The organism is Microbacterium gilvum, assembly GCF_039543865.1.
Taxonomy (GTDB): Bacteria; Actinomycetota; Actinomycetes; order Actinomycetales; family Microbacteriaceae; genus Microbacterium; species Microbacterium gilvum.
Genome location: NZ_BAABKO010000006.1, coordinates 56089 through 286774, shown reverse-complemented (window position 1 = coordinate 286774; position 230686 = coordinate 56089). Strand labels below are relative to the sequence as shown.

The 230686-nt window shown below is 71.8% G+C and carries 198 protein-coding genes and 1 riboswitch (2 of these 199 running past the window's edge); of the genes, 55 read left to right on the top strand and 143 right to left on the bottom strand.

All coding sequences use genetic code 11. The features are described from left to right. The 5 genes from ABD998_RS16265 to ABD998_RS16245 form a co-directional block, all read right to left on the bottom strand. Positions 1 to 706, bottom strand: partial view of a beta-galactosidase gene (locus ABD998_RS16265; RefSeq protein WP_345441554.1) — the 5' end (the start) only. Its footprint begins 1382 nt before the window's first position; only the first 706 of its 2088 coding nucleotides appear in the window; it begins with the start codon at positions 704 to 706; its stop codon lies beyond the left edge, outside the window. Between the two features lie 26 nt (positions 707 to 732). Continuing rightward, positions 733 to 1635 carry a carbohydrate ABC transporter permease gene (locus ABD998_RS16260; RefSeq protein WP_345441552.1) on the bottom strand — a complete coding sequence of 301 codons (903 nt, stop codon included), beginning with the start codon at positions 1633 to 1635 and terminating at the stop codon, positions 733 to 735. Beyond that, positions 1632 to 2561 carry a carbohydrate ABC transporter permease gene (locus ABD998_RS16255; protein WP_345441549.1) on the bottom strand — a complete coding sequence of 310 codons (930 nt, stop codon included), beginning with the start codon at positions 2559 to 2561 and terminating at the stop codon, positions 1632 to 1634. The genes ABD998_RS16260 and ABD998_RS16255 overlap by 4 nt, the downstream gene beginning before the upstream one ends. A gap of 5 nt (positions 2562 to 2566) precedes the next feature. After that, on the bottom strand, positions 2567 to 3871 hold the full coding sequence (locus ABD998_RS16250) for an ABC transporter substrate-binding protein (RefSeq protein ID WP_345441546.1): 1305 nt from the start codon (positions 3869 to 3871) through the stop codon (positions 2567 to 2569). A gap of 98 nt (positions 3872 to 3969) precedes the next feature. Then, positions 3970 to 5007, bottom strand: a complete 1038-nt coding sequence (locus ABD998_RS16245) for a LacI family DNA-binding transcriptional regulator (protein WP_345441543.1) — start codon at positions 5005 to 5007, stop codon at positions 3970 to 3972. Positions 5008 to 5129: 122 nt separating this feature from the next. Between ABD998_RS16245 and ABD998_RS16240 the strand changes: the two genes are divergently transcribed. Further along, positions 5130 to 6668, top strand: a complete 1539-nt coding sequence (locus tag ABD998_RS16240) for an SDR family oxidoreductase (protein WP_345441540.1) — start codon at positions 5130 to 5132, stop codon at positions 6666 to 6668. A 6-nt stretch (positions 6669 to 6674) separates the two neighbouring features. On the opposite strand, the gene ABD998_RS16235 is transcribed toward ABD998_RS16240, so the two are convergent. Genes ABD998_RS16235 through ABD998_RS16225 form a run of 3 tightly spaced genes read right to left on the bottom strand, consistent with a single transcriptional unit; the run spans position 6675 to position 8635 of the window. Further along, on the bottom strand, positions 6675 to 7166 hold the full coding sequence (locus tag ABD998_RS16235; protein WP_345441537.1) for a flavin reductase family protein: 492 nt from the start codon (positions 7164 to 7166) through the stop codon (positions 6675 to 6677). A gap of 33 nt (positions 7167 to 7199) precedes the next feature. Continuing rightward, positions 7200 to 7664 (bottom strand): redox-sensitive transcriptional activator SoxR, encoded by a 465-nt coding sequence (gene soxR / locus ABD998_RS16230; RefSeq protein ID WP_345441534.1) that lies wholly within the window; start codon positions 7662 to 7664, stop codon positions 7200 to 7202. A gap of 29 nt (positions 7665 to 7693) precedes the next feature. Next, positions 7694 to 8635: a nucleoside hydrolase gene (locus ABD998_RS16225; RefSeq protein WP_345441531.1), complete on the bottom strand. Its 942-nt coding sequence runs from the start codon at positions 8633 to 8635 to the stop codon at positions 7694 to 7696. Positions 8636 to 8821: 186 nt separating this feature from the next. On the opposite strand from ABD998_RS16225, the gene ABD998_RS16220 reads away from it, so the two are divergent. Both ABD998_RS16220 and ABD998_RS16215 read left to right on the top strand, forming a co-directional pair. Further along, positions 8822 to 10126: a glycoside hydrolase family 27 protein gene (locus ABD998_RS16220; RefSeq protein ID WP_345441528.1), complete on the top strand. Its 1305-nt coding sequence runs from the start codon at positions 8822 to 8824 to the stop codon at positions 10124 to 10126. A 233-nt stretch (positions 10127 to 10359) separates the two neighbouring features. Continuing rightward, positions 10360 to 11376, top strand: a complete 1017-nt coding sequence (locus ABD998_RS16215) for a magnesium and cobalt transport protein CorA (RefSeq protein WP_345441582.1) — start codon at positions 10360 to 10362, stop codon at positions 11374 to 11376. On the opposite strand, the gene ABD998_RS16210 is transcribed toward ABD998_RS16215, so the two are convergent. Continuing rightward, a complete protein-coding gene (locus ABD998_RS16210) occupies positions 11354 to 12895 on the bottom strand; it encodes an MFS transporter (protein WP_345441525.1) in 1542 nt (513 codons plus the stop codon). The genes ABD998_RS16215 and ABD998_RS16210 overlap by 23 nt on opposite strands. Before the next feature lie 173 nt (positions 12896 to 13068). Here ABD998_RS16210 and ABD998_RS16205 point away from each other — a divergent pair, with 173 nt between their 5' ends. Further along, complete coding sequence (locus ABD998_RS16205) at positions 13069 to 14070, top strand: MDR family oxidoreductase (protein WP_345441522.1); 1002 nt, start codon at positions 13069 to 13071, stop codon at positions 14068 to 14070. A gap of 18 nt (positions 14071 to 14088) precedes the next feature. Here the strand turns inward: ABD998_RS16205 and ABD998_RS16200 are convergent, their stop codons facing one another. Next, complete coding sequence (locus tag ABD998_RS16200) at positions 14089 to 15246, bottom strand: MFS transporter (protein WP_345441519.1); 1158 nt, start codon at positions 15244 to 15246, stop codon at positions 14089 to 14091. 129 nt (positions 15247 to 15375) lie between these two features. Between ABD998_RS16200 and ABD998_RS16195 the strand changes: the two genes are divergently transcribed. Further along, the gene (locus tag ABD998_RS16195) at positions 15376 to 15954 is read left to right on the top strand and encodes a TetR family transcriptional regulator (protein WP_345441516.1); all 579 of its coding nucleotides are present in this window, start codon (positions 15376 to 15378) and stop codon (positions 15952 to 15954) included. Positions 15955 to 16142: 188 nt separating this feature from the next. Next, positions 16143 to 17045: a hypothetical protein gene (locus ABD998_RS16190; RefSeq protein ID WP_345441513.1), complete on the top strand. Its 903-nt coding sequence runs from the start codon at positions 16143 to 16145 to the stop codon at positions 17043 to 17045. 13 nt (positions 17046 to 17058) lie between these two features. Here the strand turns inward: ABD998_RS16190 and ABD998_RS16185 are convergent, their stop codons facing one another. After that, positions 17059 to 17319, bottom strand: coding sequence for a helix-turn-helix domain-containing protein (locus ABD998_RS16185; protein ID WP_345441579.1), 261 nt, complete (start codon positions 17317 to 17319; stop codon positions 17059 to 17061). A gap of 59 nt (positions 17320 to 17378) precedes the next feature. Here ABD998_RS16185 and map point away from each other — a divergent pair, with 59 nt between their 5' ends. Continuing rightward, entirely contained in the window at positions 17379 to 18149 is a 771-nt protein-coding gene (gene map / locus ABD998_RS16180) for a type I methionyl aminopeptidase (RefSeq protein ID WP_345441510.1), read from the top strand. 154 nt (positions 18150 to 18303) lie between these two features. Here the strand turns inward: map and ABD998_RS16175 are convergent, their stop codons facing one another. The 11 genes from ABD998_RS16175 to ABD998_RS16125 form a co-directional block, all read right to left on the bottom strand. Further along, entirely contained in the window at positions 18304 to 19038 is a 735-nt protein-coding gene (locus ABD998_RS16175; protein WP_345441508.1) for a hypothetical protein, read from the bottom strand. 104 nt (positions 19039 to 19142) lie between these two features. Further along, the gene (locus ABD998_RS16170) at positions 19143 to 19985 is read right to left on the bottom strand and encodes a TIGR02391 family protein (protein ID WP_345441505.1); all 843 of its coding nucleotides are present in this window, start codon (positions 19983 to 19985) and stop codon (positions 19143 to 19145) included. 73 nt (positions 19986 to 20058) lie between these two features. Further along, on the bottom strand, positions 20059 to 20673 hold the full coding sequence (locus tag ABD998_RS16165; RefSeq protein WP_345441502.1) for a hypothetical protein: 615 nt from the start codon (positions 20671 to 20673) through the stop codon (positions 20059 to 20061). A gap of 9 nt (positions 20674 to 20682) precedes the next feature. Beyond that, complete coding sequence (locus ABD998_RS16160; RefSeq protein ID WP_345441499.1) at positions 20683 to 21783, bottom strand: HigA family addiction module antitoxin; 1101 nt, start codon at positions 21781 to 21783, stop codon at positions 20683 to 20685. Positions 21784 to 21796: 13 nt separating this feature from the next. Beyond that, complete coding sequence (locus ABD998_RS16155) at positions 21797 to 22102, bottom strand: type II toxin-antitoxin system RelE/ParE family toxin (protein WP_345441496.1); 306 nt, start codon at positions 22100 to 22102, stop codon at positions 21797 to 21799. Between the two features lie 66 nt (positions 22103 to 22168). Further along, the gene (locus tag ABD998_RS16150) at positions 22169 to 22927 is read right to left on the bottom strand and encodes a YfbU family protein (RefSeq protein ID WP_345441577.1); all 759 of its coding nucleotides are present in this window, start codon (positions 22925 to 22927) and stop codon (positions 22169 to 22171) included. 161 nt (positions 22928 to 23088) lie between these two features. Then, positions 23089 to 24396, bottom strand: coding sequence for a hypothetical protein (locus ABD998_RS16145; RefSeq protein ID WP_345441493.1), 1308 nt, complete (start codon positions 24394 to 24396; stop codon positions 23089 to 23091). 75 nt (positions 24397 to 24471) lie between these two features. Beyond that, on the bottom strand, positions 24472 to 25224 hold the full coding sequence (locus tag ABD998_RS16140; protein WP_345441490.1) for a hypothetical protein: 753 nt from the start codon (positions 25222 to 25224) through the stop codon (positions 24472 to 24474). Then, positions 25221 to 26420 carry a GIY-YIG nuclease family protein gene (locus tag ABD998_RS16135; protein WP_345441487.1) on the bottom strand — a complete coding sequence of 400 codons (1200 nt, stop codon included), beginning with the start codon at positions 26418 to 26420 and terminating at the stop codon, positions 25221 to 25223. The genes ABD998_RS16140 and ABD998_RS16135 overlap by 4 nt, the downstream gene beginning before the upstream one ends. Continuing rightward, complete coding sequence (locus tag ABD998_RS16130) at positions 26417 to 28402, bottom strand: DEAD/DEAH box helicase (protein WP_345441484.1); 1986 nt, start codon at positions 28400 to 28402, stop codon at positions 26417 to 26419. The genes ABD998_RS16135 and ABD998_RS16130 overlap by 4 nt, the downstream gene beginning before the upstream one ends. Then, positions 28399 to 31116 carry a DNA methyltransferase gene (locus tag ABD998_RS16125; protein ID WP_345441481.1) on the bottom strand — a complete coding sequence of 906 codons (2718 nt, stop codon included), beginning with the start codon at positions 31114 to 31116 and terminating at the stop codon, positions 28399 to 28401. The genes ABD998_RS16130 and ABD998_RS16125 overlap by 4 nt, the downstream gene beginning before the upstream one ends. Before the next feature lie 333 nt (positions 31117 to 31449). Between ABD998_RS16125 and ABD998_RS16120 the strand changes: the two genes are divergently transcribed. Beyond that, complete coding sequence (locus ABD998_RS16120) at positions 31450 to 32316, top strand: hypothetical protein (RefSeq protein ID WP_345441478.1); 867 nt, start codon at positions 31450 to 31452, stop codon at positions 32314 to 32316. Positions 32317 to 32363: 47 nt separating this feature from the next. On the opposite strand, the gene ABD998_RS16115 is transcribed toward ABD998_RS16120, so the two are convergent. After that, on the bottom strand, positions 32364 to 32765 hold the full coding sequence (locus ABD998_RS16115; protein WP_345441475.1) for a hypothetical protein: 402 nt from the start codon (positions 32763 to 32765) through the stop codon (positions 32364 to 32366). A gap of 61 nt (positions 32766 to 32826) precedes the next feature. After that, the gene (locus ABD998_RS16110; RefSeq protein ID WP_345441472.1) at positions 32827 to 33315 is read right to left on the bottom strand and encodes a hypothetical protein; all 489 of its coding nucleotides are present in this window, start codon (positions 33313 to 33315) and stop codon (positions 32827 to 32829) included. Positions 33316 to 33508: 193 nt separating this feature from the next. On the opposite strand from ABD998_RS16110, the gene ABD998_RS16105 reads away from it, so the two are divergent. After that, complete coding sequence (locus tag ABD998_RS16105; RefSeq protein ID WP_345441469.1) at positions 33509 to 33793, top strand: helix-turn-helix domain-containing protein; 285 nt, start codon at positions 33509 to 33511, stop codon at positions 33791 to 33793. A 17-nt stretch (positions 33794 to 33810) separates the two neighbouring features. Here the strand turns inward: ABD998_RS16105 and ABD998_RS16100 are convergent, their stop codons facing one another. From ABD998_RS16100 to ABD998_RS16080, 5 genes are read right to left on the bottom strand one after another with little or no spacing between them, the layout of a single operon-like run. Further along, entirely contained in the window at positions 33811 to 34890 is a 1080-nt protein-coding gene (locus ABD998_RS16100; RefSeq protein ID WP_345441466.1) for a hypothetical protein, read from the bottom strand. Beyond that, the gene (locus ABD998_RS16095) at positions 34880 to 35851 is read right to left on the bottom strand and encodes a hypothetical protein (protein ID WP_345441463.1); all 972 of its coding nucleotides are present in this window, start codon (positions 35849 to 35851) and stop codon (positions 34880 to 34882) included. The genes ABD998_RS16100 and ABD998_RS16095 overlap by 11 nt, the downstream gene beginning before the upstream one ends. After that, a complete protein-coding gene (locus ABD998_RS16090) occupies positions 35848 to 36840 on the bottom strand; it encodes an ATP-binding protein (RefSeq protein WP_345441460.1) in 993 nt (330 codons plus the stop codon). Before ABD998_RS16090 ends, ABD998_RS16095 begins: the two co-directional genes overlap by 4 nt. Beyond that, entirely contained in the window at positions 36837 to 38837 is a 2001-nt protein-coding gene (locus ABD998_RS16085) for a Mu transposase C-terminal domain-containing protein (protein ID WP_345441457.1), read from the bottom strand. Before ABD998_RS16085 ends, ABD998_RS16090 begins: the two co-directional genes overlap by 4 nt. Continuing rightward, entirely contained in the window at positions 38834 to 39580 is a 747-nt protein-coding gene (locus tag ABD998_RS16080) for a TnsA-like heteromeric transposase endonuclease subunit (RefSeq protein ID WP_345441455.1), read from the bottom strand. The genes ABD998_RS16085 and ABD998_RS16080 overlap by 4 nt, the downstream gene beginning before the upstream one ends. A 475-nt stretch (positions 39581 to 40055) precedes the next feature. Between ABD998_RS16080 and ABD998_RS16075 the strand changes: the two genes are divergently transcribed. After that, positions 40056 to 40502 carry a MarR family winged helix-turn-helix transcriptional regulator gene (locus ABD998_RS16075; protein WP_345441452.1) on the top strand — a complete coding sequence of 149 codons (447 nt, stop codon included), beginning with the start codon at positions 40056 to 40058 and terminating at the stop codon, positions 40500 to 40502. On the opposite strand, the gene ABD998_RS16070 is transcribed toward ABD998_RS16075, so the two are convergent. After that, on the bottom strand, positions 40484 to 41872 hold the full coding sequence (locus ABD998_RS16070) for an MFS transporter (protein WP_345441449.1): 1389 nt from the start codon (positions 41870 to 41872) through the stop codon (positions 40484 to 40486). The two genes, ABD998_RS16075 and ABD998_RS16070, sit on opposite strands and share 19 nt — an antisense overlap. A gap of 62 nt (positions 41873 to 41934) precedes the next feature. Between ABD998_RS16070 and poxB the strand changes: the two genes are divergently transcribed. Together poxB and ABD998_RS16060 are read left to right on the top strand one after the other, a co-directional pair. After that, a complete protein-coding gene (gene poxB, locus ABD998_RS16065; protein ID WP_345441446.1) occupies positions 41935 to 43659 on the top strand; it encodes a ubiquinone-dependent pyruvate dehydrogenase in 1725 nt (574 codons plus the stop codon). 19 nt (positions 43660 to 43678) lie between these two features. Continuing rightward, positions 43679 to 45175, top strand: a complete 1497-nt coding sequence (locus tag ABD998_RS16060; RefSeq protein WP_345441443.1) for a carboxylesterase/lipase family protein — start codon at positions 43679 to 43681, stop codon at positions 45173 to 45175. 6 nt (positions 45176 to 45181) lie between these two features. On the opposite strand, the gene ABD998_RS16055 is transcribed toward ABD998_RS16060, so the two are convergent. From ABD998_RS16055 to ABD998_RS16040, 4 genes are read right to left on the bottom strand one after another with little or no spacing between them, the layout of a single operon-like run. After that, on the bottom strand, positions 45182 to 46168 hold the full coding sequence (locus tag ABD998_RS16055; RefSeq protein WP_345441441.1) for an LLM class F420-dependent oxidoreductase: 987 nt from the start codon (positions 46166 to 46168) through the stop codon (positions 45182 to 45184). Between the two features lie 9 nt (positions 46169 to 46177). Next, entirely contained in the window at positions 46178 to 47185 is a 1008-nt protein-coding gene (locus ABD998_RS16050; RefSeq protein ID WP_345441439.1) for a DNA-methyltransferase, read from the bottom strand. After that, positions 47182 to 48231, bottom strand: a complete 1050-nt coding sequence (locus ABD998_RS16045) for a lipoate--protein ligase family protein (protein ID WP_345441436.1) — start codon at positions 48229 to 48231, stop codon at positions 47182 to 47184. The genes ABD998_RS16050 and ABD998_RS16045 overlap by 4 nt, the downstream gene beginning before the upstream one ends. 22 nt (positions 48232 to 48253) lie before the next feature. Continuing rightward, positions 48254 to 49111, bottom strand: coding sequence for an alpha/beta fold hydrolase (locus tag ABD998_RS16040; protein ID WP_345441433.1), 858 nt, complete (start codon positions 49109 to 49111; stop codon positions 48254 to 48256). Positions 49112 to 49170: 59 nt separating this feature from the next. Here ABD998_RS16040 and ABD998_RS16035 point away from each other — a divergent pair, with 59 nt between their 5' ends. From ABD998_RS16035 to ABD998_RS16025, 3 genes are read left to right on the top strand one after another with little or no spacing between them, the layout of a single operon-like run. Then, positions 49171 to 49611: a MarR family winged helix-turn-helix transcriptional regulator gene (locus ABD998_RS16035; RefSeq protein WP_345441430.1), complete on the top strand. Its 441-nt coding sequence runs from the start codon at positions 49171 to 49173 to the stop codon at positions 49609 to 49611. Between the two features lie 5 nt (positions 49612 to 49616). After that, a complete protein-coding gene (locus ABD998_RS16030) occupies positions 49617 to 51011 on the top strand; it encodes an MFS transporter (protein ID WP_345441574.1) in 1395 nt (464 codons plus the stop codon). After that, a complete protein-coding gene (locus ABD998_RS16025) occupies positions 51008 to 51406 on the top strand; it encodes an L-rhamnose mutarotase (RefSeq protein WP_345441427.1) in 399 nt (132 codons plus the stop codon). Before ABD998_RS16030 ends, ABD998_RS16025 begins: the two co-directional genes overlap by 4 nt. A 14-nt stretch (positions 51407 to 51420) precedes the next feature. Here ABD998_RS16025 and ABD998_RS16020 read toward each other — a convergent pair whose 3' ends face one another. The 8 genes from ABD998_RS16020 to ABD998_RS15985 form a co-directional block, all read right to left on the bottom strand. Further along, complete coding sequence (locus tag ABD998_RS16020) at positions 51421 to 52266, bottom strand: transglutaminase family protein (RefSeq protein ID WP_345441424.1); 846 nt, start codon at positions 52264 to 52266, stop codon at positions 51421 to 51423. Continuing rightward, positions 52263 to 53195, bottom strand: coding sequence for an alpha-E domain-containing protein (locus ABD998_RS16015; RefSeq protein WP_345441421.1), 933 nt, complete (start codon positions 53193 to 53195; stop codon positions 52263 to 52265). Before ABD998_RS16015 ends, ABD998_RS16020 begins: the two co-directional genes overlap by 4 nt. 2 nt (positions 53196 to 53197) lie before the next feature. Next, positions 53198 to 54811 carry a circularly permuted type 2 ATP-grasp protein gene (locus tag ABD998_RS16010; protein WP_345441418.1) on the bottom strand — a complete coding sequence of 538 codons (1614 nt, stop codon included), beginning with the start codon at positions 54809 to 54811 and terminating at the stop codon, positions 53198 to 53200. Positions 54812 to 54896: 85 nt separating this feature from the next. Next, a complete protein-coding gene (gene rocD / locus ABD998_RS16005) occupies positions 54897 to 56072 on the bottom strand; it encodes an ornithine--oxo-acid transaminase (protein ID WP_345441415.1) in 1176 nt (391 codons plus the stop codon). Next, a complete protein-coding gene (ddaH, locus tag ABD998_RS16000) occupies positions 56069 to 56899 on the bottom strand; it encodes a dimethylargininase (RefSeq protein WP_425562998.1) in 831 nt (276 codons plus the stop codon). Before ddaH ends, rocD begins: the two co-directional genes overlap by 4 nt. A gap of 138 nt (positions 56900 to 57037) precedes the next feature. Next, positions 57038 to 57328, bottom strand: a complete 291-nt coding sequence (locus ABD998_RS15995; RefSeq protein ID WP_345441412.1) for a hypothetical protein — start codon at positions 57326 to 57328, stop codon at positions 57038 to 57040. Between the two features lie 117 nt (positions 57329 to 57445). Then, positions 57446 to 59200 carry a glycoside hydrolase family 3 protein gene (locus ABD998_RS15990; protein ID WP_345441409.1) on the bottom strand — a complete coding sequence of 585 codons (1755 nt, stop codon included), beginning with the start codon at positions 59198 to 59200 and terminating at the stop codon, positions 57446 to 57448. Continuing rightward, a complete protein-coding gene (locus ABD998_RS15985; protein WP_345441406.1) occupies positions 59197 to 60501 on the bottom strand; it encodes an MFS transporter in 1305 nt (434 codons plus the stop codon). The genes ABD998_RS15990 and ABD998_RS15985 overlap by 4 nt, the downstream gene beginning before the upstream one ends. Positions 60502 to 60624: 123 nt before the next feature. Here ABD998_RS15985 and ABD998_RS15980 point away from each other — a divergent pair, with 123 nt between their 5' ends. Beyond that, complete coding sequence (locus ABD998_RS15980) at positions 60625 to 61884, top strand: TetR/AcrR family transcriptional regulator (protein WP_345441403.1); 1260 nt, start codon at positions 60625 to 60627, stop codon at positions 61882 to 61884. A 9-nt stretch (positions 61885 to 61893) separates the two neighbouring features. On the opposite strand, the gene ABD998_RS15975 is transcribed toward ABD998_RS15980, so the two are convergent. Genes ABD998_RS15975 through ABD998_RS15950 form a run of 6 tightly spaced genes read right to left on the bottom strand, consistent with a single transcriptional unit; the run spans position 61894 to position 69068 of the window. Then, on the bottom strand, positions 61894 to 62877 hold the full coding sequence (locus ABD998_RS15975) for an ornithine cyclodeaminase family protein (RefSeq protein WP_345441400.1): 984 nt from the start codon (positions 62875 to 62877) through the stop codon (positions 61894 to 61896). Continuing rightward, complete coding sequence (locus ABD998_RS15970; RefSeq protein WP_345441397.1) at positions 62874 to 64094, bottom strand: amidohydrolase family protein; 1221 nt, start codon at positions 64092 to 64094, stop codon at positions 62874 to 62876. The genes ABD998_RS15975 and ABD998_RS15970 overlap by 4 nt, the downstream gene beginning before the upstream one ends. After that, positions 64091 to 65635 carry an ABC transporter substrate-binding protein gene (locus ABD998_RS15965; RefSeq protein WP_345441394.1) on the bottom strand — a complete coding sequence of 515 codons (1545 nt, stop codon included), beginning with the start codon at positions 65633 to 65635 and terminating at the stop codon, positions 64091 to 64093. The genes ABD998_RS15970 and ABD998_RS15965 overlap by 4 nt, the downstream gene beginning before the upstream one ends. 21 nt (positions 65636 to 65656) lie before the next feature. Further along, positions 65657 to 67270, bottom strand: a complete 1614-nt coding sequence (locus tag ABD998_RS15960; protein ID WP_345441391.1) for an ABC transporter ATP-binding protein — start codon at positions 67268 to 67270, stop codon at positions 65657 to 65659. Then, positions 67267 to 68154: an ABC transporter permease gene (locus tag ABD998_RS15955; protein WP_345441388.1), complete on the bottom strand. Its 888-nt coding sequence runs from the start codon at positions 68152 to 68154 to the stop codon at positions 67267 to 67269. Before ABD998_RS15955 ends, ABD998_RS15960 begins: the two co-directional genes overlap by 4 nt. After that, positions 68151 to 69068, bottom strand: a complete 918-nt coding sequence (locus tag ABD998_RS15950; protein ID WP_345441385.1) for an ABC transporter permease — start codon at positions 69066 to 69068, stop codon at positions 68151 to 68153. The genes ABD998_RS15955 and ABD998_RS15950 overlap by 4 nt, the downstream gene beginning before the upstream one ends. A 177-nt stretch (positions 69069 to 69245) precedes the next feature. On the opposite strand from ABD998_RS15950, the gene ABD998_RS15945 reads away from it, so the two are divergent. Further along, the gene (locus ABD998_RS15945) at positions 69246 to 69938 is read left to right on the top strand and encodes a GntR family transcriptional regulator (RefSeq protein WP_345441383.1); all 693 of its coding nucleotides are present in this window, start codon (positions 69246 to 69248) and stop codon (positions 69936 to 69938) included. Positions 69939 to 69950: 12 nt separating this feature from the next. On the opposite strand, the gene ABD998_RS15940 is transcribed toward ABD998_RS15945, so the two are convergent. Both ABD998_RS15940 and ABD998_RS15935 read right to left on the bottom strand, forming a co-directional pair. Next, positions 69951 to 73628, bottom strand: coding sequence for a bifunctional proline dehydrogenase/L-glutamate gamma-semialdehyde dehydrogenase (locus tag ABD998_RS15940; RefSeq protein ID WP_345441381.1), 3678 nt, complete (start codon positions 73626 to 73628; stop codon positions 69951 to 69953). A gap of 123 nt (positions 73629 to 73751) precedes the next feature. Beyond that, positions 73752 to 74309, bottom strand: a complete 558-nt coding sequence (locus tag ABD998_RS15935; RefSeq protein WP_345441379.1) for an acyl-CoA thioesterase — start codon at positions 74307 to 74309, stop codon at positions 73752 to 73754. A 103-nt stretch (positions 74310 to 74412) separates the two neighbouring features. Between ABD998_RS15935 and ABD998_RS15930 the strand changes: the two genes are divergently transcribed. Together ABD998_RS15930 and cofE are read left to right on the top strand one after the other, a co-directional pair. Next, positions 74413 to 74919, top strand: coding sequence for a GNAT family N-acetyltransferase (locus ABD998_RS15930; RefSeq protein WP_345441376.1), 507 nt, complete (start codon positions 74413 to 74415; stop codon positions 74917 to 74919). A 5-nt stretch (positions 74920 to 74924) separates the two neighbouring features. Beyond that, complete coding sequence (cofE, locus tag ABD998_RS15925) at positions 74925 to 75689, top strand: coenzyme F420-0:L-glutamate ligase (protein WP_345441373.1); 765 nt, start codon at positions 74925 to 74927, stop codon at positions 75687 to 75689. On the opposite strand, the gene ABD998_RS15920 is transcribed toward cofE, so the two are convergent. Then, entirely contained in the window at positions 75650 to 76789 is a 1140-nt protein-coding gene (locus ABD998_RS15920) for an alpha/beta hydrolase family protein (protein WP_345441370.1), read from the bottom strand. The genes cofE and ABD998_RS15920 overlap by 40 nt on opposite strands. A 136-nt stretch (positions 76790 to 76925) precedes the next feature. On the opposite strand from ABD998_RS15920, the gene ABD998_RS15915 reads away from it, so the two are divergent. The 3 genes from ABD998_RS15915 to ABD998_RS15905 all read left to right on the top strand — a co-directional run bounded on the left by ABD998_RS15915 (position 76926) and on the right by ABD998_RS15905 (position 83102). Then, entirely contained in the window at positions 76926 to 80426 is a 3501-nt protein-coding gene (locus ABD998_RS15915) for a choice-of-anchor I family protein (RefSeq protein WP_345441367.1), read from the top strand. Positions 80427 to 80544: 118 nt separating this feature from the next. Continuing rightward, positions 80545 to 81657: an NAD(P)-binding domain-containing protein gene (locus ABD998_RS15910; protein WP_345441364.1), complete on the top strand. Its 1113-nt coding sequence runs from the start codon at positions 80545 to 80547 to the stop codon at positions 81655 to 81657. 173 nt (positions 81658 to 81830) lie between these two features. Continuing rightward, on the top strand, positions 81831 to 83102 hold the full coding sequence (locus ABD998_RS15905; RefSeq protein WP_345441361.1) for an ATP-binding protein: 1272 nt from the start codon (positions 81831 to 81833) through the stop codon (positions 83100 to 83102). On the opposite strand, the gene ABD998_RS15900 is transcribed toward ABD998_RS15905, so the two are convergent. The 5 genes from ABD998_RS15900 to ABD998_RS15880 all read right to left on the bottom strand — a co-directional run bounded on the left by ABD998_RS15900 (position 83103) and on the right by ABD998_RS15880 (position 88682). Continuing rightward, positions 83103 to 84035: a cytochrome b/b6 domain-containing protein gene (locus ABD998_RS15900; RefSeq protein WP_345441358.1), complete on the bottom strand. Its 933-nt coding sequence runs from the start codon at positions 84033 to 84035 to the stop codon at positions 83103 to 83105. 85 nt (positions 84036 to 84120) lie between these two features. Next, the gene (locus ABD998_RS15895; protein WP_345441355.1) at positions 84121 to 85134 is read right to left on the bottom strand and encodes an aldo/keto reductase family protein; all 1014 of its coding nucleotides are present in this window, start codon (positions 85132 to 85134) and stop codon (positions 84121 to 84123) included. Positions 85135 to 85153: 19 nt separating this feature from the next. Then, positions 85154 to 86401 carry a dual-specificity RNA methyltransferase RlmN gene (gene rlmN / locus ABD998_RS15890; RefSeq protein ID WP_345441352.1) on the bottom strand — a complete coding sequence of 416 codons (1248 nt, stop codon included), beginning with the start codon at positions 86399 to 86401 and terminating at the stop codon, positions 85154 to 85156. 210 nt (positions 86402 to 86611) lie between these two features. Beyond that, complete coding sequence (locus tag ABD998_RS15885) at positions 86612 to 87298, bottom strand: aspartate/glutamate racemase family protein (RefSeq protein WP_345441349.1); 687 nt, start codon at positions 87296 to 87298, stop codon at positions 86612 to 86614. After that, a complete protein-coding gene (locus ABD998_RS15880) occupies positions 87291 to 88682 on the bottom strand; it encodes an MFS transporter (protein ID WP_345441346.1) in 1392 nt (463 codons plus the stop codon). Before ABD998_RS15880 ends, ABD998_RS15885 begins: the two co-directional genes overlap by 8 nt. A gap of 179 nt (positions 88683 to 88861) precedes the next feature. Between ABD998_RS15880 and ABD998_RS15875 the strand changes: the two genes are divergently transcribed. Then, positions 88862 to 89524 carry a GntR family transcriptional regulator gene (locus ABD998_RS15875; protein WP_345441343.1) on the top strand — a complete coding sequence of 221 codons (663 nt, stop codon included), beginning with the start codon at positions 88862 to 88864 and terminating at the stop codon, positions 89522 to 89524. A 21-nt stretch (positions 89525 to 89545) separates the two neighbouring features. Further along, positions 89546 to 90289 (top strand): aminoglycoside 3'-phosphotransferase, encoded by a 744-nt coding sequence (locus ABD998_RS15870; RefSeq protein ID WP_345441340.1) that lies wholly within the window; start codon positions 89546 to 89548, stop codon positions 90287 to 90289. 3 nt (positions 90290 to 90292) lie between these two features. Here ABD998_RS15870 and ABD998_RS15865 read toward each other — a convergent pair whose 3' ends face one another. The 3 genes from ABD998_RS15865 to ABD998_RS15855 form a co-directional block, all read right to left on the bottom strand. Next, positions 90293 to 91132, bottom strand: a complete 840-nt coding sequence (locus ABD998_RS15865) for an SDR family oxidoreductase (protein WP_345441338.1) — start codon at positions 91130 to 91132, stop codon at positions 90293 to 90295. A gap of 177 nt (positions 91133 to 91309) precedes the next feature. Beyond that, positions 91310 to 92785: an HNH endonuclease signature motif containing protein gene (locus ABD998_RS15860; RefSeq protein ID WP_345441335.1), complete on the bottom strand. Its 1476-nt coding sequence runs from the start codon at positions 92783 to 92785 to the stop codon at positions 91310 to 91312. Beyond that, positions 92786 to 92917 carry a hypothetical protein gene (locus tag ABD998_RS15855; RefSeq protein ID WP_345441332.1) on the bottom strand — a complete coding sequence of 44 codons (132 nt, stop codon included), beginning with the start codon at positions 92915 to 92917 and terminating at the stop codon, positions 92786 to 92788. Positions 92918 to 93202: 285 nt separating this feature from the next. Here ABD998_RS15855 and ABD998_RS15850 point away from each other — a divergent pair, with 285 nt between their 5' ends. Further along, positions 93203 to 94471 carry an Nramp family divalent metal transporter gene (locus ABD998_RS15850; RefSeq protein ID WP_345441328.1) on the top strand — a complete coding sequence of 423 codons (1269 nt, stop codon included), beginning with the start codon at positions 93203 to 93205 and terminating at the stop codon, positions 94469 to 94471. A gap of 65 nt (positions 94472 to 94536) precedes the next feature. Here the strand turns inward: ABD998_RS15850 and ABD998_RS15845 are convergent, their stop codons facing one another. The 4 genes from ABD998_RS15845 to ABD998_RS15830 form a co-directional block, all read right to left on the bottom strand. Further along, positions 94537 to 100098, bottom strand: coding sequence for an ExeM/NucH family extracellular endonuclease (locus tag ABD998_RS15845; RefSeq protein WP_345441325.1), 5562 nt, complete (start codon positions 100096 to 100098; stop codon positions 94537 to 94539). A 152-nt stretch (positions 100099 to 100250) separates the two neighbouring features. Beyond that, entirely contained in the window at positions 100251 to 101036 is a 786-nt protein-coding gene (locus ABD998_RS15840; RefSeq protein ID WP_345441322.1) for an energy-coupling factor transporter transmembrane component T family protein, read from the bottom strand. Continuing rightward, complete coding sequence (locus ABD998_RS15835) at positions 101033 to 102505, bottom strand: ABC transporter ATP-binding protein (protein ID WP_345441319.1); 1473 nt, start codon at positions 102503 to 102505, stop codon at positions 101033 to 101035. Before ABD998_RS15835 ends, ABD998_RS15840 begins: the two co-directional genes overlap by 4 nt. Continuing rightward, positions 102502 to 103137 (bottom strand): ECF transporter S component, encoded by a 636-nt coding sequence (locus ABD998_RS15830; RefSeq protein WP_345441317.1) that lies wholly within the window; start codon positions 103135 to 103137, stop codon positions 102502 to 102504. The genes ABD998_RS15835 and ABD998_RS15830 overlap by 4 nt, the downstream gene beginning before the upstream one ends. Next, positions 103131 to 103239: riboswitch (TPP riboswitch) on the bottom strand. (Overlaps the previous gene by 7 nt.) Before the next feature lie 68 nt (positions 103240 to 103307). Here ABD998_RS15830 and ABD998_RS15825 point away from each other — a divergent pair. After that, positions 103308 to 104897, top strand: a complete 1590-nt coding sequence (locus tag ABD998_RS15825; protein ID WP_345441314.1) for a D-alanyl-D-alanine carboxypeptidase family protein — start codon at positions 103308 to 103310, stop codon at positions 104895 to 104897. 2 nt (positions 104898 to 104899) lie between these two features. Here ABD998_RS15825 and ABD998_RS15820 read toward each other — a convergent pair whose 3' ends face one another. Beyond that, positions 104900 to 108340 (bottom strand): bifunctional proline dehydrogenase/L-glutamate gamma-semialdehyde dehydrogenase, encoded by a 3441-nt coding sequence (locus ABD998_RS15820; RefSeq protein WP_345441311.1) that lies wholly within the window; start codon positions 108338 to 108340, stop codon positions 104900 to 104902. A gap of 75 nt (positions 108341 to 108415) precedes the next feature. Between ABD998_RS15820 and ABD998_RS15815 the strand changes: the two genes are divergently transcribed. Continuing rightward, positions 108416 to 109312: a LysR family transcriptional regulator gene (locus tag ABD998_RS15815; RefSeq protein WP_345441308.1), complete on the top strand. Its 897-nt coding sequence runs from the start codon at positions 108416 to 108418 to the stop codon at positions 109310 to 109312. A 68-nt stretch (positions 109313 to 109380) separates the two neighbouring features. Further along, positions 109381 to 110376: a nuclease-related domain-containing protein gene (locus ABD998_RS15810; protein WP_345441305.1), complete on the top strand. Its 996-nt coding sequence runs from the start codon at positions 109381 to 109383 to the stop codon at positions 110374 to 110376. Here ABD998_RS15810 and ABD998_RS15805 read toward each other — a convergent pair whose 3' ends face one another. The 18 genes from ABD998_RS15805 to ABD998_RS15720 form a co-directional block, all read right to left on the bottom strand. Further along, the gene (locus ABD998_RS15805) at positions 110377 to 111309 is read right to left on the bottom strand and encodes an aminotransferase class IV (protein ID WP_345441302.1); all 933 of its coding nucleotides are present in this window, start codon (positions 111307 to 111309) and stop codon (positions 110377 to 110379) included. 9 nt (positions 111310 to 111318) lie between these two features. Beyond that, positions 111319 to 111918, bottom strand: a complete 600-nt coding sequence (locus tag ABD998_RS15800; protein ID WP_345441299.1) for a DNA-3-methyladenine glycosylase I — start codon at positions 111916 to 111918, stop codon at positions 111319 to 111321. Next, a complete protein-coding gene (locus ABD998_RS15795) occupies positions 111915 to 113951 on the bottom strand; it encodes an ABC transporter ATP-binding protein (RefSeq protein WP_345441296.1) in 2037 nt (678 codons plus the stop codon). Before ABD998_RS15795 ends, ABD998_RS15800 begins: the two co-directional genes overlap by 4 nt. Next, positions 113948 to 115675: an ABC transporter ATP-binding protein gene (locus ABD998_RS15790; protein WP_345441294.1), complete on the bottom strand. Its 1728-nt coding sequence runs from the start codon at positions 115673 to 115675 to the stop codon at positions 113948 to 113950. The genes ABD998_RS15795 and ABD998_RS15790 overlap by 4 nt, the downstream gene beginning before the upstream one ends. Positions 115676 to 115753: 78 nt before the next feature. Continuing rightward, positions 115754 to 116980 (bottom strand): ROK family protein, encoded by a 1227-nt coding sequence (locus tag ABD998_RS15785; RefSeq protein WP_345441290.1) that lies wholly within the window; start codon positions 116978 to 116980, stop codon positions 115754 to 115756. An 88-nt stretch (positions 116981 to 117068) separates the two neighbouring features. Further along, positions 117069 to 119414, bottom strand: coding sequence for a glycoside hydrolase family 2 TIM barrel-domain containing protein (locus ABD998_RS15780; RefSeq protein WP_345441287.1), 2346 nt, complete (start codon positions 119412 to 119414; stop codon positions 117069 to 117071). 3 nt (positions 119415 to 119417) lie between these two features. Then, on the bottom strand, positions 119418 to 120050 hold the full coding sequence (locus ABD998_RS15775; protein ID WP_345441285.1) for a YesL family protein: 633 nt from the start codon (positions 120048 to 120050) through the stop codon (positions 119418 to 119420). A gap of 63 nt (positions 120051 to 120113) precedes the next feature. Beyond that, positions 120114 to 121676: an extracellular solute-binding protein gene (locus tag ABD998_RS15770; RefSeq protein ID WP_345441282.1), complete on the bottom strand. Its 1563-nt coding sequence runs from the start codon at positions 121674 to 121676 to the stop codon at positions 120114 to 120116. 53 nt (positions 121677 to 121729) lie between these two features. Continuing rightward, positions 121730 to 122716, bottom strand: a complete 987-nt coding sequence (locus ABD998_RS15765; RefSeq protein WP_345441279.1) for a carbohydrate ABC transporter permease — start codon at positions 122714 to 122716, stop codon at positions 121730 to 121732. After that, on the bottom strand, positions 122703 to 123644 hold the full coding sequence (locus tag ABD998_RS15760) for an ABC transporter permease (protein ID WP_345441276.1): 942 nt from the start codon (positions 123642 to 123644) through the stop codon (positions 122703 to 122705). The genes ABD998_RS15765 and ABD998_RS15760 overlap by 14 nt, the downstream gene beginning before the upstream one ends. Before the next feature lie 140 nt (positions 123645 to 123784). Then, entirely contained in the window at positions 123785 to 125518 is a 1734-nt protein-coding gene (locus tag ABD998_RS15755; protein ID WP_345441273.1) for a glycoside hydrolase family 35 protein, read from the bottom strand. Between the two features lie 66 nt (positions 125519 to 125584). Further along, positions 125585 to 128398 (bottom strand): discoidin domain-containing protein, encoded by a 2814-nt coding sequence (locus ABD998_RS15750; RefSeq protein WP_345441270.1) that lies wholly within the window; start codon positions 128396 to 128398, stop codon positions 125585 to 125587. 131 nt (positions 128399 to 128529) lie between these two features. Then, positions 128530 to 129540 carry a hydroxyacid dehydrogenase gene (locus ABD998_RS15745; RefSeq protein WP_345441267.1) on the bottom strand — a complete coding sequence of 337 codons (1011 nt, stop codon included), beginning with the start codon at positions 129538 to 129540 and terminating at the stop codon, positions 128530 to 128532. Between the two features lie 21 nt (positions 129541 to 129561). Continuing rightward, on the bottom strand, positions 129562 to 130224 hold the full coding sequence (locus tag ABD998_RS15740) for a ferredoxin-NADPH reductase (RefSeq protein WP_345441264.1): 663 nt from the start codon (positions 130222 to 130224) through the stop codon (positions 129562 to 129564). A 2-nt stretch (positions 130225 to 130226) separates the two neighbouring features. After that, the gene (locus ABD998_RS15735; RefSeq protein ID WP_425562997.1) at positions 130227 to 131141 is read right to left on the bottom strand and encodes a carbohydrate ABC transporter permease; all 915 of its coding nucleotides are present in this window, start codon (positions 131139 to 131141) and stop codon (positions 130227 to 130229) included. Then, positions 131141 to 132055 (bottom strand): carbohydrate ABC transporter permease, encoded by a 915-nt coding sequence (locus ABD998_RS15730; RefSeq protein WP_345441261.1) that lies wholly within the window; start codon positions 132053 to 132055, stop codon positions 131141 to 131143. The genes ABD998_RS15735 and ABD998_RS15730 overlap by 1 nt, the downstream gene beginning before the upstream one ends. 7 nt (positions 132056 to 132062) lie before the next feature. Further along, positions 132063 to 133364: an ABC transporter substrate-binding protein gene (locus tag ABD998_RS15725; protein WP_345441257.1), complete on the bottom strand. Its 1302-nt coding sequence runs from the start codon at positions 133362 to 133364 to the stop codon at positions 132063 to 132065. 35 nt (positions 133365 to 133399) lie between these two features. After that, positions 133400 to 135340: a DUF2264 domain-containing protein gene (locus ABD998_RS15720; protein WP_345441255.1), complete on the bottom strand. Its 1941-nt coding sequence runs from the start codon at positions 135338 to 135340 to the stop codon at positions 133400 to 133402. A gap of 106 nt (positions 135341 to 135446) precedes the next feature. On the opposite strand from ABD998_RS15720, the gene ABD998_RS15715 reads away from it, so the two are divergent. Both ABD998_RS15715 and ABD998_RS15710 read left to right on the top strand, forming a co-directional pair. Further along, positions 135447 to 137384, top strand: a complete 1938-nt coding sequence (locus ABD998_RS15715; RefSeq protein WP_345441252.1) for a heparinase II/III family protein — start codon at positions 135447 to 135449, stop codon at positions 137382 to 137384. After that, positions 137381 to 138478 (top strand): substrate-binding domain-containing protein, encoded by a 1098-nt coding sequence (locus ABD998_RS15710; protein ID WP_345441249.1) that lies wholly within the window; start codon positions 137381 to 137383, stop codon positions 138476 to 138478. Before ABD998_RS15715 ends, ABD998_RS15710 begins: the two co-directional genes overlap by 4 nt. A 66-nt stretch (positions 138479 to 138544) precedes the next feature. Here ABD998_RS15710 and ABD998_RS15705 read toward each other — a convergent pair whose 3' ends face one another. Genes ABD998_RS15705 through ABD998_RS15680 form a run of 6 tightly spaced genes read right to left on the bottom strand, consistent with a single transcriptional unit; the run spans position 138545 to position 143706 of the window. Continuing rightward, positions 138545 to 139768: an aspartate transaminase gene (locus ABD998_RS15705; RefSeq protein WP_345441246.1), complete on the bottom strand. Its 1224-nt coding sequence runs from the start codon at positions 139766 to 139768 to the stop codon at positions 138545 to 138547. Next, the gene (locus ABD998_RS15700) at positions 139765 to 140451 is read right to left on the bottom strand and encodes a 4-carboxy-4-hydroxy-2-oxoadipate aldolase/oxaloacetate decarboxylase (protein WP_345441243.1); all 687 of its coding nucleotides are present in this window, start codon (positions 140449 to 140451) and stop codon (positions 139765 to 139767) included. The genes ABD998_RS15705 and ABD998_RS15700 overlap by 4 nt, the downstream gene beginning before the upstream one ends. Before the next feature lie 10 nt (positions 140452 to 140461). After that, positions 140462 to 141223, bottom strand: coding sequence for an SDR family oxidoreductase (locus tag ABD998_RS15695; protein WP_345441240.1), 762 nt, complete (start codon positions 141221 to 141223; stop codon positions 140462 to 140464). Beyond that, on the bottom strand, positions 141220 to 142221 hold the full coding sequence (locus tag ABD998_RS15690) for a 5-oxoprolinase subunit C family protein (RefSeq protein ID WP_345441237.1): 1002 nt from the start codon (positions 142219 to 142221) through the stop codon (positions 141220 to 141222). Before ABD998_RS15690 ends, ABD998_RS15695 begins: the two co-directional genes overlap by 4 nt. Continuing rightward, positions 142218 to 142928 (bottom strand): 5-oxoprolinase subunit B family protein, encoded by a 711-nt coding sequence (locus ABD998_RS15685; RefSeq protein WP_345441234.1) that lies wholly within the window; start codon positions 142926 to 142928, stop codon positions 142218 to 142220. The genes ABD998_RS15690 and ABD998_RS15685 overlap by 4 nt, the downstream gene beginning before the upstream one ends. Before the next feature lie 7 nt (positions 142929 to 142935). Continuing rightward, positions 142936 to 143706 (bottom strand): LamB/YcsF family protein, encoded by a 771-nt coding sequence (locus tag ABD998_RS15680; RefSeq protein WP_345441232.1) that lies wholly within the window; start codon positions 143704 to 143706, stop codon positions 142936 to 142938. Between the two features lie 194 nt (positions 143707 to 143900). Between ABD998_RS15680 and ABD998_RS15675 the strand changes: the two genes are divergently transcribed. After that, a complete protein-coding gene (locus ABD998_RS15675; protein WP_345441229.1) occupies positions 143901 to 144911 on the top strand; it encodes a LacI family DNA-binding transcriptional regulator in 1011 nt (336 codons plus the stop codon). A 41-nt stretch (positions 144912 to 144952) separates the two neighbouring features. Here ABD998_RS15675 and ABD998_RS15670 read toward each other — a convergent pair whose 3' ends face one another. The 3 genes from ABD998_RS15670 to ABD998_RS15660 form a co-directional block, all read right to left on the bottom strand. After that, the gene (locus tag ABD998_RS15670; RefSeq protein WP_345441226.1) at positions 144953 to 146308 is read right to left on the bottom strand and encodes an MFS transporter; all 1356 of its coding nucleotides are present in this window, start codon (positions 146306 to 146308) and stop codon (positions 144953 to 144955) included. Positions 146309 to 146509: 201 nt separating this feature from the next. Then, positions 146510 to 147334 carry a TIGR03620 family F420-dependent LLM class oxidoreductase gene (locus ABD998_RS15665; protein ID WP_345441223.1) on the bottom strand — a complete coding sequence of 275 codons (825 nt, stop codon included), beginning with the start codon at positions 147332 to 147334 and terminating at the stop codon, positions 146510 to 146512. Further along, positions 147331 to 148437 carry an enoyl-CoA hydratase/isomerase family protein gene (locus ABD998_RS15660; RefSeq protein WP_345441220.1) on the bottom strand — a complete coding sequence of 369 codons (1107 nt, stop codon included), beginning with the start codon at positions 148435 to 148437 and terminating at the stop codon, positions 147331 to 147333. The genes ABD998_RS15665 and ABD998_RS15660 overlap by 4 nt, the downstream gene beginning before the upstream one ends. Before the next feature lie 164 nt (positions 148438 to 148601). Here ABD998_RS15660 and ABD998_RS15655 point away from each other — a divergent pair, with 164 nt between their 5' ends. Continuing rightward, positions 148602 to 151304 (top strand): ATP-binding cassette domain-containing protein, encoded by a 2703-nt coding sequence (locus tag ABD998_RS15655; RefSeq protein WP_345441217.1) that lies wholly within the window; start codon positions 148602 to 148604, stop codon positions 151302 to 151304. Positions 151305 to 151318: 14 nt separating this feature from the next. Here ABD998_RS15655 and ABD998_RS15650 read toward each other — a convergent pair whose 3' ends face one another. Further along, complete coding sequence (locus ABD998_RS15650; RefSeq protein ID WP_345441214.1) at positions 151319 to 151762, bottom strand: hypothetical protein; 444 nt, start codon at positions 151760 to 151762, stop codon at positions 151319 to 151321. 125 nt (positions 151763 to 151887) lie between these two features. On the opposite strand from ABD998_RS15650, the gene cofG reads away from it, so the two are divergent. The 4 genes from cofG to cofC are packed head-to-tail and all read left to right on the top strand — an operon-like array spanning position 151888 to position 157350. Then, positions 151888 to 154254 (top strand): 7,8-didemethyl-8-hydroxy-5-deazariboflavin synthase CofG, encoded by a 2367-nt coding sequence (gene cofG, locus ABD998_RS15645; protein WP_345441211.1) that lies wholly within the window; start codon positions 151888 to 151890, stop codon positions 154252 to 154254. Then, the gene (locus tag ABD998_RS15640) at positions 154251 to 155714 is read left to right on the top strand and encodes a flavin-containing monooxygenase (RefSeq protein ID WP_345441208.1); all 1464 of its coding nucleotides are present in this window, start codon (positions 154251 to 154253) and stop codon (positions 155712 to 155714) included. Before cofG ends, ABD998_RS15640 begins: the two co-directional genes overlap by 4 nt. Next, positions 155711 to 156724: a glucose-6-phosphate dehydrogenase (coenzyme-F420) gene (gene fgd / locus ABD998_RS15635; protein WP_345441205.1), complete on the top strand. Its 1014-nt coding sequence runs from the start codon at positions 155711 to 155713 to the stop codon at positions 156722 to 156724. Before ABD998_RS15640 ends, fgd begins: the two co-directional genes overlap by 4 nt. Then, positions 156721 to 157350 (top strand): 2-phospho-L-lactate guanylyltransferase, encoded by a 630-nt coding sequence (gene cofC / locus ABD998_RS15630; RefSeq protein WP_345441202.1) that lies wholly within the window; start codon positions 156721 to 156723, stop codon positions 157348 to 157350. The genes fgd and cofC overlap by 4 nt, the downstream gene beginning before the upstream one ends. Before the next feature lie 97 nt (positions 157351 to 157447). On the opposite strand, the gene ABD998_RS15625 is transcribed toward cofC, so the two are convergent. The 11 genes from ABD998_RS15625 to hemE form a co-directional block, all read right to left on the bottom strand. Then, entirely contained in the window at positions 157448 to 158173 is a 726-nt protein-coding gene (locus tag ABD998_RS15625; RefSeq protein WP_345441199.1) for a DUF2786 domain-containing protein, read from the bottom strand. Positions 158174 to 158560: 387 nt separating this feature from the next. After that, positions 158561 to 159883, bottom strand: a complete 1323-nt coding sequence (gene hemL, locus ABD998_RS15620; protein ID WP_345441196.1) for a glutamate-1-semialdehyde 2,1-aminomutase — start codon at positions 159881 to 159883, stop codon at positions 158561 to 158563. A gap of 70 nt (positions 159884 to 159953) precedes the next feature. Next, on the bottom strand, positions 159954 to 160937 hold the full coding sequence (gene hemB, locus ABD998_RS15615) for a porphobilinogen synthase (protein WP_345441193.1): 984 nt from the start codon (positions 160935 to 160937) through the stop codon (positions 159954 to 159956). Beyond that, entirely contained in the window at positions 160934 to 161770 is an 837-nt protein-coding gene (locus ABD998_RS15610; protein WP_345441190.1) for a uroporphyrinogen-III synthase, read from the bottom strand. Before ABD998_RS15610 ends, hemB begins: the two co-directional genes overlap by 4 nt. 17 nt (positions 161771 to 161787) lie before the next feature. Further along, positions 161788 to 162783, bottom strand: a complete 996-nt coding sequence (gene hemC / locus ABD998_RS15605; RefSeq protein WP_345441187.1) for a hydroxymethylbilane synthase — start codon at positions 162781 to 162783, stop codon at positions 161788 to 161790. After that, complete coding sequence (gene hemQ / locus ABD998_RS15600) at positions 162780 to 163457, bottom strand: hydrogen peroxide-dependent heme synthase (protein ID WP_345441184.1); 678 nt, start codon at positions 163455 to 163457, stop codon at positions 162780 to 162782. Before hemQ ends, hemC begins: the two co-directional genes overlap by 4 nt. 52 nt (positions 163458 to 163509) lie before the next feature. Beyond that, positions 163510 to 163782 (bottom strand): hypothetical protein, encoded by a 273-nt coding sequence (locus ABD998_RS15595; protein ID WP_345441181.1) that lies wholly within the window; start codon positions 163780 to 163782, stop codon positions 163510 to 163512. After that, positions 163772 to 164182, bottom strand: a complete 411-nt coding sequence (locus ABD998_RS15590) for a phage holin family protein (RefSeq protein ID WP_345441179.1) — start codon at positions 164180 to 164182, stop codon at positions 163772 to 163774. The genes ABD998_RS15595 and ABD998_RS15590 overlap by 11 nt, the downstream gene beginning before the upstream one ends. Further along, positions 164182 to 164517 (bottom strand): hypothetical protein, encoded by a 336-nt coding sequence (locus ABD998_RS15585; protein WP_345441176.1) that lies wholly within the window; start codon positions 164515 to 164517, stop codon positions 164182 to 164184. Before ABD998_RS15585 ends, ABD998_RS15590 begins: the two co-directional genes overlap by 1 nt. A 110-nt stretch (positions 164518 to 164627) precedes the next feature. Beyond that, the gene (locus ABD998_RS15580) at positions 164628 to 166067 is read right to left on the bottom strand and encodes a protoporphyrinogen/coproporphyrinogen oxidase (protein WP_345441173.1); all 1440 of its coding nucleotides are present in this window, start codon (positions 166065 to 166067) and stop codon (positions 164628 to 164630) included. Positions 166068 to 166076: 9 nt separating this feature from the next. Further along, positions 166077 to 167111: a uroporphyrinogen decarboxylase gene (gene hemE, locus ABD998_RS15575; RefSeq protein WP_345441170.1), complete on the bottom strand. Its 1035-nt coding sequence runs from the start codon at positions 167109 to 167111 to the stop codon at positions 166077 to 166079. Between the two features lie 111 nt (positions 167112 to 167222). Here hemE and ABD998_RS15570 point away from each other — a divergent pair, with 111 nt between their 5' ends. The 4 genes from ABD998_RS15570 to ABD998_RS15555 all read left to right on the top strand — a co-directional run bounded on the left by ABD998_RS15570 (position 167223) and on the right by ABD998_RS15555 (position 171006). Beyond that, entirely contained in the window at positions 167223 to 168530 is a 1308-nt protein-coding gene (locus ABD998_RS15570) for a glutamyl-tRNA reductase (RefSeq protein ID WP_345441167.1), read from the top strand. A 152-nt stretch (positions 168531 to 168682) separates the two neighbouring features. Then, positions 168683 to 169252 carry an HhH-GPD-type base excision DNA repair protein gene (locus ABD998_RS15565; RefSeq protein WP_345441164.1) on the top strand — a complete coding sequence of 190 codons (570 nt, stop codon included), beginning with the start codon at positions 168683 to 168685 and terminating at the stop codon, positions 169250 to 169252. A gap of 119 nt (positions 169253 to 169371) precedes the next feature. Further along, positions 169372 to 170568, top strand: a complete 1197-nt coding sequence (locus ABD998_RS15560; protein ID WP_345441161.1) for an MFS transporter — start codon at positions 169372 to 169374, stop codon at positions 170566 to 170568. Positions 170569 to 170580: 12 nt separating this feature from the next. Beyond that, positions 170581 to 171006, top strand: coding sequence for a DUF1801 domain-containing protein (locus ABD998_RS15555; protein ID WP_345441158.1), 426 nt, complete (start codon positions 170581 to 170583; stop codon positions 171004 to 171006). 52 nt (positions 171007 to 171058) lie between these two features. Here ABD998_RS15555 and ABD998_RS15550 read toward each other — a convergent pair whose 3' ends face one another. Next, positions 171059 to 172444 (bottom strand): glycine--tRNA ligase, encoded by a 1386-nt coding sequence (locus ABD998_RS15550; RefSeq protein ID WP_345441155.1) that lies wholly within the window; start codon positions 172442 to 172444, stop codon positions 171059 to 171061. 72 nt (positions 172445 to 172516) lie between these two features. Next, positions 172517 to 173164, bottom strand: coding sequence for a MerR family transcriptional regulator (locus ABD998_RS15545; RefSeq protein ID WP_345441152.1), 648 nt, complete (start codon positions 173162 to 173164; stop codon positions 172517 to 172519). Between the two features lie 76 nt (positions 173165 to 173240). On the opposite strand from ABD998_RS15545, the gene ABD998_RS15540 reads away from it, so the two are divergent. Continuing rightward, entirely contained in the window at positions 173241 to 173732 is a 492-nt protein-coding gene (locus ABD998_RS15540) for a DUF2306 domain-containing protein (RefSeq protein WP_345441149.1), read from the top strand. On the opposite strand, the gene ABD998_RS15535 is transcribed toward ABD998_RS15540, so the two are convergent. Then, positions 173715 to 174386, bottom strand: a complete 672-nt coding sequence (locus tag ABD998_RS15535) for a YdeI/OmpD-associated family protein (RefSeq protein WP_345441146.1) — start codon at positions 174384 to 174386, stop codon at positions 173715 to 173717. The genes ABD998_RS15540 and ABD998_RS15535 overlap by 18 nt on opposite strands. 93 nt (positions 174387 to 174479) lie before the next feature. Between ABD998_RS15535 and ABD998_RS15530 the strand changes: the two genes are divergently transcribed. Both ABD998_RS15530 and ABD998_RS15525 read left to right on the top strand, forming a co-directional pair. Further along, positions 174480 to 175727 (top strand): LLM class flavin-dependent oxidoreductase, encoded by a 1248-nt coding sequence (locus tag ABD998_RS15530; protein ID WP_345441143.1) that lies wholly within the window; start codon positions 174480 to 174482, stop codon positions 175725 to 175727. Positions 175728 to 175737: 10 nt separating this feature from the next. Then, positions 175738 to 177165 (top strand): MFS transporter, encoded by a 1428-nt coding sequence (locus ABD998_RS15525; RefSeq protein ID WP_345441140.1) that lies wholly within the window; start codon positions 175738 to 175740, stop codon positions 177163 to 177165. A gap of 33 nt (positions 177166 to 177198) precedes the next feature. Here ABD998_RS15525 and ABD998_RS15520 read toward each other — a convergent pair whose 3' ends face one another. From ABD998_RS15520 to ABD998_RS15505, 4 genes are read right to left on the bottom strand one after another with little or no spacing between them, the layout of a single operon-like run. Beyond that, positions 177199 to 177993 carry an IclR family transcriptional regulator domain-containing protein gene (locus ABD998_RS15520; protein WP_345441137.1) on the bottom strand — a complete coding sequence of 265 codons (795 nt, stop codon included), beginning with the start codon at positions 177991 to 177993 and terminating at the stop codon, positions 177199 to 177201. A 9-nt stretch (positions 177994 to 178002) separates the two neighbouring features. Beyond that, a complete protein-coding gene (locus ABD998_RS15515; protein ID WP_345441134.1) occupies positions 178003 to 179169 on the bottom strand; it encodes a thiolase family protein in 1167 nt (388 codons plus the stop codon). After that, positions 179166 to 179813, bottom strand: coding sequence for a 3-oxoacid CoA-transferase subunit B (locus ABD998_RS15510; RefSeq protein ID WP_345441131.1), 648 nt, complete (start codon positions 179811 to 179813; stop codon positions 179166 to 179168). Before ABD998_RS15510 ends, ABD998_RS15515 begins: the two co-directional genes overlap by 4 nt. Further along, positions 179810 to 180556, bottom strand: a complete 747-nt coding sequence (locus ABD998_RS15505; RefSeq protein ID WP_345441129.1) for a 3-oxoacid CoA-transferase subunit A — start codon at positions 180554 to 180556, stop codon at positions 179810 to 179812. Before ABD998_RS15505 ends, ABD998_RS15510 begins: the two co-directional genes overlap by 4 nt. Positions 180557 to 180742: 186 nt before the next feature. Here ABD998_RS15505 and ABD998_RS15500 point away from each other — a divergent pair, with 186 nt between their 5' ends. Continuing rightward, positions 180743 to 181951, top strand: coding sequence for a cobalamin-independent methionine synthase II family protein (locus tag ABD998_RS15500; protein ID WP_345441128.1), 1209 nt, complete (start codon positions 180743 to 180745; stop codon positions 181949 to 181951). Between the two features lie 197 nt (positions 181952 to 182148). On the opposite strand, the gene ABD998_RS15495 is transcribed toward ABD998_RS15500, so the two are convergent. The 6 genes from ABD998_RS15495 to ABD998_RS15470 form a co-directional block, all read right to left on the bottom strand. After that, on the bottom strand, positions 182149 to 183099 hold the full coding sequence (locus ABD998_RS15495) for a fumarylacetoacetate hydrolase family protein (RefSeq protein WP_345441125.1): 951 nt from the start codon (positions 183097 to 183099) through the stop codon (positions 182149 to 182151). After that, entirely contained in the window at positions 183096 to 184136 is a 1041-nt protein-coding gene (locus ABD998_RS15490; protein WP_345441122.1) for an amidohydrolase family protein, read from the bottom strand. The genes ABD998_RS15495 and ABD998_RS15490 overlap by 4 nt, the downstream gene beginning before the upstream one ends. Continuing rightward, positions 184133 to 185266 (bottom strand): FAD-dependent monooxygenase, encoded by a 1134-nt coding sequence (locus ABD998_RS15485; RefSeq protein ID WP_345441119.1) that lies wholly within the window; start codon positions 185264 to 185266, stop codon positions 184133 to 184135. Before ABD998_RS15485 ends, ABD998_RS15490 begins: the two co-directional genes overlap by 4 nt. A 33-nt stretch (positions 185267 to 185299) precedes the next feature. After that, positions 185300 to 186298: a cyclase family protein gene (locus tag ABD998_RS15480; protein ID WP_345441116.1), complete on the bottom strand. Its 999-nt coding sequence runs from the start codon at positions 186296 to 186298 to the stop codon at positions 185300 to 185302. Beyond that, positions 186295 to 187260: a fumarylacetoacetate hydrolase family protein gene (locus ABD998_RS15475; protein ID WP_345441113.1), complete on the bottom strand. Its 966-nt coding sequence runs from the start codon at positions 187258 to 187260 to the stop codon at positions 186295 to 186297. Before ABD998_RS15475 ends, ABD998_RS15480 begins: the two co-directional genes overlap by 4 nt. 69 nt (positions 187261 to 187329) lie before the next feature. Continuing rightward, complete coding sequence (locus tag ABD998_RS15470; protein ID WP_345441110.1) at positions 187330 to 188346, bottom strand: VOC family protein; 1017 nt, start codon at positions 188344 to 188346, stop codon at positions 187330 to 187332. A gap of 224 nt (positions 188347 to 188570) precedes the next feature. Between ABD998_RS15470 and ABD998_RS15465 the strand changes: the two genes are divergently transcribed. The 5 genes from ABD998_RS15465 to ABD998_RS15445 all read left to right on the top strand — a co-directional run bounded on the left by ABD998_RS15465 (position 188571) and on the right by ABD998_RS15445 (position 192913). After that, complete coding sequence (locus tag ABD998_RS15465; protein ID WP_345441107.1) at positions 188571 to 189329, top strand: CoA transferase subunit A; 759 nt, start codon at positions 188571 to 188573, stop codon at positions 189327 to 189329. 1 nt (position 189330) lies between these two features. After that, positions 189331 to 189978, top strand: a complete 648-nt coding sequence (locus ABD998_RS15460) for a 3-oxoacid CoA-transferase subunit B (protein ID WP_345441105.1) — start codon at positions 189331 to 189333, stop codon at positions 189976 to 189978. After that, on the top strand, positions 189975 to 191162 hold the full coding sequence (locus ABD998_RS15455; protein WP_345441102.1) for an acetyl-CoA C-acetyltransferase: 1188 nt from the start codon (positions 189975 to 189977) through the stop codon (positions 191160 to 191162). The genes ABD998_RS15460 and ABD998_RS15455 overlap by 4 nt, the downstream gene beginning before the upstream one ends. A gap of 100 nt (positions 191163 to 191262) precedes the next feature. Continuing rightward, positions 191263 to 192189, top strand: a complete 927-nt coding sequence (locus ABD998_RS15450; protein ID WP_345441099.1) for a LysR family transcriptional regulator — start codon at positions 191263 to 191265, stop codon at positions 192187 to 192189. Positions 192190 to 192277: 88 nt separating this feature from the next. Continuing rightward, positions 192278 to 192913 (top strand): Pr6Pr family membrane protein, encoded by a 636-nt coding sequence (locus tag ABD998_RS15445; RefSeq protein ID WP_345441097.1) that lies wholly within the window; start codon positions 192278 to 192280, stop codon positions 192911 to 192913. 122 nt (positions 192914 to 193035) lie between these two features. Here the strand turns inward: ABD998_RS15445 and ABD998_RS15440 are convergent, their stop codons facing one another. From ABD998_RS15440 to ABD998_RS15410, 7 genes are all read right to left on the bottom strand, one after another. Continuing rightward, positions 193036 to 194421 carry a flavin monoamine oxidase family protein gene (locus ABD998_RS15440; protein WP_345441095.1) on the bottom strand — a complete coding sequence of 462 codons (1386 nt, stop codon included), beginning with the start codon at positions 194419 to 194421 and terminating at the stop codon, positions 193036 to 193038. Between the two features lie 140 nt (positions 194422 to 194561). After that, positions 194562 to 194960, bottom strand: coding sequence for a 4-carboxymuconolactone decarboxylase (gene pcaC, locus ABD998_RS15435; RefSeq protein WP_345441092.1), 399 nt, complete (start codon positions 194958 to 194960; stop codon positions 194562 to 194564). Beyond that, positions 194957 to 195718 carry an alpha/beta fold hydrolase gene (locus tag ABD998_RS15430; protein ID WP_345441089.1) on the bottom strand — a complete coding sequence of 254 codons (762 nt, stop codon included), beginning with the start codon at positions 195716 to 195718 and terminating at the stop codon, positions 194957 to 194959. The genes pcaC and ABD998_RS15430 overlap by 4 nt, the downstream gene beginning before the upstream one ends. Beyond that, positions 195715 to 197067, bottom strand: a complete 1353-nt coding sequence (locus ABD998_RS15425; protein WP_345441086.1) for a lyase family protein — start codon at positions 197065 to 197067, stop codon at positions 195715 to 195717. Before ABD998_RS15425 ends, ABD998_RS15430 begins: the two co-directional genes overlap by 4 nt. Continuing rightward, positions 197057 to 197626, bottom strand: coding sequence for a protocatechuate 3,4-dioxygenase subunit alpha (gene pcaG / locus ABD998_RS15420; protein WP_345441083.1), 570 nt, complete (start codon positions 197624 to 197626; stop codon positions 197057 to 197059). Before pcaG ends, ABD998_RS15425 begins: the two co-directional genes overlap by 11 nt. Next, positions 197626 to 198444 (bottom strand): protocatechuate 3,4-dioxygenase subunit beta, encoded by an 819-nt coding sequence (pcaH, locus tag ABD998_RS15415; RefSeq protein ID WP_345441080.1) that lies wholly within the window; start codon positions 198442 to 198444, stop codon positions 197626 to 197628. Before pcaH ends, pcaG begins: the two co-directional genes overlap by 1 nt. A 235-nt stretch (positions 198445 to 198679) precedes the next feature. Then, positions 198680 to 199444 (bottom strand): IclR family transcriptional regulator, encoded by a 765-nt coding sequence (locus ABD998_RS15410; RefSeq protein ID WP_345441077.1) that lies wholly within the window; start codon positions 199442 to 199444, stop codon positions 198680 to 198682. 46 nt (positions 199445 to 199490) lie between these two features. Here ABD998_RS15410 and ABD998_RS15405 point away from each other — a divergent pair, with 46 nt between their 5' ends. Then, complete coding sequence (locus tag ABD998_RS15405) at positions 199491 to 200246, top strand: IclR family transcriptional regulator (protein WP_345441073.1); 756 nt, start codon at positions 199491 to 199493, stop codon at positions 200244 to 200246. A gap of 173 nt (positions 200247 to 200419) precedes the next feature. Then, positions 200420 to 201610: a 4-hydroxybenzoate 3-monooxygenase gene (locus tag ABD998_RS15400; protein WP_345441070.1), complete on the top strand. Its 1191-nt coding sequence runs from the start codon at positions 200420 to 200422 to the stop codon at positions 201608 to 201610. Between the two features lie 267 nt (positions 201611 to 201877). On the opposite strand, the gene ABD998_RS15395 is transcribed toward ABD998_RS15400, so the two are convergent. Continuing rightward, complete coding sequence (locus tag ABD998_RS15395) at positions 201878 to 203137, bottom strand: glycoside hydrolase family 1 protein (protein WP_345441067.1); 1260 nt, start codon at positions 203135 to 203137, stop codon at positions 201878 to 201880. A gap of 74 nt (positions 203138 to 203211) precedes the next feature. Next, positions 203212 to 204516 carry an MFS transporter gene (locus tag ABD998_RS15390; protein WP_345441064.1) on the bottom strand — a complete coding sequence of 435 codons (1305 nt, stop codon included), beginning with the start codon at positions 204514 to 204516 and terminating at the stop codon, positions 203212 to 203214. A 142-nt stretch (positions 204517 to 204658) separates the two neighbouring features. Between ABD998_RS15390 and ABD998_RS15385 the strand changes: the two genes are divergently transcribed. Both ABD998_RS15385 and ABD998_RS15380 read left to right on the top strand, forming a co-directional pair. Continuing rightward, positions 204659 to 205249, top strand: a complete 591-nt coding sequence (locus ABD998_RS15385) for a TetR/AcrR family transcriptional regulator (protein WP_345441062.1) — start codon at positions 204659 to 204661, stop codon at positions 205247 to 205249. Positions 205250 to 205312: 63 nt separating this feature from the next. Beyond that, positions 205313 to 207913: a glycoside hydrolase family 78 protein gene (locus ABD998_RS15380; protein WP_345441059.1), complete on the top strand. Its 2601-nt coding sequence runs from the start codon at positions 205313 to 205315 to the stop codon at positions 207911 to 207913. 178 nt (positions 207914 to 208091) lie between these two features. Here ABD998_RS15380 and ABD998_RS15375 read toward each other — a convergent pair whose 3' ends face one another. The 5 genes from ABD998_RS15375 to ABD998_RS15355 all read right to left on the bottom strand — a co-directional run bounded on the left by ABD998_RS15375 (position 208092) and on the right by ABD998_RS15355 (position 214816). Then, on the bottom strand, positions 208092 to 208547 hold the full coding sequence (locus ABD998_RS15375; RefSeq protein ID WP_345441056.1) for a hypothetical protein: 456 nt from the start codon (positions 208545 to 208547) through the stop codon (positions 208092 to 208094). Positions 208548 to 208812: 265 nt separating this feature from the next. Then, on the bottom strand, positions 208813 to 210366 hold the full coding sequence (locus ABD998_RS15370) for a GMC oxidoreductase (protein ID WP_345441053.1): 1554 nt from the start codon (positions 210364 to 210366) through the stop codon (positions 208813 to 208815). Beyond that, a complete protein-coding gene (locus ABD998_RS15365; protein ID WP_345441050.1) occupies positions 210363 to 211886 on the bottom strand; it encodes an MFS transporter in 1524 nt (507 codons plus the stop codon). The genes ABD998_RS15370 and ABD998_RS15365 overlap by 4 nt, the downstream gene beginning before the upstream one ends. Before the next feature lie 147 nt (positions 211887 to 212033). Further along, positions 212034 to 212945: an alpha/beta hydrolase gene (locus ABD998_RS15360; RefSeq protein WP_345441047.1), complete on the bottom strand. Its 912-nt coding sequence runs from the start codon at positions 212943 to 212945 to the stop codon at positions 212034 to 212036. Beyond that, positions 212942 to 214816 carry a Gfo/Idh/MocA family protein gene (locus ABD998_RS15355; protein ID WP_345441043.1) on the bottom strand — a complete coding sequence of 625 codons (1875 nt, stop codon included), beginning with the start codon at positions 214814 to 214816 and terminating at the stop codon, positions 212942 to 212944. The genes ABD998_RS15360 and ABD998_RS15355 overlap by 4 nt, the downstream gene beginning before the upstream one ends. A gap of 125 nt (positions 214817 to 214941) precedes the next feature. Between ABD998_RS15355 and ABD998_RS15350 the strand changes: the two genes are divergently transcribed. Both ABD998_RS15350 and ABD998_RS15345 read left to right on the top strand, forming a co-directional pair. Beyond that, positions 214942 to 216207 carry an ROK family protein gene (locus tag ABD998_RS15350; protein ID WP_345441041.1) on the top strand — a complete coding sequence of 422 codons (1266 nt, stop codon included), beginning with the start codon at positions 214942 to 214944 and terminating at the stop codon, positions 216205 to 216207. A gap of 80 nt (positions 216208 to 216287) precedes the next feature. Beyond that, the gene (locus tag ABD998_RS15345) at positions 216288 to 217703 is read left to right on the top strand and encodes a hypothetical protein (protein WP_345441039.1); all 1416 of its coding nucleotides are present in this window, start codon (positions 216288 to 216290) and stop codon (positions 217701 to 217703) included. A gap of 40 nt (positions 217704 to 217743) precedes the next feature. Here the strand turns inward: ABD998_RS15345 and ABD998_RS15340 are convergent, their stop codons facing one another. The 13 genes from ABD998_RS15340 to ABD998_RS15280 all read right to left on the bottom strand — a co-directional run. Then, positions 217744 to 218745, bottom strand: coding sequence for a sugar phosphate isomerase/epimerase family protein (locus tag ABD998_RS15340; RefSeq protein WP_345441037.1), 1002 nt, complete (start codon positions 218743 to 218745; stop codon positions 217744 to 217746). A gap of 52 nt (positions 218746 to 218797) precedes the next feature. After that, a complete protein-coding gene (locus tag ABD998_RS15335) occupies positions 218798 to 219214 on the bottom strand; it encodes a C-glycoside deglycosidase beta subunit domain-containing protein (protein WP_345441034.1) in 417 nt (138 codons plus the stop codon). Positions 219215 to 219225: 11 nt separating this feature from the next. Continuing rightward, positions 219226 to 220254, bottom strand: a complete 1029-nt coding sequence (locus ABD998_RS15330; RefSeq protein WP_345441031.1) for a sugar phosphate isomerase/epimerase family protein — start codon at positions 220252 to 220254, stop codon at positions 219226 to 219228. Beyond that, a complete protein-coding gene (locus ABD998_RS15325; RefSeq protein ID WP_345441028.1) occupies positions 220251 to 221351 on the bottom strand; it encodes a sugar phosphate isomerase/epimerase family protein in 1101 nt (366 codons plus the stop codon). Before ABD998_RS15325 ends, ABD998_RS15330 begins: the two co-directional genes overlap by 4 nt. Further along, the gene (locus ABD998_RS15320; RefSeq protein ID WP_345441025.1) at positions 221348 to 221746 is read right to left on the bottom strand and encodes a C-glycoside deglycosidase beta subunit domain-containing protein; all 399 of its coding nucleotides are present in this window, start codon (positions 221744 to 221746) and stop codon (positions 221348 to 221350) included. The genes ABD998_RS15325 and ABD998_RS15320 overlap by 4 nt, the downstream gene beginning before the upstream one ends. Further along, a complete protein-coding gene (locus ABD998_RS15315) occupies positions 221743 to 223281 on the bottom strand; it encodes a GMC oxidoreductase (RefSeq protein ID WP_345441022.1) in 1539 nt (512 codons plus the stop codon). The genes ABD998_RS15320 and ABD998_RS15315 overlap by 4 nt, the downstream gene beginning before the upstream one ends. 124 nt (positions 223282 to 223405) lie before the next feature. Continuing rightward, positions 223406 to 224200, bottom strand: a complete 795-nt coding sequence (locus ABD998_RS15310) for a TIM barrel protein (RefSeq protein ID WP_345441019.1) — start codon at positions 224198 to 224200, stop codon at positions 223406 to 223408. 14 nt (positions 224201 to 224214) lie between these two features. Continuing rightward, positions 224215 to 224586: a nuclear transport factor 2 family protein gene (locus tag ABD998_RS15305; protein ID WP_345441016.1), complete on the bottom strand. Its 372-nt coding sequence runs from the start codon at positions 224584 to 224586 to the stop codon at positions 224215 to 224217. Further along, positions 224583 to 226103, bottom strand: a complete 1521-nt coding sequence (locus ABD998_RS15300; RefSeq protein WP_345441014.1) for a family 43 glycosylhydrolase — start codon at positions 226101 to 226103, stop codon at positions 224583 to 224585. Before ABD998_RS15300 ends, ABD998_RS15305 begins: the two co-directional genes overlap by 4 nt. Then, a complete protein-coding gene (locus tag ABD998_RS15295) occupies positions 226100 to 226936 on the bottom strand; it encodes a carbohydrate ABC transporter permease (RefSeq protein WP_345441012.1) in 837 nt (278 codons plus the stop codon). Before ABD998_RS15295 ends, ABD998_RS15300 begins: the two co-directional genes overlap by 4 nt. 1 nt (position 226937) lies before the next feature. Beyond that, positions 226938 to 227915, bottom strand: a complete 978-nt coding sequence (locus tag ABD998_RS15290) for a carbohydrate ABC transporter permease (RefSeq protein ID WP_345441009.1) — start codon at positions 227913 to 227915, stop codon at positions 226938 to 226940. A 32-nt stretch (positions 227916 to 227947) separates the two neighbouring features. Beyond that, positions 227948 to 229234: an ABC transporter substrate-binding protein gene (locus ABD998_RS15285; protein ID WP_345441005.1), complete on the bottom strand. Its 1287-nt coding sequence runs from the start codon at positions 229232 to 229234 to the stop codon at positions 227948 to 227950. A 170-nt stretch (positions 229235 to 229404) separates the two neighbouring features. After that, positions 229405 to 230686: the 3' portion of an ABC transporter substrate-binding protein gene (locus ABD998_RS15280; protein ID WP_345441002.1), read on the bottom strand. The gene runs 2 nt beyond the window's last position; the window shows 1282 of its 1284 coding nt (coding positions 3-1284); its start codon straddles the right edge of the window (only 1 of its three bases is visible, at position 230686); its stop codon occupies positions 229405 to 229407.

Here is a 230686-nt window from a genome sequence, read left to right as displayed (position 1 = left end):
GCGCGTACTCGCGGACGATGTCGGCCTGCCAGGCGATGAAGGTCGTCGTCAGCTGCCCCTGGAACCGCCGCCAGGCGAGCGAGTACTGCGGCTGCGCGTTGCCATCGGGTCGCCAGAGGTCGGCCCAGTCGCTCAGGCGGTGCGACCAGTACGTCAGCCCCCACGCATCGTTGAGCGCCGCGACCGTGCCGTACTCGCGGCGCAGGGCGTCGACGAAGCGCTGGAACACCTGGTCGTTCGAGAAGGACACCATGCCCGGCTCGTTGTCGACCTGGTACCCGATGACGGCGGGATGGTCCGCGTAACGCGCGATGATCCGGCGGATGACGCGCTCGGCGTGGAAGAGGAACGCGGGGTGCGCGTAGTCGATCTCCTGCCGAGCACCCCATCCCATCCGGTGCCCCGTGCGGGTCTCCGCGTTGATCTCGGGGAGCTGGCGGGCGAGCCAGAGGGGCGCGGCGTACGTCGGGGTGCCGAGGATGACGCCGATCCCGTTCGCGTGGGCGGCGTCGAGGACGGGCGCGAGCCACTCCAGGTCGTATACGCCGTCCTCCGGCTCCCACGTCGACCAGACCGACTCTCCGACGCGGATGACGGTGAAGCCCGCGTCCTTCATGAGGCGCATGTCCTCGTCGAGCCGCGGGCTCGGCTGGTACTCGTGGTAGTAGGCGGCGCCGAAGAGGACGGACTCGTCGAGATGCGGCATGGTGTTCCTTTCGCAGGGCGGACGCGTCATCCCTTGACCGCCCCGGCCGTGAGGCCTTCGAGCAGTTGCTTGCGGAGCAGGATGAACACGAGGATGGTCGGGATCGAGGCGAGCACGGCGCCCGCGAGCACGAGGTCGTACGAGCGGTTCTCGGAGGCGAACAGGATGTTGAGCCCGAGCGGCACGGTGTACTGCTCGGCGTCGGAGACGAGGACGAGGGGCCACATGAAGCTGTTGTAGCTCTGCAGGAAGCTCCACACGCCGAGTGCGCCGAGCGACGGCCGCAGCAGCGGCAGGACGACGCGCCAGAAGGTGCCGAACTCCGAGTTCCCGTCGATGCGGGCGGCCTCGATGATGTCGTCCGGCACGGACTGCACGATGAACTGCTGCATCATGAAGATGCCGAAGGCGGGAGCGACCCACGGCACGATGAGCGAGAACCACGGGTTCGCGAGACCGCTCTTCACAACGAGGATGAACAGCGGCACGAGGATCACCGCGAACGGGATCGACAGCGAGCTGAACATCACGGCGAACAGCACGCGCCGCCCGCGGAAGCGGAACTTGGCGAAGCCGTACCCGGCGAGCGCGCACACGAACACCGATACGACGGTCGCGATCGATGCCGTCCCGACGCTCATCCCGAACCAGGCGAAGAACGGCTGGGTGGAGAGGAGCGCCGCGTAGTTCTCGACCGTCAGCGGGTCGGGGATGAGCGACGGCGGCGTCTGGAAGATGTCGCCGCGCTCCTTGAACGAGCCGCTGACGGCCCAGAGGAGCGGTGCGACGAAGACGACGAGCAGGGCGACGAGGGTCGCGTAGAGCAGAGCGCGCCGGAGGACGGCCGGTGCACGCGAGGCCCTCCGGTGCGGGGCCCGGGCGGTTTCGCGCGGGGTGTCGACGGACGGCGGCTGGGCGATGGCGGTCACGATTCCCTCCCGATGCCGAGGAGGCGGTTGAGCCCCTGGCTGACGGCGAACACGATGGCGAACAGCACGACGCCGGCCGCTGCGGCGTAGCCGAACTGCTGCCGCTCGAAGGCGGCGCGGTAGATGAACATGGCCACGCTGAGCGTCGCCTCGCCCGGTCCGCCCTTCGTGAGCAGATAGGGCTCGTCGAAGAGCTGCGCGGCGCTGATGAACGACGTCACGACGACGAACGCGGTCACCGGGCGGATGGACGGCACCGTCACGGTGAAGAAGGAGCGCACAGGGCCCGCCCCGTCGAGCGCCGCCGCCTCGTAGAGCTCTCGGGGCACGTTCTGCAGCGCCGCGAGGAAGAAGATCGTCAGGTAGCCGACGGTGCGCCACAGCAGCACGAACCCGATGGCGCCCTTGGCGATGGCGGGGTCGCCCAGCCAGTCGATGCTCGGCATCCCGAAGAGCGCGTGGAGGAGGGCGTTCAGGAGCCCGTAGTCGCGGTCGAACACGAGGCTGTAGATGAGCGCGATGACGATCGGCGACAGCACCATCGGCACGAAGAACGCCACGCGGAACGCGTCGCGGAAGCGCAGACCGCGTGCATTCAGCGCCTGCGCGACGAGGAGCGAGACGGGCACGACGACGAGCACCGCCACGGCCGTGTAGACGGCGGAGTTCAGCAGCGCCGAGCCGAAGCTCGTGTCGCGGGCGAGATCGAGGTAGTTGCGCAACCCGATCCACTCCGGTTCGCCGAGGCCGACCCATTCGGTCAGGCTGAGGACGACCGCGGCGATGACGGGCACGATCATGAAGAGCCCGTACAGCACGTAGAACGGCGCGATGAAGAGGTAGGGCGCCGCCCCGGCGCGGATCCGTCCGCCGCGGGCCCTCCTGTGCGCGAGGTGCGGCAGGACCTGCGCCTCGGTGTGCGTCATGGCGCTCATCCCCTGGCCTGCCCTCGGTAGTCGGCCGTCGCGGTCGCGAGCGCCTCCGCCGGGCTCACGTCGCCCCGGTAGGCGCGCAGCAGCTGTCCTGAGAGGACGGTCGTCATGATGGCGCTGTTCTCGCTCTGGTGGTGCTCCGGCACGTCGTCGACGATGTCGCGGTAGATCTCGAAGAGCCTCTGGCCGCCGAAGTAGTCGTCTTCGACGGCGGCGAGCTCCGCCGATTCGAAGACGGAGCGGCGCGTGGGCAGGTAGCCGAGCGCCTTGTAGCGGGCGATCTGCTGCGACGGCTCGAGGTACGCCGTCGTGACGAGGTGGACGCCCGCGTCGGTCGCTGCCTTGCCGCGCAGCGCGCCGAAGCCCGTGCCGCCGCCCACGCCCGTGCGTCCTCCGCCTCCCTCGAACCGGGGCAGCGCCGCGACCCGCCACATCCCCTCCTGCTCGGGCACGTTCGGCTTGATGCCGTAACTGGCGTACCACGACGGCATGTTGACGCCGAGGATCTTCCCCGACTTCAGGCCGCTCTGCATGCTGGGCCCGTACATGTCGGCGACCGTCGCGAGCGCCCCCGACTGGACGCCCTGGGCGACGAACGCGAGCGCGTCCTCGGCCTCCGGTGTCTCGAGAGAGGGCTGCCCGTCGGCGTCGAAGAGGTCGCCGCCGCGCTGGAGCAGATGGATGTGCCAGCTCTGCACGGTGCCGCCGGGGTCGCTCGTGGCCACGGCGCCGAGGGCGAGCCCTTCGCGATCGGCGAGCGCGGCGCCCGTCCGCCCGAATTCCTCCCACGTGCCGAGCTCCGCGGGGATGCCGAGGCGTGCGAGCTCGTCCTCACGGTGGTAGTAGACCGTGAGCGGGGTGTCGGAGTCGAGCGCGTAGAGCGCGCCGTCCTTCTGGAACGGCGTGAGCCGCGCCGTGACGAGATCGTCGGCCACGGGTGCGACGGCGTCCGTCAGATCGACGAGCAGCTCGGGAGCGATGTCGCCTCGCAGCATGCGGGAGAACGCCCCGATCTCCAGGCCGACGACATCCGGCGTGCCCGTTCCCGCCACCGCCTGGGCGATGAGCTTCGTCACGATGTCGGCCGCGCCCACCTTCGTGATGTCGAGCCGGTATCGGAAGGGGGAATCGGCTTCGGCCAGCGCCACGGCATCCGAGAAGAACGCGACGTAGCCGTCGTCATGGGTCCAGAAGGACACGTCGACGTCGCCCGACGCGAGCGGCGGGCGCGAGGACGGGGCGCAGGCGGCGAGCGCCGTGGCGAGCGCCGCGCTGCCGCCGGCCGCCGCGAGAAGGCGGAGCACCGCACGACGCGAGTGGCTCGGCGGGGATGAAGAAGGGACCACGAGTTCTCCTGACTACGTTGTCATACGAGGGAGGGCGCCCGTCCTCCGACCAGGGGTCAGCCGGCGGCGGGCGATGCGGTGCTCGAGGCTCGGATCACGAGCTGAGCGGGGAGCGTGCGGTGAAGGTCGTCGTGCACGTGGCCGTCGAGCGCGCGCAGCAGACGGTGCATCCCGACGCGCGATGTCTCGGCGAAATCCTGGCGGACGGTGGTGAGCGGGACGGCGAGGTAGGCGGCGACGTCGATGTCGTCGAACCCGACGACGGCGACATCCTCCGGCACACGCAGACCCGCGCGCTGGATGGCCGACATCGCGCCGATCGCCATCTGGTCGTTGGCGACGAAGACGGCGGTGCAGCCCCCGCGGTCGATCAGCGCCGACATCGCCGAGAACCCGCCGGCCGGGGTCCAGTCGCCCGCGACGGGCTCGGGCGGAGCGACCCCGCCGTCGACGAGCGCACGCCGCCACCCGGCCGTCCGGCTGCGGCTCGAGAGCCAGTCGGAGGGACCGGCGATGTGGTCGACGACGGCGTGGCCCTGCGCGAGCAGATGATCGGTGGCGTCTCGCGCGCATCCGCTCTCGTCCGCGCCGACGACGAGCTCCCGGGGATGACTCGTCGCATTCCCCATGCCGAACGTGAGGACCTCGACACCCTCGGGGATGTCGATGGGCGCACCGCCCACGTCGACGGGCTCCGAGATGACGACGGCTTCGACACCCTGCCCTGCGAGCGCGTCGACGGCGGCCTGGATCTCGTCGCGGCCGCCGGGCTCCGTGCGGATCACCGAGAGGGTGTAGCCGGCCCGTCGCGCCGCGGCCTCGACGCCGGCGAGCACCGAGGTCGGCCCGTGCAGCGTGGTCCCTCCCATCGCGACGACGCCGATGCGATGCGAACGCCGCGTCACGAGCGCGCGCGCCGCCGCGTTGGGCCGGAAGCCGAGCCGTTCGATCACGGCGAGCACGCGCTCGCGCACGTCGACCGCGACGTACGGCTCGTCGTTGACGACCCGCGAGACGGTCTTCTGCGACACCCCGGCCTCCCGTGCGACGTCGACCATGGAGACGCGGCGTGCGCGTGCGGCCTTCTCGACCATCCGGCCTCCTCGTCATCGCGGGACGACACGAGCGTACCGACGCATGACTACGTAGTCAATGCACGTCCGCGATATCGCGTCAACCCCTCTCCCCTGCCCGGCACCGCGCCTAGCCTGGCGCCATGACCGACCTCACGGCACCCACGGGCCGAGAGCCCGCCCTGCGCGCGCTCCCCCGTGCCGACGGGACGGCGCCTCGTGCGCTCGTCCTCGGCGCGACGGGCTACATCGGCGGGCGGCTCACACCCCGGCTGCTCGCTGCGGGGTACCGCGTGCGGGTGCTCGCTCGCGATGCCGCTCGCGCGAGGGCGTTCCCCTGGGGGCGCGACGTCGAGATCGTCGAGGGTTCGGCCGATGACCCCGAGGCCGTCGCCGCAGCGTGCGACGACGTCGATGTCGTGTCCTACCTCATCCACTCGATGGGAGCCGGTCGGGGCTTCGAGGACGCGGACGAGCGCGCCGCGCGCACGGTCGCCGACGCGGCCAGGGCGGCAGGCGTCCGGCGAATCGTCTACCTCGGCGGACTCCATCCCGAGGGTGCCGACCTCTCGCCGCATCTCCGCTCGCGCGTGCAGGTCGGCGAGATCCTGCTGGCCTCCGGTGTGCCGGCGCTCGTCCTGCAGGCGGGGGTCGTCATCGGGTCGGGCTCGGCGTCGTTCGAGATGATCCGGCACCTCACGGAGGTCCTGCCGTACATGCCGGCGCCGAGGTGGGTGCGCAACCGCATCCAGCCGATCGCGGTGCGCGATGTGCTGCACTACCTGCTCGGCGCCGCGCGCGTCGCCGACGACGTCAGCCGCGCCGTCGACATCGGCGGACCGGACGTGCTGAGGTACGGGCAGATGATGAACGGCTACGCGCTCGAGGCGGGGCTCCGCCAGCGCGCGATCGCCGCGCTGCCCGTGCTCACCCCGGGGCTCGCATCGCACTGGGTGAACCTCGTCACGCCCGTGCCGAGGTCCATCGCGCGGCCCCTCATCGCGTCTCTGCAGAACGAGTGCATCGTGAAGGACGACGCGATCGACGCCCTCATCCCGCCGCCCGCCGACGGCCTCACGCCGTACCGCACGGCCGTCCGGCTCGCGCTGGGCCGCGTCGAGGCCGACCTCGTCGAGACGAGCTGGCAGGACGCGGAGGTGTCGGGAGCGCCGAGCGATCCGCTCCCGAGCGATCCCGACTGGGCCGGTCGGACCGTGTTCGTCGACGAGCGCTCCCGCCCGACCCGTGCGGCCCCCGATGACCTCTGGAGCGTCGTCCTCGGCGTCGGCGGGGAGAACGGCTGGTACTCGTCGCCCGTCCTGTGGGCCGTCCGGGGCTGGATGGACCGGCTCGTCGGGGGCGTGGGGCTCCGCCGCGGGCGACGCTCGCGCACGGCGGCGCAGGTCGGCGACGCGATCGACTTCTGGCGCGTGGAGGCGGTCGAGCACGCCCGCCTGCTCCGCCTGCGCGCGGAGATGAAGGTCCCGGGCTCGGCATGGCTCGAGCTGCGCGTCTCCCCCGACGGGGCGGGCGCGCGGTACGCCCAGCGCGCGGTGTTCTTCCCCCGCGGACTCGCCGGCCGCCTCTACTGGCTGGCCGTCCTCCCGTTCCACGGGTTCATCTTCGCCGGGATGGCCGTCCGCATCACCGAGGCGGCGGAGGCGATCGCCGACGAACGCTGACGCCGCTCAGTCCCCTGCGCGGCGGATGACGTGGAAGGCGCGGTCCTGGTAGACGACGGGAGCGCCGTCCTGCCCCTCGATGACGTCGAGCACCTCGGCGAGCACGAGCGACGACGCCCCCACGGGCGTGATCTGCAGTGCGCGCGAGCGCAGCGCCACGCGCGCCGTGGGGAGGTGGGGCTCCCCCGTTGGAAGAGTGCGCCATCCCTGGGCCGGCGTGAAGCGCTCGCTGCCCGAGACGGCGAACGTCTGCGCCGTCTCGACGTCGTGCTCCGTGAGGAGGTGCACGACGAAGGTGTCGGCGCGCAGGATCCCGCCGGCGCTGCCGCTCGACCGCGTCACGGAGAACGCGAGCGCGAGCGGGTCGAGCCCGACGGAGGCGACGCTCGACGCCGTGATCCCGACGGGCCCATCGGGAGACGCCGCCGTGATGAGCGCGATCCCGGCCGGATGGTGGCGGAAGGCGGTCTTGAAGGCGTCGACGTGGGAGGTCTGCATGATCCGACGCTAGAACCTCAACCGCGGTCGAGGTCAAATCGGGCCGTCATCTTCGATCCCGAGGCGCCGGGCCCCGACCCCGCCGAGCGCATCGTCGGGATTGAGCAGCCGGCACGCGGTCATGGAGAGGCAGCCGCATCCGATGCAGCCCGTGAGCGCGTGCTCGAGGCGCTCGATCGCCTGCCGTCGGCGTTCGAGCACGCGCTTCCACTCCCCCGACGCGCGTTGCCAGTCGGCCTGCGTCGGGGTGCGGTCGAGCGGCACGTCGCGCAGCGCCGCCCCGACGTCGGCCAGCGGGATGCCGAGGCGCTTCGCGACCGAGATGAGCGTGACGCGCCGGATCATGTGGCGTCGGTAACGGCGCTGGTTGCCCGCCGTCCGCGACGACGCGATGAGCCCGAGCCTCTCGTAGTAGTGCAGCGCCGACACGGCGACCCCCGTGCGCCTGCTCACCTCGCCCACCGTGAGCAGCTGCTCGGGGGCGCGCTCGCCATCCATCTGCCCAGCGTAGGCGGGCGCGGACGGCCTCAGGCGGCCGCGCGCTGCAGCTTGGCGTAGAGGTCCTCCAGGAGCAGGCGCACGTCGAGGCGCCGGTACACGCGGATGGGCGCGCGCTCGGGGCGCGACGCGTACCCGCCGTCATCGCGGATGGCCGGGCGCGGCACGAGCACGTAGTCGGACGACGAGGGGTCGGCCTGGAAGGACGACCGGAGCGACGTGAGGAGGACGAGCGGGCTGTCGCCCAGCGCGTAGGTCTCACCGAGCGGCAGCCCGTGCCCGGCCGCTATCTCGGCCACCCGGGAGATCGCGTCGGCGAGGCGCGCGCCGAGGGCGCCGTGCGGCCGGATGCGCAGGTCGATCTCGTCGGCGGAGACGAGCACCTGGCGGTAGGCGTCTCGCGGCACCTGCCAGATCGGCACCGCGCTGTCGAACACGACCTGCGCGGCGGCGACGTCGATCGCGAGGTTGTACTCCACGGGCGAGGCGTCGGGAGGCGGCACGGCGAGTCCGTCGTGCTCGACGCCTCCGATCCAGACGAGCGTCATGCGCTCGGCGATGCGCGGCTCGAGGAGGAGGGCGCTGGCGAGCTCGGTGAGCCCGGCGCCCGCGCAGAAGACGAGCGGCAGGTCGGTGTCGTCGCGCATCGCCTCGGCGATGATGGCGCGCGCGGCGGCGGTGTCGTGCGGGGTGCCGCGGTCGGGGATGGCGTTCTGGGCGCCGGCGAGGACGGGGATGTCGTCGCGCCCCATCGACGAGAGGAGGTCGCTTGCGATCGCGGCGGCGTTGTCGGCCTGCGTCTCGCTGGGATCGAACGGGTCGCCGGGCGACAGGTGCGAGCCGATGACGAGGCGGATGTCGACGGCCGGCGACAGGGCGTGATGCGCCATCTGCACGAGATCGTCGGGGTCGCCGGAGAAGTCGTTGTCGACGATGATCCGCTGGCGGGGCACGGCGGGGAAGGCGGTCACGGGGCTCCCTTGCTCTCGGATGTTCCAGGGACGAGCGTACGGACACCCACCCCCTTATCGCAACCGGTTGACCGGATGATCCACGCGTCGATCCGATGACAAGGCTCGATTCCCACGTTGTAATCGGCTAGCCTCGGTGTCGCGCCCCGCGCCCGACGACGTCCGCGAACCCGATGAAGGGACCCCATGTCGAACCCTCGCCGCACCCCGCCCATGGGCTGGAACAGCTGGGACTGCTACGGCACGACCGTGACCGAGGCGGAGGTGATCGCGAACGCCGAGTTCATCGCCGAGCACCTGCTGCCGCACGGGTGGGACACCGTGGTCGTCGACATCGACTGGTCGGATCCGACGGCGCGCTCGCACGGCTACAACGCCGACGCTCCGCTCGCGATCGACGGCCACGGCCGTCTCGTGCCCGACGAGGGCCGCTTCCCGAGCTCGGCGGAGGGCGCCGGCTTCCGACCACTCGCCGACCGCATCCACGCTCTCGGCCTGCGGTTCGGCATCCACACCATGCGGGGCATCCCCCGTCGCGCCGTCGCGGAGGACCTGCCGATCCTCGGATCGGACGCCCGGGCATCCGACGTGGCCGACGCCGCGAACGCGTGCGAATGGAACCCCGACATGGTCGGGCTCGACCATCGCCATCCAGCTGCGCAGGCGTACTATGACTCCACGCTCGACCTGTACGCCGCCTGGGGCGTCGACTTCATCAAGGCCGACGACATGCTCTGGCCGTATCAGGCCGCCGACATCGAGGCCTACGCGCGCGCGATCGCCCGCACGGGGCTGCCCATCGAGCTCAGCCTCTCGCCCGGCCGCGATCTCTCCCTCACGCGTCTCGACCATCTACGGGAGCACGCGACGATGTGGCGCATCTGCGACGACCTGTGGGACGACTGGGCCGACGTCGAGGCCAACTTCGCCCGCTTCGCCCGCTGGGCGCCGCACGCGTCCGCGGACGGATGGCCCGACGGCGATATGCTCCCCCTCGGCCGCATCGGCATCCGCGCGGAGCGGGGCGAGCCGCGCCACGATCGGCTCACCCCTGCCGAGCGCGTGTCGCTCCTCACCCTGTGGCTGGTGGCCCGCTCGCCGCTCATGATCGGCGGCGACCTGCCGACGAGCGACCCCGCCACCGTCGCGCTCTTCCAGAACTCCGACGCCCTCGCCCTGCTGCGCGCGACGGGGAGCCGGGAGGTGTTCCGCGAGGGAGGGCTCGTGCTGTGGACCGCCGACGGCGAGCACGGCGAGCGCTACATCGCGGCGTTCAACCTCGACGACACGGCGCGGTCGGTGCTCCTCGACGCGCAGAACGTCGGGCTCCCTGCCCGTCTCGACGGCGCGCTGCGCGAGCTCTGGACGGCGACGGACGTCGCGCACCATCCGTCGGCGCCGCCCGCCGACCGCGGCGTCGCCACCGGCAGCACGGCCATCCCGCTCGACCTCGCTCCGCACGGGGCGGCGCTGCTGCGCTACACGGTTTGACTCTCCTCCGGCAACGGGCGTAGGGTCGCGTGGGCTCTGCGCCCGTTCCCCGATCCGAAGGCAGGTGATGCGCGATGTCCAGTGATAGTCGCCGCGCCGCCGACATGCCTTCGTCGATCAGCATCTCCCGCTGACGCCCGAGCCCCTCGGCGGCGCCGCCGCGCGCATGCGCGCGGCTTCCGTGCGCGCGGCTCGTCCGCGCGCGCCCGAACGAGCGGATGAGGTGAACGATGATGGCTTTGATCGACAACGCGGTGTACGTGGACGGACGCAGGACGCCCGACCCCGCCGACCTGCGAACGGCCCAGGAGGCGGCACGCGAGCGCGACGGGATGGCCTGGCTCGGCCTCTACCGCCCGAGCGCCGAGGAGATCCGCGCGCTCGCCGCGGAGTTCGCCCTCCACCCGCTCGCCGTGGAGGACGCCCTCAAGGGCCACCAGCGCGCCAAGCTCGAGCGCTACGGCGACACGCTGTTCGTCGTGCTGCGGCCCGCCCGCTACCGCGACGACGAGGAGCGGGTCGAGTTCGGCGAGCTGCACGTGTTCGTCGGCCCCGACTTCGTCGCGACCATCCGCCACGCCGAGGCCCCCGACCTCGGCCGCGTGCGGCGGCGGCTCGAGCAGGCTCCGCACCTGCTGGCCCGCGGCCCCGAAGCCGTGCTGTACGCCATCCTCGACGAGGTCGTCGACCAGTACGCCCCCGTCGTGGCGGGGCTCGAGCAGGACATCGACGAGATCGAGGACCAGCTGTTCGACGGGGCGACGTCGGTGTCCCGCCGCATCTACGACCTCGCCCGCGAGGTCATCGGGTTCCAGCGGGCGACGCAGCCGCTCGTCGCGATGCTCCAGGCGCTCCTGCGCGGCTCGGAGAAGTACCGGGTCGACGAGGAGCTGCAGCGCTCGCTGCGCGACGTGCTCGACCACGCGCTGCGCGTCGCCGACCGCACGGGCGCCTTCCGCGCCATCCTCGAGAACGCCCTCACGGTCGACGCGACGCTCGCCGCGCAGCGCCAGAACGACGAGATGCGCCGCATGACGGAGGCGGGCCTCGCCCAGAACGAGGAGGTGAAGAGGATCTCGGCCTGGGCCGCCATCCTCTTCGCCCCCACGCTCGTCGGAACGGTCTACGGCATGAACTTCGAGCAGATGCCCGAGCTGTCGTGGGCGTACGGCTACCCGCTCGCGCTCGCGCTCATGGTCGGGCTCGGGTTCGCGCTCTGGGGTCTGTTCAGGCGCCGGCGCTGGCTGTAGCGCGCTCGCGCTCGCCGTGCAGGATGTCGAGCGGCATCGTGCTCGTGTCGATGAGCGGGTTCGCATCCTGCTCCGCCACGAGCGCGGTGGCCTCGGCCCTCGTCTCCACGGTCGGCACCGAGCCGATGAGGGGCCGCCGGGCCGACTCCGGCATCGTCAGCACGGCCGCGCCCGCGACGACGGCGAAGAACATGATGTAGAACGCCGGCATGAAGGTGTTGCCGGTGAGCTGGATGAGCCACTCGCTGAACAGCGGCGTCGTCCCGCCGAACAGCGACACCGACAGGTTGTAGGCGATCGCCATGGCGCCGAAGCGCGACGCCGTCGGGAACATCGCGGGGAGCGCGGCGGCCGACGGGCCCACCCACAGGGCCACCGGCACGGCGACCATCGCGAGCGCGATGAGGATGGCCCACTCCTCGCCGATCTGCATGACGGCGAACGCGGGCACCATGAGCACGAGCGTCGCCGCGACGGCAGCGAGATAGACGGGCTTGCGTCCGACGTGGTCGGACAGGCGCCCGACGAGCGGAAGGCACGCGGCCATGACGATCAGCACGGGCACGGTCGCCATGGCGGCCATGAGGTTGGAGACGCCCACGTCCTTCTCGAGGTAGGTCGGCATGTAGCTCGTGAGCGCGTAGCCCGCCGTGTTGGTCGCCGCGACGATGGCCATGGCCACGAGGATCTGACGCCAGAAGTGGCGGAAGATGCCGACGATGCCGTGACGGGCCATCGGGTCCTCGCCGTCGGCCTCCGTCTCGCCGGACGACTCGGCCACCTCGTACGCGGGGGTCTCGGGGATGCGCAGACGGAACCAGATCGCGACGACGCCGAGCGGAAGGGCGATGAGGAAGGGGATGCGCCATCCGTAGTCGACCATGGCGCCGGCGCCAGAGATCGACTCGACGACGAGCGTCGTCAGGGCGACCGTCGAGGCTCCGGCCGCGAAGCCGATGTACGAGCCGGTGTCGAGCCACGACGACCAGAACCCGCGTCGGCGGTCGGGCGAGAACTCCGCCACGTACGTCGACGCTCCGGCGTACTCGCCGCCCGTGGAGAACCCCTGGATCATCTTGAGCAGGTAGAGCGGGATGATCGCCCACAGGCCGATCTGCGCGGCGGTGGGCAGCACGCCGATGAGCGCCGTCGAGACGGCCATCATCGTCATCGTGAGGAACAGCACCTTCTGGCGCCCGATGCGGTCGCCGATGGGGCCGAGCACGGCGCCGCCGAGGGGTCGGACGAGGAAGGAGACCGCGAACCCGAACAGCGTCACGAGCAGCCCCGCCTCGGCCGGCAGTCCCTGCGTGAAGACCGCCGTCATGGTGACGGCGAGGTAGCCGTAGATGCCGAAGTCGAACCACTCCATGAAGTTGCCGACGACGGTCCCGGAGATCGCGGTGCGGATGCGCGACCGCTTCACGACGAGCACGTCCTCGACCTGGAGACGGCGTGGCCGCAGGCGGCGCCGGCGGGCGGCGGACGGCGGGACAGGAGAGGAGGGATTCACGTTCATCACTCGTTTCGTATGGTTCTCGTGCGTGTCGACGGATGCCCCCAAGGGCATCAAATGGCCGACCATAGCCCGAATCCGCTCGGACCGGAAACGCACGCGCCCGTTTTGACAACGCCGTCGGCGTGCGGCACGCGCGGGCGCGCACGCGCGCTGGAGAGAGGTACCGTGAGGGGATGACGCACCGTGCTCTCGTCGTCCGCGCCGATCCGTCGGGAACGAGGGAGCGCCCGCACGCGGCCGCGCTCGAGCACGTGGCCGACGAGGCGGCGGGCGACGCCGATCTCCTCGTCGACGTCGCGTTCTCGAGCGTCAACTACAAGGACGCCCTCGCGCTCGCGGGACGCCCCGGGATCATCTCCTCCCCGCCCCTCGCGGCGGGGATCGACGCCGTGGGGACCGTGGCGTCGGCCGCCGGACGGTTCAGCGTGGGCGATGCCGTCGTCGTCAACGGGGCGGGCATCGGGGAGCGGACACCGGGAGGGCTCTCCGAGCGCGTCCGCGTCGATCCGGCATCGGTCGTCCGGCTGCCCGAGGGGATCACCCCGTGGCGGGCCGCCGCGATCGGCACGGCGGGATTCACCGCCATGCTCTCGGTACTCGCGCTGGAACGCCACGGCGTCGTCCCCGGCTCGGGGCCCGTGCTCGTGACCGGGGCGGCGGGAGGCGTGGGGACGATCGCCGTCGCGCTGCTCGCCCGGCTCGGCTACGACGTCACCGCCTCCACGGGGCGCGTCGACGAGCAGGGCGGGAGGCTCCGCGCGCTCGGCGCGCGGACGGTCGTCGACCGGGCGGAGCTCGGCGGGGAGGGCAAGCCGCTGCAGAAGGCCGTCTGGGCTGGCGCGATCGACTCGGTCGGCAGCCGCACCCTCGCGAACGTCCTCGCGCGCACCGCGTGGGGCGGTACGGTCACGGCGTGCGGCCTCGCGCAGGGCGCCGATCTCCCGACCACCGTGCTGCCGTTCATCCTCCGCGGGGTGACGCTCGCCGGCATCAACTCCGTCGACGCGCCGCCCGCGCTGCGCGAGGAGGCGTGGGCACGGCTCGCCGCCGACCTCGACCCCGCCGTCCTCGACGACTCCACCGCGACCATCCCGCTCGCGGGCGCCCTGTCCGCCGCCGAGGACGTGCTGGCGGGGCGGGTCGCGGGGCGCCTCGTCGTCGACGTGCGCGCGTAGGACGCGACCGAGCCCGCGTCACGCGAAGGCGCGGCGGCGCTGCACGGCCCAGACCGCGAGGGCCAGGAGCAGCAGAGCGGCTCCCGCCCAGGCGACGGAGGACCATCCGCCGCCGGCCCACAGCGCACCGGCGAGCGCCGAGCCGGCGGCTCCGCCGAGGAAGTTGCCGACGACGAGGACCGTGTTGAGCCGGCTGCGCGCAGACGGATCGATCGCGAGCATGCGGGTCTGGACGAGCACCATGGCGGACTGCACGCCGACCGAGTAGACGGCGATCACGACGATGACGACCGCGAGCCGAGCGGGTGCGCTCGCCGCGAGGACGAGCGCCGCGCACGCGAGCGCGAGTCCCCCGGCGATGGCGGGGACGGCGAGACCGCGATCGGCGAGTCTCCCCACCCGCTGCGCGGCGACGGCTCCGCCGATGCCGACGAGGTTGACGAGCCCGATCTGCGTGGCGGAGAACCCGAAGGGCGCCGAGGAGAGAAGGAAGGTCAGCCCCGTCCAGAACAGCGTGAACGACGCCATCGTCACGGCGCCCACGACGACGAGCCACCGCGCTGTCCGGCTCGCGAAGGGCGTCCGCACGACGGCGAGCAGGAGAGCGGGGTACGGCGCCGTCGCCCGCGGAGCGAGCGGCGGAAGCGCGCGCCGCATGACGACGGCGAGCGCGAGCATGAGCACGGCGACCGCGCCGTAGAGCACGCGCCATCCGACGAGATCGGTCAGCACGCCGCTGACCGCGCGCGCGATCATGATGCCCAGCAGCAGCCCGGAGGCGACGATCCCGATGACCCGGCCGCGCCGGTCGTCCGCCGCGAGGTCGCCCGCGAGAGGGGCGAGGAACTGCCCCGAGACCGTCGTCACGCCGACGAGGGAGAGGGCGACCACGAGGACGGGGAACGACGGCGCGGCCGCGCCGACCGCCAGCATCGCGGCGGCGAGGACCATGAGCAGCGGGATGGCGCGGGCGCGGTCCACGACGTCGCCCAGTGGCACGAGAAGGAAGATCCCGACGGCGTAGCCGAGCTGGGTGACGGTGATGAGCAGGCCCGCCGTCGCGGAGGTCACCCCGAGATCGACCGCGATGACGGCGAGGATGGGCTGCGCCCAGTAGAGATTGCCGACGGCGGCTCCTCCCGCGACGGCGAAGAGGAGGGCCAGGCGAGTCGTCATCCCGGATGGCGACGTGCGCTCGGAACGGCCGGTCATCTGTGCTCCGCTCAACTCCAACGATACCGTTGGGCAAGACGATACGGGATCCTGCGGCATGATTGCAACGCAGTCGTTGGAAATGGGGAAGACATGGCATGGGACACTGAGGCCACCAAGGGCAGGATCCTCGACGCGGCGACGGCGGAGTTCGTCGCGCATGGGCTCCACGGCACGACGATCGAGCGGATCGCCCGCCGCGCGTCGGTCAACAAGGAGCGCATCTACAACTACTTCGGCGGCAAGCCCGCGCTCTTCGCCGAGGTCCTGCGGAGCAAGGTGGCGGAGGGGGTCGGCTCCGTCGCGTTCACCGGCGCCGCCGTCGAGGAGGTCGCGGACTTCGCAGAGAGGCTGGTCGCGTTCAACCGGAGCCGACCCGACCTCATCCGACTCCTCGCATGGGAGGCCCTCGCCTACACCGACGAGGTGCCGGACGAGTCCGCGCGCGTCGAGATGTACCGGAGGCGCACGGAGGCTCTCGCCGCGGCGCAGGACGACGGCGCGCTGACGAACGCCTTCGCACCCGAGATGCTCCACGTCCTGCTGCTCTCGCTCGCAGGATACGGCGCCCTCCTCCCCCACGTCGTCCGCATGGTCACGGGCCTCAGCCCCGACGATGAGCACTACCGCGCCGCCGTGGTCGAGGCGGCGCGACGACTCGCCACCCCCTGAGCGGCGCATAACCTAGCGGCTCGCTCCCGCTGCTCGCCAGGATGCCCGGGGCGGCTTCCCGCGGAGCACACCATGCCAGACGACGGCCGGATGGAGAACGCGTGACGGTCTCGTTACGCACCCCGGTGCGGCATCCCGGGATCCCTAGATTGAGCCGCGTCAGCTCGGTCTGAGGAAGGGACCCCCCGATGGACACCGCCCCGACATCGTCTCGCCCGGCACATCTCTCCCGCCGCTCGCTGCTCATCGGAGCGGCGGCCGGCGCGGCGGCCATCCCCTTCCTCGGGGGTGCGGCGCACGCCGCGGACGGCCCGATCAGCCGACTCCCCGGCGAGGTCGCGCGCACGAGCATCGTCAGCCGGTTCGGCCAGCCGTACGAGGAGATCGACGTCGACATCGACGGCGACCTCACCCGGCTGTTCGTGCCGCACACGGCGGTGCGCAAGCCCGCCACGACCCTGCAGGCGATGCTCTGGTACTACCACTCCAACGCCTCCACCCACACCGCCCTCTCGACGGCGTACAAGTGGAACGCGGAGATGGCCCTGCGCGAGGGCGCAATCTGCATCTGCCCGAGCTACGGCGGCAACACGTACGTCAACGACGAGGCGATCACGCGCCAGAAGCGCGTCGTGAAGTGGGTGAACAACGTCTTCCCCATCGGGCTGAGCTTCGCGCGCGCCAACTCCGGGGGCGCGGCGCTCATGGCGTTTGCGTATGCGCGGAACCTCCTGCCGCGCCAGCGCGGGTTCTACAGCGCGAACGGGCTGCTCAACCTCGTGGAGACCGCCACGAAGGAGGAGGCGCTGGGACGCACGGGCGTGCTCGCCGCGTACGACGGCGACTGGGACAAGATCCGCGCCACCAATCCGACCTATCTCGCGGGGTCGGTGTGGACGGGCAAGCGCATGCGGTTCGTCATGTCCGACGACGATCTGCTCTGCCCACCGGAGTACCACGGCTCCCGCATCGTGGCGAGGGCGACGGGAGCCCTCGAGCGCAGCGTGCTCTGGCACGACCAGGGGCATATCGTGCCCGGCAGCTCGCACCAGGACATGATCGACACCTTCCGGCGGTGGCTCGCCGTGTGACCACCGGCGCGCCTCAGCGACGGGCCGGGGCGCCCTCCCTGGCCACCACGGCGAGCTCGTCGAGCGAGAGCCCGAGCACGGCGGCGACGGCGCCGACGGTCGCGAACGACGGCGTCACGAGGCGACCCGTCTCGATCTTGCGAAGCGTCTCGGGCGACACCCCCGCTTCGCCCGCGACCGCAAGGATCGACCGGTCGCCGCGCGCCGCGCGCAGCGCCGCGCCCAGGCGCCGTCCGCGCGCGATCTCCTCGGGAGTATGAGGCAGCCGGACCATCATGCCGCAAGTCTATCGGTATTATCAGACCGGTACTTTCATACCGGAGGAGATACACCGTGATCGAGATCCTGAGCGCTCGCGAGCTGGCGGCCGCGCGCGGCACCGGCGCCATCGTCGGCGGCATCCTGCAGGAGCTGCGCCGACGTGCCGCCGTCGGCGTCAATCTGCTCCAGATCGACGAGTGGGCACGCGAGCTCATCCTGGGGTCGGGTGCCGACTCCTGCTATGTCGACTACGCCCCGTCGTTCGGGCGCGGGCCGTTCGGGCACTGGATCTGCACGGCCGTGAACGACGCGGTGCTGCACGGCATGCCGCACGACTACGCGCTCCGGTCCGGCGACCTGCTGACGCTCGACCTCGCCGTGATCAAGGGCGGGGTCGCCGCGGATGCCGCGATCAGCTTCATCGTCGGCGCCGAGCGCCCCTCCGGGAGCACGGCGCTCATCGAGACGACGGAGCGCGCGCTACTCGCGGGCATCGACGCCGCACGCCCCGGCAACCGCATCGGCGACATCTCCCATGCGATCGGATCGGTCCTCACCGAGGCGGGCTACGCCGTCAACACCGAGTTCGGCGGTCACGGCATCGGCAGCACCATGCACGGCGACCCGCACGTGCCGAACCGAGGACGACCGGGGCGCGGGTACCGCCTGCGGCCGGGGCTCCTGCTCGCCCTCGAGCCGTGGGTGATGGCCGACACCGACGAGCTCGTCACCGACGCCGACGGATGGACCCTCCGCAGCGCGACGGGGTGCCTGACCGCCCACAGCGAGCACACCGTCGCCATCACCGACGGGGCGGCCGAGGTGCTCACGCTGGCACCGTGAGCGCCGCTTCCTGACCGCCCGCTTGTCCCTTCTCACGGGACTTGGCAGTGCGTGAGAGGGATCAGAGCCGAAATCACGCGGGAGGCGAGGTAGTGGCTACGACGATTTGTCTCACGAAACATGACAGCAACTTCAATTCGGTTGGTCGTCAGCGCTATCGGCCAAGGCTCGGGCCCGCGAGGCGGGAGCGCTCGATTGCAAGCTGCCGGTCACGCTCGGCTTCGAGCCGCGCATCTAGATGGCGCGCGCTGTGCAGCTCTCGCACCACCACCATGCTGCCGACACGACCGTGAGCGAGCCGCTCCAACTCCGCGCGCAGGCCTTGGTCGAGATCATGGCCGTGTGCGAGAAGCAACTTCGCAGCGTTCAGTTCCACCGAGGTCAGTCGCAGCACCCCGTCTCCAGTCTCGTCGTCTTCCTTCACGGCGCGGGTCAGCACCGAGAGGAAAGTAGGGATCGCCACTGTGATGACGGCCGCGCTGGTAGCTTGCACCAGCTTGCGCCCCCGATAATCGGTATCACCTTCGGCTTGCTCCAGAAGCGCGCCAAGAACCTCAAGGCCGAGGAGCGCTCGCGCGCTGTCCGGAACGATCGCATGATCAGCGGCCCAGTAGAGCGTCCTCATCGTGTCGTCGTGGAGACGAAATGAGTTCAGTTGGTCCGCCGCGCGTCTACTCTGCGCTGCGGCGCGATCGGCGATTGCTGTGGACCGCTCAGCGTTCCGAGCTGCGGTCTCCGCGACCGAGGCGTTGCGGGTCGCGATCCGGTTGGTCTCCTGGTTGCCGCGGTGCTGCCACCTCGCGACGATCAGCGTGCCCGACAGCGCGATCAGCGTGGGCACCGTCGCGACGACGAGTGCAAGCCACCACGGCGCAGACGTCGTACTCAATGACGGCCTCCCTTTACGGCGCGAAGATCGTTCCGCATACCAAGTAATACAAGCGCGATGCCGAGTCAGCGGAGACCTTCACGGGTCCGTTCGGGGATGACAACTCATCCACCGCTCTCCGTAGCGTCGCCCGGGTCAGCTGACTCGATCTCGCACGCATCTACGAACTTCGCAAGCACGCTCAGGGTCGCGAGTTGCTCGAGCGCGTCCTGTTCGACGAAGTCATCGGCGACGTGCGTCGCAGGATTCCGAATCACCATGTTCACACCCGGAGCGAAACTCACCAGCCCCATGCGCATCGTCTTGACGTCCTGATCGTCGGGGTTTCCAGGCCACCGGAGTCGAGGCTTGCCCGGCTGTGCGTCGCCAGTCGCGAACGCCTGCTGCCAAAGCGCGGTATCACTCGCGTCGTTCCGCTTTGTGAGTTGCTTCATCTGGCCGTTGACGGCCTCCGCCGCCGCGGCGACGGCTTGCCGCAGATGGCCGTCGTTCCAAAGTCGCTGAGCGGCCGCCCACACGAGGAGGTGCAGGAGCGTGGGCTCGATCGTGGGCGAGGAAAGTGCCTCAGCTCGAACTCTGAGCCCTTCCAGCCGTCCTGCAGCTTGCAAGCAGCATCCTCGGACAACGGAAGCGTCGAGCACAGGTTTCGGTTCGAGAATCCGCTGCCAGTTCACGAACGGGTCAACTGCGCCGATACCCTCCACGGCGATCCGCACGCTCGTGACGCTGCTCAGGTCCATGAGTGTGCCAGCGAGGCGATTGAGCTCGTCGGTAAGCGCGGCGACGCGCGCGACATCAGCGCCTTCCTTACGGAAGGCGGCCGGAGCGAGCCCAACAGCCATCCCCCCGAATCCAGCGTTCTCGACATGATGCGTCATGAACTCATCGAATGCTGCAGAGTACTCGTCGAGTCGCCGCGCGAGATAGTCGAGGTACTCGAGATTCACTCGAACGTCCATCGCTTCTCCCTTCCTCTGCATCCAGGCCGCACCGCTCGGCGACTGTCGAGGCGGTCATGCATCAGTTGTCACCGGTGTCGAAGACATGGCCGTGAGTGTGTGGCTCACCCCCTGCTGCGAGGTGCCGACGGATGTCGGCTGCGACGCCGAGCACCGATGTCGAAGCATCAGCGTAGGCGGCCTGCCAGCCCGCATTGGTCGGGGCGTGAAGATACAAGATGTTGACGTCTTGAGGAGCTGCGTGCGCCCACTCTGTAGTAGACAGATCGATCGGGAAGACCGGCACCAGGTCGGGCATCCCGGCCTTCGTGAACTGCCCGAACGTCGGGTCCAGCAGCAAGCCGCGCGTCCGGTCAATGGCGACGATGTGACCCGCATCGTCGAACGCCGCGTCACCAACCTGCGCGCCGATCGGCACTAACTCGGCAGGTGCCCCCGTAACGTTCACGAAGTGGCGGTGCGCAAGATGCCCCGACACGACGACCGCGCCCGTGGAGCGCCGCTGTGCGAGTAGGCTCACGGCCGCGGGCTCAAGGTGAAGGCCGTGCATCCTGGCCATTTCGACGAGTATCGCTGTGCCGAGGAAGCACTGCGGATGATTGTCGATGGCGTATGCGACCGCGAGCGCCATCCGCTCGAGATCTGCACGCCAGTCGGTCCCGAAGGCAGTCGTCATCGTCTGCGGCTACTCGGGAAAGGTGCCGGCCAGGTCAACGCTGAGGCTGCGACCGTAGCTGTAGTCCAGATACCGCTTCCGATGGAGTTGGTGGACCACTACTCCGGGCGCGAGACCGGCTTCCCGCGCCGCGGCGACGATATCGCGGTCACGAGTCAAGCCGCGGAAGTGCTCAACCCCCTTCTCGCCGAAGAGCGCGTCCATGGCGAACGCGTTCGCGGATCTCTCGGCAGAACTATTCCGCTTCTTCTCAGTGCTGTACTCGAGGTGCATCTCGCCTCGCGGGTCGTTGAGGACATGACCGATCTCGTGGAAGAGCGTCCAGATAACGAAACCGTCCGTCATTCCCCACCGGCCGGTCTGTTGGATGACCGGCACGCGCTTGTCGATCCATCGGGTCATCCCCAGAAGCGGAAGCTTCTTCGGCGGCTCGACCATGATGAACACGACGCCGACCTCCGCCAGCATGCTCCGGAAGTCGCCGAGAAGATGCCTGTCAGGCGTGGCTGCGCGCTCGCGGAGCGCCGGGAGCGCGGCGCGGAGCGCTTCCGCGTCGAAGACATAACCTCGCCCCCGCTCGAAGCCCACAGTGAGTTCGGCGGCCCGAAGCCAGGTGCTCAGCAGCGTCGGAGCGATCGTCGAGCCGTTATCCTTCAGCGCTGCCAGCGCGTAATCGCCCTTCGAGGCCGACTCGTGCAGGTGCAGATACGCGTCCCACGTGCCGCACCGGTGGAACGCGAGGAAGTCGGACACGAGCATTCCAGGCGATCGCTTGGTCGCCTTCGTCGCACCCAGCGCTCGAAGGTAGGCGATGGCGTTCGGGTCGATCTCCTCGACGTGGGACGCGAGGTTCTCCTCGTCCCTGATCCGAGCCAGGTCGGCTCGGTACATCGCCTCGTAGCGGAGCCAGGCGGCCGCAGAAATGCCGACGACACGCTCCAGACGCACAGCGGTGTCAGGGGTTACCGGCGCACGCCCATTGACGATCTCGTTGACCTGCTTGCGGCTGCAGCCCATGAGATCGGCGACGTGCTGCTGGGATACTCCGTTGTCCTCGATCCACTCCTCGAGGTACTCCCCGGGGGCAACGGCGTAGTTGGTGTCGGTCACCGCCGTCTCCTCTCTAGTGGTAGTCCTCGATGTCGATCACGGTCACCTCGACCGCGCTCAGGCTCTTCAGGGGGCTCGGCTGGACCAGAAGCCGCCAGTTCCCGCTGAGCTCCCCCGCCCAGATGCCGTCTCGGGGACCACTGAGCATGTGCCAATCTCCACCGGGGTCATCCTCGGGCAGGTCGCCGACCGCTATGGCGGCCTGAAGTGCCTTGATGCGAAGCTTGAGCTTCTTCTTGAGATCTGGACGCCACTTCTGCATCTCACGCTCGTCTGTGCAGCGCTTCTTGAGCTTGTTGTCCTTGTAGTGAACTTCCAAGTGTCACTGATTTCGTTACAGTCTAGCGCAGCTCAACGGGCGCGTCGCCACCGATGACCACGAGGGTCACGCTTCCGAGCGGTTCGACGGGTGGATCTGCGCATCAGCGATCCGCCGCAGCTCATCAAGCGACAGCAAGTAGTCCTGGCTCCTGAAGCCGCGCGTTCGACCGTCCATGATCCGCCGGTACTCGGACAGCATTCGGAGGTAGGTGTCGAGCATCAGGCGGTGTGAGTTGCCGCGGTCATTCCGATCGAGCTGCGGCCGGAGCTCACCCCACCTGTCGTCCTCCATCTGGAACCGGACATAGCGCGCCATGTGGCCTTCGAGAGAGTCGTTATGGTCAAAGCCGGCGAACTCGAGATCCTCGGCAAGATCCTGGTCGACGACCACCCCATCCTTGGCCAGATGGTTGATGCTGAACGTGATGATCCGGAACATCTGCAGGATGTCCGAGACGCGGTCGCAGTCACGCTTCGAGAGCTCAGTTTCGAAACCGGCGGTCTCGAGCCAGTACTCGCGGGTGTAGCCGGCCTCGAGGATGGTTGCCCGCTTCAGCTGGTCCGCAGCGTCTCCGTCAACGTCGTTCGAGCCCTCGGGCAGGACTCGCCCCAGGATGCGGTGCAACAGCGAGAGGACCTGACGGTCGATGATCCGCATGCTCTCCGGGGCGAGCTCGTCGCCGTGCGTCGCGTCGCGCTCAGAAACAGGCACGACCGACTCCATGAGGAGGTCACGAACGTGCTCGCTAAGACTCACGCCCTTGGCGTCAGCCATGGCCTTGAGCTGATCGCGGACGTGCTCATCGACACGGATGTTCAACATCGCCACGGCAGCCTCCTGTAATCGCGTACTACAAACACCGTAGCAGCGTCATACATGCTCGTCAATTCGACGCCGGTGCCGAGCAAGGCCTTCGCATCAGTTTCACCTGCCCGGAACACAGGTGCACAGGCTGGGCGCCCGTTCGAGGGTGCACGCTGACTTCATGGCCGAACTGGCGGCCCGTCGCGCCACTTTGGCCATCGACGCCAGATCGGCCGTAGGAACGGCGGGATGAGGCCCGGCGATGCATCGTCGCGAAGATCGCCGTAGGCGATGCCGTCGCCGACACGCGCGAAGGGCTGCATAAGCGTTCGGTAACGCCCATCAGCCATGAGCGCGTACACGACGAGCGCTTCTCCTCGGCCTCCGACCGGATCGGCATCAAAGAACTCAGTGTCGCTCGCGGCCACGTCCTCTTCGGCGACGTCCACGAAGGCGTTCCTTGACGTGCCGATCCACGCCTCGGTCGCGAAGACAGCACCGTCGAACGGCCATGCGCCTTGCATGTCCACGGTCGCGGCGACCTTCAGCTCGCGCGACTCGTCCGAGCCGAAGAAGAGACCGTTGAGCCGAAGATCGTCCATGCCGCGGAACAGCATCAGCATTGGTCCCGCGTAGCCATCCGCCTCGAGGAAGCGTTTGGACAGCTCCATGCGGCCCTCGGCGTGCTCGAGCGGGTCCTTACCGCGGGGCGGCACATAGCCGTAGCGCTGCTTGCCAACAGCTATCGACGAGTCGTCGCGTTCCATCCGTCCAACGGAGAGGCGCATCATCTCCCCGGTGTTGGCGTCGATGATCCCGTCAGGGATGGGGTTCCCATCACCCAGGCACCGCAAGTCGGGATCGATCTTCGCCGTCACGCACGCGCGTGCGAAGGCCGGCGCGAGGCAATCACCGACGCCGCTCGCTTCGTGCGCACGCTGGACGATTCTGGCAACCCCCACGTATATCTCCTTCAGCGCCGCAACAAGCTCATAGTCCGGTAGCTGATCGTCGACCCACCGCCGCTGGACTCGGATCCATCCCTTCCGTCGGACCGGCTTGTCATCCATGAGGTAGCGGAACGCGTAGAGGATCTCGGCCGCGGTCACACGGGGAGGTACGGCGAGCACGTCCTCGGCCTGTTGGAGCCGCTCACCGAAATAGCTGATGATCGCTTGGCTGAACGTTCGGAGATCTTCCTCTTTCACGATCCGATTGCGCGATCGGACGCCCCAGGAGAGCACCAGGTTGTCCTTCGCATCGTCTTGCCAGGGGAGGTACCAGGAGTCGAAGTCAGACCACTTCGACTTCCGCTTCTGCAGCAGGAAGGTGACGCCTCGTGAGTCTTGGAGAGCCGAGTTCAGCCAGCGACGGAACTCATTCTCGTCCTGGTAGTTTTCCACCGCTCGATGGATGTCTTCGTGAAGATCCATCAGCCGCCGATGAGCATCAAGACAAGGACAAGCCTGAGTTACTGAGTTCGTCACTTTCGCACGCTACCCACTGCGAGCACGCGCGGACGAGAGTCAGCTGCGACGTCGAGCGCCGGAAGGACGAACCGGCTATGCGCACGTGCCAACTATTGCGTCCACTTCGTCGAGCACAGCCTTGATGTCGCTGCGGCTGAGTTCATCGACGAAGAAGATCTTTCCGCCGATCTTGTTCAGCGAGGCCCCGATGATCAGACCGCGTTCGCCGTCGGCGATCCAGAACCGATCATGGAAGTCGTCGGTTTCGACGACCGTGATGTCTAGGTTCTGCACCTGAGCACGCAGACCATCGAGGACTGCCGCCCTCACGATCGGGTTGTTCCCCGACGAGCTGACCAGCGCAGTGATGCGCAGCCCAGGCGTGAGGGCGGGCGTCATCATCCGCACGACTGAGTCTGCGTACTCCTGACTGTCGTGCTTTCGGCTACCCGTGAACAAGTACGGATCGGTGATGATCAGCTCGTCGCTTGGGGCGAGCTTCCGCATGCGCGCGGCCATCCGCTGCTCGACGGTCGGCGCGGGCGCTTTCGGCGAAATGTCTTCCTGCAGCCACACCATGTTCAAGAACGACCCCGGCCCGCGCTCGACCAACTGCTGCTGGATCTGTTCTATCGAGTAGTCAGCACGTCGGAACAGCATGCGGTAGCCGAGCTCTTGTGCGCTCGACGAGAGCTTCAGGGCGTCAGTGTGCGTCAACGGCGGGTCGAACTGGAACGAATTCCATCCGTCGACGTGCCGGAACTCCCCGTCGTCCTCAAAAATCACGGGCTCGGCCGCTGACGTTGACGTCGCGCCGTCGTCTTCATCCATCGGCGACGCGCTCACGACTTTCTCCTCGTCAGCCGCTGTGCTCCCATGTCGTAGACGTACTCCGTGATTTCGCCGGACATGATCATCGCCACTGCTTGATTGATCATGTCCCGCGGGACAACGAACCACTCTGACGGGTCGTAGTCGCGGCCTTTCCTGTCGATCTGAGTGAGGTCCAGCCGCACCTCCGCGAAAACCCGGTGAAGCAGGTGCTCCAGCCACGACGCCCTCACGTTGTAGAGCCTGTAGTCGGCCACCACCTTCACCGGGGCCATGAGGTACGTCGGTGACGTCTCGGCGTTCTTGACGCGCTGCTCGACGCTCGTGGTCGAGAAGCCGATCTTGTGCAGGTCCTTAATGTTCGCGATCAGCGGGTCGGTGCTCAGCGACTGCAGCACGTAGATGTGGCCGCTCTCCACGTCCCCGTCGAGGATGTCGGCTGTGTCATGTCCGGTGCGTGCGAGGACCTGGCCCTGTGCCTCGTACATGCGCGTCATCAGGCTCTGCTTATACATGGCGGACTCGGTGCCGTTCTCGAACACGACCTTCAGCCGCTGCTTCTGCTTCGGCTTGCCACCGACGACGAGGTCCACGTCCTCGCCGACCTCGGCGACGAAGCACATGACGCCGTTGAGGACGAAGAAGACGCCCTCACGGATGAGGTCCAAGCCGGTGAACGGCATCAGCTGGAACGTGCCATCGGCCAGCTCCGCATGCTTCGCCTTGAACAGTGGCTCATAGAGCTCGAAGTCCTCAGACTTAACACGCTGGGCAACAGAGTCCGGCGACTCCGGACGCTTCATAACGGGCAGATCGGAGACATCGAGGATGCCGCTGTCGTCGCCGAGCAGGTCGTCGAGGTCGTCGCCCTCGAGGAGCTCGTCGATTGATGCCGGCGCTTGCGGCGCCTCGAGCAGACCGAACTCGTCCAGATGCTTGACGGCAGCTGCCCGCTCGTCACTGACGAGGAAGCCGTCGAGCCGAGCGCCGAGCTTGCGCTCCGCGATGTCGTGGGTCGACGGGCTCGGCACTCGGCCGTGCGTCCGGTAGAACTCCGCGATCTCCAGGAACGCTCGCTCGAGCCGATCGGACGACGTGACCTTCTGCGGTTTCTCTGGCGCATCGAGTAGGCCGTCGACGTCGGCGTCGAGAACCGCCTGGAAGTCGGTCAGAACGAAGTCGACGGGGCCGATGTCCTCGTTCGTGCTCATGCGTCGGTCACCATCTCCGTTGCACGCTTCTCGGCCTCGCGCTGCTGCTTGAGCTTCTGCAGAAACAGAAGCGCCGCTGCGAGGCGCTTCTCGTTCGGGTCCTCGGCGCGCACGTCGGGACGGCGCCCGTTGACCTTCACCCAGTTCTGGATCTTCGGGAACAGCGCCAGCGCCTCCTCCTCGGTGAACTCGATCCGTGTGGCTGCGATCTGGTCCTGGATGATCTTCAGAACCGAGGGCGTGACCGACTTGGACATGACTTCGAACGCGCGTTGGAAGGGGTTCACCGAGTCGATGAGGTTGATGCTGAGCTCGTCGATGTTGACGAACTTCTCGGCGAGCTTGATGAAGCGCTTGTCGCCGACCTCGCGCACCTCGCCGGTCTTGATGACCGAGTCCACGACGACCTGCTGGCGCACCTCCTCGACCTCGGCCGCAGTGAGGTCCGGGTACTTCTCGCGGATGATCTTGGGGATCAGCACCTTGTTGGTCGTCTCGGGGTCCACGGAGCCGGCCGCCGCCTTGGCGAAGGTGTCGTCCTGCAGGATCGTCGCCTTCAGGTCGTTCAGGTCCGTCTCGACGATCTGCTTCACGCGGGCCGTCGAGGGCTCCTTGAAGCCCTTGATCTTCAGCTCGCCGGGCTTCTTGACGTCGTCGCCGTCGAACTTCTTGGTCTTGAACTGGAAGTTCTGCGCCAGCACCTGCTCCATGAGCAGCGAAGCGGTGATGGCCTTCAGCATGTTGTTCACCGACACCTTGACCTCGCCCTGCGAGGCGTCCGGCTCGGCGATGAGGTTCGTGAACTGGGCGTGCGATTTGCCGGGGCTGTCGCGCGTCACCCGGCCGATGATCTGGATGACCTCGGTGAGCGATGCCCGGTAGCCGACGGTCAGCGCGTGCTCGGCGAAGGGCCAGTCGAAGCCCTCCTTCGCCATGCCGAGGGCGATGATCACGTCCACCGCGTCGCGGTCCTTCGAGGCCGTGTGCGCCAGATAGTGCAGCGTGTCGCCGCGCTTCTTCTGGTCGGTGTCGTCAACCAGATCCGCGACTCGCACGATCTCGCCATCGTCGTTGCGGCGCACGCTGATGATGCCAGTGTCTTCGTCTTCGTCGACGACCTCACCGATGGTGTCGAGGATAAATCCGACCTCTTCGAGCTTGTCCTTCGTGGACTCGCCAGAGTTCACGTTCGGGATGTGCACGATCGTCTTCTTGTCGAGGTCGAGGACCTCGACGATCGCGTCCGTGTACCGCCCCTGGTAGAAGTGGTGGCCGATACCGAGCGAGCGCAGGTGCTCGTAGCCGTTGAGCTGGTCGTAGTAGTTGAACGTGACCGGGGTGAACTTCGCCTCGTCCTCAGGCGAGAGCACCGGCACCGAGTCGCCGCGGAAGTACGAGCCCGTCATGGCGACGATGTGCGCGTCGGATCCGTTCATCACGTCGCGCAGCAGCGCGCCCAGTCGGCTCGATTCGGTGTCGGCGGAGACGTGGTGGAACTCGTCGATGGCCAGCACGGTGCCGTTGAAGGCCTCCGGCGCGAGCTTCTCGAAGGCGAAGCGCAGCGTCGCGTGCGTGCAAACGAGGGTCGCGTCGGTGCCCTCAAGGAACTTGATGAACGCGTCGACCTTGCCGGCCGACGAGCCCGCGTCGCAGAGATTGTTCGACTCCTTGATCTCCCAGTCCGCGAAGAAGCCGTGCTTGGTCAGGGCAGTCGGCGCGAAGGACGCGCCGATCGAGCGCTCGGGCACCGCCACGATGACCTTCTTGCGGTCCTGGTTGTAGAGCTTGTCCAGGGCCACGAACATCAGCGCGCGAGACTTGCCCGACGCCGGCGGGGCCTTCACCAGCAGGTGCTGGGCGTCGCGCTGGGCGAAGACGCGCTGCTGCATCTCGCGCATGCCGAGCGCATCCGTGTTCACCGACGCCTTGGTCTGGGCGTAGGTGACGTTGACGATGTTGACGGGCTTCTTGATCGCGTTCACTTCCGGACCCCCCTGGTCTTCTTCGCCGGAGCCTTCGCGGCCTCCTCGGCAGTCATGCGCTCGTACATCGCGAACAGGTCCGAGAGCCGCTGCTCGTCCGTCTCGTACGGCTTCTTGGAGTAGATCGAGTCGACCAACGTGTCGACCGCGGCGTGCGCCTCGCGCAGGTCGTCGGGCATCTTGTCGGGGTCGTAGAGCTCTGCAAGCGTCTGCTCGCAGTGGTACTCCCGTACGTCCAGAACGCGCAGCGCAGCGACTGTGAGCTTCTCCTTCACGGCGTCCGACAGCGGCGGGACTGGGAAGTTGTTGTAAACGATGTACGCGCCGTAGCGGTAGTCCGTCTTCATTCGACCGCCGACTGCGGCGAGCCAGGCCATGTGGATCTGCGATGTGAGCAGGGCGAAGATCCATGGCTCTGCGTTGTAGACCGCGTTGGCAGCATCGGAGATCACAGCGTTCTCTCCGAGATAGCCGATGGGAACGTACTCGCGTCGCGCCGAAGACACGCGCGGCACGATGATCGATTCAGTCGCCTTATACGCGACCTGCTTGAACCGGTTGGGGAACGCGGCAAATGCACGGACTCCGGCTTCGTCCCGACCGTCTCGCCACTCGGCCACCGCGTCGAGTCGAGTGGCGATTGGTCCGATCTGCTTCGCCGAGGTCAACTCGGCGTCGGAGACCCAGACACAAAATCGCTGGATGTCGTTGATGAACTCTGCCGACCCCACGTACTGCTTGAGGTACTTGTCCGACTCAGGGTCCATCTCGACCGCGCGGCTGCGCTCCGCCGCGTCGAGGATCAGATGCCCGCCGTCCTTTGGCATAGACCCGAGGACCATTCGCGGCAGAGAAGGACTAAGCACTCCTGTGCGGCGATAGATGAAGACGGAGGACGCATCCGCCAGATACCCGTTGATGTTCTTCGCCTCGATCTGCAGTCCGTCGGTGAAGATGAACTTCTGCCCCGTTCGCTCTGCACGGAGGTTGATTACAGCGACCGTGACCCCAGCATTGTGTTTGGCGTTGTTCTCCCACTTGAAGGACGTGTACGCGTACCCGATTTCGAGGCCCTTGGCGAAGATCATCGGGAACATCAGCCCTACGTGTTCGCCCTGCGCTACGGAGTTCGTCGTGACGAACGCCAGCTCCGCAGGCGTACCCTCGATGTAGTCGGCACCCTTGACGAACCAGAGGGCGATGTAGTCGAGGTCCTTCGAGTATGGCCGCTTCCCGAACACGAAGGGGTAGTCGGCCTTCATCTCCTTGCCCTGCGACTTGCCGCCCTTGTACGGCGGATTGCCGATCAGATAGATCTCGCCGCCGTCGTTCGGGCAGACCTCGTTCCAGTCGACGCGAGTCGCGTTGCCCTGCTTGATCTGACCGGTCTCCTTCAGCGGAATCAGCGGGATCGAGACGCCGAACTTGTCCTTGAACTCGGAGTTCATCTGGTGCTTCGCGATCCACAGCGAGAGGATCGCGACCTCGACGGCGAAGTCGTCGATCTCGATGCCGAAGAAGTTCTCGATGTTGATCTTCGACTCCGCGAACAGCACACGGTGCTTGTCGTCCAGCTCGGCCAGGCGCTCGAGGATCGCGTGCTCGAGCCGGCGCAGCTCCTTGTACGCGATGACCAGGAAGTTGCCCGAGCCACACGCCGGGTCGAAGACCTTGATCGCGCTGATGCGTTCGAGCAGCGCCTCCAACTTCTTCACCGAGTCGTTGCCGGCGTCGAGTTGGTCCTTCAGAGGATCCATGAACAGCGGCTCGATGGTCTTCAGGATGTTCGGCACCGAGGTGTAGTGCTGGCCGAGATCGCTGCGCTTGCCCGGGGTGACGATCGCTTGGAACATCGAGCCGAAGATGTCGGGATTGATCTCGCGCCAGATCAGCTTGCCGGCGCTGATCAACTCCTCGCGCGCGCCCTTCGTGAACGCGGGCACCACGTGGTCCGGCGACATCGTGAAGAGCCGGCCGTTGACGTACGGGAACGCCGCGAGGTGATTCGGCTTGTCCGCCGGTCTCGCGGTGTCGAGCGCCGTGAACAGGTCGGTTAGGAACGCGGCGGTGTCGGAACCGTCCGCAAGCGTGTGCGATCCGACCGCGTTGGTGAACTGGTTCTCCGCGAAGATGCCGGTGTCCTCGGCGAAGAAGCAGAACAGTAGGCGCGTGAAGAACAGGTTGAGCGCGTGCCGGCCGTGCGGCTGCTCGAGCAGGCCGGGGTTCGCGTGCAGGAGCTCATCGAAGAGCTTGCCCATGCGCTCGGCGGCCTTCACGTCGGCGTGCGCCTCTGCGATGTACTGCGCCTTCTCCATGCCAGCCCAGGGGAGGAAGAAGGTGAAGTGCTGGTCGATCTCGCGGATCGGGAAGCCGATCGTCTCGCCGGTCTGGATGTCGTGCGCGACCAGCTCTGAGTAGTCGGTGACGATCACGAAGCGCGTGCTGAACCGCACCACGTCCGGCGAGGTCTTCAGCTCTTCGAGGATCTCAAGCGGGTCGCCGGTCGTCTCCTTGAAGTAGACGACCTTCTTCTGCGCGACCTCGCCCGCAGGGTCAGCTGCGACGTTCAGGTCCCCGTTGCGCAGGCGCGTGACGCTGCTCTGCGGCTTGCCGTAGGCGAGTAGCAGATCGAAGACGAACTCGCGGTCGTAGCTCTCGCGACCGGCCAGCGGAGCGACGCGCTCCTCGACGGCCTTGAGGTTGAGTCTCGCCATGACGATGTCCTGTTCTCACACTGCTTTTCGGCGGGAACAACCGCGGAACTGCACGCATCCAGACCGCGGGTCCGGGATCCCGGCCGCTTGTCGCCAATGCTATCGAGGGGGTCGGACAGAAGCTGAGGCGTCGGACGCCGACATCAGACTCGCCGCCGTCGGGGAGATCGCATCGACCCCCGTCGTCGAGCACACCTCTCGTGAGCGCATCGTCACGCGCAGAACTCCGAGCACCCACCAACGCCCCGCAGCGGGCAACGTCGGCATGTCTGCGACGCGCTCGTCGACCTGACATGCACGGCGCCTCGCAGCTGCATCCGCCAGCATTGCTTCATGGCATTGAGCGAGCGTGAAGTTGCTACGTTGATCATCCTGATCGGCGTGCTCGTCCTCATCCTCAGCGTCCGAACGGTGCGACCACACCTGTGGACCGTGGTGAAGACGTTCTTCATGGGACGGCTCTGGATCCCTCTGGCTCTCTACCTTGCGTATGCCACGCCATGGATCGTGGGCGCCTGGCTTCTCGGCATGTGGAGCGTGGAGATGAGCAAGGACACCTTCCTCGTGATGGTCACTCTCGCAGTCCCGATGCTCTACCGGGCGATCACCGCGCCCGATGGCGACGCGATCGTGCGCCGCGCGGCCATCGACGCACTCGGCGTCGCTGCGTTCGTCGCACTGTATGTGAACCTCGCGTCATTCGCGTGGTGGGCGGAGTTTATTCTCCAGCTGCTCGTCATCGTTCTCTCCGTGCTCGCCGCGGTCCCGCGTGCACAAGAGGAGAGGTTGCATGTCGTCGCCCGCGTCGCGGACTTCCTTCGGCTGTTGATCGGATTGGCCATGCTCCTCTGGACGACGGTTTGGCTCGTGCAGAACGCCCCCACGGTCGACTGGGCCCTCGTCGCGCGCACGTTTGCGATGTCGATCTGGCTCCCTGCCGTCCTGATGCCCTTCGCGTACTTGTTCGGCGTCTACGCGGCAACGGAGCAGATCCTCACGCGCCTGCGGTTCTTCAACCGCAACCAGCAGAAGCCGCTTCGCGTGCGGCTCGCGATCATCCGCGGCCTGCGTGGCAGCCTGCGCTATGCGCGCGCGTTCCGCGGGCGCTGGCTCCAGCAGACGTCGGAACTCGCCGGATGGGTAGATACCTCGGTCCTCATGTCCCGCTTCCGCGCCGCCGTTCGCGCAGAGCAGCCATAAGCCCTAAGGCCCGCATCCCGCCGAGGGCTGACCGAGGGTCGTGGGCATCAAGGGTCGGATCGCGCCCCATCCGGAGCCTCAGCGAGCCGGGCGGCCTCTGCGTGTTGATCACACAGCGTCACGACCCAAAGCCTGATCACGTACTGCTTCGCGGGCGCTCCGCACTCTTCGCAGGTCTCGATGCTCTCCCACTCGGCGTCGCGGATGACATCGCTGAACTCGTCGACGTGGATCGGAGGGTCGGCGGCCGGCTGCGCGTGGAAGCTGAGCGAGCCGAACTTCGACTTGCACTGGAGCACGACGTAGCCAGGAGCGATTGCGGCGAGACGCTCGTTGAGCCGTCCAAGCAGTGGATACCAGCCGGGGCTGACGTCCAGCACCTCTGGCCATCCTGGCGCGATCCTGTCGATGATGGCTCTCACCTCGGCGGGAAGTTCATCGTCTGTCATGCCCGCACCGCCATCTGAGACCACGTTGCCTGACCATCACCGGTCGCACGCCGCCCATGTGTCATCCGTGTCCCTCTCTGTTGTCGCCGTGAGCGTGTCTACCAGCGGTCTCCGACACGTGCTCGACACCCTCCCCGCCGAGCGACGTTGCTCTCGAGGTCTGACGCTGCTTCGATCGCTCGCGAAAGGCGCGACCGACGCGGAGGCTTCGCGTCACGCTGGTCTCCCAGCTGATCATGCCGCGACGGCGCCACTCGATCGTGGCGTGGCCGCGGAACCCGGAGACAGCGAGGTGCCGCTCGCGGTAGGTCAGCCCTTCGGGGAATGGGGCGGGCAGCCCGTCCGCATCGGGGAGGAGATGCGCGAACAGTTCTGCGAACGTCGGGCCGCGGCCGAGGCGGCGCCGGGTCTGTGCGATGAAGATGGCGGCCGCCAGCGCCCACTCCTCTCCCGAATCGTCGCCCGTCAGTTGTTCGAACACGTAGGTCCACTGGGCAGGTGGCGGCACGGGAACGCCTCTCCACCAGATCGGGTAGGGCTCTGATGCCATTGCCACCATCACACTCGCGATCGCGCAGGACGCCGATCCCGCGATGCGATCGTCTACCGTCGGGACCAGCGGCACACGTGCAGATGAGCAGCGGACAGGTCCGGCAAGGCAAGTGGATTGTTTCGTATGGCCTCTCGAATTATGCCATACAGACTAGGCCTGATCGATCTGTCGACCTCGCAACGCTGGATGAGTGGTCCGGCGAAACGAGCTCATCGACGCCGCTTGGCGAGCCTACGTTCAGCGCCTCGCGACGACGCTCCGCCGGGCTCGTGATCGCTCCGGACTGAGCCAGGAGGAAGTCGCATACCGCGCCGGCCTCACCCGCTACACGTACCAGAAGTACGAGAAGGGCGAGTCTCGACCCGGAATGCCGGCGAACCCCTCCCTTCGGTCGCTGCTCGCGCTGTCTCAGGTGCTCGAAGTGCCGCTCACGGACCTGGTACCCGGCGACGTCCCCGACCTGCGCAACCGCTGATTCAGCCTGCGCAGGCGTCACCGTCGCTCGCCAGCTGACCGTTGGAGAGCGAGCAACAGTCGACGGCTGACCACCCGCGATGCCGGCGGCGACTTGACACCCGTGATCGCTGGAGCGCTGACGCGGGCCTCGTCGACGTGTCGCATCAGCACCGCCTTGTGTCGGTGTCCGGCTTCGATCAGTGCCTTCGGTCGCGGCGCGCGTCGCACGTTGGCTGTCCGGGACGACGGCATGGACAACGCGCAACTGAGTGCGAGGCGCATGCGGTCGATCTCTGCGCGGGCAAGTGCTTCCAACTCCGTTGTTGGAGCACCGTCGCAGGCACCGGCCGCGAGGGCGATGAGCATCTGCACCTGCCGCTCGGGCGAGGTTCGGTGGGTGCAGAGCGCGCTCGCGACTGCAGGATCCGTGAGCGCGCAGGCGAGGTTGGTGATCTCTGGGTAATAGAGGAGCAGCGGAGAGACCTCGGGGCTGTCGTCAAGGTTCAACTGTTCGAGACGAACGTCGCGACGTGAGTCCGGATCATCAGCGAGGGCTGCGCTGATGAGGTTCGCCGCGAGTGTGAGCTCGCCGGTGTGCAGGGAGACGCCATGGAACCAGAGCCATCCGGACACCCTCGCTTCGGCGTGCGCATAGGCCGATTGCCCTCGAAGGTCAACCTCGAGGCGACCACCGCGCCAGCGTCGGTGCCTCACGCAGACGGCGCCGCCGCGAGTGAACACCATCGTCGAATCGCCGCGGGTGCATCGTGTGCAGCCAGCACGTGGGGTATCGACGATGTCGCACTTCACGCAGTTCGCACGACGCCAGCCGGAGTGGTGACAGGCCGCGAACAGCACGTGTCGTCGGCGCGCACGCTGGAAATACCCGAAAGGGAGCGATGCCGCTCGTTCCAGGCGCTGCGTCCATGGCTCGCCGCCCACGCCTGCGGGATCGGCGGGACTCAACCACGCGTTGAGCACTGACGACGACAGTCCGTTTGCCGCAGCAAGGCGCCCCGCGAAGCCTTCCGGCGTTTCGCCACTGAGCGGTGCGACACGCAGCGGCAGCGCCCGTAGCAGAGAACGCGGACGCTGCCCCTGGTGGCTACCGGACACGCGCGGTCTCGCTGTCGGATGCATGGCGGCTCGCCGGGGTGTGCAGCCGCCTGTTCTCGGATGTCTGCAGGAACCGAAGAAGGCGAGTGCGGATGCCGTCGTTGCTTCCGGTGATCGCCGATGCGAAGTCCGGAAGGTCGGCTACCCGCGTGTATGGCCCGATCACGGGGATGCCGCGCCCGAGCGACATTTCTCGGCCCGCGGTTCGAATCGCCGCGATCGCGTCGGCAGCGCCGTGCCCAGCGAGGAAGACATGAGCGACATATGCGATCGCGATCCCGCGGGTGGCCGTCCCGAGCTCATCGTTCAGGAGCAAACGAACCATGGCGTCACTGGTGAGGAGCGCCGTCAATCTCACGACGTCGGGGAACTCGGATATCTCGACCTCGAGCGGGACGACGGCGTCCTTGCGAGCCGGCAATCGTTCACCCTTCACGCGGCGGAGCGCCTCGCGGGTCGCAGCGATCGCAGACGACCGGTAGCCGATCCCGCGACCTCGGAGCGTTCCGTTCAAGCAGCGCTGGGCGGAGTTGTGGCGCGGCAGCTGACGCGTGTCGATGTCGTGAGCTACCCACCGACGGTGACGCAAGCAGATCGGGCCAGACGGCGCCAGCGCGAGGACCACCTCGCCTCGAGCACACCGGCGGCAGAGCGGCGCCGGCGGCGATGGCTCTCGTCGCGCCGCCCGCGCGGCGATCCCCATCGACTCGCCGCCTGCGGCCCCGGCAAGGCCGATGACGGACGTGAAGAAGTCGTCTGGCAAGCCGCCCAGGGCCGCGACGTATCGCGCTCCGAGCGGGCACCCGACCTCGTACCAGAGCGCTGGGTCCTGATGCCGAAGCACGAGCCACGCGTCGCGTTCCGTAACGGCGTTGGCCTCACACAGGCGACGGAAGTAGCTTTCCGGGCTCTCCCCCGCGAACGCACGGACGCGGACGGGAAAGGCCCGGGCGGCGCTCATAGCCGCGCGCTCTGCTTGTTGGCCTGCCGTCGCTCCACCTCGTGCTCGAACTCGGCGAGGTCGAGTTCCTCGCTTCCGTCCTCGATCGCGCGGTACGCGGCGAGTTGCAGCAGGTCCTTCAGGAGACCTATCTCACCGTTAGTGAGGCGATGCAGCGCCTTCGCCGCTGCGAGGATCGCCCCCGGGCGCTGCTGCAGCAGACAGAGGGAGTCCTCGACCGCGAGCAGCAAATCTCCCCAATCAGACTGTCCCTGCTTGCTCGAGATCTTGAACGGACCCGCGGTGTGGAGTTCGAACCGCTTCCGGATCTGTCCCTCGCGTGTGCCCGACAGCAGCCCCGTGGCCTCGACCGCGATCCCTGCGTAGACGAAGGTCCCACCGCAGCGTTCCGAGAGTTGCTTGAGCATGTCGGACGCTTCCACGTTCTGCCGATATCGCAGATCGAGGTGGTGCACGTCATCGATCAGCACGAGCTCGGTGCTGCACCGTCGCATCGCGTTGGCGACCATGTCGAGCAAGGCGCCGTACGTCATCCGGGTGAGAGTCGGGAGCGCGAAGAACCGCGCGAACTCCTGCAGCAGCGCCTTGGCCGTGCATTGGGCAGGCACCGCCACGTAGATGACAGGGATGTTCCCGTCCGCGGCGACCGGATGGTTCGTGTGACGTCGACGAAGCTCGTGCTCTTTGCCAACCTCGAGGAGCGTGGTTGTCTTGCCCTGCCCAGGCTCGCCGGAGAGGATCAGACCGAGCTTGCCGACGCGGCGACTCTGATTGAGATAGATGCGCTCACGCGTCGCGCGCTGGAATGCACGGTACTGCGGCGTCTTCACGAACGCGCCCGCCTGCGAGTAGCGGGCACGCGCCACGTTGTAGATCGCTCGGTCGCCGAACGTCATCGCGGCCAGTTCGTCGCGACCGACCGGGAGCGGTCGTTCGTAGCTGGCGTCGACATACTCGCGCCAGCCTTCGAGAGTCGAGACCTCGTTCACTCCTCGAGCCTCCTTCGCACTTCGTCGATGTCGTCGTTCGTCAGCGCGAATCCGCCGCTATGCGGCCACACCTCGGGTGCCGCCACGTCCGTGATCGCCGGCGCGAGGTCGGACGCGTCCTCCACTTCGCTCCGCGCGACGCTCGTCGGGTTCATCGGGTCCGCCGCGACGACCGCGGCGCGCGCTTTCCTGCGCGCCGCGACCTTGGGATTCCCCTTCGCAGCAAAGCCGCGCATGGCGTCAACGAGGTCACTCGTGTCATCTCGCCGAGAACCGCCCGAGCGATACTCATCACGCGCATACCGCCACACATCGCCGAGCATCGGCATCTCGTGCACGTCGTTCGCCCACCGCAGCGGAATGAACTCCCCGTCGGCTTCCAGCCAGACAATGTGCAGGTTGTACGGATCGACCCGGATCGGCCACCTCCCCTGCTTGGACTTGGCAGGCGACTCACGACGCCGGTACTCGGCCAGCCGCTTCGAGTCGTACACGCGGTGATCGATGGTCACTCCGTACCGGTTGATGCGCCGCTGAACCACGGGGAGAAGGGCAATGAAGTCCTCTCGGGTCAACGGCACATGGAGCTCGGGAGCAACTTGACGGAAGGCCCGGCACATCTCGTTCGGCGTCAGCATGATCGTCGGATGCAATGGGTCGCGCAGCCCGTCGTGGCTCCGGTTCTGCCACTCGACGGCGATCCAGTCTTCGAGCAGTTCCTGCATCTGAGCGATCGTCAGCAGCTGCTCCGACTGGCTCTCGACATCACGCCCGCGGTGCTCGACGCTGCGCCCGACGTAGCCCATCGCGTACTGGAGGAACAACGAGGCGATCGACTCGAACGTACGCTCCACGTGCGGCTTGTCCGTCGGTGTGTGCGGGGCCGCCGTGACCAACGAGATCCCCAGCGTCTCGCACGCCGCCCTGAAGTGTCGCGACAGGTATGTGCGGCCGCGGTCGGTCGTGATCGTCTCCGGGAAGATGAAGGGCTGCGCTTCCCGTAGCCGTTCGAAGCGCTCCTGCTCGATCAGTGCTTCATCCGCCCACGCCGTCGACACGAGCTGACGTGTCTCCCGGGCGCCGTCCGGCCGGCGCGCGTACGGCACCAAAGCTCGGGCGAGCACAACGACTAGGTCCATGCTCTTCGTGCCCTCCGGGCGCAGCACCGCCGCGAGGATGGACCTCGTCGCGACGTCCAGCATGATCGTCAGCTCCGGACGGCCGATCGTCGACTCATCGATGCGCACCATCACGTCCAAACGCGTGGTGTCGATCTGTACCTGTTCGCCAGGTCGCAGAGCCGTGCGGCGTCCGAACTCACCTTCCGGCGCCAGGGCGAGCGCCTCGCGGGTCTTGGCCGACCCGAACGAGAATCGCCCACGGTCCTCCTCGTCGAGCAGACGGTAGAACGTGGGATCGCTTGGAACCTTGATCTCATCTCCATGGGCAGCAGCGATCTCGCGGCGGACCTGCGCGATGATCGCCGCCTTGCTGACGGTCGATGAACGAGATCGCAACGCCAGCACACTATTGAGAATCACAACCACGCGGGGATCAACGCCACGTGAACGCCCTGCACCCGCCCCGCTCTTCCTCTGATCCAACAGCCCGCGGAGGCCATCGCGCTCGTACGCCTGCAGCTGGCGATACACCGTCCGCGGGCTGACTGATCGTCCCAGCGCCCCGGCGAGCCGTGCGGCCTCCTCGGCGACTGCCTTGTCCTTCAGCCCAAACGCATCGCTTGCGCCGCGTATCCTCTCGATCGCTTCTTGCCAGATGCGCAGCTCCGGTGCGAGTTCGTCTCCGTCGACGAAGACGTCGCGCAAGGCGTGGAGCCGTCTCGTGGCGACGGGCTCGGCGGCGCGGTTGAGTTCGTCAACGGAGACCTCGACTTCGCCGCCGCCTGGATGGCGCAACAGCGCGGACATCTCCTGGATCATCACGACTTCGTACTCGGTGCCGCGCCAACGGATGCGCGAGCCTGCCATTGCCTTCATCCGGTCTCCCTCCACCGCACGTGCGTTCGTAGTGACAGCGGAGTGTCGAGATCGGCGATCAGCACCCCAGACCAGATCAGGGCGAAACACAACGCCAGGTGGTCGACCTCGTCACCATCGCTCAGCCGTCCAGCCAACTCACGGATCGTCCCCCGGAATCCGCGAACTTGCTCCGGCACGTCTGTCGCCCGCCACTGCGCGTCGCGGTACCTCAGGAGAAAGCGGAGGTTCGCGTCATGAACCTGCGCATCGGGCGCGAACACGACATACTTCCAGTCCCGATCGCGGCAGAACGCCGCCGTCCGATCGAACTGACGACGCGCGTCGTCATCGATCAGTTGCAGTGGGCGTACGTCAATCACAGCTGCACGGCCATCACGAAGCCGCGCGAAGTAGTCGGGCGCATGCCCTCGCGGCGAATCGTCGCCCCAGCGGATCCACATCGGCTGGCTCGAGACAGCCGTGACCTCGGGATCTCGATCGAGTTCCATCAAGCAGGTCCGCTCCGTGAACGACTCGAACCCGACGTGCTTGCCAAGACTCTCCAGCCACAGCAGCCCCGAGTAGTGGCGCTTCCCCGGCCATGCGGGGAAGGCTCGTACGGGGTCGCAGTGCTCGAACGGGATGTCGGCGACGTCTGCCGCGTCCACCTCGTATCGAACCGCATGCAGTTCGTACTCGACGCGGCACGGGGCGGCATCGCAGGTATCGCGTGGGACTTGCCAGGAGGAGTCGAGGAGCATCGACGCACCAATCGGACGGCGGACGGCTTCCGTGTTCGACAGACGGCCTGTCTCCTGAGGAGCGGTACCGCCCTATATCGAGTGCCCTGACAACGCACCCACCTCGCAAGCTAGGCAGCTGCGGGTTGCACCGCGGGAGACACGCCGAGGTTCTGACAGGTCGGCGAGAGCCCTGACAGGTCCGGTGAGAGGTTCTGACAGGTCCGTGAGAATCTGACAGGTCTGGCGAGAAGGGACACCGCTATGCCCCGATGATGAAATCACGGAAACATAACGACACACCTTGTCACCCGTTACCTCGCCGTTATAGAGTCATCGCAAGGCAGCTGTTTTGCTGTGGCAGCTGCCGACATGTGATTGCAGGACACTCTTGGTGCAAGGGACAAGGGCCGGGCGGCTTCCTCTCCGCTCGGCCCTTACTTGCGCACCGCGCATCGAGACCTATAGGCGTGCATGGACCGCTACCCTGGGACGCATGGCCGACCGCAGACTCGCTATCGCAGCGTGGGAGAGCCTCTTCCGGGCGCAGCACGAGGTGTTCGAGGAGATCTCGAGCGACTTCGTCGGCACCGACCTGTCGCAGGCGGAGTACGACGTGCTCCTCACCGTGACGCGCGCGCCCGATATGACCTCGCGCCTGCGCGATGTGACGGCGAACATGCTCATCAGCCAGCCGAGCGTGTCGCGGCTCGTCGACCGGATGGTCGGCCGCGGCCTCGTGACGAAGTGCAGCGATCCGGACGACGGACGCGGGTCGCTCGTCACGGCGACCGACGTCGGCGCACATGCCTTCCGCGCCATCGGCGCCGCCCACGGCCGCCGCATCGCCGAGCGCATGTCGTGCCTCGACGACGACGAGCTGCACCAGCTGCTCGTCCTCACCGAGAAGCTGCGCGGGACGACCTACTCCGCCGCCCTCTGATCCGCCGGCGGAAGCAGCGCGCCGGCAGCCGACACGCCGGGGCCCGGCACCGCCCCGCCTACCGCCTCCGTCTCCGCAGGCTCCTCCAGGAACCGCCGCGACAGCGTGCGATACGCCGGCAGCAGGAACCCGCCGAGAGCGAGCAGCACGGCCACGACCCCCGCGATGACGAAGACGAGCGCGATGCCGCGCGCATCGCCGTCGCCGACGAGCCATCCCCACTGCGCCTGCCCCTCCGCCGTCCGCAGATGCGGGATCACCCAGAACTGCGCGATGGGTGCGACGAGGAACGACGTCACGGGCGCCGACGCGGCCTCGAACGTCATCGCGAAGCCGAAGACGCGCCCCTGCTTCTCGTACGGCGTGACCTTCTGGATGACCGTCTGCTCGGCCGCCTCGACGGCCGGCATGAGCGCCATGAACGTCCACAGCCCCGCGATGTAGAGCCAGGCCCACTCCCGCAACGTGAAGACGGCGCCCACGACGCCGACGAGCGCCGCGATGACGAGCATCGTGCGGATGGGGTTGCGCCCGAGCCCCGCCTTCGCGATGACCGCCCCGCCGACGATGAACCCCGTCGACCCGACCGCCAGCCAGATGCCCCACATCTGCACGCCGAACATCTCGATCCCGTACGGGTCCATGAGCGCCATGTAGACGCCGCCGACGAGGTTGTTGAGCGTCGTGAAGAGGATGAGGGTGAGCAGACCCGGCACGAGCCGCACGGCGCGGAAGCCGCCCGCGACGTCCACCCAGCGCGTCTGTCCCTCGGCGTGCACGATCTCGGGCTCCGGGATGCGGATGGCCGCGAGGTGCACGAGCGACAGCGCGATGAGCACGAGGGCGATGAGGATGGACGGACCCATCCCGAGCAGGCCGACGGACAGCCCGCTGAAGACGCTCGTCACGAGGAACGCGAGTCCCTGCACCGTGCCCACCATGCCGTTCGCGTTCGCGTGCTTCTCGGTCGGGACGAGCAGCGTCACGGTCGTCGACAGCGCGATGTTGCGCAGCTGCTCGACGACGGCTCCCGCGAGCATGACGACGGCGAAGATCCAGAACCACGGCTGCGAGAGGTCGATCATGCGCTCCTCGCCGAGCACGAAGAAGAACGCCCCGTCGACGCAGAACACGGCGAACGCCGCGAGCGTCGCCCACATCATGACGGCCTTCTTGCGGAACCGGTCCACGATCGTGCCGAACATCATGCTGAACAGGGCGATGAACAGCATGTAGGCCCCGCCGATGACGCCCGTCGCGACGACGTTCTCGGTCTCGACGTAGATCCAGAAGGTGAGCGCCCACCACAGATAGCTCGTCGTGAGGTTCGCGAACGCCGTGTTGACGAGCACGTGGACGAAGGTGCGCATGCTCGAATGCTTGCAAAAGGCAAGTGGCCCGTCAAGGCCCAGGCAGGCGTAGCGTCGATGCCATGGTCAACGTCGCAGAGAACATCGTCGAGACACTCGCCGCGAACGGGGTCGACCGCGTCTACGGCATCCCGGGAGACTCGCTCAACGGATTCACCGACGCGCTGCGGGCCGACGGCACCATCCGCTGGGTCCATGTGCGCCACGAGGAGTCGGCCGCCTTCGCCGCCGCCGCCGACGCGGCCGTCACGGGCGAGCTCGCCGTCGTCGCCGGGTCGTGCGGGCCGGGCAACCTCCACCTCATCAACGGCCTCTACGACGCGAACCGGTCGCGCGTGCCCGTCCTCGCGATCGCCGCGCACATCCCGACCTCGGAGATCGGCACCACCTACTTCCAGGAGACGCACCCGCAGGAGCTCTTCCGCGAGTGCAGCGTCTACGTCGAGTACGTCGCCGATCCGCACCAGATGCCGCGTGTGCTCGAGATCGCGATGCGCGCGGCCATCCAGGAGCGCGGCGTCGCGGTCGTCGTCATCCCGGGCGACGTCGCGCTCGCCGACGCCGTCTCCGACCGCGTCACCGTCATCGAGCGCGCTCGGCCCGTCGTCGTGCCGAGCGAGCGCGAGCTCGACCGCGCCGCCGACCTGCTGAACGGAGCGGAGAAGGTCACGATCCTCGCCGGCGCGGGCGTCGAGGGCGCCCACGCCGAGGTCGTCGCGCTCGCCGACCGCCTCGCCGCGCCGATCGTCCACGCGCTGCGCGGCAAGGAGTTCATCGAGTACGACAACCCGTACGACGTCGGCATGACGGGGCTGCTCGGCTTCGCGTCCGGCTACCGCGCGATGGAGGGCGCCGACGCACTCCTCATGCTCGGAACCGACTTCCCGTATCCGCAGTTCTACCCCGAGCACGCCACGACCATCCAGGTCGACATCCGGGGCACCCAGCTCGGCCGACGCCATCCGCTCGACCTCGGGCTCGTGGGCGACGTGAAGGCGACGGCGTCGGCCCTCCTCCCCCGCCTCTCGGACGGACGCGACCGCGGCCACCTCGAGGACGCCCGCGCGCACTACGCCAAGACCCGCAGGAAGCTCGACGATCTCGCCGTGCCCCGCCACGGCTCGCAGCCCATCCACCCGCAGTACCTCGCGCGCCTCCTGGACGAGGCGGCCGCCGCCGATGCCGTGTTCACGGCCGACGTCGGCTCGCCCACCGTGTGGGCAGCGCGCTACCTCACCATGAACGGCCGGCGTCGGCTCATCGGGTCGTTCAGCCACGGCTCCATGGCGAACGCGCTGCTGCACGGCATCGGCGCGCAGGTCGCGCAGCCCGGGCGCCAGGTCGTCGCGCTGGCGGGCGACGGCGGTCTCGCCATGATGCTGGGCGAGCTCATCACGCTCACGCAGAACGGCCTGCCCGTGAAGACCGTCGTCGTGAACAACTCCTCCCTCAACTTCGTCGAACTGGAGATGAAGGCCGCGGGCTTCGTGACGTACGGCACCGACCTCGCGAACCCCGACTTCGCGGCGGTCGCGAACGCCCTCGGCATCAAGGGCATCCGCGTGGAGCGCTCGAAGGACCTCCCCGCGGCGATCGCCGAGCTGCTCGCCCATGACGGCCCCGCGCTCCTCGACGTCGTCACGGAGCGCCAGGAGCTGTCGATGCCGCCGACCGTGACGGCCGAGCAGGTGAAGGGCTTCGCGCTGTACGCCATCCGCACGGTCATGTCGGGCCGAGGCGACGAGCTGCTCGACCTCGCGAAGGCGAACTGGCGCCAGCTCTTCTGAGCAGCGCGATACTGGTGGCGTGACCCCGAGCACGCCCGCCGATCCGCCGCGCCTCGAGCAGCCCGTCGTCGCCACCACGGCGGGCCGCGTCCGCGGGTTCTGGCGCGGCGGATGCGCGACCTTCCTCGGCATCCCCTACGCGCAGCCGCCGGTCGGGCCGCTGCGGTTCCAGGCCCCCGTCCCGCACGAACCATGGGAGGGCGTCCGCGACGCCACGACGCAGGGGGCGACGCCGCAGCGCGGAGCGACGGGGATCACGCTCATCCCCGAGCCGTCGGTGCCGGGGCGGTCGACCCTCAACGTCAACGTGTTCACGCCGTCGCCCTCGCCCGATGGGGCGCTCCCCGTCCTCGTCTACATCCATGGCGGAGCCTACGTCTCGGGCTCGATCGCGAGCCCCTGGTACGACGGGCGCTCCTTCGCGCGCGACGGCGTCGTCGTCGTGACGGTGTCGTACCGTCTCGGGTTCGATGGATTCGGATGGATCGCCGACGCGCCGTCCAACCGCGGCGTGCGCGACTGGATGGCCGCGCTCGAGTGGGTGCAGGGCAACGTCCGGGCGTTCGGCGGCGATCCCGACCGCGTGACCATCGCGGGGCAGTCGGCGGGCGGCGGGGCCGTCCTGACGCTGCTCTCGATGCCCGCGGCGCAGCACCTCTTCCACGCCGTGTGGGCGATGTCGGCGACGATCGGCGTCATCACGCCCGAGGAGTCCGAGGCCGACGGCCGGCGGGCGGCCGCCGTCGCGCGCGTCGAGCCGACCGTCGCGGGATGGCGCGCCCTCACGGAGCGGCAGGTGCGCGACGCCGCCGCCGATCTCGTCGCGATGCGCGATCTGCACGGCGCGCAGGCGGTGCTCTCGGACGGGCTGCGCATCGCGCCCGCGGTCGACGGCGACCTCATCCGCGAGCCCGTCGTGCGCTCGCTCGCGCGCGGGGTCGGAGCCGACAAGCCGCTCGTGATCGGCACGACCGACGACGAGTTCTCGATGATCGTCGACGACCACCGCCGTTGGCTCCGCTGGGTGCCCGTCGCGCCCGTCCTCGCCGTGCTCGGCCTGCCGCGCCGCCGTCGGCGCCCCTACCTCGCCGCGAACGCGGCGCTGCGCCGCGAGCACGGCACGGCGGCCGCCATCGGCCGGTTCGTGACCGACGCGCTCTTCCGACGCCATGTGGCGCGGATCGCGCGGGCGCGCGCCGCCCGCCCCGGTGCCGCGACGTGGGCGTACCGCTTCGCCTGGGTGTCGCCGACGCGCGGATGGTCGCTGCACTGCCTCGACGTGCCGTTCTTCTTCGATGTGCTCGACGCAGAGGGCGTGGAGCTCATCGCCGGCGACGATCCGCCCCAGCCGCTCGCCGACGCCGTCCACGGCGCCGCCGTCGACCTCGCCCTGCGCGGAGCCGTTGACTGGGACCCGTGGGCCGCTGGATCGACGATGTCGCGCGTCTTCGACCATCCGGCCCCCGCCTCGCGCGAGCAGGCGGACGCATACGACGGCGTCCTGCCGCTCACATGAGGCCGCTCAGGCGAGGGCGGGGATGACCTTCGCCTCGAACAGCTCCAGGCCCGACACGTCGTAGGCCGCCTCCGGGAAGTAGTGGATGGCGTACGCGAGCCCCTGCTCGCCGAGCGCCGCGAGGCGCTCGGTCACCTGCTCGACCGTTCCCACCGCCGCCGACGCCCGGTAGTCGGCGTGGATGCGGTCGGCGTGCGCGTCGCCGACGTGGGGTCGAAGGCGCGCGTCGACCGCGGCGAGGCGCTCCTCCACCTCCGCCTCCGTCTCGCCGATCACCGTGTTGTAGTTCGCCGACCGCGTGATCTCGGAGAAGTCGCGCCCGATCGTCTCGCAGTGGCCCCGCAGCACGGCGCTCTTGTGGGCGAAGCCCTCGGGATCGCCGGAGAAGTTCGTGTACTGCGCGTACTGCGCCGCGATCCGCAGCGTGACCTTCTCGCCGCCGCCCGAGATCCAGAACGGGATGCCGGGGCGCTGGACGGGCAGGGGCCGCACGATCGCGCCGTCCACCTGGAAGTAGCGGCCGTCGAGGGTGGCCGTGCCGGTCTCCCACGCCTGCTTCATGATCTCGACGCCCTCGCGGAGCATCCGCAGCCGGTCGCCGATCTCGGGGAAGCCGTAGCCGTAGGCGCGCCATTCATGCTCGTACCAGCCGCCGCCGATGCCCATCTCGACGCGTCCGTGCGACACGTGGTCGACGGTCGCCGCGACCTTCGCGAGGTAGGCGGGGTTGCGGTATCCCATGCACGTGCACATCTGGCCGAGCCGGATGCGCGTGGTCGACGCGGCGAAGGCGGACATCAGCGTCCACGCCTCGTGCGTCGCCTCCTGGGAGGGGACGGGCGTCGTGTGGAAGTGGTCGTAGACCCACAGCGACTCCCACGGGCCGGCGTCGGCGCGGCGCGCGAGCGAGAGCATGGCGTCCCACTGCTCGGACGGGTCGATGCCGACGAGGTCGAATCGCCAGCCCTGGGGGATGAAGGTTCCGAAGCGCATGCCGCCAGGCTAGCGGCGCAGCACGACCCGTGCGTCGGGGATGCGATCGCCCATGATGCGGATGGCGTCGGGGTTGTCGTCGACGAGCACGGCGTCGCGCCCGAGCGCGGCGGCGACGGCGCCCGTCGTGCCGCTGCCGGCGAACATGTCGAGCACCCGGTCGCCGGGGCGCGACGACGCCTGGATGATGCGCCGCAGGATGCCCTCTGGCTTCTGCGTCGCGTATCCCGTGCGCTCGGGGCCGCTCGTCGGCACGATCGTGTGCCACCAGACATCCGTCGGCAGCTTGCCGCGCCGGGCCTTCTCGCGCGTCACGAGGCCGGGCGCCATGTACGGCTCGCGGTCGACGGCGTCGGAGTCGAACCAGTACCGGTCGGGGTCCTTCACGTACACGAGGATCGTGTCGTGTTTCGTGGGCCAGCGGCTCTTCGACTTCGCTCCGTAGTCGTACGCCCAGATGAGCTCGTTGAGGAACGAGTCGCGCCCGAACACGGCGTCGAGCATGACCTTCGCGTAGTGCGCCTCGCGGTAGTCGAGGTGCAGGTAGAGGGTGCCGTCTTCGGCGAGCAGCCGCCACGCCTCCTCGATGCGCGGCACGAGGAATCCCCAGTAGTCGTCGAACCGGTCGTCGAACGAGCGCAGTGCTCCGCGCACGCGCTGATAGCTGCGGCCGTGGAACCCCGTGTGCTTCGTCGCGCGCAGCTCGGCGGCACGCTCGTCGGCGTCGACGAGCCGCTCGATGTCGTCGACCGTGCCGAAGAGGGCGCCGTCTTCCAGGGCGGCGTCGTCGACGGGCTCGGGCCGCGCATCCGGCACGGCGAACGAGACGCCCCGCCGGCTCTCGTCGGTCTCGCGCCCGCGCCCCGTGTTGAACGGCGGGTCGAGGTACGCGATCGTGAACGCGCCGTCGGGCAGGGTGCGCACGACGTCGAGGTTGTCGCCGTAGTGGATGGTCACGGCCCCGCGCCCCGCGGCGAGCGCGTCGAGGGGGGCGTCTTCCAGGATGTCGCCGCTCACGGGACGCGGTGGAGCCACGCATCGGTGGCGAACTTCGTCTCGACGAGCCGCTCGGCCTCGGCGAGCTCGTCCGGCGAGACGCTCCCCATCTCGGCGCCCGTGAACGCGCGGAACGACGCGATGAAGCGGTCGATGATCTCGCGCCGCGCCATCCCCGTCTGGCTGCGGATGGGGTCGACGCGCTTCGCGGCGGATGTCGTGCCCTTGTCGCTGAGCTTCTCGCGGCCGATGCGGAGCACCTCCGTCATGACCTGCCCGTCGATGTCGTACGACAGCGTCGCGTGGTGCAGCACGCCGCCGTTGGCGAGGCGCTTCTGCGCGGCGCCGCCGATCTTCCCGGACGGGCTCGCGATGTCGTTTAGCGGCTGGTAGGTCGCCTCGATGCCGATGCCGCGCAGCGCCTGCAGCACCCAGTCGTCGAGGAACGCGTACGAGTCGGCGAACGTCAGCCCCGCCACGAGCGAGGCCGGCACGTAGAGCGAGTACGTGATGATCTGCTCGGCGCCCATGAGCATGGCGCCGCCGCCCGAGATGCGGCGCACGACCTGGAAGCCGTGGCGCGCTGCGCCCTCCGGGTCGACCTCGTTGCGGTACGACTGGAACGACCCGATGACGACGGCCGACTCGTCCCACTCCCAGATGCGCAGCGTCGGCCTGCGGCGTCCGTCGCCGACGCGGTCGGTGAGCACCTCGTCGAGCGCGAGGTTCATGAGCGGCGAGACGGCCGGGTCGTCGACGACCTCCCACTCGAAGTCGCTCCACGACGACGCGGTCACGAGGGCGCGGCGCACGGCGGTGCCGACCGCCTCCGGCGTGAACCCGAGCATCTGCACGCCGTCCGGCAGCTGAGCGCGGATGGCCGCGGCGATCGCCGGCACGTCGGCCGTGTCGGGCATGCCCGTGACGGCGCGGTTGATGTCGTCGAGCGCCGTGTCTGGCTCGAGGAAGAAGTCCCCGGCGAGATGGAACGCGGCGATCCTCCCGGCCTCGACCTCGAGGTCGACGACCACGAGCTTTCCTCCGGGGACCTTGTACTCGCCGTGCACGGGTCCAGCCTACGGCGCTTCGCTAGACGGCGGCGGGGAAGCGCGCGTCGAGCCAGGCGACGATGTCGGAGCGCACCTCGCCCTGCACGGGCTCGTTGAGGATCTCGTGCCGGCCGTCGTAGACGTGCACCGTGACATCCGAGAGCCCCGCGCGCCGCCGGTACGCGTCGGCGAGGCGGTGCACGGAGCGCGGACCTCCCACGCTGTCGTCGCGCCCGACGAGCAGGAGCACGGGCACGTCGGCGCCGGCCTCCCGGCGCAGCCCGCGCCGCGGGCGCCCCACGAGCCGGAGCGTGTCGGCAACGCCGAAGAGCTTCGCGAGCGGCACGTCGACCGTGAGCGGGTCGGCGAGGAAGGCCCTCTGCACGGCCTCGTCGGTCGAGAGCCACTCCACGCCGTTCGCCTCGGGGGTCTTCCACCGCGCGTTGAGGTCGCCCGCGTTGAGGGAGCCCGGCCAGCGCAGCGACGAGCCGACCAGCACGACCGCGTCGTAGGCGCCTGGATGGCGGTCGAACAGGATCTGCGCGAGGAACGACCCCCACGAGTGACCGAGGAGCACGAGCGGCAGCCCCGGCCGCTCCGCGCGGATGTGCTCGCTCAGCTGCCGCACGGCGGCGACGGCTGCGCGGTGCCCGCCGACGCCGAGGCGGCCGAGCTTCTCGGCCGTGCCGTGCTGGCGCATCCCCGTGCGCCCGTGGCCGCGGTGGTCGTCGGCGTACACGACCCAGCCGGCGGCGGCGAGCTCGTCCGCGAGGGCGGCGTAGCGGCCCGCGTGCTCGCCCACCCCGTGCAGCACCTGGACGACGCCGCGCGGCGTTCCCTCCGGCTCGTAGACGTCGTAGACGATGGCGACGCCGTACGCGTCGGCGAACTCGGGCATGCCGCGATGCTACACCGCCATTCCCTTAGCAAGGCTAATGAGCTAGGCTAATGATTGACATGGCTAAACAATCCGCATCCACGAAGCTCGTCGCCGACGCCTCCGAGATCCGGGCCGCCGTCTTCCGCCTCTCCCGCCGCCTCAAGCAGCAGCGCGCCGTCTCCGACATGCCGGACGGCCAGTTCGCGGTCCTCGTCGCCCTCAAGATCCACGGGCCCCACACGCTCACGGCCCTCGCCGAGCGCGAGGGCGTGACGGCGCCGTCCATGAACCGCACGGTGAACGCGCTCGAGGAGCGCGGCCATCTCACGAGGACGGAGGACGGCGCCGACCGGCGCCGCGTCGTCATCGAGATCACGCTGACGGGGCGCTCGGTCGTCCAGGACACCGTGCGCCGCCGCGACGAGTGGCTGGCGAAGGTGCTCGCACGTCTCGACGCGGGCGACCGCGAGACGCTGCTCGCGGCCGCGGCGATCATCATGAGGGAGGTCGAGCGATGACCGCGATGTTCCGCTCCTTCGCCTCGTTCAACTACCGCATCTGGTTCCTCGGCGCCCTCGTCTCCAACATCGGCGGCTGGATGCAGTCGACGGCGCAGGACTGGGTCGTCCTCACCGAGCTCACCGACAACGACGCCACCGCCATGGGCGTCACGATGGCCCTGCAGTTCGGGCCGCCCCTCGTGCTCGTGAGCGTGACGGGCTGGATCGCCGACCGGTTCGACCGCCGACGCCTGCTCATGGTGACGCAGACGGCGCTGCTGCTGCTCGCGCTCGCCGTCGGGGCGCTGCTGCTCGCGGGCGCCATGACCCTGCCCCTCATGCTCGTCTTCGCCCTCCTCTTCGGCATCGCCAACGCCTTCGACAGCCCGGCGCGCCAGGCGTTCGTCTCCGACGTCGTGGAGCGGCGGTTCGCCGCGAACGCGGTCGCGCTCAACTCGGCGTCGTTCAACATGGCGCGCCTCATCGGCCCCGCCGTCGGCGGCCTGCTGATCGTCGCGGTGGGCAGCGGCTGGGTGTTCTTCCTCAACGCCGCGACGTTCCTCGCCATGCTCCTCGCGCTCGCCGCCATGCGCACGCGCGAGCTCGTGCCGCGCCCGCGCGGCCAGGGAGCTGCGCGGCTCGCCGACGGCTTCCGCTACGTCGCCCGCCGGCCCGACCTCATCGTCGCGTTCGTCATGGTGTTCCTCGTCGGCGCCTTCGGCATGAACTTCCCGATCTTCGCCTCCACCATGGCGATCGAGTTCGGGCACGGGGCCGACGGGTACGGCATCCTGAGCTCCGTGCTCGCGGTCGGCTCGCTCACGGGCGCGCTGCTGGCCGCGCGTCGCGAGCGCGCCCGGCTGCGCGTCGTCATGATCGCGGCGGGCGGCTTCGGCGCCGCCTCGCTCGTCTCCGCCGCCATGCCGAGCTACTGGAGCTACGCGGCCGTCCTCGTGTTCGTCGGCTTCGGCACCGTGACGATGCTGACGACGGCGAACGGGTACGTGCAGACGAACTCCGACCCCGCGCTGCGCGGCCGCGTGCTCGCGCTCTACATGGCCGTCATCATGGGCTCGACGCCGATCGGCGCGCCCATCGCCGGCTGGGTCGCCGACGCGTTCGGGCCGCGCGCGGCGATCGTGCTCGGCGGGGCGGCGGGCATCCTCGCCTTCCTCATCGGGCTCGCGTGGGTGATCTGGTCGGGGCGCCTGCACCGGTCGTCGGAGCGGCGCTTCGCCGTCACGCTCGACGAGACCCGCCCGCTGGAGATCGTCACGCGCGCGAACGCCGTCGTCGCGCCCGAGGAGTTCAGCGACCAGGTCGCGCAGACCACGGCCATCCGCGTCGACGATCGCGACGAGGATGACGACGATACGATGGAAAACGCTTCCCCGCGACAGAGAGGTCCCCGTCCATGAGCCCAGCGCCGCAGCCCGAGAGCCCAGCGCCGCAGCCCGAGCGCCCAGCCCCGCAGCGCGTCTGCTTCCGTCTGCAGGTCCGCCCCGAGCTGATGGACGAGTACATCGCCCGGCACAGCCCGGTCTGGCCCGAGATGCTCGAGGAGATCGCCGCCTCCGGCCGCCGCGACTACTCGATCTTCCACCTCGGAGGCGGCGTGCTCGTCGGCTTCTACGTGACCGACGACGACGACGCGTCGCAGGCCTACCTGGCGCAGTCGGAGGTCGCGGCCCGCTGGGAGGAGTCGATGGCGCCCTTCTTCGTCGCGCTCGACGGCCGCGCCGACCAGGGGGCCGAGCAGCTCCCCGAGGTGTTCCACCTGGAGTCGCAGCTGCGCGAGGCGCGCGGGGCCTGAGCCGCGCGCCTCCGCTACGCCTCGCGCGTGATCGTGACGCGCACGTGCAGCTCGCTCTCGCACGGCCCGGCGTAGACGCCGCGCAGCGGCGGGACGTCGCCGTAGTCGCGGCCGCGTCCGACGAGCACATGCCGGTCGCCCGACGGCGCGCCCGCCGTGGCATCGAACCCGTGCCATCCGCCCGCGAAGTACTCGACCCAGGCGTGCGACTCCGTCGCGACCGCGACGCCGATGTCGGCGTTCTCGCGCGGGTGGAGGTAGCCCGAGACGTACCGGGCAGGGATGCCGGCGGCGCGGAGCCCCCCGATGACGAGATGCGTGATGTCCTGGCAGACGCCCTGCCGCTTGTCCCACGCGTCCGCGGCCGTGGAGTGCACGCCCGTGACGCCGCGCACGTACGACACCGCGTCGCCGAGCGTCGTCGCGATCGCCGTCGCGGCGGCGGCGGGGTCGTCATGGCGCCCCGCGATCTCGCGCGCGATGTCGGCGACCTCGGGATGGGGCCGGGTGCGGTCGGTCTGCGCGAGGTGCTCGACCGTCTCGACGTCGCGCTCGACGTCGCGCGCGAGGCGCTCCCACGTCGTCTCGACCGCGTCGGCGTGCGCCGCGCGCACCTCGACGAGGCTGCGCGAGGTGATCATCAGCTCGGTGTGCGGCGTCAGCACGTCGAAGCTCGACACGCGCGTGCCGAAGTAGTCGGCGTACGAGCTCACGGGCACCTGGGGGCGGATCTCGAGGTTCGCGCTCAGCACGAACTGGCTGTCGGTCGTGCCCGGCAGCATGCGGGCCTCGTTGTAGGAGGCCGTGACCGTCTCGCTGTAGCGGAAGCCGGTCTCGTGCTCGATGCGCAGTCGCTTCATGAGGTCTCTCCGATCCAGCTGGGCTCCGCCTGCGTGGGGAAGAAGCGGCGCCCGATCGCCTCCGACGCCTCCCGCGTCACGATCTGCACGTTCTCCATGTGCTCGTGGAGGTCGCCGATGATCTCCTCGATCGGCGTGTACTCGAGCTCGTTCCGCAGCTTGCCGAACGCGCGCAGCACGGCGTTGGAGTGGCCGACCCGGTCGGCGACCGGCTCGATCGCGCTCATGCACTGCTCGGCCGTCGTGATCGACGCGATCACCGACCGCGGGAATAGCCGGTCGAGCAGGAGGAACTCCGCCGCGTTGACGGCGCTCGGCATGCCGCGGTACGTGCGCAGGTACGGCTCGTATCCGCCGCACGAGCGCAGGATGGTCGTCCACGACGGCCCCGACGCCTCGGTCAGCGCGCGCGTCGCGAGCAGGCGGGCCGTCATGTCGGCGCGTTCGATGGCGCGTCCGAGCGCGAAGAACTGCCACGCCTCGTCGCGGCTCGTCGACGCCTCCACGACGCCCACCGCGAGCGCCGCCCTCTCTCGCACCCACTTGAAGTACTCGTGCGCCTTCTCGCTCTGGAGGCGCCGCGGCAGGCGCGCGCTCGTCGTGTTCAGGCACTCCCACAGCTCGGTCGAGACGATCTCGCGCGCACGCCGGGCGTTCTCTCGCGCGGCGCGGATCGACGAGGCGATGCTCGAGAGGTTGTCGCGCGCGACGCCGAGCTGCTCGAGCACGTAGCCGCGCGTCATGGGGCCGTCGTGCTCGGGCGGGACGGCGCCGATGACCGACATCAGCGAGCGGCAGGCGGTGTCCTCGTCGATCCACGGGTCCTCGAGGAGGAGCTGCAGATGGACGTCGAGGATGCGCGCCGTCCCGTCGCTGCGCTCGATGTAGCGCCCGATCCAGAACAGCGACTCGGCGATGCGGCTCAGCATGGTCACGCCTCCCCGCCCGACTGGTGCTGCTCCTGCAGGCTGCCGACGACCGGGATGGCCTGCGTGACGGTCGACGCCTGGTCGGCCACGAGACCGGCGAGGCCCTGGCCCTGCCCGTACTCGACGCGCGCGGGCGGTTCGCCTCCCACGATCCAGGTGTCCTTCGAGCCGCCGCCCTGACTGGAGTTCACGACGAGCTGCCCCTCGGGGAGCGCCACGCGCGTGAGCCCGCCCGGCAGCACCCAGACGTCGTTGCCGTCGTTGACGGCGAACGGCCGCAGGTCGGCGTGCCGCGGTCGCATCCCGTCGTCGACGAGAGTCGGGATGGTCGAGAGCATGACGACGGGCTGCGCGATCCATCCGCGCGGGTCGGCGACGAGGCGCTTGCGCAGCGCCTCGAGCTCGGCGGGCGACGCGTCCGGCCCCACCACGAGTCCCTTGCCGCCGGAGCCGTCGACGGGCTTCACGACGAGCTCGTCGAGGCGGTCGAGCACCTCCTCGAGGGCGCCGGGATCCTCCAGGCGCCAGGTGTCGACGTTCTGGAGGATGGGCTCCTCGCTGAGGTAGTAGCGGATGAGATCGGGCACGTACGTGTAGGTGAGCTTGTCGTCGGCGACGCCGTTGCCGACCGCGTTCGCGATCGTCACGTTGCCCAGGCGCGCGGCGAGCAGGATGCCCGGCGCCCCCAGCATCGAGTCGGCGCGGAACTGCAGCGGGTCGAGGAAGTCGTCGTCGACCCGGCGGTAGATGACGTCGACGCGACGCGGACCGCGCGTGGTGTGCATGAAGACCTTGCCGCCCGCGCAGAACAGATCCCGGCCCTCGACGAGCTCGACGCCCATGAGGCGCGCGAGCAGCGTGTGCTCGAAGTACGCCGAGTTGTAGACGCCGGGCGTCAGGACGACGACGTGCGGGTCGTCGACGCCGGGAGGTGCGCTCGCGCGCAGGGCCGACAGCAGCCGGTTGGGGTAGTCGCCGACGGGGCGCACCTGCATGGAGTGGAAGAGCTCGGGGAGCGTCTGCGCCATGACGCGGCGGTTGGAGATGACGTAGCTCACGCCGCTCGGCACGCGCACGTTGTCCTCGAGCACGCGCATCTCGCCGTGCTCGTCTCGGATGAGGTCGATGCCGGCAACCTGGATGCGCACGCCGTTGGCGGGATGGATGCCGGCAGCCTGCCGGTAGAAGTACTGGCTCGACGCGACCAGGGAGGCGGGCAGCACGCCGTCACGCACGCAGTGCCGACGACCGTACACGTCATCGAGGAACGCCTCGAGCGCCTTCACGCGCTGCGCGACGCCCGCCGACACGCGGCTCCACTCGTCCTCGTGGATGACGCGCGGCACGGCGTCGAGCGGGAAGGGCCGCTCCTCCCCCGCGAAGTCGAACGTGACGCCCTGCGCGAGATAGGAGTTGGCGAGCGACTCGGTGCGCCCGCGCAGCTCGTCCTGCGTCAGGCGTGCCAGCGCCGTATGCAGCTCGCGGTACGCGTCGCGGGCCCCTGCGGGCCCTCCCTCCGCCCGCGGATCGCCGAACATCTCGTCGAACGCGGGGGTGCCATCCGCCGCCGTGCGGGGTGACAGCGTGGAGCCGTAGCCGTCGAACAGGTCGCCCATACCGGCGAGAGTAGACCCGGGTGATTGCCGGGAGGTTACCCCGTGCGTCGGAACGTGTCGGGCGCGTCACCCGGGTGCCCCGGTCTCATCGCGTCAGCACGCGCTGCAGCTGCTCCACCGCCCAGTCGATCTCTGTGGCGCGGACGACGAGCGGCGGGGCGATGCGGATGGTCTGCCCGTGCGTGTCCTTGACGAGCACTCCGAGCGCCATGAGGCTCTCCGCGACCTCGCGCCCCGTGCCGACCGCGGGGTCGATGTCGACGCCCGCCCACAGGCCCGCCACGCGGACGGCCGTGACGCCGTTCCCGACGAGCGGCTCGAGACGCTCGGCGAGATGCGCGCCGAGGAGCGCCGCGCGCTTCTGGAACTCGCCCGTCGCGAGCAGCTCGACGACGCGCAGGCCCACGGCGGCGGACAGCGGGTTGCCGCCGAACGTCGAGCCGTGCTCGCCGGGGCGGATGACGCCGAGCACGTCGGCGTCGGCGACGACGGCCGACACCGGCAGGATGCCGCCGCCGAGCGCCTTCCCGAGGAGGTAGACGTCGGGGACGACCCCCTCGCGGTCGCACGCGAACGTCTCGCCCACGCGCCCGAGCCCCGATTGGATCTCGTCGGCCACGAGCAGCACGCCTCGCTCGCGCGTGATCTCGCGCACGCGGCGGAGGTACCCCTCCGGCGGGATGACGACGCCCGCCTCGCCCTGGATGGGCTCGATGAGCACGGCGACCGTGTCGTCGTCGATCGCGGCGGCGACCGCGTCGGCGTCGCCGAACGGCACGGCGGCGAAGCCGGGCCCGTAGGGGCCGAAGCCGTCGTGCGCCTCCGGGTCGTCGCTGAAGCCGACGATGGTCGTCGTGCGGCCGTGGAAGTTGCCGTGCGCGACGACGATCCTCGCGCGCCCCTGCGGGACGCCCTTGACGCGGTAGCCCCATGCCCTGGCGACCTTGATGCCCGTCTCGACGGCCTCCGCCCCCGTGTTCATGGGCAGCACGAGGTCTTTGCCGCACAGGTCGGCGAGCGCTGTCGCGAAGGGCTCGAGCCGGTCGTTGTCGAAGGCGCGGCTCGTCAGGGTGACGCGCCCGAGCTGCGCGGTCGCGGCCTGGACGAGCGCGGGATGGCGGTGCCCGAAGTTGAGCGCGGAGTATCCCGCGAGCAGGTCGAGGTAGCGCCTGCCCTCGACATCGGTGACCCACGCCCCCTCGGCGCTCGCGACGACGACGGGGAGCGGGTGGTAGTTGTGCGCGAGCCGGCTGCCGCTCATCGCGGGCCCCGCAGCTCGAGCGTGCAGCACTTGATGCCCCCGCCGCCGAGGAGGAGCTCGGAGAGGTCGATGAGGATCGGGGTGTAGCCGCGATCGCGCAGCTGCTTCTCGAAGCCCGTGGCGCGCGGCGAGATGAAGACGTTGCGGCCGTCGCTCGCGGAGTTGAGGCCGAAGACGGCGCCGTCCTCGTCCGACACGCGGATGGCGTCGGGGAAGCGGCGCTCCAGCACGGCGCGGCTCGCGTCGTCGAAGGCGCCGGGCAGGTAGGCGATGGTCGCGCGACCGTCCTCGGCGACGGGATCGAGGACGCTGAGCGCCGTGTCGAGGTGGTAGAAGCGGGCGTCGACGAGGTTCAGGCTGATCACCTCGCGGTCGAACACGCGCGCGACCTCGGCGTGGCTGTCGCCCGTGGAGCGGAACCCGGTTCCGGCGAGGATGACGTCTCCCGCGAGCAGGAAGTCGCCCTCGCCCTCGTTGACCTCCTCGGGCACGACGGCGTCGAAGCCGTTCGCCCGGAACCAGTCGATGAAGGCGGGCGCCTCGCCCTGCCGCTCGACGTAGCGGAAGCTCGGGCCGTAGGCGATTCCGTCGACGACGAACCCGCCGTTGGCCGTGTAGACCATGTCGGGGTAGCCGGGGAGCGGATCGATGAGCTCGACCTCGTGGCCGAGCTCGAGATACGTGTCGTGCAGGCGCTGCCACTGCTCCACGGCGCGGGCCGTGTCGGTGGGGTTCGCGGGCTCCATCCAGGGGTTGATGGAGTACGACACCGTGAAGTGCTCTGGCCGGCACATGAGATAGCGCCGGTGGTGCTGCGTGCGGGGCATGTCGCTCCTCGTCTCGCGGGCGGGCGGCGGACGCTGTCCTCTGGCCCGGCGGAGCCGTCATGGCCGCATCCGGGCACGCCATGCGCGATTCTCGCATGCGCCGCCCGGCATGACCGGCAGGCGCGACGTCAGACGATGTCAGGCAGGCGGATCGTCGATCTCGCGGCGGTGCAGGAAGTTCACGTCGCGCTCGAGATGAGCGATATCGCTCTTGAGCTCCGAACGGACAGCGGAGATCTCGCTCTTCAACTCCGAACGGACAGCGCCGATCTCGCTCTTCAACTCCGAACGGACCGACTCGATCTGCTTCTCGAGCGCGCCGAACGACACCGCCATCTGACGGGAGAAGCTCGACATCACGATCGTGATGACGCCGACGAGCGCGGCGGCGAGGACGCCGATGAGCGTCCAGACCTGCGGTTCGGTCACGGTGATCACCTCTCCAGTGTGGGGGCCTTCGATCACGATGTCACGCATGACCTTCGCATGCGACGAGGCGGGGCGCCCTGTGGAGAGGGCGCCCCGCCTCGCGGGCCTGTGCACGGCTCAGTAGGTGAGACCGTGCCCGAACCGGAACAGCGGGTCGGCGGTGTCGAAGGGCACGTCGGGGCGCGACGCCTCGACGGCCGCCATCGACCGCGGCAGGTCGAACGGGAGGCGGCCCTGCGGCGTCGACTCCCCCGTGAGCACGTCGAGGAGCGCCGCCGCGCTCGCTCCCCAGTTGACCGTCACGGCGGCCGCCGCCTCGACGAGGGGCCCGAGGATGGCCGGCCGGTCGGCGAACACGTCGACGACCGTCGGCACGACGGCCGCGACCTCGCGGACGTGCGCGACGACCTCCGCCGGGAAGTCGAGCGACCCCGAGTGGAAGAGGTTCTCGAAGTGCGTCGGGCGCTGCTCGTACGGAGCCTGGAGGCGGAGCACGGCGATGTCGGCCTCGCCGGGCGTCGCCACGACCTCGCCGTAGGCGGCAGCGGCCTCGGCCGCGATGCCCTCGACATAGAGGCGGCGCCCGCGCACCGCGGGCAGGGTGCCGTCGTTCGAGAGCACCGTGATCGACGCGCGCTGCGCGGCCTCGCCGGCCGCGCGGAACGCCGCGCTGCCCGCGACCGCGTCGGCCGCGTCCTCGTCGACGAACGGGTTGTCGAACAGGCCGAGCGCGAACTTCTCCCGCAGGATGCGGCGAGCCGACACGTCGAGACGCGACTCCGGCACATCCCCCGACGCCACGAGCTCGACGAGCATCTCGGGGCACGCCTCGCCGCCGAACTGGTCGGCGCCCGCGTCGAGGACCTTCTTCATCCGCTCGCGCGGCGAGAGGTGCTCGACGCCCCAGGCGCGCGCGGGGAACGGCTGCCCGAAGATCTCGGCGTCGGTGAGGAGGCCCCAGTCGGTGCAGACGAGGCCGTCGAAGCCGAACCGCTCGCGCAGGAGGCCCGTGATGACGGAGCGGTTGAAGCCGAAGCCGACCTCCTCGTGCTCGGTGCCCACGGGCATCCCGTAGTACGGCATGACCTGGCGCGTGCCGGCGTCGAAGAGCGCCTGGAACGGCTTCAGATGCTCCTCGAAGGCGCCGCCGGGGTAGACCTGCTCGCGGCCGTGCGCGAAGTGCGGGTCCTCGCCGTCCTTCTGCGGGCCGCCGCCCGGGAAGTGCTTCGTCATGGTGGCCACCGACGCCGCGCCGAAGGCCTCGCCCTGGAAGCCGCGGACGTAGGCGGCGCCGAGGCGGCCGGAGAGGTCGGCGTCCTCCCCGAACGTCGCCACCTGCCGCGACCACCGCGGCTCCGTGGCGAGATCGACCTGCGGGTGCAGTGCGACGCGCAGGCCGACGGCGAGGTACTCCTGGCGGGCGATGTCGGCGAAGCGCTCGACGGTCTCCTCGTCGCCGATCGCGGCGAGGCCCAGCGGCTCGGGCCACTGCGAGAACGCGCCGGTGAGCAGCCCCGTGCCGGGGTTGTCGGTGAACGCGTGTCGCGGATCCGTCGACAGGGTGACGGGGATGCCCAGACGCGTCGACGCGGCGAGGCGCTGCAGGGCGTTGTGCCACTGCGCGATCTCGCGCGCGGTCTGGGCGCCGCCGATGAGGTTGAAGTGCGACATGCGGCGGGTCTCGACGTAGTCGACCGCAGACGGCGTGGAGAAGACCGGGTTCGGCTCGTCGAGCGGGCCCATGCCGATCATGGTGTGGAAGAAGAGACCCGCCTTCTCGTCGAGGGTCATCTCGCCGAGCAGCAGCTCGACGCGCTCGTCGACGGGCAGGGTCGCGTCGAGCCAGGGGCGATCGCTCTCCGCCACGGTCACCTCACTCCCTTGATGCGGTAGACGAGCACGGCGCCCGCCGCGGCGATGACCGCGCCGATGAGGTACCAGAGCGAGTAGCCGCCGATGGCCGTGCCCGCTCCGAGCGCGATGACGGTCGGAGCGATCGCGGGAGCGATCGACTGCGGCAGCGCGTTGGCCATGTTGAGCACGCCGAGGTCCTTCGCGGTGTCGTCGGGGTTGGGCAGCACCTCGGTCGCGAGGGCGAGGTCGACGGAGAAGAACGACCCGGCGCCGAAGCCGATGACGGCCTGCGCGACGATGACGACCGCGATGGTCGGCGCGAACGCGAGGAGCACGAGTCCGACGACCATGATGAGCCCGGCCGCCGCGACGAAGGGACGGCGCTTGCCGAAGCGGTCGGAGAGGAAGCCGCCGAGCGGACTCGAGACGGCCATCGCGATCGTCGAGGCCATGTTCGCCAGGAGGATGGTCGTGATCGCGGTCTGCTCGTCGAGGGCGAACTTCTCGGTGAGGAAGAGCGGCAGGAACGTCGCGATGCCGGCGTAGCCGAACATGATGAGGAACTTCGTCAGCCACGTCCACCCGAAGTCGGGGTGCTTGCGGGGGTTGAAGACGAACGACCCGAGGAACTGGCCCACCGTGAAGCGCTCGGCGGGCTTCTCGGCGAGGCGACGGTCCTTCAGGACGAGGACGAACAGCACGATGAAGACGAGCGCGATGACGCCCGGCGCGACGAAGCGCAGGAAGTCGCCCGCGATGAAGTTGGTGAGGAAGCTGCCGCCGAGGATGGCGAGCGGCGTCGTGATGCCCACGAGGCCCGACACCCTGCCGCGGCTCTCCGTCGGCACCTGATCGGGGAGCGTCGCGTTCGCGGCGGCGAGCACGGCGTTGAGCGACGCCTGCGCGAGGCACCACCCGATGAGGACGACCCACACCGAGGTCGCCGAGCCGATGAGCGCGAGGGCGCCGAGCCCGACGATGCCGCCTCCGAGGATCCACGGGCGGCGCATGCCGAACCGCGACGTCGTGCGGTCGGACAGCCGGCCGGCGAGCGGGTTCGCCACGAGGGCGAACAGGGCGCCGACGCCCGAGACGAGGCCGAGCGCGCTGGTCGCCTCGGCCGCGGAGGCCGTGATGTGCTGCACCTTGAACGCCATCGACACCATGACGGGCGTCAGCAGCGCGATGTAGATGCCGAAGTTCACGGTCGCCAGCCCCGGCGCGTAACCGCGCGGTGCCCTGGCGGGCGTCGTGCCCGGCGCCTTGAAGCCGGTCGTGCCCGCGTAGGCCGCCGAAGCGGCCGCCGACATCTCTGTCATCGTTCTCGTCCTTTTCCTCGTCTGCATCGACGAACACGGGCCAGCGTACACGAAATCCGACCTCGTGGTAACTGGAATCCGACCCATCGGTAACCCGATACGATGGCGGATGAGGGGGCGACGATGACGCTGACGATGACGAGCCGCGCCGCGCGCACCGAGCGCACACGGGCGTCGATCGTCGACGCGGCCCTCGCGCTCTTCACACAGCACGGCTACCGCGCGGTCTCCCTCCGCGACATCGCCGCCGAGGCGGGCATCAGCCATCCCGCGCTGCTCAAGCACTTCCGCGGCAAGGAGGAGCTGCTCGCCTGCGTGCTCGAGCGGTTCGAGGACGACACCACCCTCACGACGCTGCCCGACATCGCGCGCGGCTCGACCGACGACCTGCCGTTCTCGATGGTCGCCCGCAGCAACGCCGAGGCTCCGGGCTACCTCCCGCTGTTCGCGTCGCTCATCGGCGAGGCATCGGCTGCGGGCCACCCCGCGCACGAGACGATGCGCGAGCGTGCGGCCGGGATCGGCCCCCTCGGCGCCGCCATGATCGAGGCCGCGCAGGGCGAGGGCGTCGTCGGCGACGACCGCGACCCCGCCGCCGAGTCGGTGCGCCTGATGGCGGCGTGGGACGCGCTGCAGGTCGTCGCGCAGTACCTGCCAGAGCGCGCCGACGTCGTCGACGCGCTGGAGCGCCATGAGGAGCTGCTGGCGTTCCCGGTCGGCTGGCGCTCCCCCGACGAGCCGCCGGCCGGCGCGGGCGCCGTGCCCGTGTACACGCCGCTCGCGAGCGCGCCCCGCGTCGAGACGGGGTACCGCGCGGGACGGGCCCGACGTCAGCGCATCATCGAGGACGCCATGACCCTGTTCGGGCGCGAGGGCTACGGCGACACGCCCCTGCGGGACATCGCCGAGCGCGTCGGCGTCTCGAAGTCGGCGCTGTACCACCACTTCCCGTCGAAGGACGCCCTGCTGCTCGCCGTGCTCGAGGAACGGGATCGGCGGATCGACGCGACCGCCACGGCGGCGGCCGACGCGACGGGCGCCGACCTGCTGCGCGCGCTGCCGGACGGCGCCGAGGCCAACGAGCGCGACGCCCCCGGCCTCGTCGAGGTGTACGCCGTGATCTCGTGCGAGGCGGTTCCGGAGAGCCACCCCGCGCACGCGTACTTCGCGCACCGCTTCGCGAGCGCGCTCGACGGGTTCGAGAGCATGTTCCGTGCCGCCGCGGCGGCCGGCGACCTGCCAGCGCACCGCGACCCCTCGCACGAAGCGCTGTGGCTGCTCGCCCTGTGGGACGGGCTGCAGTACCAGTGGCTCTACGACCGTGGCGGCGTCGACATCGGCGGGCAGCTGCGCGCCCACCTCGACGACGTGCTGCCGCGCTGACGCCGGCCCTCACGCCCCCAGGTCGACCGCCCATCCGACGCCCTGCGCGCGTGCGGCGCGGATGAGCAGGTCGGCGATCGCGAGATCCTGCGCGCCGATGCCGACGGAGTCGAACAGCGTGATCTCCGCCGCATCGCGTCGCCCTCGCGCGCGACCGGCGATGACCTCGCCGATCGACCCGACGACGTCGTCGAGCCGGACGGCCCCTTCCGCCACGGCGAGGAGCAGGTCGCCCGACTTCGTCTCCGCGGTCGCGCGATCGTCGACCCAGATCGACGAGCGGCGCAGGGCCTCGCCGTCCACCTCCCGCTCGTCGGGGCGCGGCCTCGCACCCACGACGTTGACGTGCTGGCCGGGCCGCAGCCATCCGCCCTCGACGATCGGCGAGCTCGACGGCGTCAGCGTGCACACGACGTCGGCCTCGGCGAAGACGGCGTGCACGTCGCCCACGACGTCGATCCTCCCGTCCCACTCCGCCGCCGCGGCGAGCGCGTCCGCCGACGCCCTCGTGCGCGACCAGACGACGAGCCGGTCGAACGGGCGGATGCCGCGGAGCTGGCGCACGTGCTCGCGGGCGAGCGCCCCGGCCCCGACGAGCCCCAGCACGCGGCTGTCGGGCCGCGCGAGCACGTCGGTTGCGACGGCGCTCGCCGCCGCCGTGCGCACGCGCGTGGGGACGCCGCCATGCAACAGTGCGACGGGCTCGCCGTCCTCGCGGTCGACGACGAGGATCATCGACCGCTGGGTCGGGAGCCCGCGCGCGGCGTTGCCTGGCACGTCGGCCAGGAGCTTCACCCCGGCCGTGCCGGTGCCGTCCGACACGGCCGACATGAGGATGTACCGGCCCGTGTCGGCGGCCGTCGCCATCGACGTCGGCCCCGGCTGGGCGGCGCGGCCCTCGGCGATCTCGGCGAAGATGCGCGACACGGCGTCGATCGTGGCCGGGCGGTCGACGAGCGCCTCGAGCTGCGACGCCGTCAGCACGAGCGTCACGCGGCTCCCTCGACGAGAGCGAGCGCGTCGGCGACGACGCCGCCGCGGTGCAGCACGGTGCGGTCGGGGCTGCGGTCCATGACGGCGGCCGCGACGGTGTCGCCCGCGACGAGCACGAGGTCGGCGCGGTCGCCGATGGCGAGCCCCGGGCGGTCGTCGATCCCCGCGAGGCGCGGGGCCGTGCCGATGACGGAGCGCCCGCCCATGGTCGCGACGGCGACGCAGTGCTCGACGTCCACGTCGCGGCGGAAGCCGTTCGTGAACGACATCTGCCAGGTGCGGTCGAGCATGTCGGCGTTGCCGTACGGGGTCCAGTAGTCGCGCTGGCCGTCTTCGCCGAGGCCCAGCCGGATGCCGTACTCGGCGAGGAGGAGCGTCGGGAGCGGCGAGGGCGGCGCGATCGTCGCCCAGGCGATGTCGCACGCCGCGAACTCCTCGAGCAGCGCGCGCAGCTCCCTTTCCGGCAGCTTCGCCAGCCCGTAGCCGTGCGAGATCGTCACGCGCCCGCGCAGGTCGAGCGCTTTCACGCGCTCGACGACGAGCTCCGCCGAGAACCTCGCGAGCTGGTCGGGCTCGTGCAGGTGGATGTCGATCGGGGCGTCGAAGCGCTGCGCGATGTCGAAGACGATGTCGAGGTGCCGGGCGGGATCGCGGTCGAGCGCGCACGGGTCGATGCCGCCGACGACGTCGGCGCCGTGCTCCATGGCGCGGGCGAGCAGCTCGGCCGAGCCCTCCTCACGCAGGAGCCCCGCCTGCGGGAAGGCGATGATCTCGACATCCGCCCGCCCCGCGTGCGCCTCCTTCGCGGCGATCACGGCGTCGAGGCGCTCGAGGCCGCAGTCGACGTCGACCTGCGCATAGCTGCGCACGCTCGTCGTGCCGTGCGCGATCATCCGGCCCAGGGTCTCGGTCGTGCGCCACGCGATCGGCTGCTCGGCCTCGCGCCAGTGGCTGCGGTCGTTGAGCATCATGTTCCAGACGCCCGGCGACCCCGTATGCGGGCGGAACGGCAGCCCGATGCGGGTCGAGTCGAGGTGGACGTGCACATCGGAGAAGGAGGGCAGGAGGATCCGGCCGCGGCCGGCGACGCGGACGTCGCCGACCGCGGTGCCCGCGGTGCCCGCGGGGAGGATGTCGGAGATGGCGTCGTCCGTCAGGACGACGTCGACGGCGGCGCCGCCCCACGGGCGGACGTCCTGGAGGATGGTGCGGGTCACTGGAAGCTCGTCTCGGTGAAGTCGTAGAGGCCGTCGGCGCGCGGTGCCCAGTCGAGCGCGGGGTCGGCGGCGAAGTTGTTCGCGGGCACGTAGAGCGGCACGAAGTACCCCTGGGTGTTGCTGTAGTCGAGCAGCTCGGCGAACACCGCCTCGCGCTCCTCGCCCGTCACGCCGCGCTGCGCGGCGGCGAGCTCGGCGGTGACGGGGTCCTGCGCGTAGTTGTTGTTGCCTGACGCCTCGTAGAAGTCGGTCAGCGGCAGGTCGCCGTCGACGGTCGACGGCGCCCACGTGTTGAGGTAGATGCCCGTGAACTCCTTGTTCCGCACCTTGAGCGTGTGGCTCTCCTGGTCGGCCCCGACCATGTCGACGGAGATGCCGACGTCGGAGAGGTAGCCCTGAATGGTCTGCGCCACCTCGGCGGAGAGCGGGATGCGGCCGTCCGTGGCGTAGTCGAACGTGATCGTCTCGCCCGCGTAGCCGGCCTCCGCCAGCAGCTCCTCTGCGCGCTCCGGGTCGTAGGCGGTGCCGGCGACCTCGTCGGAGTAGCCCTCGACGGCGGGAGCGAGCATCGCGGTCGCCGGCTCGGCGAGCCCGCCGAGGAGGCTCTCCGTGATGGCCTCCTGGTCGATCGCGGCCGCGATCGCCTCGCGCACGCGGACATCGGCGAGCACACCGGATGTCGAGTTCACGCCGAGGAACACGACGCCGTTCGACAGTGCGGAGAACACCTGCGCCGAGCCGCTCGACTCGACCGACGACACCTGGGTGGGCCCGACCTGCGCGACGTCGAGCGAACCCGACAGCACGCCGTTGACCCGCGACTCGTCGGACGACACGGGCTGGAGCGAGATCGACTCGATCTCGGGGGCGTCTCCCCAGTAGTCCTCGTTGCGGACGAGGTCGTACGCGACGCCCTTCTGCACGTTCTCGAACACGTACGGGCCCGAGCCGACCGGGTCCTGCGCGAAGGCGTCGGCGCCCATCTCCTGGTAGGTGTCGGCGGGCACGATCGAGATGAGCGAGGTGTTGCGCGGGAACGCGGAGAACGGCTGCTTCAGGTGGAATCGCACCGTGTGCTCGTCGACGGCCTCGACCGAGTCGATCGACGACAGGTAGGCGAAGTTCTCGCTCGTCGGGTCGTCGAGGATGGCCTGGTAGGAGAAGACGACGTCGTCCGCCGTGATCTCCTCGCCGTTCGACGCGGTGACCCCCTCGCGGAGCGCGAAGTCCCACTGCGTGAGGTCGTCGTTGGGCGTCCACTCCTCGGCGAGCTTCGGCTCCATCTCGCCGTCGGCCGTGATCTTCACGAGCTGGTCGAACGTGTGGAAGAAGACCGACAGCACGACGAGAGCACCCGAGCGGACGGGGTCCATCGAGGTGGGGTCCGTGGGCAGCGCCGCCACGATGGCGGTCGTCGCGGCCTCCGCAGCATCGCCGGACGGCTCGTCGAAGCCGCCGGCGCAGCCGGCGAGCACGATGCCGCCGAGGGAGAGGAGGGCGCCGGCCGCGAGCGGGCGGCGACGGGGGCGGGAGAAGGTCATGATGTCCTCGTTTCGGGGGGGTCAGGATGCGGGTGCGGGCTCGAGGCGCGGGACGGCGTCGAGGAGGGTGCGGGTGTACGGATGGCGGGGGCTGCGGAAGATCTCGTCGGCGGGCGCCTCCTCGACGACGCGCCCGCCCTGCATGACGACGACCCGGTCGGCGATGTTGCGCACGACGCCGAGGTCGTGGGAGATGAAGAGGTAGCCGAGGCCGTGGGCGCGCTGCAGGTCGTCGAGGAGGTCGAGGACCTGCGCCTGGATCGACACGTCGAGGGCCGAGACCGGCTCGTCGAGGACGAGCAGCCCCGGCCGCAGGGCGAGGGCCCGCGCGATGCCGACGCGCTGGCGCTGCCCGCCCGACAGCGCGCCGGGCAGCCTGCCGGCGAACGACTCGTCGAGCCCCACGTCGGCGAGCAGGCCGAGCACGCGCTCGCGCGAGTGCACGCGCCGGATCCGGAGCGGCTCCGCGACGATCTCGGCCACGGTCATCCGCGGGTCGAGGGCCGAGTACGGGTCCTGGAAGACGATCTGGGCGCGCTCGCGCTCACCCGCGTTGCGGCGGGCGAGGGCGGGGGCGACGCGGTGGCCCCCGAGCGCGACCGTGCCGCTCGTGCCCGCATGGATGCCGAGCACGGCGCGCGCGAGCGACGACTTGCCGCAGCCCGACTCCCCGACGATCGCGACCGTCTCGCCGCGTCCGACGCGCAGGCTCACCCCGTCGACGGCGCGCACGGGCGGAGCGCCTCGCCGGGGAGCGGGATACTCCACGACGAGGTCGGAGACGACCAGCGCGTCGTCTCCGACGGCACCCGCGATCGGCGGCCGATCGGGCTCGTGCGCCTCGGGCCGTGCGGCGAGCAGGCGTCGCGTGTACTCGTGCGCCGGCGCCCGCAGCACCGCGCCGGTCGGCCCCTCCTCGACGAGCGCTCCCCGGTACATGACCGACACGCGGTCGGTGTTCTCGGCGACGAGACCGAGGTCGTGGGTGATGAGGACGAGCGCCGACCCTGTCCGCTCGCGCACCTCGGCGAGCAGCGCCATGACCTGCGCCTGCACCGTGACGTCGAGCGCGGTCGTCGGCTCGTCGGCGATGAGCAGGAGCGGGTCGTGGGCGACCGCCATGGCGATCATGGCGCGCTGGCGCATGCCGCCCGACCACTGATGCGGGCGGGTGGCCGCGCGGTCGGCCGCGTGGCGGACGCCGACCGACTCGAGCAGCTCGACAGCGCGCTCGCGCGCCTGCCGACGGCTGAGCCGGGGGTCGTGCACGCGCACCGCCGTGGCGATCTGCGCGCCGACCGACCGCAGCGGATTGAGCGCCGACATGGGGTCCTGGAAGACCATCGCGGCCGTGCGCCCGCGGAGCGTGCGCATCTCCCGCTCGGGCAGCGATGTGATGTCGCGGCCGTCGAGCACGATGCGACCGGCCGCGATGCGCACGCCGGCGGGCAGCAGGCCGAGCGCGGCGAGCATCGTGAGGCTCTTGCCCGAGCCCGACTCGCCGACGACGCCGAGCGACTCCCCCGCCCCCACCTGGAGGGAGACGCCGTCGACGGCGAGACGCGGGCCATCCGCGGCGGCCCCCGCGTGCGCGGGGACCTCGATGCGGAGGTCGTCGATCTCGAGCACGCTCATCGCATGCCTCCCTTCCGGAGGAGGGCGCCGCGGCTCTCCGCCGTGAACTGCTGGCTGACGAACTGGGCGCCTGCGACGGCGAGGAACATCACGAGCCCCGGCAGGACGGCGAGCCACGGGTCCGACCCGAGGTACTTCTGGCCGTCGAAGATCATCGACCCCCAGCTGGGCACGGGCGGCTGCACGCCGAGGCCGAGGTACTCCAGCGACGACTCGATGAGCACGATCGTGGCGATGTCGGTCGCGGCGATGATGAGCGTGTGCGGCCAGACGTTGGGGACGATGTGGCGGGCGAGCACCCACACCGTGTCGGCGCCCTGCGTGAGGGGCGCCACGACGAAGTCCTGGCGGCGCAGCGATGCGGCGACGTTGCGCGTCACTCGGGCGTAGCCGACCCACCAGGTGCATCCGAGCACCACGACGACGAGCCCCGCGCTCGGGCGCAGCACGGCGCAGATGGCGATGAGGAGGAGGACGACGGGCATCGCGAGGGTGACGTTGCTGACGACCGCGACGACGGCCTCGACACGACCGCCGACGTAGCCGGCGACGATCCCGATCGTCGAGCCGATGACGGCGTTCAGGCACACGATCGCGAGCGTGATGCCGAGCGTCACGCTCGACGCGAGCGAGACGCGGTCGAGCAGGTCGCGCCCGAGGGCGTCGGTCCCGAGCGGATGGGCCGGGTCGGCGAAGGGCGGGACGAGTGCGGAGCGCAGGTCCTGCGCCATCGGGTCGAATCCCGGCAGCAGCGGCGGGACGGCCGCCAGCAGCGCGACGGCCGCGATCATGGCGAGGCCGACGACGGCCGAGGGCCGCAGCGCGAAGCCCGGGCGGGACGCCGTGACGGCGGGAGGTGCGGCGGGGATGATCTGCGCGGTCATGCGAGAGCCGTCCGGGGGTCGATGCGGTGGACGACGAGGTCGACGAGCGTGTTGACCACGACGAACATGAGGGCGACGAACAGCAGGCCCGCCTGCACGATGGGGAAGTCGCGCTGGCTGACGGCGTCGGTGAGCAGCTGGCCGAGGCCCGGCCAGGCGAAGACCACCTCGACGACGACCGTTCCGCCGAGGAGCCCGCCGAGGTTGAGGCCCGCCATCCCCAGCACGGGGAGGAGGGCGTTCGGGAGCATCTGCGTGAGGAGGATCGCGCTGCGGCGCTGGCCCTGCGCGAACGCCGTGCGCACGTAGTCCTGGGACGCCTGCTCGCTGAGTGCTGCGTCGAGCAGGCGGAGGTACATGACGAACTGGCCGGTCGCGAGGGTGACGACGGGCAGCACGAGGCTCGCGGGGCTCGTCCGCCCGAGTGACGGGAGCACGGCCAGCGTGACGGCGAAGACGAGGACGAGCAGGAGGCCGAAGAAGAAGTCGGGAACCGACTGCCGCAGCGCGCCGGCCCATCCCGCGACGGCGCGCAGCACGCGGCTGCCGGTGAGCTGGATGGCGAGCGCGACGATCACGGCGAGCGCGAGGCCGGCCGCGAACGACCACAGCGCGAGCTCGAAGGTGGCGGGGACGCGCTCGAGGACGAGGCCGATGGCGGGCTCCCGGAGGCGGTATGAGTCGCCGAAGTCGCCCGTGAGCAGTCCTGCGAGGTACGACGCGTACTGCACGATGAGCGGCCGGTCGAAGCCGAGCGAGGCGTTCATCGCGGCGACGTCCTCGGCCGAGGCGTTGTCGGGCAGGAGCAGGGCGCCCGGCTCGCCCGTGGCGCGGCCGAGCGCGAACGCGATCGTCACGACGGCGAAGAGCGTCGCGAGCGATGCGCCGAGGCGGCGGACGAGGAAACCGATCATGCGTTGGACGTTAGGCGAGGGCCGCTGCCCGATCCCGCCGTTTAACACGGTCGTCACAGAGCCCTTACGCCGATGTCATTTTCGCATACCAAACGCACGAAAAACGTGACTTGATCGTCACTCACGACCCTTTTGGCATTCCAAGTGCGCTTCACGCCGACCTGCGATGATGGCCCCATGACCATCCAGACCGAGCTCGCGACGCCCACGCGCATCGCCCATCATCTGCGCGAGCAGATCATCACGGGCGAGCTCGCGATGGGGTCCAAGCTCAACGAGCGCGAGATCGCCGAGCGCCTCGCCGTCTCGCGCGTGCCCGTGCGCGAGGCCCTGCCCATCCTCGAGGCGGAGGGGTTCATCACGTCCCAGCCGCGACGCGGCGCCGTCGTCCACACGTTCACGCTCGTCGACGCGCAGGAGGTCTTCGACCTGCGCCGTCAGCTCGAGCCGCTCGCGGCCGAGTTCGCGGCGCGACGGGCCGCCGACGGCGCCGACGTCACGGCGATGCGCCAGGCCCTCGAGTTCGCGCATGCGCCGGCGTCGGCGCTGCCCCCGTCGACGCGCAACTCCGACCTGCACGAGGAGATCATCCGGCTCGCCGGCCATGCCCTGCTCGAGCGCGTGAGCAGCCTCCTCAACGGCCGTGTGAGGTGGCTCTTCCGCCTCACGCCCGAGCGCGACACCACCGCGATGTGGCAGGAGCACAAGGACATCGTCGACGCGATCGTCGCGGGGTCGGCCGACCTCGCCGCCATGCTGACGGCCGCGCACGTCGAGCGCGCCCGGATCGAGTCGATGCCCCTGCTCGTCGGGCGCCTGCCCGCGACGCCCCCGCAGCCGCGACGGCGTCGAGCGGCCCGCTCCCTCTGATCGGAGCGGCTCTCAGATCACCTCCGAGAAGCGGTCGTCGGGGTTGCCGAAGCGGTGCGCGGTGATCGAGATCGCCTGCTCGCGGAGGAACGGCAGCAGCTCGAGCCGCCCGGCGGTCGTCACGTCCCCCGACCAGATCGCCAGGTCGGGGTCGCCGCCGACGGCGTGCGCGAGACGGCGGTGCAGGGCGACGCTTTCTCCCGCGTCCGCGACGATGCGCACCCGGTTCGGCCGTTCGCGCTCGATGCCGAGGATCTGCTCGCTCGTCGCGAGCGACGTGGTGTCCGCGGCGGGTTCCGGGATGCCCCCTGCCATCCGCTCGACCCAGTCGTCGTCGCTCTCCACGGCGACGGGCACGTCGAGGTCGCCGAGCGCGCGGCGCACGGGGGCGGGGAGGCCGCCCGGCACGCTGAGGCTGAACCAGTCGGCCGCGCGGATGCCCGCCACCACGACCCGCAGGACGTCCTTCCAGGCGGCGTCCGCCGTCGCGCGGACGGCGGCCGATGTCGCACGGTAGCGGAAGAGGTTGCGCTCGACGCCGAGCCCCGACACGTCCTTCACCTGTCCGAACTCGCGCTCCCACGCGGACGCATCGGAGTGCGCGGCGCGGCGCAGCCATTCGAACTCGTCGGAGGGGAGCCCCGGCCGGGCCGCATCGAGGAACGCCGCGATGCGGCCGTCGAGCCCGCGCGGATGGCCGAGGGCCTGCGCCCCGCCCGTCGCGCGCCAGCTGCCGAGGCCGACGAGGTGGTTCGGCCCGCCCGCCTTCGCCCCGGTCCCGACGGACGAGCGCTTCCATCCGCCGAACGGCTGCCGCTGCACGACGGCTCCCGTGATGCCGCGGTTGACGTACAGGTTGCCCGCCTGCACGGTCTCCAGCCACCGCTCCAGGTCGTCGGGGTCCTGCGTGTGCAGGCCCGCCGTGAGCCCGTAGTCGACGGCGTTCTGCAGGGCGATCGCGTCATCCAGCGTCGCCGCGTGCATGACCCCGAGCACGGGCCCGAAGAACTCCTCGCGATGGAAGCGCGAGCCGGCGCGCACCCCGATCCGGATGCCCGGACTCCAGAGCCGGTCGTCCCCGTCGTCGAGGGGGCGCGGCCGGAGCAGCCACGACTCGCCCTCCTCGAGCTCGGAGAGCGCCCAGGCCAGCTTGCCGCGCGGCGCCTCGATGAGCGGCCCGACCTCCGAGAGCGGGTCGTGGGCGGGCCCCACGCGCAGCGAGCGCGTCGCGTCGACGAGCTGCCGGGCGAACCTCCGCGAGCGGCCGATCGGGCCGACGAGGATCGCGAGCGAGGCGGCGGAGCACTTCTGACCGGCGTGCCCGAACGCGCTGCGCACGATGTCGGCCGCGGCGAGGTCGAGGTCGGCCGACGGGGTCACGATGACGGCGTTCTTGCCGCTCGTCTCGGCGTGCAGTGCGAGATCGGGCCGCCACGTGCGGAAGAGGCGCGCCGTCTCCCACGACCCCGTGAGGATGACCCGGTCGACGTCCGCGTGCGAGACGAGGCGGCGGCCGAGGCCCCCGCCGTCTGCGTCGCCGCCCCCTCCATCGACCGCGTCGAGCGCGACGAGGGCGAGCAGGTCGCGCGGGACGCCGGCCGCCCACATCGCCTCCGCGAGGACGGCGGCGCTCCGGCGCGCCTGGTGCGCGGGTTTGAAGACGACGCCCGATCCCGCGGCGAGCGCGGCGAGCACGCCGCCGGCGGGGATGGCGAGGGGGAAGTTCCACGGCGGCGCGACGACCGTGACGCGGGAGGGCTGGAAGACGGCGCCCGGCACGCGGTCGAGCTCGCCCGCGTTCGCGGCATAGTACGCGGCGAAGTCGACGGCCTCGCTCACCTCGGTGTCGGCCTCCGCGAGGACCTTGCCGGTCTCTGCTGCCGCGACCTCGACGAGGTCGCCGCGCCGGCGTTCGAGCTCGCGCGCGACGGCGCGCAGCAGCTCGGCGCGTTCGGCGGCCGGCGTCCCGCCCCATGCGGACGCCGCCTCCCGCACCCGCGCCACGACGGCGTCGAGACCCGCCGCGTCGGCGATCCGGGCGTCCTCGACCTCGGAGACGCCGAGACGCGACCGGGGCACGCGGGAGAGGACGGCCCTGCCCCATTCCCGATTGGCCGCGAGCGAGGGGTCGGTGTCGGGGGCGTTGCGGAAGCCGGCCGCGCCGACGGCGGGCGCGCCCTCGTGCGAGGCGAAGACGGCCGTGGAGTGCCAGGCGCCGTCGTCCCGGCCAATGCGGCGCGTGTCGGCGAGCGCCGCGGCGTCGGGCTCGGCCGGCGCCTCGAGAGGCCGCTCCGGCTCGCCGTCGCGCTGCGGCCGGCGCCGCGGACCGACCGCGAGCGACGCGTCGCCGGCACGCGAGGCCGATGCGCGGAAGCGGTCGGCCTCCCGCGCGAACAGGCGGTCGTCGTCGTGGAGGCGGAACGCGGAGGAGAGGAAGTTCTCGGCGGACGCGGTCTCCTCGAGTCGCCGCACGAGATAGCTCACGGCGGCGTCGAACTCGTCCGGCTTCACGACCGGCACGTACAGCAGCAGGCGCCCCACGTCGCGCGCCACCGCCTGCATCTGGCCCTCGGCCATCCCGAGGAGCATCTCGAACTCGACGGCGTCGCGCACGCCGCGCTCGCCCGCGCGCAGCCACGCCCAGGCGATGTCGAAGAGGTTGTGCCCTGCGACGCCGATGCGCACGGCGCGCGTGCGCTGCGTGTCGAAGGCCGCGTCGAGGCAGCGCAGGTAGTTCGCGTCGGTGTCGGCCTTGGTGTCGTAGGGGGCCTGCGGCCATCCGTGCAGCGCGGCGTCGACCCGCTCCATGGCGAGGTTCGCCCCCTTCACGAGCCGCACCTTGATGGGCGCGCCGTCGCCGTCCACGCGCTCCTGCGCCCAGGCGGTGAGCGCATCGAGCGCGGGAAGGGCGTCGGGGAGATACGCCTGCAGGACGATGCCGGCGTGGTACCCGTGGAGCCGGGGATCGTCGAGCAGTCGTCGGAAGACGGCGACCGTGAGGTCGAGGTCGCGGTACTCCTCCATGTCGAGGTTGAGGAACGTCCCGTTGCCGGCAGCCGAGAGGTACAGCGGCAGGAGCCGGTCGGCGACGGCCGCGACGGTCTCCTCGAAGGCCCACATCGACAGGCGGCTCGCGATCGCCGAGACCTTGACCGACACGTAGTCGACGTCGGGGCGGCGGACGAGCTCATGGATGCCCTCGAGCCGGCGATGCGCCTCCTTCTCGCCCAGCACGGCCTCGCCGAGGAGGTTGAGGTTGAGCCTGGCGCCCTTCTCGCGCAGCGCGGCGAGCGCGGGGCCGAGCTTGTCGGGGCGCGCGTCGACGATGAGATGGCCGACCATGCGGCGCAGTGCCCGACGGGCCGCCGGCACCACGGCGAACGGCGCCACGGGACCGACGACACCTCCCGCGCGGATGGCCGACCGCAGGTGCCACGGGAGGAAGCTCGGCGCGAGCGGGGCGATCCGGGCGAGCTCCGCCGCCGCAGCGGGGAGGCTCTCTGGACGCATGACGCCGTCGACGAAGCCGATCGTGAAGGGCAGCCCGCGGGGGTCCTCCAGGACGCCCGCGAGGCGCTCGGCCGACGCGTCGACGTCGGCCGTCGCCGCCTCGTCCACCCATCGTCGGGCGAGCGCGACCGCCTCCTCGACGATCGCTCCCCCGTCTTCGTGCGCTGCTCCGTCGACCATGGCGACAGCCTAGGGACGGGACCGCCCGCAACCCGGGCATGGCGGCTATGGGTCTCCTGAGTCGTGGGACGTCGAGACGTTCACGACCTCCTCGGGTCGTCGACGCGGTCCTTCTCCGTCCCGTCAGTCCCAGGTGCTCGGGGCGGGGCGCCGCGTCGAGGGGAGCGCCGCGGCCTCGGCCCACTCGTGAATCCACGGCGCGACCTCGGGGAGGCCGTCGGGCACGTCGACCGCGGCGAAGAGCTCGTCGTGCGGCACGGGCCCGGACCTCCCGAGCAGGCGGGCCCGGATGATCGCCTGCGCGTAGATCTCGCCGTCGACGACGGCGCGGTGCTCCATGTACAGCGCGCGGTCGTCGCGGCCGATCCACCGCGTCTCGAGCTCGAAGCGCTGCCACAGCTCGAGCGAGCGGCGGAACGTGATGGTCTCGCTCGACACGACGGGGTACCACCCTCGCGAACGGAACAGCCCCGTGAGGCCCGAGCGCTCGAGCATGTCCCACCGTCCCAGGTCGAACAGCGACAGGTAGCGGCCGTTGTTGAGATGGCGGAGCAGGTCGATGTCGGTCGGGAGCACGCGCAGGCGGATGCGGTAGACGTCGTCGAGCGGCCGGACGCCCACCCTGCGGGCGCGTCGCTTCGCTCGTCGGATCACGAGGAGGGTTCGCCAGAGCACGTTCACGGAGGGCGACGCTACCGGCGCTCCCCTCGCCGCCCGCGTTCGTTGTCGACCCTCCACAACCCGTGGATTTCGCCCCGCCCGCGGCGCCGCGTACCCTGGCGGCATGGCCACCGAAACGCACGCCGACGTGCTCGTCCGCCCCGTCCGCGACGTCGACGCGGAGGCGCTCGGACGCGTGCACGCCAAGGTCTGGCACGAGACCTACGATCAGCTGATCAGCACGGCGACGCTCGAGAACGTCTCCCCGCGCCGCCTCGCCGAGCTCTGGACCCACTACACCGCCCAGGGCCCCGAGTACCGGATGGCCGCCGCCCTCGTCGACGGGGAGATCATCGGCTTCGCCGGGTCGGGCCCCGCGCGCGACGCCGACGCCCCGGCAGCCCGCGAGCTCTACTTCGTCTACCTGCTCGACTCGTGGCACCGCAAGGGCATCGGCCGCGCGCTCTTCGACGCCGTCGTCGACGACGGAGAGCCGCTCTACCTGTGGCTCGCCGAGCGCTACCCCGGCGCCCGCGACTTCTACGAGAAGCGCGACCTCCGCCTCGACGGCGCGCGCCGCGACGAGCCGTTCCTCGGTGAGACGCTCACCGAGGTCCGCTACTCGCGCTGACCCGCGTGCTGCAGGTCTGGGGGCTCGCCGGCATCGGCGAGATCTCGGCGGGAGACGACCTCGCCGCGATCGTGGGCGACGCGCTCGCCGCATCCGGGGAGGAGCCGTCCGACGGCGACATCCTCGTCGTGACGAGCAAGGTGGTGTCGAAGGCCGAGGGCCGTTCCGTCGTCGCCGACGACCGCGAGGACGCCATCACGCGGGAGACCGTGCGCGTCGTGGCGACGCGGACCTCGCCGACAGGGCACACGACCCGCATCGTCGAGAACCGGCTCGGCATCGTGTCGGCGGCCGCCGGCGTCGACGCCTCCAACACGCCGGAGGGCACGGTCCTCCTCCTGCCCGTCGACCCCGACGCGTCGGCCCGTGCGCTCGCCGCCGCCCTGCGCGAGCGGTTCGGGGTCCGTCTCGGCGTGCTGGTGTCCGACACGCTCGGCCGTGCGTGGCGCGACGGGCAGACCGACCATGCGATCGGCGCGGCCGGCGTGCACGTGTTCGAGGATCTGCGCGGCGGCGTCGACGCGCAGGGCCGTCCGCTCGTCGTGACGCTCCCCTGCGTCGCCGACGAGCTGTGCGCCGCGGCCGACCTCGTCAAGCGCAAGACGACGGGGATGCCCGTGGCCGTCGTCCGGGGGCGCGCGGACCTCGTGGGCGACCTCGATCTGCCCGGTGCGCGCTCGATCGTGCGCACGGGCGAGCGCGACATGTTCCGGCTCGGCGCCGACGAGGCCTATGCGGAGGGGTTCGCCGCCGGGAGCGGCTCCGCCTGAACCGCGCGCAGCCGCTCCCGCACCGTCTCCGTGAACCATTCCGGAGCGACGTTGTACTCCCACGAGTGGTCGGCCTCCGGCGCCTCCCGCACCTCGACGAGTCCGGGGTTCGCGTGCGCGAACGCCTCCGTCGACGCGAACGGCACGGTGCGGTCGGCACGCGAGTGCACGACGAGCGCGGGCACCCGCAGGCGCCCGGCGCGCGTCCAGTCCAGCACGTCGACGTCGACGGGGGCCGACAGCCCCGCGAGGCGCGACAGCACGGGATGCCCGAGTGCGCGGATGGCGTGCCGGGCGGCCGCAGACGGGAACGGCACGTGTCCGACCACGGCCCCCGCTCGGATGGCCGCGCGCCAGTCGGTCGCCGGGCCCACGAGCACGAGGGCGGCGATGCGGTCGCGATGCGCGCTCGTCTCGGTGAGCCGCAGCGCGATGCCCCCTCCCATCGACCATCCGCACAGCACGACGCGGCGGGCGCCGTGCTGCACGGCGTACGCGATCGCCGCGTCGACGTCGTCCGACTCGTCGAGGCCGAGTCTGCTCGCGCCGCCCGCTGCCGGCCCGGCGGTGCCGTCGCCGCGGAACGAGACGACGAGGCTCGGCAGCCCCTCGGCCTCGGCCGCGAGCACGGAGCGCAGCGCGTTGTCGCGCGTCGCCCGGATGCCGTGGATGTGGAGCACCCAGGTGTCGTGCCGGTCCGGCCCGAACCTCCAGGCGGGCGCCGGCCCCGACGGCGCGTCCACGACGACGTCGCGGTGCGGTCCGGCATCCGACGGGAGGGCGTGCACGTCGCCCTCCCACCGCACGCCGCCTGGACGCGGAGACGCGCCTCCCGCGATCGCGCGCACGACCATCCGCCCGTCGTCGGAGAGCACGTCGCCCACGAGCGCGTATCCGTCGCCCTGGCGGACGCCGAACACACCGGGATGGCGGGTCTTGGCCGACGCGGCGAACGTCGCCGTGGCCGCGTCGGCCGCGATCACGCGCTCGTCGGCGTGCGGGCGCCAGGCGACGACGCGGCGCGCGAACGCGACGCCCAGCGCGGCCTGCAGCGCCCACGCGGCGGCGGCCGCTGCGGCGAGCCGGGCGAGGGTCTTCATCGCCGCCAGCGTACCCGTCCGGCGCCGGCGGACCGTCCGTCCGTTCACCTCGACGTCATCTCGCGGCGGTAGGCAGGACGGCGGCGCCCGGGCGGCCTGCCCGGCGCCGCACCCTTCCTGCGACCCGAGGACAGCGATGCCTTCTCCCTTCTCCCGACGCTCCGCGAGCGCCGTCGCCGCCACGGCCGCGGTCTGCGCGCTCGCGCTCGCTCCGGCGACCGCGGCGAGCGCCGCCCTGGTTCCCGACCCGATCGTCGGCGCAGCCTCCGACGCCCCCTTCTCCCTCGTCCCCACGGGGACCTACGAGACCGGGGTGTTCGACGAGGGCGCGTCGGAGATCGTGCAGGCCCACGGCGACCGCCTCTACTCGATCAACGCGGCGGAGGGCTCGGTGAGCGTGCTCGACATGAGCGACCCGGCGGCCCCCTCCCTCCTCTACACGGTCGGCTCCGACGGGTACGTCGCGAATTCCGTGGCCATCCGAGAGGACGGCCTCGGGGTCGTCGCGCTCGAGGTCGCCGACGACAAGACGGCGGACGGCGCGCTGCTGTTCTTCGACGCAGACGCCGACGCGGCGACCGTGCTCGGGACCGTGGCGGTCGGCGCGCTCCCCGACATGGTCACCGTCTCGCCCAACGGCGCCTACGCGCTCGTCGCGAACGAGGGCGAGCCCGCAGACGACTTCTCGAGCGACCCGGAGGGATCGGTCGGCGTCGTGACCCTGCCGGCTCCCGGCACGGTCGAGGCGCCGACGCAGGGCGCGGTCGCGATCGCCGACTTCCACGCCTTCGAGGACGGCGCCCTCCCCGAGGACGTCCGCGTGTTCGGGCCCACGCCGCACGGCGACGACCTGCCGGTCTCGCGCAACCTCGAGCCGGAGTACATCGCCGTCTCGGGCACGACCGCCTACGCCGCGCTGCAGGAGGCGAACGCCGTCGCGGTCGTCGACCTCCCCACCGCGACCGTCACGGACATCTGGTCGCTCGGCGTCAAGGACTGGGGCGAGGTCGCCCTCGACCCGTCCGACCGCGACCCCGAGGACGCCCCCACCGTCTCCCTGGAGACCTACCCCGGCCTGAAGGGCATGTACATGCCCGACGGCATCCAGAGCTACCAGGTCGACGGCGAGACGTACCTCGTGACGGCGAACGAGGGCGACGCGCGCGAATGGGGCGACTACGTCGAGCCCGCGCGCGTGAAGGACCTCGGCGAGATCGACGACGAGACCGGCGCGATGACGGGGTACGGCCCCGTGTGCGACACCGCGTTCGACGCAGCGACCCTCGAGGACGACGCCCTCGGCCGCCTCGAGGTCTCCACCGAGATGGGCTTCGACGAGGCGGCCGGCTGCTACACCGAGCTCTACGCCTACGGCGCCCGGTCGTTCTCCATCTACACGGCCGACGGCACGCAGGTCTTCGACTCCGGCTCGCAGTTCGAGGAGATCACGGCCGAGCTGCTACCCGAGCACTTCAACGCCAGCCACGACGACAACGAGCTCGAGAGCCGCAGCGACGCGAAGGGCGTCGAGCCCGAGAACCTGGCCATCGGCGAGGTCGACGGCCGCACCTACGCCTTCATCGGCTTCGAACGGCTCGGCGGCGTCATCGCCTACGACATCACCGACCCCGAGGCTCCCGCGTACGTCACCTACGTCAACAACCGCGACTTCTCCGTCTCGGCCGCCGACGACATCGAGGCCGAGCCCGACCGCCAGGCCGAGATCCTCTCGCAGGCGGGCGACCTCGGCCCCGAGGGGCTCGACTTCATCCCCGCCGACGAGTCGCCCACCGGCAAGCCGATGCTCGCCGTCGGCAACGAGGTGTCGGGATCGACGACCCTCTACACGGTCGACGACGGCACCACCGAGGTGCAGGTGCTGACGATCAACGACTTCCACGGGCGCATCGAGGCGAACGGCGACGAGGCGGGCGCCGCGGTGCTCGCGGGCGCCGTCGCGCAGTACCGCGACGCGAACCCGAACACGATCTTCGCCTCGGCCGGCGACAACATCGGCGCCTCCACGTTCACCTCGTTCATCAACGACGACGAGCCCACGATCGACGCGCTCGTCGCCGGCGGACTCGACCTGAGCGTCGTCGGCAACCACGAGTTCGACCAGGGCTTCGCCGACCTGACCGACCGCGTCATCCCCCGCTACGGCAGTGCCGACTACGCGCTCGGCGCCAACGTCTACGAGAAGGGCACCGACACCCCGGCGCTCGAGGAGTACGCCGTGCGCGAGGTGGGCGGCGTGCGGGTGGCCTTCATCGGCACCGTCACGAGCGACACCGCGACGCTCGTGAGCCCCGCCGGCATCTCCGACATCGAGTTCGGCGACCAGCTCGAGGCGGCCAACCGCGTCGCCGCCGAGATCACGGCGGATGACGCCGCCGATGTGGTCGTGCTGCTGAGCCACTCCGGCTCGTCGGGCGAGGACTGCACGGCGCTGGCGGAGGAGCAGAGCGAGTACGGCGATCTCGTCCGCGGCGCGTCCGCCGACATCGACGCCATCGTGTCCGGCCACACGCACCAGCTCTACAGCTGCGAGATCGACGGGCGCCCGGTCATCCAGGCGCACCAGTACGGCACGACGCTCGGTGCGCTCGACATCCAGGTCGACGACGCGACGGGCGAGCTCGTCTCGATCGCGGGCTCGACGGTCGACCTCGTCGCGCAGAGGGGCGACGACGACGTGCCGCAGTTCCCGGCTGACGCGGCAGTGCAGGAGATCGTCGACGCGGCGTCGGCCGAGGCCGACGTGCTCGGTCAGGAGGTCGTCGGCCAGATCAGCGCCGACATCCTCCGCGGCGGCACCCCTCCCGGCGACGACCGCGGCGTCGAGTCGACGATGGGCAACCTCGTCGCCGACGTGTACCTCTGGGCCACCTCGGCGGAGTACGGCGACTACGGCGGGGAGCCCGCCGACCTCGCGCTCATGAACCCTGGCGGCCTGCGCGACGACCTGCTCTACGGCGAGGACGGCGCGGTGACCTACGAGGAGGTCGCCGCCGTGCAGCCGTTCGGCAACACCCTCGTCACGACGACGCTCACGGGCGCGCAGCTCGAGCAGGTCCTCGAAGAGCAGTGGCAGCCGGGCAACGAGCGCGAGAAGCTCCACCTCGGGGTCTCGGAGGGCTTCGCGTACGAGTACGTCGAGGATGCCGCCGCCGGCGAGCACGTCGTCTCGATGACCCTCGACGGCGCGCCGATCGCGCCCGAGGACGAGTTCCTCGTCACGACGAACTCGTTCATCGCCGCGGGCGGCGACGGCTTCACGACCTTCGCGGAGGGCGTCGGCACGGCCGACACGGGTCTCATCGACCTCTCGTCGACCGTGGACTACTTCGCCGCGCACGACGTCGTCGACCCGGCCGAGCTCGGCCGCGCGGCGGAGCACGTCGCGACGGAGCCGACCCCCGAGCCGACCGAGACCCCCGAGACGCCCGAGACCCCGGCGCCTTCCGAGACGCCCGCACCCTCGGAGACGCCCGCACCCTCGGAGACCGACGATCCCGCTGAGCCCGGCGCACTCGCTCCGACGGGCGTCGACGTGACGATCGCCGTCGCGTTCGGCGCGGCGGCGCTCATCGCCGCCGGCACCCTGCTCGTCGTCGCGAGGCGGCGCCGGAGCTGACCCGCTCCTCCTGAGGGGCCGCCGCCGCGACCACGAGTCGCGACGGCGGCCCCTTCCTCGTCGCCGTGCTCATTCACTCGAATGGAATGTCGCGTGCTCGCGCGGGGTTGATCTCACCGTGACCCCCGTCGACGTGCTCGTGATCGGGGCCGGTCAGGCCGGCCTCTCGGCGGCGTACCACCTGCGGCGTCGCGGGTTCTCCCCCGTCGACGAGGCGGCGGCGGGGGCGACGTTCGCCGTCCTCGATGCGAACGCGGCGCCGGGCGGCGCGTGGCAGCACCGCTGGGAGTCCCTCCGGATGGGCACCGTGAACGGCATCCACGAGCTCCCCGGCCATCCCGTGCCGCCCGCCGACCCGGCCGGCGCGAGCCGCGACGTCCTGCCGGCGTACTTCGCCGAGTACGAGGAGATGTTCGACCTCCGCGTGCGCCGCCCCGTCTCGGTGCGCGCCGTGCGCCGCGCGGGCGGCGAGCGCCTCGTCGTCGAGACGTCGGAGGGGGCCGGGACGGAGGGGGCCGGGTCGGAGGGTCAGTGGGCGGCGCGCTACGTCGTCAACGCGACGGGCACGTGGACGCAGCCGTTCGTCCCCCGCTTCCCGGGCCAGGAGCGGTTCCGGGGACGCCAGCTGCACGTCGCCGACTACGTGTCCGCCGAGGCGTTCGCGGGTCAGCGCGTCATCGTCGTCGGCGCCGGCATCTCCGCCGTGCAGCTGCTCGAGGAGATCTCGCACGTCGCCGAGACGGTGTGGATGACGCGGCGCGAGCCCGAGTGGACCGACGCGGCTTTCGACGAGTCCGCGCGCATCGCAGCGATCGCGGGCGTCGAGGAGCGGGTGAGCCGCGGCCTCCCGCCCGGCAGCGTCATCTCCGTGACCGGCATGCACTGGACGCCGTGGGCGCTCGCCGCGCGCGAGCGCGGTGTGCTCGTGCGCCATCCGATGTTCGCGTCGATCGAGGAGGACGGCGTGCGGATGGCCGACGGCTCGTTCGTCGCGGCCGACGCCATCCTGTGGGCGACGGGCTTCCGACCCGCGCTCCGGCACCTCGCTCCGCTGCGGCTGCGGACCCCCGAGGGCGGCATCCGCGCCTCGCACGGACGCGCGATCGACGAGCCGCGCCTCTTCCTCCTCGGCTACGGCCCCTCGGCATCGACCGTCGGCGCCAACCGGGCGGGGCGCGATGCCGTGCGCGCCATCGTCGCCGAGATGACCGCCGCGCGCGACGCCGCCTGAGCCATCCGCCCGGTCGTTCCCGCCACACGGCGATGACCGCCGGGCGCGACGCCGCCTGAGCCATCCGGTACCCTTTCGGTACCGTCCCGCACCCGGGACCGCATCGACGCGGCACCATCCCTGCCGGCACCCTTCCGCCGCTCCCTCGGAGCGACCTGCCGCCAGGAGGCATCATGAGCCGTACCCGCATCCGCGACTTCCACGACGACGACCTCGACGGGATCGTCCGCCTCTGGGAGGACGTCGCCCGCGCCGACTCCCCCGTCTACGCCCTGTCCGAGGTGATCGCCTCGTGCCAGGCCGATCACGCCGTCGTGGCCGTCCGCGACGACGAGATCGTCGGAGCCGCCGTCGGCCGGGCCGCGCACGCGCAGGGGTGGGTCGTGTTCTTCGGCGTGAGCCCCCACGAGCGCGACGACCGCGTCGAAGCGGGCCTCCTCGACGCGCTCGAGCGCCGGATGGCTCCGCTCGGCCTCGGCAAGCTCTCGATCCTCGTCGCCGACCGGGCCGGCGCCGTCGACGGGCTCACGGCCAACGGCTTCGAGGCGCGCACGCAACTGCGCTACCTCGAGCGGCAGATGCCCGTGCAGCGCCGCGAGCTCGATCTGCTGAAGGACGTCGGCGGGCGCATCCTCCCGCGGCATCTATGGGATGCCGTGAGCGGCATGCAGCTGGAGAAGGACCTGCTCGAGGAGCGGCTCGTCGTGCCGCTCTCGCGCCCCGATCTCGCCGACCGGTACGGCGTCGTGCCCCCGCGCGCCGTCATGCTGTTCGGGCCTCCCGGCACAGGCAAGACGACGTTCGCGAAGGCCGTCGCCTCCCGGCTCGACTGGCCGTTCGTGGAGCTGTTCCCCTCGCGGCTCTCCGGCGAGCCGGGAGGTCTCGCGGCCGCGCTGCGCTCGACGTTCGAGGTCATCGGTGAGCTGGAGCACGCGGTCGTGTTCATCGACGAGGTGGAGGAGATCGCAGCCCGGCGCGGCGGCGAGCCGCCTTCGCCCATGCAGGGCGTGACGAACGAGCTCCTCAAGCTCGTCGCGGAGTTCCGCGAGCGCGAGGGCCGGCTGCTCGTCTGCGCGACGAACTTCGTGCGCGCGCTCGATGCGGCGTTCCTGCGGCACGGCCGCTTCGACTACGTCATCCCGATCGGCCTGCCCGACGCCGAGGCACGGCGCGCGATCTGGCGCCGCTACGTGCCGCGGCCCGTGGCCGAGGGGCTCGACTTCGACGCGCTCATGGAGTCGAGCGAGGGGCTCACCCCCGCCGACATCGAGTACGCCGCGCGTCGCGCATCGCAGGAGGCCCTCGCCCGTGCGCTCAAGGGCGGCGACGAGGCGCCCCTCGCGACGGCGGACTACCTCGCCGCGCTCCGGGCGACGCGTGCGACCGTCTCCGAGGAGACGGCGCGCGAGTTCCGCGACGACGTGCGCACGCTCGCGAGGCTGTAGCTACTTCCGCAGGCGCACGTCGCCGAACCGCCTCGCCACGGCCGCGATCCAGCGGTCGTGGCGGATGGCGAGCCAGCCTGCCGCGAGGATGACGAGCGAGCCGAGGAAGACAACGGCCCCGAGCCATCCGTCTCCGTCATTGCCGGCGTACATCGTGTTGAGGTTGCGGCGCAGCCCCGTCGTCAGGACGAGGCCGACGTGCACGATCACGAAGGCGACGAAGAACAGCATGGTCGGCCAGTGCAGGCTCTTCGCGAGCTTCTCGGGGAAGACCCGGCTCAGCCTCTCGTTCTGACGCGGCCAGAAGGCGCTGAGGCGGAAGCCCGTGAGTGCGGCGACGGGAGCGGCGAGGAACACGATGGCGAAGTAGCTCAGCTGCTGCAGCGCGTTGTAGTGCGTCCAGCCGTCGTGGACGGGCCAGTCGAGCGACGCGTACTGGAGGAAGGCGGAGAGCGCGTGCGGGAAGACGTCCCAGCTCGTCGGGACGATGCGCGCCCAGTGGCCCGTGGCGAAGAGGAGCACGACGAACACGACGCCGTTCACGAGCCACAGCACGTCGACGGCGATGTGGCCCCACAGGGCGAGGCTCATCCGCCGCTTCTTGACCTTCCTCGACGACCACAGGCCGCCGGCGACCTTCTCGTTCCGCACCCGCAGCCCCGAACGGATGATGAGGACGAGGAAGAACGCGTTGAGGAAGTGCGTCCACGATACCCACGCGGGGATGCCGGGGGCCGTGACCTCGGGGAGCGTGGACGTGCCGGGGTAGGCGGCGACGAGATCGGCGACGGCCCCGAAGCTCATGAGCCATCGGACGGCCGCGACGGCCATGAGTCCGAGGACCGGGAGCGACGCGGCGCCGAGGAGGTACGCGAGCGCACGGGGCCACGGCGTCGTCTCGAGCCGGGGCGTGCGGGGGCGGGGGGACGTCACCAGACGATCATGCCAATCGGGTCGTCACATCCGGAAACCCGGCGAAACACAGCGCCCCCGAGCGCGGGCCCGGGGGCGCTGCGCGTCAGACGAGACGCGCGGCCGGCGAGACGCCGTAGGTGTCCTCCGGGTCGTCGTTCACGACGCCCGCGAGCGCCGCGTCGATCGCGGCGAGCGCATCGGCCTCGATCACGACGCCCGACGCCTTGACGGTGTCCGCGAGCTGCTCGGGCCGCGACGCCCCCACGAGCGCGGCCGCCACATTGGGGTTCTGCAGCACCCAGGCGATCGCGAGCTGCGGCATGGTGAGCCCGAGGTCGGAGGCGATGGGCTTGAGCTTCTGCACGGCCGTGAGGGTGTCGTCGGCGAGGAAGCGCTGGATGAACCCGGCTCCGCTCTTCTCGTCGGTCGCGCGGCTGCCCGCCGGCACGGGCTGGCCGGGCACGTACTTGCCGCTGAGCACACCCTGGGCCATGGGCGACCACACGATCTGCGAGATGCCGAGCTCCTCGCTCGCCGGCACCACCTTGCCCTCGATGACGCGGTGGAGCATGGAGTATTGCGGCTGGTTCGAGACGAGCTGGAAGCCGAGCTGCGTCGCGAGGGCGTGTCCCTCGCGCAGCTGCTCGGCCGTCCACTCCGAGACGCCGATGTACAGGGCCTTGCCCTGGCGGACGATGTCGGCGAACGCCTGCATCGTCTCCTCGAGCGGCGTCTCGTGATCGTAGCGGTGCGCCTGGTAGAGGTCGACGTAGTCGACGCCCAGCCGACGCAGCGATCCCTCGATGCCGTCGCGGATGTGCTTGCGGCTGAGCCCGGTGTCGTTGGGGCCCTTCGGACCGATCGGGAAGTAGACCTTCGTGAAGATCTCGAGGCTCTCGCGCCGCTGGCCCTTCAGCGCCTCGGCGAGCACCTCCTCCGCGGCCGTGTTGGCGTAGGTGTCCGCGGTGTCGAACGTCGTGATGCCGGCGTCGAGAGCGGCGTGCACGGTGGCGATCGCCGCGTCGTTCTCGACCTGGGAGGCGTGGGTCACCCAGTTGCCGTAGGTGATCTCGGAGACCTTGAAGCCGCTGTTGCCGAGGTAGCGATAGTTGACCATGGGTCCACGCTATCGGCGCTCAGGCGGTTGCGGCCGCGACCTCGTCCTCCTCGGTCGCGACGAGCTGGCCGCACGCGCCGTCGATCTCCTTGCCGCGGGTGTCGCGGATGGTCGTGGGCACGCCCGCGTCGTTGAGGCGGCGCACGAACTCGAGCTGCGCCGAGCGCGGCGACGCGTCCCACACCGATCCCGGCGTCGGGTTGAGCGGGATCGGGTTCACGTGCACCCAGCCGCGCCCGCGCGCGTTGAGCTTCTCGGCGAGCAGGTCGGCGCGCCACGGGTGGTCGTTCATGTCGCGGATGAGGGCGTACTCGATCGACACGCGGCGACCGGTCTTGTCGAAGTAGGCGCGAGCCGCGTCGAGCGCCTCGTCGACCTTCCAGCGCGAGTTGACGGGGATGAGCTCGTCGCGCAGCTCGTCGTCGGGCGCGTGCAGCGACAGTGCGAAGGTGACGGGGATGTCCTCGTTGGCGAGCTTGCGGATGGCCGGCACGAGACCCACGGTCGACACCGTGATGCCGCGGGCGCTCATCCCGAGGCCCTCCTTCTTGTCGACCATGACGCGCACGGCCTGCATGACGCGGTTGTAGTTGGCGAGGGGCTCGCCCATCCCCATGAAGACGATGTTCGACACGCGCTCCGCGCTGTGGTCGTCGGACTTCTTCCCGCCGAGCTCGCCGCGCGCGATGAGGGCGTTGGCGCGCACGACCTGGTCGACGATCTCCGCCGCCGACATGTTGCGCGTGAGGCCCGCCTGCCCGGTCGCGCAGAACGGGCAGTTCATGCCGCAGCCCGCCTGCGACGACACGCACAGCGTGATGCGGCCGGGGTAGCGCATGAGCACCGACTCGACGAGCGCGCCGTCGTGCAGCTTCCAGAGGAACTTGATCGTGTCGCCGCCATCGGTCTGCAGCCGGCGCACCTCGGTGAGGAGCGGAGGCAGCAGGCCCGCGACGAGCTCCTCGCGCCCTGCGGCGGGAAGGTCGGTCATGTCGGCTGCATCGCTCGTGTGGCGCGTGAAGTAGTGCTTCGCGAGCTGCTTCGCGCGGAAGCCCGGAAGGCCCAGCTCCTTCAGCTTCGCGGTGCGCTCCTCGGGTGCGAGGTCGGCGAGGTGCACGGGCGGCTTCCCGCGCTTGGGGCTCGCGAACTGCAGCAGCGGGCGGCCCGAGTCGTCCTTCTGCTGCTGCCAGCCCTCCGTGCGCGGGCGCACCTGGCGCACGCCGGTGCTCGTCGGGCGCGTCGGGGCGGGTCGCTCGCTCTCGGTCATGCTCTCCAGGGTAGGGCTTCGGGCCTGCGAACCACCTGGTCTCCGCGGGTTCCGGGCCGCCCGCCAGCCCGGCGCTGCCGGGCGCCTCCGGACACCGCCGGGCGCCGCCGGACACATCGCAGGAGATCCGGAGCCCGTCATGCGGCCCGACGGCGCGATCACTCGGGCTTCCCGCTCGGGCGGCGCGGATCTCCTGCGATGCGTCCCGTGTCAGATGGCGGATGGCACCAGGGCGGCGAGAGCGGTGGCGACCGCCTCCTTCACCGGCTCGATGATCGGCAGCTCGTCGCCGAGCTCTCGGGTGAGGGTCTCGGCGGCGGCGCTCAGCGGGCCTCCGCCGATGACGACCGCCTCGGCCCCGTCTGCCTGGGCGCGGCGGCAGGCGGTCCTCAGCTCGTCGACGAGCCGCTCCGCGTCGTCGAGCCGCTCGGCGGGCGACGCAGTGAGGTAGCAGCCGATGTACCGGTCGAGCAGCCCGTTGCGCTCGACGAGGTCGTGCAGCGCGCCGGTGAGGCGGCCCGTCGTCGTCGCGATCGCGAACCGGCGGCCGCCACGGGCCGCGGCCTGCACCGAGGCCCCGCCGATGCCGACGACAGGCACGCCCGTGGCCGCAGCGGTCTCTACGAGCCCCGGATCTCCGTAAGCGCCGATCACGATGGCGTCGACTCTCCGCCGCCGCATCGCCTCGACCGCGGCCCGGGCCACGTGCGGAGCGGCCGCCGCGAGCGCCTGTGGATCGGTGATCATCCGCGGGCCGTGCGCTGCCGTGGCGCCCGCCACCTCGACGCCCGGCCCCGCCGCCTCGCCTGCTGTGGCGACGAGCAGCCGCGTCGTGTCGTCGTTCGTGTTGGGGTTGACGATGAGCAGCGCGAGCGGAGCGCCGGGCACGTCAGTCATCCTCCACCATGGGGCGGCCGACGGTCTCACGGGGAAACTGCACCGCGATCGCGCAGATCGCGAACAGCCCGGCGAGCAGTGCGAACATCCCGCCGACGCCGGCGGCGTCGAGCACGGCGCCCGCGGCGAGCGGGAACAGCCCGCCCGACAGCGACCCGAGGGCGAGGATGACGGAGGTGCCGAGACCGCGGATGCGCGTCGGGTACTGCTCGGGCGCGAAGAGCCAGATCGTCGTGTTGAGCACGATCACCGAGAAGTTGAACAGCGCGCCGAACAGCAGCACGAGCGCCACGGTGCTGCCGAGGAAACCGAAGCCGAGGCCGGCGCCGATGCCGAGCACGGCGGCGGCGGTCAGCGTGAGCTTTCGGGGCAGGCGGCGGGCGACGAGCGCCGCGGTGAGCGCGCCGACGAGCGAGCCCGACTGCATCACGAGGGTGTACCAGAGGGCGCTCGTGATGTCGAAGCCGCGGTCGGTGAGGATGAGCGGGATGAGTGTGAGCATCGAGATCTGGGCCGCGTACGACATGCAGACCGCGACGCCGAGCGAGAACGTCGTGCGGCGATAGCGCACGGAGAAGAGCTCGGTCCAGCGCGCGGGGCGGGCGGGTGGCGCATCTGCGGAGGTCGAGGCGTCGAGGTACTCCACCTCGTCTCCGAGGCTGCCGCGCAGGCGGCGCTGTGCCAGGCGGTTGATGACGGTGTTGGCCTCGGCGACGCGACCTCGGGCAGCGAGATACCGCGGGGTCTCCGGCAGGGCACGTCGGTATACCACGACAGCCAGCGCGGGCAGCACGAGCAGGCCGAACAGCCATCGCCACGCGTCGTCGCCCGAGAACGCCGCGAACACGATGACGCCGAAGAGCGGCGCGAGCATGTTGCCGAGGCCCGCGGCAGCGACGTTGATGAGGCCGACGGCCGTGCCGCGGTGCTTCGCCGAGAAGAACTCCGAGAGCATGATGACGGCGGTCGCGATCTCACCGCCGAGGCCGAGCCCGACGAGGAACCGCGCGGCGACCAGCACCTCGTAGGTCGGCGCGAGCGCGCACATCAGCGAGCCGATCGCGAACACGAGCAGGTTCGCGCCCAGGAGGGTGCGGCGGCCGATGCGGTCCATGACGATGCCGGCGAGCACACGCCCGAGGGCGACGGCCGTGAAGGTGGCGGTGTTGAGCAGGCCGAGCTGCGCTCCCCCGATGCCCCAGTCCGCGGAGAGGAGAGGGCCGGCGATGCCGACCGTGTTCTGCTCGATGGCGTCGAAGAAGACGCCGAACAGGATCATCGCGACGATGCCGATGTGCGCGCTCGTGACGCCGATGCGCGCGTAGGCGCTCTCGATCTGCTCGCTGAGCACGGGCTTCGACGCCGTGTCGGAGGAGGTGGACATGGGAGGCCTTTCGTCCGCGGGAGAGGCTTCGGTATACCGAAGGGTGAGGTCCACGGTAGGTCGGTGACACGTAGACGGGGTTACTCCCGCGTAAATTCCGTGTTTCGTGGCCGCCGGTCGCGCAGCCGTCGCGCTCGATAGGATCGTGCTGGCGTGGTCGGTAGACCGAAGGGACCGGGATGGCGGAGAAGACACGGGCACAGGCCGTGTACGAGGAACTGCGTGCGCGCATCCTCGACGGGCGCCTGCCGGCGGGCGAGGCCATCCGCGAACGCGACCTGGCCGCCGAGCTGGGCGTGTCGCGCGTGCCGATCCGCGAGGCGATGAGCCCGCTCGAGCTGGCTGGCCTGGTATCGGTCACGCCTCGCAAGACGGCGGTCGTGACGACGATCACGCGACGCGACGTCGATGAGCTGTACGACATCCGCGCGGCGCTCGAGCCGCTCGTCGCGCGCACCGCCGCGACGGCGGTGGCGTCGGGCGCCGACCCGACGGCGCTCCTCGCCGTCGTCGACGCCGCTTCTGACGCTCTCGACGCGCGCGACCTGCGGACCTTCCACGTCGAGAGCGGGCGGGTGCACGGCGCGATCGAGGCGATCGCGGGCAACCGGCTGTTCATCTCGACCATGGGCCCGCTCAACGAACGCAGCAACCGCCTCAACATCGCGAACATGTCGACGGACCCCTCGGTGCGCCACGACGAGCATGTGCGGCTCGCGAAGGCGATCGGAGAGGGCGACGCGCAGCTCGCCGGCTCGCTCGCGCACGCGCACGTCGAGTGGGGGCGCCGCCGCACGATCGCGACGCTGTCCGACGTGCCGGGGTTCATCGCGGAGGGGTGACTCATCGGGCAGGATGGCGGCATGAGCATCCCGATGGCGCGCGTGCCCTCGCCCGACGGCGTCGTCGTGCCGCAGCGGGTGCGCGAGCTCGCGGCGGGGGCCGCGCTCGAGCCGGTGTGGGTCAACGCGCTCGGCGGCCTGACGTTCCGCACCGACGACGGGCGCTACATCAAGTGGGGCCCGGTCGACCTGGAGACGTCGATGGCGGCGGAGGCGGAGCGGCTCGCGTGGGCGGCGGGTCGGCTGCGGGTGCCGTCGGTGATCGACCAGGGTTCGGACGGCGTGCACGAGTGGATGACGACCCGCGCCATCCCGGGCCTGAGCGCCGTCGCGCCGCGATGGATCGACGACCCCGCGACGGCGGTGCGGGCGGTGGGCGAGGGACTGCGTGCGCTGCACGACGCGCTGCTCGCCGCCGAGTGCCCGTGGTCGTGGGATGTCGCGTCGCGTGTCGCGAACGCGGCGTCGCGCGGCGTCGTCGTGCCGGAGTCGCTGCGCACACCGCCGCCTGTCGACCGTCTCGTCGTCTGCCACGGCGACGCCTGCTGCCCGAACACGCTCATCGGCGACGACGGGCGCTGGTCGGGGCACGTCGACCTCGGCGCGCTGGGCGTCGGCGACCGCTGGGCCGACATCGCTGTCGCGGCGATGAGCACGGGGTGGAACTACGGCCCCGGCTGGGAGGACGCCCTCGTCGAGGCGTACGGCGTGGAGCCGGATCGCGAGCGGATGGCGTACTACCGCGAGCTGTGGAACGCGACGTGAGGGTCAGAGGAAGATGTCGGGGATGAGGTCGGCCTCGGGCGTGCCAGGCACCGCCGCGTAGCGGGCGAGGTCGTCGCCCCCGATCTCGGCCAGCACGTCCTCGACGAGCAGGGTCTGGCCCGTGAGCGATCGGGACGGCTGCGTGAGGACGGCGTGGGCGGCGTCGGCGTAGATCTCGGGGGTGCGGCTGCGGGCCATCATGGCATCTCCGCCGATGACGTTCTTCACGGCGGCGGTGGCGATGAGGGTCTTCGGCCAGAGGGCGTTGGCGGCGATGCCCGCGTCGGCGAGCTCTGCGGCGAGACCGAGCGTCGCCATGGTCATCCCGAACTTGGCGAGGCTGTAGCCGGGATGGGCGCCCAGCCATCGCGGGGTGGTGTGGAGGGGCGGCGACAGGGAGAGGATGTGCGGGTTCGCGCTGTCGCGGAGGGCCGGGATGGCGGCGCGGCTGAGCATGAAGGTGCCGCGCACGTTGACGTCCTGCATGAGGTCGTACTTCTTCGCCGGGAGCGCCTCGGAGCCGGACAGGTCGATGACGCTCGCGTTGTTGACGACGGCGTCGATTCCGCCGAAGGCGCCCACCGTCTCGAGCACGGCTCGGGTGATCGCATCGTCGTCGCGGACGTCGCCGACGATGGCGAGCGCCTCGCCTCCCGCCTCCCGGATGGCCTCGGCTGCCGTGTGGATGGTCCCCTCGAGCACGGGGTGCGGGGTGTCGGTCTTCGCGAGGAGGGCGATGTTCGCGCCGTCTCGGGCCGCGCGCAGCGCGATCGCGAGCCCGATCCCGCGGCTGCCGCCGGACATGAGGATCGTGCGTCCGGCGAGGGAACCGTCGGGGATCATCGTTCTCCTTCGAACATGCGGCATCGGGTGCATCGCCCGGTCCGGGGCGTCGCCGCGGTCGGTGCGTCGCCCATCCTGCCGTGTCCGGGCGTCGCGCCGCGCCATCGTTGGCGGATGGCCACAACGGGTCGGATCGCCGTCGCCCGACGGTGCTGTCGGTTCTCAGATCGTGGCCGCTCAGAACGGCGGCGGGTCGCCGTCGGGGGTGAAGCGGATGGCGGGGGCGGGGATGTCGGTGTAGGTGCGTCCTGTGGGGGATGTCCACTGGAGGACGCCGCCGGGTTTCTGGCGCACGGTCCAGGCGGAGTGGTGTTTGAGGGTGTGGTGGCTTTCGCAGAGGTAGGCGAGGTTGCAGATGCAGGTGGGGCCGCCGTGGCGGTGGTCGCGGGTGTGGTCGGCGTCGGTGGTGCGGGTGCGGATGGGGGTACGGCAGCCGGGGAAGCGGCAGTGCTCGTCGCGGGCGGTGAGGTAGCGGCGTTGCGCGGTGGTGGGGAGCCGGTGGTCGACGGTGAGGAGGGCGCCCGTGTCGGCGTCGTGGAAGAGGCGTTCCCATCCGGGTGCGTTCGCGGTGAGGTCGAGGGCCTGCACGATCGGGATCGCGCCGTGCCCGCAAAGCCAGGCGCCGTCGGGTGAAGAAGGCTCGGGAGGAGCGCCGCGCGGCGAGGCCGGTGCGCGTGCCGGAGAGGGGTCGTCGGCGGACGCGGCGGCGAGGCCGGTCGCCGCCGACGGGGTCCCGAGGTCGGGGAGGGTGTCTGTTCCGGCATCCGCGTTGTGGCGGGCGGCGACGGTGTCGAGGAGGGGGCGGGCGGGAATGGTGATCTGCACGTGCGCGCGGATGCTGGACAGCCCTGTGGGAACACCGTCGGGGCCGGCGGTGGGTGCTCCCGCGAGGAGCAGATCGGCGAGCACGTCGGCCTGCCGTTGCGCGGCGGTGCGCGCGTCCGGCGCATCGGGGGCGGCGCGCGCGTCCGACTCGTGCATCGCGGCGGCGGCGTGAGGCGCGGCGGGGGCGTGGGCCGGGGACGCGATCCCGAATGCCGCTCCTGATGCGGCCGCGGGTGCCGCGGGTGCGGTTGCTGTGGCGGTGTGGTCGGTGTCGGCTGTCTTCAGTTCGGACGCGAGGGCGCGGATGCGTTCTAGGGCCGCGTGCCCGACGAGGGCGGGGAGGTAGGCGTGCAGCCATCCCATCCCGTCGCGATCGCATTCGAACACGACCCGGCGTCGGGCGTGCGCGGTCGCGAACCGCTCCGAGAGGGGGACGGGGTGGAGGTCTTCGGCGATCTTCTCGCACGCCGCCGCGAGCCGGGCGGTGTTCATCGACGCCTCCGCCAGGCGGGCGAGGACGCGGCCCTCGTACATGCCCCGTGCGTCTTGGTCGAGGGTCTCACCGTGACGGAGGATCACACGCGCCTGCGCCCCGGTGACCTCGCCCGCCTGCATCCGGGCGAGGGTCTCGGGATAGTCGTTCACGAGCTGCACGGCATCGCCCATCCGCGCCTGCGCGGTGCGCCGCGAGCAGCCGAGCACTCCCGCGATCTCCTCCGCGAGGGACCGGTACGCCCATCCGCGGTCCTCTTCCCCTGGCGCCGCGGCGCGACGCTCGCGGTCGTGCTGGGCATTCGCGATCTGCACGAGCTGCGCGACGAGCAGCACCTACCCCGCCTCGACGGCCGCCATCGCCCGAGACGCGACATCCATCGCCTCCATGAGAGCCGTCATCCGCACCGTCTCATCGGCCGTCGGGAACCACCCCGACAGCCCGCCCGATGGCGAACTTAAGTCCATATATCAATCATGCCAGACGTGACAGACATTAGCAAGCATGTTCGATACTCCTTCAGACTTCGGCGCCGCGCTCTCCTCACCCGGCCGGGAACAGACGCGCCGCCGGCGCTCGCGCATGATCGACGTCCCCACGTTCCGGCCGCCGACAGGAAGACCCAGCATGCCGACCCTCAAACCTGTCCTCCTCCGACCATGCCCGGGGAGATCCGTCCGGTCGTCGCCTCGGCTCGATACGGTGCCAGGACGGGCGAATCGCGCTCGCACCGGCGATACGAGGAGGTACGCATGACGACGCAGGCACCGCAGACCCCGAGATGGAAGGTGATCGGCCCCGGTCTCATCGTGGCCGCGACGGGTGTCGGATCGGCCGATATGGTCGCGACCCTGGTCGCCGGATCGAACTACGGATACACGCTCCTCTGGGCGGTCCTCCTCGGCGTGATCCTCAAGATCGTGCTCGTCGAGGGCGCGGGGCGCTACACCGTCGCGACGGGAAGGACGATCTTCGAGGGCTGGCGCTCCCTCGGCCGCTGGCCGGTCTGGTACTTCGCGCCCTACATCGTCATCTGGGGGTTCGTCTACGCCGCGTCGGCCATGAGCTCGACGGCGCTCCCCCTCGTCGCCCTCTTCGGAGGCCAGACCTGGATGTGGGCCGTCGCGACGGGGCTGATCGCCTTCGTCCTCGTCTGGTTCGGGCGCTACAAGGTCTTCGAGAAGATCTCGGCAGCGCTCGTCGGCCTCATGTTCGTCACCATCGTCATCCTCGCGATCATCGCCGCGCCGAACGTGCTGCAGGTGCTCTCGGGCGTGGTGCCGCTCATCCCCGATGCGCCCAACGCCGTCTTCTACACCCTCGCGCTCGCGGGCGGCGTCGGCGGAACGATCACACTCGCGGCATACGGGTACTGGCTGCGCGAGAAGGGATGGGACAAGCCGCAGTTCCTGCGCGTCATGCGCATCGACAACACGGTGGCCTATGTCGTCACGGGAATCTTCGTCGTGTCGATGCTCATCGTGGGGGTTGAGGTCGTGCAGGCGGCCGGCGTCGCCCTGTCGGCGGGCGACCAGGGGCTCCTCGAGCTCGACACCGTCCTGCGCGAGCGCTACGGCGACTTCATCGGCGTGTGGTTCCTCGTCGGGTTCTGGGCCGCCGGGTTCTCGTCGGTGCTGGGGGTGTGGAACGGCGTCTCGCTCATGTTCGCCGACTTCATGGGGAACGTCACCGGCAAGGGCTCGGATCATCCGGACGCCCAGGCCAACGGCAAGTGGTTCAAGGTCTACGTGCTGTGGCTGACCTTCCCGCCCATGCTCATGCTGTTCCTCGACCAGCCGATCTTCCTCGTGCTGCTCTACGGCTTCCTCGGCGCGCTCTTCATGCCGTTCCTCGCCATCACGCTCCTGCCCATCCTCAACACCGACCGCGTGCCGCGCGAGTACCGCAACAAGTGGTATCTCAACGTCGCGCTCGGCATCACGACCGTGCTGTTCATCGTGCTCGGCGTCTACCAGGGGTGGAACGCGATCGCCGCGTTCGCCGGCACGCTCGGCGGCTGACACGGGATGGCCGAGGGCCGGTCCGGAGTGTGACTCCGGACCGGCCCTCGTGCGTCAGCCGCGCATCAGGCGCGGCGTCGGCGCACGACCGTGAGCGAGATCCCTCCGGCGAGGAGGAGCAGCAGCATCGCGGCGGTCGCGACACCGGCGACCTCCCCGCCCGTCGGGACGAGCCCGCTGTCATCCGCTGCGAACGTGATCTCGAGCACGCCGATGACGGCACCCGACTCGTCCTGCGCGACGAGACGGTGCGTGCCCGATGCGTCGGAGGGCAGCGTCACCGCGACGTCGCCCGAGGAGTCGACCGCGAGCCAGTCGCCGCCGAGCAGCTGCGGCGTCGAGTGCATCCACACCGCCGCCCACTGGCCGGCGTACTGCTCGCCCACGCGGACGACGATGTCTCCGCCCGGCACGATGTCGCCCGAGACGATCGACAGGATGCCCGTGGCCGCGTCGATCTCGTCGTCGGACGCCGGCGTCGGCGCCGAAGACGGCTTGCCGTCGCCATTGCCGTTCGCCCCGCCGTTGGCGGAGTTCCCGTTCGCGCCCGCGTTCGCCGCGTTCCCGTTCGCACCCGCGCTCGCCGCGTTCCCGTTCGCACCCGCGCTCGCCGCGTTCCCGTTCGCACCCGCGTTGGCGGAGTTGCCGTCTGCGGCACCGTCGGCGTCCGCACCCGAGCCATCCGCGTCAGCCGACGCATCCGCCTCGGAACCCGAGCCATCCGCGTCCGCCTCGGAACCATCCGCAGCCGCCGACGCACCCGCGTCCGCCGACGCACCCGCGTCCGCACCGGAGCCATCCGCAGCCGCCGAAGCACCCGAGCCATCCGCGTCAGCCTCGGAACCATCCGCAGCCGCCGAAGCACCCGAAGCATCCGCATCCGCACCGGAGCCATCCGCAGCCGCCGAAGCACCCGAGCCATCCGCGTCCGCACCGGAGCCATCCGCAGCCGCCGAAGCACCCGAGCCATCCGCATCCGCACCGGAGCCATCCGCAGCCGCCGAAGCACCCGAGCCATCCGCATCCGCACCGGAGCCATCCGCAGCCGCCGAAGCATCCGCCGAAGCACCCGAGCCATCCGCGTCCGCCGAAGCGTCCGCATCCGCGCCCGAACCGTCCGCGTCCGCCGAAGCATCCGCATCCGCGCCCGAACCGTCCGCGTCGGTCGAAGCGGAGGCGTCCGCAGCCGCTTCGACGTCGGTGCCGCCGGTCGGGGCGACCTCGAGGGCGACGCGGATCTCCGTGCCGCTGTCGGGCGCGGTGAGCACGAGCGTCGCGTCCTCCGGCGCGTCCTCGGGGACGACGACCGAGACGGTCGCCGCGCCGTCCGTCACGGCGACGTCGGCGAACTCGGCCGCACTGCCCTCGATGGCGGGCTCGAGCACCGTGTTCGCGGGGCTGCCGAGCGACGTGAGGTCGAAGCCGGAGACCTGCAGCTCGACCGTGTCGCCCGCCGAGACCTGCCCGGCGGGGATGCCCGTGACCTGCGCCGTCGTGCTCGCGAAGTCGGGGCTCAGCGGGGAGTTCGCCTCGATGTAGTCGATCCAGGCGTCGCGGTCGACGAGACCCGAATCGCGGGTGCCGTCGCCGCCCGCGAGAGCGGTGAAGTTGTCGCCGCCCTGCAGGAGGAAGCTGAACGACCCGATGCGGTACTCGGCCGCGGGATCGATCGGCTCGCCGTCGATCCAGACGCCGGTGATGCGCTCGCCGCGCGGCTGCGACGCGTCGGACGTGTACGTCACGTTCGACGACAGCCCCAGCTGCAGGTAGGGGCGGCTCGACCCGTCCGGCTGCCACTGCTGCTCGAGCGCCTCCTCGAACTCGGCGCCCGTGAGCGTCGTCGTCCAGAGGTTGTTCACGAACGGCAGCACGGCGTTCGCCTCGGCGTACGTGATGACGCCGTCGGCGCCCGCGTACAGCTCGTTGCGGAGGCCGCCCGGGTTCACGACGCCGATCTCGGCGCCGCCGCGATCATCCGACGACAGGCTCGACACGAGCGAGTCGGCGACGAGGTTGCCGAGGGTCGACTGCGCCGCGCGGTTGTCGCGCGCGCCGCCGGTCCAGACGCCGTCGACGTAGGAGCCGCCGCCGAACGCCGTCGTGATGTCGGCGGTCACCTCGCCGACCGGCTGCTCGCCGATCTCGGCGGCGACGGCGAGCGCCGCGTCGACGATGCCGTCGACCTCTGCGACGCGCGGGTAGGTCGCGATGAGCGTGTCGGCCGCCGTCGTCGTGCGGTCGACGTTCGCCGCCTCGTAAGACACCACGTCGCCCGTCGCGCCGTCGACCTCGAGGACGACCTGCCCGATGTTCTCGCCGTAGTTGCCGGTCTGGATGACGGGACGGGTCTCGCCCGTCGTCGACCCCGGAACGGGCGCGTCCCACGCGTACTCCTTGTGGGTGTGGCCCGTGAAGATCACGTCGACCTCGGCCGAGGTGTCCTCGACGATCGAGGCGAACGCACCGCCCGCGGCGACCTCCTCCTCGAGCGTGGCGCCCTCCACGACGCCGTCGACCGAACCCTCGTGGTACTCCGCCACGATGATGTCGGCCTCGCCGTTCGCGGCGTCGCCGTCGGTCAGCTGCGCGGCGACGCGGTTCACGGCGGCGACGGGGTCCCCGAACTCGACGTCGGCGATGCCGCCGGGTGAGACGAGCGTCGCCGTCTCCTCCGTGACGACGCCGATGACGCCGACCGTCAGGCCGTCGACCTCGAACGTCGCGTACTCCTGCAGCGCCGGCTCGTCCGTGCCGACGGCGTACACGTTCGCACCGAGGTACGGGAAGTCCGCCGCGTCGCTCACGCGGCCCGTGAGGTCGGAGAGCCCCTTGTCGAACTCGTGGTTGCCGACCGCCGACACCGCCAGCTCGAGCGCGTCGAGGACGTCGAGCGTCGGCTGGTCGTCGGCCACCGACGACGCGAAGAGCGAGGCGCCGATGTTGTCGCCCGCCGACAGGAAGAGCGTGCTGTCGTCGCCGTACTCGGCCCGCAGCTGCTCGATCGTGCCCGCGAACGCGACCGTGTTGCCGTCGATCCGGCCGTGGAAGTCGTTGATGTTCAGCAGGTTGATCGTCGAGGTCTCCGCGTCAGCGAAGTCGACGCCCACGACGATGGGGTCGTGGTCGCTGGAGCGGTACGGCGACTCGTCGTAGAACGAGGTCGCGTTGTAGTTGTACCGGCTGTACTCGAGCGCGATCGACTCCCCGGAGTTGATGTTCCAGATGTCGGCGCCCGAGACCAGCTCCTCGGCGGAGGCCGAGGCGAGGATGTGGTCGAGCGAGCCGATCTGGCCGTCGAAGGAGTAGGTCTCCTTGCCGGTCTTCTCGCCCTGGTCGACGTAGCCCGCCTCGTAGAGGACCTGCATGGGGTCCTCCTGCGTGTAGGCGTTGAAGTCGCCGATGAGGAAGACGTCGTCGGTGCCGACCTGGGCCTGGAGCCCGTCGGCGAAGTCGACGAGCGCCTCGGCCTGCGCGACGCGCGAGGCGTTCGACGCGCCCTGACCGTCGCCCTGGTCGGCGTCGGCACCCGATCCCGAGCCCTTCGACTTGAAGTGGTTCACGATCGCGAGGAACGTGTCGTCCTCGTCGCCGCCGACGGGCTGGAAGGCCTGCGCGAGCGGGTAGCGCGCGTTCGAGAACGCCGCGTCGTCGTCGATCACCGAGTCGCCGACGAGCTCGACGGCGTCCTTCTTGTAGATGAAGGCGGTGCGGATGACGTCCTCGCCGGCCGGCACGGTCTCGGGCGACGGGGCGTACGCCCACTCGTCCGTGCCGAGGTCGGCGTTGAGCGCCTCCACGAGAGCCGCCACGGCGGCGTCCCGTTCCTCGCCCGCGATCGTGGAGTTCTCGATCTCCTCGAGCGAGACGACCTCGGCCCCGAGGCCGTTGACGGCCGCGACGATCTTCGCCTGCTGGCGGAGGAGGTCCTCCTCCTCGGCGGCGCCGCGCACGGACACCGTGGAGCACGTGTTCACCGTGACGGGGTCGCCGGCGCGGTCGGCGTAGTAGGTGCAGCTCGCGCCCAGTGCCTCCGCGTCCTCGCCCGTCGTCGTGAAGTAGTTGAGGACGTTGAAGCTCGCGATCTGGATGTCGCCGCCCACATCGGCCGGGCCGTCCGTGCGGGTGTTCTCGAACGTCGCCGGCTGGACGGCTGCGGCGTTGTCGACCGTGAGCTGCTGCGTCGGCTGCAGGTTCCACAGGCTGTTGCGGTAGTCGACGACGACGGGCTGCGTGAACGTCACGGGCGCGCCGACGCGGACCGGCTCCTCGAGCGAGAGGTAGGGCAGGGGGATGCCCTTGTTCGCGGAGGAGTTGAAGTTGATCGACGCGCCGTCGTCGAGCGTGAGCGCCCGCGCGGCGTTGTCGGCGACGACGGCCGCGTAGGCGTCGACGTCGTCGGGGTTCGCCACCTCGGTCGGCGTCATGAGAGGCGTGGTGCCCGCGGCGAGGCCGATGGAGGCGTAGTAGTTCGTGTCGTACGTGTCGCTGACGGTGAAATCGCCCTGCGGGGCGAACAGCATGCCCTCGATCGACTCGCGACCGGCCTCGTCCTCCGGCCAGGCGAGCTCGGCGGGCGCGACGGTCTGCGTCGTCGTCGCGGCCGGCTCGATCACCGTGACGTTCGCCGCGGTCGGGCTGATCTCGGTGAGGCCGTTGTACTCGGACACGGGGCCGGTGACCTCGACGTAGTCGCCGATCGCGACCTTCGCCGTGGCCTGGCTGCCGTACACGAAGACGGCGTCCGACGCCGTGTGCGCGGCGAGGTCGACGGCGCCGCCCGTGCCGGGCGTCTGGATGTAGAAGCCGTTGAACCCGCCCGTGGGGTACGCCGCCGTCACGACACCGTGCGTCGTCACCGTCTGGCCCGCGAGCGGGCTCGCCTCGCCCGTGCCCTGGATGGCCGAGATCTCGACGGCCTCCGGGGCCGCCGTGGGCGTGGGCGTGGGTGTGGGCGTCGCCGTGCCCGTGGGCTCCGGCTCGGGGGAGGCCGTCGACGACTCGGGCGTGACCGTGGTCGCGTTGGCGAAGTCGGCGGAGTTGACGTCGGTGTCGACGAAGTCCGTGCGCACGAGGGAGTTCGGCACGGAGTTCGCTCCGTCGACGGCCGCTGCCGTGCCCTCGAAGGTGTTCGACGCGCCGTAGCCGAGCAGGTCGACGACGTGCTCGACGCCGACGATCGAGCCGGTCGCGAGCGTCACCGGGCTCGACGTGTCGGCGAGGAAGATCGTCCCCGTCGTGCCGGAGGGGTTGATGCTCGTGCTGGAGAGGTCGGCCTCGGGCAGCGCGGCGCCGTTGGAGCCGTTGCTTCCGAGGGCGACGAGGTAGTGGTCGCCCGCGGCGATCGACCCCGACAGGGCGAGGGTGCCGTTGGGGGCTCCCGTGCCGGACGCGCTGCGGTACTGCAGCGACCATCCGTCGAGGCTCTGCGCCGTTCCTCCGGCGTTGTAGAGCTCGATGAACTTGTGCGTGTAGGGCGCGTTCGCGCTGCCGCCCTTGAGATAGGCCTCGTTGATGAGCACGTCGGCGGGCTCGGCGGCGGCGGCGGCGACGGGCGCCAAGAGCGCTCCCGTCACCGCCGTCCCGACGAGGACGGCGACCACGCTCGTGGTGCGCTTGCGTGATGACATGACGGTATCGGTCTCCTGGTGGGGTGACGATCGCGCGGGCAGGGTGACACGCGCGGATGCGGGGAGACGCTACGGATGTCGTTTGCACGGGCCGTTTCCGATCCGTGTCCGGCAGGTGAACGGGTCAGTGAACTGGCGGCGAGAACCGGCTGTCAGAGCGCGAGCACGAAGGTCCAGGTGCCCGCCGCGACGGCCGCCGTCATCGCGGCGCCGGCGATCGCCGTGGCGAGCACGACGACGACCCCGTCGCGTGGACGGAGCCGCGAGGGGCGCGCCCAGGTGCGGCGCACGGGCGCGCCGAACCCGCGGGCCTCCATGGCGGTCGCGAGCTTCGTGCCGCGGCGGATGGCCAGCACGAAGAGGGCGAAGGTCTGCCCCGCGAGGCGCCGGAGCCGCCCCGAGTCGGCGACGCCTCGCGCGCGGCGCGCCATCCCGAGCTCCCGCCAGTCGTCGACGAGCAGGCCGACGAGCCGCAGCCCCGCGAGCGCGCCCAGCACGAATCGTGCGGGGAGGCGCAGGATCTGGGCGAGCGCGTCGGCGAGGTCTGTCGGGTCGGTCGTGGCGAAGAGGACGACCGACGGCACCGCGATCGCGAGCACGCGCAGCAGGATGGCGATGGCGAGCGAGAGGGAGCCGTCGCTCACACGGAGCAGTCCCCATTCGAGATACGTCGTGCCGCTCTGGCGGCCGTACAGGGTCGTCGCGAGGCACGCGATGAGCGCCGACGCGCCGATGGGCCACAGCCGCGCCCACAGATCGCGGGCCGAGAGCCGCGCGAACGGCAGCACGAGCAGCGTGAGGAGCAGCGAGACGCCCGCCGAGACGGGGTCGATCGACAGCAGCAGCACCACGCCGATCACGAGGGCGGCGGCGAGCTTCGCGACGGCGTTCACGCTCCCGAGCGGAGACCGCCGCGCGTCGATCGTGACGACGCTCATGCGGCGGCCCCCGCGACGGCGGGGCCGAGCACGACGACGTCGTCGGCGAGGGCGTCGACGAGCGGGCGGTCGTGCGTCACCACGACGAGCGCGGTCCCGTCGGCGCGCACGTCGTCGAGCAGGATGGCGAGCTCGCGCCATGTGCGCGCGTCCTGCCCGTAGGTGGGCTCGTCGAGCACGAGGAGGCGCGGACGCGTCACGAGCGACGCGGCGACGGTGAGCCGCCGCTTCTCGCCGCCCGAGAGGGTGAACGGGTTCTCGTCGGCGAGCGCGGTGAGTCGCAGCCGGGCGAGGAGGTCGTCGACCGTCCGCGCGGTCGTCGCAGGGTCGGACCGCAGGGCCCGCGGGCCGACCTCGAGCTCGTCGCGCACGGACGAGGCGAGCAGCTGGTGCTCCGGGGACTGGAACAGCATGCCTATGCGGGTGAGCAGCTGGCGCGACGTCCACCGCACCGGCTCCCCCCGTGCGCCCGCCGCGAGCTCGGCGGAGGCGGTCAGAGCGCCGCCGGCGGGCGCGAGCAGGCCGGCGAGCGTCGCGGCCAGCGTCGACTTGCCCGCGCCGTTGGGGCCGAGCACGGCCGTCGCCGTCCCCGAGGCCACGGCGAGGTCGATGCCGTCGGCCACGGTCCGCGCCTGCCGCGCTCCGAGCGGCCGGCGCCCGACGGCGAGCCGCTCGGCCCGCAGCAGCTCGACGCCGGAGCGTCGCGGCGGCGTCCGCGGGATCTCCGGGACGACGCCCGGCACCCAGACGCCGGCCGCCGTGAGCACGGAGCCGTGGGCGTCGAAGACGGCACCGGGCGCGCCATCGGCGATCACGCCGCCGCCCGCGCCGAGCACGACGACGCGGTCGACATGCTCGGCCCACAGCGCGACGCGGTGCTCCACGACGACGAGCGTCGAGCCGGTCGCCTCCGCGGCCGCCACGACGGCGTCCCGCACATCGACCGCGCCCTCGGGATCGAGGTTCGCGGTCGGCTCGTCGAGGAGCAGCAGGCCCGGCCGCATGGCGAGGAGGCCGGCGAGGGCGAGGCGCTGCTTCTGTCCGCCCGAGAGAGCGGTGGTCGGATGGTCGAGCGGGAGGCGGAGGCCGACGGCGTCGAGCGCCTGCGGGACGCGGCGCCAGATCTCGTCGCGCGGCACGCCGAGGTTCTCGCACGCGAACGCGACGTCGTCGCCCACGCGCGCGAGCACGACCTGGGCGTCCGGGTCCTGGAGGACGAGACCCGCGGCGCCGCGCGCCTGCGCCGCGGGGCGGCCGTCGACGAGCAGCTCGCCCGCGGCGTCGCCGTCCTCCTCGTCGCCCAGCACCCCCGCGAGGCCGCGCAGCAGCGTCGACTTGCCGGAGCCGCTGGCGCCGAGCAGCAGCACCCGCTCCCCCGGCTCGACGACGATGTCGACGTCCGACACCGCCCACCCGCTGCGGCCGGCGTGCCGCCATCCCCAGCCGCGGGCCTCGATCCGCGCGGTCACGCGGCGCTGGCGCCTCCCGCTCGACGCGCACGCAGCTCGCGGCCGGACGCGAAGCGGTCGAGGGCCCCCGTCGCGGCGAGCGCGCGCGTGATGACGAGCGACACCAGCCCCGCGAGCACGATGCCCGAGACGACGGCGGACGCCGCGTAGACGAGGCGCACCTCCACGGCGAGCGCCGCGACGCTCGAGAAGTTCGTGTCGAGCACCGCCACCGCGACGCCCGCGAGCGCACCGGACAGCAGCGCACCGAGGAGGCGCCAGTTGGCGTAGGCGAGCAGCGCGAAGCCCAGTTCGGCGCCGAGGCCCTGCACGACGCCCCAGATGAAGGTCGTGAAGCCCCACTGCGTGCCGATGAGCATCGACACGACGGCCGCGACGATCTCGGTGTAGAGGGCCGCCCCCGGCTTGCGGACGACGAGGCCGCCCAGCACGCCGGCGAACAGCCATCCGCCCGCGAGCAGCCCCGACAGGCCGGGCGTGAACGAGAGGAGGCTGTCGAGGGCGGGCCAGGCCTGGCCCCACAGCCAGAAGACGACGCCCGCCGCGACGCCGATGACGCTCGCGACGACGATGTCGACCACGCGCCACGTGTAGCGGCGGGGGGTCCTGGTTCCGGACACGGACGTGGACATTCTGTTCTCCTTCCTGCGCCGGCATGACCCGGATCAGGTTCGACGGTCGACGCGCGGCTCGCGTCCTCTCAGCCCGGCTCGGCGGACTCCCGTGTGATGTGCGGCTGATTCTACTCCTCCGCGGGGCCCCGCGCCGCTGGCTCCGAGGTGCGACGGGGTACCGTAGGCGGGTGGCAATCGACGACATCCCGGCACCCGAGGCCGGCGCGACCTCGCGTCGGTCGCGCCGGGAGCATCGCGCGGTCGCCGACGGGACGCCCGCAGCGGATGCGCCGGTCGCCGCGGACACGGCCGCCGACGCCGCGCCAGACGAGGCGGTGCCGGAGCAGACAGCGCCGGACGTGACAGCGCCGGATGAGGCGGCGCAGGTCGCAGCCGCCGAAGAGCCCGCACCCGCACCCGCACCGACCGGACCGACGCCGCTCCTCCCGTCGACCGCCGCGCTCTCGTGGGTCGATGCGGATGCCGTCGCGGACGCACCGCCCGCAGGCCCGCCCGCCGCGGCACGGCCGCGTGGGGCCGCCATCCTGCCCCTTCCGCCGCGGCGGCGCGGATGGATCGGCCCCGTCGCCGCCCTCGGCGTGCTCGCCGTCGGCTACGTCGCCGCGTGCGCGCTGTGGCCGCTGTCGAGCGTCGAGCCGAGCGTGTCGGCCCTCGCGGTCGAGACGCCGATCGGCGAGGAGTTCCCCGTCGCGTGGCCCGAGGACGGCACGTCGGCTCTCGCGGCGCAGGGCGGGCCGGGCGGCGCCATCTCGTCGGACGACGAGTCGCTGCCGATGGCGAGCATCACGAAGGTCGTCACGGCGCTCATGATCATCGAGGACCAGGGGCTCGCGGTCGGCGACGACGGCGCGACCTTCGCGTTCACGCAGGCCGACAGCGACGAGTACTGGGCGTATCTGTACGCCGACGAGTCGGCCGTCGACGTCCCCGTCGACGGCACGCTCACGCTCTACCAGATGCTGCAGGGCGTCATGCTCGGCTCCGCGAACAACTACGTCGACCGCCTCGTCGAGGAGATCTGGGGAACGCAGGAGGCGTGGCTCGCCGACGCGACCACCTGGCTGGCCGACAACGGCCTCGACGGCATCACCGTGACCGACCCGAGCGGCATCGACCCGGGCAACCTCGCGTCGGCCCGCGCGCTCATCGCCCTCGCCGAGAGGGCGGAGCAGGACCCCGTGCTCGCCGAGATCATGGCGCAGGACTCCGTGACGCTGCCGGGGGCGGGGCTCGTCGAGAACTCGAACCCGCTCATCGGCGACGAGGGCATCATCGGGCTCAAGACCGGCTCGCTGTGGTCGACGGGCACGGAGTACTTCAATCTGCTCGCCGCGAAGGACGTCACGATCGGGCAGACCACCGTCACGCTGTACTCGGCCGTGCTCGGCCAGCCCGACGAGGACAGCCGCGAGATCGTCAGCCGCACCCTGCTCGACCAGCTCGAGGAGGGCATGCAGCAGGTGACCGCCGTCGAGGCGGGCGCTGCCGTCGCGCGCATCACGACGGAATGGGGCGCGCAGAGCACGGTCGTGACGTCCTCCGACGCCGACGTCATCTCCTGGCAGGGCGTGGCCCCCGCGACCGAGGCCGACTACGAGGTCGCGATCGGAGACGACGCGGGCGACGAGGTCGGGACGCTGCTCGTGACGGGCGGCATGGACTCCGCGAGCGTCCCGCTGCAGCTGTCGGAGGCCGTCCCCGCGCCGTCGTTCCTCTGGCGCCTCACCCACCCCCTCGCGCTGCTCGGCCTCGACTGAGGTCAGGCGCCGGCGAGACCCGGGACGGGATAGCGGCGCTCGTTCCCGAACCGGTGGGCCGTGATCGACACCGCCTGCTCCCGCACGAACGGCAGCAGCTCGACGCGGCCGGCCGACGTCACGGGGCCGTCGTACACGGCGACGGCGGGCGATCCGCCGGTGGCCGCGACGACCTCGCCGACCGAGCCGCCCACCAGCCGGATGCGCCCTCCCGTCGCGGCAAGCGCCGCGCACCGGGCGGTCCATGCGTCGGCGTCGTCGACGTGCACGGGAACACCTGCGTCGCGCAGCCATCCGCCGACGGACCCCGACAGGGTCGCCGCCGCGCTGACGACGACCGGAGCGCCCGCGCGGAGGCCCGCGGCGACGACGCGCACGAGCTCTGCCTCAGGCCGGCCGTCGAACCGCACCGTCACGGGGCACGGCGCGTACCGCAGCACGTTCTGCTCCAGGCGGAGGCCCTGCACGTCGCGCGCGATGCCGAACTCCTCGCCCATCGCCCGGATGTCGGTCGCGAGCGCCCGGGCGAGCCACGCGTCGCCGCCGACGACCGCGACGGCGCGGGCGGACGCCGCGTCGGAGGCCGCCGCTTCGGACACAGGAGCATCCGCCCAGGTGCCGAACCCGTAGAGGTAGCTCGGACCGCCCGCCTTCGTGCCGGCGCCGACCGCCGACCTCTTCCAGCCGCCGAACGGCTGCCGCTGCACGATGGCGCCCGTCGTGCCGCGGTTCACGTAGGCGTTGCCCACGTCGATGCGCTCGAGCCACCGCGCGATCTCGTCTTCGTCGAGCGCGTGGAGCCCGGACGTGAGCCCGTAGTCGACGGCGCGGACGATGTCGATCGCCTCGTCGAGCGTCGCGGCCGCCATGATGCCGAGCACAGGGCCGAAGTACTCCGTGAGGTGGAACTCGCTGCCCGGCTGCACGCCGTCGCGGATGCCGGGGCTCCACAGCGCGCCGTCGCGGTCGAGCATGCGCGGCTCGCGCACCCAGCGCTGGCCGGGCTCGAGGCGCGTGAGCGCGCGCTCCAGCCCGCCCTCGGCCGGAGCGATGAGCGGCCCGATGCGCGAGGCCGCATCCCACGGCATGCCCACCTCGTAGCCGTCGACGGCGTCGACCAGTTGGCGGCGGAAGCGCTCGCTGCGCGCCGCGGACCCCACGAGCACGACGAGCGAGGCGGCGGAGCACTTCTGCCCCGCGTGCCCGAAGGCCGAGGACGCGACGTCCTTCGCCGCCAGATCGAGGTCGGCCGACGGCGTGACGATGATCGCGTTCTTGCCGCTCGTCTCGGCGAGCAGCGGCAGGTCGGCACGGAACGAGCGGAAGAGCTCCGCCGTCTCGTAGGCACCCGTGAGGACGACCCGCTCGACGGCGGGGTGGGCGACGAGTCGGCGACCGACCTCGCCCTCCTCGGCGATCGCGAGCCGCAGCACGTCGCGCGGCACACCGGCCTCCCAGAGCGCCTCGGCGAGCACCGCCCCGCAGCGCTGAGCCTGCGGGGCGGGCTTCAGGACGACGGGAGAGCCGGCCGCGAGCGCGGCGAGCGACGAGCCGGCGGGGATGGCGACGGGGAAGTTCCACGGCGGGGTCACGACCGTCAGGCGCACGGGGGCGAACACGGCGCCGTCGACGTCGCGGAGCGCGAGGGCGCTCTCGGCGTAGTAGTGCGCGAAGTCGATCGCCTCCGACACCTCGGGGTCGCCCTGCTCGATCACCTTGCCGCACTCGGCTCCCATCACCTCGAGCAGGTCGGCTCGGCGCGCCTCGAGCACCTCGCCCGCACGGTGCAGGATGGCCGCGCGCGCCTCGGCGCCGAGCGCGCGCCATCCCTCGCCGGCGGAGGTCGTCTCGGCGACGAGCGCGTCGACCTGCGCGACGGAGCCGACGGCGTGCCGGGCGAGCGCGTCGAGCCCGAGCGTCGAGCGCTCCATGCGGTTCCGGATGGCCGCGGCCCATTCCCGGTTGCCGGAGATGCTCGGGTCGCTGTCGGGGGCGTTGCGGAAGCCGCGGCCGGGTGCGGCCGGCTGCGGCGCGCGGCGGTCCTGCACGCGGCGCGGGGCGGGTACCTCCGCCGGCATCGCCGCGGCCGAGGCGCGGAAGCGCGCCTCCTCCCGCGCGAACAGCTCGGCGCTGCCGTCCAGATCGAAGACCGCCGACATGAAGTTCTCGGAGCTCGCGCCCTCCTCGAGCCGGCGGACGAGGTACGCGATCGCGACGTCGAACTCGGCCGGATGGACGACGGGCGTGTAGAGCAGCAGTCCGCCCACGTCGCGGCGGACGACCTCGGCCTGCGCCGTGGCCATCCCGAGCAGCATCTCGAACTCGACGCCAGGCCCACCCGCCACGCCGCGGCGCTGTGCGAGCAGCCACGCGAGCGCGACGTCGAAGAGGTTGTGGCCGGCGACCCCGAGCCGCACGTTGCCGATGCGGTCGGCGTGCAGGGCGTAGTCGAGCACGGCCTTGTACGACGCATCCGACTCCTGCTTCGACGACCACGTCGCGAGGGGCCATCCGTGGGTCTCGGCGTCCACCTGCTCCATGGGGAGGTTCGCGCCCTTCACGACGCGCACCTTGACGGGGGCGCCGCCTTCCGCGACCCGCCGCGCCGCCCACTCCTGCAGGCGCATCATGGCGCCGAGGGCGTCCGGCAGGTAGGCCTGCAGCACGATGCCCGCCTCGAGGCCGCGGAACCTCGGCCGTTCCAGGATCCGGGTGAACACCGCGAGCGTGAGGTCGAGGTCCTTGTACTCCTCCATGTCGAGGTTGAGGAAGGTGCCCCTCTCCTGCGCGAGCGCGTACAGCGGCGCGAGCGCGGCGACGGCGTGCTCGACGGCCTCGTCGAACGCCCACGGGCTGTGCGGGGCCACGGTCGACGACACCTTGATGGAGACGTAGTCGACGTCGTCACGCTCGATGAGGCGGCGCGTCCCGGCCAGGCGCTTCGCCGCCTCCGCGCTGCCGAGCACGGCCTCGCCGAGCAGGTTGACGTTGAGGCGCACACCCTGGCGGCGGATGGCCGCGAGCGTCGCGCCGAGCCTCTCGTCGCGCGCGTCGACGACGAGGTGGCGGACCATCCGCCGCAGCACGGCGCGGCTCGCCGGCACGACGACGCCGGGGAGCACGGGCGCGGCGAGCCCTCCGAGGCGGATGAGCGCGCGCAGCGGAGCGGGCAGGAACCTCGGCACGATCGGCATGAGGCCGGTGAGGGCGCGCGCAGCGACGCGGGTGTCCTCCGGCCGGACCACGCCGTCAACGAACCCGACCGTGAACGCGAGACCGTCGGGGTCGCGCAGCACGCCGGCGAGGCTCCGCGCGCTCGCGTCGACCTTCTCGGAGCGGGCGGCGGCGAGCCAGGCGCGCACCTGCGCGACGGCGGCGTCGACGAGGGCCGGGTCGATGGGTGCGACGTCGTCGCGCGCGGGGGACGGGGAGGGGGTGGGCATGCGTTCAGTGTGGGGCGTCGATCCGCGCGAGAAAAGCGATGATTCCCGCCGCTGACTCGGCGATATCATCGATGAATGATCCCCTGGAGCGGCCGCAGCCTGCAGCTCCTGCACGAGCTGCGGCTGCGCGGCACGATCGCCGCCGTCGCATCCGCGCTGTCGTACAGCCCGTCGACCGTCTCGCACCGGCTGCAGCAGCTCGAACGCGAGGTCGGCGTGCCCCTCCTCGAGCCCGACGGCAGGGGCGTCCGGCTGACCGCCGCGGGCGAGACGGTCGCGCGGCACGCGGCCGCGCAGCTCGCGGCGCAGGAGCGGGTGGAGGGGTCCCTCGCACAGCTCGGCGCGGAGCTCACGCCGCTGCGCATCGCGGCGCTGCAGTCGGCGACGCGCACGATCGTCCCCACGATGCTGTCGGCACTCGCCGCCGAGCTGCCGGCCCTGCGTGTCGAGGTCGCCGTCATCCCGCCGGAGCAGGGCCTGGCGGAGGTCGAGGCGGGCGGCCTCGACCTCGTGATGGCGGAGCAGTACCCCGGTCGCACGCGCCCGCGCCCGCCCGCTCTGGACCGGGAGCTGCTCGGCCGCGACCCCATCCGCCTCGCCGTCGCCCCCGGCTCCCCCGCCTCGTCGCTCGCCGACGTGCGCGACGCCCCGTGGGTCATGGAGCCCGTCGGCACGGCGGCTCGCGACTGGGCCGTGCAGCAGTGCCGCGCGGCCGGGTTCGAGCCGGACATCCGCCACGAGGCCACCGACCTCTCCGCGCACCTGCGGCTCATCGCCGCCGGGCATGCGGTCGGGCTGGTCCCGGGGCTCGCCGTCGCCGCAGACGAGGCGGCGCCCCGCCTCGTCGACCTGCCCGGCGCGCCGCATCGAGAGATCTTCACCTCGGCGCGCGCATCGGCGGCGGGGCTGCCGGGGGTGCGCGCGGCACGGCGCGTGCTCGCGGAGGCCTTCGGCGCCCTGCGCGGCACCTGAGCGGGCCCTCGCGCGGCACACCGCGTCGGCGTGCGGCGGATGGCCGTGCGATGTGGTGGGGTGGACGGGTGGATACGCAGCAGTGGCTCTGGATCGCGGCGGCGGCATGCGCCGTCCTGCTCGTGCTCGTCGTCGTGCTGATCGTCGGGATGGCCAGAGGGCGCTCCGGCGCGCGCCGTCGGATCGCGGAGCTCGAGGTCGCGAGCGCGACGCGCGTGGCCGAGCGCGACCGCAGCCACGAGGAGGAGGTGTCCTCGCTCGCCGACGCGCACCGCGTGCAGGTCGCCGAGATCTCCGAGGAGCGCGACCGCGAGATCGCGCGCATGCAGGGCGCCATGGCGGATGCGCGCGCCTCCGCACGCGCGAGCCGCGAGGAGATCGCGAAGGGCCTGCGCTATGAGGCGATCTCGCGCCGCCTCATCCTGCAGGCGTGCGCGCGGCTCGGCCTGGAGGGCGAGCTGCTCACGAACATCGTCTTCGAGCCCGCCGACGCGCAGGACACGCGGCGGTTCGTCGCGCAGGTCGACCACGTGCTGCTGACCGACGCGGGGCGCGTCGTCATCGAGCACAAGCGCTGGCAGGGCGTGGTGTTCGACGGCGTGCTGCCCTCCACGGTGCACCCCGCGCTGGGGCACCTCGTCGACGAGGAGGCGCTCGTCGACGAGCGCGGACAGACACGCAGCTTCGCCGTGCAGCTCGTGCGCGACCCCGCCACGCCGCAGCTCGTCACGGTGCGCACGAAGCTCGGGGCCGCGTCTCCCAGCCAGCAGGCCCGCGAGCAGGCCAGGCGCCTGTCGGCGTTCGTCGCGCAGGAGACGGGCCGTTCGCTGTGGTTCGACACGGTCGTGTTCTACTCGCACCCCGACGCCGACCCGCACGTGCGGGCGATCGACGGCGCGCACGGCGGCGCCCGCACGCGCGTCGCGGCGAGCGAGGGCGAGCTCGACGACGCTCTGCGCGCGCTGACCGAGCGACCGGGCGGTGCGGACGTGCGCGCCGAGAATGACGCCGTCCGCGAGGCGCTCCTCGCGCTGGGCGCGGACGCCGCCCGCTTCGGGGGCTGATCAGCCGGGGACGTGCGCGCGCGTCCAGGCGTCGATCGCCGCGCGCTCGGTCTGCATGAAGGCGTTCACGACGTCGGCGTCCGCGAGGTCGTGGGCGATCGGGCGGCCGTCGACGGCCGTCACGGACTGCACGAACGAGGCGCCCATCATCCACACCCGGTCGGCCGACAGCAGTCTCTCGACGGCGATGTCCTCGTAGCCGATCTCGAGCCCGGAGAGGGCCGCCCAGGCGAACAGCTCGATCTGCGTCGTGCCGTGCAGGATGCCGATGCGGGGATGCGGCGTGACGACGCGGTCGCCCTCGCGGAGGGCCACGGACGCCTGCGGGCCCTCGAGCACGTAGCCGTCGCGGGTGACGAACACCGCGTTCTGCGCGCCCCTGCGCTCGAACTCGCGCCGCGCGGCCATGTTCGCCGCGTACGAGAGCGTCTTCGCACCGAGGAGCAGCCACGGGGCGCGCTGCGCGGAGTCGCGCAGCAGCTCGCGCTCGAGCGTCGCGATCGCGATCTCCGGCGACTTGCGGCCGAACGCGGGGTCGACGATCGCGAAGACCGTCGGCTCGGTGGGCACCGACACGGCCGACAGGGTCGCGTCGGCGCCGCGCGTGATGACGAGCTTCAGGTGCGCGTGGGCCGTCGGCCCCATGAGGCGGATGGCCGCGTGCACGAACGCCTCCACGGCCGGCAGGTTCGGCGCGGGCAGGTCGAGGGCGGCGGCGGACTGCGCGAGCCGCCGCACGTGCAGGTGCCAGGCGAGCGGCACGTCGTCGACGATCGTCGTCGCCTCGAAGACCCCGTCGCCGCGCAGCAGCCCGAGGTCGAAGACGGGGACGGTGGCGGAGGCGGGCTCGACGGAGCGGATGTCGGGCTCGCCCCGGAACCCGGGGTCGAGCAGCTGGTCGGCGCGGCCGAAGAACACCCCGAAGTCGGTCATGCAGTGAGGCTAGCGCGGCGCCGGCCAGACGCCGCTCGTGCCGCGGCGGTGGCTGCCGACGAGGTGCGTGTCGACGATTCCGACGGCCTCCATGAGCGCGAACATCGTCGTCGGCCCGACGAAGCGGAAGCCGCGCTTCTTGAGCGCGGTCGACAGCGCGACCGACTGCTCGGAGGTCGTGGGGATGTCGGCGAATGCGCGGGGCTCCGGCGTCTGCAGCGGCCGGTGCGCCCAGACGAGGTCGACGAGACCGCCCTCCTCGCGGAGGGCGACCGTGGCGCGCGCGTTGCCGATCGTGGCGAGGATCTTCGCCCGGTTGCGCACGATCGCGGCATCGGCCAGCAGCCGCTCGACATCGGCCTCGTCGAACCCGGCGACGACGTCGGGATCGAACCCCGCGAAGGCGGCGCGGAACCCCGGCCGCTTCCGCAGGATGATCGCCCACGAGAGCCCCGACTGGAAGGCCTCCAGGCTCAGCCGCTCGAACAGGCCCCTCTCATCGCGGACGGGCATCCCCCACTCCGCGTCGTAGTACGCCCGCAGCAGCTCGTCGCCCGCCGCCCAGCGCGGACGGGCGAGCCCGTCCGCGCCGACGACGAGATCGCTCACGCGCCCTCCTCGACCGGCTCGCCGGACGGCTGCTCGTCGTCGAGGTCGACCACGGCGTGCTCGAACTGCGAGCGGTAGAGCCGCCAGTAGGCGCCTTCGCGGCGGATGAGCTCGTCGTGCGTGCCCTGCTCGACGATGTCGCCGTGCTCCATCACGAGGATGAGGTCGGCGTCGCGGATGGTCGACAGGCGGTGCGCGATGACGAACGACGTGCGCCCCTCGCGGAGAGCAGCCATGGCGTGCTGCAGCAGCAGCTCCGTGCGGGTGTCGACCGAGCTCGTGGCCTCGTCGAGGATGAGCACGCTCGGCCGCCGAACGAACGCGCGCGCGATCGTGATGAGCTGGCGCTCCCCCGCCGAGACGTTCGCGGCGTCCTCGTCGAGCACGGTGTCGTAGCCGTCGGGGAGGGAGTGCACGAAGCGGTCGACATAGGTGGCCTTGGCCGCCGCGACGATCTCGTCGTCGGTCGCCGCTTCCCGGCCGTACCGGATGTTGTCGCGGATCGTGCCGGCGAACAGCCACGGATCCTGCAGCACCATGCCGGTGCGCGATCGGACGTCGGCGCGGGTGAGGTCGGCGATGTCCTGCCCGTCGAGCAGGATGGCGCCGCCGTCGAGCTCGTAGAACCGCATCACGAGGTTGACGAGGGTCGTCTTCCCGGCGCCCGTGGGGCCCACGATGGCGACCGTCTGCCCCGGTTCGACGCGGAACGACAGGTCGCGGATGAGCGGCTTGTCCGGAGTGTACGAGAACGCGACGTTCCGGAACTCGATGACGCCGCGGCCGTCCGGCACGGCGGGCGCGTCGTCGTCGTCGGGCTCCTGCTCGTCCTGGTCGAGCAGGTCGAAGACGCGCTCGGCCGATGCCGTTCCCGACTGGACGACCGGCAGCATGCCGCCGAGCTCCGTCAGCGGCTGGGTGAACTGCTGCGAGTACTGCACGAACGCCTGCACGTCGCCGATGCGGAGCTGTCCGCTCGCGACCATGACGCCGCCCAGCACGGCGATGCCGACGTAGGTCAGCGAGCCGATGAACTGCATGCTCGGCATCATGATCCCGGAGAGGAACTGCGCCTTGAAGGCCGCCTGGTAGAGCTCCTCGTTCTCCTCCTGGAACGCCTCGCTCATGGCCTTCTCGCGACCGAAGACCTTCACGAGCGCGTGGCCGGAGAACGACTCCTCGACGCGGGCGTTGAGGCGGCCGACCTTGCGCCACTGCGTCTGGAACGCCTTCTGCGACTGCGGGCCGATGCCGAGCATGACGAACGCGATGAGCGGCAGCGCTACGAGGGCGACGAGCGCGAGCTGCCACGAGATCGAGAACATCATGATGAGCACGCCGACCACCGTGAGGAGCGAGGTGAGCGCCCCCGACAGCGACTGCTGCAGCGTCTGCGTCATGTTGTCGATGTCGTTCGTCACGCGCGAGATGAGCTCGCCGCGCTGCACCTTGTCGAAGTACGCCAGCGGCAGCCGGTTGATCTTCTGCTCCACCTGCTCGCGCAGGCGGAACATGGTGCGGACCATGATGACGTTGATGACGTAGCCCTGGATCCACTGCAGGACAGATGAGGCGACGTAGATCGCGAGCGCCCAGGCGATGACGACGCGGAGCGCGTCGAAGTCGACGCCCGCCCCGATCTCGAACCGCGACATCGCGCCCACGACGTTCGCGAGGTCGGTCTGTCCGGCGGCCTGCAGCGCCGCGACGACCTCGTCCTGCGACGTGCCGGACGGGAACTGCCCCGCCAGGGTCAGCGACAGCACCCCCTCGAAGACGATGTTCGTCGCCTCGCCGAGCACCTTGGGGGCGATGACGGCGAGGACGACCCCGATCGCCCCCAGCAGCGACACGAGGCCGAACACCCAGGCGTGCGGGCGCAGCAGCCCGATGAACCGGCCGAAGCTCTTCCCGAAGTCGGCCGCCTTGCCGGGCGCGACCGAGTCCCAGTCGCCGGAGGACTGCCGCGCCTGCTCTGCCAGCTCGAGCTCGCGCTGCTCGTCGAGCTCGGCCTGCGTCTGCTTCTCGCTCATGCCTCGACTCCCAGCTGCGACTGCACGATCTCGCGGTAGGTGGTGCTGGAGGCGAGCAGCTCGTCGTGCGTGCCCGCGCCGACCATCCGGCCGTCGTCGAGCACGACGATGCGGTCGGCGTCGGTGATCGTCGAGACGCGCTGCGCGACGACGATCTTCGTGACGTGGGGGAGCTCGCGCCAGAGCGCCTGCCGGAGGCGCGCGTCGGTCGTGAGGTCGAGCGCCGAGAACGAGTCGTCGAACACGAGGATGTCGGGCTCGTGCACGATGGCGCGCGCGATCGAGAGACGCTGGCGCTGGCCGCCCGAGACGTTCGTGCCGCCCTGCGCGATGCGCGCGTCGAGACCGCCGGACATCTCGGCGACGAAGTCCTTCGCCTGCGCGATCTCGAGCGCCTTCCAGAGCTCCTCGTCGGTGGCGTCCTCGCGGCCGAACCGGAGGTTGCTCGCGACGGTGCCGTTGAAGAGGAACGGACGCTGCGGGACGAGGCCGATGCCGCTCCACAGCCGGTCGAGGTCGGCCGCGCGCACGTCGACGCCCTGCACCTGCACCTCGCCCGCCGTCGCGTCGAACAGGCGCGGGATGAGCGAGACGAGCGTCGTCTTGCCGGCTCCCGTCGAGCCGATGACCGCGACCGTCTCTCCGGGTTCGGCGTGGAAGCTGATGCCCTCGAGCACGGGCGACTGCGCGCCCGGGTAGGTGAAGGCGACGTTGTGGAACCGCACGGCCCCGCGACGCGGGAACTCCGTCACCGGCTTGTCGGGGCGGTGGAGGGCCGTCTCGCTGTCGAGGACCTCGCCGACGCGGTCGGCGGAGACGGCGGCGCGCGGGATCATGATCGTCATGAAGCTCGCCATCATGACGCCGCCGAGGATCTGGCCGACGTACTGCATGAAGGCGAAGAGCGTGCCGATCTGGGTCTCGCCGTCGTTCACCTGGATGCCGCCGAACCAGACCACGGCGACGATCGTGACGTTGAGCACGAGCATGACGAGCGGGAAGAGCAGGACGAAGAGCGACCCGACCTTGCGTCCGACGACCATGATGTCGGCATTGGCGGCGCGGAAGCGCTCCTCCTCGATCGCCTCGCGCACGAAGGCCCGCACGACTCGCACGCCCGTGAGCTGCTCGCGCATGACGCGGTTCACGCCGTCGAGCTTCTTCTGATAGGCGCGGAAGAGCGGGACCATCCGCCCGATGATGAGCGCTGCGACGATGAGCAGGGTCGGGATGGAGACGGCGAGGATCCAGCTCAGGCCGACGTCCTGGCGGAGGGCCATGATGATGCCGCCGATCGCGAGCATGGGCGCCTGCACGAGCATCGTGGCGCTCATCATCGACACCATCTGGATCTGCTGCACGTCGTTCGTGTTGCGCGTGATGAGCGACCCGGCTCCGAACTGCGACACCTCGCGCTCGGAGAAGCCGCTCACCTTCGCGAAGACGTCGCGGCGGATGTCGCGCCCCGCGCTCATGGCGGCGCGCGCCGCGCAGAACGTCGCGACGATGGAGGAGAGGATCTGGCCGAGCGACACGGCGAGCATGAACAGGCCCGTGCGCACGATGTAGCCGGTGTCGCCGGCGGCGACGCCCTCGTCGATGATGTCGGCGTTGAGCGTGGGGAGGTACAGCGCCGCGAGCGCGGAGCCGAGCTGGAAGACGAGGACGCCGACCAGGAGCCATCGGTATCGCCCGAGGTAGCGGATGAGCAGCTTGAGAAGCACCAGGAAAGGATGCCACCGACCGCCGACAATCTCATCCCCCCGCGGAGGGAGATCCGCCGAGGGGAGCGGGATGCGGCGTCAGAGCGCGATGGGGATGCGCGTCGTGAGGAGGCCGGCGTCGGCGAGGAAGCGCTCGAGCGCGATCGTCGCGACGCCCGTCGCGACCGAGCTGGTCCCCACGTCGGACACGACGATCTCGAGCCCCTGGGCCGATCCGCCGGGAGACTGCGAGAGCAGCCGCTCTCGCGTCGCAGGCAGCAGGTGCTCGCCGAGCCGCCACACGGTCCACCCCGTCAGGGTGACGATCTCGGGGTTCACGACCGCCACGAGGTCGGCGAGCGCCGAGCCGAGGTAGTACGCCGTGCGGTCGATCGCCTCGGAGACGGCCGCGTCGCCCTCGTCCGCCTTCTCGGCCATCCCGATGATGAAGTCGCGCTGCAGGTCGAGCGCGAGGAGCGCGTGCTCGGGGGCGATCTCGCGCAGCGTCTGCTGGATGCCGGGGACGCCCACGTACGCCTCCACGCAGCCGTCGCGCCCGCACCGGCAGCGGCGCCCGTCGAGCACGAGCAGCGAGTGCCCCCACTCCCCCGCCGAGTTCGTCGCTCCGCGCAGGATGCTGCCCTCGAGCACGATCCCCGCTCCGACGCCCGTCCCGAGGTTCACGGTCACGAGGCTCGTGTGCGAGCGGCCGCGGCCGAGCCACAGCTCCGCCGTCGCGATGACCTTGAGCGGGTTGTCGACGACGAGCGGCAGCCCGACGCGCTCGCGCAGCCGGTCCAGCTCGACCGTGTGCCAGGACCAGTTCGGCACGACGACCGAGACGCCCGTATCGCCCTGCACGAGACCGGGGAGCGCGACGCCGACGCCGAGGACGGCGCCGCGCGAGACGCGCTCCTGGGCGAGCAGCCGGTCGATGGCCCGCCCGATGGCGTCGACGACCGAGTCGGGGTCGAGGTCGTGCTCGTCGCGCGCGAGCTCGACGGCGGCGAGCTGGGCGAGAGCGGTGTCGAACAGCACGGCGCGCACATAGGTCTCCGCCACGTCCACGCCGACGACACGGCCGCGCTCGGCGCTCATGGCGATCGTCGCCGTGGGGCGGCCGATGCGCCCCGCCGTCGTCTTCGTCTCGACGAGGATGCCCTCGACGATGAGCTCGCCGACGACGGTCGCGACGGTCGCGGCGCTCAGCCCCGTCGAGGCGGCGACCGCGCCGCGCGTCGTCTCGCCGGCCGACAGCACGGCGTGGAGCACGTCGAGCCGGGACTCGCTGCGGATGTCGCGCGAGGTGCGTCTGGCCACCACCATGCTCACTCCCGACCCCGCTGCGGACCCGACCAGTATGTCACCCGGTCGCCTCGGCGCGACCGGGAGCCAGGGCGCCCCCCGGCGGCCGTCACCACGCCACCTCGACGTCGTCGAGGCCGGGGGCCGAGAGCACCACCCGCCCCGGCCCGTCCGCGCGCACGAACACGGCGAGGCGGCCGTCGAGCGTCCGGCGGGAGACCGCGCTGTACGGCGTCGGGTCGGCGAGGTCGCCGTTCTCGAGCCCGACGAGCCGGCCGCCGTCGACGCGCGCCGCGACCATCCGCTCGCCGCGCGCGGGACCCCCGGAGGCGTCGCGCAGCGTCACCTCGATCTGGTGGACGCCGTCGAGGCCGACGCCCGCCGCACGGCACGCCGCCGCGACCTCGTCGGGCGCGCGCCACACCGCGGCATCGAGGCGCACGGCGTCGCCGCGCGCCCGCAGCTCGTCGCGGGCGACGACGGCGCCGTCCGCGAGCGTCTCGAGGACGATCGGCTCGCCTGGCTCGACGACCGCCGTCCAGTACCCCTCCTCGTCGTCGCGTCGCAGCGGCACGTCCGCGCCGCCGCGCGTGAGCCGCGGCTCCCCGTTCGAGAAGCACAGCACCTCGTGCGGCCCCTCGCCCTCCCACGCGCGCGAGACGGGATGCGTCCAGAACGTCGTCTGCTCGCCCGGCGCGTGCGGCCTCGTGGCGAGCGCCGCCACCGGCTCGTCGGACCACCAGCTGCGTCGCAGCGCCGCCGTGGGCTTCTCGAAGCCCGCGAGGGTGAGGAGCCCCGCCCCCGAGCCGTGCACGGGCCATCCGCGCGCCTCGCCGAGGTAGTCGATCCCCGTCCAGAGGAACTGCCCGGCGACGAAGGCGTCGTCGACGACGGCCCGCCACTGGCGGTATCCGTGGCCGTTCTCGCTGCCGAGCAGGGGGAGCCGCGGGAAGCGCTCGTGGTCGTCGCGGTAGAGATGCTCCTTGTAGTTGTAGCCCGCCACGTCGATCGCGTCGAGGAGCCCCGTGCGGCTGGAGAGCTCGGGGAACGCCGCCGCCAGGGTGACGGGGCGCGTCGGGTCCTCGTCGCGCGCGATGCCGGCGAGCCGGCGGGCGATGGTCGAGAGCCGTCGGATGTCGGGGCGGGTGGGGTCGTAGACCCGCTCGGCGACGGGCTTCGACGCGTCGTTGTTGCCCGTCATCTCATCGAACAGCGGGCTCGCATACGGGTCGTTCGGGTAGTCGATCTCGTTGCCGATGCTCCACGCGATGACGGACGGATGGCGGCGATGCGCCGCGATCATGGCGCGCAGGTCGTCCTCGTGGGTCTGCGGGAAGTGCTCCGCCGCGCCCTCGTGCCGCGGCGGGTAGACATTGTGCCCCTGCCACCACTTGTTCTTCGGGTTCTCCCACTCGTCGAACGCCTCGTCGACGACGAGCATCCCCAGCGCGTCGCACAGGGAGTACAGCTCCTGCGCGTGCGGGTTGTGGGCCATCCGCACGGCGTTCGCCCCGAGGCGCCGCAGGGCGAGGAGGCGCCGCAGCCAGACCGCGGCGGGCACGGCGGTCCCGAACGGGCCGGCATCCTCGTGCAGGCACACGCCGCGGAGGGTCGTCGGCACGCCGCCGAGCGAGAACCCGGTATCGGCGTCGAAGCGGAGGGTGCGGATGCCGACGACCTCCTCGTACCGTGCCGGCTCGCCGTCCGCCGGCGTCAGCGTGGTCTCGAGAGAGTGCAGGCTCGGGGCGCTCTCCGACCACAGCGCGGGATCCGGCACGTCCGCCTCGAGCACGACCTCGGTCGGCGTTCCGGGGCGGATGGCCGTGGTCGCCTCTCCGAGGTCGACGACGCGGCCGTCGCGGAGCGACCTCAGCGTCGAGCGGACGACGACGTCGGCCTCGACGTCGCCCTCGACCGCGTGCGCGACCCGCACGCGCGCCATCCGGTCGTCGGCGGCGAGCGTCGCGAACGCGGTGCCGCGATGGCGCAGGCGCACGGCGCGGTGCAGCTGCAGCTCCACCGCGCGTGTGAGGCCGGAGCCGTTGTACCAGCGCGAGTCGGAGATGTCGGAGTGGTCGACGCGCACGGCCACGACGAGGTCGGGCACGGCGGCGTAGGCCGCGATCTCGGTGAGGTCGAACGAGAACTCGGCGTGACCCGACGCGCGCCCGCCGAGGTGGTACCCGTTCACCCACACACGCGCGTTCTTGTAGACCCCGTGGAACACGAGACGCAGGTGCGCGGCGTCCGGGAGCGGTATGCGGGCGCGGTACCAGCCGACCCCGCCGGGGAGGTAGCCGGTGCCGCTCGAGTGCGCCTCGGCGAACGGCTGCTCGATGCTCCAGTCGTGCGGCACCTCGACCCGGCGCCAGGCGGCGTCGTCGAACCCCGTCTTCCACGCGTCTGGCTCGTCGCCGTGATGGAAGGCCCAGGTGACGAGGTCGATCGCGCGCACCGGTCAGCCCTCGCTCGCGTAGCGGCCGAAGACGCGCGCGAGCACCCCGCCGTTCACGACGGCGACGCCGCCGAATCCGACGAGGAGCCACAGCATGCCGTAGCCCGTGGCCTGCGGGGCGAGCACCGTGACCGCGACGGCGAGCGCGATGACGACGAGCATCGTGAGGGTGGCGAGCGGGTGCCGCATCGAGATGAGTCGCGAGAGGCGCAGCACGTCGCGCGTCGACCCCTCGAAGCGCGCCAGGTAGGGGAAGACGTAGAGCGCCCACGACGCGAACGCGAAGGCGACGACGTACCAGAGCGCGAACAGGGCGAGCTCGAGGAGCGCTGGCGCGCCGAACGCCGGGATGACGGCGTACCACGCGGCGAGCGCCGCGACGACGAGCGCGTGCAGGAGGAGCACGACGGTGCCCTGCCGGAGGTTCTGCCGGAACGACCGCAGGTAGTCGCCGGATGTCGACTCGCTCTCGCCCGCCGCGAGGCGCATGGCCGTGAAGTGGAGCGCCGTGAGCGAGGCGCCCAGGGTGACGACGGGGAGCGAGGTCGCGACGAACAGCAGGTTGAGGATCATGACGTCGGCGATGCGGGTGAGTCCGCGCATGAGCGCGGAGTCGGCGGCGAAGATGCTGTTCACCGCTCCTCCTTCTCTGGGTGGGGCTCCCGGCGGTCCGCGCGCGGACCGCCGGGAGCGATGCGGCTACTGCTGGGACCAGGCGTCGAGGTCGGCCTGGATCGACGCGAGCGCGTCTTCGTACCCGGCGTCGAGCAGCTTCTGCCGCATCTCGTCGATGGCGGCCTCCGGGTCGTCGAACTTGCCGTACTGCAGCTGCGGGATGTACTCCGACAGCACGGCGCCCATGGCGGCGAGGGTCGGGTCGATGGCGTCCTTGTTCACGCGCAGGGTGGAGTACGGGTAGTCCTCGGCGACGGCGTCGAGGGCGTCGTAGATCTCCTGCTTGTTCTCCGCGTCGGTCACCTTCGGAAGCTCGTACTCGTCCATCCGGCCGGCCCAGAAGTTCGAGCCGAGCGAGTCGGTGGACGAGTCGTAGCCCTCCGGGTAGTCGAGCTCGCCCTCGTCCGTGACGATGTAGTCGGTGCCCTCGATGCCGTAGTTGAGGAGGCGGTAGTCCTCCTCGTCGTTGCGGATGAGGTCGTAGACCTCGAGCGCCTTCTCGGGGTTCGACGACGTCGCGCTCACGGCCATGGCGCCGTGGGTGAGGATGTCGCGGTAGATGTTGCCGTTCTCCTGGCCCCAGTAGAAGAACCTGGGGTCGGAGCCGGGCTGCTTCGCCTCCATGTTGTCGACGATCTGGCCGATGAACGTCTGCGTGTGGTGCTGGTCTGTGCCCGACAGACCGGCGTAGAACTCCTCGCGGGTGTCGCCGTCGTAGTTCGTGGCGTCCTCGCGCCAGACGCCCAGCTCGTTCCACTCCTGGGCGAGCTCGGCGGCCTCGAGCAGCTCGTCGCCCTCCATGTACCAGGAGGTGACGGTCTCGGGGTCGGACGCCGACGTCTGGAACGGCATGTAATTGCCGGCGCTGAGTCCCTGCAGCGTGACGAAGTCGGTGTGTCCCTGCAGGTAGCCCGTCAGCGCCGCCTCGCCGTTGCTCGCGCCCGCGACATCCCACGGGTAGGCCTCCGGCTTGTTCTCCTTGATCCACGCGAAGTAGGTCGTGAAGTCCTCGAACGACGTGATCTCGCCGTTCGCGAAGCCGGCCTCCGTCGCCCAGTCGCCGCGGTAGAAGAACCCGTGGTTCGTCCACTGCGTGAAGTTGTCCTCGGGGATGAAGTAGATCTGCCCGTCGTCGAGCTTCGTCAGATCCCAGTGCCCGTCTGCATCGACCTGCGCCCAGGTCTCGGGCGCGTACTCCTGCAGCATCTCCTCGGACAGCGGCAGGAACGCCCCCTTCTCGGCGTTCTCCCATGCGAACAGCCAGTCGGTCGCCGTCGTGATGAGGTCGACGTTGGTGTCGCCGGAGAGCAGCTGCACGTTGTACTGGGTCTGCCAGTCGGCCCACTCGACGTAGTAGAGGTCGAGGGTCGCGTTGGCCTGCTCGACGAGGCGCTCGTTGAGCTTCTCAAGCATCGCCTCGAGCCGTCCGTTGGTGGGCTTGTCGCCCAGCACGAGCATCGTGATCTCGGTCGGCTCGCCGCCGTCGCCGGCGTCGCCCGACCCGGAGGCGGTGCAGCCCGCCAGCATCCCGACGGCGGTTCCGACGGCGAGCAGTCCTGCTCCCGCCCTGATCGTGGTCCTGCGCATGTGAGACTCCTTCGGCTCATTCCTGGGTGGGGGTTTCGGGGGTGCGGCGGCGGTCAGCCCTTGACGGCGCCGACGGTGATGCCGCTCACGAAGTACTTCTGCACGAACGGGTAGACGAAGAGGATGGGCGCCGTCGCCAGCACGGCGCTCGCCATCTTGAGGGTGTTGCTCGGCAGGTCGGTGATGCTGACGTTGTCGCCCGCGACGGAGTTGCGCAGCGCGTTCGCCGTGTTGATGACGTTGTAGAGGTAGTACTGGAGCGGTTTGAACTCGACGGTGCTGCCGAGGTAGAGCGAGGACAGGTACCACTCGTTCCAGTAGCCGAGGGCGAGGAAGAGGCCGATCGTCGCGAGGGCCGGCTTCATCATGGGGAGCGTCAGCTGGGCGAAGATGCGGAAGTCGCCTGCGCCGTCGACCTTGCCCGATTCGACGATCTCGTAGGGCACCGTGCGCATGAAGTTCTTCATGAGGATGATGAGCCACGGCGTCATGAGCAGCTGGAGGAAGACCGCGAGGTAGCTGCCGCGGAGCCCCAGATCCCGGCCGACCCAGAGGAAGGTCGGCGCGAGGCCCGCCGAGAACAGCGTCGTGAAGTAGATGAAGAACGAGATGACGTTGCGGTAGCGGAAGTCCTTGCGGTACAGCGCGAAGCCGGTCATGGAGATGATGAACAGGCCGATCGCCGTGCCCGCGAGCGTCATGATGATCGTCACGGCGTACGACCCGAGGATCTGCCGCGGCGACCGGAAGATGAACTCGTAGGCGGTGAGCGTGAACCCCTTCGGCAGCAGGCCGAAGCCCGTGCGCATGATCTCGGACTCGCTCGAGAACGACGCCGAGACGATGAGGACGAACGGCAGCGCGCAGAAGAGCGAGAACAGGGTGATCGTGACGTACGACACCGTCTTCAGCGCGATATCGCCGCGGGAGAGGCGGATGGTGCGCGGACGCCTCGCCGGTCCGCGTCGGCGGCCCTTCTGCCCCTTCGTCGTGATGACCTCGGTGACGGTGGCGGGCAGGAGCAGGTCAGAAGATGGCATAGTCCTTGTTGATCCTTCGCACGACCCAGTTCGCCGTCATGACGAGGGCGAATCCGAACAGGGACTGGTAGAGGCCGACGGCCGTCGACGTCGTGAAGTTGTTCTGCGACATGACCATCCGGTAGACGGAGGTCTCGATGATGTCGGTCGTCGAGAACAGCGCGGCGTTGTTGCCGACGAGGTTCCAGAACAGGCCGAAGTTGCCGTTCATGATGCCGCCGAGCGAGAACAGCAGCAGGATGATGAACGTCGGCTTCAGGCTCGGCAGGATGACGTAGCGGATGCGCTGCCACGCCGACGCGCCGTCGATCGCCGCCGCCTCGAAGAGCGTCCTGTCGATGCCCATGATCGCGGCGAAGTACACGATCGACCCGTACCCCGTGCTCTGCCACAGGTGGACGAGGATGATGATGAGCGGCCAGGCCCCTGCCGTGCTGTAGATCTTGATCGGGTCGCCGCCGGTCGCCTCGATGAGCGCGTTGAGGGCGCCGGTGTCGTAGTTCAGGAGGTTGAACGCGATGACGCCGATGAGCACGACCGAGATGAAGTACGGCAGGAACATCACGGTCTGGGTGATCTTCTTGAAGTACTTCCGGCTGATCTCGCTCAGCATGATCGCGAGGGCGATCTGCAGGATGTTCCCGAGCACGATGAACGCGACGTTGTAGAGGATCGTGTTCCGCGTCAGGAGCCACAGCTGGCCCGACTTGATGAGGAACTCGAAGTTCTGGAACCCCACGAACGGGCTCCCGAAGATGCCGTCGCGGTAGTTGAAGTTCGTGAACGCGATCCAGATGCCCGGCAACGGCGCATAGCTGAAGATCGCGAAGAACACGATCGCCGGGATGCACATGAGGATGAGCGTCCGGCTGTGCCAGAGCTCCTTCAGCGCACGACGGGATCGTCGTCTCTCGCCCGTGATGGACATGCCCCTGCCTCTCTGCAGTGCCGCGGGGCGACGGTGCCCTCGCGGTCATCGGGGTTAAAACTAACCATCGATGAAACTGCGTCGAGACTAGCGCCGCGTCCGCATCGGGCGCAAGACCCGATTCCGCGGACGCGGCGCGATCACTCCTCGAGCTGCCCGAGCAGCAGGCCCTCGGCGAACCGCGCGGTGCGCAGCGGAGCCTCTTCGAGCTCGAGCACGACGAGCGTGTTCGAGCCCGCGCGCGTGAGCGGGCGGGGAACGTAGAGCGTGCGCTGCGGGCCCGTCGACCAGTACCGGCCGAGCAGCGCGCCGTTCACGAAGGCGTAGCCTCTCCCCCATCCGCTCGTGTCCAGGAACAGGTCGCTGGGAGCTCCGAGGTCGAACTCGCCGCGCAGGGCGCTCCCCGCAGGACCCGGCTGCTCGCCGCGCGAGACCGCGGCCCCGGCCGACGCGACGTCGACCGGCGTCGCCGACCAGCCCGCGATCACGCGCCCGCCGATCGCGGGCAGGCCGATGAGCCCCTTCTCCTCGCCGATGCGCGGGCCGTAGTTCACCCGCCCCTGCTCCTCCACGAGCACCTCGAGCCGCCTGCCGGGCGGAAGCGCCAGTGCGCGCTCGTGCAGCGTGCGCGAGAGCCGTCCGACGGGCGCGCCGTCGATGCGCACCCACGCGGTGTCGCGGACCTCGTCGAACGTCAGGAGCGCCGTCTCGTCATGGGCCGCGAGCTCGGCGGAGTACGACACGAGCGCGCTCGTGTGGCCGAGGGCGTCGAAGGTCGCGGGGGCGGGGTCGACGCCGCCGGGGACATGGCCCGGGAGCCATCCGCCCGCCCTGGCCAGCGGCACATCGAACGCCGGCGCGGGCGACGCGGGCGGCGGCACCTCGTCGGGCACGGGGGCGTATCGCGCGATGACCTCGCGGAACGCGTGGAACTTCTCCGTCGGATCCCCTGCCTCGTCGAGCGGCGCGTCGTAGTCGTACGACGTCGTGATGGGCAGGTAGCGGCCCTTGTCGTTGGCACCGCTCGTGAGGTCGGCGTTCGTGCCGCCGTGCACCATGTAGATGTTGACGGACGCCCCTGCAGACAGCAGCGCGTCGAGCGAGGCGGCGGCGTCTGCGGCGCTCGTCGTATGGTGCACGCCGCCCCACCAGTCGAACCAGCCGTCCCAGAACTCCGAGCACATGAGCGGGCCCGTGGGCTGGTGCGCACGCAGGGTCGCGAGGCGCTCCTCCACTCGGGAGCCGAACGACCCCGTCCGGTGCAGCCCTGGCAGGGAGCCCGCCGCGAGCATCGCCGGCTCCGGCTGGTCGACGGTCGTGAGGGGCACGACGACGCCGGCGTCGCGCGTGATGCGCACGAGCTCGGCGAGGTACTCGGCGTCGTCTCCGTACGCGCCGTACTCGTTCTCGATCTGCACGAGGACGACGTTGCCGCCCCGGTCGATCTGCCGGGGCACGACGATGTCGTAGACGTGGCGGAGGTAGCGCTCGATCTCCGCGAGGTACTGCGGCTCGCTGCGGCGCACCCCGATGCCCGGCGTGCTCGTGAGCCAGGCGGGGAGCCCGCCGTTGGTCCACTCCGCGCAGATGTACGGCCCCGGTCGCACGATGGCGTGCATGCCCTCTGCCGCGACGAGGTCGAGGAACCGCCCGAGGTCGGCTCCGCCGGATGCGCCCCACTCCCCGCGCCTCGGCTCGTGCGCGTTCCACGCCACGTACGTCTCGATCGCGTTGAGCCCCATGAGCCGCGCCTTGCGGATGCGATCGGCCCACAGATCGGGATGGACGCGGAAGTAGTGCAGGGCTCCGGCGATGATGCGGTGCGGGGCGCCGTCGAGCAGGAAGTCCTGCTCTCCGATGCGGAAGTCGGCCATCCGATGTCCTCTCCGTCGAGCGTCGGAAGCTCATTGCTCTGAGGGTCAGAGTAACGGTTGTCATGATCAGCCGCAGGTGCGCGCAGCGTACCCCGTCGTGACCGACGCGCCGTCCGCCGTCGCCGTCAGCTCTCCTTCCGGCGCCGAGGTCGCCTTGACGGGGAACGCGGCGGAGGCCGAGCCGCCGGCCGCGACGGGCAGGGTCTTCACGCCGTAGAGGGTCTCCACACGCACCGTGGTCGCGTCGTCTCCCGCGTTGCGCACCGTCGTCATGACCTGCACCTTGTGGCCGGCGCACCGCGTCGACACCGTCGGCACGACGTCGGCCGTCGCGCCCCCGACCCCCAGCACGGGGATCTTGAGGTACGACCCCGGGGTCGCGAACGTGATCCGCACGGCAGACGCGAGCACGGGCTCGAAGGAGATCGCGGTCGGGCGCCCGTTGGCGCCCGCCGCGACGGCCTGGGCCGTCGTGGCGTGCCACGTGCCCTCCGCATCGCGGTACTCGACGCCGACGCTCGCGATGGTGCCCTCGATGTTCGTGAAGCCGACCCGGTCGACGACGTGCGCCTCGGCCGGCTCCACCGTGAACGTCGCCTGATCCTGCTTCGCGGCCGCCCACGTCGACCAGCTCGTCGAGGCGCTGCCGTCGCAGGCGTTCTCGGCCGGCATGGTCGCGTACTGCGTCTGGTGGAAGCTCGCCGACACGCTCGTGCCCTCGGCCGCGCAGAGCTCGGTCGGCCCCTCTGCGCCCCAGAGCTGCACCTCCGAGATCGACTGCCATGTGTTGGTCGCGGTCGCGAGGTCGACGCGGATTCCGCTCGTGGCGGGCAGCGACGACACGTCGAGCGTCGCCACGGGTGCGGACGCCGAGGCGTCCTGCACGAGGTCGACGCTCGCGCCGGCCGTCACCCACGCGCCCGTCGCGTCGAGGTACTGGGCCGACACCGTCGACGGCCAGGTGGCACCCGCGCCGTCCTTGTAAGTGTGCACGACGATCTCGTCGACGTCCTGTGCAAGGGGCCAGGAGAAGGAGAGCCAGCTCGCTTTCGGATAGACGCCGCCCGAGAGCCAGTCGTCCCACCCCTTGCCCTTCACGTTCCCGTCGACGACGGTCGCGGCGAGGTCGGCGCGGCTCGATGCCGAGACGGCCGCGTCGGGGGCGAGGTTCACGACGCCCGGCGTGGCGACCTCGATCGTCCGCGTGAAGGTGCGTCCCGCCGTGAACGCGGCGTCGGCGGCGAGCGTCCCCGTGATCGTCTGCGAGCCGCGCTCCGCGAACGACGTCGCGCTCCAGGTCACCGCGACCTCGGTCGTCGTGCCGCCGGCCTCGACGGGCACGGTCGCGGGCAGGGCGGCGGAGAAGTCCTCGCCCGGTTCGACGGTGTCGGGCAGGCGGTCGTCCACGACGCTCCAGATCTCCGTGCCTCGACCCTTGTCGTCCCAGTAGGACGCGTCCCAGCCGTCGGCCCAGCGCGCCGGGTCCTCCGCGGAGGGGTTGCGCATCTCGGCGCGGCCGTCCTCGCCGATCGTGATCGGCAGCCACACGTAGGTGGAGTCCGCGGCGCCAGAGTTCCACCGGTCGCCCATGTAGACGAAGCGGCCGCCGCCGAGGTCGAGCACGTTCGTCGACTGCGAGCCGAACGTCGTCCTCCGGGTGTCGCCGACCGACAGCAGGCCGTCGCCGCCCTCGGGGATGGCGTTGTAGGCGACGTTCTCGTTCGCGTCGCCCGTCTCGACGCCGCGGATCCACGACCCCAGGATGTTGTCGGCCGTGTAGTACGTCTGCGGGTTCGGCGCCCAGCCGGTCGCCCCCGACGCGACCGCGTAATACTTCCCGCCGTGCTGGAAGAGCGCGGGCGCCTCGAGCATGCCGCACTCCTTCACGATCTGGAAGTCCTCGCCGCGCACGGGGGCCTCGGCGCTGCCGTCTGCGAACAGGTACGGGAACCGGCCGTCCTCGGAGTACTGGTGGGCGGAGGCCATGTCGACGTCGGTCGTGTGCGTGACGTTCGTGTACGACGCGTCGAGCTCCGCGATGTAGAGCGAGCGGTTCTCCTCCGACGAGTACGCGATGTAGGCCGTGCCGTCCTCGTCCTGGAACACCGTCATGTCGCGGGCCTGGCCGGGGACGGCGGCGGAGATGCACGCCTTGTAGTCGGTGCGGTTCGGCATCCGGTAGGCGCCTGTGAGCCGGAAGGGGCCCGTGGGGCTGTCCGACACCGCCACGGCCGCCATCGACCGCGCGTACATGCTGCCCCCGGGGGTCGTCTGCCCGTCGGAGTGCCACCACAGCACCCACTGCCCCGTGCTGTCGTTGTAGAGGGCCTTCGGGCGCTCGAAGATCGCGGTGTAGTCGGCCGCGTCGCTCGTGTTCAGGTGGTAGTTCAGCTCCTCGATGCGCTCCGTGCGCGGCTGACCGGCGTCGTCGACCGTGTCGTACAGGGCGTCGAAGTAGTCGGACTCGAGGTCGGCGGCGGTCGAGACCCCGCGCATCACGACCCCCTCGTCCGTCCAGTTGAGCGTGTCGTACGACTTGTACGCGTGCACGCCTGGGCTGCCGTAGTAGCCGTTGGTGCGGTCCTCGCCGTACCAGTAGTAGACCGTGCGGCCCTCCTCGGAGCCCGTGACGACGTCGCCGCCCTCGACGCCGAGCTCCTCGGCCGTCACGACCTGGCCGCCGTGCGCCTGGATGTGCGCGCCCTGGTCGTCGAACCAGTACGGCTGGAAGTAGCCCGCCGCGCTCGCACCCGGATCCTGCACGGCCGGATACGACGTGTAGGCCGTCGGGTCGCCGACGGGCACCGCCGCCTGCGCCGACGCGACCGTCGACAGGGTCAGCGCGGCGACGAGGCAGACCCCGGCCGCGACGTTCTTCATGCTCTTCACATCACTCCCTCGTGATCGGGGCGTCGTCGCCCCGGAGATGTTTGCGTAAACAGCATCCAAGCGATGCGCGCGCTCCCACGGCAAGCGCGGGTTCGGCGAAACGATCGGAAGCGATCAGGGGCTCAGGCCGCCGTGCCGAGCGTGTCCAGGAGCACGGGGTGGGCGAGCGAGCCCCCCGATGCGATGCGCCGCAGCTCGTCGATCTGCGCGTCGATCATGCGGTCGACCTCGGTCCCCACCGACCCGGCGATGTGGGGCGTCAGGAGGACGTTCGGGTGGTCGTAGAGCGGATGGTCGGCCGGCAGCGCCCACGGCACCGTCACGTCGAGCACCGCATACAGGTCTCCTCGCCCGACGCGGCGCGTCAGCGCCTCCTGGTCGACGATCTCTCCGCGCGAGGTGTTCACGAGCGTGGCGCCCGAGGGCATCGCGTCGATGAGCGCCGCCGAGACGAGCCCGTGCGTCGAGGGCAGTGACGGGGCGTGCACCGACACGACGTCGCTGCAGGCGAAGAGCGCGTCGAGCGGCATCGGCAGCACCCCGAGCGCGCGGACGGCGTCGTCGGAGAGCGTGGGGTCGAAGAGCGCCACCTCGAGGTCGAAGGGCCGCAGCAGCTCCACGACGCGGCGGCCGATGCGCGATGCGCCCACGATGCCGACGCGCCGCCGGTAGTTGCCGACGACGCCGAGCGTCGCCTGGTCGACCAGGGCACGCTGCGCGCGGTAGTCGCGCGCGATCTGCACGATGCGCTTGTTCGCCATCAGGATGGCCGCGAGCGTGAACTCCGCGACCGGCACCGCGTTCGCGTCGACCGCCGAGCTGACGCGGATGCCCCGGCGCCAGACCTCGGGATCGAGCTGCTCCTTGACGGAGCCGGCGACATGGAGCACCCAGCGCAGCGCCGGCGCGGCGTCGAGCACTGCGGCGTCGACGCGCGGGGTGCGCCATCCCGTCACGAGCACATCCGCGTCGGCGAGCGCCCGGCGCGCCTGGGGCGAGGAGAAGCCGTCGACGGTCGCGAGCAGCTCGCCGTACCGCGCCAGCTCCTGCGCGAGGTGCGCCTCCGATGCGGGGGCGAACGCGCCGGAGCCGACGGCGGAGAGGATGCGCGGCCGGCGGTCGGTCGAGGTCATGGGAGTCCTTCGGGAGAGGGGTCAGGCCGCGACGGGCCGCAGGGCGGGCTGGAGGGTGTAGCGCGCGCCCGCCCACACGACGTAGAGGCAGGCGGCCGCCGTCAGCCCGATGCCGAGGGCGGGCGCGGCGACGACGACCGCCGCCTGCACGGCGAGGACGGCGAACGACGCGATCGTGAGCGGCCATCGGCGCACGGCGAGGACGACGCAGACGCGCAGCACATCGCGCAGCCGCGCGTCGGGTGCCTCCGCCAGGGCGACGAGGCCGACCATCCCCGCGGCGAGCGCGAGCAGCGCGACGACGACGAGGAGCGGGGCGGCGACGGCGCCCGCGCCCGTCGGCACGAGCACGACCACGTCGACGAGCGCGACGACTCCAACCCCGACGACCAGCGCCGAGAGGGCGAGCGCGCGGCGCCACGTCGCGCCCAGCTCCCGGAAGAAGGTCCGCAACACCGCCGTCTCGCCGGAGGCGTGCGCACGGAACGTCGCGAACGCCGCGGCCGCGCCCATCCCGCACGGCACCGCCGCGACCGCGAGCAGCGGCCAGGAGAGCGACGGGTCGGTCGTGACGAGCAGCACGAGCAGCGGCAGGCACACGAGGGCGAGCGACGCGTTGACTCCGAGCGCGAGATGGACGACGCCGAAGAGCGTCGAGTAGACGCTGTGCGGGATGCGCTTCATCGTCAGCCCTTCATGCCGCTCGTCGCGATGCCCTCGACGAAGTAGCGCTGGCCGAGGAGGAACACGATCGCGATCGGCACGACGGAGATCGTGAGCCCCGCGAACAGCACGCCGTAGTCGACGTCGTAGAGGCTCGACACGAAGTTCTTGAGGCCGAGCTGCATGGTCCACAGGCTCGGGTCGCGCAGGTAGATGAGCGGCCCGAGGTAGTCGTTCCACGTGTTCACGAACGTCAGCAGCGACAGGCTCGCGATGGCCGGCACCGACAGCGGCAGCATGATGCGCCGCCAGATGCCGTACTCGCTCAGGCCGTCGAGCCTGGCGGCCTCGGAGAGGTCCTCCGGCACGGTCTCGTAGAACTGCTTCATGAGGAAGACGCCGAACGCTCCGAACGCCTGCAGCAGGATGATCGACCACAGCGTGTTCGCCACCTGCGCGTTCGACAGCAGGATGAACTGCGGGATCATGTAGGACTGCCACGGCACGGCGATCGTGCCGACATACAGGAGGAAGAGCGCATCGCGGCCCGGGAAGCGGATGCGGGAGAACCCGTACGCGGCGAACGACCCCGTCAGCACCTGCAGGGCCGTCACCGTCACCGACAGCACGAGCGTGTTGCGGATCCAGGTGAGGATGTCGGAGCGCGTCCAGATGTCGACGTAGTTCTCCCAGACGAACATCTCGGGGATCCACCGGATCGGCACGGAGAAGACCGCGTTGGCCTCCTTGAGCGAGCTCATGACCATCCAGAAGAACGGTGTGAGCATCGCCGCCGCCGCGACGACGAGCACGACGTAGAGGACGATGCGCGCGGCCGTCCTCCGGCCGCGTCCGGCACCGCCCGGGCGGGCGGCCGGGTCGATCGACGTCCGGCGGCCCTGCCGCTCGGGCGCCACGAGCGTCATGGTCTCGCTCATCACGCCTCCTTCCGCTTGTTCCACAGGAACTGCACGATCGTCACGACGATGCAGAGGAGGAAGAGCACGACCGACGCCGCCGATGCGTAGCCGAACTGGTTCTCCTCGAATCCCTTGCGGTAGATGAACTGGGAGATCACGGTCGTCGACTGCCCGGGGCCGCCGTTGGTCAGCACGAGGATGAGGTCGAAGATCTTGAACGAGTTGATGGTCAGCATGACCGTGACGAAGAACATCGTCGGTCGCAGGCACGGCAGGGTGACGTTGCGGAATCGCTGCCAGACGTTCGCCCCGTCCATGCGGGCCGCCTCGTGCAGCTCGCGCGGCACGGTCTGCAGCGCCGCGAGGAAGAGCACCATGTAGTACCCCATGTCGCGCCACGTGCTGATGATGACGACGGCGGGCATCGCCCACTCCGCCGACGTCAGCCATCCGGGCGGCTCCGAGATGCCCACGGCGCGGAGCATCTCGTTGATGGGGCCGTAGTCGGGGCTGAACAGCAGGTTCCACACCAGCGCGATCGCGACGATCGACGTGATGTAGGGGAAGAAGGCGGCGGTGCGGAAGAACGCCACGCCGCGCAGCTTGTTGTTCAGCAGCAGCGCGAGCCCGAGCGACACGACGATCGTGAGCGGGATGTGGAGGACCGAGTAGTACAGCGTGTTGCCGAACGCGACGCGGAAGCTGCCGTCCGCGAGCAGCCGCTGGAAGTTCTGCAGGCCGACGAACTGGGACGATCCGAAGATGTTCCAGTTCGTCAGCGACATGTAGAACAGCACGATCACGGGAACGAGGGTGAGCGTGGCGAAGCCGATGAAGTTCGGCAGGATGAAGCTCCACCCCAGCAGGGTGTTGCGCATCCGCAGGCGGGATGGCCGCCTGCGGATGCGCGGCGACGTCGCGGTGGTGGTCATCACGCTCCTACTCGACCCCGACCTCGTTCGCGACGCGCTCCTCGGCCTCCGAGATCGCGGCGTCGACATCGGCCGAGCCGGACAGGATGGCCGAGTGCATGTCGTTCAGGATGTTCTGCACGGCCGCCGTCTTGCTCGACGTGGGGCTCTCCGGCAGGGTCTCGTGCGTCTGCACGGCGAACGTCGACAGCTCGTCCTGCGGGGCGCCGTCCACCGAGAAGTACGCCTCGACGACGGGATCGGTGAGGAGAGCGGGAGTGATCCCGATCTCGGCGAGCGCGGTCGCCGCCTCCTCGCTCGCGGCGAAGGCCAGGAAGTCCTTCGCGGCGTCGACCTTGCCCTGGTCGATGTTCGCGTTGATGCCGAAGCCGGTCGGGTCGCCGAAGGTCACGGGCGTCGCGTCGGCGCCGGTCGTCGACGCGTCCTGCTGCGGGATGGGCGCGATGCCCCATTCGAAGTCGTCGGCGTCGCCCGACGCCTGCTGGGAGATGAGCGTGGCGACGAACCACGTGCCCATCGGCAGCATCGCGGCCTTCTGCGTGCCGAACTCGCCCTGGTAGGTGAGCTGGTTCGCCGTGACCGTGTTGTACGCCTCCTGGGCGCCCGCCTCCTGCAGGGCGAGCACGCGCTCGTAGTACGACGCGAAGTAGTCGTAGTCGCCGCTGAGCAGATCGGCGCCCTCGGTCTGCGCGGTCGCGAAGCCCTGCACGGTCGACTGCCAGCCGTGCTGGTATGCGCCCTTGGCGGACGAGCCGGCATCGGCGAGCTTCGTCGTGAGCTCCTCGGCCGCCGCCTCGTAGTCGTCCCACGTCCAGGTGCCGTCGGGGTAGGCCACGCCCGCCTCGTCGAAGAGGGCGGTGTTGTAGTAGAGCACCCACGAGTCCTGGCGGTACGGGACGGCGTAGGCCGTGCCGTCGACCTCGTACGCCGAGGCACCGCCGATCCCGTCTGGCAGCTCCACGTCGGAGACGTCGAGCAGCTGACCGCCCTCCTGGAAGGTGGTGAGGTACTTGACCTCCTTCTGCGTGATGATGTCCGGGCCCTTGCCTGCGGCGAGGTCGGCCGTGACGAGCGTGTTGTACTCGGCGGGGTCGTAGTCGACGATCTCGACCGTGACGTCGGGGTTCTGCTCGTGGAAGGCGTCGGCCAGGAGCTGGAACTCGGGGGTCGTCTCGACGCTCCAGCCCGACAGGGTCAGGGTGATGGGCCCGTCGGGATCGGTCGTCGACGTCGTGCCGCCGCTGCACCCGGCGAGGGCGAGGGCCGAGACCGCGAGGCCGGCCGTGGTGGCGATGATGTGCTTCTTCATGGGAGTGCTGCTCCTTTGCTGCGGGGGGGGTGGGGTCAGCGCGACGCGGGCTGCGCCGCGCGGAGGTCGGGGAGGGTCGTCGACGTCTCGGGGCCGTCGGGCCAGGTGATGTGCGCGACGTCGCCCTCGAGGCGGAGCCGCGTCTCGGCCGGTGCCGGGCCCGACCCGCCGAGCGTCAGCTCGACGGCGGTCCAGACGCCCGGTCGCACGGGGCTCTCGAGCACGGGCACGGCGGCGACGGGGCCGAGCGGGCTCGCGTCGCGGCGCTCGTCGACGCGCGCGCTCGCGACGTGGTCGATGGCGCGGATGGCGCTCGTCACGCCGCCCGCGGACGCCGACGCATGCGCGTGCGGGCTCGTCGCGACGCGCGAGACGACGTCGTCGCCCGCCACGGGCCATCCGCCCCAGCGCACGCGGAGCCCCGCGAGCGGGACGGCGACGTCGTCGACGCGCGCGAGTCGCACCTCGTGCGCGCCGCGGACGAGGGAGACGACATCGATGCGCGCCGCGACGGCGGCCGTGCCGCGCAGGCCGGAGCCATGCGCGACCTGGTCGGCGTCGGCGACGAACGTGTGCGCGCTCCACGTCGATGCGGCGACGCCCACTCCGTCGTCCACCCTCGCCGCCCGAAGCGCCATGCCGGCACGGTGCGTCGCGGCGCCCGCGACGTCGACGAGCGCGACCGACTGCTCGAGCGGCTCGCGCCATCCGCGCTCGTCGAGCAGCGGGCTCGTCGCCGTCGAGTAGCCGAGGCGCGCGTAGAGCGGGGAGTCGGCGACGAGCGCCCCCTCGAGCTCATGGTCGGTGCCGTGGTTGACGACGCGCACGATGCCGTCGGCGCGCGTGCCCGAGACGATCCATCCCGGCGCCTCGACGGCGCGGAGCGTGTCGCCCTGCTCGACGGGGAGGGGCTGCGCCGGGGCCGTCCAGACCGGGTGGTCGGACGGCAGCATGATGCCGAGGAGCCCCTTCGCCGCCCAGTACGGCGAGCCGGGCCCCGAGTACGACTGCGCGAGCGGCCGCCACTCGCCGTGCCATCCCATCGAGAGGACGCCGCGCTCGTCGGGGGCGCCGCGCTCGGCGAAGTGCGACACGATGCGCTCAGCGGCGTGGCGGAGGGCTCCGGCGGGAACGGAGGGGACGCCCGCGACGACGCCCGCCCAGAACGGCGCGGCTGCGGCGAAGCGGTAGATGAGGCTGCGGCCCTGGATGAGCGGCGAGCCGTCGCCGCCGACGAGGTGCACGGCGTCCTGGAGGAAGCGGTCGAGGGAGGCGGCATCGCGCGCGATCCTGTCGCCGGCGAGCTCGGCGGCGCCCTGCATGCGCCCCCACAGGATGGGGTAGAGGTGCAGCGCCCAGCCCACGTAGTGGTCGTAGGAGCGGGCGGCGCCGTCCGACATCCATCCCGCGCCCCGCGCGAAGGTGTCGTGCAATGCGAGGTCGGCGGCGACGTCGTCGGGCGACCACGGCCCGCCCACGGAGCGGAGGAAGGTCTGCACGACGAGGCGGAACCACAGCCAGTTGATGGGCGGGTAGGTGTCGTCGCCGACGGCGGGCGCGAGGTAGTCGACGACGCGCTGCTGCGTGAGCGCGTCGAGCCGGTCCCAGATCCACGGCCGGGTCATGTCGAGGATGAGGGCGATGGAGGCCGCCTCCACCTTCGCCTGCCCGTGCTCCTCCATCCGCACCCAGCGGTCGGGCGCATCCGGGTCGACGCCCGAGCAGATGCCGGCGCTGAAGAAGTCGATGAGCGGGTCGACGCCCTCGCCGCGCTCGCCGGCGATGCGGAAGCCGGCGATGAGGAACGTGCGCGCGAAGCCCTCGAGGCCGTCGACATCGCGCCCGTAGCCGCCCTCGGCTCCGGGGATGAGGATGCGTCCTCGACCGGGCGTGCCGTGCGCCATGGCCCCGGCGAGCAGGCGGTCGGCGTACGCGGTCCAGTCGGAGCGCGTCCAGGCGGCGGTGGCGTGGGGCACGGAGTTCTCCTTCGAAGATCCGTCAGGGTGACATCGAGGAGCGTATCAATCAGATTCGACGCCCCAAACACTGTTTCGATCAGCTCTGATCGTTTATGATCACTTCATGCCGGCTTCGACGACGACCGACTCCCCTCCCGTCTTCCGTGGTCCGCTCGCCCGCGCGCTCGAGGCGCTGCGCGGCGACTATCCGCTCGTGCTCGCGCCGCCCGGGGCCGCACTGCCGGCCATCCGCCGCGACGCCCTCGACGCGGAGACCGTCGCCGCGTTCCGTGCGGAGGCGGAGGCCGAGCTCGCCACGCCATGGCCGCAGCCCCGCGCGCACGACGCGGCGCGCTTCCACGGCGACGGCGACCGCGTCGCCTGGGAGACGCCGGCGTTCGCCCGCCAGCACCGGCTCACCCGGGTCGCGCTCCTCGCGCTCGCGACGGGCGAGGAGCGCTGGCTCGACGAGACGCTCGACGGCGCCGTCATGCTGTGCGAGCAGAGCTCGTGGTGCTGGCCGGCGCACGACGACACGCGCGCCCGCCACGGCGCCGTGCTCGCGACCGTCACCGACCCGTACGTCGACCTCGGCGCTGGCGAGGTCGTCGGGCAGCTCGCGTGGCTCGACCATGTGCTCGGCGAGGTGCTGGAGGCTCGGTTCCCCGGCTTCCGATCCCGTGTGCGGCACGAGGCGCGCACCCGCATCTTCGCGCCGTTCCTCGCCCGCCGCGACTGGCACTGGATCGGCCTCGACGGGCACGTGCACAACTGGAACCCGTGGATCCACGGGAACGTGCTCGTCGGAGCGCTGCAGCTCCTCGACGCGCCGGACGAGGCCGACGAGCGTCTGCGCATCGTCGATCTCGTCGTCGAGGGACTCGACCGCTACGTCGCCGTGCTGCCGGAGGACGGCGCGATCGACGAGGGATACGCGTACTGGTGGAACGGCGCCTGCCGGCTGCTCGAGGCGCTCGACGTGCTCGCGCATGCGACGGGCCTCGACCCCGTCCCCCGGATCGAGGCGGTGCGGCAGGTCATCGCCTTCCCGCACCGCATGCACCTGGGCGGCGAGTGGTTCGCGAACGCCGCCGACGGGCAGGCACGGCAGACGGGGCCGCAGCCGTGGCACGCGCTGCACCGCGCCGCACGGCGCGTGGGAGACCGCGACGCCGAGGCCTTCGCGGCGCTGCACCGCGACCCCGCGCACCCGGCTGTCGCGGCATCGGATGGCCTCGGGCGCGTGCTGCGCGGCGCCGCCGACCCGGCGTGGCTGGGTGCGGCCGACGGCGCCGACCCGCTGCCCGAGAGGATCTGGCTGCCGTCGACGCAGATGCTCGTCGTACGCGAGAGCGGCGGAGACGCCGCGGGGCTCGCCGTGGTCGCCAAGGGCGGCCACAACGGCGAGAACCACAACCACAACGACGTCGGCGAGGTGATCGTCGCATCCGACGGCGTTCCCGTGCTCGTCGACGCGGGACGCCCGACCTACGAGGCCCGCACGTTCGGCGACGAGCGGTACGAGCTGTGGCCGATGCGGAGCGGATGGCACAGCGTGCCGTTCGTCCACGGCAGGGAGCAGCCGGCGGGCGTCGAGCGCGCCGCGGAGCTCGTCGCCGTGGACGACGACGGGATCGAGCTCGAGCTCGCGGGGGCCTACGACGTGACGGGCCTCGCGAGCTGGCGCCGCGCCATCCGCCTCGACCGCGCAGAAGGCGGGCCCGGGGAGGGCGGTCCCGGGGAGGGCGGCGCGGTCGTGATCGCCGACCGGTGGCGGCTGACGGAGGGAGACGGCCCCGTCGAGGTGCGCTTCGTCGTGGCGGGGGAGGTCGTGCTCTCGCCCGGATCGGCGCGCATCCGCCCGCTCGACGGCGCGACGCCCGTCGTGCTCGCGTGGGATGCCGCCGCGCCGGCTCGCGTCGTCGACCGCGCCATCGACGACCCCATGCTGGCGGATGTGTGGGGCGCGCGGCTGTCGCGCATCGACATCGACGTGTCGGCGCTCACGGAGCTGACCGTCGTCGTGCGTCAGGACGCCGACGCCGCGGGAGCCGGACGGTGAGCGACCAGGCGGCGCCGCTCGCGGCATCGCGGCGCGATCTCATCCTCGACGTGCTCGCCCGCGCGGGCGCCGTGCGGGTGTCGCAGCTCGTCACGGAGTTCGGCGTCGCGGCGGTGACGCTGCGCCGCGACCTGCAGCAGCTCGAGGAGGAGGGCCTGCTCATCCGCGTGCACGGCGGGGCCGTCCCCCCGCCCGGCGGCGTCGCGGCACGGCGGCCGTCCACCGACCCCGCGGCCTCGACGACGGTCGGCGTCCTCGTGCCGTCGCTCGACTTCTACTGGCCGCAGGTGGTGCGCTCGATCGAGCAGGAGGGGCGCGGGCGCGGTGTGGCCATGCTGCTGCGCGGCACGTCGTACGACCTGCAGGACGAGCGCCCCGTCCTCGAGCGGATGGTCGAGAACGAGGGCGTCTCGGGCCTCGTCGTCGTGCCGAACACCGACACGGAGTACGCGCAGGACGTCGTCGACTGGCTGGCCGGCTCGGGCGTGCCGTTCGTGCTCGCCGAGCGCGACGCGGTGCGCCGCCCCGACGGGACGCCCGTGGAGTCGGTCACGACCGATCATGCGCTCGGGGCCCTGCTCGCCGCACGCCACCTCGCGCAGCTCGGCCATCGCAAGGTGGGGCTGCTCATCTCGCGGACGTCCCCCACCTCGCGGAAGATCATCGCGGGCTGGACGGCCGCGTGCCGCGAGCTCGGCCTCACGCCCGCCGAGCACGTCGAGCGCATCCTCCCGGATCGCGCATCGCCCGGATTCTCGCGCGGCATCGACGACATGCTCGACGCCGTGCTGAAGGCGGGCGTGACGGCGCTGCTCGTCCACTCCGACCGCGAGGCGATGGCGATCGTCGATCTCGCCCTGTCACGCGGGCTCACGGTGCCGGGCGACCTGTCGGTCGTCGCCTACGACGACGAGTTCGCCGAGCTCTCCACGCCCGCCCTCACGGGCGTCGCGCCTCCCCGCGCCGCACTCGGACGGGCCGCCCTCGACCTGCTGCTGTCGCGGATGGCCGACCCGTCGCGCCCCGTGCACCGCCTGACGCTCAGCCCCGCGCTGAACGTGCGCGCGTCGACCGGGGCGCCGGCAGGTCGCTGAGCGAGCGAAGCGAGGATGTCCAGGCCGACGGTGCCTGTGTGCCCGGCACCATGATGCGGGAGCGCGTCAGCGGAGCGCGGCGACGGCCTCCGCGACGGCGTCGACGGCCGCGGTGAGGGTGCCGAGGTCGGTCGCGAACGAGATGCGGAAGAACGGCGACCGGCCGTACGCCGACCCCTGGATGACCGCGACGCCCGCACGGTCGAGCAGGTAGAGCGTGACGTCCTGGTCGTCGGCGAGGGTCCGTCCGTCGTCCGTGCGGCGGCCGATGAGCCCCGCGCAGTCGACGGAGAGGTAGAACGCGCCGTCGGGGATGAGCGGCTCCAGCCCGTCGATCGCCGAGAACCCGGCCACGGCCGCGTCGCGGCGCTCGGCGTAGACGGGCACGGTGCGCGCGATGAAGTCCTGCGGGCCCGAGAGCGCGGCCGCTGCGGCGGCCTGGCTGATCGACGACGGGCACGACGACGTCTGCGACTGGAGCGTGTTGATCGCCTTCACGAGCGCGGGGTCGCCCGCCGCGTACCCCAGGCGCCACCCCGTCATCGCGTACGACTTCGAGACGCCCGACACGACGAGCACGCGATGGCGGAGGTCGGGAGCGACGGCGGCGAGGCTCGGGGCGGGCGCTCCCGTGAACGAGATCTCGCTGTAGATCTCGTCGGACAGCACCGACACGCGGGGATGCCGGCGCAGCACCGCGGCGAGCGCCGCCAGCTCGTCCTCCGAGTAGACGGCGCCGCTCGGGTTCCCGGGGCTGTTGAGGATGAGCCAGGTCGTGCGTGGCCCGATCGCCGCTTCGAGAGCCTCCGGTGTCAGCTTGTAGCGGTTCTCGGCCGACGTGGCGACGATGACCGGCTCGCCCTCGTTCGCGCGCACCATGTCGGGGTACGACACCCAGTACGGCGCGGGGACGAGCACCTCGTCGCCGGCGTCGACGGTCGCCATGAGCGCGAGGAAGATGACCTGCTTGCCGCCGCCGCCGACCGTGATCTCGGCGTCCGAGTACTCGATGCCGTGCGTGCGGCGCAGCGAGCCGCGGATGGCCTCTCGGAGCGCGGGCGTGCCGTTGACCGGCGTGTACTTCGTCTCGCCCGCCCGGATGGCCGCGATGGCGGCCTCCTTCACATGCTCCGGCGTGTCGAAGTCGGGCTCCCCCACCGTGAGATCGAGGATCCGGCGCCCCTCGGCCTTCAGCTCGCGGACGCGTGCGGCGGCCGCCGTGCTCGGCGACGGCTGGATGCGCCCCAGCCGCGCGGCAGGGGAGAACGCCGAGGCCGGGATGCCGCTCACGACGCGTCCTCGAGGTCGGTCGTGAGGCCCTTCGCGGCGAGCACGTCGACGAGGTTGCACAGCTCGATCGTTGTCCCGCCCGCCCAGTACTTCTCGATGAGCGACGCCTCGTGCGCGTCGCGTGCGGCCGCCAGCTCGGCCACCTCGCGCGCCTCCTCGCGGCGCACGACGACGACGCCGTCGGCGTCGCCCTTCACGATGTCGCCCGGACGGATGAGCTCGCCCCCGAACACGACGGGCTGGTTGAGCGCGCCGAGCGTCTCCTTGACGGTGCCCCTGATCGACACGCTGCCGGAGAACACGGGCAGCCCGAGCTCGCGCAGTTCCCGTGTGTCGCGCACACCCGCGTCGGTGACGAGGGCCGCGATGCCCTTCGCCTTGCACGCGTTGCCCAGCACATCGCCGAACATGCCCGCCTCGCCGAGCTCCCCCGCTGCGACGACGAGCACGTCGCCGGGCTGCGCGTAGTGGATGGCCACCTGCAGCATGAGGTTGTCGCGCGGTGCGCAGACGACGGTGAAGGCCGACCCGGCGAACGACGTCTCGGGGTCGATCGGCTTGATCCGCGAGGCGACGGCGCCGCGACGGCCCTGCGCCTCGTGGATGGTCGCGGCGGTGAACTCGCCGAGTCGTGCGATGTCGGCGGCGTCGGCGCGCTCGATGCGGGTGGTGACGTGAACCATGGTGGTGTCCTTACTCTGCGTCCTGCGTGCGGCGATCGAAGGTGAGCCCTCCGGGCACCTGGAAGGTGGGCATGATCTCGAGGAGCCCCACGTTGACGTGCACGGGGGCGCCGACGGCGTAGTCGATGGCCGCGACGATGTCGTCCACCGTGAGCGACTCGTAGCCCTCGTAGTAGGTCGCCCACGCTGCTGCGTCGGTCTCGGGCGTGCCGCCGAGGTTCCGCGAGAAGATCTCCGTCTCGATGCGTCCGGGGCTGAGCTCCGTCACCCGCACGCGCGTGCCGAGGGCGTCGTTGCGCAGCTGGCGCGACAGCTGATGTACGGCGGCCTTCGTCGCGTGGTAGGCCGTGTGCCCGAAGAAGTTGTAGTGCCCGGCGATCGACGAGATGTTGAGCACATGGCCCCTGTCGCGCGAGACCATCCCGGGGTAGAGCAGGCGCAGGATGTGCATGACGGCGCCGAGGTTCACCTCGACCATGTCGTCGAGGTCGGCGGCCGTGGCGTCGAGGATGTTGCCCGAACGGCTCACCCCCGCGCTGTTCAGCACGATGTCGGCCTCCACGCCGTCGAGCGCGCGCTCGAGCGCGTCGGTGTCGCGCACGTCGAGAGCGTGCACGATCACACCCCGTTCGGCGAGCTCGGCCAGGCGCGACGCGTCGCGCGCGATCGCGTGCACGGTCAGTCCCTGGGAGAGGAACAGGTCGACGGCGCCGCGGCCGATGCCGCTCGTCGCGCCTGTGACGACCGCGACGCGGTAGTCGGTGAATGTCATTCGGGGGTCCTTCCGGTGGAGGTCGGGGGCGGCACGTCCAGCGCCGCGAAGACGGACCGGACGCGGAGGCGGAGGGCGTCGCGCGCGGCGCGATCGCGCCGGGCACGGGCAGCGGCGTCCGCGTCGGACACACGCCGGAACCGCACCCGCTCGCCCGGGCGGACCTGCGCGAGCGCGTCGAGCGAGGCCGAGGTGACGACGGCGAGCACCGGATAGCCGGCGGTGACGCCGCGCCCTCGATGCAGCACGAGCAGCTCGTCGCCCGGCGGCACCTCGACGGCACCCACGGGCACCCCGCGCGAGAGCACTTCGCCCGTCGCGCACCGTTCGGGCAGCGGGGCGCCCGTGAGGCGGAGGCCGATGTGGTTGCTCGTCGGGCTCACCGTGTACGGCGCGGCGAACAGCCGGTCGGCGGTGCCCGCGAAGTCGGCGGCGTCCGGCCCGTCCGCAACCTCGACGACCCCCTTCGCCGCGCGTGCGGGCACATCCAGCCGGAAGAGCGCGGTGCCGAAGGCGGGGTTGACGACGGGCGGCGTCGCGGCGCGCAGCGTCACGGCCCCGCCGGCGGCGAGGCGCTCGCCGAAACCGAGCACGGAGTCGGGTGCGCAGCTGCCGAGCAGGAGGGGCACGTCGAACGATCCGCGGACGGCCAGATAGGCGCGGAGGCCTCCGCGGAGCGCGCGGACGGAGACCGGCTCGCCGGCGCGCACCGAGACGGGCTCGTTCCAGGGGCGGATGACCCCGCCGACGCGCAGCACGCCCTCCGCCCCCGAGGCGGCGACGAGGATGTCGACGTCGGGGACGAACTCGGCGTCGAACGCCGTGATCTCGATGAGCGGAGCGTCGTCGGGGTTGCCCGCGAGGATGTTCGCGATGCGCGCCGCACCCTGGTCGAGCGCCCCGTTCGCCGGGACGCCGAAGCGCGGCCCTCGCCGCCGTCCGAGGTCGGTGATCTGCGCCGACCCCGCCTCGACGACGGTCAGCGTGCCCGCGCTCATCGGGGTGCCATCCGCGTGCCGCGCAGCGCGTCGTATTCGTCGCGGCCGATCGGGTGGAAGCGGATGACGTCGCCGGGTTCGTAGGGGACGAACGGCTCTGCCCCGAGATCGAGCACGGTGAGCGGCGTGCGGCCGATGAGCGGCCATCCCCCCGGCGCGGCGGCGGGGGTGATCGTCGCCTGCCGGCCTGCGACGGAGACGACGCCCTGAGGCACGTGCGCGCGGGGGCTCGGGAGACGGGGGACCGGGAGCGGGAGCGGCGGGCCGTCCAGCATGGGCGAGCCGCCGGGCGCCCCGAGGCACCGGACGACGTACGCGGGCTCGCCGTGCAGGCGGACGACGTCGGCGGGCTCCAGCCCCTGCGCGTGCGCGACCGCCGCGAGGTCGAGCTCGCCGTCGAGGTCGTAGAGCACGGGGACGTCGAACATGCGCGGCGATGCGGTGAGCGGGCGGTCGACGTCGATGTCGGAGATCAGCTCTCCGAGCAGCGCCCCCAGGCGCTCCGCGAACACCTCGGTGGGATCGAGCTCGACGAGCACGGCGTCGTACGTCGGGATGACGCACTCGACACCGGGGACGCGGAGCGCGTCGAGACGGCGCGCGAGGTGGTGCACGAGCCGCCATCCGGCTTCGCGGTCGTCGAGTGCGCTCGCGACGCGCAGCGCGGCGTCGCCGCTGGCGGATACGGAGACGGACGACGGGAGCACGGCGACGTCACTCCAGCCAGCCGGCGAGCGGAGCGATCTCGACGCCGGCCCGCTCCAGCCCGACGCGGATCCGCTGGGCGAGAGCCACGGCGCCGTCGGTGTCGCCGTGGACGAGCACGGTGTCGCATGCGACGGGGATGGCCACGCCCCCTCGGCTCTCGATGACGCCGTCCACGACCATCCGAACGGTGCGCCGCTCGATCTCGTCGGGGTCGTGGATCACGGCGCCCGGCTGGCTGCGCGGGACGAGCGTGCCGTCGTCCTGGTACGCGCGGTCGGCGATTCCGACGATGCCGACGCGGAGGCCGGCGGCCCGTGCGGCGTCGGCGAGGGCGCCGTCCTGCGCGAGGACGATGAGGGAGGGGTCCACGCGCACCGCGGCCTCGGCGATCGCGCCGGCGTAGTCCTCGCGCACCGCGACGAGGTTGCCCAGCCGGCCGTGCGGCGCGAGGTGCGTGACGGATGCGCCGTGGAACGACGCGATGGCCTGCAGGGCGCCGAGCTGGTAGAGCACGTCGGTGCGCACCTCCTCCGCGCTCAGGCCCATGTCGCGCCTGCCGAACCCCGCGAGGTCGGGGAAGGAGGGATGCGCGCCGATGCCCACGCCTCGGTGCGCGCAGGCGCGCACCGTCTCATCCATGATCCGGGGGTCGCCGGCGTGGAACCCGCACGCGATGTTCGCCGAGGTCAGCACGTCGAGCAGGGCGGCGTCGTCGCCCATGCGCCACGGCCCGAATCCCTCGCCGAGATCCGCGACCAGGTCGATCCTGCGGCCCATGGCCCACCTCCGATGCTGTCGTCAGGCTGATGCTGCGACCAGGCTAGGACGATGGCACAGATGAGTGCAGTCTCATGCCAATTCCGTGCCAGATTCCCGTGAGAGAACCTGCTATGACGCCTTTCTGTCGGTGCCTCTTGGCAAGAATCGTGCAGACGATATGCTGTCGGGAAATCGATCGATGGGAGCACGGAATGGCGGTGCCGGCACGCAGGGTGCAGCGGCGCGTGACGCTGACGGAGATCGCCCAGGTGCTCGGAGTCGCGCCGTCCACGGTCTCGCGCGCCCTGTCGAATCCGAACCGGGTGAGCCCGGCCATGTACGAGAGGATCACGAGCAAGGCGCAGGAGATGGGCTACAGCTCCGCTCTCCTGCCGCCGCGCGACGACCGCCTCGCCCGCGGCACCATCGCGCTCGTGCTGCCGAACCTGACGAACCCCTTCAACCTCGACGTGACGCGCGGCGCGCAGGCGCAGATCCGCGCGGCGAGCTATCTCCACCTGCTCGTCAGCACGGAGGAGTCGCTCACGATGGAGGAGCACTGGCTGCGCGAGCTCGCGCGCACCGTCGACGGCATCGTCGTCTCCTCCCCCCGTGTGGACGACGAGGTCCTCCGTTCCGTGGCGCAGATCACGCCGACCGTCCTCGTCAACCGCGAGACGCGCGGACTCCCCGGCGTCGTCATCGACACCCCCGAGGGCCTCGCCCAGGCGCTGCAGTACCTGCAGTCCCTCGGCCACGCGCGCATCGCGTACGTGCACGGCCCCCACGGCTCGTGGACCGACCACGTCCGCTTCACCGCCATCGCCGCGGCGGCCGACGAGCACGACGTCGACCTCGTCGAGGTGGGCCGGTACCAGCCGACGCTCGCCAACGGCGCTGCGGCCGCCGATGCGGTGGTGCTCACGAGGGCGACCGCCTGCATCTTCTTCAACGACGTGCTCGCGATCGGCGCGCTCGACCGGTTCCATCGGCTCGGCGTGACGATCCCCGACGACCTCAGCGTCGTCGGCTGCGACGACATCTTCGGCTCGTCCTTCTCCTCGCCGCCGCTCACGACCGTGACCTCGCCGGGCGAGAGCGCGGGCCGCGCGGCCGTCGATCTTCTCATCGGCCGGTTCTCCACGCGCGACCGCTCGGAGCGCATCGACCGCATCTCCGCGCACCTCACGGTGCGGGCGTCGACGGGGCCGGCGCGGGCGTGACGAGACCCCCGGAGCATGCCCCGGGGGTCTCGTCACGCCGGTCAGCGCGGCAGCACGATCGCCGCGGTGACGGCCGCCTTCTCGTGCTCGGACTGCTGCAGGTCGTCGAGCTCGTCGACGGTGTAGTCTCGCGTCTCCTTCGCCGTGGCTGCGGCGACGGCCGACACGAGCGTCAGGCCGAGTGCGAGCAGGCCGGGGCCGACCCAGCCCGTGAGGTCGGAGCCGGAGAGCGCGGTGGACGCGACCGGTCCGATCGCGCCCGCGATGGCGAACCCGATCTGGGTGCCGACGGCGAGTCCCGACACCCGCACGCGGTTGGGGAACATCTCCGCGAAGAACGACGGCCACGCGGCGTTCGCGGTGGAGTAGAACAGGCCGTTGCACAGGATGCCGAGGGTGAAGATGAGCACCCAGTCTCCTGTCGTGATCGCCCAGAGATAGGGCAGCGTCGTGACGCCGGCGCCGATCGCGCCGATGAGGAAGACGGTCTTGCGCCCGATCCGGTCTGCCAGGAGCCCCGCGACGGGCGTGTAGGCGAGGGCGAGGAGGCTCGCGAGCACCGGCACCCAGAGCATGGTCGGTCGGTCGAGGCCGTATCCCGTCGTCGCGAACGCGACGGAGAACGTCGCGAAGAGGTAGCTGACCCCCGCGATGAGCGCGCACGCCGCGATGCGGAGGATGGCCACCCAGTGGAAGCGGGTCGCCTGCGCGATAGGGGCCATCTGCACCTTGATCGCCTGCGTCTCGAGGAACGCGGGCGGCTCCTCCAGGGTGCGGCGGATGATGTAGGCCACGACGACGACGACCGCCGACAGCCAGAAGGGCACACGCCATCCCCAGGTGAGCAGCTGCTCCTGCGGGAGCGAGGCGAACGGGATGAACACCGCCGTGGCGAGCAGGCCGCCCGAGGCGGAGCCGCTCGTCGTGAAGCTCGTGGTGAACGCGCGGCGCCGTTCGGGGGCGTGCTCGAGGCTCATCGTGATGGCGCTCGCCTGCTCGCCCGACACCGAGAGCCCCTGGATCACGCGGATCACGACGAGCAGCACGGGCGCGAGGACGCCGATCTGCTCGTAGGTCGGCAGGCAGCCGATGATGAACGTGCACACGCCGATGCCGAAGAGCGTGAGCATCATGACGAACTTGCGTCCGAACCGGTCGCCCAGCGGGCCGAGGATGAAGGCCCCGAGCGGCCGCACGACATAGCCGACCGCGAGGGTGGCCATGCTGAGGAGGACGGCGACGCCGTCGGGGAGCTCCTCGGGGAAGAAGAGCTGGTTGAGCACGAGTGCCGACGCCGTGCCGTAGACGGCGAAGTCGTAGTACTCCAGTGTGGTGCCGACCCACGATGCGATCGCCGCTTTGGCGGGGGTCTTGCGGGGTGTAGCGGAGGTCGTCATGTCGTCTCCATCGAACCAGGGCTGTGTGTCTGGAACGGTAGGACCGCGAGAAACCGGGCGGCAAGGAGTGTGCCAACTCCTTGCCATATTTCGCGGATGTTTCGTTGAGAATCCGCGACTGAACCTGTTCAGCCCCCGTTCACCGTGCCATCCGCTTTGCCATCCGAGCGTACCGACGGCGCACCGCCCGGAGCGGGTCGGCTACATGAGGTCGAGCTCGACCGCGATCTGCTCCAGCGCGCCGAGGGGGTCGTCGCCGAGCGCCTGCACGGCGACGTGGTCGGCTCCTGCGGCGAGATGGGCGGCGGCTCCCGCCGCCGCGTCCGCCGGTGCGGGGTTCGCGACGATGCGGTCGACGAACGCCTCGCTGCCGCCGCCGTCGACATCGGCGTCCGAGACGCCGGAGCGCCGCAGCGCCACGACGTAGTTCGACAGGCCGAGATAACGGCGCACGAACGGGCGTGCAGCGGCGAGCGCGCGATCGCCCAGCGCCACGGTCAGCTCGGGCGCCAGCAGCGCGTCCGACCCCATCACCCGACGGGCGTGCGCAGTGTGCTCGGGCAGCGTGAAGTACGGATGGGCGCCGAGCGTGCGCTCCGCCGCGAGCGCGAGCGTGCGGTCGCCGAGCGCCGCGAGCAGCCGCCGATCGGGGCCGACGCCCTCGTCGTCGAGCACGTCGAGGTAGGAGCGGAGAGCCGCGAGCGGGCGGATGCGCTCCGGCGTCGCCTCGCGATGACCCGATCCGATGCCCAGGACGAGGCGGCCGGGATGCGCATCCTCGATGCGGTGGAACGACTGCGCGACCGACGCCGCGTCGGCCTGCCAGATGTTCACGATGCCCGTCGCGACGAGGATGTGCTCCGTGGCGTCGAGCAGCTCCTCGACGATCACGAGGTCGGAGACGGGAGAGCCTCCCACCCACAGCGTGCCGTAGCCGAGCTGCTCGGCGCGCGCCGCGAACGCCCCGTCGAGCTGCGTCGCCGATCGCCATGCGCCGATGCGCCCGAAGGCGGCCTTCGTCGTCACGAGCGCGCCTCCGGATCGGGGAAGAGGGCATCGGCCGCACGGTGAGCGAACGCGCGGCCGACCGTGTCGGCCGGCACGTCCGCCACGTGGGCGGGATTCCACCGGGGCCGGCGGTCCTTGTCGACCACCTGCGCGCGGATGCCCTCCGGCAGGTCGGGCTGCGTCACCAGGAACCACGACATCAGGTGGTACTCCTGTTCGAGCGCGTGGCGCTGCGACGGCAGCGCCCGCGCCGACCGCACCGCGGCGAGTGCGACGACCAGCGCCGTCGGGGATCGCCCGTCGAGCGCCACGAGCGCGTCCGCGGGCGTGCGCGCCTCATCCGCTCCGACGCCCTGCGCGACGAGCTGCTCCAGCCTCTCCCTGATCTCGGTCACGGTGTCGGCGGCGAAGGCGACGTCGATCCACGGCTGCGCCCGCTCGATCGGTCCGGCACCCGGGGTCTCGTCGAAGAGCATGACGAGCTCGGCCGGTGTGGAGGGGTCCGCGCGCATCTCGAGGGCGTCGGCGAGCGAGTCGAGGTGCTCGCTCGGCACGAGGTGGTCGGCGAAGCCGCAGTGGATGGCGTCGGCGGCGCCCATGACGTCGCTCGTGAGCGCGAGGTACTCGCCGAGACGGCCCGGCGCCCGGCCGAGCAGCCACGACCCTCCCGCATCGGGCGAGAACCCGATGCGGGTCTCCGGCATCGCGAGGCGGGAGCGCTCCGTCACGACCCGCACGTGCGCAGGCCCGGCGAGGCCGATGCCGCCGCCCATCGTGACGCCGTCGGCGATCGCGACGACGGGCTTCGGATACTCCGCGATGACGGCGTCGAGGCGGTACTCGTCGAGGAAGAACGGCATCGCCGCCGCCTCCCCTCCCGTGCGCACCGCGTCGTACAGGGCCCGGATGTCCCCTCCCGCGCTGAGCCCCCGCTCGCCCGCTCCCTGCAGCAGCACGATCGCGACATCGGGCTCATCGCGCCACGCCTCGAGCACCGCGCGGACCTCCTGCAGCATGCCGCGGTCGAGCGCGTTGATGGCCTCGGGCCGCTCGAGCGTGAGCCATCCGACGCCGCTGCGCATGAACGAGGAGACGCGGCGCTGCGGTGTCGTGGGGGTCACGGGTGCCACGTTACCCGCCGTGCCGAGGCGCCCTGCGACCGCTGCCCGTGGAGGAAGGCGACACGGATGTGCCGCGTTTCGTGCGCGGTCTCCGACAAGATAGACAGAACATGCACGCACTGGGCATGTTCGCACGGGGCATGTTCGCATTGGGAGGGGCCACCATGACCGACGGCAAGGTGCTCGAGTTCACCGGCGTCACGAAGACCTTCGACGGCATCGCCGCCGTCTCGGACTTCACCGCGCGCGTCGACCCCGGCTTCGTGACCGCATTCCTCGGGCCGAACGGCGCCGGGAAGACGACGACGCTGCGCATCCTGCTGGGCCAGGTGCGCGCCACCTCCGGTCGGGCGACGATCGACGGCAAGACCTTCGCGCAGCTGTCCGGGCCGCGCCGCCATGTCGGGTGGGTTCCCGAGAGCCCGACGTTCCGCCCGCGCCGCACGGCGGCCAAGCATCTCGCCGCGGTCGCGAGGCAGGCGGGTGTCGCGGCCTCGCGGGTGGGAGAGGTGCTGTCGCTCGTCGGCCTCGCCGAGATCGCCGACATGCGCCTGTCGGGGTACTCCCTGGGCATGACGCAGCGTCTCGCGGTCGCCGAGGCGATGATCGGAGACCCGGGCGTGCTCGTGCTCGACGAGCCGGCGAACGGCCTCGATCCCGAGGGCATCCGCTGGATGCGCCTGCTCATGCGGCGCCTCGCCGACGAGGGACGCACGGTGCTCGTGTCGTCTCATCTGCTGAGCGAGATCCAGCAGGTGGCCGACCGCCTGCTTGTCATCTCGAACGGCTCGCTCGTGTTCGCGGGCGGCATCGAGGACCTCGAGGACGCGTCGTCGCAGACCGTCGCTGTGGACTCGCTCGACCGCGCGGGCCTCTCGCAGGCGCTGCGGGCGGCGGGCTATTCGCTCGAGCTGCTCCGCTCCGGCATCAACGTGCACGGTGCCACGGCGGCCGAGATCGGCTCCGTCGCCGCACAGGCGGGGGTCGCGCTCACGACGCTGCAGCAGCGCAGCCCCTCGCTCGAGGACGTCTTCCTGCAGCTCGTCAAAGGCGAGTACGTGCCGCCCATGACGGCGGCCCTCGAGCCGCGACGCGAGCCGGATGGCGCGGGGGCGGGCGAGGGCGCGGACGCGAGCGCTGCGGAGGACGGCGCGGACACGGGGGCCGTCGCAGGAGCGGGCGCCGTCGCAGGTGGCGTCGTCGCAGGAGCGGGCGTGACGGCGGGTCTCGCGAGCGCTGTGGCTGACGAGGACGAGGACGAGGGTGCCGACGGCGGGTCGGCTCGCCTCGAGGCAGTCGACGTCGAGAATGCCGACGCTGAAGCGGCCGACATCGATGGTGCCGACGAGGAGACCGGCGACGCCTACCGCGAGACCGGAGACGCCGACCGCGAGACCACCGGCGCTGCGGCTCCCGACGGAGAAGGCCTGGACGGAGAGGCTGCCGAAGCTGAGGATGCCGTGGGCGACGCTGTCACCGGCGAGCACGGCGTCGGCGAGCCGGGCGATGTCGCGGCTGTCGAGGGCGAGACCGCTCACGGCGAAGGCGGCGACAGCGAGACGACGGACGACACGGCTGTCGATCCCGTTGTCGAAGACGAGGCCGAGGCCGACGGCATGTCGGTCGACGGCGAGGCCGCAGACGGAGAGGCCGCTGACGGAGAGGCCGCTGACGTCGCGGCCGACGAGCGCGAAGCCGCCGACGCCGAAGGCGACGACAACGAGACGACGGACAGCGCGGCTGACGAGGCCGACGTCGAGGCCGAAGCCCACGGCGAGTCGACCGACGACGAGATCCTCATTGGCGAGGACGCCGACGACGAGACCGCAGACGGCGTGGCTGGCGAGCGCGAAGCCGCCGACGCAGAAGGCGGCGACGAGACAGCGGACAACGCGGCTGACGATGCCGGCAGCGAAACGGAGACCGGTGGCGAGTCGGCCGACGGCGCGGCTGGCGAGCGCGAAGCCGCTCACGGCGACGCGGCCGGAGACGCCTCGGTCGAGGAGACCGACTCGGAGGAGACCGACTCGGAGGAGACGCCGACCGGCGGGGACGCTGCGCAACCCGGTGCGGAAGACGCTCCCCTCTCGGAGGACGAGACCGCAGATGACGGGTTCGGCGCGTTCGCCGCGCTCGGGTTCGACGACGACGCGGCAGCCGCCTCGGATGACGAGGCCTCGGCCGACGAGAGCAGGGCCGACAGGGCGGAGGAGGACGACGCCCCCCACGACGTTTCCGCAGACGCCGCGCCCGCAGACGGGGAGTCCGCCGACGACGCGAGCGCGCACGACGAGACGCCTCGGCAGCAGTCCGAGATCGCTGACGAGACGGCCGACGTGTCGACGCGGCCCGCGCCATCCGACGATGCGTTCGCGCGCGAGATCGCCGAGGCCGACGCCTTCGCGATCTCGCCCGCGCTCGACGGCGACCACGGCGAGTGGCGTCGTGAGCACGAGGCTCCCGAGTCCGTGACGGCGGCGGAGCGCGAGGGCCGTGCGCACGAGCACGCCCCGCACGACGACGCCGACACCCCCGACGCGGTCGAGCAGGCGGATGAATGGGTGCCGTTCGACGACGGCGGGCGCCCCCACCTCCCGGGCTCCGACCGTCTCGCGAACCTGCTGTCGGGCGGCGACGAGACGATCGGCGGCGCCGCGGCGTTCCTCGGCGACCCGGGTGCGCCGACGGTCGCGATCCCGACGATCGACTCCGGCGCGACCGAGACCGTCGCCATCCCGCTCGTGCCGCCGCAGCACGACGAGGACGACTCCGACGTCACGGCCGGCGAGCACCCCGAGAGCGTGTCGTTCGACGAGCTGCTCCGCGGCGACGCGGACGAGCGCCCGGAGGGCGACGAGCAGCGCTGACCCGGGGCGGATCCTCAGACCGCGGGGGCGGGGCGCGGCGCGGCGCGCGGCGCCCGCTTCCTCGGCGGCGCAGCGGCGAGATCGGCCACGTCCGCCTGCCGCGACAGGTCGAGGCGCAGGGCCTTCGTGAGCGCGAGGCCGTGCCGAGTCGAGATGACGAGCCGCTCGAATGCACCCGTCCCGTCGAGGTCGATCACGACGCCGGGCAGGCGGCGACCGCGCACCGCGGCGAAGTCGTCGCCCGACTCCGCGCGCCACGTGCCGAGCGCGACGACACCGGGGATGTGCGTTCCCGTCGCGCGGACTCCCCGCAGCCACGTCCACGGGTCCTCCGTGAGCTGCACCTTGACGATCGATCGCCGCTCGACGCGGACGCTGCTCCGCTGGAACGCGAGCGCGCGCTCCGTCGGCGACAGCACGATCTCCAGCTGCGAGCGATCCAGGAGCAGGGACACCATGCGTCCATCCTGCCAGCGCGCGCGGCCGGGCGGATGGCCGCACCTCACAGATCCGTGACGATCTCGCTGTGGACGTCGTCAGAGCGCGCGGCGCCCGCCCGCGGCGGCGGTGGGAGACTGGAGCGGTGACTCCGATCGACCAGGTTGCCCCCACCCTGCTCGGGGCCCTGGACCGCGCCGAGCGCGGTGAGCGGCTCGATGTCGACGACGCCCTCGCGCTGCTGCGGGCGGAGGGCGACGACCTCTCCGCCCTGCTGCGGACGGCCTCCCGCGTGCGCGACGAGGGCCTCGCTCTCGTCGGCCGATCCGGCGTCCTCACCTACTCGCGCAAGGTGTTCATCCCCCTGACGACGCTGTGCCGCGACCGCTGCCACTACTGCGTCTTCGTCGACACCCCCGGTCAGCTCCTGAAGAAGCGCAAGCCCGCCTACATGTCGCCCGAGCAGGTGCTCGCCGTCGCCCGGCAGGGTCAGGCGCTCGGATGCAAGGAGGCGCTGCTCACGCTCGGCGACCGTCCGGAGGCGCGCTGGCCCGAGGCCCGGGATTGGCTCGACGCGCACGGCTACGCCTCGACGCTCGAGTACGTCGCCGCGATGGCCCGGCTCATCGTCGACGAGACGGGGCTGCTGCCGCACCTGAACCCCGGCGTCATGAGCCCGGAGGAGCTCGCCGCGCTCCGCCCCGTCGCCCCGTCCATGGGCGTCATGCTCGAGACGACGTCGCGCACCCTCTTCACCGAGCCGGGCGGCGTGCACTACGGCTCCCCCGACAAGGACCCCGCCGTCCGCCTCGCGCTCCTCGAGAACGCGGGGCGCGCCCGGATCCCGTTCACATCGGGCATCCTCGTCGGCATCGGCGAGACGCTGCGCGACCGCGCCGAGTCGATCGTCGCACTGCGCGACGTGCACGAGCGGCACGGGAACGTGCAGGAGGTCATCGTGCAGAACTTCCGCGCGAAGCCGCGCACCGCGATGCGGGATGCCCCGGACGCGGGCCTCCGCGAGTACGTCGCCGCGGTCGCCGTCGCGCGGCTCGTGCTCGGTCCGCGCATGCGGGTCCAGGTGCCGCCCAACCTCTCCGACCCGCAGGAGCTCGATCTGCTCGTGCGGGCCGGCGCCGACGACTGGGGCGGGGTGTCGCCCCTCACCGCCGACCACGTGAACCCCGAGCGGCCGTGGCCCCACCTCGACGATCTCGCCGCCCGCACGGCCGAGCTCGGCTTCACCCTGCGCGAACGGCTCACGGCGCATCCCGAGTTCGTCGACGACGGATGGCTCGACCCGGCCATCCGAGACGCCACGCGCGCTCTCGCAGGACCCGACGGCCTCGCCCGCACGGCGGCCGACGGCGGCCTCGTGCAGCCGGAGGGGCGAGCGCCGTCGGGCGTCGCCTCCCCTGCGCCGAGCGACCTGGGCGTGTCGCTCTCGGCGCCGGGAGGCCTCATCGCCGCCGTCCTCGAACGCGCGGCGCAGGACCCGGCCTCGCTCGACGACGCCGAGTGGGGGCGCCTGCTCGTCGCGACGGGCGACGAGCTCGACGCCCTCGCGCAGACGGCCGACGACGTCCGCCGGTACACGGTCGGCGAGTCGGTCGGCGTCGTCGCGAACCGCAACGTCGCCTCGAGCGGATTCCGCGCGGCGGGGGCCGGTGCCGACGACGAGTACGACCTCGGGCTCCTCGGCGACATCGCCCGCGACGCGGTCGACCTCGGCCTCACGGAGATCTGCGTGCAGGGGCTCGTCGCACCCGGCGAGCGCCCTGAGGCGTATCTCGACATCGCGCGCACGCTCGCGCAGGCGGCCCCGGCCATCCATCTGCACGCGTTCCGCCCGCAGGATGTCGCCGATCTCGCCGACCGCACGGGGCTCGGCCTCGACGGCGCGCTGCAGGCCATGCGCGAGGCGGGCGTCGGCACCGTCCCCGGCACCGGGGTCAAGGTGCTGAACGAGCGCGTCCGCCGCGAGATCGCGCCCGGCGATCTCGAGATCGACCGCTGGATCGAGGGCATCACCGCCGCGCACCGCGCCGGGTTCCGCTCGACGTCGGTGCTCTTCTACGGCCATGTCGAGACGGCCGCCGAGCGCATCGCGCACCTGCGGACGCTCCTCGCGATCCAGCGCGAGACGGGCGGCTTCACCGAGTTCGTGCCCATCCCGCTGCCCGGCGGCGGCCGCCCCCTGGTGCCGGGCCGCAGCGCGCTCGACGAGCACCGCGCCATGGTCGCGGTGTCGCGCCTCCTGCTCACGGGCGCCATCGCGCACATCCAGATCCCGTGGACGCGTCACGGCGTCGAGACGACGATCGAGCTGCTGCGCGCGGGCGGCGACGACCTCGGCGGCACGCTGCTCGACGGTCGCGTCGCGCCGCGGGCCGGTGTGGAGGCGGGCCTCGAGCTGCCGCTGAACGCGGCACGCGGCATCGCCACGCGCCTGTTCCGCTCGTTCCGCCAGCGCACGACGACCTACGGCGACGTCGCAGGCGGCCGCGCGTGAGCCGCGTCGTCGTCGTGGGGGCGGGGTTCGCGGGCATCGCCGCGGCACTCGCGCTGAAGGCCAGCGGCGAGCGCGACGTCGTCGTAATCGAGCGCAGCGATGGCGTCGGCGGCACGTGGCGCGACAACGTCTACCCCGGGGTCGCGTGCGACGTGCCCTCGCACCTCTACGGGCTCTCGACGCACCCGTGGCCGGGCTGGTCGCGCGTGTTCGCACCGGGCGAGGAGATCCGCGGCTACCTCGAGCGCATCGCGCACGACGAGGGCATCGACATCCGGTTCGGCACAGCGCTCATCGACGCCCGGTGGGACGACGGCTGGATCGTGCGGACGGGCTCCGGCGACCAGGGCGGGCGGGCGACCGGAGATCTGCGCGCCGACCACGTCATCCTCGCGTGCGGGCGGCTCACCGAGCCGCGCATCCCCGAGCTGCCGGGGCTCGAGACCTTCGACGGCCCGATCCTCCACTCCGCCCGCTGGGATCCGTCGCTCGACCTCGCCGGCCGCCGCATCGCGGTGGTCGGCACGGGCGCGAGCGCCGTGCAGCTCGTGCCGCGGCTGGCCGCCGCCGGCGCCGAGGTGGTGCTGTTCCAGCGGACGCCCGCGTGGATCGTCCCCAAGGACGACCGCGCGTACACGCCGCAGGAGCGGGCCGAGCTGGCCGACCCGCTGGCCGCCGCCGCGCTCCGGGCGCGCCTGCACGACGAGGGCGAGGCGCGGTTCGCCTCGCGGTCGGGCGACCCCGGCGCCGCCGCGGAGGCGGAGGCGGTCGCACGCGCGCATCTCGCCCGGCAGGTCGCCGACCCCGCGCTCCGCGCCGCGCTCTCCCCGGGCTACGAGTTCGGCTGCAAGCGCGTGCTGCTGAGCGACGACTTCTATCCCGCCGTCGCGTCGGACGCCGTCGACCTCGTGCCGTCGGCCCTCGCCGGGATCGACGACGGCGTGCTCGTCGCGGCGGACGGATCACGGCACCGCGCCGACGCGCTCGTGCTGGCGACGGGCTTCGCATCGACGCGGCAGCCGTACGCGCGGCTCGTCACCGGCGAGCACGGCACCACCCTCGACGCGCACTGGGCCGACGGGATGACCTCGGTGGGGTCGACCCTCGTGCACGGCTTCCCGAACCTGTTCGTGCTGGGCGGACCCAATGCGGCGCTCGGCCACACCTCCGCGGTGCTCGTGCTCGAGGAGCAGGCGGCGTTCGCGGCCGCGCTCATCGCCGAGGGCGCGGATGTGCGCGTGACGGCGGAGGCCGAGGCCGCGTACACGCACGAGATCGTCGACCGCTCCGCGCGCACCCCCTGGGTGGCCGGCGGCTGCGACAACTGGTACGTCGACTCCCGGAGCGGCCGGCTGACGCTGCTGTGGCCGGGGACCGTCGCCGCCTTCCGCGAGCGTCTCGCCCTGGTCGCGCACGACGTGCGCCGGCCATCCCTCACCCCCGAAGGAGCACTGCCATGACCATCCCCTTCCGGTTCGGATACAAGGCGTCGTCCGAGCAGTTCGGGCCGAGCGAGCTGCTCGACTACGCCGTGCTCGCGGAGGAGGTCGGCTTCGACTCGGTGTTCCTCAGCGACCACCTGCAGCCGTGGATGCACGACGGCGGGCATGCACCGGCGGCCCTCCCGTGGCTCGGCGCGGCCGCCGAGCGCACGTCGCGCGTGCTGCTCGGAACCTCGGTGCTCACGCCGACGTTCCGGTACCACCCCGGCGTCGTCGCCCAGGCCTTCGGCACGCTCGGCGCGATGCACCCCGGCCGCTTCATCCTCGGCGTGGGCACGGGCGAGGCGCTCAACGAGGTGACGCTGGGCCTGGAGTGGCCGGAGCCCCCGGAGCGCTTCCAGCGCATGAAGGAGGCGATCGGGCTCATCCGCCGCCTGTGGACCGACGACCGTGTGACGTTCGACGGCACGTACTACTCGGTGAGGAACGCGACGATCTACGACCGCCCCGACGAGCTCGTCCCGATCTACATCGGCGCGTCGGGACCCGCCGCGACCCGGCTCGCGGGGCGCATCGCCGACGGCTACATCACGACGAGCGGGAAGGACCCGTCGCTGTACACCGACACGCTGCTCCCGGCGTTCGACGACGGCCTCGCGAAGGCGGGACGCACGCGCGACGACGTCGACACCCTCATGGAGGTGAAGGTGTCGTTCCGCCGCGACCGCGCCCAGGCGCTCGAGAACACGCGCTTCTGGGCGCCCCTCGCGCTGAAGCCGGAGGAGAAGATGGGCGTCGACGACCCGCTCGAGATGCAGCGTCTCGCCGAGGAGCTGCCCGTCGAGCGGGCCGCGTCGCGCTTCATCGTCTCCGACGACGTCGACGAGCACCTCGCCGCCATCCGCGCGAACATCGAGCTCGGCTTCCGCCACCTCGTCTTCCACGACCCGGGACACGACCAGGAGGCGTTCCTGCGGCTCTACGGCGAAGAGGTGCTGCCGCGCCTGCGCGCCGAGTACGGCGCGTGACGGCGGCCTGGCACGTCGTCGTCCCCGTCAAGCCGGCCGCCGTCGGCAAGTCGCGGCTCGGCGGGAGCGGGCGCGCCGCCCTCGCGGAGGCCATCGCACGCGACACCGTCGAGGCCGCGTGCCGAGCGGCGCGCGTCTGCGAGGTGGTCGTCGTGACGGCGGATGGCGCGTGGGCCGACGACCCGGCCTCCCGCGTCCGCGTCGTGCGCGAGACGGCACCCGCGGGGCTCGGCCCTGCCATCCGCGCGGGGCTCGCGGCGGTGGCGGGCGACCGGCCGCGCGCCGTGCTGCTCGGCGACCTGCCGGCGCTGCGGCCGGCCGATCTCGACGCGGCGCTCGGGCTCGCCGAGGCGGTGCCGCTCGGGCTCGTCCCGGATGCCGAGGGCACGGGGTCGACGCTCGTCACGGCGCGCACGGGGGCTCCGCTCGAGCCCGCGTTCGGCCCCGGCTCGGCCACCCGCCACCGTGCGGCGGGCTTCGTCGAGCTCGAGATCGCCGCGACGTCGACGCTGCGCCGCGACGTCGACACGCTCGCGCAGCTCGACGCCGCGGCCGCGCTCGGGCTGGGGCCCCGCACCGCGGCGCTCCGCCCAGGTCGTAGTTCACGGCCCGTCCGGGCGCCCTGAGGACGCGAACTGCGACCTGGGCGAGTCGGTTCCTCCCCCAGGTCGTAGTTCACGGCCCGTCCGGGCGCCCTGAGGACGGAAACCGCCACCCGGGCGATCACCGCGGCAGGCTCCCGCGCGCGCCGAGAGCCGCCTCCCCCGTGTTCGCCGCCCGACCGGACAGGTGCCCCGACGCGAAGCCGCGTCCATCCGCGCTGCGCCGTGACCGTGCCTTGGTCGTCGCGAGCGTGTCGACGTAGGCGTCGACCCTGGCCCTGCGCGAAGCGAGCACGAGCTCGGTGCCGGTTCCCGCCTCCTCGACGACGACCCGGCGGTTCTCGCGTATGCGCGCGGCCGCGCCGACACCGAACCCGAGGATGAATCCCCTGCGCGCGCGACGCCGCTCGCTCTCGCTCGCCCATCTCCAGGCGTCGCGCTCGCGAGACCACCAGCGGCGCATCGCGACGAGCGCCTGCACGCGCAGACTCTCGATGAGGACGAGCGCCTGCTGCACGTCGGATGAGAACCCGACGAGGTACAGGATGGCGCCGGCGCCGGCCGGTTCCGCCTGCAGCGGCCGGAGCGTGCCGAGCGCATCGGCGACGATCGCGCCGAGGTCGCGCAGCTCCCGCGCGTATGCGCCCGTCGAGAGCATCCGCTCCATCACGACGGATTCCTGCGAGCGCCCCTCGCGCGCCCGCCGGGCGTCGATCCGCGCCCGGTCGATGCCGTACTTCACCATGAGACGCTCGGCGTGCTCGGTGAGCGCTTCGGCCTCCTCCGGCGTCGTGCTCTCGGCCTTCGCAAGCAGCTTGGCGATGAGATCCAGCTTGTGGTCGGACATGTCTCCTCCTCCATCGGATTCGACGATCCTCCGCGCGACCACCCCCGCCATGCCGATCCCGTACGCCGGATGGGGACGACGAGCGGCCATCCGAGGTCTGTGCACGGGAAGTCCCGCCGATTCCTCGGTCGCATGCGGAGCTCCTCGGTGCGAGACCGCTCCCCCGGGTCGCACTTCACGGCCCCAAACCCGCCCCCGAGGACAGAAACCGCCACCCGGACGAGCATCCCCCTCCCCCAGGTCGCACTTCACGGCCCCAAACCCGCCCCCGAGGACGGAAACCGCCACCCGGACGAGGAGCCCTGGACGAGCCCCGGACGAGCATCCCCGAGCGCGGGGAGCCCCGAGCGAGGGGAGCCCCGAGCGAGGTGCCCTGCCGGACGTGCGTCAGGCGGTCGCGGCGGCCGCGGCTCGCGCGGCGGCGGGGAGAGCGTGGACGATGCGCCCGACGGCCTCGTCGTCGTGCGCGGCGGTGAGGAACCACGCCTCGTACACGCTCGGCGGCAGCGAGACGCCCGACTCGAGCAGCGCGTGGAAGAACGGCGTGTAGCGGAACGCCTCCTGCGTCTTCGCCGTCGCGTAGTCGCGCGGGGCCTCCGGCAGGAAGGCGAGCCCGAAGAGGCTGCCCGCGCGCGGCACGGCGTGGACGACGCCCTCCGCCGTGAGCGCCGCGTCGAGCGCATCGGCGACCGCGGACGCCGATGCGTCGACGGCGGCGTAGACCTCCGGCGTGGCGAGACGCAGCGTCGCGAGCCCCGCGGCGACCGACAGCGGATTGCCCGACAGCGTGCCCGCCTGGTACACCGGGCCGACGGGCGCGAGCTGGTCCATGACGGCGCGCTTGCCGCCCAGCGCGGCCAGGGGCATCCCGCCGCCCACGACCTTGCCGAACGTGAGGATGTCGGGCTCGAACGCCTCGCCCGCCTCGACCTGCAGACCCCAGTGGCCGGCAGGGTGCACGCGGAATCCCGTCAGCACCTCGTCGAGGATGAGCAGGGCCCCCGCCTCGTGCGCGATCTGCGCGAGCGCGGCGTTGAATCCGGGTTCCGGACGGACGACTCCCATGTTGGCGGGAGCGGCCTCCACGATGATCGCCGCGATCTCGTGCCCGCGCGCCGCGAAGATCTCGCGCACGGCCTCGAGGTCGCCGTACGGCGCGACGAGGGTCTGGCCGGCGATGGCGGCGGGCACGCCAGCCGTTCCGGGCAGCGCGAGCGTCGCGACGCCCGAGCCCGCTGCCGCGAGCAGGCCGTCGGAGTGCCCGTGGTAGTTGCCGTCGAACTTCACGAGCAGGTCGCGGCCCGTGACGCCGCGGGCGAGCCGGATGGCCGTCATGGTCGCCTCGGTTCCCGTCGACACGAGGCGCACCTGCTCGACGGGGCGGAGTCCGCCGGCCTGCACGCGGCCGGCGATGAGCTCCGCGAGCTCCACCTCGCCCTCCGTCGGCGCGCCGAACGACAGCCCGCGGGTCGCCGCCTCCTGCACGGCGGCGACGACCTCGGGATGGGCGTGGCCGAGCAGGGCGGGACCCCACGAGGCGACGAGGTCCACGTACTCCCGGCCCGCGGCATCCGTCACGTACGCGCCGCGTGCCGACGCGAGGAAGCGCGGGGTCCCCCCGACCGAGCCGTAGGCGCGGACCGGCGAGTTGACCCCGCCGGGGATCACGTCGCGGGCGTGGGCGAACAGGGCGTCGTTCCGGTCGGTCATGCGTCCATTCTCCCGCGCCGCGGATGGGCGTCGCGTGCGAGCGGCCCCGCGGCCCCGTGGATCGTGCTGCTCAGAGCCGTTCGCGCAGCCAGCCGGCGGCCTCGACCGCCCAGTACGTCAGGATCGCATCGGCGCCGGCGCGGCGGATGCCCAGGAGGGACTCCTCGATGGCGCCCCTGCGGTCGATCCACCCGTTCGCGCTCGCGGCCTCGACCATGGCGTACTCGCCCGACACCTGGTACGCCCACACCGGTACGTCGACCGCGGCGCGCACGTCGGCGAGCACGTCGAGGTACGGCAGCGCGGGCTTCACCATGACGATGTCGGCGCCCTCCTCGACGTCGAGCACGGCCTCGCGGATGCCCTCGCGCGCGTTGCCAGGGTCCATCTGGTAGGTGCGGCGGTCGCCCTTTAGCTGAGAGTCGACGGCCTCGCGGAAAGGGCCGTAGAAGGCGCCGGCGTACTTCGCCGAGTAGGCGAGGATGATCGTGTCGGAGAATCCCTCGTCGTCGAGCGCCGTGCGCACGGCCTCCACCTGGCCGTCCATCATGCCCGACAGGCCCAGGAGAGCCGCCCCGGCACGCGCCTGCGCGACGCCCATCGCGGCGTAGCGCTCGAGGGTCGCGTCGTTGTCGACCGTGCCCGACGGCGTCAGCACGCCGCAGTGGCCGTGATCCGTGAACTCGTCGAGGCAGAGGTCGGTCTGCACGACGAGCGCGTCGCCGACCTCCGCGGCGACGGCGGCCGCCGCGACGTTGAGGATGCCGTCGGGGTCGTCGGCGCCCGAGCCGACGGCGTCGCGCACGGCGGGCACGCCGAACAGCATGATGCCGCCGACACCCGCCTCGGCGGCATCGGCCGCGGCGCGGCGCAGCGAGTCGAGCGTGTGCTGGCGCACACCGGGCATGGAGGAGATGTCGACCGGCGCGGGGATCCCCTCCCGCACGAATGCGGGCAGCACGAGCTGCGACGGCACGAGATGCGTCTCGCGCACGAGCCGGCGGACGGCGGGCGACTGCCGCAGGCGGCGCGGGCGGTGCACGGGGAAGCTCACGATCGGCCCCTCTCCCCCGCGATCCGGATGACGGCGGTGGGCGTGGTCGGCGGAACGGCGCGCGCGGCGTCCGAGGGCGGCGGCACGGGGATGGCCGCGAGCGAGACGATGAGCGACTCGATCGTCTGCTTCGGGGCGACGAGCTGGATGGGGAGGCCCACGGCATCCGCATCGCGCGCCGTACGAGGGCCGATGGCCGCGATGACGGTCTCGTCGGGGATGTCGGGGAACTGCTCGCGCACCTGCTGCGCGACGGATCCGCTCGTGACGAGGATGGCGTTGATGCGGCCGTTCAGGACGTCGCGGTGCGCGCGCTCCGTCGCGGGGACGCCGACCGTGCGGTACGCCACGATGCTGTGGACGTCGTGGCCGGCCGAGATGAGCGCGTCGGTGAGGACGGGCTTCGCGATCTCGCTGCGCAGCGTGAGGATGCGGCGCGGCTCCGGCTCGAGGGCGAGCAGCTGCCGCGCGAGTCCGGCCGCGGAGTTGTCGGTGTCCGGCACGAGGTCGACGCGGTAGCCGACCGCCTGCAGCGCCGTGGCCGTGGTCTCTCCCACCGCGGCGACCTTCGTGCCGTCGGGGATCTTCGCACCGTAGGAGTAGAGCACGTCGACCGTCGTGGCGCTCGTGATCGTCAGCCAGTCGAACGCGCCGTCGGCGAGCTCGCGCAGCGCCTGCTCGAGCGCGGCGAGATCCTCGGTGGGAGCGAAGTTGATGAGCGGGGCGATCACCGGCACCGCGCCGTCAGAGCGCAGCCGCGCCGCGACGCTGTCGCCCCAGGGGCCGCCGCGCGGCACGAGCACGCGCCATCCGGCGAGGGGCTTTCCGGTCATGGTTTCCACTGGCTTCGTCATGAGGTGGTCGAGGGGGACACGAGGTCGGACGCCCCTCGGTCGAGAAGCCGACCGGCGACAACGGTGCCGATCGCGCTGGCTCGCTCGGGGACGACGCGCCGGGCAGAGTCGGCACCATCGCCACTGCCCTGCGGACGAATATACTCCTCCCCCACGGCCTCGTCGTGGTCGACGACGATCTCGTCGCCCGGTCGGGCACCGTACACCGCGGCACGGACGCTCAGGCGTCCGTCGACGACGTCGGCGTGCACGCCCACTGGCGCGTGGCATCCGGCCTCGACGCCGGAGAGGATGGTCCGCTCGACCGTGACGGCGAAGCGCGTCGCGGGGTCGTCGAGCGAGCGGATGGCCGCGAGCAGCTCGTCGTCGACGTCGTCCCGCGTCTCGACCGCGAGCGACCCCTGGCCTGCCGCCGTCGGCCAGGCCGCGAGATCCTGCGGCTCGAGGCGCAGGTCGATGTCGGCTCCGAGCCGCGAGAGCCCTGCCGCGGCGAGCACGATCGCGTCGAGCTCGCCGTCTCGCACGCGCTGCATGCGCGAGTCGACGTTGCCGCGCAGATCGTGCACCGAGACATCCGCGTTCGCCCGGTTCACCTGCGCGATGCGCCGGGGCGACCCCGTGCCGATGCGGCTCCCGGCCGCGAGCGCGGCGAGGGGGATGCCGTCGCGGGTGAGCACCACGTCTCGGGCATCGGCCCTGACGGGCGTCGCCGCGAGCAGCAGGCCGGGGGCGTCGGCCGTCGGGAGGTCCTTGAGCGAGTGCACGAGCAGGTCGCACTCTCCCGCGAGGAGCGCCTCGCGCAGGCGCGTCGCGAACACGCCGGTACCGCCGAGCTGCGACAGCGACGCGCGCGACGTGTCGCCCTCGGAGACGATCTGCACGAGCTCGACGGGGCGTCCAGCGACGCGCTCGAGCGCGGCGGCGAACTGCCCCGACTGCGCCATCGCGAGCGCGCTCCGGCGCGTGCCGAGGCGGATGGCGCCGGTCGTCACTGCAGCACCTCGGGGACGGCGGACGCGGGGATCCGACGACCCGTGTAGAACGGCACCTCCTCGCGCACGTGGCGGCGGGCATCCGTGTAGCGGAGCTCGCGCATCATGTCGACGAGCTCCGTCAGCTCGTCCGACTCCATGGGGAGCATCCACTCGTAGTCGCCGAGCGAGAACGACGCCATCGTGTTGGCGACGACGCCCGTGAAGGCGGCGCCCTTGCGGCCGTGGTCGGCGAGCATGGCGCGGCGCTCGTCCTCCGGGAGCAGGTACCACTCGTGGCTGCGGACGAACGGATACACCGTGAGCCATCCCTTCGCGGGGATGCCGCGGAGGTAGCCGGGCACGTGCCGCTTGTTGAACTCCGCGTCGCGGTGCACGGCCATCGCGTGCCAGGTCGGGAGCAGGTTCTTCAGGAGCTCGGTGCGGCGCAGCCGGCGGACGGCACGCTGCAGGTCCTCCGCGACAGCGCCGTGCAGCCAGATCATGAGGTCGGCGTCCGCCCGCAGCCCGCTGACGTCGTAGAACCCGCGGATGGTGATGCCCTCGCCCTCGAGCAGCGCGACGATGTCCTCGAGCTCCGTGGCGTCGCCCTCCGTGACCGGGTTGTGCGGATCGCGCCGCCACACGGTCCAGAGGCTGTAGTTGTCGCCGGTCGTCTCGGGTGCGTCAGACATGCCTCCATCATGCGCCTGCGCGCCGGGAGGCGGAAATCCGGTCGCGACCCCGTCAGCGGGCGATGAGGCGCGCGGCTCCCCAGATGGCGAAGCCGATCGCGGCAGCGGCGCCGGCCGCAGCCGCGGCCGCCGCGACCGGGCTCTTCTGCGCGAAGGCGCGCGCCTTCACGGCACCGCGCTGCGTCGCCTCGGCGGCGCGGCGCGGCAGGTTGCCCTTGATCTCGATGGCGGCAAGCGCCGCCTTCAGCTCGGCGCGCGCGAGCTCCACGGGGTCGGAGATCCCGCTCGGCACGACGGTCTTGGGGTGCGGGGCCTCAGAACTCATCGGCGACCTCCTTGACGATGTTGACGTCGGTCTTCGCGGCCTTCACGGGATTCTCGCTGCGCGAGAGGTGACGGAACCGCAGGATGCCGAGCAGCACCGCGACGACGGCGAGCACGAGCCCGATGCCGAACACGATGAGCGCGGACGCCCACACCGGGAGCCACAGCGCCAGCAGCGCGACGACGAAGGCGAGGAAGGCGGGGATGGCCCAGAACACGAAGAAGAGCGCCACGAGCATGAAGCCCGTGCCGATCCCGGCGTCCTTGGCGGCCTGGATGGCCCACTTCTTCGCCGCGTTCACCTCGGCGACGACGAGGTTGCGGACGAGCTCCGGGACGTCGCCGATGAGCGAGAACAGGCTGTCGTCCGCGCGGTCGCGCAGCGGCGAGGGCCCGGGCATCAGCGCGCGGCCTTCTTCTGCTCGTCCGCCGCCTTCTTCACGTCGCCCGCGGCATCGCCGGTCTCGTCGAGGGCGGCGTCGAGACGCTGACCGGGCGTTCCCGGGGTGGTCGCGGCCTTGACGACCTTGATGGCGCCGTTCCAGGCGGCACGGGGCACGGCCAGGGCGCTGGACTTGGCGAGGTCCTTGGCCTTGGCGACCTGCTTCTGCACGACGGGCAGCTCCCAGACCTCCTCGGCCTTGTCCTTGATCTGCTCGTAGCGCTCGCGGCCGGCGCGTGTGCCCAGCACGTAGCCCACACCGAGGCCGATCACGAGTCCCAGCTTTCCACGCATCGGGTTCTCCTCACATCGTTTCGGGTGTTGCTCCGCGTCCACAGTAGCTTTCGTATGCCGTTTTCGGCATCCACCTTGTCACGGAGCGGCCCCGGGTGTATCCCGGCACCTCAGGAGAAGAGCGCCCCGCGACGCAGCCGCTCGGCCTCGGCCGCGGCGTCCGGCACGACCTGCGCGAGGCCGGTGCCCGACAGCCAGGCCCCCACGGCGCCGAGGCCGTCGACGGCGCGGATGGCCGCGCGCGCCTCGTCGGTGGCGGCGCGCAGACCCAGCGTTGCCGCCGGCTGGGCCTGCGTGTAGCGGGCGCGCGCGGCACCGCGCAGCGCCGACGCGGGGAGCGCGACGCCGAGGAGGGCCGACGCCTCGGCGAGCGCGAGCGCGGCGGCCGCGTCGTCGTCGAGCGCGGCAGTCGCGGGAGCCTCGCCCTGCGTACCGAACGACACGCGCACGACATGGCGCCCTGCCGCCGCGTCGGCGACCCACTGCCACTTCGCCGTCGCGTGTGTGAGCGCCTTGGCCGTGTGCGACCCGGGCACCGTGAGCACCCCGGTGCCCCGAGGGCGCGCGTCGAGCTGCGGGGCGTCGAGCACGAGCGTGACGATCTCGACCTCGGGCCCAGGCCGCGCCGGTGCCGCGGCGAGTCCGTCGGCGTGCGGAGCGATGAGCGAGCGCGCGGCGGCCTCCGAGGTCGCGATGACGACGAGCCCCGCGTCGAGGGGGGCGTCGTCGCCCGCGACGTGCACGCGCCATCCGCCGCCGGCCCGCTCGAGCGCGGTCGCCGCGACGCCGGTGCGGACATCGCCCCCGAGCACGGCGAGGCGGTCGACGAGCGCATCGGCGAGTCGGGCCATCCCGCCCCTGATGCCGAGGACGGCGCCGCCGGGGGCCGCCGTGCGCTCGCCGACCACGGCGGCGACGGCGCCCGTCAGCGATCCGGTGCGCGTGAGAGCGGCGTTGAGCCCGGGGGCGGCGACATCGGGATCGATGTCGTCGGGATGCGCGGAGTACACGCCCGACGTGACGGGCGCCACGAGGCGGTCGAGCGCCTTCGCGCCGAGCCGTGTCCTCACGAGGCGGCCCAGGCTGTGCGCGTGGCCGATCGTGAGGACGGGGCGGAGCCGGTCGAGGTAGGCGCGCCAGGCGCCGCCCCAGCCGAGGATGCGGCGCACGTCGTCGGCGAAGGGATTGGCGGGGATGCCGAGGACGCCGCCCTTCGGCAGCGGGGCCGCGCCGATGCCGGGGAGCCCCGCCACCCACGCGCCGCCCGGGGCCGGCGCGACGACGTCGTCTCCGAGGCCGAGCTCCTCGACCAGCCGGCGCACCGCTCCCCCGCGTGTCGCGAAGCTCTCCGCACCGAGATCGAGGACGACGCCGTCGACCTCGCCCGCACGCAGCACGCCGCCGGCTCGGTCGTCGGCCTCGAGCACCGTCACGCGCATGCCGACCTTCGCGCACTCGAGCGCGGCGACGAGCCCGGAGACGCCGCCCCCGACGACGACGACGTGCGTCCCGTTGGCGTGGGCGTAGAGCTCCTCGAGCGGCTCGGTCACGGTTCTCCCTCAGGCTGCGTGGACGAGGTCGACGATGCGCGTGAGCACGTCGGGGTCCGTCTCGGGCGGCACGCCGTGGCCGAGGTTGACGATGTGCGCGCGCGCCGCGCGGCCCCGCGCGAGGACGTCCCGCACGTGCGCTTCGAGCACCTCCCACGGCGCGGTGAGCAGAGCGGGATCGATGTTGCCCTGCACCGTCGTGCCGGGTCCGACGACGGCCGCCGCCTCGTCGAGCGGCACGCGCCAGTCGACGCCCACAGCAGACGCGGCGCCGTCCAGGCGCATGTCGGCGAGGACGGGCCCCGTGCCGACGCCGAAGTGGATGACGGGCACGTCGACGCCCGCGATGGCGGCGGCCGAGTGCGGGGCGACGAAGGCGCGGAAGTCGGCGGGGGCGAGCGAACCGGCCCACGAGTCGAACAGCTGCACGGCGGCCGCGCCCGCCTCCACCTGCGCGGAGAGGAAGGCGCGCGAGACCCGCGCGAGCCATCCCGCCAGCGTGTGCCAGGCCGCGGGATCCGCGTGCATCATGGCGCGGGCGCGCAGGTGCTCCTTCGAGGGACCGCCCTCGACGAGGTACGCCGCGAGGGTGAAAGGGGCCCCCGCGAAGCCGATGAGGGGCGTTCCTGTTCCGTCGAGCTCGGCGACGACGGCGCGCACGGCCTCGCGGACGGGCTCAGCGGCCTCCGCGACCTCGGCGGGATCGACCGCGACGATGCGGTCGACGTCGGCGCGGGTGCGCACGGGGTCGGCGAACACGGGGCCGCGCCCCGGCTCGATCTCGACCCCGATGCCGGCGAGCCGGAGCGGGACGACGATGTCGCTGAAGAAGATCCCGGCGTCGACGCCGTGGCGGCGCACGGGCTGCAGCGTGATCTCGGCGGCGAGGTCGGGAGTCAGGCACGCGTCGAGCATGCGCGTGCCGACGCGCAGCTCCCGGTACTCGGGGAGCGATCGCCCGGCCTGGCGCATGAACCAGACGGGGGTCCGCTCGGGTCGGTCGCCGCGCAGGGCGCGCAGCAGCGGCGCGTCGGAGGAAGGCATGCCGCCATCCTCCCACCCGCCGACTGGGAAGACGGAAAGTGCAGGTTAGGCATGCCTTCCTCGAGTCTGGACGTCGCCTGCGCGCACTTTTACGAGGAGTAGAATGACGATGTGCTGTTCTGCCTGTCCGCGAGTCACAAGACCGCCCCGTTCACCCTCCTCGAACGGCTGAGCACGCACACCACCGACATCGCGCCGATCATCCAGGGCCACGCCGACGGCGTCCGCGGCACCGTCGTGCTGTCGACCTGCAACAGGTTCGAGGCGTACATCGACATCGACGAGACGTCACCGCAGGCCGCCCGCGAGGCGGGTCTCGCCGCGGCGCGCGTCGCCATCGAGGCGGCGACCGGCGTCACGGCCGACGACCTCGAGGGCTCGTACGAGCTCGCCTCGGGCGGGGATGTCGCCGCGCACCTCTTCTCCGTCGCCTCCGGGCTCGAGTCGGTCATCGTCGGCGAGGGGGAGATCGGCGGCCAGGTGCGCCGCGCGCTCGACGAGGCGCGTCGTCACGGGACCACGTCCAGCGAGCTGGAGCGCCTCTTCCAGCGCGCCACCGAGACGCAGAAGGGCGTCAAGAACAGCACGGCGCTGGGCCGCGCCGGCCGTTCGCTCGTGCGCCTCGCGCTCGACCTGGCCGGCAGCCGCATCGCCGACTGGACGACGCAGCGCACGCTGCTCGTCGGCACCGGCTCGTACGCGGCGGCGACCCTCGCCGCGCTGCGCGACCACGGCGTCGACGACATCGCGGTGCACTCCCCCTCCGGACGCGGCGCCGCCTTCGCCGCCAAGCACGGCCTGCGCAGCGTCGACGGCGGCGCGTTCGCCGAGGCGCTCGCCGAGGCCGACCTCGTCATCACGTGCACCTCGCGCGAGGAGCCCGTCATCGACGGCGCCCTGCTGCGGGCGACGGGCACGGCGGATGCGCTCATGGTGATCGACCTCGGCATGCCGCGCAACGTCGCCCCCGATGTCTCGGCGGTCGACGGCGTCACGCTTCTCGACCTGGAGACCATCCGCCTGCACGCGCCCCTCGAGGAGCTGCAGGCGACGGAGGCCGCACGCGCGATCGTCGAGGACGCCGCCGCCCGGTTCCGGATGGCCGGGCGCCGTCAGAGCGCGCAGCCGGCGATCGTCGCGCTGCGCGAGCACATGTTCTCGCTCACGCAGGCCGAGGTCGACCGGGCCCGCGGCCGGGGCGACGACGCGCAGGTCGAGCAGGCGCTGCGGCATCTCGTGGGCGTGATGCTGCACACCCCCACCGCGCGTGCCGCGCAGCTCGCCGCGGACGGACGCTCGGACGAGGTGTTCGATGCGCTGGAGACGCTCTTCGGGATCGACGCGCGGCCGGCGGTCGCGCCCGCCGATGCCGGTTCCGCCGCCGCCTGCCCCTTCACCGGCGAGGTCCGCGCGGGCTGAGCCGGCCCCGGCCATCCGCCGCCGCCTCCGGCGGACACACCGCAGGAGATCCACGCCGCGTACTGCCGCTGAGCGGCGTGTTCCCGCGGCCCGGAACAAGGGTGCGGCCCGAATCTCCTGCACGGTGTCCCCCCGCCTGCGAGGATGGATCCATGGCTCTTCACATCACGGGCGACGACGCCGCCGACACGCTGCTGAGCGAGAATCCCCTGGCCCTGCTCATCGGGATGCTGCTCGACCAGCAGGTCGCCATGGAGACGGCGTTCGCCGGGCCCGAGAAGATCCGCGAGCGAGCGGGAGCGGTCGACGCCGCGGCGCTCGCCGGTTACGACCCCGGGGCTCTCGTCGAGGTGTTCCGCGAGACGCCGGCCGTGCACCGGTACCCCGGGTCGATGGCGGGGCGCGCGCAGCAGCTGTGCCAGGCGCTCGTCGATGACTGGGATGGAGATGCGGCGGCGATCTGGACGCGCGATGCCCCGTCCGGCCGCGAGGTCCTGAAGCGTCTGAAGGCCCTCCCCGGCTTCGGCGACCAGAAGGCGAAGATCTTCCTCGCCCTGCTCGGCAAGCAGTACGGGTTCACGGGCGACGGATGGCGAGAGGCCTCGGCCCCGTATGGCGAGGACGGCTCCTTCCGCTCCGTCGCCGACATCACGAGCCCCGAGTCGCTCGCGAAGGTGCGCGAGCACAAACGCGCGATGAAGGCCGCCGCGAAGAAGGGATGACCCGGATTCCCGCTCAGCGGGAGTCCTGACCGGCATACCGGAGCGGACCTGACACGATTCCGGGGCATCCGTCGCGCATCGGCGCACGACGGAGCGAACCGGAAGGGACGACGACGTCGATGACCGCCCCGCAGAGCCGCCGCTGGCTCGCCATCCTCTGCTTCCTCATCGTCGTGTTCGAGGGGTACGACATCGTCGCCCTCGGCGCGACCATCCCCGTGCTCACCGATCCCGCGATCGGCGGGTTCTCGGTCGACGAGATGAACATCGTCAACACCGTCTCGCTCGTCGGCGTCGGGCTCGGCGCCGCGTCGATGGGCCGCATCGCCGACCGGTTCGGCCGACGCGCCCCGCTTCTCGTGGCGGTCGCCGTGTTCTCGGTCTTCACCCTCGCGTTCCCGCTCATGCCCGACGCCACCCTCATGGGCCTCACCCGCTTCGTCGCCGGCCTCGGCCTCGGCGGCTGCATGCCCGTCGCGCTCGCCATGATGCAGGAGGCCGCGCCCGTCGGGCGCCGGGCGCTCGCCAACAACATCCCCATGATCGGCTACCACCTGGGGGCCGTGCTCGCCTCGCTCGCCGGCCGCTTCGCGGGCGCCGAGTGGTCTCTGCTCTACTACCTCGGCGGCGGCCTCGGTCTCGTCCTGCTCGTCCTGCTCTGGATCGGCCTGCCCGAGACCGCGCCAGCCGACGAGCGGGCCAGGGCCCCGAAGACATCGCTCGCCGACGTTCTGAGGCCCCGCTACCTGCGATCGTCGATCGGCCTGTGGGTCGCCGCGTTCATGGGACTCGTGCTCGTCTACGGCCTCAACGCGTGGCTGCCGAAGATCATGGGCGCCGCCGGCTACCCCGTCGCCGACTCGCTCATCATGCTGTTCGTGCTCAACCTCGGCGCCATCGCCGGTCTCGTCATCAGCGCGTTCGCGGCCGACGCGCGGGGCATCAAGGGGGTCGCGATGATCTGGTTCGCCGCGGCCGCGGCGCTGCTCGTCGTGCTGTCCATCCCCTTCGATGCGCAGGTGGCCCTCACGGCGGCGATCTTCATCACGGGCGTCTTCGTCTTCAGCGCCCAGACGCTCATGTACGCCTTCGCCGGCCACGTGTACCCCCGCAACCTCGTGGCGACCGGCATCGGCCTCACCTCGGGCATCGGGCGCTTCGGCGCCATCATCGGACCGTGGGCGACGGGCGTCATGGTCGCCGCCGGCACCGCCTACCCTGGCGCGTTCTACCTCTACGCCGGCGCCGCCGTGCTCGCCGTGCTCGCCGTGGCGCAGATCCCGAACCCGAAGAAGGCGGCGTCCGTCGACGCGTGACATGCTCGGGTCATGAAGCCCTCCGGCGGAGACCCGTCCGCCCTCCTCGCCGGTGTGCAGCCGGCGAGGAGGCGCGACGACGCGCTCGTCCTCGTCGACCTCCTCCGCGAGGTGTCGTCCCGCGAGCCCGTGCTGTGGGGCACGATCATCGGCTTCGGCGCGTGCCGCTACCGCTACCCGACCGGCACGGAGGGCGAGAGCCCCCTGCTGTCGTTCGCGCCGCGGAAGGCGTCGACGACCCTCTACCTGCTCGACGGCGCCGGCGCCCACGCCGCGGCGCTCGCCGAGCTCGGTCCGCATACGACGGGCGCGGGATGCCTCTACATCCCGAGGCTCGCCGAGGTCGACCTCGAGGTGCTGCGCGGCATCCTGCGCCGATCGCTCGTCTGGGCGGAGGCGGGCGGCGCCGACGGGATGTCCGTCGAGGTCACGGGCTGAGACGCCGAGCGCCCCGCCCCGGGATCCGGGGCGGGGCGCTCGGCGGACGGTGTCAGGCGCCGCGGAGGCGCTCCGCGAGATACGCGTGGAGCCCCGCGAGGGGCACGCGCTCCTGGCCCATCGTGTCGCGGTCGCGCACGGTGACGGCCTGGTCGTCGAGCGAGTCGAAGTCGACCGTGACGCAGAACGGCGTGCCGATCTCGTCCTGACGGCGGTAGCGTCGGCCGATCGCGCCGGCGTCGTCGAAGTCGACGTTCCACGAGGCGCGCAGGGTGTCGGCGACCTCGCGAGCGAGGGGCGAGAGGCGCTCGTTGCGCGACAGCGGCAGCACGGCGGCCTTCACGGGCGCGAGGCGGGGGTCGAGCTTCAGCACCGTGCGGGTGTCGACGCCGCCCTTCGCGTTCGGCACCTCCTCCTCGTGGTACGCGTCGACGAGGAACGCCATCATCGAGCGGGTGAGGCCGAACGAGGGCTCGATGACGTACGGCACGTACTTCTCTCCGGAGGCCTGGTCGAAGAACGCCAGGTTCGACCCCGAGTGCGCGATGTGGTTCGACAGGTCGAAGTCGGTGCGGTTGGCGATGCCCATGAGCTCGCCCCAGCCCTTGCCGGCGAAGCCGAAGTCGTACTCGACGTCGATCGTCCGATCGGAGTAATGCGCCCGCTCGCCGTCGGGCACGTCGAACTTGCGCATGTGCGCGGGGTCGATGCCGAGGTCGACGAACCAGTTCCAGCACGCGTCGACCCAGTGCTCGAACCACTCCGGCGCCTCGGCGGGCGGCGTGAAGTACTCGATCTCCATCTGCTCGAACTCGCGCGTGCGGAAGATGAAGTTGCCCGGCGTGATCTCGTTGCGGAACGCCTTGCCGACCTGGCCCACGCCGAACGGCGGCTTCTTGCGGGCGGCCGTGACGACGTTGGCGAAGTTCACGAAGATGCCCTGCGCGGTCTCGGGGCGCAGGTAGTACAGCGACGACTCGTCGTCGACGACGCCGAGATACGTCTTCACGAGGCCCGAGAACGACTTCGGCTCGGTCCACTGGCCGCGCGTGCCGCAGTCGGGGCAGACGATGTCGGCCATCCCGTTCTCCGGCGCGCGGCCCTTCTTCGCCTCGTACGCCTCGACGAGGTGGTCCTCGCGGTGGCGCTTGTGGCACTGCAGGCACTCGACGAGGGGGTCGGTGAACGTCGCGACATGCCCGGAGGCCTCCCACACCTTCGAGGGCAGGATGATCGACGAGTCGAGGCCGACCATGTCGCCGCGCCCGCGCACGAACGTCTGCCACCACTGGCGGCGGACGTTCTCCTTGAGCTCGGTGCCGAGGGGCCCGTAGTCCCACGCCGACCTCGACCCGCCGTAGATCTCGCCCGCTTGGAAGACGAACCCGCGATGACGGGCGAGGGCGATGACTTTGTCGAGGCGGGACTGCTCGGCCACGGTGGCTCCAATGGTCGGAAAGGGGGATGGCGATGCGCGGCCGCGCGAGGCGCGCGGGCATCGCCAGCAATCCTAGTCGTCGGCGCTCGGAGACGCGGGCGCGGGGCCGCGCCCGCGGGTGCGACGGATGGCCTCCGAGGTGTGCGCGAGCTGGTTCATGGCGAGCAGCACACGCGCCTGCGCCGCGGCCCCGCGGAGGAGGCCCCGCGCGACCGCGTCGCGCGATCCTTCGGGGTGGATGACGGCGATGTCTGCGGCCGCGAAGGGCGCGAGGGCACGCCCGTAGGCCGTGAGCGTCTCCGTCGAGAACGGCACGCCCGCGCGGGCCGCGTCGTCCAGCGCCGAGGCGAGGGCGTCCCGGGCGATGCTCGCCGCATCCGGCCACCCCAGGTCGCGGATGACCGCCATCACAGGAGCGGAGTCGTCGCCGTCGCCGCCCGGTGCGAGCCCGACCGCGATGAGCTGGCACTCCTGCATGACGTCGAGGAGCGGGACGCCCGGGTCGTCGATGAGCGAGACGAGGCGGCGGATGCGCACGATGGGCAGGTCGAAGTCCTCGCGCAGCGTGCGGATGAGGGCGACCCGCTCCCGGTGCCGCTCGTCGTAGACGGCGGTGGTCTGGTTCCGCAGCACTCCCGGCGGGAGGATGCCCTCGCGCATCCAGTACTTCAGCGTCGGGACGGACGCACCGCTCCTGAGCGACAGCTCGGAGAGCTTCATCGTGACTCCTCGGATCGATGCGGGCGCCTCCGCTATCCAGGATGCACCCATCGGATAGTGCATCTATCTTTGCGCCATGGAGATCCACGCGCTGGCCATCCCGGTGCACGCCGTCGCGGCGTCGTTCGTGGTGCTGCTGGGCCCGGTCAACATCCTCCGGCGCCGCAGGGATGCCGCCCATCGCGTGATCGGGCGCACGTTCGTCGTGATGATGTACCTCGTGTGCGTGAGCGGCATGTTCATCTACTCGCTCAGCGGCGGGCTGACGCTGTTCCACGCCCTCGCCGTGTTCACGTTCGCGACGACGACGCTCGGAGTGATCGCGATCCGACGTCGCCGCATCGCCTCCCACATCGGCAACATGGTGGGCTCGTGGGCGGGTGCGGTGGCGGCCGGCGCGTTCGCCGCGCTCGTGCCGGGACGCTACCTTCCGTCGCTGGCGATCTCCGACCCCGCCGCACTCTGGGGAACCGCGGCGGCGGTCGCCGTGGCGGCGACCGCGTGGATCGTGGTCGTGCTGGTGCTCCTCGGGCGCGGGCAGCGGGCGCCGTCAGCCTCGCCCCGCTGAGGCCGCCGCCGCGGCCGCGCGGGCGAGCCACGCGGGCGTGCCACCGGGACGCTGCGGCGGGATGAGGCGGCCCGCCTCGCAGTCCTCGACGAGCTGGCGCGCGCGGCGCTCGCGCGTCGCCTCCTGCTTCGCCGACACGATCCAGTGGCGCACCGCCCTGCGGTAGCCCGGCGTCGCGGCGTCCAGGAACGCGACGGCGGCGGGCGAGGCGTCGATGAGGCGCTGCTGCGCCTCATCGATCTCGGGCTCGGGGTTCTCGTGCGAGTAGGTGCCGGAGCGCGCCTCGGTGCGGCGCTCGAACGCCGCGATGCCCGCCGGATGCATGCGTCCCTCCGCGAGCAGCCGCTCGACGTGGGCGATGTTGACGAGCGACCACGTGCTGCGTGCCGTGCGCGGCGTCCACCGCTGGCGGCGTGCATCCGCGTCGACCGGCTGCGAGACGGAGTCGATCCATCCGAAGCAGAGCGCCTCGACGACGGCGTCCGCCCACGTCAGGCCGCGGTCGGCGACGTGGGCGAGCCGCAGGCCCATCCACAGCTCCGTCGCGGTGTCGTGGTTCTGCTCCAGCCACGCGCGGAACTCGGCCGCGTCGCGGAAGAACACGGCCGGCCGCTCGGCTGTCCCGCCGGGAGTGCCCGGCCCCTGCGTCGTCACGCGACCAGGATGGCACGGGCCGGCGACATCGCGCGGCGTCGCCGTCCGCGGCCGTCCCTCCCCGATGTCGGGCCCTGATGGCACGATGGGGCCATGACCTCGGCATCGTCGCCCCTCGTCGGCATCGTCTTCCGTCCGCAATCGCCGCCGGAGGAGCTCGTGGCCGTCGCGCGCGCCGTCGACGACGCGGGCGTCGCCGAGCTGTGGCTGTGGGAGGACTGCTTCCAGGAGGGCGGGCTCACGACGTCCGCCGCGGCACTCGCGTCGACCTCGCGCGTCCGCGTCGGCATCGGTCTGCTGCCCGTGCCGCTGCGGAACCCCGCGCTCGCGGCGATGGAGATCGCGACGCTCGAGCGCCTCGCCCCCGGCCGCTTCGTGGCCGGGTTCGGGCACGGCGTGCTCGACTGGATGGGCCAGGTCGGCGCGCGCGTCGCCTCGCCCCTCACACTGCTCCGCGAGTACGTCACGGCCGTGCGGGCGCTGCTCGACGGCGCCGCGGTCGACGTCGCCGGCCGCTACGTGTCCCTCTCCGACGTGCGCCTCGGATGGCCGCCCGCGGCGGCGCCGGAGATCACGATCGGCGCGCGCGGGCCGAAGACGCTGCGGCTCGCGGGCGAGATCGGCGACTCCGTGCTGCTCGACACCGTCACGGGCGGGCAGACCGTGCGCGACGCCCGCGGGATCGTCGACGAGGGGCGCGTGGCGTCGGGGCGCCCCGGCCGCACCCTCGTGCGCACGTTCACCGAGATCGACCCGCGTGCGGGCGCCGTGGCGCAGCAGATCGCCGACCGCGTGGGCGAGCTGGCCGAGGCGGGCGCCGACGCCGTCGCCATCCAGGCCCCGGGCGACGCCCCCCGATCCGCGGGCCTTCCTCGAGGCGATCGGCTGAGTCAGGCGGGTGCAGCGCCGCCGCGCCCGCGCAGCGGCCGCAGCGTGGCGGGCGGCGGCCACGGCAGATCGATGAGACGGTACGGCACGTCGATGGCGCCGAAGTCGTCGGTCTTCACGACGACCCGCCCGGCCTCCACGGTGCCGTCGTCGCGGAGTCGATCGGGGGCGAACTCGACGAGCCGCACGCGGATGTCGCGCCCGTCGTCGCCCCGCAGTAGCCAGACGTCGGCCATCCACGAGAGCCCCTGCTCCTCAAGGAGCCCCTCCGCCTCATCCCAGTCCACGGGCCCCGTGAGGTCGGCGCCGAAGAGCGAGATCGCGATCCATCCCTCGCCGGCAGGACGCAGCCATCCCACCAGCTCGCGATCCGAGGCGCGGCGGTGCGGGATCCAGTCGGGGCCGATCATGCCTCCCACGGTACGCGGAGCCGGTGTCGGCGGGCGCGGTTAGCCTGGAGGGGATGAACCGGCGCGCCACACTCTCCCGAAGGCCGCCGCGGTGGCTCACCGTCGCCGTCCTCGCGTTCGCGGGCCTGTGCTCGTCCTTCATGTTCACGCTCGTCGTGCCGCTGCAGGCCGAACTGCCCGCACTGCTCGACGCCTCCCGCGAGGACACCACCTGGGTCGTGACGATCACGCTCCTCGTGGCCGCGGTGGCGACGCCCATCTCCGGGCGCCTCGGCGACATGTACGGCAAGCGGCGCGTCGTCATCGTGCTGCTCGCCCTGCTCGTCGTCGGCTCGCTCATCGCCGCGCTGTCGGGCTCGATCGTCGGCGTCATCATCGGGCGCGCGCTGCAGGGCGGCGTGACGGGGGTCATCCCCCTGGGCATCGCGATCATGCGCGACGTGCTGCCGCCCGAGCGGCTCGGTACGGCCGTGGCGCTCATGAGCGCGACCATGGGCGTCGGCGGCGCCGTCGGCATGCCCCTGGCGGCATACCTCGCCCAGAACGCCGACTGGCACAGTCTGTTCTGGCTCGCCGCCGGGCTGGGAGTCGTCGGGTTCGCGCTCGTGGTCCTCTTCGTGCCCGAGGACATCCTCCGCTCCCCCGGTCGTCTCGACGTCGTGGGCGCGATCGGCCTCGCGGTCGGCCTCACCGGCATCCTGCTGTTCGTCTCCCGCGAGGCGGAGTGGGGCTGGGCCTCGCCCGCCGCGCTCGCCTGCGTGGTCGGCGGCGTCGTGGTCCTGCTCGTGTGGGGCGTCTACCAGCTGCGCGCGAGCGACCCGCTGCTCGATCTGCGGGTCGCCGCGCGCCCCGCCGTGCTCTTCACGAACGTCGCCGCGATCGGGATGGGCTTCGCCCTGTTCTCCTCGAACGTCACCTTCCCGCAGCTGCTCGAGCTGCCCGTCGAGACGGGATCGGGGTTCGGCCTCGGCATGATCGCCGCCGCGTTCGTCGTCATGCCCGCTGGCCTCGTCATGATGGTGATCTCGCCGCTGTCCGGCTGGCTCGAGCGCACGGTCGGCCCGCGCCCCCTCTTCACGGGCGGCGCCGCGGCGATCGTGCTCGCCTACGTGTTCGTGCTGCTGTGGTCGACCGAGGTGTGGCACATCCTCGTGGCGAACATCCTCATCGGCGTCGGGATCGGGTTCACGTTCGCGGCCATGCCGATGATCATCATGCGCGCGGTCCCCGCGAACGAGACGGGAGCGTCGAACGGGCTCAACGCGCTCTTCCGCTCGGTCGGCACCTCGAGCGCCTCCGCGGTGATGGGCGGCGTGCTCGCGGCCATGAGCATCGACGTCGACGGCGCGGCCATCCCGACGCGTGCGGCGTTCGAGGTGTGCTTCTGGCTCGCGATCGCCGCGGGGGCCGTCGCCGTCGTGCTGTCGCTGTTCATCCCGCGTCAGCGCTCCGCGGAGCCCCACCCGTCGCTGCCGGGCTGAGCCCGGCGCGACTTCCGGCGCCGAGACGGCCGCTCAGCGAACGGGCACGCGGCCGAGGTCCTGCTCGATCGCGGCCGTCGCCGACAGCAGAGCGGGCAGATGCACCTCGCGGAGCCGGTCGAGCGCGACGCGCGCGGCGCTCGCGGACACGTTGACGGCTGCCACGACGCGGCCGTCGCGACCGCGCACGGGCGCGGCCACCGAGCGCACGCCCGACTCGAGCTCGCCGTCGGTGATCGCGAAGCCCTGCGCGGCGACCTCCTCCAGCAGCGCGGAGAGAGCACCGCGGTCGACGACCGTGCGGTCGGTGAGGGGCTCGACCACTGCCGCGGCGAGCGCATCGTCCCGCTCCGACACGGGCAGCGCCGCGAGCAGCACGCGCCCCATGCTCGTCGCATACGCCGGGAACCGCGTGCCGATCGTGATGCCGACGCTCATGATGCGCCGCGTGGGCACGCGCGCGACGTACACGATGTCGCCGCCGTCGAGCACGGCGGCCGAGACGCTCTCGTCGACGTCGTGCGAGAGTCGCTCGAGGTGCGGCTGCACGATCTCGGGCAGCGACAGTGCCGACAGGTAGCTGAACCCGAGCTCCAGCACGCGCGGCGTGAGCGCGAACTCGCGCCCCGTGCCGCGCACGTAGCCGAGACTCTCGAGCGTCAACAGGAACCTCCGGGCCGCCGCGCGCGTGATGCCGGCGCGCTGGGCGACCTCGCTGAGGGTGAGCCGAGGATGGTCGGCGTCGAAGCAGCGGATGACCGCGAGGCCGCGGGCGAAGGACTGGACGAAGTCGCCGCGCACGTCGTCGGCGTCGGTGAGCGCGGTCATCCCGCGAGACTACCGCTCGAGGACGACCGCGAGCCCCTGGCCGACGCCGATGCAGAGGGCCGCGACCGCCACCCCGCCGCCGCGCCGCTTCAGCTCGTGCGCCGCATGGCCGATGATGCGCCCGCCCGACGCCCCCAGCGGGTGTCCGATCGCGATGGCGCCGCCGTGGATGTTGACCCGCTCGGGGTCCACGTCCCACTGGCGGATGCACGCGAGGCTCTGCGACGCGAACGCCTCGTTGAGCTCGACGACGTCGACGTCGGCCCACGTGCGCCCTGCGCGCCGCAGCGCGATGTTCGCCGCCTCCACGGGTGCGACGCCGAACAGGTGCGGCTCGTTGCCGAACACGCCGCGGCCGGCGATGCGGGCGAGCGGCTCCGCCTCGAGCGCGCCCTCGCCGCCCAGCAGCACGGCGGAGGCGCCGTCGTTGATCGACGACGAGTTCGCGGCCGTGACGGTGCCGTCCTTCTTGAACAGCGGCTTCAGGCCGGCGAGCCGCTCGACCGTCGACCCGTCGCGGATGCCCTCGTCGCGCGCCAGCTCGTGCCCCTCGACCTGCACGATCTCGGCGTCGTAGGCGCCGTCTGCCCACGCCGCTGCCGCGAGCTCATGGCTGCGGACGGCGAACGCGTCCTGCTCCTCGCGCGAGATCCCGTGGATCTCGGCGAGGAGCTCCGCGCTCTCGCCGTTCGAGATCGTCCACTGCGCGGGCAGCGCGGGGTTGACCATCCGCCACCCGATCGACGTGTTCCAGAGCGTCTGGTTGCCGACGGCGGGCCACGCCTTCGCCGACTTCTCGACGACGAACGGCGCCCGGCTCATCGACTCCACGCCGCCCGCGAGCACGATGCGGTCGTCGCCCGCCTCGATGGCGCGCGAACCCTGGATGACGGACTCGACCGACGAGCCGCACAGGCGGTTGACGGTGACGCCGGGCACCGTCACGGGGAAGCCGGCGAGCAGCGCGCCGAAGCGCGCGACGTTGCGGTTGTCCTCTCCCGCCTGGTTCGCGTCGCCGAAGATCACGTCGTCGATGAGCGCGGGGTCGAGCCCCGTGCGCTCCACGGCGGCACGCATCACGACAGCGGCGAGGTCGTCGGGGCGCACCCCCGAGAGCGCGCCGGCTGCGCGGCCGAACGGGGTGCGGACGGCGTCGTACACGAAGCTCGCGGTCATGCGTCCTTCTCCTCCAGGTCGAGGCCGGTGAGGGCTTCGAGCCCTGCGACCGTGTTGTCTCCGAACAGCTCGCGCACACGGAAGCGGCCATCCGCCACGTCGAAGACCGCGTGATCGGTGTACACGCGCGTCACGCATCCGACGCCCGTGAGCGGGTAGGTGCACGACGCCACGAGCTTCGAGGCGCCCTGCTTCGTGAGCAGGTCGGTCATGACGAACACCTGCTTGGCTCCGATCGCGAGGTCCATGGCGCCGCCGACGGCGGGGATGGCGCCGGGCGCTCCCGTCGACCAGTTCGCGAGATCGCCCGTCTGCGACACCTGGAACGCCCCGAGGACGCACACGTCGAGGTGACCGCCGCGCATCATGGCGAACGAGTCCGCGTGGTGGAAGTACGCCGCCCCCGGCAGAGCCGTGACGGGCTGCTTCCCGGCGTTGATGAGGTCGGGGTCGACGCGGCCGGGCTCGGGAGCGGCCCCCATGCCGAGCAGGCCGTTCTCGGTGTGGAGGATGATCTCCTCGTCGGCCGGGAGGAAGTTCGCCACAAGGGTCGGCGCCCCGATGCCGAGGTTCACGAACGAGCCCTCCGGGATGTCCGCCGCGATGCGGGCGGCGAGCTCGTCGCGGCTGATGCGGGTGGTCACTGCGCTCCCTCCTCGGCGCCGATCGGGGCGCCCTCGATGCTCACGCCTCCGACGAAGACGCCGTCCTGCAGCCACCGTCGCTCGCCGACCGCGACGACGCGGTCGACGAAGATGCCCGGGGTGACGACGGTCTCGGGATCGAGCGCGCCGAGCGGCACGACCTCATCGACCTGCACGATCGTCGTGGTGGCCGCCGTCGCCATGATGGGGCCGAAGTTGCGCGCCGTCTCCCGGAAGACGAGGTTTCCCCATCGGTCGGCGCGGTAGGCGCTGACGAGGGCGACATCGGCTCGGATGGGGTACTCGAGCACATAGGAGCGGCCGTCGATCTCGCGCCGCTCCCTGCCCTCGGCCAGCTCGGTGCCGACGCCCGTGGGGCTGAAGAAGGCGCCGATGCCGGCGCCCGCCGCGCGGATGCGCTCGGCGAGGTTGCCCTGCGGAACGAGCTCGAGCTCGATCTCGCCGGCACGGTAGAGGCCATCGAACACCCACGAGTCGCTCTGACGGGGGAAGGAGCAGATGATGCGGCGCACGCGCCTCGCGGCGAGCAGGGCCGCGAGGCCCGTGTCGCCGTTGCCCGCGTTGTTGTTCACGATCGTGAGGTCGGTCGCGCCCTGCGCGATGAGCGCGTCGATGAGCTCGACGGGCTGCCCCGCGCGCCCGAAGCCGCCGATCATGACGGTCGCGCCGTCTTCGATCCCCGCGACGGCGTCCTCGACGCTCGCGACGGTCTTGTCGATCATCCGGCCTCCTCGCTGGTGTTCGCTCTGCGAACGCCTGTTCGTAATACGCATACTCTAGCGCGCGCACCACCCACGCGCCAGCCCCGGCCAGCCGTCACTGTTCGACACCCGATGCGGAGCGGACAGGGCGCACGGGGTAGCGTCGCGGAGGGCGGGGGCGCTCCCCGTGGCGAGGAGCTGTGCATCATGACGACCATCGAGACGACGACCGCCGGCAGCCTGCCGCGCACGAAGGCCCTCATCGAGGCCAACGCCGCCCGCACCTTCGAGGACGACGGCTTCACGCTCGCGACGACGCCCGAGTACGAGGAGCTCGTCGCCGAGGCCGTCCGCGACGTCGTCGAGCGCCAGCGCGAGGTGGGCATCACGCAGCCCGGCGACGGCGAGTTCGGCAAGGCGATGTCGAGCCCCGTCGACTACGGCGCCTGGTGGGGCTACTCGTTCCAGCGCGTCGACGGCCTCTCCCTCACGGAGGTCAACGCGTTCAACGAGCCGCCGCGGCGTTCGGAGCCCGGGGCCATCCGCCTCACCTCGTTCCTCGACCGGCGCGACCGGCAGGCGTTCGCCGAGGCCTACGCCGACCCCGAGCACGGCGTCGAGACCGGGAAGGGCGCGACGGCCTTCCCCACCACGACGTCGGCCATCTCGTACCGCGGCCACGGGGCGGCAGCCGCCGACATCGCGGCCCTGCGCGGCGCGCTCGACGACGGCGAGACCGGGTTCCTCACGGCCATCGCGCCGGGGTCCGCTGCGCGCGTCCGCGACGACTTCTACCCCGATGAGCAGGCCCACATCGACGCCTGGGGCGCCGCCCTCGCAGAGGAGTACCGCGCGATCGTCGACGCCGGCCTCGTGCTGCAGCTCGACGACCCGTCGCTCGCCGAGAACTGGGACCAGATCAACCCCGAGCCGAGCGTGGAGGACTACCTCGCCTTCACGCAGATCCGCATCGACGCGATCAACGCGGCCATCGAGGGGCTGCCGAAGGAGCGCGTGCGCCTGCACCTGTGCTGGGGGTCGTGGCACGGCCCCCACACGACCGACATCGAGCTGCGGCACATCCTCCGGACGGTGCTCGGCGCGAAGGTCGGCCAGATCTCGTTCGAGGCGGCCAACCCCCGCCACGAGCACGAGTGGGCCGTGTGGGAGGAGAACGCGGGCCTCCTCCCCGACGACCTCGTGCTCGTGCCGGGAGTCGTCGGCCACTCCTCGAACCTCGTCGAGCACCCCGAGCTCGTCGCCCAGCGCATCGAGCGCTTCGCGCGCATCGTCGGCCCCGAGCGCGTCATCGCCGCGACCGACTGCGGCCTGGGCGGCCGCGTGCACGAGCAGATCGCCTGGGCGAAGCTCGCCTCGCTCGGCGAGGGCGCCCGCATCGCCGCGACGCGGATCTGACGCCGGGCGGTCGAGGTGCTCTCGGCGCCGGTTGAAGCCCTCGGCGCGCCGGATGCCCCGAAACGCGGCGACTCGGCGTCGAATAGACGCGAAACGGGGCAGGTGTCCCCGACACCTGCCCCGAAATGCGGCGACTCGCCGGCCAGTGGACGCGAATCGCGGCAAGCCCCACCCATCGCCGACCGATCCTCGCCGGGTCAGCGCACCCGGGCCCGCGGCCGCGGACGCGCCCGCGGGATGGCGGGGGCCGGCACGGCGCCGCCGACGACCCCGCTGAGCTCGCCGATGCCCTGGACCGACATGCGCACCTCGTCGCCCTCGGCGAGCGGCGGAAGGGTGCTGCCGCGCCCCCACAGCTCTCCGAGGCAGCCGCCGTTCCCGACCGTCCCCGAACCGAGCACATCGCCGGGCACGACGCGCGCGTTGCGCGAGGCATAGGCGACGAGCTCGCCGAACGGCCATCCCATGTTCGAGACGAGGTCCTCGCCGTACCGCTCGCCGTTGACCGAGACCTCGGCGCGCAGCGCGAGGAACCCGTCGGAGTCGCGGAACGGCGCGAGCTCGTCGGCCGTGACGATCCACGGGCCGAGGCTCGTCGCGAAGTCCTTGCCCTTGCAGGGGCCCAGACGCACCTTCATCTCGCGCGACTGCAGGTCGCGCGCCGACCAGTCGTTCATGATCGTGTACCCGAAGATCGCCGCCTCGCCCTCGTCGGCCGTGAGGTTCGTCCCCTCGACCCCCAGCACGGCGGCGACCTCGAGCTCGAAGTCGAGCCGCGCCGTCACGGGCGGGGCGATCGTGTCGCCCGGCCCCGTGATCGTGTGGGGGTTCGTGAAGTAGAAGGTCGGCGCCTCGTACCACTCCGGCACGACCTCGCTCTTCCCGTCGACCGAGGCGCTCACGCCCTCGACGTGCTCCTCGAACGCGACGAAGTCGCGCACCGTCGCGGGCTCGAGCGGTGCGCGCAGCGCCACCCCGTCGAGGCCCGCGACCGGATGGCCCGATCGCTCGCGCAGACCGGGGAGCGCCGGGAGGCCGACGGAGAGCACCTCGGCGACCGTCAGGCCGTCGGCGAACGGCACGACGCCGCCCGCCTCGATGAAGCCGTCCTCCTCGCGGCCGTCGCGCGTCCAGCGGCCGATCCTCATGCGCCGGCCCCCGTCATCCGCTCCGTACCCGCGATCCCCGCCGATCCCGCGCGCACGCCTGCGGCGAGCGCCGCCGCGTTGCCCGAGAGCACCTCGTCGCCGAGCCCCGCGTCGCGCACGAACGCGACGGGATCGTCGAGGCCCATGTCGAACGGGAAGTCGCTGCCGAGGACGACGCGCTCGGGACCTGCGACCGCGACGAGCGTCCGCAGGGTGACCGCGTCGTGCACGACGGTGTCGAACCAGATCCGACGCAGATAGCTCGACGGCGCGTGCGCGCACCCGTGCGCCTCCGGCCGCACGGCCCACGCGCGGTCGGAGCGGCCGATCACGGTCGGCAGGTACCCGCCGCCGTGGGCGGCGACGACGCGCAGGCCCGGATGGCGGTCGAGCACGCCGGCGAAGATCAGATGCGACAGCGCGACGGCGTTCTCGGTCGGCTGCCCCACCGTGTTGGACAGGTAGAACCGGTCGAGGCGCTCGTCGAGCGTGCACCCGAAGGGGTGGAGGAAGAGCACCGCTCCGGTCTCCTCCGCGCGCGCCCAGAACGGCTCGAGGCGCTCGTCGGAGAGCTCCACGTCGCCCGCCGCCGACGACAGCTCGACGCCCAGGAGCCCGCGGACGAGCGCGTCGTCGAGGCACTCCACGAGCCGCGCCGGATGCTGCAGCGGCACGACCCCGAGGCCCGAGAGACGGTCGGGCGCCAGCGCGACGTGCGCGGCGATCGCGGCGTTGGCCTCGACGGCCGCGAACACGGCGAGCTCCTCGCCGGCCCACGGGTAGTAGTGGCTGGGAGACGGGCTCACCCACTGCACCGCGACGCCCTGCTCGTCCATCGCGGCGACGCGCGCCGCGACATCGGTGAGGAGAGGGATGCGGGCGCCGATCATCCGCCCCGACGCGGCGAGGCTCTCCGGCCCGTTGCGCCGCGCCTCGAGAGCACCCGCCGCGGCGAACCCCTCCGGATCGCGGCGGGCCACCTCGTCCTGCAGCGCGGGGAGCAGCAGGTGAGCGTGGACGTCGATCGGCCCGGTCATGCCGGCTGGGCCATCCGCTGCGAGACGCCGAAGATGAGCCCGGCCGCGTCGGCGTCGCGGTCGTGCTCGAGCTGCCACCGACCGAGCTGGACGGACGCCTCCACGACCGCCGTCGCACGCGGCACACGGCGCGCGTGGAAGGCATCCCAGAGGGCGCCGTCGACGGCGTCGGCCGCGAGCAGCAGCTCGGCCAGCACGATGCCGTCCTCCATCGCCTGCGCGGCGCCCTGCGCGACCGTGGGAGGGCAGCTGTGCGCGGCGTCGCCGATCACGACCGTGCGCCCGCGGTTCCAGGCGCCGTCGATCACATGCGCCGTGAACCACGTGTAGTTGATGCGGCTCGTCTCCGACAGGCTCTCGCGGACGGCGTTCCACGGCCCCCCGTAGGCGGCCGACAGGCCCCTCATGATCTCGACGGCCTCGGCGGGGCTCACGCCGAAGCGGTCCTGCGCGTCCTCCACGAGGAACGCGTACATGGTGTCCTCGCCCGTGGGCGTGTAACCCGCGATGTAGGCGGGGCCGCCGTAGTAGAGCTGGCTCTGCGTCACCTCGGCGGGGCGCGGCACGAACGCGCGCCAGATGCCCATGCCGGTGTGCTCGGGCTGCGTCTCGATGCCGATGAGCTCGCGCACGGTCGAGTGCAGGCCGTCCGCCCCGACGAGCAGGTCGAACACGCCCACGGGGGCGCCGCCCACGTCGACGAGCACGCCCTCGTCCGTCTCGCGCACGCCCGTCACCTTGGCACCGAAGTGGATGCGCACGCCGAGCGATTCGGCGCGCTCGACGAGGATGCGCGCGAGGTCGGGGCGGTACATGCCCATGCACGCGGGGAAGTCGGGGCCGCCCGTCTTCACCTCGGGGAGCTCGGCGATGACCGCCGCGTCGGGCCCGGGCGCGCGCAGCGTGAGCCCCTCGAACGGGTAGCCCTCGGCGGCTGCCCGCTCCCAGACGCCGAGGCGCCCGAGTGCGCGCAGCGCGTTGCCCTGCAGGGTGATGCCGGATCCGAGCGCCGACAGCCCGGGCTTCAGCTCGTACACGTCGACGGAGACGCCCGCCTCGGCCAGCGGGATGGCCGCGGCCAGGCTGGCGGCGCCGCATCCGGCGATCGCGACCTTCGTCACAGCGGTCATGAAGAACCTCCTCGTTCTTTCGGGTGGGGATGGCTAGAGGATGGCGAGCGGGTTGACGGGCGAGCCGACGGCCCCCGTGATGGGGAGCGGCGGGGCGACGAGCAGGAACTCCCATCGTCCCCGTTCCCGGCACGCCTGCGCGAGGGCGTCGAGGTCCCACATCTCGCCGATCGTCAGGCCCATGTTCGGGATGGCGATCTGGTGGAGCGGCTGGAAGGCGACGTCGAACTCGTTGGGGCGCACCTCGAAGCCCCACGTGTCGGTCGCGACCGCCGCGACGTCGCGGGAGCGCAGCCATCCCGCCGTCGTGACGGAGAGCCCGGCGGACGGACCGCCGGCGTACTCGCCCCATCCCTCCCGGCGGGCGCGCGAGAGGCGGCCCGTGCGGACGAGCAGCAGGTCGCCGCGTCCGACGGCGCTCGACGCGCCCGTGCCGGACTGCGCGGCGATGCACGCGTCGAGGTCGGCGGAGGTGATGGCGTAGCCGTCCTCGAGCTCCCCCGTCTGCGGGCGCAGGTGCGCGCCGAGGTCGAGGAGCACGCCCCGCCCGACGATTCGGTCGGCGGTGTGCTCGATGCCGGTCACGAGGTCGCCGTCGCTCGTGACGACGTCGCCGGCGCGGCGCCCGTTCCAGGCCATCCCGCGGTCGAAGATGTGCCCGAGCCCGTCCCACTGCGTCGAGCACTGCAGCGGCATCGCGATGACGTCGTCCGCACCGCCGATGCCGTGCGGGAAGCCCTGCGTGCCGCGTTCGGCGTCGGTGCCCGTGTCGAGCATCGTGTGCACGGGGTTCGTCCGGCGCCGCCATCCCCTCTGCGGACCGTCCATGTCGAACGACTGCGCGAGCGAGAGGACGCGCCCCTCGCGCACGAGCGCGGCCGCGCGGGCGCGCTCGGCGTCGCCGATGAGGTTGAGGGTCCCGAGCCGGTCGTCCTCTCCCCACCGGCCCCAGTTGCGGTACGCCTCCGCCGCCTCGGCGATGTAGGCCGCCGGGTCGGAGCGGTCGATGAGGGCCGGGTCCTCGAGGTTCATGAGCCCTCCGCCACGCAGCGCACGACCTGGGCGCCGAGGCCGGCGATCGACCCCGTCATGACGTCGCCGTCGCGCAGGAACCTCTTCCAGTGCTGGCCGTTGCCCGCGGGGCTGCCCGTGAGCAGCAGGTCGCCGGGGAGCAGCGGCATCGTCTGGCTCGCCGCGGAGACGAGGGCGGGGATGTCGAAGAGCAGATCGCTCGTGGAGGAGTCCTGCATCGTCTGGCCGTTGAGCTCGAGGCGCACGCGGGCGTCGGTCTCGTCGACGAGGCCGGCTGGCACGAGGAACGGACCCGTCGGGAGGAATCCCGGGGCGTTCTTCGCGCGGTACCAGTCGGTGCCGATCTCCTTCATGTCCTTCCGGAACACGAGGTCGCGCGTCGTGATGTCGTTGACGATCGTGTAGCCCGCGACGTGGTCGAGCGCGTCGTCGCGCGACACGCGGAACGCCTCGCGGCCGATGACGACGGCGAGCTCGAGCTCCCAGTCGTGCACCTCGCTGTACGCGGGGAGCGCGAGAGGCACGTCGGCGCCCACGACGCACGCGGGCAGCCCGATGAAGAAGTACGGCTCGCCGTGGGCTGCCCGCTCGTCCATCATCTCCGCGGCGAACGCGCGCGCCTCCTCCGGCGTGCGGTCGGTGTTGTTCGTGAGCCCCGCCGCCACGAGCTCGATGACGTGCTGGCGGTAGTTGGCGCCCGTCTGCAGCACCTGGCGCGGCTCGACGGGGGCGGTGAGCGTCACATCGGCGAGCGGGCGCCACGGGCCGTCGGCGTCGGCGAGCGCCGCGAGGCGCTCCCAGCCGGTGAACGCGTCGGCGAGGAACGCGTTGAGATCGGGGGCGCCGAGCTCGTCGGGCCCCAGGGGGCGGATGCGGTCGCCCGCGACCAGGCCCAGGCGCGCGGACGCGCCCTCCCGGTAGCGGGCGAGCGCGAAGCGGTTGTCGAGTGCGTGCGACGTCATCGTCCTGTCCTGATCCTCGGTGGTGTGCGGGCCGGCGCGGGCCGCGGGAGCGGCCCGCGCCGGTGGGCGTCAGCCCCGTCCGTGCACGGCGTACGGGTTGAGGAGCGCGTCCTTGATCTCGTCGGGCACGCCCTCCTCCGTCGCCGACGGCCCGTCCGCCGGAGGGAACGACTCGGTCATCGACATCGGCATGGCGCCGTTGCGGTAGAAGTTGTTCGATCCCTGCGAGGGTCGCCACGTGTGCGCCTCCCAGTCGGGCACGTAGTTGCGGTAGCCGCCCGTGTTGAGCTCGATGCGCAGGCTCGACGGCTCACGGTAGTAGAGGAACGTCTGCTCGCCGATGCCGTGGATGTTGGGCCCGTACTCGATGGGCGTGCCGTTCTCCATGAGCACGTCGGCCGCGATGAGCAGCTCCTCGCGGGTGTCGACCCAGAACGCGTAGTGGTTGACGCGGCCGTCACGGGTCGATCCGTCGAGCACGACGCCGAGGTCGTGCGACTTCTCGTTCGTCGTCAGCACGCTGAACACCGAGATGGGCGCCTCGTCGAGCACGGTGCGCGCCATGAAGCGGAAGCCGAGGACGCGGACGTACCACTCCACGAACGCGTCGACGTCGCGCGCCGCGATCGTGACGTGGTCGAGCTGACGCGGCGCCCCCGCGTGCGACGAGCGGCGGGCCGGGCGGTCGGGGTAGATCGAGGCGCCGTCGGCTCCCGAGACGTAGTGCTCGACATCCCAGTGCAGGGTCATGGGATGGCCCTGCGGGCCGGTGAAGCGGTAGGCGCGCCCGATCGCGTGCCCGTCGAACCACTCGCCCTCGACGCCCTCCGCTTCGAGACGGCGGACGGCCTCCTCGAGCGCCTCGGCGCTCGTCGTGCGCCAGGCCGCGGTGTCGAGGGCCGGCTCGTCGCCCGGGAGGACGACGACGCTGTAGCGGTAGTAGTCGCCCCAGCAGCGCAGGTAGACGGCGCCGTCGACGCGGTCGACGACCTGCAGGCCGACCTGCTCCTCGTAGAACTTCACGGACGCCTCGACGTCGGGCGTCGTGATGGCGACGTACGACAGGTGCGAGAGCAGTTTGATCATCGTTGATCCCTTCATCGGGGTGGTCTGGATCCAGCTTCGACCGCGTGGCCACTATCAGGGAAGGTGAAGTCATCGATGGTCGGTATAGATCTCGTGGATGTGATCTTGCCGCCGATGAGGCGCATCCGGATCACTGATACCGGCTCCCTCCGCGCACATCGTCGGCCTACACTCGCAAGCACAGCGCACATCGCGCAGGCGTGTGGACGAAGGAGTGACACGACGTGATCGACAAGCAGATCGCCACGGCTGCGGAGGCCGTCGCGGACATCCCGGACGGCGCGAGCCTCGCCGTGGGCGGCTTCGGACTCTCCGGCAACCCCATCGCGCTCATCGAGGCGCTGCTCGCTCAGGGGACATCGGATCTGTCCATCGTGTCGAACAACTGCGGCGTCGACGACTGGGGCCTCGGCGTGCTGCTCGCCGCCCGGCGCATCCGCAAGATGACGTCGTCGTACGTCGGCGAGAACCGCGAGTTCGAACGGCAGTTCCTCACCGGCGAGCTCGAGCTCGAGCTCACGCCGCAGGGCACGCTCGCCGAGAAGCTGCGCGCCGGCGGATCGGGGATCGCGGCCTTCTACACGCAGACGGGCGTCGGCACGCAGGTCGCGGAAGGCGGGCTCCCGCGCCGCTACGCCGCCGACGGCACGATCGCCGTCGCCTCGCCTCCCAAGGACGTGCGCGTCTTCGGCGACCGCGAGTTCGTGCTCGAGGAGGCCATCTCCACCGACTTCTCTCTCGTGCACGCCTGGAAGGGCGACCGGCACGGCAACCTCGTCTTCCGCAAGGCCGCGCGCGCGTTCAGCCCCGTCGCCGCGATGGCCGGCCGCGTGTGCATCGCTCAGGTCGAGGAGCTCGTCGAGCCGGGGGCGATCGACCCCGACGACGTGCACCTGCCGGGGGTCTTCGTCCACCGCATCGTCGAGGTCGGCCCTGGCATCGAGAAGCGCATCGAGAAGCGCACCGTCCGAGAGGAGGCCTGACATGGCCCTCACCCGCGTCGAGATGGCCGCGCGCGCGGCCCGCGAGCTCCGCGACGGCGAATACGTCAACCTCGGCATCGGGCTGCCGACGCTCGTGCCGAACTTCGTGCCGGAGGGCGTGACCCTCGTGCTGCAGTCGGAGAACGGAATCCTCGGCGTCGGCCCGTATCCCGCCGAGGACGCGGTCGACCCCGATCTCATCAACGCCGGCAAGGAGACCGTGACGACGCTTCCGGGCGCCGCGTTCTTCGACTCGGCGCTGAGCTTCGGGATGATCCGGGGCGGCAAGATCGACGCGGCGATCCTCGGCGCCATGCAGGTGTCGGCGGCGGGCGACCTCGCGAACTGGATGATCCCCGGGAAGATGGTGAAGGGCCCCGGCGGCGCCATGGATCTCGTGCACGGCGCCGGCCGCGTCATCGTGCTGATGGAGCACGTCGCGAAGGACGGCTCGCCCAAGATCGTCGACGCGTGCGCCCTGCCCCTCACGGGCCGCGGCGTCGTCGACCGCATCATCACCGACCTCGCCGTCATCGACGTCACGCCGCGCGGCCTCGTGCTCCGCGAGCTGGCCCCCGGCGTCTCGACCTCCGACGTCGTCTCCGCCACCGAGCCGCCGCTCGCCATCGCCCTCGAGGAGCCCGCATGACCTCCGCATCCGACATCGTGATCGTCGCCGCCGCCCGCACGCCGCAGGGGCGCCTGAACGGCGCGCTCTCGTCGCTCACGGCGCCGCAGCTCGGGGCGGCCGCCATCCGCGGCGCGCTCGCGCAGGGCGGCGTCCCCTCCGTGGCCGTCGACGCCGTCATCCTCGGCCAGGTGCTGCCAGCGGGGTCCGGCCAGAACGCGGCGCGGCAGGCGGCCGTGGGCGCGGGGATCGGATGGGATGTGCCGGCGCACTCCGTCAACAAGGTGTGCCTCTCCGGCCTCACGGCCGTCATCGACGCCGCGCGCATGATCGCGGTGGGAGATGCCGAGGTCGTCGTCGCCGGCGGCATGGAGTCGATGTCGAACGCGCCGCACCTGCTCCCCGGCTCGCGGCGCGGATGGACCTACGGCAGCGTCGAGGTGCTCGACCACATGGCGCACGACGGGCTCACCGACGCCTACGACGGCGTGAGCATGGGCCTCAGCACCGAGAACCACAACCCGCGGTTCGGCCTGACGCGCGCCGAGCAGGACGCCGTCGCCGCCCTGTCGCATCAGCGCGCCGCCGCCGCCACGGCCGACGGCGTGCTCGCCGACGAGATCGTGCCGATCGAGATCCCCCAGCGCAGGGGCGATGCCGTCGCCGTCTCGGCCGACGAGGGCATCCGCCCCGACACGACGGTCGAGTCGCTCGCACGGCTGCGCCCCGCCTTCGCCGAGGGCGGCAGCATCACGGCGGGCAACTCCTCGCAGATCTCCGACGGCGCGGCGGCGGTCGTGCTCGCGACGCGGGCGCGTGCCGAGCGCGAGGGATGGCGCGTGCTCGCGACCGTGGGCGCATCCGGTCAGACCGCGGGCCCCGACAACTCGCTCCAGGCGCAGCCGGCCCAGGCCATCCGCAAGGCCCTCGAGAAGCACGGCGCGGCGATCGCCGACCTCGATCTCGTCGAGATCAACGAGGCGTTCGGCGCCGTCGTCGCGCAGTCGCAGAAGGAGCTGGGGCTCGCGAGCGACATCATCAACGTGCACGGCGGCGGCATCGCCCTCGGCCATCCGATCGGCGCGTCGGGCGCGCGCCTCGTCGTGCACGTCGCCCACGAGCTCGCCCGTCGCGGCGCGGGGACGGGCGTCGTGGCGCTCTGCGGCGGGGGCGGCCAGGGCGACGCGCTCGTGCTCACCCTCTGAGCATCAGCGCGCGCGATGAACGAGGGTCGCGGATAGACCGCGGTGATAGCATCCGGGGTATCTCACCGGTGAGCCACCCGAACGCGAGGATCACGACGCCGTGCCCGACCAGCCGCTCCTCTCCCGACTCGACCTCAACCTGCTCGTCTCCCTCGACGCGCTGCTGACCGAGCGGAGCGTGACGCGCGCCGCCGAGCGCCTGCACCTCAGCCAGCCCGCGCTGAGCGCCTCGCTGTCGCGCCTGCGCACGCACTTCGACGACCCCATCCTGGCGCGACGGGGCAACGCCTACGAGCTCACGCCGCTCGCCGTGCGGCTGACCGAGCACACCACGACGGCGCTCGAGGCCGCCCGCCGCGTGTTCGAGAGCCAGGCCGCCTGGGATCCGCGGCAGTCGACGCGCGAGTTCTCCCTCTACGGCTCCGACTACGGGTTCGCGACCGTCGGGCGCGCCGCGAGCAGGATGGCGCGGGAGCGGGCGCCCGGCGTGCGCTTCCGCTTCATGCTGCACAACCCGACCATCGTCGAGGACGCCTCGTCGCGGCTGCGCTCGGCAGACGCCATGCTCATCCCGCACGGGTTCCTCGCCGACCTGCCGTACACCGACCTGTGGCAGGACGACTGGGTGGGCATCGCGAGCGCCCACGACACGCGGATCAGCGGCACGGCGCGCATGGCCGACCTCGCCGAGCGGCCCTGGGTCTTCACGTACCAGTCGCGCGAGGCCTTCACCTCGGCGAGCCGCCAGATCCAGCAGCTCGGCATCGAACCCCGCGTCGAGGCCGTCGTGGAGAGCTTCCTCGCGCTGCCGCACTTCATCGAGGGCACCGACCGGCTGGGTCTCGTGCAGACGTCGCTCGCGCCCATCCTGGAGCGGTCGGCCGACGTGCGGCGGTTCGCGCTGCCGTTCGACGCGACACCCGTGCTCAACGCGATGTGGTGGAACCCCGTTCACGACCGCGACCCCGAGCACGTATGGATGCGCGGCCTGTTCGCCGACGCCGCGGCGGCCCTCGCCGACGGCTGAGCACCGTCTCCTAGAGTGGGCCGGAAGGCGCTCCTAGAGTGGGCCGGATGGCGCGACCGCCGCGCCGCGGGAGGAGGACGACGGCCGCGTGACGCCCCGCATCCTCTTCGCCTGGACCCGCTTCGCGGCGGCGGGACTGTGCGCGGCGGCGCTCGTCCACCGGCTCTTCTGGGGGTTGAGCTCGCAGACGATCGCGGGCGAGAACTTCCTCGCCTACCTCACGATCGAGTCGAACATCGCGTTCGCCGTGCTCGCGGTCGTCGCCGGTGCCGTGGCGCTCCGGCGCGACGAGGACCCGCCGTGGCTGACGACCGCCCGTGCACTCGTGCTCAGCTGGACGATCACCGCGGGGCTCGCCTTCGCGCTGATCGTCTGGCAGGCGGGGCTGCGCGGCATCCGCATCGACGTGCCCTGGTCGGACGTCGTGCTGCACTTCGTGCTGCCCGTGTGGACGATCGCCGCCTGGGTGCTCGGCCCGGGGCGGCGCGCGGCGTCCTGGCGGGTGGTGCCGTTCGTCGTGCTCTACCCGATCGTGTGGGGCGCCTTCACGATGTGGCGGGGGTCGCGCGTGGGCTGGTACCCGTACTACTTCCTCGATCTGCGGCAGGTGTCGGGGCCGGGTGAGTTCGCCGTCACCTGCGGCATCGCGCTGTCGATCTTCGCGCTCGTCGCGACGGGCCTCGTGCTCGCGAGCAAGGCGCGCCCGACCATCCGGGGCGACTGATCGAGCCCGGACACAACGCAGGAGATCCGACCCGCTTCCGGCGAGGAACCGCTCCCCGGGGGCTCGACGCGCCCGATCCTCCTGCGGTGTGCCCACCGGGCGGGCAGGGCGGATGGCCCTGCTCAGTCCGCGGGGGCCAGCAGGGCGAGCGACGCGAGAGCCGCCGCACGCGCCTCGTCGTCGCCGAGCGCCGCGAACTCCTCCGCCGCGGCGCCGCCCACGAGGCCCACGAGCACGGCGTCGCCCGTCGCGGGCTCGAGGTTGATCCAGGTCGCGACGGGGCCGCCGCCGCCGACGAGATGCCAGAGCGCGGCGTCGGTCTGCCAGAACGGCTCGTCGAAGCGCAGCCACACCGTCTCGACGGCGCCGGCGCCGAGTGCCGCGATCGCGCCGCGGTGGGCGAACGGCAGCACGGGGTCGAACTCGATGCCCGGCTCCTGCAGCACGCCGAGCGGCACGGACACGACGACACGGTCGAACGACAGCGCCTCGCCCGTGCCGAGACGCAGGCTCACTCCCGCCTCGTCGTGGGCGACGCGGACCACGGGCGACGACAGCGACACCTGGACGCCCTCGAGCGGGCCATCGACGAGCGGCGCGAGATCGCCCGCCGCGACCGCGAAGGAGTCCTCGGCGAAGGTCGGCGGGTACCAGCTCGACGCCCGCTCCGGGTCGGCGCCCGAGGTGGCTGCGAGCCACGAGAGCGACGCCGCGAGCACGGGATCCGCGAGGTCGGCGCCCGCCTCCTCCAGGGCGTCCGCGAGCGGGAGGTCGGCCGGCTGCTCGCCGGCGCGGGCGATGGCGGATTCCACCGTCGCGGTGTCGACCGACGCGGTCTCGCCGTCGGAGGACCATCCGGTCGCGGTGTCGATGTCGAGCTCTTCGACGCCCAGCAGCGTCAGCCGCCCCGTGAGCGAGGCGTCGTCGTCTCGCGACGCCCATGCACCGAGCTGCACGGGCACGGGCCATGCGTCGTCGACGACCGAGTGGATGCGGCCGCCCACCCGGTCGCGCGCCTCGAAGACCGTGACGTCGAGCCCGGCATCGACGAGGCGGCGCGCAGCGGCCGCTCCGGCCATCCCCGCCCCGATCACGGCGACGCGCTCTCCCTGGCCCGCGACGTCGAGCAGCTCGCGGGCCGCGCGGTCACCGGAGTCCTCGGCGCCGAGCACGGTGCCTGGCCGGTCGAGGTCGGTCGCCTCGCCCGCGAAGAAGAGCCGCCCCTCGACCGGCTGCGCGAGCGCCTCGCGCAGCTGGGGCGTCGCCCCCGCGAGCACGACGCTCGCCGCGCCGCGGGCGTAGGGGTCCGTCGACCACTGGCTGCGCAGCCATCCCGCCGGCTCCGGCACGCCCGTCGCAGGTGCCGATGCGGTGGGCGCCGCGGTCGGCTCGGCCGTGGACGACGGCGACGTCTCCGCCGGCCGAGGGTCGCCCGTGCACGAGGCGAGCAGCACCGCGACGGCGCCCGCCCCGGCGCCGACGAACAGGGTGCGGCGCGTGATCGTCATGGTGCCGTCAGACTAACGCGCGGGGTCGACCTCGTCCTCCGCCCAACGGATATCCGAGTGTCGAGAGCACACCCGATTCGGAGCAATCGGATGGCCGCCCGTCAAACGGATATCCCCTGGGCGAGGAAGAGCGGGCAGGATCACTCGCCGCCGAGCACCTCGTTCGCGATGCGGAAGGCGGTGTTGGCGGCGGGGACGCCGGAGTAGATCGCCGACTGCAGGATGACCTCGCGGATCTCGTCCACCGTGAGCCCGTTGCGCAACGCCGCGCGGAGGTGCATCGCGAGCTCTTCGTGGTGACCGTGCGCGATGAGCGACGACAGCACCGCGACCGAGCGCGAGCGGCGGTCGAGGCCGGGGCGCGACCACACGTCGCCCCACGCGTAGCGCGTGATGAAGTCCTGGAACTCGGCGCTCAGCTCCGTCTGGTTCGCCGTGGCGCGGTCGACGTGCGCGTCGGAGAGCACGGCGCGGCGCACAGCCATCCCCTGGTCGTAGCGCTCCTCGTCGGTGAGCCCCTGGCCGGTCGGACGCGTCATCGGGCGATCCTCTCGAAGTGGCGGATGAGCTGCTCGGCGACGGCGGCCGGCTGCTCGGCCGGCGCGAGATGGCTCGCCTCCGCAACGACGACGGCCAGCCCGTCGGCCACCCCGGCGGCGATCGCCTCGGCGTGCGCGGGAGGCGACACCGGGTCGTGCACGCCCGCGACCGCGAGCACGGGCGCTGCGATCGCGCCGAGCCGGTCGGACACGTCCCATCGCGACAGCGCCTCGCAGCACAGCGCGTAGCTCTCGTCGTCGGCATCGCTGAGCGCATGCAGCAGGCGTCCGCTCAGCACGGGGATGCGGGCGACGGAGTCGAACCAGCGCGCGGCGGACGCGCTGACGAGCACGGGCGTGCCCTGCGCTCGCACCTGCGCGGCGCGGTCGGTCCACGTCCGCGCATCGGCGAACCGGGGCGACGCGCACACGATCGCCGCACGCGGCACGAGATCGGGATGGCGCAGCAGCAGCTCGAGACCCGTCGCGCCGCCGAGCGAGACGCCTGCGTAGAGGAACGGCTCGCCGACGGCTGCGGCCACCGCATCGGCGAGGTCGCCGACCTCGAACGCCTCGGTCGCGGGGCGTGCGGCGCCGTGGCCGGGCAGATCCCAGCACACGACGCGGAAGCGCCCCGAGAGCAGCGGCACGACGCTCTCCCACACGATCGTCGAGGTGCCGAGCGAGGGGCCGAGCACGACGAGCGGGGCATCGGCGGGGCCGACGGGCGCCGTGAGCGCGATGGGCGGGATGGTCATCTGTCCTCCTCGAGGGGCGGATGGTCGGCGGTCACCTCGTCGACGAGGCGGCCGGCGAGACCCGTGTACGACGCGGGCTCGAGCAGGGCGTCGACGTCGACGCCCGAGGCGCCGGCCTCGGCGATGGCCGCGTGCACGAGCGCGGCGAGGTCGCCGCCCGCTCCGGCTCGCGCGACGACGTCGGCCACTCCGCCCGCCCCGATGAGCGGGCCGAGCACGACCGAGAGCCGTTCCGCCACGATGAGGCCGTGCGTCGCGGCGAGGTTGCGCGCCACGGCATCGGCGTCGACCCGCAGGCCGGCGGCGAGCACCGCGGCGTGCGCGGAGGCCCCGAGCGCGGTCCGGAGCAGCTCGCGCAGGGCCGGCCACTCGGCGTGCCACGCGCCGTCCGGGCGTTCGTCGACGGCGAGCGCGGCGGCCGCATGCAGGGTCGCGGCGAGGTGGGGGGCGCGGATGGCGGCGGACCGGATGAGGACGGAGCGGGCAGGGTTCTGCTTCTGCGGCATCGCGGACGATCCGCCGCCCGTGCCCTCGGCGAGCTCGCCGATCTCGGTGCGCGAGAGCGTCGCGACGTCGGCCGCGATGAGCCCGAGCGCGTCGACAGCCTGGACGAGGGCGTCTGCGAGCTCCGTGACGGGCCAGCGCGTCACGTGCCAGACGCCGTCGGGGGCGTCGAGACCCAGCGCGGCGGCGAACGCGGCGGGCAGGCGCGCCGCGCGCTCGGCGCCGACGATCTCGACGAACGACGCGAGCGTGCCGCCCGCGCCGCCGAGCTGCGCGGGGAACTCCGCCGCCGCGAGGCGGGCGCGAGCGCGGCGGACCGCCCGCAGCCAGGTGGACGCCCGCAGGCCGACCGTCGTCGGCACGGCGTGCTGCGTGAGCGTGCGCGCGGCGGCCGGCAGGTCGCGATGGGTCCGCGCGAACGCCTCGAGCGAGCCGGCGACAGCGTCGAGCGCCGCGACGACGTGCCCTGCGGCGCCTTTCGCGACGGTCATGAGGGCCGTGTCGAGGATGTCCTGGCTCGTCGCACCGCGATGGACCCACGGACGCACCCGCTCGCCTGCCGTCCGACGCAGCTCCTTCGCGAGCGGGATGACGGGGTTCCCGCCAGCGACGCCGGCGAGCGCGAGTGCGCGCACGTCGGTCGCGGCGAGCGCGTCGGCCTCCGCGCGGATGTCGTCCGGCACCGCTCCCACCGCGGCGTAGGCCGCGATGAGCGCCCGCTCCGCCGCGACGAGCGCGGAGAGCACCGCCGCATCCGACACCGCCGCCTCGTGGCCGGCGGTGACCGGCGAGAGGAGGCCGGCGTCGAACGGCACGGCGCCCGAGCGGTCGGCGTCAGTAGGCAAGGAAGACGGTCTCCTTCTCCCCCTGCAGCCGGATGTCGTGGTGGAGGTGGCCGTCCGGCGTGCGGGTCGCCACGAGCGTAGCGCGCTCGTCGGCGTCGAGCGACGCCAGCAGCGGGTCGGCTGCGAGGAGCACCTCGTCGTCGGGCAGGTAGATGCGGGTGTGCAGCTTGTTCGGGAGGCCCCGCGTCCACAGCACGACGGCGAAGAACGGCGCCCGCCCGCCCACGGGCCCCGGGTTGCGCGTCCAGAACTCGAAGTGGCCCTCGTCGTCCGTGAAGGCACGGCCGTACCCCGTGAACGAGTGGCCGTCGCGGCGCAGCGTGCCGCGCGCACGCGGCACCGTGCCATCCGTGTCGGCGCCGAAGATCTCGACGACGCCGTCGGGGATGGGCTGGCCCTCGCCGTCGAAGATCGTGCCGCCGAGCACGACGGATCCGGGGCTGTGCGGGAACGCGACCTGCGCCATCCCGTCGAACTCGAGCCCGAACTTGAAGAACGGTCCGACGGTCTGGCCGGCGGTGGGGGCGAGCGTCTTCTCGCCGAGGTCGATGCGGGTCATCAGTGCTCGTCTCCCTCGGGCTCGAACCACGTGGCGTCCGGCCCGTCGACGACGATGTCCCAGCGGTATCCCATCGAGAACTCGGGCACCGTGAGGTCGTGGTCGTACGCGGCGATGAGGCGCTCGCGGTCCTTTTGATCGCGGATGGTGTTGTAGATCGGGTCGAGCGCGAACAGCGGGTCGCTCGGGAAGTACATCTGCGTCACGAGACGCTGTGTGAAGCCGCGGCCGAACACGGAGAAGTGGATGTGCGCCGGGCGCCACGCGTTGACGTGGTTCTTCCACGGGTACGGGCCGGGCTTGATCGTCGTGAACGCGTACTCGCCGTTCGCGTTCGTGATGACGCGGCCCGCACCCGTGAAGTTCGGGTCGAGGGGTGCGGGGTGCTGGTCGCGCTGGTGGATGTAGCGCCCGGCCGCGTTCGCCTGCCACAGCTCGACGAGCTGGTTCGCGATGGGGCGGCCCCAGCCGTCGAGCAGGCGGCCGCTCACGGTCATCCGCTCCCCCATGGGCTCGCCGGCGTGCTGCAGCGTGAGGTCGGACTCGATCGCCGCGACATCGCGCTCACCGTACGCGGGCGACCACAGCTCGATCGTCTCGGGGTCGACGAGGCGCGGGTTCTTCGTCGGATGGCGCAGGATGCTCGAGCGATACGGCGGGAAGTCGTAGAGCGTGCTCGGGACGTTCTCTCCGGCCGCGACGCGGGCGGCCGCAGCGGCGTGGATCTGCCGGATCTCCTCCGTGATCTCCGCCTGGCTGACCTGGTCGGGCGAGGCGAGGAGCGACTCGGGGGCCGCAGCGGTCTGCTCTGGCGTCATGGTGTCTCCTTCGACGGGCGTGCGCCTCCAGTGTCGCGCCGCGGCCATCCCGGTGATCGGATTGGTCCCGCTGAGTGGGAGGAAGCGGGCGGGGCCGGGCGGGGCGGGCGGGGCGAGGCGAGCGGACACACCGCAGGAGAACAGCGCCGGCGACGGGAGATCCGGCCCGGTTCTCCGCGGGATGGTCCGGTGCCGCCGCGTGGATCTCCTGCGCGGTGTCCGCAGGCGGCCGTGCTCAGCGCGCGTCGCGCAGCTCGCGGCCGAGCGCAGCGGCGGCCTGGCGCACGAGGCCGGCGAGGCGGCGCTCGTCGGCGCGGTCGATGTGCACGACGACGCCGATCGCCGCGGGCGGCAGGCCGCGGACGTGGCCGATCATGGCGGCGATCGAGATGTTGCCGAGCGTCATCTCCTCGCGGGCCAGCGCGTAGCCGCGCGCCTTCGTCGCCTCCAGGTCGGCGCGCAGCGCGATCTCGCTCGTGATGGAGTGCGCCGTCTCCCGTTCGAGCGGCGTCTCGAAGAACTGCCTCAGCCACTCCTCGCTCTGCTGCGCGAGCATCGCCTTGCCGACCCCCACCGCGTGCAGCGGATGGCGACCGCCCATGCGCGAGAGGGTCGGGATGGAGGAGTGCCCCGTCACGCGGCCGACGTAGAGGGCGGCCGCCCGCTGGGGCGACGGCGCGTCGAGCACGGCGAGGTGCACGTTCTCGCCCGTCGCCTCGTAGAGCCGCTGCATATGGGGAAGCGCCGTCTCGCGCAGCCGCAGCGACAGCGGCGACAGCTCGCCGAGCTCCCACAGGCGCGGGCCGACGATGTAGCGGCGGCCCGGGGCGCGCGCTACGAGCCCGTGCTCGACGAGCTGCGCGAGGATGCGGTGCAGCGTCGACGACGACAGTCCCGTGAGCTCGCCGATGCGCGTCGCGCTGAGATCCGGGTCGTCGGCCGTGAAGCACGCGAGGATGCGCATCGCGCGCGCGAGCACGCCTTCGCCGTCTGCGTCCATCCGTCGATTGTCGCGCGCGGCCGGGGCGCGCCGCGACAATGTCCCCATGGCGAACTCCGCGTCGGGCGACTCCGTGACCGAGCGGATCGTGCGCGTGCTCGAGACGTTCTCGACCGAGCGCACGGTGCAGACGGCCGCCGAGATCGGGCGCCGGGCGGGCTTGCCGTCGTCGACGGCGCACCGGATGGTCGCCGAGCTCGTCGCGTCGGGCCTGCTCGAACGCGACGGGGCCCGGCGGGTGCGGCTCGGGATGCGCCTGTGGGAGCTCGCCGGCCGCGGATCGCGCGCCCTGCGGCTGCGGCAGGCGGCCCTGCCCTGGATGGAGCGCGTGCAGGCCCGCGTGCGCGAGCACACCCAGCTCGCCGTGCTCGAGCACGGCGAGGCCCTGTTCCTCGAGCGGCTGTCGTCTCCCACGGCGGGCGCGAACATCACGCGCATCGCGGGCCGGCTGCCGCTGCACGCCTCGTCGTCGGGGCTCGTGCTGCTCGCCTTCGCCCCCGATGACGAGCGCGAGGCGGTGCTCGCGGCGCCGCTCCTACCCGTCTCGGCCGAGACCATCCTCGAACCGCAGGCGCTGCGTGCGCGGCTCGCCGCCATCCGCCGCGACGGGTTCGTCGTCGCAGAGGGCTCGATCGAGCAGGTGTCGACGGGCGTCGCCGTGCCGGTGCGGGATGGCCGAGGCCCCGTGATCGCGGCGCTCTCGGTCGTGCTGCCCCGAGAGGCGCCGACGGCGGGCGCCGTCGAGGAGCTGCGGGCCGCCGCGGCGGGTATCTCGGCCGCACTGGGGTCGGCGGGGCGCTGACGCGTGCCCGCGTCGGTGGGCGGTTCCGGTCGCCATCGCGCGGCGTGACCGGCGGGAACCGTCCACTCGCGGGCCGGGCGGAGAGACGCTTCCCGTTGAACGGGAAGACTCTCGCACCTGCGGCGGCGCGCGCGCCAGACTCGGGCCACCCGACCACGTCGAAGGAGACGGACATGACCGTGCGCACCCGCGTCGCCATCATCGGAGCCGGCCCCGCGGGGCTCCTCCTCGCCCACCTGCTGGACCGCCAGGGCATCGAGTCGATCATCGTCGACGCCCGCACGCGCGAGCAGATCGAGACGACCATCCGCGCCGGCATCCTCGAGCAGGGCACCGTCGAGGTGCTGAGCCGGACGGGCGCCTCCGACCGCGTGCTCACGGTCGGCAGCCGGCACGACGGCATCGACCTCGCCTTCGCGGGCGAGCACCACCGCATCGACTTCGCCGCGACCGCGGGACGCGCCGTCTGGCTGTATCCGCAGCACGAGGCCCTCAAGGACCTCATCGCCGCGCGCCTCGCGGCGGGACAGGACATCCGCTTCGGCGTCACGGCCGAGCGCGTGGAGGACCCCGACTCCGACCGTCCGCGCGTCGTCGCCGTCGACGCGGATGGCGCGCCCCTCGTCATCGAGGCCGACTGGGTCGTGGGCGCGGACGGCTCCCGCTCCGTCGCACGCGCGAGCATCAGCGGCCGGCACTCCGGCGCGTACCGCGAGTACCCGTTCGCATGGTTCGGGATCCTCTGCGAGGCGCCGCCGAGCGCCGAGGAGCTCATCTACTCGAACTCGCCCGAGGGCTTCGCGCTCATCAGCCAGCGCAGCCCCGAGGTGCAGCGGATGTACTTCCAGTGCGATCCCGAAGCCGGCCCCGACGCTCTCGACGAGGCGGAGCTGTGGACCACGCTGCAGGCGCGCGTTCCCGGCACCACGCTGAAGCAGGGCCGCATCTTCCAGCGCGACGTGCTGCGCTTCCGCAGCTTCGTCGCGAGCGACCTGCGGCGCGGCCGCGTCGTGCTCGTCGGCGACGCCGCGCACACCGTGCCGCCCACGGGAGCGAAGGGCATGAACCTCGCCGTGGCCGACGTCGTGCTGCTGAGCGAGGCGTTGCGCGCGTCGTTGTCCGACGGCGACGACGCTCTCGTCGACGCGTTCCCCGAGAGGGCGCTCGAGCGCATCTGGAAGGCGCAGCACTTCTCGTGGTGGATGACGAGCATGCTGCACCTGCAGCCCGAGGCGAGCGACTTCGACCGGCGGCGGCAGCTCGGCGAGCTGCGCACGGTGGTCGAGTCGGAGGCGGGCCGGACGTACCTCGCCGAGGCGTACACCGGATGGCCGCTGCCGGGCGTCGAGGCCGTGCTCGGGTAGGGGCGCTGCGCGGGATTCGGCGCGGGTGGCGCGGGATTCGGCGCGGGTGGCGCGGGAATCGGCGCGGGAATCGGCGCGTGCTTCGCTCGCGTTCGCCAGTGCGGATGTGACTCAGCCCGGCGCCTACGGCCCACATCCGCACTGGCGAAGCCCGCTACGGCCTACATCCGCACTGGCGAAGCCCGCACCGACGCCGAAAGCCCATGCCGACGCCGAAAGCCCGCACCGATACCCCAAGCCCGCCCCGCCCCACACCGCGCCCACGTGTCACACCGCGACGACCCGCGCCTCCTGCACGACGGCGGCGTACGCCGCGGCACTCGGCTTCGGGGTGCGCTCGAGCGTCTCGCGGTCGACGGCGACGAGGCCGAGCTTCGGGCCGTAGCCGAAGATCCACTCGAAGTTGTCCATCAGCGTCCAGTGGCAGTAGCCGAGGACGGGCGTGCCCGCCGCGATCTCGTCGCCGAGCGCCGCGATCTCGTCGCCGAGCGCCGCGAGCGCCTCGGGGATGAACGCCGCACGCTGGGCGTCGTCGTCGGTCTGCATGCCGTGCTCGGTCACGAGCACGGGCACGCCCGACCGCTCGTGCGCGTATCGGACGGCACCCGCGAGCGCTCCGGGCTCGATGGCCGACCCCATGCCGTTGACGGGACCGTCCGGCAGCACCTCGCCGTCCGGGCCGAAGAAGAACCGCTCGTAGTTCTGCACGCCGATGAAGTCGTCGTCGCGCGCGACATCGAGCCAGTGGTCGTAGACGGCCGCGCGGCGGGCGTCGCGGTGCGCCTCGCCTCCGGGGAGGGCGACGTCGTCGGCGATCGCGATCGACACGCCGACCGGCAGATCCGGGCGGCGCGCCTTGATGGCCGCCTTCGCGGCGCGATGCGCGACCGTGAACGCCTCCTGGAAGGCGGCCTGGGCATCCGCGGGGATGACGTTCGATGCGAAGAATCGCTCCGTCCCGGATGCCCGCGCAGCCGCGGCGAGCATCTCGCGCTTGATCTGCTCGGCGACAGGCGGGAGCTTGCCGCCTGCCTGCAGCAGCTGCTCGAGGTTGGGCTCGTTGATCGTCACGGCCGCCGTGATGCGGTCGCCGAAGCGCGCCATGACGCGGTCGGCCTGTGCCGCGAAGAGCTCCGCCGCGTCGGGCGCCAGCCACGACCCCGCCGCCGAGAACCAGGCGGGCGCCGCGAAGTGGTTGAACGTCACGATGGGTGCGAGGCCCCGCGCGATCGCCGCGTCGACGACGGCCTCGTAGTGGTCGAGCGCCTCCTCCGACACCTCGCCGCGCACGGGCTCGATGCGCGCCCACTCGACTGAGAAGCGGTACGCCGTGAGACCCATCCCCGCGACGATGTCGAGGTCCTCCTCGTAGCGCTCGTAGGCGCGGCACGCGTCGCCCGAGCGCTCGCGGAACAGGGTCGGCTCGACGTTCTCGAGGAACCAGATGTCGCTGTGGACGTTGGCGCCCTCGTTCTGGTGGCCGGCGGTGGCGACGCCCCAGAGGAAGCCGTCGGGGAAGGAGGTCATGATTCTGCTTTCTCGGGAAGATTCTTGCCGTGAATACGGATGGCCGCCCCGTGGCGAGCGGCCATCCGGTGACGTCAGCGCGCGCCGCGCACGAAGGTGATGACGAGGCCGCCGAGGACGGCCGCGATCGCGCCGGCGATGAACAGCGCACCGAAGTTGCCGCCGCCGCCGATCGCGAGCAGCGCCGGGGCGACGGCCGCGACGATCGTGACGGGCAGGTTGTCGGCGATCTTGAGGATGCCGAGGTCCTTGCCGGGGTTGTCGGGGTCGGGCAGCACCTCGGTGGCGAGCACGAGCTCGACGGCGAAGTACACGCCCTGTCCGAGGCCGACCACCGTGCACGCGACGAGGTAGAAGCCGAAGTCGGGCGCGAGCGATGCGAGCACGAGGCCGATCGCGAGGATGACCGCCGCGACGACGATGAAGGGCTTGCGCACGCCGAGCTTGTCGCTGAGCCTGCCGATGGCGGGCGCGACGAGCATCGTGATGCCGACGTTGACGACCACCGTGAGGAGGATCGACGTGCCGATGCTCGCCAGATCGACGTGGAGCTTCTGGATGAGGTAGATCGCCTGGTAGCCGTTGAGCGCGGCGACGCCCGAGAAGACGAGCATGCGGCTCGTGAACACCCACGTGAAGGAGGGGTGCTTCAGCGGGTTGACCCAGAAGACGCCGAGCGCGCGCCGCAGGTCGAAGGCGGGCAGCGGGAACTCCCACTTCGGGTCGCGCACGACGACCGCGAGGAGCAGCAGGGCGACGACGGCGAAGGCGGTCGGGATGCCGACGAGCGGCACGAGGTCGGCGGCGAACGGAACGGCGACGGCCATCCCGAAGAGCGCTCCGAGGGCGGTGCCCATGCTGATGAGGGCTGTCGCGGGGCCGCGTCGGTCGGCCGGCAGCTGGTCGGCGAGGAGCGCCATGATCGTGACGTTCGCGGAGACGAAGCCCGTCGTGATGAGCAGGTGCGCGAGCACGAACACGGGCACGTTCGGAGCGACGACGAGGGCGACGCCGCCCGCCGTGAACGCGACGGCGGCGAGCAGGAGGTAGGGGCGGCGGCGCCCGAACCGCGAGCGCGAGCGGTCGCTCAGCGTCCCCACGATCGGCAGGGCGAAGAGCGTGAGGATGCCGGCGATGCCGCTCGAGATCGAGATCGTCGTCGTCGCGGCGTCGGCGTCGAGCGCGGTCGCCTTGAGCGACAGCGTGAGGAGCGCCGCCGACATCTGGGCGGCGCCCGCGCCGATCATGGCGAGCGCGAGGAAGAACACGAAGCCGCGCGGGCGCTTCACGCCCTGGCGGAACAGCTCGGTGGGCGTCGGCTCGAGCACCGGGCTCGTCGTGAGGGGCGGCGTCTGCGCCGCGGACTCGGGGATGGTCATGACAGGCTTCCTTGCCGTTGAGAGGCCGTTCGGGCGGCCGTTCCTGTGTGTCGGGACTCCCCTTCGCCGGGGATGCCCGAGACGCTAACACGAAAACATGATGGGCTCAATGTTTTTGCATCCGAACTGATACGGTGCTGGCATGGCTGGGCCCAGAGGCGCGTACCGGAAGACGGCGGAACGGCGCGAGCAGATCCTCGACGCGGCGTTCGAGGTGTTCTCGAAGAACGGCTACTCGGCGAGCTCGGTCAACGAGATCGCGCGCACCGTGGGCATCACGCAGACGGGCGTGCTGCACCACTTCTCCGGGGGCAAGACGGAGCTGCTGCGCGCCGTGCTCGAGCGCCGCGACCAGGCGGCCGAGGGACTCCTCGACCACCGCACGGGCCGCGACTTCCTCGCCGCGCTCGTCGACATCTCCCGGACGCAGCGCGAGCAGCGCGGCGTCGTGCAGCTGTACACGATCCTCGCCGCCGAGGCCACCGACCCCGGCCATCCCGCCCGCCCGTACTTCACCGAGCGCTTCGCGCGCATCGCCGACGCCGTCACAGCCGCGTACGAGCAGGTGCGCGCCGAGGGCGGTCTCCGCGACGGCGTCGACCCGCGCCGCGCCGCGGTGAGCACCCTGTCGTCCGTCGAGGGGCTGCAGCTGCTGTGGCTCAACGGGCTCGACGTCGACATCGCCGACGACAGCGCCCGCGTCATCAGCGGGTTCCTCGTCGACCCCCTCTGACCCGGCCATCCCGTCCGTCCTGACCGACCCGGCCATCCGACGCCGTCGTCCCCTGGAGCACACATGAGCACCGTCGTCCGCCCTGCCGTCATCGAGCACCATCGCGAGCCCCTCGGCATCGGCGAGGCGTCGCCGCGCCTGTCGTGGACGGTCGACGCCGACGTCGCCGGATGGTCGCAGGCGGCCTACGAGATCGAGGTCGACGGGCATGCCCACGGCCGCGTCGACTCCGCCGAGCAGGTGCTCGTCGCGTGGCCCGCGGCGGCGCTCGACAGCCGCGAGCGCCGCACGGTGCGGGTGCGCGTGTGGGGAGCGGATGGCGGCGCCTCCGACTGGAGCGCCCCGACCGTTCTCGAGGCGGGCCTCCTCGACCCCTCCCTGTGGCGGGCCGACCTCGTCGCACCCCCGCTCCCCGAGACGGGATCCGGCGGCGAGCCGGCCGCCCTGCTGCGCGGGGAAGCCGAGATCGGCGGCGGCATCGTGCGCGCCCGCATCCGGGCGACCGCGCACGGCGTCATGACCCTGCACGTCAACGGCGCGCCCGTCGGCGACGACGCGCTCCACCCAGGCTGGACGAGCTACGCCACGCGGCTGCGCTACCGCACGTGGGACGTCACGGACCTCGTCCGCCCCGGACGCAACGCGATCGGCGTGCACCTCGCGGACGGCTGGTACCGCGGCTACCTCGGCTTCGGCGGGCTGCGCGACCTCTACGGCGACCGCACGGCGGCAATCGTGCAGCTCGAGGTCGAGCACGCCGACGGCTCGCTCACGGTCGTCGGCACCGACGCGTCCTGGCGCTCGGCGCTCGGACCCGTCACGCGCTCCGATCTCTACATGGGCGAGACGTTCGTCGCCGACCGGGTCGTCGGGGGATGGTCGGAGCCCGGCTTCGACGACGCCGCGTGGGACGCCGTCGAGGTCGTCGATCTCGACCCGGCGACCCTCGTCGCGCCGGATGGCCCTGCCGTCCGAGCGACCGAGGCCATCCGCGTGACCGAGACCATCCATTCGCCCTCGGGGCGGACCATCCTCGATTTCGGCCAGAACCTCGTGGGGCGCCTGCGCGTGCACGTGCCGAAGGGGGCGGGGACGATCGTGCTCCGTCACGCCGAGGTGCTCGAGGACGGCGAGCTCGGCACGCGGCCGCTGCGCCGGGCCCGCGCGACCGACGAGATCGTGGCGGACGGCACGGCGTTCACGTGGGAGCCGTCCTTCACGTTCCACGGCTTCCGCTACGCCGAGGTGACGGGATGGCCGGGGACCGTCGACCCCGCCGCCTTCGAGGCCGTCGTCCTCCACACCGACATGCGGCGCATCGGCACGTTCTCCTGCTCCGACCCGCTCCTCGACCGCCTGCACGAGAACGTCGTGTGGGGCATGCGCGGCAACTTCCTCGATGTGCCGACCGACTGCCCGCAGCGCGATGAGCGCCTCGGATGGACGGGCGACCTCATGGCGTTCGCCCCGACCGCGGCGTACCTCTACGACACCGCAGGCATGCTCACGGGCTGGCTCGCCGACCTCGCCGCCGACCAGCACGACGACGGTAACGTGCCCGTGTACATCCCCTGGGCCGACGTCGACCCCCATATGCCGCCGCTCGGCGCGGAGGCCGGATGGGGCGACGCCGCGACGGTCGTGCCGTGGACCCTGTACGAGCGGTACGGCGACGTCGGCATCCTGGAGCGGCAGTGGTCGTCGATGACGGCCTGGGTCGACGCGTTCGCGCGCCGCGCGGGGGATGCGGTCGACTTCGCGAGCGGAGGGTTCTCGTTCGGCGACTGGCTCGACTCCGCCGCTCCCGACGACCAGCCGTGGGCAGCGCGCCTGCCGTGGCAGGCCGTCGCGACGGCGTACCTCGCGCAGTCCGCGCGCATCCTGCGCGACGCCGCCGACGTGCTCGGGAACCCCGAGGCTGGGGCGCGCTACGGCGCCCTGTTCGACCGGGCCGCGGCCCGCTACCGAGCCGAGTACGTCACGCCGACGGGGCGCGCGGCGTTCCCGTCGCAGACGGCGTACGCCCTCGCCCTGCGCTTCGGACTGCTCGACGAGACGCAGACCGCGCACGCCGGCGCGCTCATGGCGGCGCAGGTCGCGGCCGACGGGTTCCGTATCGGGTCGGGCTTCCTCGGCACGCCGCACGTGCTCGACGCCCTCGTCGACGCCGGCGAGGCCGCGACGGCGTGGAGGCTTCTGCTGCAGCGCGCGGTGCCGTCATGGCTGTACGCCGTGACGATGGGCGCGACGACGGTCTGGGAGCGCTGGAACTCGATGCTGCCCGACGGGTCGATCAACCCGGGCGAGATGACGAGCTTCAACCACTACGCGTTCGGCGCCGTCGCCGACTTCCTGCAGCGCCGCGTCGCCGGGCTCGCGCCGGCGGCCCCGGGGTACCGCCGCATCCGCGTCGCTCCCGTGCCGACGCCCGAGCTCGCGTGGGCGCGGACGGAGCACGAGACGCCGTACGGCAGGGCGGCGGTGTCGTGGACGCTCGAGGACGGCGCCTTCGCGCTCGAGGTCGTCGTGCCGCCGTCGACCGAGGCCGAGATCGCGCTGCCCGACGGCTCCGAGACGGTCGTCGTCGGATCGGGCACGCACCTGTTCGCGTGCGCCTTCGCCCCCGGAGAGGCAGCGGGTCCCGCCGCGTCGTTCGCGGGCTGAGTCCGCCGCGGGCCGTCGCTCTCTCGCCCGACAGGTCTCCCCCTCTTCTCGCCCAACCGACCTCCTCGTCTTCTCGCCCAACGGATATCCCCTTGTCGAGAGCACACGGGATTTCGCGTTATCGGATGGGCTCTCGGCAAAGGGATATCCGTTGGCGGAGAAGGCGAGAGGAGGACACCTAGCGGGGCAGCGACGTGCCGCGCTTCACGGCGTGCGCGCGGCGCTCGGCGCGCTCGACGGCCTTGCGCTCGCGCGCCTCGCGGCGGATGGCCTCGGCGCGCCACGCGGGGATGCTCACGACGAGGTACAGCACGATGACCGCGACCGCCATGGCGGCCCATCCGCCCGCGGCGACCCACCACGGCAGCGACGCCGCCTGCCCGGCGCCCGCCGCGAGCATGCCGCCGGCGAAGAGCAGACCCAGCGCACCGGCGCCCCGGCGGATGCCGCGCGCGATGAGCCATCCGGCGACGAGGATGGGGCCCGCGACCGACACGGCGACGACGGCGATCGCGGTCGGCATGATCCACGCCTGGCCCGTCGCGTTCGCCACGATGAGCGCGGCACCGCCCAGCACGAGGCCCGCGGCGAGCCAGATGCCGAGCCACATCGCCGCGCGCTTCGGCGGGATCACGCGCCGCGCTCTCTCGGTACGGGCGGCGGAAGGAGCGGGGAGGGTCGAGCGGGCGCGCATGCGCCCATCCGACCGCCCGCGGCTATGAGCCGATTATGCGGAGCGTATGCGCGAGCCGAGCGCCTCCCATCCCACCCAAGGGGTATCCGATCGCCGAAAGTCCATGTGATGACGCGTTATCGCATGGGCTCTCGGGCAACGGATATCCCTTGACGGAGAAGCAGGGAGGCGGAGAAGCGGGGAGGCGGAGAAGAGCGACCCGCCGCTACACCCTTCCCGCCGCGTCGCGCGCGCCGCGCACGGCGAGCGCGACCGACATGAGCGTCGGGTTCATCGTCGTCGCCGTGGGGATGGTGCCGTTGCCGCCGACGTAGACGTTCTCGAACCCCCACACGCGCGAGTGCGGGTCGGCCACCGAGGTACCGTCGTCGGCCGTGCCGAGGCGCGTCGTGCCCTGGAAGTGCAGGCTCGACCCGTTCGGCAGCAGGCGGGGCTCCGTGACGAAGGTGCCGAGCGTCTCGCCGATGCGGCGCAGCCGCGCCGTCGCGTCGGCGATCTCCGCCTCCTCGGCCTCGGTCAGCGCGTACTCGATCGTCATGTTCGGCAGCCCGCGGTAGTCGAGCTCCTCGTCCGAGAACGTCACGCCGTCCTCCACCCGCGGGCGCTTGCGCATGCCGTAGCCCATGTTGACGTACCCCCACCGGTTGCCCGCGAGCGGGTGGTCGGCGGGCAGCGGGAACGGCGGCTGCTCGGCGTACATCACCTGCAGCGAGAACGGGTGCCCCGGCTCGGCGAACGGGATGCGGTTGACGGCGGCGACGGGATCGACGGGGTTCAGCGCGCGGCGGGCGAGCTCGGCGTCGAGGTCGGCCTCGGTCGCGAACCTCGACATCTGCGCGGCCGACAGCGCGACGGTCGAGATGACGACCGGGTGCTCGCTGAGATAGCGGCCGAGCGCGGCGGGGCGGATGCCCGACGCCCACAGCAGCTGCGGCGTGCGGAACGCGTCGGCCGCGACGACGACGAGGTCGGCGGCGACCGTCGTCGTCGCGTGGGTGCGGAGGTCCTCGACCTCGACGCCCGTCGCGCGTGCACCGTCCACGACGATGCGGCGCACGAGCGACAGATCGCGCAGCTCGAACCGCGCCGCGAGCGGCGAGGCGGGGTCGGCGAGCGGCCCGAGCACGACGTCGGCGCCGGCCCAGCGCATGCTCCCGTCGGGCTGCGGATCGCCCGCGACCGGCAGGGTGGATGGCGCGGGCTCGCCTCCCTGTGCCTCGGCGAGCAGAGCGCGGATGGCCGCGCCCACGCCCGAGTCGGCGAACGCGGCGCTCTGCACGTGCAGCAGCTGCTCCGCGCGGTCGATGAGCGCGTCCCACTCGCGGTCGTCGATGAAGTCGACGCGCTCGGTGTCGGACGGCCGCGGTGTCGCGCACGTCCAGTGTGCGCCCATGCCGCCGACGTTCGTCGACGCGGCGGCCGCGGGGAACGTCGGCGCGTGGGCCGACCCCTCGCCGCCGAAGTCGAGCAGGTGCGTGCCCTGCCGCGCCGTGAACATCCCCTCCACGACCGTGCCGGCCGGGAGGCCCAGCGAGACGCGCAGCGCGCCTGCCTGCGGCCCCTGCGAGCGCTCCCGGGCGAGGTCCTTCTCGCCCGGGTCCGTGATGTTGCGCACGCTCGCGCCCGGCACGGCGGTGAGCTGCGGACCGGCCTCGAACATGACGACGCGCGCGGTCGGATGGGCTTCGAGCAGCTCGCGCGCGTAGGCGGAGCCGATGGGACCGCTGCCGACGACGGCGATGACGGGGGTGTCGTTCACGGGGTCTCCTCGAGGGATGGGCGGCCTGCGGCCTGGGACACGGCGTCGCCCCGGACGGGCGGCACGACATCGCGCTGCTCGTCGGAGAGGCGCCCGGGCGGGAGCAGCAGGGCGACGGCGAACCCGGCCGCGTAGACGAGGGCGAGCGCCCCGAAGACGGGGCCGAGCACGGCGGCGTAGGCGGCGGCGACCTCGGCCTGCACGGCTGCGGGGGCCGCGTGCACCTCGTGCGGCGTGAGCCCCGCCGATGCGGGCACGAGGCGGGCGATGCCCGTGCCGATGACTCCTCCGATGACGGCCGTCCCGACGGTCGAGCCGATCTGGCGCACGAGGTTGACGGCGGCGGTGGCTGCGCCCGTGGCCGAGCGCGGCGCCGAGCTCTGCGCGACCGCGACGACGAGGCTCATGAACAGCCCCGTGCCGACGCCGACGAGTGCCATGAGCGCCATCGGCACCCACAGCGGCAGCCCGAGCGGCAGCACCGACATCGCCGCGAGGCCGGCCGCGGCGAGCAGCGGCCCCGTGATCGCGAAGCGCCGGTACCTCCCGCTGCGGCCGACGAGCCATCCGCTCAGGAGGCTCGAGACGAGCATGCCGAACACGGTCGCGATGGGCACGAGTCCCGACACGGTCGCGCTCGTGCGGTACGCCAGCTGGAAGAAGGTCGGCAGGTAGGCCGTGACCGAGAACAGGCCGATTCCGATGATGGCCGACAGCGCGGTCGAGGCCGCCATCCGCCGGTCGGCGAAGAGGCGAAGGGGCACGAGCGGATGACCGGCCCGCAGCTCGACGGCGAGGAACGCCGCGAAGCCCGCGACCGCGCAGACGCCGGCGACGACGGCCGGCGCCGCCATCGCGGGCTCGGCCGCCCAGGTGACGGCGAGCACGAGCGCGACCATCCCGATCGCGAACGTCACGGCGCCGAGCACGTCGATGCGGCCGCGAGCGGCCCCGCTCTCGACGTGCGGAAGCACGAACGCCGCGAACGCGAGCGCGGCGCCGCCGAGCGGCAGGTTCATCCAGAACACCCACGGCCATCCCCAGGTGTCGACGATGAGGCCGCCGAGCACGGGCCCGGCGAGGATGGCGACGGGGAACGCCGCGCCGATGACGCTCATGTACCGCGCACGCTGACGGGGCGTCGTGATGTGCGCGACGATCGTCTGCGACATCAGATGGAGGCCCGCCGATCCGATGCCCTGCACGACGCGCGCCGCGATGAGCCAGCCGATGTCAGGGGCGAAGCCGCACGCGAGCGACGCGATGAGGAAGACGGCGAGCGAGACGAGGAAGACGAGCCGCGCGCCCACCGTGTCGCCGAGGCGCCCGATGACGGGCATGAGCACGGTGCTCGCGAGCGTGTACGCGACGACGATCCAGCTCATGTGGGCGAGCGCGTCGAGCTCGCCGGCGATCGTCGCGAGTGACGTCGACACGATGGTGTGGTCGAGGGCGCCGAGGAACGAGACCGTGAAGAGAGCGGCGACGAGAAGGCGGATGCGGAGCGGGGAGAGGTTCATGCGGGGGACCCGGACGCCCGGGCGTCGACACGACGGGGTGCGCTCCGCCCGCGCCATCGCCGACGGAACAGGCCGCGAGGCCTCGATGTCGCATCCAGCCTAGCAGGCTTACGTCGAAAAGCTACCTAAGTAAGGTGAAAAGCTGCTTCAGCGCTCCCGGATCCAGTCCGCGATCGCGTCGATCGTGCGCAGCGCGCCCGCGTCGCCCGGATGGTCGATGTGCCCATGGGCGGCGCCCGTCTCGAGATGCACGTCGATCTCGCCGCCGGCCTGGCGGACGAGCCGCGCGAAGGCCTCGCCGGAGGGCCGCAGCGCGTCCTCCTCGCACACGACGACGAGGATGGGCGGGTAGCCGGCGCCGCTGCCGAGCCCCGGGAAGGCATGCGGGTCGGCGAGCGCCTCGGCCGACCCGGCGAAGTTCAGCGAGAGCTGCCCGCCTGGCGACGCGGGGTCGACGGTCCCTCCCGGCGCCGCGCCATCCGGATGCAGGGCCGGGTAGACGGGGACGAGACCCTCCGGCATCGCGCCGGCCGCGCCATCCCGCAGGCGCGCGACGACCCCCGTGACGAGGTTGCCGCCCGCGCTCGCGCCCCCGATGACGAGCCGCTCGGCCGGCAGCCCGAGGAGCTGCGGTGCCGCATCCCATGCGGCGAGCACGTCGTCGGACGGCACGGGGAAGTGCGCCTGGCCGAGGCACTTCGTGTAGTCGACGGCGAGCACGGGGATGCCGCGCGCGGCGATCTCGCGCGCGACCCAGTTCGACTCCGGCATGTCGAGCGAGCCGCCGATGAACCCGCCACCGTGCACCCAGACGAGCGCCGTCCGCGCCGCGCGCCCCGGCTTGCGGTACCGGCGCACGGGCACGGAGCCGTGCGGGCCGTCGACCGCGGCGTCATCCGCCTCGACACCGCGCAGATGCGGGAAGCGCCGCTCGAGCGACGCGGTGTCGACGTCGTCGCGCGGGTCGGCCGGCTCCCCGTTCTCCGCGAGCCAGCGGATGGCCTCGGGGATGGGCAGCCGGCGGAAGTCCGGCAGCCCTGGCGCGTCGGGATCGGTCATGTCGATGGCCTTTCGGTCAGCTGCGCTCGCAGGCGCTCGTCGTGGCGGAGGTCGGCGATGTCGTCGGCGCCCTGCGCGGCGCGGCGGAGAGCCTCCCGCGCAGCGGATTCGCGGCGGGGCGGCAGCAGCAGCTCGCCTTCGGCCGTCGCGATGCGGATGGCCGTGCCGTCGGTCTGGACGACGGCCTCGAGGCGCACGGGCCCGAGGGTGCGGGCCGTGATGCGCGACGGGCCGGCCGTCTCAGTCGCGATGAGCGTCACGGGAGCTCCCGTCGCCCCGTCGAATGCGGCCATGAGCGATGTCGCCGTCGCCTCGACCGCCGATGCCGTGAGCGGGCCGGCGAGGAGCCGGCACCATCCGACGGCGTCCCGCAGCCAGGGCGCGGGGTCGGAGACCGGGAGCGCGGCCTCGACGACGACCGCGACCGCCTCGCGCGCTGCGCGCTCGGCCGCCTCCGGAAGGGGCCGCACGCGCGCACGCTCGACGACGGCGTGCAGGCCGGCGAGCTGCGCCGCGTCGACGCCTGCCGGCTCGGGGAGGACGACGGTCTCCTCGCCGTCGCGCACGAGCACGACCCGCTCGGCGCGCGTTCCGGATGCCGTGGTCGACGCCGTCGCGCTCCCGGCGATCGTGAGCGGGAGCTCAGCCGCCGCGACGCGGAAGCGGTCGGCCGCGTCGCCCGCCGTCGGCAGGGCGATGCGCCAGGACGCACCGGGGGACGGATCGACGGACTCCCGCACCGCCTCGTCCGGCACCGCCTCGTCCCGCGCCACCTCGTCCGGTGCCACCTCGTCCCGCGCCACCTCGTCCCGCGCTGGCACCTCGCGCTCCGTGCGCGCAGGCGGCGTCCGGACGGCGCGGGCCGCGGCGTCCGCGAGCAGGACGCCGTGATGCGCGTCGGCGGCGATCTCGTCGTACTCGACGGGCTGCGTCCGGTCGAGCTGGGACGCGAGCGCCCGCCACAGCGCCGTGTGGCCGTCGACCGCATCGCGCTCATGGCGGACGACGCGCCCGTCCGCATGGGTCACCGTGACGGTCGCGGAGCCGTCGTGCACGAACGCGGGCGGGAAGTCGATGTCGATGCGGTCGTCCCCCGCGCCGATGCTCATGTGCCAGAGCGCCTCCGCGCCGCCGCCCGTCATCGCCGCGCCGATCTGCACGAGCGCGCCGCTCGCGACGAAGCCGAGCGCGCAGCCGACGGGCGGCAGAAGGCGCGCGAACGCCATCCGATCGAGCGCGGGCGCGAGATCGCGCAGCAGCGGGACGTCGTGCACGCACAGACCGCCGACGAGCCGACGCACGATGTCCGCCGCCACGCGAGGGTCGGCCGCATCCGGCGGAGTGCTCCGCGGGGCGCCGCCGCAGAGTGCGCGGAGAGGGGCCTCGGAGACGGCCGCGTGGTAGCGGTCGTTGGGCGGCAGCGAGATGTCGCGGATGGCGGCGCCGCGCGCCGTGAGGTGGTGCCTGACGTGCGCCCAGGCGGGGTCGTGGAGGTGGTGGGTCCCGACGACGAGCGCGACCCCGGCGGAACGGCAGGCGGCGACGACGGCGTCCACGTCGTCATGCGTCGTCGCGAGCGGCTTCTCGCAGAGGATCGCGCGCTTGCCCGCCGACACCGCGGCGAGCGCATGCGCGGCGTGGCGCTCGGGCGGCGATGCGATGACGACGACGTCCACACCCGGGTCGCCGAGCAGCTCGGCGGCGTCCGACGACGCCCGCGCCCCCGACCGCGCGGCGATCGCCTCGGCCCGGCCGCTGCCGCCGTCGGCGACGTGGACGAGCGCGAACCGGCGGCCCAGTCGCGCGAGCGTGGGCGCATGCAGGGCCCAGGCGCCCGGGCCCGCGCCGATGATCCCGACTCCCGTGGGCATCCGACCTCCTCGTCCGCGCCCGCGCGGTGCCGATGGCACCCCACTTATGCATAAAGTACACGTAAGTAGCGACGCCACGCACGATAGGGGCCGCGAAACCGCTCCCCGTGTGCCAGAATCCGAGGATGGCGAACGAGTCCACCCTCCGCTTCGGCGCCCAGACCGACGAGGTCACGAGCCTCCTGCGCATCGTGAACCTCGTGCGCACGGGTGAGGCGACGACGCGCCCCGAGATCGGGCGGCTCACGGGACTCGGCCGCGGGGTCGTCTCGCAGCGCGTCGACCGCGCCATCGACGCCGGCTTCCTCGAGGACGCCGAGCTGGGGCCGTCGTCGGGCGGCCGCGCTCCCCGCAACCTGCGCTTCCGCTCCGACCAGGCCCGCATCGTCGTGTGCGCCCTCGGCGCGCTGCACATCCGCGTCGGCATCACCGACCTCGACGGAGACGTCCTCGCGCACGAGCACAGGCCGTGGGACATCGTGCGCGGCCCGGAGGCGACCCTCGACGCGGCGATGGCACTCGTCGACACGCTGCTCGGACAGACGGGGGACACCCCGATCTGGGCCGTCGTCGTGGGCGTCCCCGGCCCCGTCGACTTCGCGACGGGGCGGCCCGTCGCGCCGCCGATCATGCCCGGCTGGAGCGGTCACGACGTGCGGGCCCGCTTCGAGGAGCACCTCGACGCCCCCGTCTGGGTCGACAACGACGTCAACCTGCTCGCCCTGAGCGAGCGCGCGCGCCGCCGCGACCATGATGCCGATCTCGTCTTCTGTAAGATCGGCTCGGGCATCGGCGCGGGCCTGCTCTCGCGGGGCCGGCTGCACCGCGGCGCGAACGGCGCGGCGGGCGACATCGGGCATGTGCGCGTCCTCGGCTCCGAGGAGGTCTGCCGCTGCGGCAAGGTCGGCTGCCTCGAGGCCGTGGCGAGCGGATGGGCGCTCGTGCGCGACGCCGAGCGCGCGATCGCCGCGGGCGACACGGGAGCGCTCGCGCACCTGCGCGCGGAGGGCGAAGCCCTCACGCCCGAGATGATCATGATCGCCGCCAGTCACGGCGACGCGCTCGCGATCTCGCTCGTGCAGCACTCGGCACGGATCATGGGCGAGTCGATCGCGACGCTCGTCAACATGTTCAACCCCGCGGTGATCGTCATCGGCGGAGCGATCGCATCGGCGGGCGAGGTGTACCTCGCCGAGGTGCGTCAGCGCGTCTACGAGCTGGCGATCCCTCTCGCCACGCGCGACCTGCAGGTCGTGACGTCGGCGAACGACATCACCGAGCCCATCCGCGGCGGAGCGCAGCTCGCGATCGAGCAGCTGTTCGACACGACGTTCCCCCGCTGGTTCGCCGACGGGCGGCCGACGGCGGCGGGGGTGCTTGCCGCGGCGTAACACTTCTTCCTCTTTAAGACATAACTGGGTATGTTCTGAGGAGAAGCTGCGCGACGGAGCGCGGTGCGAAGGAGCGCCCGATGACCCTTCCCGTGCTGGCCGACGACGCCCTGTCGACGGGCGACCAGAGCTTCGCCCTCCGGCTCTCGCTGCCGTGGATCCGGTCGCTGCCGCTCGCCTCGCTGCACGACGTGCGCGTCTCGATCGACGGCGCCGACGTCGCGGTGCGCGTGCGCCTCGACGGCCGCGACCTCTCGGCGGCGGACCTCGCGACGGCCCCCGGCTGGTGGTTCGTGCAGGACCGCGTCGCCCTCGCCGGCGACACCGCCCTGCCGGGCGGCGCCCACGACGTCGCGGTGTCGTTCCGACTGCTCATCCCCTACCTGCCCGCGGGCCCCGACGCGCCGCTCGTGCTGCCGTTCGCGGCGCGGCGGCGGCTCGTCGCGGGGCCGGATGGCGGTGCGCACGACGCGCGGGCCGTGCGCCTGTCCGCGACCCCGCGCCCGCCCGAGCCCGCGCGCGCGGCGCGACCCGCGCCATCCGCGTGGCGGCTCGCGGCGAGCGCGTTCAACTGGACGCCCGAGGTCATCCGGGCCGAGCGCGACGCGGCCGACATCGCGGTCGGCATCGCGGCGGGCGGCACGGCCGACGAGATCGAGGTCGAGCTCGGCCAGTCGCTGCGCTCGTTTCCCGCGCTCGCGGGCGACGAGGCGGCGCACCTCGGCTGGCGCATCGCGGATGGCGGCGGCCGGGTGAGCATCGTCGGCGCGAGCCTCGACGACTGGCTCTCGCCATCCCGCCGGCGCGGCGACGACGAGCGCCTCGCGTTCCTGCTCCCCCAGCTGCACGCCGCGCACGCGCTGGGTGCCGAGGGCGTGCGGCTGCCGATCGGGCAAGCCGGCGAGCCGCTCCTGCGGCGCCTGCTGCCGACGCTGCACGAGCTCGACCTCGTGCTCTACGAAGAGGTGCAGGGCCCTCAGACGCCCGCGCGGGAGGAGGCGGCGATCGACGCCGTCGCGCGCATCGACGATGCGCACGTGCGGCTGCTCGTCGACATCAGCATGCTCATGCCGGCGCTGCCCGTCACCTACCTCGAGCGGATGGCGGCGCTGCCCGCCGACCTGCACGCCCGCCTCGGCGGCGCATGGCGCGACCCCGCCACGCACGACGCCGTGCTCGCGGCGCTGCGCGCGGGCGACGTGCCGCGCGAGGTCCACACGATGTTCATGGACCTGCTCGTGCGCTTCGGCCGCTCCGAGGCGTCGGAGCTGCGGCCCGTCCTGCCGCTCGTGGGCGCGTTCCATCTCAAGTTCTGGGATCTCGAGGACGCCGACGGGCGCGTGAGCGGGCCGATCCGCGACCTCGGCGACCTGCTGCGCGGCACGGGTTTCGCCGGAACGCTCTGCAGCGAGTGGGGCGGCCACGAGTGGCTCGACGCCGACCCGACGGAGACGACGAGCGCGCACCTCGCGCTCGCGCGGGAGGCGCTGGGCTGACCGGTCGGTGAGCGGCAGCGCTCACCGACCGGATGCGCCGCTACTTCGTCGAGAACGCCGCGTCGAAGGCGGCCGCGGGCGGCGTGATGGCGTTGAGCTCCCGCACGAACGCAAGCGCCTCGGGTGCGCCGTGCAGCCGGTCCATGCCGGCGTCCTCCCACTCGACGCTCGTGGGGCCGTCGTAGCCGATCGCGTTGAGCGCGCGGAACAGCGGCTCCCACGGCACCTCGCCGTGGCCTGTCGAGACGAACGTCCATCCGCGGCGGGGGTTCGCCCACGGGAGGTGCGATCCGAGCACGCCGTTGCGGCCGTCGAGGTTCGTCACCGACTCCTTCACGTGCACGTGCAGGATATGGTCGGCGAAGTCGAGCACGAACGCCACCGGGTCGAGCTGCTGCCACATGAAGTGGGACGGGTCGAAGTTGATGCCGAAGCCGGGGCGGTGCCCGATCGCCTCGAGCGTCGCCTTCGCCGTCCAGTAGTCGTAGGCGATCTCCGACGGGTGCACCTCGAGCGCGAAACGCACGCCGACCTCCTCGAACACGTCGATGATGGGGTTCCAGCGGTCGGCGAAGTCGCGGTAGCCGGCCGCGATCATCTCGTCCGACGCGGGCGGGAACATCGCGACGTACTTCCAGATCGACGACCCCGTGAACCCGGTCACGGTCTTCGCCCCGAGCCGGGCGGCGAGCCGCGCGGTGTTCTTCAGCTCCTCTGCGGCGCGCTGCCGCACGCCCTCCGGGTCGCCGTCGCCCCAGACGGCGTCGGACAGGATGTCGCGGTGGCGCTGATCGATCGGATCGTCGCACACGGCCTGCCCCTTCAGGTGGTTGGAGATCGTCCAGACCTTCAGGCCGTGCCGCGCGAGCGTGTCGAGCCTGCCCTGCACGTAGTCGTCGTCATCCCAGCGCCAGGGGTCGAGGTGGTCGCCCCAGCAGGCGATCTCGAGGCCGTCGTAGCCCCACTCCCCGGCGAGGCGGCACACCTCCTCGAAAGGCAGGTCGGCCCACTGGCCGGTGAAGAGCGTGATCGGTCGCGTCATCGCGAGCACCTCCAGATTGTGGTTACCTCGAACATAACCGGGCGACCATCCGTCACGCCAGCACGACCTCGCGCGCGACGGGCACGCGGTTGGTCACGTAACGGCCGGGCCCGCCGTCGACGCCCGGCATGATCTGCATGTAGAGCAGGCGCATCGTCAGGACGACCTCGACCTCGACCCGCTCGCCGGGCGCGGGCGCCTCGTCGAGCGGGATGACGATGTCGGGCCGGTCGGCGACGAACCAGAGCGTGTCCCACTGCTCGGGCAGCTCGGCGATCGTGTACGAGCGCCCCAGCAGCTCGAACCGCAGGTCCTCCGTCGCGATCGCGACGCCGTTCACGGTCGCCTCGACGTCGGACACCGCCGAGAGCCAGAGGCTGCGGTACCAGGGCAGCTGCACCGAGACGGCGATGCCGTCGCCGCGGCGCACGACGTCGTTCTCGGCGAACAGCGAGTTGTGCGTGGCCATGTCGTCTCCTCCTACGCCGTCGCAGCCGCGACGGACTCCTCGATCGCGCGCGTCATGAGCGCGTGCTGCTGGGTCACGAGGTCGATCGGGTCTGCCTCGCCGAGGTCGCTGAACGCGTGCCCCTCCCACTCGCTCGAGAGGTAGCCCGTGTACCCGCCCTGCACGAACTGGCGCACGATGCGCGGGATGTCCATGGCCGGCTCCTCGCCATCCGCCCCGATGTCATAGAACTTCGCGTGCACGTGGAAGATCCGCGGCATGATGTCGAGCCACTCCTCGGCCGGCACGAGCCCGTGCATGTTGAACGCGAGGCGCGTGAACGGGCCGAACCGCAGGTGGTCGACGCCCTCGCCCGCGAGGTAGTCCTCGAACGCCTGGTTGCGCACGTGCATGGGCTCGGGGCGGTGCCAGATCTCGTCCATGACGGCGAAGTGCCGCTCGGCCATCCCCATCTGCCCGAGCGTGCGCAGCAGGGTCGGCGACAGCGAGTGCATGGTCGACGAGAAGTCGGCCGTGAACCCGAGCCGGTCGCTGCCGAGCTCGTCGTAGAGCTCTCGGATGGCCACGACCTTCGGGTCGTTCGGCCCCTGCGGCGCGTGGATCTCGTAGCCGAGGCGCTGGTCGTACTTCTCCGCGAGGGGCAGCAGGCTGCGCAGCAGCTCCCTGCCGGCCGAGCGGATGACGATGGTGCGGAACCCGAGGGTGTTCGCCGTCTTCAGCTGCCGGGCGAAGAAGTCGTGCTCCTCGTCCGGCGTCATGTCGCGGTCGGCCCTGCGCCCCATGTCGAGGTTGGTGCCGACGGCGCTCGCCTCGAGCCCGTGCTTCTCGAGGGAGTCGAACCACATCCGGGTGAAGTCGGCGTCGACGTCGGGGTACGTGCGCAGCAGCTGCGCGATGTTGAACTCCACGCCGGGGCCGATGCCGTGCTCCGCGACCGCGGCGATGAGGGTCTCGGGCGTGTAGAGCCCCGCCGCGAACTCGCTCGTGAGCGAGTACAGCGTCGTGCCGAGCCGGATGCCCGTGCCCGCGATCCCGCTCATGCCCGCGCCCCCGCCCCGAGGTGCGCGGCGAGCTGCCGCCGCGCCTCGCCGGCATCGGTCACCATGCGCGATCCGGCGGCCTCGGCCGCCGAGCGCTGCACGGCCTGCTCGGCCGCGATGATGTCGAACGGGCTCTGCCAGTGGTTCCAGTGCCATCCTTCGTACTCGCTCGAGATGGCGCCTGTGTAGCCCTGCTCGACGAGCAGGCGCACGAGGTCGCGCACGGGCACCGAGGGCTCTTCGCCCGACTCGTCGATGCCGAAGAACTTGCCGTGCACGTGGCGGATCCACGGCATGATCTCGAGCCAGTCGTCCACCGACGCCGGACCGAACAGGCCCGTGCCGTTGATGCCGAAGTCGATGCCGAACTGCGGCTGCCCGTGCTGCCCCGCCAGCGCGATGAACCGGCCGAAGCGCTGCCCGTGCTCGGCCTGGTCGGCGGGCGGTCCCTGGCGGTGGAACTCCTGCCACAGGTCGACTAGCGCGGCCAGCAGCTCCTCCGAGGCACCGCGACGGCGGTACGCCTCGACGAGCGACGGCGCGAAGCCGACGGTCGTGGCACCCCAGTCTGCCGTGAAGCCGAGCAGCGGCGAGCCGATCTGCTCATAGCGGTCGCGCAGCGCGAGGATGCGCGGGTGGCTTGCGTACTGGTCGGCGTGCACCTCGAGCGCGAGCGTGACGCCGTAGCGCTCCGCGACGGGCACGAGGGCCTCCATCGAGTCGGGCGTGAGCGAGATCTGCACGCGCGCGATGGGGAAGCCCAGCGTCGCCGCCGCCTCGATCTGCCGGCGCATGTACTCGATCAGCTCGTCCTGGGTGAGGAGGCGGTCGCGGTGGATGCCGATGTCGGCATTGATGGCGAGCGACGTCTGCACGAGCCCCGTCTCTGCGACGAGGTCGCGGAACCACCCGGCGAACCGGTCGTCGACGTCGGGGAAGCCGCGGAAGCTCGAGAAGCCGATGATCTCGAGCCCCGGCCCGAAGCCATCCGCCGCCGTCTTTCGGATGAGCGACTCGAGATCGTGCTCGCGGCCGTGGAACGCGCGCGTGAAGCTGTAGAGGGTGACGCCCTGGATGGGCGCGCCGAGAGAGGTCATGCTGCCGCCGCCTTCATGGTCTTGGCGTCGCGCTCCTCGATGTGGAGGGTCTCGTCGTCGCCGATGATGATGTACGGGATGTACAGGGTGAGGCCGACCTCGACCGTGTGGTCGGCGCCGTCGGCCGGCACCGCCACGTCGCCCGAGAGCACGGCCGAGTCGAGCGGGAACCACCAGCTGTCGGTGTCGTCGACCATCTCGGCGAAGGTGCGCTCCTCGCCGTTCAGGGTCCACCGCAGCGAGTCGGCCGGCGCCTCGACGCCGTCGACCGTGAGCGAGGCGCCGGCGATGCACGAGGCGGGCAGCGCGCGGTACCACGGGATGCGCACCTCGACGGCGGCGCGGGCGCCGTCGGTCGTGAGGGTGCCGGGTTCGATGATGCGGTCGGGGATCACGATTCCTCCTGTGTGTCCGGGGAGATCCTGCTGATGATGCGGCGAGCGCCGCGGATGGCCAGTGCGACCGACGTCAGCGTCGGGTTGCAGGCCGTGGACGTCGGGATGACACCGTTGCCGGCGACGAAGACGCCGGGGGCGCCCCACACCTCGCAGAACGGGTCGCACACGCTCGTGCCGTCGTCCACCGCCCCCATGCGCACCGTGCCCTGGTAGTGGAGCGACGAGCCGAGCGGCATGACGAACGGCCGGTCGTCGAGCGGCTCGCCGACCACGGCGCCGAGGCGCACGATCTCGTCCTTGGCCCGCTCGATCACCGCGTGGTCGGCGGCCGTGAGCGTGTAGTGGATGCGCATGGCCGGCATGCCGTAGCCGTCGACCTCGACGTCGTCGAACGCGACCCGGTCGGAGGCCTGCAGGTCCTTCGCGCAGAACAGCCCGAGCCCGACGATGGAGCCGGGGACGACCGGGTCGTCGTCGGCGAGGGGGACGGGCGAGGCGTCCAGCTGCATGATCTGCCCGTGGAACGGGAACCCGTCGGTGAACGGCACCCAGCTGACGCCGCTCGTCTCGTTGAGCGCTCCCGCCGCGTCATCCCGCACGGGCGCCTCGACGCCGCGCAGCCGCGACGCGAACACGACCTGCGCCTGGTCGTTGAGGTAGCGTCCGAGCGCCGCGGGGCGGATGCCCGACGCCCACAGCACCTGCGGGGTGCGCAGGGCGTCGGCCGCGACGACGACGTGCGGGGCGGCGATCTCGTGCACCGTGCCGTCGCGCAGGTCGCGCACCTCGACGCCGGAAGCGCGGCCATCCGTCTGCCGGACGCGCGTCACGAGCGTCTCGTCGAAGAGCGCGAACCGCGGGTTCGCGCGCGTGACGTCGCCGAGCACGATGTCGGAGCCCGACCACACGAGGCGGCCATCGTCGCGGCGGTGCACCGCGAGCGGCATGCGCTGCACGCGGCGCCCGGCCGGCCTGCCGTCGTCGACGACCGGCGCGAGGCGCTCGCGCACGATCGGGGCGAACGGCGCCGCGTCGAACGCGTCGACCGTCACGCCGAGGATCCGGTCGGCGTCGTCGAGCAGCTCGTCGAGCTCCCCGTCGACGTCGAGGAACGCGATGCGCTCGCTGTCGCCGGGCCGAGGGCACGCGGCCGTCCAGTGCGCGCCCATCCCTCCGACGTTGCTCGAGAACGCCGCGACGGGCAGGCCGTCCTCCCCCGCCTGCGCGTAGCCGTCGGGGAGGAGGTAGGTCCCGGGGCGCGCGCGGCGGTCGCCGGCCTTGACCGCACCGGGCCCGTTGACGGTGGGCGCGCCGTCGCCCGGACCCTGCGAGCGACGCTGCGCGGCAGCGCGCTCGTCGGCGTCGACGATGTTCTTCACATGCGCACCGGGCGGGTTCGACACGGTCGGCCCGACCTCGAGCATGGCGATCGTCGCGCCGGGCGCCTGCTCCGAGAGGATGCGCGCGTAGGCGGCACCCGTCGGTCCCGAGCCGACGATGACGACATCGACCTCCGCGGGGTACCTGCTCATCGCGCACCCCGTTCGCACCCTCGCCCAGCGGATATCCGTTGGACGAGAGGCCATCCGATAACGCGAGATCCGGTGTGCTCTCGGCAAGCGGATATCCGTTGGACGAGGGAGGAGGGGGAGATGCTCATGCGCGGGCCGCCCAGTCGACGATGCGCCGCACCGACGCGGCGGACTCCGTCCTCGGGTAGTACTCGAGGCCGATCGGGCCGGCGTAGCCCGCGGCTCGGAGGATGCCGAGGCGCTCGGGCCAGTCGAGCTCTCCCGTTCCCGGCTCACCGCGGCCGGGGGCGTCGGCGAGCTGCACGTAGTGCACGAGGTCGCCTGCGTTCGCGAGCTCGGCCGCCATGTCCTCGCCCTCGACGGCGGAGTGGTAGATGTCGTACAGCACGCCGAACGCGGGCGAGTCGACGTCGCGCGCGACGTGCACGGCCTCGGCCGTGCGATCGAGCAGCGCCCCCGGGTGGTCGACGCGCACGTTGACGGGCTCGAGCACGAGCCCCACGCCCGAGCCGTCGATCTGCGCGACGGCCTTCCGATAGATCTCGACGAGCTTGTCGAGCTGGACCTGCCGCTTCCAGCCGCCGAAGCCCGTGCCGCTGCCGACGACGATGCGCGGGCAGCCGAGCTCGTTCGCGATGCCGACGCCCTCGTCGAGCTTGCGGAAGAACTCCGAGTGATCCCACGGCGGGATCATGAACTGCGTGCGCGGCTCGGCGAGCTGCGCCGTCAGCTGCGTGCCCGTCTCCTCCAGCGCCGCCTTGAGCGCCGGGAGGTCCTTGGGTCGGGCCGGGGCGTCGACGCCCGTCGGGCCCCACATCTCCACGGCGTCGAAGCCGGCCGCTGCGGCGGCGCGCACACGCGCGGCGTAGTCTCCCGCCTCGGTGAACAGCAGTTCGATATTGGGTGAGAGCCGGTACATCGGCGCTCCTCTCGTCAGAACATCGGATGGTCGTGGACGGCATGCACGGGAACGGGCTGCAGCACGTCCCAGTGCTCGACGATCCGGCCGTCCTCGAATCGGTAGATGTCCGCGACGGCGGCGTCCGGAGCGCCGGGTCGGGAGGCCTTCACATGCACCATCGCGAGGTCGCCGTCGACGATGATCCGCTGGATCTCGAAGCGGGCACCGGGCGAGCCGTCGAACTTCGGGGTGAGGGCGGCGACCGCCGCCGCCGGCCCGTCGGCGATCGTCGGGTTGTGCTGGCGGTAGTCGTCGGAGACGAGGAACGCGAAGGCCTCGGCGACCCGCTTGCGCGTGTAGAACAGCTCGCAGAATCGGGCGAACGCGGGGCGGTTGCCGGTCATCGCGTCTCCTCCCCCACGACCCGGTATCGGAACGACCGGAACGCGATCTCGCCGCTCCCGGCGGAGAACAGCGCGGGTCGCAGGCTCTTGAGGTCCATGACGGTGGCCGAGTGCGCGCCCTCGGTGTCGTACCGCACGCCGTACCGGGTCCACTCGTCGCCCGGCCGGCGGAACCAGCCCGTGACGATGTGGGCATCGTTCCGCAACCGCAGCTGGATGGCGTCGCCCGGCTCGGCGGGCTCGCGGTGGTGCGTGCGGATGCCGCCCGCGTACCCGGCGAGCGCCTCGCCGTCCCACCCCAGCCCGAAGAACAGACGGTTGTTGAACCACAGCAGCAGGCCGCCCTGCGCCCCTCCCGTCACCTCGAGCTCGACCTCGACCTCGTAGGCGCGGTCCATCGACCAGGTCGTGAGCGGCGACGCATCGGCGGGACCGTCGCCCTTGCCTGCCAGGACGAGCGCGCCGCCGTCGAAGCGCGCACGGTCGCGCTCGTCGCGTGCGGGGTCGTCGAAGACCCAGCGCTCGCCCCATGCCGGCGCGACGAAGTCGTCGGATGGCGCAGGCACCGCCGTCGGCGCGCCCGCTCCGGCGGGCTTCGCGAGCGGCGCGCCCAGGTCGCGGGCGGGCGCGACGGGCCATCCGTCCGCCGTCCACTCGATCGGCTCGAGCAGCGTCTGCCGGCCCAGGGTGCGGAAGCGGTTCGCGTAGCCGTGCGAGACCATCCACCACCGGCCGTCGTGCCCCTCGAGGATCGTCGCATGGCCGCGCGACCACCAGGCTTCGCCGGCCGACCGCGTGCGCGCGACGGGGTTGTCGGGAGCGTTCTGCCACGGGCCGTCGACCGACCGCGACCGCGCGACGATGACCATGTGCCCTGTCGCCGGGCCGCCCGTGCCGCCGACGGCGCTGACGAGGTAGATCCATCCGTCGCGGCGGAAGAGGGTCGGGCCCTCGAGCGCGTACGCCTCGGTGACCCACTCGTCGGGGTAGCGCCATCCGTCGTAGGCCTGCTCGAGCGGCGTCACGGCCGTCAGCCCGTCGGCCGAGAGCCGGCAGCGGCGGATGCCGTTGACGAAGAGGTGGCGCTCGCCGTCGTCGCCGACGACGTGCCCCGGATCGATGGCTCCGGAGATCCCCGTGAAGACGGGCTCGCTCCATGGCCCGGCCGGATGGTCGGCGGTCGCGACCCAGATCTGCGGCACATCGATGCGGTCGTCGCCCCACGCGCTCGGGATGAACGGGATGTAGAGGAAGTACCGGCCGTCGTGCTCGACGAGGTCGGGGGCGAACACCGTGCTGAGCGGATGCTCGAGCGCGTTCGTCGCGAAGGTCCAGTTCACGAGGTCGGGCGAGCGCCAGATCTGCAGCCCCGGCGCCGCGTCGAACGACGAGGAGGTGAGGAAGTACTCGTCGCCGACACGCAGCACGGAGGGATCCGGACGGTCTCCGGGCAGGACGGGGTTCGCGAACGTCCCGTCGCCGAGGTCGGCGGGCGTCCGCGGGGAGAGCGCGGTCATCCCTTCAGACCGCCCGCGAAGCCCTGGATGAACTTCTTCTGCGCGATGAGGTAGAAGGTGAGGATCGGGATCATCGAGACGAGCACGATCGCGAAGATCTTGTTCCACTGGGAGACGAGCGACCCGATGAAGTAGTACATCGCCACCGGCAGGGTCTGCGCATCCGAGCCGCCCAGGAAGATGAGCGCCGTCATGAAGTCGTTCCAGACGATGAGCCCCGTCAGGATGGCGACGGTGCCCGTCGCGGGCGCCATGAGCGGCAGCACGATGCGGAAGAAGATCTGCGTCTTCGTCGCGCCGTCGATCGCCGCGGCCTCCTCGTACTCCGTGCCGAGACCGCGGAAGAACCCCGCGTAGAGGAAGATCGCGAGCGGCAGCATCATGCCCGTGTAGAGGATGATCATGCCCCAGAGCGTCCCCGTCAGGCCGATCGCGCGCGCTCCGATGTAGAGCGGCACGGTGCCGAGCTGCGCGGGCAGGACGATCGCGATGAGGAAGAGGTAGTAGGCGCCCTTCGTCCACCGCTGCGTCGAGCGCATGATGACGTAGCCGGTGAGCGAGCCGAGGAGGACGAGGCCGAGGATGGCGCCGAGCGTGAGGATGACGGAGTTCACGAGCCCGAGCACGATGTTGCTCTGCCCCTGTGCCGTGAAGAGGTCGGCGAAGTTGCCGAGCTGCGGCGTCGCGGGCAGCGCGAGCGGCGACGACTGGAAGACCTCATCGTCGGTCTTGAGCGCGGTCGACACCAGGAAGAAGAACGGCAGCAGGAAGACGAGGGCGAGCACCCAGATGAGCACCTCGCGCACAGCGGTGAGCTTCGTGTAGCGGAACATGTCAGTCCTCCTTCTCCTGCGTCACGCGCTGCTGGATGATCGCGAAGACGAGGATGATCGCCGTGAGCACGAGCGCGAGCGCGGCGCCGTAGCCGAACTGGCCGAGCGAGAACGCCTGCTTGTAGACCTCGGTCGCGAGGGTCTCGGTGGCGCCGGCGGGCCCGCCGCCCGTGAGCGCCATGATCTGGTCGAAGATCCGCAGCCCGTTCACGAGGCCGAGGGTCGTCGCGATCGCGACGGCGGGGCGGATGGCCGGGAGCGTGACGTGCCGGAACCGCTGCCACAGCGTGGTGCCGTCGATCGTCGCCGCCTCCTCGATCTCGACGGGCACGCCGGCGAGCCCGGCCGCGTAGATGACCATCGAGAAGCCCGTCTGCTGCCAGACGATGACGATGAGGATGGTCCAGATCGCGAACGTCGGGTCGCCCACCCACGCGCGGGCGAGGTCGCCGAGGCCGACCGCCGTGAGCACCGCGTTGAGCGGGCCGTTGTAGTCGAAGATGAACTTCCACACGTAGGCCACGGCGAGCGGGCTGAGGACGACCGGCATGAAGAAGAGCGTGCGGAGGATGTAGCGCGTCTTGAGGAGCCGGTTGAGGGCGACGGCGAGACCGAGGCCGATGACGTTGGTGAGGATGACCGACCCGAACGCGAGGAAGAGGGTGTTCCCCAGCGCGAGCATCTTCGACGGGTCCGCGAAGATGCGGGTGAAGTTGTCGATGCCGATGAACTCGAACGCGCCGATGCCCGTCCAGTCGGTGAAGGCGAAGAAGCCTCCCGCGATCGTCGCGGCGTAGTGGATGCCGAGCACGAGGACGATCCCCGGCAGGGCCCACCACCAGTGGCCGAACGTCAGCAGCCCCTTCCGGCGCGGGCGCGCCTGGGCCCGGAAGCCGTTCCTCCGTCCGCCGCGTCGGGGGACGACGACGGCCTCCGTGGCCGACTCGCCTCGAGTCTGCGGCTGCATCATCGCAGTCATCTCGTCTCCTGTGCCTCGGTCTCGCCCGTGGGTCACTCGCCCCAGGCGCTGTCGAGGTCGGCCAGCACCTGGTCGACGCTCTTCTGACCGGTGAACAGCCCCTGCACTCCTGCGCCGAGCGCGTCGTACACGGCCGAGTTCGCCCAGTCCGAGTTCGGCAGCGGTACGAAGTCGCCGTTCGCGAGCATGTCGGCGAGCGGCTCGAACGCCGTGCCGGTGAAGTCCATGTCGGCGTAGCCCGTGATCGGGAGCGTGCCGGACTCCTCGGCGATCCTCTCCGCCTGCTCTGGCTCGGCCATCCAGTCGAGGAAGGCGTGCGCGGCCTCCTTGTTCTCCGACGAGGCCGCGATCGAGTAGGAGTAGGTCGAGCTCGCGAAGCCGAAGACGCCATCGGCCGCGTCCACCGGCGGGAAGGTCTCGGCGAGGAAGGTCGCCGCGCCGTCGGCGGCCTGCGTGAGGTCGCGCGTCGTCCCGCTGGGGCCGAACATCGCCGTCGAGGTGCCCTGCACGAGGCCGTTCGTGATGGCGTCGAACCCGGCGCCCTCGACACCGCCCTGGAAGCAGCCGGCGTCGTTCATGTCGACGACGGCCTGCAGGGTGTCTGCCCACCCCTCGGAGTCGGCGAAGGTGACGTCGCCGTCCGCGCGCTGTGTGTTCCAGTCGGGTGTGTCGGCGTACACGCGCGTGGCGGCGATGGCCTGCGCCATCATGCCGGCGTTCGCGCCGACCGCGCCCGCGACCACGAAGAACGATCCGCCCGTCGCGGCGACCGTCTCGCAGGCGGCGAGCACGCCCTGCCAGTCGGAGGGGTACTCCGTGATGCCCGCCGCCTCGGCGGCGGTCTGGTTGAACACGACGCCGGCCGCGGCGATGTTGAGGGGCTGGCCATAGACGGTGCCGTCCACCTCGAACTGATGCTCGGAGCCCTCGGGGATGAGGCCGGCTGCCGTGTCGCCGAGGGGCTCGACCAGCCCGGCCTCGCCCAGCGGGAGGATGCTGATCGCCTGGCCGTTCCCCGGCGCGGAGAGGAACACGTCGGGAGCGTTGCCGCCCTGCAGCTGCGTGCGGATGTTCGTGTTGTAGCTCTCCCCCGGCATCCGGTTGATCGTGATCTCGACGTCCGGGTGCTCGTCCATGTACTGGGTGGCGAGGATCTCGTACGCGGTCTCCTCCTCGTTCGAGACGGGGAAACCGAGGGAGAAGCTCGAGGAGCCGTCGGCGTCGTCGGTCGTGCCAGAGCAGCCGGCGAGGACGATCGCGCCGATGGCGACGGCCCCTGTGAAGGCGCCCCTCCGGATGAGGCGGCGGTGCTGTGTCATGATCTGTGCCCTTCTGACGTCGTCGTCACGCGGTGCAGGAGCTCCGCCCAGGTGCGGGGCTGACCCCAGCATGACGGACCTAGGTAGAAAACACACATAAGTAATTTCGATAACCGACATAAGGGGCGAGGGCAGCCCGGGAGCCGCCCTCGCCCCTCGGCCGGGGAGCGTCACTCGCCCCAGGCGGCGTCCATGTCGGCGAGCACGTCGTCGATCGACTTCTGCCCCGTCAGCAGGCCCTGCACGCCCGTCGCGAGCTTGTCGTAGACCTCGCCCTTCCAGAAGGCGTTGGGGAGCCCGGCGTACTGGCCGGACTGCAGCAGCTCCGCCACCGGCTCGTACATGGTCCCGGCGAGGTCGAGGCCCTCGATGCCGGCGACGGGCAGCTCGCCCGAGAGCTCCGAGTACCGCTCGGACTGCGCGGGCTCCGCGAGCCACTCGAGGAAGTCCGCCGCCGCATCCTTGTGCTCGGACGCCGCGTTGATCGAGATCGTGTAGTTCGAGCTCGCGATCAGGTACGGCTCGCCGCCGTCCGCCGCCGGGAACGGCTCGATCGCCCAGTCGACGTCGGGCGCAGCCGCGCCGATCTCGACCGCCGAGCCCGAGGGGATGAAGGCGCCGAGCGACGTCCCCTGGCCGAGCCCGTTGGTGATGGCGTCGAAGCCGGCGCCCTCCGCGCCGCCCTGGAAGCAGCCGGCCTCGTCCATGTCGACGATCGTCTGCAGGGTGTCGTGCCAGCCCTGCGTGTCGGAGAAGGTCACCTCGCCCGCCGCGCGCTTGGCGTTCCACTCCGGGTCATCCGCGTACACGCGCGTCGCCGAGATGGCCTGCGCCGCCATCCCCGTGTTGGGCGCGGCCGCACCGGCGAGCACAACGAGGGATGCGCCCGCATCTGCAGCCGTCGCGCAGGCCGCGAGCAGATCGTCGGTCGTCGTCGGGAACTCGTCGATGCCGACGCCCGCCGCGGCTGTCGTGTTGACCACGAGCGTCGACAGGGTGAAGTCGAGCGCCTGGCCGTAGACCTCGCCGTCGATCGCGAACAGCGCGTCGGCCCCTTCGGGCACGAGGGATGCCGCGGTGTCTCCGAGCGGCTCGAGGAAGCCGGCCTCGGCGAGGGGGATGACGCCGCGCGGGGCGCCGGAGCCCGGGGTGGTCTGGATGACGTCGGAGGCGTTGCCCGCCTGCAGCTGCGTGCGCACGGTCTCGTCGTAGGAGTCGTTGGGCACCGCGTTCGCCGTGATGGTGACGCCCTCGTGCGCCGCCATGTACTCCTCTGCGAGCGTCTGATAGGGGCTCTCGAGGCTGTTCGACGTCGCGAAGGTGAAGCTGAACTCGACCGGCTCGTCTCCTCCCTCCCCGTCTGCCTCGGCGGCGCCCGCGCAGGCGGACAGGGCCAGCAGGCCCACGGCGGGGATGGCGAGGGCGGCGAGGGGCCGCAGGGTGCGCTGTGTC

Excerpts from the sequence above, each read along its gene's own strand:
- ABD998_RS15490 (WP_345441122.1), bottom strand. The coding sequence starts at position 184,136 with ATGACCGGGCCGATCGACGTCCACGCTCACCTGCTGCTCCCCGCGCTG.
- ABD998_RS15330 (WP_345441031.1), bottom strand. The coding sequence starts at position 220,254 with ATGAGCGGGATCGCGGGCACGGGCATCCGGCTCGGCACGACGCTGTAC.
- ABD998_RS15610 (WP_345441190.1), bottom strand. The coding sequence starts at position 161,770 with ATGACCGGAAAGCCCCTCGCCGGATGGCGCGTGCTCGTGCCGCGCGGC.
- ABD998_RS15675 (WP_345441229.1), top strand. The coding sequence starts at position 143,901 with ATGGCGGTGCCGGCACGCAGGGTGCAGCGGCGCGTGACGCTGACGGAG.
- ABD998_RS15405 (WP_345441073.1), top strand. The coding sequence starts at position 199,491 with ATGGCGAACTCCGCGTCGGGCGACTCCGTGACCGAGCGGATCGTGCGC.
- ABD998_RS16240 (WP_345441540.1), top strand. The coding sequence starts at position 5,130 with ATGACCGACCTCACGGCACCCACGGGCCGAGAGCCCGCCCTGCGCGCG.
- ABD998_RS15365 (WP_345441050.1), bottom strand. The coding sequence starts at position 211,886 with ATGAACCTCTCCCCGCTCCGCATCCGCCTTCTCGTCGCCGCTCTCTTC.
- ABD998_RS15440 (WP_345441095.1), bottom strand. The coding sequence starts at position 194,421 with ATGACGATCACGCGCCGCACCCTGTTCGTCGGCGCCGGGGCGGGCGCC.
- ABD998_RS16015 (WP_345441421.1), bottom strand. The coding sequence starts at position 53,195 with ATGCTGAGCCGCATCGCCGAGTCGCTGTTCTGGATCGGGCGCTACATC.
- ABD998_RS15315 (WP_345441022.1), bottom strand. The coding sequence starts at position 223,281 with ATGAGCAGGTACCCCGCGGAGGTCGATGTCGTCATCGTCGGCTCGGGA.
- ABD998_RS15740 (WP_345441264.1), bottom strand. The coding sequence starts at position 130,224 with ATGAAGCGCATCCCGCACAGCGTCTACTCGACGCTCTTCGGCGTCGTC.
- ABD998_RS15830 (WP_345441317.1), bottom strand. The coding sequence starts at position 103,137 with ATGTCCACGTCCGTGTCCGGAACCAGGACCCCCCGCCGCTACACGTGG.
- ABD998_RS15875 (WP_345441343.1), top strand. The coding sequence starts at position 88,862 with ATGGCGGAGAAGACACGGGCACAGGCCGTGTACGAGGAACTGCGTGCG.
- ABD998_RS15730 (WP_345441261.1), bottom strand. The coding sequence starts at position 132,055 with ATGACCACCACCGCGACGTCGCCGCGCATCCGCAGGCGGCCATCCCGC.
- ABD998_RS15515 (WP_345441134.1), bottom strand. The coding sequence starts at position 179,169 with ATGACCGCGAGCTTCGTGTACGACGCCGTCCGCACCCCGTTCGGCCGC.
- ABD998_RS15765 (WP_345441279.1), bottom strand. The coding sequence starts at position 122,716 with ATGCCATCTTCTGACCTGCTCCTGCCCGCCACCGTCACCGAGGTCATC.
- ABD998_RS15560 (WP_345441161.1), top strand. The coding sequence starts at position 169,372 with ATGACCGCCCCGCAGAGCCGCCGCTGGCTCGCCATCCTCTGCTTCCTC.
- ABD998_RS16070 (WP_345441449.1), bottom strand. The coding sequence starts at position 41,872 with ATGCGCACCTTCGTCCACGTGCTCGTCAACACGGCGTTCGCGAACCTC.
- ABD998_RS15915 (WP_345441367.1), top strand. The coding sequence starts at position 76,926 with ATGCCTTCTCCCTTCTCCCGACGCTCCGCGAGCGCCGTCGCCGCCACG.
- ABD998_RS15905 (WP_345441361.1), top strand. The coding sequence starts at position 81,831 with ATGAGCCGTACCCGCATCCGCGACTTCCACGACGACGACCTCGACGGG.
- ABD998_RS15390 (WP_345441064.1), bottom strand. The coding sequence starts at position 204,516 with ATGACCATCCCCGAGTCCGCGGCGCAGACGCCGCCCCTCACGACGAGC.
- ABD998_RS16255 (WP_345441549.1), bottom strand. The coding sequence starts at position 2,561 with ATGACGCACACCGAGGCGCAGGTCCTGCCGCACCTCGCGCACAGGAGG.
- ABD998_RS15545 (WP_345441152.1), bottom strand. The coding sequence starts at position 173,164 with ATGAAGCTCTCCGAGCTGTCGCTCAGGAGCGGTGCGTCCGTCCCGACG.
- ABD998_RS15305 (WP_345441016.1), bottom strand. The coding sequence starts at position 224,586 with ATGACCGGCAACCGCCCCGCGTTCGCCCGATTCTGCGAGCTGTTCTAC.
- ABD998_RS15750 (WP_345441270.1), bottom strand. The coding sequence starts at position 128,398 with ATGAAGAACGTCGCGGCCGGGGTCTGCCTCGTCGCCGCGCTGACCCTG.
- ABD998_RS15880 (WP_345441346.1), bottom strand. The coding sequence starts at position 88,682 with ATGTCCACCTCCTCCGACACGGCGTCGAAGCCCGTGCTCAGCGAGCAG.
- ABD998_RS15865 (WP_345441338.1), bottom strand. The coding sequence starts at position 91,132 with ATGATCCCCGACGGTTCCCTCGCCGGACGCACGATCCTCATGTCCGGC.
- ABD998_RS16135 (WP_345441487.1), bottom strand. The coding sequence starts at position 26,420 with ATGAGCACGAACGAGGACATCGGCCCCGTCGACTTCGTTCTGACCGAC.
- ABD998_RS16025 (WP_345441427.1), top strand. The coding sequence starts at position 51,008 with ATGAGCCCAGCGCCGCAGCCCGAGAGCCCAGCGCCGCAGCCCGAGCGC.
- ABD998_RS16035 (WP_345441430.1), top strand. The coding sequence starts at position 49,171 with ATGGCTAAACAATCCGCATCCACGAAGCTCGTCGCCGACGCCTCCGAG.
- pcaC (WP_345441092.1), bottom strand. The coding sequence starts at position 194,960 with ATGACGCGTCCGACCGGCCAGGGGCTCACCGACGAGGAGCGCTACGAC.
- ABD998_RS15395 (WP_345441067.1), bottom strand. The coding sequence starts at position 203,137 with ATGACCTCCTTCCCCGACGGCTTCCTCTGGGGCGTCGCCACCGCCGGC.
- ABD998_RS15285 (WP_345441005.1), bottom strand. The coding sequence starts at position 229,234 with ATGACACAGCACCGCCGCCTCATCCGGAGGGGCGCCTTCACAGGGGCC.
- ABD998_RS16215 (WP_345441582.1), top strand. The coding sequence starts at position 10,360 with ATGGCTTTGATCGACAACGCGGTGTACGTGGACGGACGCAGGACGCCC.
- ABD998_RS15565 (WP_345441164.1), top strand. The coding sequence starts at position 168,683 with ATGGCTCTTCACATCACGGGCGACGACGCCGCCGACACGCTGCTGAGC.
- ABD998_RS15500 (WP_345441128.1), top strand. The coding sequence starts at position 180,743 with ATGACGACCATCGAGACGACGACCGCCGGCAGCCTGCCGCGCACGAAG.
- ABD998_RS15480 (WP_345441116.1), bottom strand. The coding sequence starts at position 186,298 with ATGAACCTCGAGGACCCGGCCCTCATCGACCGCTCCGACCCGGCGGCC.
- ABD998_RS16095 (WP_345441463.1), bottom strand. The coding sequence starts at position 35,851 with ATGAGCGCCGCCCGGGCCTTTCCCGTCCGCGTCCGTGCGTTCGCGGGG.
- ABD998_RS16120 (WP_345441478.1), top strand. The coding sequence starts at position 31,450 with ATGGCATTGAGCGAGCGTGAAGTTGCTACGTTGATCATCCTGATCGGC.
- ABD998_RS16010 (WP_345441418.1), bottom strand. The coding sequence starts at position 54,811 with ATGGGCGACCTGTTCGACGGCTACGGCTCCACGCTGTCACCCCGCACG.
- ABD998_RS15715 (WP_345441252.1), top strand. The coding sequence starts at position 135,447 with ATGCCGGCTTCGACGACGACCGACTCCCCTCCCGTCTTCCGTGGTCCG.
- ABD998_RS15930 (WP_345441376.1), top strand. The coding sequence starts at position 74,413 with ATGGCCACCGAAACGCACGCCGACGTGCTCGTCCGCCCCGTCCGCGAC.
- ABD998_RS16085 (WP_345441457.1), bottom strand. The coding sequence starts at position 38,837 with ATGAAGGCAATGGCAGGCTCGCGCATCCGTTGGCGCGGCACCGAGTAC.
- ABD998_RS15400 (WP_345441070.1), top strand. The coding sequence starts at position 200,420 with ATGACCGTGCGCACCCGCGTCGCCATCATCGGAGCCGGCCCCGCGGGG.
- fgd (WP_345441205.1), top strand. The coding sequence starts at position 155,711 with ATGACCATCCCCTTCCGGTTCGGATACAAGGCGTCGTCCGAGCAGTTC.
- ABD998_RS15380 (WP_345441059.1), top strand. The coding sequence starts at position 205,313 with ATGAGCACCGTCGTCCGCCCTGCCGTCATCGAGCACCATCGCGAGCCC.
- ABD998_RS15755 (WP_345441273.1), bottom strand. The coding sequence starts at position 125,518 with ATGGCCGACTTCCGCATCGGAGAGCAGGACTTCCTGCTCGACGGCGCC.
- ABD998_RS15980 (WP_345441403.1), top strand. The coding sequence starts at position 60,625 with ATGACGCTGACGATGACGAGCCGCGCCGCGCGCACCGAGCGCACACGG.
- rlmN (WP_345441352.1), bottom strand. The coding sequence starts at position 86,401 with ATGACCGAGAGCGAGCGACCCGCCCCGACGCGCCCGACGAGCACCGGC.
- ABD998_RS15700 (WP_345441243.1), bottom strand. The coding sequence starts at position 140,451 with ATGGTTCACGTCACCACCCGCATCGAGCGCGCCGACGCCGCCGACATC.
- ABD998_RS15350 (WP_345441041.1), top strand. The coding sequence starts at position 214,942 with ATGGCGAACGAGTCCACCCTCCGCTTCGGCGCCCAGACCGACGAGGTC.
- ABD998_RS15735 (WP_425562997.1), bottom strand. The coding sequence starts at position 131,141 with ATGAGCGAGACCATGACGCTCGTGGCGCCCGAGCGGCAGGGCCGCCGG.
- ABD998_RS15335 (WP_345441034.1), bottom strand. The coding sequence starts at position 219,214 with ATGGCCACGCACAACTCGCTGTTCGCCGAGAACGACGTCGTGCGCCGC.
- ABD998_RS16110 (WP_345441472.1), bottom strand. The coding sequence starts at position 33,315 with ATGGCATCAGAGCCCTACCCGATCTGGTGGAGAGGCGTTCCCGTGCCG.
- ABD998_RS16040 (WP_345441433.1), bottom strand. The coding sequence starts at position 49,111 with ATGCCCGAGTTCGCCGACGCGTACGGCGTCGCCATCGTCTACGACGTC.
- ABD998_RS15745 (WP_345441267.1), bottom strand. The coding sequence starts at position 129,540 with ATGACCTCGACCGACCGCCGGCCGCGCATCCTCTCCGCCGTCGGCTCC.
- ABD998_RS15360 (WP_345441047.1), bottom strand. The coding sequence starts at position 212,945 with ATGACCGATCCCGACGCGCCAGGGCTGCCGGACTTCCGCCGGCTGCCC.
- ABD998_RS15430 (WP_345441089.1), bottom strand. The coding sequence starts at position 195,718 with ATGACCATCCCGCCCATCGCGCTCACGGCGCCCGTCGGCCCCGCCGAT.
- ABD998_RS15945 (WP_345441383.1), top strand. The coding sequence starts at position 69,246 with ATGACCATCCAGACCGAGCTCGCGACGCCCACGCGCATCGCCCATCAT.
- pcaG (WP_345441083.1), bottom strand. The coding sequence starts at position 197,626 with ATGACCCGCATCGACCTCGGCGAGAAGACGCTCGCCCCCACCGCCGGC.
- ABD998_RS16055 (WP_345441441.1), bottom strand. The coding sequence starts at position 46,168 with ATGCGCTTCGGAACCTTCATCCCCCAGGGCTGGCGATTCGACCTCGTC.
- ABD998_RS16210 (WP_345441525.1), bottom strand. The coding sequence starts at position 12,895 with ATGAACGTGAATCCCTCCTCTCCTGTCCCGCCGTCCGCCGCCCGCCGG.
- ABD998_RS15695 (WP_345441240.1), bottom strand. The coding sequence starts at position 141,223 with ATGACATTCACCGACTACCGCGTCGCGGTCGTCACAGGCGCGACGAGC.
- ABD998_RS15760 (WP_345441276.1), bottom strand. The coding sequence starts at position 123,644 with ATGTCCATCACGGGCGAGAGACGACGATCCCGTCGTGCGCTGAAGGAG.
- ABD998_RS15555 (WP_345441158.1), top strand. The coding sequence starts at position 170,581 with ATGAAGCCCTCCGGCGGAGACCCGTCCGCCCTCCTCGCCGGTGTGCAG.
- rocD (WP_345441415.1), bottom strand. The coding sequence starts at position 56,072 with ATGAGCGGCAGCCGGCTCGCGCACAACTACCACCCGCTCCCCGTCGTC.
- poxB (WP_345441446.1), top strand. The coding sequence starts at position 41,935 with ATGGTCAACGTCGCAGAGAACATCGTCGAGACACTCGCCGCGAACGGG.
- hemL (WP_345441196.1), bottom strand. The coding sequence starts at position 159,883 with ATGACCGACCGGAACGACGCCCTGTTCGCCCACGCCCGCGACGTGATC.
- ABD998_RS16030 (WP_345441574.1), top strand. The coding sequence starts at position 49,617 with ATGTTCCGCTCCTTCGCCTCGTTCAACTACCGCATCTGGTTCCTCGGC.
- ABD998_RS16020 (WP_345441424.1), bottom strand. The coding sequence starts at position 52,266 with ATGAAGCGACTGCGCATCGAGCACGAGACCGGCTTCCGCTACAGCGAG.
- ABD998_RS15595 (WP_345441181.1), bottom strand. The coding sequence starts at position 163,782 with ATGAGTTCTGAGGCCCCGCACCCCAAGACCGTCGTGCCGAGCGGGATC.
- ABD998_RS15805 (WP_345441302.1), bottom strand. The coding sequence starts at position 111,309 with ATGACCGACTTCGGGGTGTTCTTCGGCCGCGCCGACCAGCTGCTCGAC.
- ABD998_RS15895 (WP_345441355.1), bottom strand. The coding sequence starts at position 85,134 with ATGGTCAACTATCGCTACCTCGGCAACAGCGGCTTCAAGGTCTCCGAG.
- ABD998_RS15485 (WP_345441119.1), bottom strand. The coding sequence starts at position 185,266 with ATGACCGCTGTGACGAAGGTCGCGATCGCCGGATGCGGCGCCGCCAGC.
- pcaH (WP_345441080.1), bottom strand. The coding sequence starts at position 198,444 with ATGACGCCAGAGCAGACCGCTGCGGCCCCCGAGTCGCTCCTCGCCTCG.
- ABD998_RS15290 (WP_345441009.1), bottom strand. The coding sequence starts at position 227,915 with ATGACTGCGATGATGCAGCCGCAGACTCGAGGCGAGTCGGCCACGGAG.
- ABD998_RS16190 (WP_345441513.1), top strand. The coding sequence starts at position 16,143 with ATGGACACCGCCCCGACATCGTCTCGCCCGGCACATCTCTCCCGCCGC.
- ABD998_RS15525 (WP_345441140.1), top strand. The coding sequence starts at position 175,738 with ATGAACCGGCGCGCCACACTCTCCCGAAGGCCGCCGCGGTGGCTCACC.
- ABD998_RS15590 (WP_345441179.1), bottom strand. The coding sequence starts at position 164,182 with ATGCCCGGGCCCTCGCCGCTGCGCGACCGCGCGGACGACAGCCTGTTC.
- ABD998_RS16200 (WP_345441519.1), bottom strand. The coding sequence starts at position 15,246 with ATGACGACTCGCCTGGCCCTCCTCTTCGCCGTCGCGGGAGGAGCCGCC.
- ABD998_RS15785 (WP_345441290.1), bottom strand. The coding sequence starts at position 116,980 with ATGGTGGTGGCCAGACGCACCTCGCGCGACATCCGCAGCGAGTCCCGG.
- ABD998_RS16125 (WP_345441481.1), bottom strand. The coding sequence starts at position 31,116 with ATGGCGAGACTCAACCTCAAGGCCGTCGAGGAGCGCGTCGCTCCGCTG.
- ABD998_RS15850 (WP_345441328.1), top strand. The coding sequence starts at position 93,203 with ATGACGACGCAGGCACCGCAGACCCCGAGATGGAAGGTGATCGGCCCC.
- ABD998_RS15670 (WP_345441226.1), bottom strand. The coding sequence starts at position 146,308 with ATGACGACCTCCGCTACACCCCGCAAGACCCCCGCCAAAGCGGCGATC.
- ABD998_RS15460 (WP_345441105.1), top strand. The coding sequence starts at position 189,331 with ATGGCCCTCACCCGCGTCGAGATGGCCGCGCGCGCGGCCCGCGAGCTC.
- ABD998_RS15585 (WP_345441176.1), bottom strand. The coding sequence starts at position 164,517 with ATGCGTGGAAAGCTGGGACTCGTGATCGGCCTCGGTGTGGGCTACGTG.
- ABD998_RS15955 (WP_345441388.1), bottom strand. The coding sequence starts at position 68,154 with ATGACCGCGCAGATCATCCCCGCCGCACCTCCCGCCGTCACGGCGTCC.
- ABD998_RS16195 (WP_345441516.1), top strand. The coding sequence starts at position 15,376 with ATGGCATGGGACACTGAGGCCACCAAGGGCAGGATCCTCGACGCGGCG.
- ABD998_RS15690 (WP_345441237.1), bottom strand. The coding sequence starts at position 142,221 with ATGAGCGCGGGCACGCTGACCGTCGTCGAGGCGGGGTCGGCGCAGATC.
- ABD998_RS16165 (WP_345441502.1), bottom strand. The coding sequence starts at position 20,673 with ATGACGACTGCCTTCGGGACCGACTGGCGTGCAGATCTCGAGCGGATG.
- ABD998_RS15950 (WP_345441385.1), bottom strand. The coding sequence starts at position 69,068 with ATGATCGGTTTCCTCGTCCGCCGCCTCGGCGCATCGCTCGCGACGCTC.
- ABD998_RS16235 (WP_345441537.1), bottom strand. The coding sequence starts at position 7,166 with ATGCAGACCTCCCACGTCGACGCCTTCAAGACCGCCTTCCGCCACCAT.
- ABD998_RS15540 (WP_345441149.1), top strand. The coding sequence starts at position 173,241 with ATGGAGATCCACGCGCTGGCCATCCCGGTGCACGCCGTCGCGGCGTCG.
- ABD998_RS15505 (WP_345441129.1), bottom strand. The coding sequence starts at position 180,556 with ATGATCGACAAGACCGTCGCGAGCGTCGAGGACGCCGTCGCGGGGATC.
- ABD998_RS15385 (WP_345441062.1), top strand. The coding sequence starts at position 204,659 with ATGGCTGGGCCCAGAGGCGCGTACCGGAAGACGGCGGAACGGCGCGAG.
- ABD998_RS15885 (WP_345441349.1), bottom strand. The coding sequence starts at position 87,298 with ATGACTGACGTGCCCGGCGCTCCGCTCGCGCTGCTCATCGTCAACCCC.
- ABD998_RS16080 (WP_345441455.1), bottom strand. The coding sequence starts at position 39,580 with ATGCTCCTCGACTCCTCCTGGCAAGTCCCACGCGATACCTGCGATGCC.
- ABD998_RS15355 (WP_345441043.1), bottom strand. The coding sequence starts at position 214,816 with ATGCCCACGGGAGTCGGGATCATCGGCGCGGGCCCGGGCGCCTGGGCC.
- ABD998_RS15680 (WP_345441232.1), bottom strand. The coding sequence starts at position 143,706 with ATGGGCCGCAGGATCGACCTGGTCGCGGATCTCGGCGAGGGATTCGGG.
- ABD998_RS15815 (WP_345441308.1), top strand. The coding sequence starts at position 108,416 with ATGATCCCCTGGAGCGGCCGCAGCCTGCAGCTCCTGCACGAGCTGCGG.
- ABD998_RS15770 (WP_345441282.1), bottom strand. The coding sequence starts at position 121,676 with ATGCGCAGGACCACGATCAGGGCGGGAGCAGGACTGCTCGCCGTCGGA.
- ABD998_RS16075 (WP_345441452.1), top strand. The coding sequence starts at position 40,056 with ATGGCCGACCGCAGACTCGCTATCGCAGCGTGGGAGAGCCTCTTCCGG.
- ABD998_RS15495 (WP_345441125.1), bottom strand. The coding sequence starts at position 183,099 with ATGAGGATCGGCCGCTGGACGCGCGACGGCCGCGAGGAGGACGGCTTC.
- ABD998_RS15530 (WP_345441143.1), top strand. The coding sequence starts at position 174,480 with ATGACCTCGGCATCGTCGCCCCTCGTCGGCATCGTCTTCCGTCCGCAA.
- ABD998_RS15920 (WP_345441370.1), bottom strand. The coding sequence starts at position 76,789 with ATGAAGACCCTCGCCCGGCTCGCCGCAGCGGCCGCCGCCGCGTGGGCG.
- ABD998_RS15470 (WP_345441110.1), bottom strand. The coding sequence starts at position 188,346 with ATGATCAAACTGCTCTCGCACCTGTCGTACGTCGCCATCACGACGCCC.
- ABD998_RS15960 (WP_345441391.1), bottom strand. The coding sequence starts at position 67,270 with ATGAGCGTGCTCGAGATCGACGACCTCCGCATCGAGGTCCCCGCGCAC.
- ABD998_RS15325 (WP_345441028.1), bottom strand. The coding sequence starts at position 221,351 with ATGACCTCTCTCGGCGCGCCCATCCAGGGCGTCACCCTCTACAGCTTC.
- ABD998_RS15985 (WP_345441406.1), bottom strand. The coding sequence starts at position 60,501 with ATGACAGAGATGTCGGCGGCCGCTTCGGCGGCCTACGCGGGCACGACC.
- ABD998_RS15795 (WP_345441296.1), bottom strand. The coding sequence starts at position 113,951 with ATGAGCGAGAAGCAGACGCAGGCCGAGCTCGACGAGCAGCGCGAGCTC.
- hemQ (WP_345441184.1), bottom strand. The coding sequence starts at position 163,457 with ATGTCTGACGCACCCGAGACGACCGGCGACAACTACAGCCTCTGGACC.
- ABD998_RS15855 (WP_345441332.1), bottom strand. The coding sequence starts at position 92,917 with ATGGACTTAAGTTCGCCATCGGGCGGGCTGTCGGGGTGGTTCCCGACG.
- ABD998_RS15300 (WP_345441014.1), bottom strand. The coding sequence starts at position 226,103 with ATGACCGCGCTCTCCCCGCGGACGCCCGCCGACCTCGGCGACGGGACG.
- ABD998_RS16185 (WP_345441579.1), bottom strand. The coding sequence starts at position 17,319 with ATGGTCCGGCTGCCTCATACTCCCGAGGAGATCGCGCGCGGACGGCGC.
- ABD998_RS15650 (WP_345441214.1), bottom strand. The coding sequence starts at position 151,762 with ATGGTGTCCCTGCTCCTGGATCGCTCGCAGCTGGAGATCGTGCTGTCG.
- soxR (WP_345441534.1), bottom strand. The coding sequence starts at position 7,664 with ATGGATGGCGAGCGCGCCCCCGAGCAGCTGCTCACGGTGGGCGAGGTG.
- ABD998_RS15475 (WP_345441113.1), bottom strand. The coding sequence starts at position 187,260 with ATGACGTCGCACGCACTCGACAACCGCTTCGCGCTCGCCCGCTACCGG.
- ABD998_RS15410 (WP_345441077.1), bottom strand. The coding sequence starts at position 199,444 with ATGGACGCAGACGGCGAAGGCGTGCTCGCGCGCGCGATGCGCATCCTC.
- ABD998_RS15295 (WP_345441012.1), bottom strand. The coding sequence starts at position 226,936 with ATGTTCCGCTACACGAAGCTCACCGCTGTGCGCGAGGTGCTCATCTGG.
- ABD998_RS15310 (WP_345441019.1), bottom strand. The coding sequence starts at position 224,200 with ATGTACCGGCTCTCACCCAATATCGAACTGCTGTTCACCGAGGCGGGA.
- ABD998_RS15870 (WP_345441340.1), top strand. The coding sequence starts at position 89,546 with ATGAGCATCCCGATGGCGCGCGTGCCCTCGCCCGACGGCGTCGTCGTG.
- ABD998_RS15625 (WP_345441199.1), bottom strand. The coding sequence starts at position 158,173 with ATGTCCGACCACAAGCTGGATCTCATCGCCAAGCTGCTTGCGAAGGCC.
- ABD998_RS15455 (WP_345441102.1), top strand. The coding sequence starts at position 189,975 with ATGACCTCCGCATCCGACATCGTGATCGTCGCCGCCGCCCGCACGCCG.
- ABD998_RS15965 (WP_345441394.1), bottom strand. The coding sequence starts at position 65,635 with ATGACCTTCTCCCGCCCCCGTCGCCGCCCGCTCGCGGCCGGCGCCCTC.
- ABD998_RS15845 (WP_345441325.1), bottom strand. The coding sequence starts at position 100,098 with ATGTCATCACGCAAGCGCACCACGAGCGTGGTCGCCGTCCTCGTCGGG.
- ABD998_RS16205 (WP_345441522.1), top strand. The coding sequence starts at position 13,069 with ATGACGCACCGTGCTCTCGTCGTCCGCGCCGATCCGTCGGGAACGAGG.
- ABD998_RS15840 (WP_345441322.1), bottom strand. The coding sequence starts at position 101,036 with ATGAGCGTCGTCACGATCGACGCGCGGCGGTCTCCGCTCGGGAGCGTG.
- ABD998_RS15655 (WP_345441217.1), top strand. The coding sequence starts at position 148,602 with ATGACCGACGGCAAGGTGCTCGAGTTCACCGGCGTCACGAAGACCTTC.
- ABD998_RS15345 (WP_345441039.1), top strand. The coding sequence starts at position 216,288 with ATGACCCTTCCCGTGCTGGCCGACGACGCCCTGTCGACGGGCGACCAG.
- ddaH (WP_425562998.1), bottom strand. The coding sequence starts at position 56,899 with ATGCCCCGCACGCAGCACCACCGGCGCTATCTCATGTGCCGGCCAGAG.
- ABD998_RS15340 (WP_345441037.1), bottom strand. The coding sequence starts at position 218,745 with ATGACGCGACCGATCACGCTCTTCACCGGCCAGTGGGCCGACCTGCCT.
- ABD998_RS15820 (WP_345441311.1), bottom strand. The coding sequence starts at position 108,340 with ATGCCCACCCCCTCCCCGTCCCCCGCGCGCGACGACGTCGCACCCATC.
- ABD998_RS16220 (WP_345441528.1), top strand. The coding sequence starts at position 8,822 with ATGTCGAACCCTCGCCGCACCCCGCCCATGGGCTGGAACAGCTGGGAC.
- ABD998_RS16115 (WP_345441475.1), bottom strand. The coding sequence starts at position 32,765 with ATGACAGACGATGAACTTCCCGCCGAGGTGAGAGCCATCATCGACAGG.
- ABD998_RS16150 (WP_345441577.1), bottom strand. The coding sequence starts at position 22,927 with ATGTTGAACATCCGTGTCGATGAGCACGTCCGCGATCAGCTCAAGGCC.
- ABD998_RS15520 (WP_345441137.1), bottom strand. The coding sequence starts at position 177,993 with ATGACCGCGCTCACCGACGCCGACGACGTGCGCGGCGACTTCGTCCAG.
- hemE (WP_345441170.1), bottom strand. The coding sequence starts at position 167,111 with ATGCCTTCCTCCGACGCGCCGCTGCTGCGCGCCCTGCGCGGCGACCGA.
- ABD998_RS15940 (WP_345441381.1), bottom strand. The coding sequence starts at position 73,628 with ATGGTCGACGGAGCAGCGCACGAAGACGGGGGAGCGATCGTCGAGGAG.
- ABD998_RS16245 (WP_345441543.1), bottom strand. The coding sequence starts at position 5,007 with ATGGTCGAGAAGGCCGCACGCGCACGCCGCGTCTCCATGGTCGACGTC.
- ABD998_RS15725 (WP_345441257.1), bottom strand. The coding sequence starts at position 133,364 with ATGAAGAAGCACATCATCGCCACCACGGCCGGCCTCGCGGTCTCGGCC.